General features: G+C 64.7%; 229 protein-coding genes, 3 tRNA genes, 1 pseudogene and 1 riboswitch (1 of these 234 cut by a window edge). Of the genes and pseudogenes, 116 read left to right on the forward strand and 117 right to left on the reverse strand.

Annotated features, from left to right (window positions below; translation table 11 throughout):
• Positions 1-70: 70 nt before the first annotated feature.
• The 5 genes from CH285_RS25430 to CH285_RS25450 are packed head-to-tail and all read right to left on the reverse strand — an operon-like array spanning position 71 to position 6,073.
• Positions 71-1,336, reverse strand: coding sequence for an MDR family MFS transporter (locus CH285_RS25430; RefSeq protein WP_094642743.1), 1,266 nt, complete (start codon positions 1,334-1,336; stop codon positions 71-73).
• The gene (locus CH285_RS25435) at positions 1,333-3,084 is read right to left on the reverse strand and encodes an ABC transporter permease subunit (protein ID WP_217900677.1); all 1,752 of its coding nucleotides are present in this window, start codon (positions 3,082-3,084) and stop codon (positions 1,333-1,335) included. The genes CH285_RS25430 and CH285_RS25435 overlap by 4 nt, the downstream gene beginning before the upstream one ends.
• Positions 3,085-3,087: 3 nt before the next feature.
• Entirely contained in the window at positions 3,088-4,572 is a 1,485-nt protein-coding gene (locus tag CH285_RS25440; RefSeq protein ID WP_255032278.1) for an ABC transporter substrate-binding protein, read from the reverse strand.
• Between the two features lie 17 nt (positions 4,573-4,589).
• A complete protein-coding gene (locus CH285_RS25445) occupies positions 4,590-5,351 on the reverse strand; it encodes an ABC transporter ATP-binding protein (RefSeq protein WP_217900676.1) in 762 nt (253 codons plus the stop codon).
• Complete coding sequence (locus CH285_RS25450; RefSeq protein WP_094642744.1) at positions 5,348-6,073, reverse strand: ATP-binding cassette domain-containing protein; 726 nt, start codon at positions 6,071-6,073, stop codon at positions 5,348-5,350. The genes CH285_RS25445 and CH285_RS25450 overlap by 4 nt, the downstream gene beginning before the upstream one ends.
• A gap of 106 nt (positions 6,074-6,179) precedes the next feature.
• Here CH285_RS25450 and CH285_RS25455 point away from each other — a divergent pair, with 106 nt between their 5' ends.
• The 5 genes and pseudogenes from CH285_RS25455 (at position 6,180) to CH285_RS25480 (ending at position 12,236) form a co-directional block, all read left to right on the forward strand.
• The gene (locus CH285_RS25455) at positions 6,180-6,689 is read left to right on the forward strand and encodes a TIGR04338 family metallohydrolase (protein WP_027495044.1); all 510 of its coding nucleotides are present in this window, start codon (positions 6,180-6,182) and stop codon (positions 6,687-6,689) included.
• 72 nt (positions 6,690-6,761) lie between these two features.
• On the forward strand, positions 6,762-7,526 hold the full coding sequence (locus CH285_RS25460; protein ID WP_032367654.1) for an LLM class F420-dependent oxidoreductase: 765 nt from the start codon (positions 6,762-6,764) through the stop codon (positions 7,524-7,526).
• 125 nt (positions 7,527-7,651) lie between these two features.
• Positions 7,652-9,367, forward strand: a pseudogene (locus tag CH285_RS28530) (ABC transporter substrate-binding protein/permease).
• A gap of 5 nt (positions 9,368-9,372) precedes the next feature.
• On the forward strand, positions 9,373-10,101 hold the full coding sequence (locus CH285_RS25475) for an amino acid ABC transporter ATP-binding protein (protein WP_174557188.1): 729 nt from the start codon (positions 9,373-9,375) through the stop codon (positions 10,099-10,101).
• Positions 10,102-10,184: 83 nt separating this feature from the next.
• On the forward strand, positions 10,185-12,236 hold the full coding sequence (locus CH285_RS25480; RefSeq protein WP_094642746.1) for a PhoX family protein: 2,052 nt from the start codon (positions 10,185-10,187) through the stop codon (positions 12,234-12,236).
• Positions 12,237-12,303: 67 nt separating this feature from the next.
• Here CH285_RS25480 and CH285_RS25485 read toward each other — a convergent pair whose 3' ends face one another.
• Positions 12,304-13,185: a LysR family transcriptional regulator gene (locus tag CH285_RS25485; protein WP_094642747.1), complete on the reverse strand. Its 882-nt coding sequence runs from the start codon at positions 13,183-13,185 to the stop codon at positions 12,304-12,306.
• 139 nt (positions 13,186-13,324) lie between these two features.
• Here CH285_RS25485 and CH285_RS25490 point away from each other — a divergent pair, with 139 nt between their 5' ends.
• Together CH285_RS25490 and CH285_RS25495 are read left to right on the forward strand one after the other, a co-directional pair.
• Positions 13,325-14,518, forward strand: coding sequence for an MFS transporter (locus CH285_RS25490; RefSeq protein WP_255032279.1), 1,194 nt, complete (start codon positions 13,325-13,327; stop codon positions 14,516-14,518).
• Positions 14,519-14,658: 140 nt separating this feature from the next.
• On the forward strand, positions 14,659-15,345 hold the full coding sequence (locus tag CH285_RS25495) for a thioesterase domain-containing protein (protein ID WP_094642749.1): 687 nt from the start codon (positions 14,659-14,661) through the stop codon (positions 15,343-15,345).
• A gap of 10 nt (positions 15,346-15,355) precedes the next feature.
• On the opposite strand, the gene ggh is transcribed toward CH285_RS25495, so the two are convergent.
• Entirely contained in the window at positions 15,356-16,693 is a 1,338-nt protein-coding gene (gene ggh, locus CH285_RS25500) for a glucosylglycerate hydrolase (protein ID WP_094642811.1), read from the reverse strand.
• Positions 16,694-16,800: 107 nt separating this feature from the next.
• Here ggh and CH285_RS25505 point away from each other — a divergent pair, with 107 nt between their 5' ends.
• Together CH285_RS25505 and CH285_RS25510 are read left to right on the forward strand one after the other, a co-directional pair.
• Positions 16,801-17,316, forward strand: coding sequence for a DinB family protein (locus CH285_RS25505; protein ID WP_027495035.1), 516 nt, complete (start codon positions 16,801-16,803; stop codon positions 17,314-17,316).
• A 13-nt stretch (positions 17,317-17,329) separates the two neighbouring features.
• Positions 17,330-18,001 (forward strand): SDR family oxidoreductase, encoded by a 672-nt coding sequence (locus CH285_RS25510; RefSeq protein WP_032389435.1) that lies wholly within the window; start codon positions 17,330-17,332, stop codon positions 17,999-18,001.
• A gap of 217 nt (positions 18,002-18,218) precedes the next feature.
• On the opposite strand, the gene CH285_RS28535 is transcribed toward CH285_RS25510, so the two are convergent.
• Positions 18,219-18,452 carry a LuxR C-terminal-related transcriptional regulator gene (locus CH285_RS28535; protein WP_032367970.1) on the reverse strand — a complete coding sequence of 78 codons (234 nt, stop codon included), beginning with the start codon at positions 18,450-18,452 and terminating at the stop codon, positions 18,219-18,221.
• A gap of 339 nt (positions 18,453-18,791) precedes the next feature.
• On the opposite strand from CH285_RS28535, the gene CH285_RS25520 reads away from it, so the two are divergent.
• Entirely contained in the window at positions 18,792-20,030 is a 1,239-nt protein-coding gene (locus CH285_RS25520; RefSeq protein WP_032389436.1) for a TetR/AcrR family transcriptional regulator, read from the forward strand.
• 21 nt (positions 20,031-20,051) lie between these two features.
• On the opposite strand, the gene CH285_RS25525 is transcribed toward CH285_RS25520, so the two are convergent.
• Together CH285_RS25525 and CH285_RS25530 are read right to left on the reverse strand one after the other, a co-directional pair.
• Positions 20,052-20,642 carry a cytochrome b/b6 domain-containing protein gene (locus CH285_RS25525; RefSeq protein WP_032389437.1) on the reverse strand — a complete coding sequence of 197 codons (591 nt, stop codon included), beginning with the start codon at positions 20,640-20,642 and terminating at the stop codon, positions 20,052-20,054.
• Complete coding sequence (locus CH285_RS25530) at positions 20,626-21,351, reverse strand: molybdopterin-dependent oxidoreductase (RefSeq protein WP_032389640.1); 726 nt, start codon at positions 21,349-21,351, stop codon at positions 20,626-20,628. The genes CH285_RS25525 and CH285_RS25530 overlap by 17 nt, the downstream gene beginning before the upstream one ends.
• A 91-nt stretch (positions 21,352-21,442) precedes the next feature.
• Here CH285_RS25530 and CH285_RS25535 point away from each other — a divergent pair, with 91 nt between their 5' ends.
• Entirely contained in the window at positions 21,443-21,868 is a 426-nt protein-coding gene (locus CH285_RS25535; protein WP_094642750.1) for a pyridoxamine 5'-phosphate oxidase family protein, read from the forward strand.
• 5 nt (positions 21,869-21,873) lie between these two features.
• Here the strand turns inward: CH285_RS25535 and CH285_RS25540 are convergent, their stop codons facing one another.
• Complete coding sequence (locus CH285_RS25540; RefSeq protein ID WP_094642751.1) at positions 21,874-23,112, reverse strand: lipase family protein; 1,239 nt, start codon at positions 23,110-23,112, stop codon at positions 21,874-21,876.
• A gap of 124 nt (positions 23,113-23,236) precedes the next feature.
• On the reverse strand, positions 23,237-26,059 hold the full coding sequence (gene leuS / locus CH285_RS25545; RefSeq protein WP_032389439.1) for a leucine--tRNA ligase: 2,823 nt from the start codon (positions 26,057-26,059) through the stop codon (positions 23,237-23,239).
• A gap of 68 nt (positions 26,060-26,127) precedes the next feature.
• Here leuS and CH285_RS25550 point away from each other — a divergent pair, with 68 nt between their 5' ends.
• Genes CH285_RS25550 through CH285_RS25565 form a run of 4 tightly spaced genes read left to right on the forward strand, consistent with a single transcriptional unit; the run spans position 26,128 to position 29,914 of the window.
• Complete coding sequence (locus CH285_RS25550; RefSeq protein WP_027495026.1) at positions 26,128-26,532, forward strand: SdpI family protein; 405 nt, start codon at positions 26,128-26,130, stop codon at positions 26,530-26,532.
• A 4-nt stretch (positions 26,533-26,536) separates the two neighbouring features.
• The gene (locus tag CH285_RS25555; RefSeq protein ID WP_032371386.1) at positions 26,537-27,517 is read left to right on the forward strand and encodes a DUF1648 domain-containing protein; all 981 of its coding nucleotides are present in this window, start codon (positions 26,537-26,539) and stop codon (positions 27,515-27,517) included.
• 8 nt (positions 27,518-27,525) lie between these two features.
• Positions 27,526-28,521, forward strand: a complete 996-nt coding sequence (locus CH285_RS25560) for a bile acid:sodium symporter family protein (RefSeq protein WP_027495024.1) — start codon at positions 27,526-27,528, stop codon at positions 28,519-28,521.
• Positions 28,522-28,552: 31 nt separating this feature from the next.
• Entirely contained in the window at positions 28,553-29,914 is a 1,362-nt protein-coding gene (locus CH285_RS25565; RefSeq protein ID WP_094642752.1) for a glutamate decarboxylase, read from the forward strand.
• 106 nt (positions 29,915-30,020) lie between these two features.
• Here CH285_RS25565 and CH285_RS25570 read toward each other — a convergent pair whose 3' ends face one another.
• Together CH285_RS25570 and CH285_RS25575 are read right to left on the reverse strand one after the other, a co-directional pair.
• Positions 30,021-30,638: a YqgE/AlgH family protein gene (locus CH285_RS25570; protein ID WP_032381871.1), complete on the reverse strand. Its 618-nt coding sequence runs from the start codon at positions 30,636-30,638 to the stop codon at positions 30,021-30,023.
• A gap of 54 nt (positions 30,639-30,692) precedes the next feature.
• Complete coding sequence (locus CH285_RS25575; RefSeq protein WP_027495021.1) at positions 30,693-31,382, reverse strand: TetR/AcrR family transcriptional regulator; 690 nt, start codon at positions 31,380-31,382, stop codon at positions 30,693-30,695.
• Positions 31,383-31,499: 117 nt separating this feature from the next.
• Between CH285_RS25575 and CH285_RS25580 the strand changes: the two genes are divergently transcribed.
• From CH285_RS25580 to CH285_RS25590, 3 genes are read left to right on the forward strand one after another with little or no spacing between them, the layout of a single operon-like run.
• Positions 31,500-32,432: an NAD-dependent epimerase/dehydratase family protein gene (locus CH285_RS25580; protein ID WP_032389442.1), complete on the forward strand. Its 933-nt coding sequence runs from the start codon at positions 31,500-31,502 to the stop codon at positions 32,430-32,432.
• A gap of 24 nt (positions 32,433-32,456) precedes the next feature.
• Complete coding sequence (locus CH285_RS25585) at positions 32,457-33,743, forward strand: MFS transporter (protein WP_032389443.1); 1,287 nt, start codon at positions 32,457-32,459, stop codon at positions 33,741-33,743.
• A gap of 59 nt (positions 33,744-33,802) precedes the next feature.
• Complete coding sequence (locus CH285_RS25590; RefSeq protein ID WP_094642753.1) at positions 33,803-35,299, forward strand: DUF4185 domain-containing protein; 1,497 nt, start codon at positions 33,803-33,805, stop codon at positions 35,297-35,299.
• 50 nt (positions 35,300-35,349) lie between these two features.
• Here the strand turns inward: CH285_RS25590 and CH285_RS25595 are convergent, their stop codons facing one another.
• A complete protein-coding gene (locus CH285_RS25595) occupies positions 35,350-36,816 on the reverse strand; it encodes a CCA tRNA nucleotidyltransferase (RefSeq protein WP_094642754.1) in 1,467 nt (488 codons plus the stop codon).
• Positions 36,817-36,917: 101 nt separating this feature from the next.
• On the opposite strand from CH285_RS25595, the gene CH285_RS25600 reads away from it, so the two are divergent.
• The 8 genes from CH285_RS25600 to CH285_RS25635 all read left to right on the forward strand — a co-directional run bounded on the left by CH285_RS25600 (position 36,918) and on the right by CH285_RS25635 (position 48,396).
• Positions 36,918-37,493 carry an NUDIX hydrolase gene (locus CH285_RS25600; protein ID WP_027495017.1) on the forward strand — a complete coding sequence of 192 codons (576 nt, stop codon included), beginning with the start codon at positions 36,918-36,920 and terminating at the stop codon, positions 37,491-37,493.
• 2 nt (positions 37,494-37,495) lie between these two features.
• Entirely contained in the window at positions 37,496-39,898 is a 2,403-nt protein-coding gene (locus tag CH285_RS25605) for a DUF6049 family protein (RefSeq protein ID WP_255032275.1), read from the forward strand.
• Entirely contained in the window at positions 39,895-44,070 is a 4,176-nt protein-coding gene (locus CH285_RS25610; RefSeq protein ID WP_176458623.1) for a murein biosynthesis integral membrane protein MurJ, read from the forward strand. Before CH285_RS25605 ends, CH285_RS25610 begins: the two co-directional genes overlap by 4 nt.
• Positions 44,071-44,170: 100 nt before the next feature.
• Entirely contained in the window at positions 44,171-44,752 is a 582-nt protein-coding gene (gene sigM, locus CH285_RS25615; protein ID WP_045841535.1) for an RNA polymerase sigma factor SigM, read from the forward strand.
• 59 nt (positions 44,753-44,811) lie between these two features.
• A complete protein-coding gene (locus CH285_RS25620) occupies positions 44,812-45,570 on the forward strand; it encodes a hypothetical protein (RefSeq protein ID WP_032407746.1) in 759 nt (252 codons plus the stop codon).
• A 125-nt stretch (positions 45,571-45,695) separates the two neighbouring features.
• A complete protein-coding gene (trxB, locus tag CH285_RS25625; RefSeq protein WP_032371600.1) occupies positions 45,696-46,685 on the forward strand; it encodes a thioredoxin-disulfide reductase in 990 nt (329 codons plus the stop codon).
• Positions 46,686-46,731: 46 nt separating this feature from the next.
• Positions 46,732-47,064 carry a thioredoxin gene (gene trxA / locus CH285_RS25630; protein WP_008711582.1) on the forward strand — a complete coding sequence of 111 codons (333 nt, stop codon included), beginning with the start codon at positions 46,732-46,734 and terminating at the stop codon, positions 47,062-47,064.
• Positions 47,065-47,202: 138 nt separating this feature from the next.
• Positions 47,203-48,396: an N-acetylmuramoyl-L-alanine amidase gene (locus tag CH285_RS25635; RefSeq protein ID WP_032371397.1), complete on the forward strand. Its 1,194-nt coding sequence runs from the start codon at positions 47,203-47,205 to the stop codon at positions 48,394-48,396.
• Between the two features lie 37 nt (positions 48,397-48,433).
• Here the strand turns inward: CH285_RS25635 and CH285_RS25640 are convergent, their stop codons facing one another.
• The 9 genes from CH285_RS25640 to rpmH all read right to left on the reverse strand — a co-directional run bounded on the left by CH285_RS25640 (position 48,434) and on the right by rpmH (position 57,522).
• A complete protein-coding gene (locus CH285_RS25640) occupies positions 48,434-49,114 on the reverse strand; it encodes a hypothetical protein (protein WP_094642757.1) in 681 nt (226 codons plus the stop codon).
• 235 nt (positions 49,115-49,349) lie between these two features.
• Positions 49,350-50,426: a ParB/RepB/Spo0J family partition protein gene (locus CH285_RS25645; protein WP_094642758.1), complete on the reverse strand. Its 1,077-nt coding sequence runs from the start codon at positions 50,424-50,426 to the stop codon at positions 49,350-49,352.
• A gap of 3 nt (positions 50,427-50,429) precedes the next feature.
• The gene (locus tag CH285_RS25650) at positions 50,430-51,431 is read right to left on the reverse strand and encodes a ParA family protein (protein ID WP_027495008.1); all 1,002 of its coding nucleotides are present in this window, start codon (positions 51,429-51,431) and stop codon (positions 50,430-50,432) included.
• Between the two features lie 76 nt (positions 51,432-51,507).
• A complete protein-coding gene (rsmG, locus tag CH285_RS25655) occupies positions 51,508-52,185 on the reverse strand; it encodes a 16S rRNA (guanine(527)-N(7))-methyltransferase RsmG (RefSeq protein WP_032371601.1) in 678 nt (225 codons plus the stop codon).
• Between the two features lie 2,648 nt (positions 52,186-54,833).
• Entirely contained in the window at positions 54,834-55,520 is a 687-nt protein-coding gene (locus tag CH285_RS25660) for a Jag family protein (RefSeq protein ID WP_255032274.1), read from the reverse strand.
• A 25-nt stretch (positions 55,521-55,545) separates the two neighbouring features.
• Positions 55,546-56,637, reverse strand: a complete 1,092-nt coding sequence (yidC, locus tag CH285_RS25665) for a membrane protein insertase YidC (RefSeq protein WP_032385250.1) — start codon at positions 56,635-56,637, stop codon at positions 55,546-55,548.
• A 4-nt stretch (positions 56,638-56,641) separates the two neighbouring features.
• Positions 56,642-56,971, reverse strand: a complete 330-nt coding sequence (yidD, locus tag CH285_RS25670) for a membrane protein insertion efficiency factor YidD (RefSeq protein ID WP_027495003.1) — start codon at positions 56,969-56,971, stop codon at positions 56,642-56,644.
• On the reverse strand, positions 56,968-57,348 hold the full coding sequence (gene rnpA / locus CH285_RS25675; RefSeq protein ID WP_032367623.1) for a ribonuclease P protein component: 381 nt from the start codon (positions 57,346-57,348) through the stop codon (positions 56,968-56,970). The genes yidD and rnpA overlap by 4 nt, the downstream gene beginning before the upstream one ends.
• A gap of 30 nt (positions 57,349-57,378) precedes the next feature.
• Entirely contained in the window at positions 57,379-57,522 is a 144-nt protein-coding gene (gene rpmH / locus CH285_RS25680) for a 50S ribosomal protein L34 (RefSeq protein WP_026347786.1), read from the reverse strand.
• Positions 57,523-58,144: 622 nt separating this feature from the next.
• Here rpmH and dnaA point away from each other — a divergent pair.
• From dnaA to CH285_RS25755, 15 genes are all read left to right on the forward strand, one after another.
• Positions 58,145-59,677, forward strand: a complete 1,533-nt coding sequence (gene dnaA / locus CH285_RS25685; RefSeq protein WP_027495001.1) for a chromosomal replication initiator protein DnaA — start codon at positions 58,145-58,147, stop codon at positions 59,675-59,677.
• 659 nt (positions 59,678-60,336) lie between these two features.
• Positions 60,337-61,521, forward strand: a complete 1,185-nt coding sequence (gene dnaN / locus CH285_RS25690; RefSeq protein WP_032407801.1) for a DNA polymerase III subunit beta — start codon at positions 60,337-60,339, stop codon at positions 61,519-61,521.
• Between the two features lie 104 nt (positions 61,522-61,625).
• Complete coding sequence (gene gnd, locus CH285_RS25695; RefSeq protein WP_027494998.1) at positions 61,626-62,552, forward strand: phosphogluconate dehydrogenase (NAD(+)-dependent, decarboxylating); 927 nt, start codon at positions 61,626-61,628, stop codon at positions 62,550-62,552.
• Entirely contained in the window at positions 62,553-63,785 is a 1,233-nt protein-coding gene (recF, locus tag CH285_RS25700; protein ID WP_094621758.1) for a DNA replication/repair protein RecF, read from the forward strand.
• The gene (locus CH285_RS25705; protein WP_094642759.1) at positions 63,782-64,342 is read left to right on the forward strand and encodes a DUF721 family protein; all 561 of its coding nucleotides are present in this window, start codon (positions 63,782-63,784) and stop codon (positions 64,340-64,342) included. The genes recF and CH285_RS25705 overlap by 4 nt, the downstream gene beginning before the upstream one ends.
• Before the next feature lie 167 nt (positions 64,343-64,509).
• On the forward strand, positions 64,510-65,427 hold the full coding sequence (locus CH285_RS25710; protein ID WP_094621756.1) for a metal-dependent hydrolase: 918 nt from the start codon (positions 64,510-64,512) through the stop codon (positions 65,425-65,427).
• A gap of 32 nt (positions 65,428-65,459) precedes the next feature.
• Entirely contained in the window at positions 65,460-66,557 is a 1,098-nt protein-coding gene (locus CH285_RS25715; RefSeq protein ID WP_373454754.1) for a PDR/VanB family oxidoreductase, read from the forward strand.
• 255 nt (positions 66,558-66,812) lie between these two features.
• Positions 66,813-68,855 carry a DNA topoisomerase (ATP-hydrolyzing) subunit B gene (gyrB, locus tag CH285_RS25720; protein ID WP_027494993.1) on the forward strand — a complete coding sequence of 681 codons (2,043 nt, stop codon included), beginning with the start codon at positions 66,813-66,815 and terminating at the stop codon, positions 68,853-68,855.
• A gap of 65 nt (positions 68,856-68,920) precedes the next feature.
• Entirely contained in the window at positions 68,921-71,464 is a 2,544-nt protein-coding gene (gene gyrA, locus CH285_RS25725) for a DNA gyrase subunit A (protein ID WP_027494992.1), read from the forward strand.
• Positions 71,465-72,844, forward strand: a complete 1,380-nt coding sequence (locus tag CH285_RS28540; protein WP_176458622.1) for a DUF3566 domain-containing protein — start codon at positions 71,465-71,467, stop codon at positions 72,842-72,844.
• A gap of 109 nt (positions 72,845-72,953) precedes the next feature.
• Positions 72,954-73,027 (forward strand) — tRNA-Ile (locus CH285_RS25735).
• Between the two features lie 190 nt (positions 73,028-73,217).
• Positions 73,218-73,290 (forward strand) — tRNA-Ala (locus CH285_RS25740).
• A gap of 444 nt (positions 73,291-73,734) precedes the next feature.
• Entirely contained in the window at positions 73,735-74,685 is a 951-nt protein-coding gene (locus tag CH285_RS25745; protein ID WP_032367964.1) for an acyl-ACP desaturase, read from the forward strand.
• A 196-nt stretch (positions 74,686-74,881) separates the two neighbouring features.
• Complete coding sequence (locus tag CH285_RS25750; protein ID WP_255032273.1) at positions 74,882-75,877, forward strand: GGDEF domain-containing protein; 996 nt, start codon at positions 74,882-74,884, stop codon at positions 75,875-75,877.
• A 122-nt stretch (positions 75,878-75,999) separates the two neighbouring features.
• Positions 76,000-77,631 (forward strand): alpha/beta hydrolase, encoded by a 1,632-nt coding sequence (locus CH285_RS25755; protein WP_094642761.1) that lies wholly within the window; start codon positions 76,000-76,002, stop codon positions 77,629-77,631.
• Here the strand turns inward: CH285_RS25755 and CH285_RS25760 are convergent.
• Entirely contained in the window at positions 77,620-78,009 is a 390-nt protein-coding gene (locus CH285_RS25760) for a hypothetical protein (protein WP_052054687.1), read from the reverse strand. The two genes, CH285_RS25755 and CH285_RS25760, sit on opposite strands and share 12 nt — an antisense overlap.
• Before the next feature lie 82 nt (positions 78,010-78,091).
• Here CH285_RS25760 and CH285_RS25765 point away from each other — a divergent pair, with 82 nt between their 5' ends.
• Together CH285_RS25765 and CH285_RS25770 are read left to right on the forward strand one after the other, a co-directional pair.
• Positions 78,092-78,628 carry a peptidylprolyl isomerase gene (locus tag CH285_RS25765; protein WP_094621787.1) on the forward strand — a complete coding sequence of 179 codons (537 nt, stop codon included), beginning with the start codon at positions 78,092-78,094 and terminating at the stop codon, positions 78,626-78,628.
• Between the two features lie 24 nt (positions 78,629-78,652).
• Positions 78,653-79,570 (forward strand): rhomboid family intramembrane serine protease, encoded by a 918-nt coding sequence (locus CH285_RS25770; RefSeq protein ID WP_094642762.1) that lies wholly within the window; start codon positions 78,653-78,655, stop codon positions 79,568-79,570.
• 85 nt (positions 79,571-79,655) lie between these two features.
• On the opposite strand, the gene CH285_RS25775 is transcribed toward CH285_RS25770, so the two are convergent.
• Positions 79,656-80,141 carry a PH domain-containing protein gene (locus CH285_RS25775; RefSeq protein WP_052053630.1) on the reverse strand — a complete coding sequence of 162 codons (486 nt, stop codon included), beginning with the start codon at positions 80,139-80,141 and terminating at the stop codon, positions 79,656-79,658.
• Between the two features lie 36 nt (positions 80,142-80,177).
• On the reverse strand, positions 80,178-80,441 hold the full coding sequence (gene crgA, locus CH285_RS25780) for a cell division protein CrgA (protein WP_048319273.1): 264 nt from the start codon (positions 80,439-80,441) through the stop codon (positions 80,178-80,180).
• Between the two features lie 203 nt (positions 80,442-80,644).
• On the opposite strand from crgA, the gene CH285_RS25785 reads away from it, so the two are divergent.
• Both CH285_RS25785 and CH285_RS25790 read left to right on the forward strand, forming a co-directional pair.
• Positions 80,645-81,391 carry a DUF881 domain-containing protein gene (locus tag CH285_RS25785; protein WP_032367617.1) on the forward strand — a complete coding sequence of 249 codons (747 nt, stop codon included), beginning with the start codon at positions 80,645-80,647 and terminating at the stop codon, positions 81,389-81,391.
• Between the two features lie 13 nt (positions 81,392-81,404).
• Positions 81,405-82,046 carry an aminodeoxychorismate/anthranilate synthase component II gene (locus CH285_RS25790; protein ID WP_032371409.1) on the forward strand — a complete coding sequence of 214 codons (642 nt, stop codon included), beginning with the start codon at positions 81,405-81,407 and terminating at the stop codon, positions 82,044-82,046.
• A 10-nt stretch (positions 82,047-82,056) separates the two neighbouring features.
• On the opposite strand, the gene pknB is transcribed toward CH285_RS25790, so the two are convergent.
• From pknB to CH285_RS25825, 7 genes are all read right to left on the reverse strand, one after another.
• A complete protein-coding gene (gene pknB, locus CH285_RS25795; RefSeq protein ID WP_032371410.1) occupies positions 82,057-83,991 on the reverse strand; it encodes a Stk1 family PASTA domain-containing Ser/Thr kinase in 1,935 nt (644 codons plus the stop codon).
• Complete coding sequence (locus CH285_RS25800; RefSeq protein ID WP_032373396.1) at positions 83,988-85,364, reverse strand: serine/threonine-protein kinase; 1,377 nt, start codon at positions 85,362-85,364, stop codon at positions 83,988-83,990. The genes pknB and CH285_RS25800 overlap by 4 nt, the downstream gene beginning before the upstream one ends.
• Positions 85,365-85,370: 6 nt before the next feature.
• On the reverse strand, positions 85,371-86,855 hold the full coding sequence (locus CH285_RS25805) for a peptidoglycan D,D-transpeptidase FtsI family protein (RefSeq protein WP_032373395.1): 1,485 nt from the start codon (positions 86,853-86,855) through the stop codon (positions 85,371-85,373).
• Positions 86,852-88,309: an FtsW/RodA/SpoVE family cell cycle protein gene (locus CH285_RS25810; RefSeq protein ID WP_094642763.1), complete on the reverse strand. Its 1,458-nt coding sequence runs from the start codon at positions 88,307-88,309 to the stop codon at positions 86,852-86,854. Before CH285_RS25810 ends, CH285_RS25805 begins: the two co-directional genes overlap by 4 nt.
• Positions 88,306-89,751, reverse strand: a complete 1,446-nt coding sequence (locus CH285_RS25815) for a PP2C family protein-serine/threonine phosphatase (protein ID WP_032385262.1) — start codon at positions 89,749-89,751, stop codon at positions 88,306-88,308. Before CH285_RS25815 ends, CH285_RS25810 begins: the two co-directional genes overlap by 4 nt.
• The gene (locus CH285_RS25820) at positions 89,748-90,212 is read right to left on the reverse strand and encodes an FHA domain-containing protein FhaB/FipA (RefSeq protein ID WP_027494977.1); all 465 of its coding nucleotides are present in this window, start codon (positions 90,210-90,212) and stop codon (positions 89,748-89,750) included. Before CH285_RS25820 ends, CH285_RS25815 begins: the two co-directional genes overlap by 4 nt.
• Positions 90,213-90,392: 180 nt before the next feature.
• Positions 90,393-91,862, reverse strand: coding sequence for a DUF3662 and FHA domain-containing protein (locus CH285_RS25825; protein ID WP_032381889.1), 1,470 nt, complete (start codon positions 91,860-91,862; stop codon positions 90,393-90,395).
• Between the two features lie 207 nt (positions 91,863-92,069).
• On the opposite strand from CH285_RS25825, the gene CH285_RS25830 reads away from it, so the two are divergent.
• The 4 genes from CH285_RS25830 (at position 92,070) to CH285_RS25845 (ending at position 99,743) form a co-directional block, all read left to right on the forward strand.
• Positions 92,070-92,155: transfer RNA gene (locus CH285_RS25830), tRNA-Leu, on the forward strand.
• Positions 92,156-92,579: 424 nt separating this feature from the next.
• Positions 92,580-97,169, forward strand: a complete 4,590-nt coding sequence (gene gltB / locus CH285_RS25835) for a glutamate synthase large subunit (RefSeq protein WP_032385264.1) — start codon at positions 92,580-92,582, stop codon at positions 97,167-97,169.
• The gene (locus tag CH285_RS25840) at positions 97,162-98,613 is read left to right on the forward strand and encodes a glutamate synthase subunit beta (RefSeq protein ID WP_094642764.1); all 1,452 of its coding nucleotides are present in this window, start codon (positions 97,162-97,164) and stop codon (positions 98,611-98,613) included. Before gltB ends, CH285_RS25840 begins: the two co-directional genes overlap by 8 nt.
• A 227-nt stretch (positions 98,614-98,840) precedes the next feature.
• On the forward strand, positions 98,841-99,743 hold the full coding sequence (locus tag CH285_RS25845; protein WP_094642765.1) for a cutinase family protein: 903 nt from the start codon (positions 98,841-98,843) through the stop codon (positions 99,741-99,743).
• Here CH285_RS25845 and CH285_RS25850 read toward each other — a convergent pair whose 3' ends face one another.
• Positions 99,744-101,270: an MFS transporter gene (locus CH285_RS25850; protein ID WP_057473157.1), complete on the reverse strand. Its 1,527-nt coding sequence runs from the start codon at positions 101,268-101,270 to the stop codon at positions 99,744-99,746.
• 102 nt (positions 101,271-101,372) lie between these two features.
• Between CH285_RS25850 and CH285_RS25855 the strand changes: the two genes are divergently transcribed.
• Positions 101,373-101,666, forward strand: a complete 294-nt coding sequence (locus tag CH285_RS25855; RefSeq protein ID WP_032367959.1) for a putative quinol monooxygenase — start codon at positions 101,373-101,375, stop codon at positions 101,664-101,666.
• Here CH285_RS25855 and CH285_RS25860 read toward each other — a convergent pair.
• The 3 genes from CH285_RS25860 to CH285_RS25870 form a co-directional block, all read right to left on the reverse strand.
• Positions 101,601-103,097: a phage infection protein gene (locus tag CH285_RS25860; RefSeq protein WP_255032272.1), complete on the reverse strand. Its 1,497-nt coding sequence runs from the start codon at positions 103,095-103,097 to the stop codon at positions 101,601-101,603. The genes CH285_RS25855 and CH285_RS25860 overlap by 66 nt on opposite strands.
• A 96-nt stretch (positions 103,098-103,193) precedes the next feature.
• Positions 103,194-103,808: a histidine phosphatase family protein gene (locus tag CH285_RS25865; RefSeq protein WP_094642767.1), complete on the reverse strand. Its 615-nt coding sequence runs from the start codon at positions 103,806-103,808 to the stop codon at positions 103,194-103,196.
• A gap of 4 nt (positions 103,809-103,812) precedes the next feature.
• Complete coding sequence (locus CH285_RS25870; protein ID WP_176458621.1) at positions 103,813-104,724, reverse strand: LysR family transcriptional regulator; 912 nt, start codon at positions 104,722-104,724, stop codon at positions 103,813-103,815.
• A gap of 82 nt (positions 104,725-104,806) precedes the next feature.
• Here CH285_RS25870 and CH285_RS25875 point away from each other — a divergent pair, with 82 nt between their 5' ends.
• A complete protein-coding gene (locus CH285_RS25875) occupies positions 104,807-106,039 on the forward strand; it encodes an MFS transporter (RefSeq protein WP_094642769.1) in 1,233 nt (410 codons plus the stop codon).
• On the opposite strand, the gene CH285_RS25880 is transcribed toward CH285_RS25875, so the two are convergent.
• From CH285_RS25880 to lysX, 5 genes are all read right to left on the reverse strand, one after another.
• Positions 106,025-106,525 (reverse strand): DUF4190 domain-containing protein, encoded by a 501-nt coding sequence (locus CH285_RS25880; RefSeq protein ID WP_032400902.1) that lies wholly within the window; start codon positions 106,523-106,525, stop codon positions 106,025-106,027. The two genes, CH285_RS25875 and CH285_RS25880, sit on opposite strands and share 15 nt — an antisense overlap.
• A gap of 50 nt (positions 106,526-106,575) precedes the next feature.
• Entirely contained in the window at positions 106,576-106,977 is a 402-nt protein-coding gene (locus tag CH285_RS25885) for a PPOX class F420-dependent oxidoreductase (RefSeq protein WP_057473159.1), read from the reverse strand.
• A gap of 233 nt (positions 106,978-107,210) precedes the next feature.
• Entirely contained in the window at positions 107,211-108,215 is a 1,005-nt protein-coding gene (locus CH285_RS25890; protein WP_027494965.1) for a beta-ketoacyl-ACP synthase III, read from the reverse strand.
• Between the two features lie 100 nt (positions 108,216-108,315).
• Entirely contained in the window at positions 108,316-109,212 is an 897-nt protein-coding gene (locus tag CH285_RS25895) for an alpha/beta fold hydrolase (RefSeq protein WP_176458620.1), read from the reverse strand.
• A gap of 109 nt (positions 109,213-109,321) precedes the next feature.
• Positions 109,322-112,633 (reverse strand): bifunctional lysylphosphatidylglycerol synthetase/lysine--tRNA ligase LysX, encoded by a 3,312-nt coding sequence (gene lysX / locus CH285_RS25900; protein WP_094642770.1) that lies wholly within the window; start codon positions 112,631-112,633, stop codon positions 109,322-109,324.
• 304 nt (positions 112,634-112,937) lie between these two features.
• Between lysX and CH285_RS25905 the strand changes: the two genes are divergently transcribed.
• Positions 112,938-113,909: a hypothetical protein gene (locus CH285_RS25905; RefSeq protein ID WP_032371423.1), complete on the forward strand. Its 972-nt coding sequence runs from the start codon at positions 112,938-112,940 to the stop codon at positions 113,907-113,909.
• Here the strand turns inward: CH285_RS25905 and CH285_RS25910 are convergent.
• From CH285_RS25910 to CH285_RS25925, 4 genes are all read right to left on the reverse strand, one after another.
• Entirely contained in the window at positions 113,891-114,445 is a 555-nt protein-coding gene (locus tag CH285_RS25910) for a GNAT family N-acetyltransferase (protein WP_032371424.1), read from the reverse strand. The two genes, CH285_RS25905 and CH285_RS25910, sit on opposite strands and share 19 nt — an antisense overlap.
• Before the next feature lie 165 nt (positions 114,446-114,610).
• On the reverse strand, positions 114,611-115,030 hold the full coding sequence (locus CH285_RS25915) for a TIGR03668 family PPOX class F420-dependent oxidoreductase (protein WP_027494960.1): 420 nt from the start codon (positions 115,028-115,030) through the stop codon (positions 114,611-114,613).
• A gap of 10 nt (positions 115,031-115,040) precedes the next feature.
• Positions 115,041-116,396, reverse strand: coding sequence for a putative bifunctional diguanylate cyclase/phosphodiesterase (locus CH285_RS25920; RefSeq protein WP_052068942.1), 1,356 nt, complete (start codon positions 116,394-116,396; stop codon positions 115,041-115,043).
• Positions 116,397-116,479: 83 nt separating this feature from the next.
• Positions 116,480-117,526 carry a LacI family DNA-binding transcriptional regulator gene (locus CH285_RS25925; RefSeq protein WP_032371425.1) on the reverse strand — a complete coding sequence of 349 codons (1,047 nt, stop codon included), beginning with the start codon at positions 117,524-117,526 and terminating at the stop codon, positions 116,480-116,482.
• Positions 117,527-117,572: 46 nt separating this feature from the next.
• Between CH285_RS25925 and CH285_RS25930 the strand changes: the two genes are divergently transcribed.
• The 4 genes from CH285_RS25930 to CH285_RS25945 all read left to right on the forward strand — a co-directional run bounded on the left by CH285_RS25930 (position 117,573) and on the right by CH285_RS25945 (position 121,779).
• Positions 117,573-118,772 carry an MFS transporter gene (locus CH285_RS25930; protein ID WP_032371426.1) on the forward strand — a complete coding sequence of 400 codons (1,200 nt, stop codon included), beginning with the start codon at positions 117,573-117,575 and terminating at the stop codon, positions 118,770-118,772.
• A 45-nt stretch (positions 118,773-118,817) separates the two neighbouring features.
• Positions 118,818-118,940: riboswitch (cobalamin riboswitch) on the forward strand.
• Between the two features lie 6 nt (positions 118,941-118,946).
• Positions 118,947-119,972 (forward strand): ABC transporter substrate-binding protein, encoded by a 1,026-nt coding sequence (locus CH285_RS25935; RefSeq protein WP_032371427.1) that lies wholly within the window; start codon positions 118,947-118,949, stop codon positions 119,970-119,972.
• Positions 119,969-120,994: a FecCD family ABC transporter permease gene (locus tag CH285_RS25940; RefSeq protein WP_032367955.1), complete on the forward strand. Its 1,026-nt coding sequence runs from the start codon at positions 119,969-119,971 to the stop codon at positions 120,992-120,994. The genes CH285_RS25935 and CH285_RS25940 overlap by 4 nt, the downstream gene beginning before the upstream one ends.
• Positions 120,991-121,779, forward strand: coding sequence for an ABC transporter ATP-binding protein (locus tag CH285_RS25945; RefSeq protein WP_032371428.1), 789 nt, complete (start codon positions 120,991-120,993; stop codon positions 121,777-121,779). Before CH285_RS25940 ends, CH285_RS25945 begins: the two co-directional genes overlap by 4 nt.
• An 80-nt stretch (positions 121,780-121,859) precedes the next feature.
• On the opposite strand, the gene CH285_RS25950 is transcribed toward CH285_RS25945, so the two are convergent.
• Positions 121,860-122,330 carry a nuclear transport factor 2 family protein gene (locus CH285_RS25950; RefSeq protein ID WP_027494954.1) on the reverse strand — a complete coding sequence of 157 codons (471 nt, stop codon included), beginning with the start codon at positions 122,328-122,330 and terminating at the stop codon, positions 121,860-121,862.
• A gap of 344 nt (positions 122,331-122,674) precedes the next feature.
• Between CH285_RS25950 and CH285_RS25955 the strand changes: the two genes are divergently transcribed.
• Positions 122,675-123,166 (forward strand): tetratricopeptide repeat protein, encoded by a 492-nt coding sequence (locus tag CH285_RS25955; RefSeq protein ID WP_217900686.1) that lies wholly within the window; start codon positions 122,675-122,677, stop codon positions 123,164-123,166.
• Positions 123,163-123,594 carry a PPOX class F420-dependent oxidoreductase gene (locus CH285_RS25960; RefSeq protein ID WP_032371429.1) on the forward strand — a complete coding sequence of 144 codons (432 nt, stop codon included), beginning with the start codon at positions 123,163-123,165 and terminating at the stop codon, positions 123,592-123,594. The genes CH285_RS25955 and CH285_RS25960 overlap by 4 nt, the downstream gene beginning before the upstream one ends.
• Before the next feature lie 94 nt (positions 123,595-123,688).
• Here the strand turns inward: CH285_RS25960 and CH285_RS25965 are convergent, their stop codons facing one another.
• Together CH285_RS25965 and CH285_RS25970 are read right to left on the reverse strand one after the other, a co-directional pair.
• Positions 123,689-124,144, reverse strand: a complete 456-nt coding sequence (locus CH285_RS25965) for a DUF3237 domain-containing protein (RefSeq protein WP_032371430.1) — start codon at positions 124,142-124,144, stop codon at positions 123,689-123,691.
• 1 nt (position 124,145) lies between these two features.
• Positions 124,146-124,664 (reverse strand): phenolic acid decarboxylase, encoded by a 519-nt coding sequence (locus CH285_RS25970; protein WP_094642771.1) that lies wholly within the window; start codon positions 124,662-124,664, stop codon positions 124,146-124,148.
• Positions 124,665-124,724: 60 nt separating this feature from the next.
• Between CH285_RS25970 and CH285_RS25975 the strand changes: the two genes are divergently transcribed.
• Positions 124,725-125,168, forward strand: a complete 444-nt coding sequence (locus CH285_RS25975; RefSeq protein ID WP_032407772.1) for a MarR family winged helix-turn-helix transcriptional regulator — start codon at positions 124,725-124,727, stop codon at positions 125,166-125,168.
• Between the two features lie 115 nt (positions 125,169-125,283).
• Here CH285_RS25975 and CH285_RS25980 read toward each other — a convergent pair whose 3' ends face one another.
• Both CH285_RS25980 and CH285_RS25985 read right to left on the reverse strand, forming a co-directional pair.
• Positions 125,284-125,778 (reverse strand): hypothetical protein, encoded by a 495-nt coding sequence (locus tag CH285_RS25980; protein ID WP_176456959.1) that lies wholly within the window; start codon positions 125,776-125,778, stop codon positions 125,284-125,286.
• Positions 125,779-125,895: 117 nt separating this feature from the next.
• Entirely contained in the window at positions 125,896-126,765 is an 870-nt protein-coding gene (locus tag CH285_RS25985; RefSeq protein WP_032371434.1) for an AraC family transcriptional regulator, read from the reverse strand.
• 93 nt (positions 126,766-126,858) lie between these two features.
• Between CH285_RS25985 and CH285_RS25990 the strand changes: the two genes are divergently transcribed.
• Positions 126,859-127,170: an aldo/keto reductase gene (locus tag CH285_RS25990; RefSeq protein ID WP_032371435.1), complete on the forward strand. Its 312-nt coding sequence runs from the start codon at positions 126,859-126,861 to the stop codon at positions 127,168-127,170.
• A gap of 22 nt (positions 127,171-127,192) precedes the next feature.
• On the opposite strand, the gene CH285_RS25995 is transcribed toward CH285_RS25990, so the two are convergent.
• Positions 127,193-127,654, reverse strand: a complete 462-nt coding sequence (locus tag CH285_RS25995; protein WP_052068944.1) for a GNAT family N-acetyltransferase — start codon at positions 127,652-127,654, stop codon at positions 127,193-127,195.
• A gap of 112 nt (positions 127,655-127,766) precedes the next feature.
• Between CH285_RS25995 and CH285_RS26000 the strand changes: the two genes are divergently transcribed.
• Together CH285_RS26000 and CH285_RS26005 are read left to right on the forward strand one after the other, a co-directional pair.
• Positions 127,767-128,492 carry a haloacid dehalogenase type II gene (locus CH285_RS26000; protein ID WP_032371436.1) on the forward strand — a complete coding sequence of 242 codons (726 nt, stop codon included), beginning with the start codon at positions 127,767-127,769 and terminating at the stop codon, positions 128,490-128,492.
• Positions 128,485-128,721, forward strand: a complete 237-nt coding sequence (locus CH285_RS26005; RefSeq protein WP_032371437.1) for a hypothetical protein — start codon at positions 128,485-128,487, stop codon at positions 128,719-128,721. The genes CH285_RS26000 and CH285_RS26005 overlap by 8 nt, the downstream gene beginning before the upstream one ends.
• A 24-nt stretch (positions 128,722-128,745) precedes the next feature.
• Here CH285_RS26005 and CH285_RS26010 read toward each other — a convergent pair whose 3' ends face one another.
• The gene (locus tag CH285_RS26010; RefSeq protein WP_032371438.1) at positions 128,746-129,195 is read right to left on the reverse strand and encodes a MarR family winged helix-turn-helix transcriptional regulator; all 450 of its coding nucleotides are present in this window, start codon (positions 129,193-129,195) and stop codon (positions 128,746-128,748) included.
• 67 nt (positions 129,196-129,262) lie between these two features.
• Here CH285_RS26010 and CH285_RS26015 point away from each other — a divergent pair, with 67 nt between their 5' ends.
• Positions 129,263-129,937 (forward strand): hypothetical protein, encoded by a 675-nt coding sequence (locus CH285_RS26015; RefSeq protein ID WP_032371439.1) that lies wholly within the window; start codon positions 129,263-129,265, stop codon positions 129,935-129,937.
• A gap of 6 nt (positions 129,938-129,943) precedes the next feature.
• On the opposite strand, the gene CH285_RS26020 is transcribed toward CH285_RS26015, so the two are convergent.
• From CH285_RS26020 to CH285_RS26030, 3 genes are all read right to left on the reverse strand, one after another.
• Positions 129,944-130,156 carry a hypothetical protein gene (locus CH285_RS26020; protein WP_027494940.1) on the reverse strand — a complete coding sequence of 71 codons (213 nt, stop codon included), beginning with the start codon at positions 130,154-130,156 and terminating at the stop codon, positions 129,944-129,946.
• Between the two features lie 16 nt (positions 130,157-130,172).
• Positions 130,173-131,243 (reverse strand): phospho-N-acetylmuramoyl-pentapeptide-transferase, encoded by a 1,071-nt coding sequence (mraY, locus tag CH285_RS26025; protein ID WP_094642772.1) that lies wholly within the window; start codon positions 131,241-131,243, stop codon positions 130,173-130,175.
• Positions 131,244-131,358: 115 nt separating this feature from the next.
• Positions 131,359-132,183 (reverse strand): helix-turn-helix transcriptional regulator, encoded by an 825-nt coding sequence (locus tag CH285_RS26030; protein ID WP_255032387.1) that lies wholly within the window; start codon positions 132,181-132,183, stop codon positions 131,359-131,361.
• Positions 132,184-132,250: 67 nt separating this feature from the next.
• Between CH285_RS26030 and CH285_RS26035 the strand changes: the two genes are divergently transcribed.
• A complete protein-coding gene (locus tag CH285_RS26035; RefSeq protein WP_094642773.1) occupies positions 132,251-132,628 on the forward strand; it encodes a VOC family protein in 378 nt (125 codons plus the stop codon).
• 19 nt (positions 132,629-132,647) lie between these two features.
• Positions 132,648-133,034, forward strand: a complete 387-nt coding sequence (locus CH285_RS26040) for a VOC family protein (RefSeq protein WP_222083844.1) — start codon at positions 132,648-132,650, stop codon at positions 133,032-133,034.
• 4 nt (positions 133,035-133,038) lie between these two features.
• Here CH285_RS26040 and CH285_RS26045 read toward each other — a convergent pair whose 3' ends face one another.
• From CH285_RS26045 to CH285_RS26055, 3 genes are all read right to left on the reverse strand, one after another.
• Positions 133,039-133,431: a VOC family protein gene (locus tag CH285_RS26045; protein ID WP_094642775.1), complete on the reverse strand. Its 393-nt coding sequence runs from the start codon at positions 133,429-133,431 to the stop codon at positions 133,039-133,041.
• The gene (locus CH285_RS26050; RefSeq protein WP_094642818.1) at positions 133,428-133,949 is read right to left on the reverse strand and encodes a mycothiol transferase; all 522 of its coding nucleotides are present in this window, start codon (positions 133,947-133,949) and stop codon (positions 133,428-133,430) included. Before CH285_RS26050 ends, CH285_RS26045 begins: the two co-directional genes overlap by 4 nt.
• Positions 133,950-134,071: 122 nt before the next feature.
• Positions 134,072-134,689: a LysE/ArgO family amino acid transporter gene (locus tag CH285_RS26055; RefSeq protein WP_032367950.1), complete on the reverse strand. Its 618-nt coding sequence runs from the start codon at positions 134,687-134,689 to the stop codon at positions 134,072-134,074.
• 75 nt (positions 134,690-134,764) lie between these two features.
• Here CH285_RS26055 and CH285_RS26060 point away from each other — a divergent pair, with 75 nt between their 5' ends.
• Entirely contained in the window at positions 134,765-135,619 is an 855-nt protein-coding gene (locus CH285_RS26060; protein ID WP_373454752.1) for a LysR family transcriptional regulator ArgP, read from the forward strand.
• Position 135,620: 1 nt separating this feature from the next.
• Here CH285_RS26060 and CH285_RS26065 read toward each other — a convergent pair whose 3' ends face one another.
• Together CH285_RS26065 and lat are read right to left on the reverse strand one after the other, a co-directional pair.
• Positions 135,621-136,025, reverse strand: a complete 405-nt coding sequence (locus CH285_RS26065; RefSeq protein WP_094642777.1) for a hypothetical protein — start codon at positions 136,023-136,025, stop codon at positions 135,621-135,623.
• A 73-nt stretch (positions 136,026-136,098) separates the two neighbouring features.
• Positions 136,099-137,427 carry an L-lysine 6-transaminase gene (gene lat / locus CH285_RS26070; protein WP_094642778.1) on the reverse strand — a complete coding sequence of 443 codons (1,329 nt, stop codon included), beginning with the start codon at positions 137,425-137,427 and terminating at the stop codon, positions 136,099-136,101.
• A 124-nt stretch (positions 137,428-137,551) separates the two neighbouring features.
• On the opposite strand from lat, the gene amaB reads away from it, so the two are divergent.
• On the forward strand, positions 137,552-139,087 hold the full coding sequence (amaB, locus tag CH285_RS26075; protein WP_094642779.1) for an L-piperidine-6-carboxylate dehydrogenase: 1,536 nt from the start codon (positions 137,552-137,554) through the stop codon (positions 139,085-139,087).
• A 16-nt stretch (positions 139,088-139,103) separates the two neighbouring features.
• Positions 139,104-140,336 carry a hypothetical protein gene (locus CH285_RS26080; protein WP_141215020.1) on the forward strand — a complete coding sequence of 411 codons (1,233 nt, stop codon included), beginning with the start codon at positions 139,104-139,106 and terminating at the stop codon, positions 140,334-140,336.
• Positions 140,337-140,358: 22 nt separating this feature from the next.
• Here CH285_RS26080 and CH285_RS26085 read toward each other — a convergent pair whose 3' ends face one another.
• Positions 140,359-142,071 (reverse strand): cutinase family protein, encoded by a 1,713-nt coding sequence (locus CH285_RS26085; RefSeq protein ID WP_094642781.1) that lies wholly within the window; start codon positions 142,069-142,071, stop codon positions 140,359-140,361.
• A 104-nt stretch (positions 142,072-142,175) separates the two neighbouring features.
• Between CH285_RS26085 and CH285_RS26090 the strand changes: the two genes are divergently transcribed.
• From CH285_RS26090 to CH285_RS26120, 7 genes are read left to right on the forward strand one after another with little or no spacing between them, the layout of a single operon-like run.
• Complete coding sequence (locus tag CH285_RS26090) at positions 142,176-142,688, forward strand: GNAT family N-acetyltransferase (RefSeq protein ID WP_230593046.1); 513 nt, start codon at positions 142,176-142,178, stop codon at positions 142,686-142,688.
• Between the two features lie 26 nt (positions 142,689-142,714).
• Positions 142,715-142,963, forward strand: coding sequence for a hypothetical protein (locus tag CH285_RS26095; RefSeq protein ID WP_032371445.1), 249 nt, complete (start codon positions 142,715-142,717; stop codon positions 142,961-142,963).
• Positions 142,960-145,146, forward strand: coding sequence for a heavy metal translocating P-type ATPase (locus tag CH285_RS26100; RefSeq protein ID WP_094642782.1), 2,187 nt, complete (start codon positions 142,960-142,962; stop codon positions 145,144-145,146). The genes CH285_RS26095 and CH285_RS26100 overlap by 4 nt, the downstream gene beginning before the upstream one ends.
• Before the next feature lie 43 nt (positions 145,147-145,189).
• Positions 145,190-145,423 carry an RNA-binding S4 domain-containing protein gene (locus tag CH285_RS26105; RefSeq protein ID WP_027494925.1) on the forward strand — a complete coding sequence of 78 codons (234 nt, stop codon included), beginning with the start codon at positions 145,190-145,192 and terminating at the stop codon, positions 145,421-145,423.
• Entirely contained in the window at positions 145,420-146,157 is a 738-nt protein-coding gene (locus tag CH285_RS26110; protein WP_027494924.1) for a class I SAM-dependent methyltransferase, read from the forward strand. The genes CH285_RS26105 and CH285_RS26110 overlap by 4 nt, the downstream gene beginning before the upstream one ends.
• Entirely contained in the window at positions 146,154-147,671 is a 1,518-nt protein-coding gene (locus tag CH285_RS26115) for an NAD(P)/FAD-dependent oxidoreductase (protein ID WP_057473181.1), read from the forward strand. The genes CH285_RS26110 and CH285_RS26115 overlap by 4 nt, the downstream gene beginning before the upstream one ends.
• 49 nt (positions 147,672-147,720) lie before the next feature.
• On the forward strand, positions 147,721-148,176 hold the full coding sequence (locus CH285_RS26120; RefSeq protein WP_032371448.1) for a GNAT family N-acetyltransferase: 456 nt from the start codon (positions 147,721-147,723) through the stop codon (positions 148,174-148,176).
• 84 nt (positions 148,177-148,260) lie between these two features.
• On the opposite strand, the gene CH285_RS26125 is transcribed toward CH285_RS26120, so the two are convergent.
• The gene (locus CH285_RS26125) at positions 148,261-148,443 is read right to left on the reverse strand and encodes a hypothetical protein (protein WP_032371449.1); all 183 of its coding nucleotides are present in this window, start codon (positions 148,441-148,443) and stop codon (positions 148,261-148,263) included.
• Between the two features lie 58 nt (positions 148,444-148,501).
• Positions 148,502-148,951, reverse strand: a complete 450-nt coding sequence (locus CH285_RS26130; RefSeq protein WP_032371615.1) for an Hsp20/alpha crystallin family protein — start codon at positions 148,949-148,951, stop codon at positions 148,502-148,504.
• Between the two features lie 206 nt (positions 148,952-149,157).
• On the opposite strand from CH285_RS26130, the gene CH285_RS26135 reads away from it, so the two are divergent.
• The gene (locus CH285_RS26135; RefSeq protein WP_032371450.1) at positions 149,158-149,502 is read left to right on the forward strand and encodes an ArsR/SmtB family transcription factor; all 345 of its coding nucleotides are present in this window, start codon (positions 149,158-149,160) and stop codon (positions 149,500-149,502) included.
• Positions 149,499-149,966: an SRPBCC family protein gene (locus CH285_RS26140; protein WP_027494917.1), complete on the forward strand. Its 468-nt coding sequence runs from the start codon at positions 149,499-149,501 to the stop codon at positions 149,964-149,966. The genes CH285_RS26135 and CH285_RS26140 overlap by 4 nt, the downstream gene beginning before the upstream one ends.
• 1 nt (position 149,967) lies before the next feature.
• Here CH285_RS26140 and CH285_RS26145 read toward each other — a convergent pair whose 3' ends face one another.
• The 3 genes from CH285_RS26145 to CH285_RS26155 form a co-directional block, all read right to left on the reverse strand.
• Positions 149,968-150,987, reverse strand: coding sequence for a DUF5914 domain-containing protein (locus tag CH285_RS26145; protein ID WP_027494916.1), 1,020 nt, complete (start codon positions 150,985-150,987; stop codon positions 149,968-149,970).
• 431 nt (positions 150,988-151,418) lie between these two features.
• Positions 151,419-151,730, reverse strand: a complete 312-nt coding sequence (locus tag CH285_RS26150; protein ID WP_032371451.1) for an AzlD domain-containing protein — start codon at positions 151,728-151,730, stop codon at positions 151,419-151,421.
• Complete coding sequence (locus CH285_RS26155) at positions 151,727-152,425, reverse strand: AzlC family ABC transporter permease (RefSeq protein ID WP_032371452.1); 699 nt, start codon at positions 152,423-152,425, stop codon at positions 151,727-151,729. The genes CH285_RS26150 and CH285_RS26155 overlap by 4 nt, the downstream gene beginning before the upstream one ends.
• 66 nt (positions 152,426-152,491) lie before the next feature.
• Between CH285_RS26155 and CH285_RS26160 the strand changes: the two genes are divergently transcribed.
• Both CH285_RS26160 and CH285_RS26165 read left to right on the forward strand, forming a co-directional pair.
• Complete coding sequence (locus CH285_RS26160) at positions 152,492-153,049, forward strand: helix-turn-helix domain-containing protein (protein ID WP_032367567.1); 558 nt, start codon at positions 152,492-152,494, stop codon at positions 153,047-153,049.
• 182 nt (positions 153,050-153,231) lie between these two features.
• Positions 153,232-154,059, forward strand: coding sequence for an SDR family oxidoreductase (locus CH285_RS26165; protein ID WP_032367566.1), 828 nt, complete (start codon positions 153,232-153,234; stop codon positions 154,057-154,059).
• Between the two features lie 274 nt (positions 154,060-154,333).
• Here the strand turns inward: CH285_RS26165 and CH285_RS26170 are convergent, their stop codons facing one another.
• Complete coding sequence (locus CH285_RS26170; RefSeq protein ID WP_080729379.1) at positions 154,334-154,678, reverse strand: hypothetical protein; 345 nt, start codon at positions 154,676-154,678, stop codon at positions 154,334-154,336.
• 72 nt (positions 154,679-154,750) lie between these two features.
• On the reverse strand, positions 154,751-155,305 hold the full coding sequence (locus CH285_RS26175; RefSeq protein WP_032371454.1) for a DUF3558 family protein: 555 nt from the start codon (positions 155,303-155,305) through the stop codon (positions 154,751-154,753).
• A 389-nt stretch (positions 155,306-155,694) separates the two neighbouring features.
• On the opposite strand from CH285_RS26175, the gene CH285_RS26180 reads away from it, so the two are divergent.
• The 5 genes from CH285_RS26180 (at position 155,695) to galK (ending at position 160,484) form a co-directional block, all read left to right on the forward strand.
• A complete protein-coding gene (locus CH285_RS26180) occupies positions 155,695-156,963 on the forward strand; it encodes a reverse transcriptase family protein (protein ID WP_255032389.1) in 1,269 nt (422 codons plus the stop codon).
• Between the two features lie 38 nt (positions 156,964-157,001).
• Entirely contained in the window at positions 157,002-157,277 is a 276-nt protein-coding gene (locus CH285_RS26185; protein ID WP_048319090.1) for a YrhK family protein, read from the forward strand.
• Positions 157,278-157,366: 89 nt separating this feature from the next.
• Entirely contained in the window at positions 157,367-158,182 is an 816-nt protein-coding gene (locus CH285_RS26190; RefSeq protein ID WP_094642785.1) for a DeoR/GlpR family DNA-binding transcription regulator, read from the forward strand.
• 23 nt (positions 158,183-158,205) lie between these two features.
• Entirely contained in the window at positions 158,206-159,321 is a 1,116-nt protein-coding gene (galT, locus tag CH285_RS26195) for a galactose-1-phosphate uridylyltransferase (protein WP_094642824.1), read from the forward strand.
• Complete coding sequence (gene galK, locus CH285_RS26200) at positions 159,261-160,484, forward strand: galactokinase (RefSeq protein WP_094642787.1); 1,224 nt, start codon at positions 159,261-159,263, stop codon at positions 160,482-160,484. Before galT ends, galK begins: the two co-directional genes overlap by 61 nt.
• A gap of 6 nt (positions 160,485-160,490) precedes the next feature.
• Here the strand turns inward: galK and CH285_RS26205 are convergent, their stop codons facing one another.
• Positions 160,491-161,141: a cutinase family protein gene (locus CH285_RS26205; protein WP_094642788.1), complete on the reverse strand. Its 651-nt coding sequence runs from the start codon at positions 161,139-161,141 to the stop codon at positions 160,491-160,493.
• Positions 161,142-161,520: 379 nt separating this feature from the next.
• Here CH285_RS26205 and CH285_RS26215 point away from each other — a divergent pair, with 379 nt between their 5' ends.
• A complete protein-coding gene (locus CH285_RS26215; protein WP_032374602.1) occupies positions 161,521-162,354 on the forward strand; it encodes a MerR family transcriptional regulator in 834 nt (277 codons plus the stop codon).
• Here CH285_RS26215 and CH285_RS26220 read toward each other — a convergent pair.
• On the reverse strand, positions 162,342-162,524 hold the full coding sequence (locus tag CH285_RS26220; RefSeq protein WP_027494898.1) for a hypothetical protein: 183 nt from the start codon (positions 162,522-162,524) through the stop codon (positions 162,342-162,344). The two genes, CH285_RS26215 and CH285_RS26220, sit on opposite strands and share 13 nt — an antisense overlap.
• 194 nt (positions 162,525-162,718) lie before the next feature.
• On the opposite strand from CH285_RS26220, the gene CH285_RS26225 reads away from it, so the two are divergent.
• From CH285_RS26225 to CH285_RS26235, 3 genes are read left to right on the forward strand one after another with little or no spacing between them, the layout of a single operon-like run.
• Positions 162,719-163,993, forward strand: coding sequence for a sensor histidine kinase (locus CH285_RS26225; protein ID WP_094642791.1), 1,275 nt, complete (start codon positions 162,719-162,721; stop codon positions 163,991-163,993).
• The gene (locus CH285_RS26230; protein ID WP_032381943.1) at positions 163,984-164,640 is read left to right on the forward strand and encodes a response regulator; all 657 of its coding nucleotides are present in this window, start codon (positions 163,984-163,986) and stop codon (positions 164,638-164,640) included. The genes CH285_RS26225 and CH285_RS26230 overlap by 10 nt, the downstream gene beginning before the upstream one ends.
• Positions 164,637-165,416, forward strand: a complete 780-nt coding sequence (locus CH285_RS26235) for a DUF4097 family beta strand repeat-containing protein (protein ID WP_032388781.1) — start codon at positions 164,637-164,639, stop codon at positions 165,414-165,416. Before CH285_RS26230 ends, CH285_RS26235 begins: the two co-directional genes overlap by 4 nt.
• Here the strand turns inward: CH285_RS26235 and CH285_RS26240 are convergent.
• Both CH285_RS26240 and CH285_RS28585 read right to left on the reverse strand, forming a co-directional pair.
• On the reverse strand, positions 165,410-166,630 hold the full coding sequence (locus CH285_RS26240) for an FAD-binding domain-containing protein (protein WP_094642792.1): 1,221 nt from the start codon (positions 166,628-166,630) through the stop codon (positions 165,410-165,412). The genes CH285_RS26235 and CH285_RS26240 overlap by 7 nt on opposite strands.
• Positions 166,631-166,672: 42 nt before the next feature.
• Positions 166,673-167,032, reverse strand: coding sequence for an FmdB family zinc ribbon protein (locus CH285_RS28585; protein ID WP_306436736.1), 360 nt, complete (start codon positions 167,030-167,032; stop codon positions 166,673-166,675).
• A 68-nt stretch (positions 167,033-167,100) separates the two neighbouring features.
• Between CH285_RS28585 and fmdA the strand changes: the two genes are divergently transcribed.
• The gene (gene fmdA, locus CH285_RS26250) at positions 167,101-168,354 is read left to right on the forward strand and encodes a formamidase (RefSeq protein ID WP_032385320.1); all 1,254 of its coding nucleotides are present in this window, start codon (positions 167,101-167,103) and stop codon (positions 168,352-168,354) included.
• 34 nt (positions 168,355-168,388) lie between these two features.
• On the opposite strand, the gene CH285_RS26255 is transcribed toward fmdA, so the two are convergent.
• Positions 168,389-168,982, reverse strand: coding sequence for a hypothetical protein (locus tag CH285_RS26255; protein WP_052054693.1), 594 nt, complete (start codon positions 168,980-168,982; stop codon positions 168,389-168,391).
• Positions 168,979-169,563, reverse strand: a complete 585-nt coding sequence (locus CH285_RS26260; protein WP_032381947.1) for a hypothetical protein — start codon at positions 169,561-169,563, stop codon at positions 168,979-168,981. The genes CH285_RS26255 and CH285_RS26260 overlap by 4 nt, the downstream gene beginning before the upstream one ends.
• 185 nt (positions 169,564-169,748) lie before the next feature.
• Between CH285_RS26260 and CH285_RS26265 the strand changes: the two genes are divergently transcribed.
• Together CH285_RS26265 and CH285_RS26270 are read left to right on the forward strand one after the other, a co-directional pair.
• Positions 169,749-171,662 (forward strand): HNH endonuclease signature motif containing protein, encoded by a 1,914-nt coding sequence (locus CH285_RS26265; protein WP_094642793.1) that lies wholly within the window; start codon positions 169,749-169,751, stop codon positions 171,660-171,662.
• Positions 171,663-171,780: 118 nt separating this feature from the next.
• Positions 171,781-172,137, forward strand: a complete 357-nt coding sequence (locus CH285_RS26270) for a hypothetical protein (RefSeq protein WP_052056619.1) — start codon at positions 171,781-171,783, stop codon at positions 172,135-172,137.
• 4 nt (positions 172,138-172,141) lie between these two features.
• Here CH285_RS26270 and CH285_RS26275 read toward each other — a convergent pair whose 3' ends face one another.
• A complete protein-coding gene (locus CH285_RS26275; RefSeq protein WP_094642795.1) occupies positions 172,142-172,339 on the reverse strand; it encodes a PLDc N-terminal domain-containing protein in 198 nt (65 codons plus the stop codon).
• A gap of 62 nt (positions 172,340-172,401) precedes the next feature.
• Here CH285_RS26275 and CH285_RS26280 point away from each other — a divergent pair, with 62 nt between their 5' ends.
• Positions 172,402-172,644 (forward strand): PLDc N-terminal domain-containing protein, encoded by a 243-nt coding sequence (locus tag CH285_RS26280; RefSeq protein WP_032381949.1) that lies wholly within the window; start codon positions 172,402-172,404, stop codon positions 172,642-172,644.
• On the opposite strand, the gene CH285_RS26285 is transcribed toward CH285_RS26280, so the two are convergent.
• Positions 172,626-173,078: a GNAT family N-acetyltransferase gene (locus CH285_RS26285; protein ID WP_176458619.1), complete on the reverse strand. Its 453-nt coding sequence runs from the start codon at positions 173,076-173,078 to the stop codon at positions 172,626-172,628. The genes CH285_RS26280 and CH285_RS26285 overlap by 19 nt on opposite strands.
• A complete protein-coding gene (locus CH285_RS26290; RefSeq protein ID WP_094642827.1) occupies positions 173,065-174,075 on the reverse strand; it encodes an aldo/keto reductase in 1,011 nt (336 codons plus the stop codon). Before CH285_RS26290 ends, CH285_RS26285 begins: the two co-directional genes overlap by 14 nt.
• Before the next feature lie 64 nt (positions 174,076-174,139).
• Between CH285_RS26290 and CH285_RS26295 the strand changes: the two genes are divergently transcribed.
• Positions 174,140-175,051 carry an aminotransferase class IV gene (locus CH285_RS26295; RefSeq protein WP_176458618.1) on the forward strand — a complete coding sequence of 304 codons (912 nt, stop codon included), beginning with the start codon at positions 174,140-174,142 and terminating at the stop codon, positions 175,049-175,051.
• A gap of 3 nt (positions 175,052-175,054) precedes the next feature.
• Here CH285_RS26295 and CH285_RS26300 read toward each other — a convergent pair whose 3' ends face one another.
• Both CH285_RS26300 and CH285_RS26305 read right to left on the reverse strand, forming a co-directional pair.
• Positions 175,055-176,203, reverse strand: coding sequence for a serine hydrolase domain-containing protein (locus CH285_RS26300; RefSeq protein ID WP_094642798.1), 1,149 nt, complete (start codon positions 176,201-176,203; stop codon positions 175,055-175,057).
• A gap of 65 nt (positions 176,204-176,268) precedes the next feature.
• Complete coding sequence (locus CH285_RS26305) at positions 176,269-176,829, reverse strand: TetR/AcrR family transcriptional regulator (protein ID WP_032366709.1); 561 nt, start codon at positions 176,827-176,829, stop codon at positions 176,269-176,271.
• Between the two features lie 103 nt (positions 176,830-176,932).
• Here CH285_RS26305 and CH285_RS26310 point away from each other — a divergent pair, with 103 nt between their 5' ends.
• Positions 176,933-177,772: an alpha/beta fold hydrolase gene (locus CH285_RS26310; protein WP_032366710.1), complete on the forward strand. Its 840-nt coding sequence runs from the start codon at positions 176,933-176,935 to the stop codon at positions 177,770-177,772.
• 63 nt (positions 177,773-177,835) lie between these two features.
• Here CH285_RS26310 and rraA read toward each other — a convergent pair whose 3' ends face one another.
• The gene (gene rraA, locus CH285_RS26315; protein WP_094642800.1) at positions 177,836-178,315 is read right to left on the reverse strand and encodes a ribonuclease E activity regulator RraA; all 480 of its coding nucleotides are present in this window, start codon (positions 178,313-178,315) and stop codon (positions 177,836-177,838) included.
• Between the two features lie 24 nt (positions 178,316-178,339).
• Positions 178,340-178,723 (reverse strand): DUF5313 family protein, encoded by a 384-nt coding sequence (locus CH285_RS26320; RefSeq protein WP_094642801.1) that lies wholly within the window; start codon positions 178,721-178,723, stop codon positions 178,340-178,342.
• 115 nt (positions 178,724-178,838) lie between these two features.
• On the opposite strand from CH285_RS26320, the gene CH285_RS26325 reads away from it, so the two are divergent.
• A complete protein-coding gene (locus CH285_RS26325; RefSeq protein ID WP_255032392.1) occupies positions 178,839-179,870 on the forward strand; it encodes an amidohydrolase family protein in 1,032 nt (343 codons plus the stop codon).
• A 192-nt stretch (positions 179,871-180,062) separates the two neighbouring features.
• On the opposite strand, the gene CH285_RS26330 is transcribed toward CH285_RS26325, so the two are convergent.
• Both CH285_RS26330 and CH285_RS26335 read right to left on the reverse strand, forming a co-directional pair.
• Positions 180,063-180,815, reverse strand: a complete 753-nt coding sequence (locus CH285_RS26330; RefSeq protein ID WP_094642831.1) for a MerR family transcriptional regulator — start codon at positions 180,813-180,815, stop codon at positions 180,063-180,065.
• Between the two features lie 110 nt (positions 180,816-180,925).
• Positions 180,926-182,131, reverse strand: coding sequence for a lipase family protein (locus CH285_RS26335; protein ID WP_032371725.1), 1,206 nt, complete (start codon positions 182,129-182,131; stop codon positions 180,926-180,928).
• A 156-nt stretch (positions 182,132-182,287) separates the two neighbouring features.
• On the opposite strand from CH285_RS26335, the gene CH285_RS26340 reads away from it, so the two are divergent.
• Positions 182,288-183,841, forward strand: a complete 1,554-nt coding sequence (locus CH285_RS26340) for a succinic semialdehyde dehydrogenase (RefSeq protein WP_027494877.1) — start codon at positions 182,288-182,290, stop codon at positions 183,839-183,841.
• 75 nt (positions 183,842-183,916) lie between these two features.
• Here CH285_RS26340 and CH285_RS26345 read toward each other — a convergent pair whose 3' ends face one another.
• The 3 genes from CH285_RS26345 to CH285_RS26355 form a co-directional block, all read right to left on the reverse strand.
• A complete protein-coding gene (locus tag CH285_RS26345; protein ID WP_032371724.1) occupies positions 183,917-185,971 on the reverse strand; it encodes an MDR family MFS transporter in 2,055 nt (684 codons plus the stop codon).
• A 3-nt stretch (positions 185,972-185,974) separates the two neighbouring features.
• The gene (locus CH285_RS26350; RefSeq protein ID WP_032366715.1) at positions 185,975-186,460 is read right to left on the reverse strand and encodes a MarR family winged helix-turn-helix transcriptional regulator; all 486 of its coding nucleotides are present in this window, start codon (positions 186,458-186,460) and stop codon (positions 185,975-185,977) included.
• Between the two features lie 137 nt (positions 186,461-186,597).
• A complete protein-coding gene (locus CH285_RS26355) occupies positions 186,598-186,789 on the reverse strand; it encodes a hypothetical protein (RefSeq protein ID WP_032371723.1) in 192 nt (63 codons plus the stop codon).
• Between the two features lie 493 nt (positions 186,790-187,282).
• Here CH285_RS26355 and CH285_RS26360 point away from each other — a divergent pair, with 493 nt between their 5' ends.
• On the forward strand, positions 187,283-188,173 hold the full coding sequence (locus tag CH285_RS26360; protein WP_141215018.1) for a hypothetical protein: 891 nt from the start codon (positions 187,283-187,285) through the stop codon (positions 188,171-188,173).
• Positions 188,174-188,203: 30 nt separating this feature from the next.
• Here CH285_RS26360 and CH285_RS26365 read toward each other — a convergent pair whose 3' ends face one another.
• Positions 188,204-189,565 (reverse strand): plasmid pRiA4b ORF-3 family protein, encoded by a 1,362-nt coding sequence (locus CH285_RS26365; RefSeq protein ID WP_052068984.1) that lies wholly within the window; start codon positions 189,563-189,565, stop codon positions 188,204-188,206.
• On the opposite strand from CH285_RS26365, the gene CH285_RS26370 reads away from it, so the two are divergent.
• Positions 189,564-189,914: a VOC family protein gene (locus CH285_RS26370; RefSeq protein ID WP_032371721.1), complete on the forward strand. Its 351-nt coding sequence runs from the start codon at positions 189,564-189,566 to the stop codon at positions 189,912-189,914. The genes CH285_RS26365 and CH285_RS26370 overlap by 2 nt on opposite strands.
• A 2-nt stretch (positions 189,915-189,916) precedes the next feature.
• Here CH285_RS26370 and CH285_RS26375 read toward each other — a convergent pair whose 3' ends face one another.
• The 9 genes from CH285_RS26375 to CH285_RS26415 form a co-directional block, all read right to left on the reverse strand.
• Complete coding sequence (locus tag CH285_RS26375; RefSeq protein ID WP_032371720.1) at positions 189,917-191,032, reverse strand: TDT family transporter; 1,116 nt, start codon at positions 191,030-191,032, stop codon at positions 189,917-189,919.
• 68 nt (positions 191,033-191,100) lie between these two features.
• Entirely contained in the window at positions 191,101-192,009 is a 909-nt protein-coding gene (locus CH285_RS26380; protein WP_032371719.1) for a LysR family transcriptional regulator, read from the reverse strand.
• Positions 192,010-192,033: 24 nt separating this feature from the next.
• Complete coding sequence (locus CH285_RS26385; protein ID WP_052069039.1) at positions 192,034-192,894, reverse strand: GIY-YIG nuclease family protein; 861 nt, start codon at positions 192,892-192,894, stop codon at positions 192,034-192,036.
• Complete coding sequence (locus tag CH285_RS26390) at positions 192,878-194,068, reverse strand: DNA cytosine methyltransferase (protein WP_230593066.1); 1,191 nt, start codon at positions 194,066-194,068, stop codon at positions 192,878-192,880. Before CH285_RS26390 ends, CH285_RS26385 begins: the two co-directional genes overlap by 17 nt.
• Before the next feature lie 101 nt (positions 194,069-194,169).
• Positions 194,170-195,114, reverse strand: a complete 945-nt coding sequence (locus CH285_RS26395; RefSeq protein WP_230074776.1) for a copper resistance D family protein — start codon at positions 195,112-195,114, stop codon at positions 194,170-194,172.
• A 16-nt stretch (positions 195,115-195,130) separates the two neighbouring features.
• Positions 195,131-195,694: a copper resistance CopC family protein gene (locus CH285_RS26400; RefSeq protein ID WP_094642803.1), complete on the reverse strand. Its 564-nt coding sequence runs from the start codon at positions 195,692-195,694 to the stop codon at positions 195,131-195,133.
• Entirely contained in the window at positions 195,691-196,356 is a 666-nt protein-coding gene (locus CH285_RS26405) for a YcnI family copper-binding membrane protein (protein WP_032371718.1), read from the reverse strand. The genes CH285_RS26400 and CH285_RS26405 overlap by 4 nt, the downstream gene beginning before the upstream one ends.
• A 51-nt stretch (positions 196,357-196,407) precedes the next feature.
• Positions 196,408-196,941 (reverse strand): hypothetical protein, encoded by a 534-nt coding sequence (locus tag CH285_RS26410; protein WP_032371717.1) that lies wholly within the window; start codon positions 196,939-196,941, stop codon positions 196,408-196,410.
• Between the two features lie 16 nt (positions 196,942-196,957).
• A complete protein-coding gene (locus CH285_RS26415; protein WP_027494864.1) occupies positions 196,958-197,608 on the reverse strand; it encodes a DUF6474 family protein in 651 nt (216 codons plus the stop codon).
• Between the two features lie 193 nt (positions 197,609-197,801).
• On the opposite strand from CH285_RS26415, the gene CH285_RS26420 reads away from it, so the two are divergent.
• Positions 197,802-199,424, forward strand: coding sequence for a TM0106 family RecB-like putative nuclease (locus CH285_RS26420; protein WP_052068982.1), 1,623 nt, complete (start codon positions 197,802-197,804; stop codon positions 199,422-199,424).
• Between the two features lie 40 nt (positions 199,425-199,464).
• Here the strand turns inward: CH285_RS26420 and CH285_RS26425 are convergent, their stop codons facing one another.
• The 5 genes from CH285_RS26425 to CH285_RS26445 all read right to left on the reverse strand — a co-directional run bounded on the left by CH285_RS26425 (position 199,465) and on the right by CH285_RS26445 (position 204,507).
• The gene (locus tag CH285_RS26425) at positions 199,465-200,232 is read right to left on the reverse strand and encodes an SDR family NAD(P)-dependent oxidoreductase (RefSeq protein WP_032371716.1); all 768 of its coding nucleotides are present in this window, start codon (positions 200,230-200,232) and stop codon (positions 199,465-199,467) included.
• Positions 200,233-200,837: 605 nt separating this feature from the next.
• Positions 200,838-201,854: a hypothetical protein gene (locus tag CH285_RS26430; RefSeq protein WP_045841519.1), complete on the reverse strand. Its 1,017-nt coding sequence runs from the start codon at positions 201,852-201,854 to the stop codon at positions 200,838-200,840.
• A complete protein-coding gene (locus tag CH285_RS26435; RefSeq protein ID WP_373454753.1) occupies positions 201,851-202,753 on the reverse strand; it encodes a sensor histidine kinase in 903 nt (300 codons plus the stop codon). The genes CH285_RS26430 and CH285_RS26435 overlap by 4 nt, the downstream gene beginning before the upstream one ends.
• A 312-nt stretch (positions 202,754-203,065) precedes the next feature.
• On the reverse strand, positions 203,066-203,773 hold the full coding sequence (locus CH285_RS26440) for a TMEM165/GDT1 family protein (RefSeq protein ID WP_032371715.1): 708 nt from the start codon (positions 203,771-203,773) through the stop codon (positions 203,066-203,068).
• A gap of 206 nt (positions 203,774-203,979) precedes the next feature.
• A complete protein-coding gene (locus CH285_RS26445; protein WP_027494858.1) occupies positions 203,980-204,507 on the reverse strand; it encodes a hypothetical protein in 528 nt (175 codons plus the stop codon).
• A gap of 157 nt (positions 204,508-204,664) precedes the next feature.
• Between CH285_RS26445 and CH285_RS26450 the strand changes: the two genes are divergently transcribed.
• Both CH285_RS26450 and CH285_RS26455 read left to right on the forward strand, forming a co-directional pair.
• The gene (locus tag CH285_RS26450) at positions 204,665-205,612 is read left to right on the forward strand and encodes an ABC transporter substrate-binding protein (RefSeq protein WP_032371714.1); all 948 of its coding nucleotides are present in this window, start codon (positions 204,665-204,667) and stop codon (positions 205,610-205,612) included.
• 1 nt (position 205,613) lies between these two features.
• Positions 205,614-206,534: a sucrase ferredoxin gene (locus tag CH285_RS26455; RefSeq protein ID WP_052068980.1), complete on the forward strand. Its 921-nt coding sequence runs from the start codon at positions 205,614-205,616 to the stop codon at positions 206,532-206,534.
• A gap of 79 nt (positions 206,535-206,613) precedes the next feature.
• On the opposite strand, the gene CH285_RS26460 is transcribed toward CH285_RS26455, so the two are convergent.
• Entirely contained in the window at positions 206,614-207,237 is a 624-nt protein-coding gene (locus tag CH285_RS26460) for a superoxide dismutase (RefSeq protein ID WP_019667073.1), read from the reverse strand.
• A 259-nt stretch (positions 207,238-207,496) separates the two neighbouring features.
• Here CH285_RS26460 and CH285_RS26465 point away from each other — a divergent pair, with 259 nt between their 5' ends.
• On the forward strand, positions 207,497-208,636 hold the full coding sequence (locus CH285_RS26465) for an acyltransferase family protein (RefSeq protein ID WP_032371713.1): 1,140 nt from the start codon (positions 207,497-207,499) through the stop codon (positions 208,634-208,636).
• Positions 208,637-208,765: 129 nt separating this feature from the next.
• Here CH285_RS26465 and CH285_RS26470 read toward each other — a convergent pair whose 3' ends face one another.
• A complete protein-coding gene (locus CH285_RS26470) occupies positions 208,766-209,710 on the reverse strand; it encodes an LLM class F420-dependent oxidoreductase (RefSeq protein ID WP_032371712.1) in 945 nt (314 codons plus the stop codon).
• Positions 209,711-209,988: 278 nt separating this feature from the next.
• On the opposite strand from CH285_RS26470, the gene CH285_RS26475 reads away from it, so the two are divergent.
• The 4 genes from CH285_RS26475 to CH285_RS26490 are packed head-to-tail and all read left to right on the forward strand — an operon-like array spanning position 209,989 to position 213,138.
• Positions 209,989-210,339, forward strand: a complete 351-nt coding sequence (locus CH285_RS26475) for a rhodanese-like domain-containing protein (RefSeq protein WP_027494854.1) — start codon at positions 209,989-209,991, stop codon at positions 210,337-210,339.
• Positions 210,340-211,446, forward strand: a complete 1,107-nt coding sequence (locus tag CH285_RS26480; protein ID WP_052068979.1) for a DUF4328 domain-containing protein — start codon at positions 210,340-210,342, stop codon at positions 211,444-211,446. It abuts the gene before it with no gap.
• The gene (locus CH285_RS26485) at positions 211,443-212,216 is read left to right on the forward strand and encodes a glycerophosphodiester phosphodiesterase (RefSeq protein WP_027494853.1); all 774 of its coding nucleotides are present in this window, start codon (positions 211,443-211,445) and stop codon (positions 212,214-212,216) included. Before CH285_RS26480 ends, CH285_RS26485 begins: the two co-directional genes overlap by 4 nt.
• 10 nt (positions 212,217-212,226) lie before the next feature.
• Positions 212,227-213,138 carry a DUF5926 family protein gene (locus tag CH285_RS26490; protein WP_032371711.1) on the forward strand — a complete coding sequence of 304 codons (912 nt, stop codon included), beginning with the start codon at positions 212,227-212,229 and terminating at the stop codon, positions 213,136-213,138.
• Positions 213,139-213,295: 157 nt separating this feature from the next.
• On the opposite strand, the gene CH285_RS26495 is transcribed toward CH285_RS26490, so the two are convergent.
• The 5 genes from CH285_RS26495 to CH285_RS26515 form a co-directional block, all read right to left on the reverse strand.
• Entirely contained in the window at positions 213,296-213,850 is a 555-nt protein-coding gene (locus tag CH285_RS26495) for a ferritin (protein ID WP_027494851.1), read from the reverse strand.
• 112 nt (positions 213,851-213,962) lie between these two features.
• Positions 213,963-214,508, reverse strand: coding sequence for a ferritin (locus CH285_RS26500; RefSeq protein WP_032371710.1), 546 nt, complete (start codon positions 214,506-214,508; stop codon positions 213,963-213,965).
• 30 nt (positions 214,509-214,538) lie between these two features.
• Complete coding sequence (locus tag CH285_RS26505; RefSeq protein ID WP_255032259.1) at positions 214,539-215,789, reverse strand: LCP family protein; 1,251 nt, start codon at positions 215,787-215,789, stop codon at positions 214,539-214,541.
• Positions 215,790-216,078: 289 nt separating this feature from the next.
• Complete coding sequence (locus CH285_RS26510) at positions 216,079-216,888, reverse strand: CPBP family intramembrane glutamic endopeptidase (protein ID WP_032371709.1); 810 nt, start codon at positions 216,886-216,888, stop codon at positions 216,079-216,081.
• Positions 216,889-216,923: 35 nt separating this feature from the next.
• Positions 216,924-217,694 carry a DUF2470 domain-containing protein gene (locus CH285_RS26515; RefSeq protein ID WP_032366728.1) on the reverse strand — a complete coding sequence of 257 codons (771 nt, stop codon included), beginning with the start codon at positions 217,692-217,694 and terminating at the stop codon, positions 216,924-216,926.
• Positions 217,695-217,818: 124 nt separating this feature from the next.
• Here CH285_RS26515 and CH285_RS26520 point away from each other — a divergent pair, with 124 nt between their 5' ends.
• From CH285_RS26520 to CH285_RS26530, 3 genes are read left to right on the forward strand one after another with little or no spacing between them, the layout of a single operon-like run.
• Positions 217,819-218,541 (forward strand): hypothetical protein, encoded by a 723-nt coding sequence (locus CH285_RS26520; protein WP_032371708.1) that lies wholly within the window; start codon positions 217,819-217,821, stop codon positions 218,539-218,541.
• A gap of 9 nt (positions 218,542-218,550) precedes the next feature.
• Entirely contained in the window at positions 218,551-219,483 is a 933-nt protein-coding gene (pheA, locus tag CH285_RS26525; protein WP_027494845.1) for a prephenate dehydratase, read from the forward strand.
• A complete protein-coding gene (locus CH285_RS26530; RefSeq protein ID WP_032371707.1) occupies positions 219,480-220,145 on the forward strand; it encodes a histidine phosphatase family protein in 666 nt (221 codons plus the stop codon). Before pheA ends, CH285_RS26530 begins: the two co-directional genes overlap by 4 nt.
• Here the strand turns inward: CH285_RS26530 and CH285_RS26535 are convergent.
• The 4 genes from CH285_RS26535 to CH285_RS26550 all read right to left on the reverse strand — a co-directional run bounded on the left by CH285_RS26535 (position 220,138) and on the right by CH285_RS26550 (position 223,221).
• On the reverse strand, positions 220,138-221,001 hold the full coding sequence (locus CH285_RS26535) for an ESX secretion-associated protein EspG (RefSeq protein WP_052068978.1): 864 nt from the start codon (positions 220,999-221,001) through the stop codon (positions 220,138-220,140). The two genes, CH285_RS26530 and CH285_RS26535, sit on opposite strands and share 8 nt — an antisense overlap.
• Entirely contained in the window at positions 220,998-222,188 is a 1,191-nt protein-coding gene (locus CH285_RS26540; RefSeq protein WP_052068977.1) for a PPE domain-containing protein, read from the reverse strand. The genes CH285_RS26535 and CH285_RS26540 overlap by 4 nt, the downstream gene beginning before the upstream one ends.
• A gap of 66 nt (positions 222,189-222,254) precedes the next feature.
• On the reverse strand, positions 222,255-222,566 hold the full coding sequence (locus tag CH285_RS26545; RefSeq protein ID WP_027494842.1) for a PE family protein: 312 nt from the start codon (positions 222,564-222,566) through the stop codon (positions 222,255-222,257).
• An 88-nt stretch (positions 222,567-222,654) separates the two neighbouring features.
• Positions 222,655-223,221, reverse strand: a complete 567-nt coding sequence (locus CH285_RS26550) for a histidine phosphatase family protein (RefSeq protein WP_255032252.1) — start codon at positions 223,219-223,221, stop codon at positions 222,655-222,657.
• Positions 223,222-223,469: 248 nt separating this feature from the next.
• Here CH285_RS26550 and CH285_RS26555 point away from each other — a divergent pair, with 248 nt between their 5' ends.
• Positions 223,470-223,664, forward strand: coding sequence for a CbtB domain-containing protein (locus tag CH285_RS26555; RefSeq protein WP_027494840.1), 195 nt, complete (start codon positions 223,470-223,472; stop codon positions 223,662-223,664).
• Positions 223,655-224,425, forward strand: coding sequence for a CbtA family protein (locus CH285_RS26560; RefSeq protein WP_032366733.1), 771 nt, complete (start codon positions 223,655-223,657; stop codon positions 224,423-224,425). The genes CH285_RS26555 and CH285_RS26560 overlap by 10 nt, the downstream gene beginning before the upstream one ends.
• A 130-nt stretch (positions 224,426-224,555) precedes the next feature.
• Here the strand turns inward: CH285_RS26560 and CH285_RS26565 are convergent, their stop codons facing one another.
• Together CH285_RS26565 and CH285_RS26570 are read right to left on the reverse strand one after the other, a co-directional pair.
• Positions 224,556-224,888: a metallopeptidase family protein gene (locus CH285_RS26565; protein WP_027494838.1), complete on the reverse strand. Its 333-nt coding sequence runs from the start codon at positions 224,886-224,888 to the stop codon at positions 224,556-224,558.
• 13 nt (positions 224,889-224,901) lie between these two features.
• A complete protein-coding gene (locus CH285_RS26570; RefSeq protein WP_032371706.1) occupies positions 224,902-225,984 on the reverse strand; it encodes a septum formation family protein in 1,083 nt (360 codons plus the stop codon).
• A gap of 34 nt (positions 225,985-226,018) precedes the next feature.
• Between CH285_RS26570 and CH285_RS26575 the strand changes: the two genes are divergently transcribed.
• On the forward strand, positions 226,019-226,411 hold the full coding sequence (locus CH285_RS26575) for an ankyrin repeat domain-containing protein (protein ID WP_032383011.1): 393 nt from the start codon (positions 226,019-226,021) through the stop codon (positions 226,409-226,411).
• 11 nt (positions 226,412-226,422) lie between these two features.
• Complete coding sequence (serS, locus tag CH285_RS26580) at positions 226,423-227,676, forward strand: serine--tRNA ligase (protein WP_032371704.1); 1,254 nt, start codon at positions 226,423-226,425, stop codon at positions 227,674-227,676.
• Between the two features lie 7 nt (positions 227,677-227,683).
• Here the strand turns inward: serS and CH285_RS27620 are convergent, their stop codons facing one another.
• Positions 227,684-228,199, reverse strand: coding sequence for a hypothetical protein (locus CH285_RS27620; RefSeq protein ID WP_094693440.1), 516 nt, complete (start codon positions 228,197-228,199; stop codon positions 227,684-227,686).
• Between CH285_RS27620 and CH285_RS27625 the strand changes: the two genes are divergently transcribed.
• The 3 genes from CH285_RS27625 to CH285_RS26595 form a co-directional block, all read left to right on the forward strand.
• Positions 228,186-228,572: a hypothetical protein gene (locus tag CH285_RS27625; RefSeq protein ID WP_141215004.1), complete on the forward strand. Its 387-nt coding sequence runs from the start codon at positions 228,186-228,188 to the stop codon at positions 228,570-228,572. The genes CH285_RS27620 and CH285_RS27625 overlap by 14 nt on opposite strands.
• A gap of 96 nt (positions 228,573-228,668) precedes the next feature.
• Positions 228,669-229,409: a lysophospholipid acyltransferase family protein gene (locus CH285_RS26590; RefSeq protein WP_032371702.1), complete on the forward strand. Its 741-nt coding sequence runs from the start codon at positions 228,669-228,671 to the stop codon at positions 229,407-229,409.
• A 9-nt stretch (positions 229,410-229,418) separates the two neighbouring features.
• Positions 229,419-229,588, forward strand: partial view of a GNAT family N-acetyltransferase gene (locus CH285_RS26595; protein ID WP_032388109.1) — the 5' portion only. It continues 316 nt past the right edge of the window; the window shows 170 of its 486 coding nt (coding positions 1-170); its start codon is at positions 229,419-229,421; its stop codon lies off the right edge, out of view.

Raw genomic sequence — 229,588 nt, forward strand, 5'->3', positions numbered from 1 at the left:
GGATGGGGGCGGAGGAAAGGGGGCGGGGAAGTGCGGGCGGCCGACAGAAGCCGGCGACACCAGAACCAACTCAGTCGAGTCGAGCCAACACGATTCGCAGGCCGATGACACTGGCGATGGGGAACAGCGCAGCGACCAACCATGGGATTGCTGCTCCCCAGCCGGTGTCGGGTGACGCGTCGATCACCGCTCCGACGGCGATCGAGCCGAGGAGTACCCCGATGCCGCCGAGGGAGGCCATGAATCCGTAGTACGAGCCGAGTCGCCGTTCGGCAGCCATCTTGGGGACGAGGTCGCGCGCCTGCGGCATCGCGATCATCTGCCCCAGTGCCAGCAGCAACACGAACAGGGCGGCCGGAATCAGGCCGACGAGCCCCGTCAGCTCCATAGGACTGAGGACCGCCACCAGCGCGAAAGAGAGTGCCATGACGGCAAATCCGATCGGCAGCGTGATGCGCGGCGAGACCGCGGCGACGCGTCGGGTGATGGGCAACTGCGTCGTGACGACGAGTACCGCGGAGATTGCGAAGAACCAGCCGAGTACCGTCTGGGATCCCCAGGCCCGTTCGACCTCGAGGGGGAGCAGCAGATACAGCTGGTTGTAGGCCACCAACTGCGCGCTCATGGCGACGGCGAACAGCGCGAAGGTGCGGTTTCGGATCACGTCGGTCCAGCCCGAGAGCCACGGATCGTCGCGGTGTTCGCCGGGCTCGCGCGGCAGCCATCTGATGTGCGCGGCGATGACCAGGACGAAAATGACTGCGGCCGTCAGACATGCGATTCGGAAGTCGGCCAACAACAGCAGAGATCCGATGAGCGGGCCGGTGAACGATCCGATCTGATTGCACACCGACAACAGCGCGAAGGTCTGAACCCGGGTGGCACCGCCGCTGCGTTCGCTCTTGCCGGCTTCGATGGCGATCGCGGATTCCACTGCGGGAGAGAACAATGCGGCCGCGAACCCGACCAGTACCGTCGCGGCGATGACACCGGCGAGAGAATCGAACGCGGCCAGGCCCAGGAACCCCAGTACCCGCAGGACACAGCCGACGAGGACCACCGGCTTGATGCCCCACCGATCGGCGAGGGTGCCGCCCACGAAGAACAGGCCCTGCTGCGAGAACGTTCGGATACCGAGGACGACACCGACGAGTGCCGCTCCGAGTCCCAGATCGGACGTCAGGTGCACCGACAGATACGGCAACACCATGAAAAAGCCGATGTTGAACGTCATCTGGGTGAGAACCAGCAATCGCACCGTGGGCGTGGCGCGCCCGAGGTCGACGAGAAACGACCACCGCCACCGCGTCGGCGACTTGTCGGTCCTCGAACTCATGTAACGCGCCCTCCTGCATCGACTTTCCCGACAACGCTACCGGTCGTTCTCACCCGCCCCGACGTCGCGCTGGCGACGGAGACGGCGAGGACGGCCAGTGCGATCAACGACGCCAGCGGTGCTGCCGCGACCCACGGTGCTCGCTCGACGGCGGCTACCCCGTCGGACAGGATCAGTCCCCAATCCGCGGTCGGAGGTTGCGGACCGAGTCCCAAAAATCCGAGGGCGGCGAGCGCCAGAGCGACACCGGGCAGGCGGATCATGGCGTGCCGAAACACGGCAGGCAGCACCCCGGGAACGATGGAGCCGAACAGGATTCGACCGTTGCCGGCACCGAGTGTCGGCAAGATGGAGATGTAGGGCTGTGCTCGCGCCTCGTCGACGAGTGCCGCGGTGTGCGCGGCGAGTGGAGCCCACGTCACGATCAGGACCGCGACAGCCGCCCCGCCGGCGCTGGGACCCCAGATCGCGGCGATGAGGATGCCGGTCACGACGGGCGGAGCGGCATTGGTGACCTCCACGAGCCCTCGGGTCGCTCGGGGAATCAACCCCAGCAGCACCCCGACGAACAGGGCCGCCAGCGTGACTGCCAGCGACAGTCCGATCGATCGCACAGCCCCGTCCGCCACTCGGGCGAGCAGGTCGCGGCCGGACGCGTCGGTTCCGAACGGGAACTCCGACGTTGGTCGGGCGAACTTCTCACGTGTGGTGACCTGGCCGTCTCGTGGCAGCCCCACCAGAACCATGACCGCGAGCAGCGATGCGGCTGCAATCGGAACGATCCACCGACGCGGTGACGGGTGGAACACCCCGGCCGGGATCGGCATCGCCTTCTCGTGCAGTGCGCTGCCGAGCAGTAGACGGCGCAACAGTTCCGCCGCGATACCGAGGGCGGCACTGACGGCCAGCAGCAGCAGGATGTCGATCTGTAGGGCGGGCAGGTCCTGCGACTGCGCGTCACCGAGCGTCGAGCGCCCCAATCCCGGTATGGCGAAGACCTTTTCGACGGCCACTGCACCGCCCGTCATGGCGACCATGATCAAGCCGACCTGCGACGCAAGTCCGGGGACGGCCCGGCGCAACACAGCGAGGGCGATCTGCCGCCGGGAGAACCCGGCCACCGTCCACGTGGTCACCCATCCCTCGGTGAAGGTGACGGCTACTGCGTCGGCGAGGAGACGACCGATCAATCCACCCGCTGGAAGGCCCAGTGCCAGTGCGGGTAACACCGCATATTCCGGCCCGTTCCACCCGTACGCCGGAAACGACAACCACACTGCTCCGACGACCACCAGTACCGAGGCGAGCAGGAACTCGGGCAGGGACGTCAGGGCAGCGGCGACGCTTCCGCCGGTACGTTTCGGCGTGCCGCGCAGCCCGGCCCGCATGCTCGGCAGGACGACGAGAGCGGCCGTCACGAGCGCGACGACCATCGCGAAACCCATCAGGGTCAGCGAGACGGACAGTGCCTCGAGCGCACCGGGCAGTACGGGTTTGCCGGTGTTCCAGGATGTTCCGGGATTGCCCGACGCGAGGCCGGTGAGCCAGTTCCAGAAGGTTCGTAGCGGCCCGGCGTCGAGACCGAGGTCGTTGCGGATGGCCGCGAGGGCCTCGGGCGTCGCTTCTTGCTCGGCGGAGCGTGCACGCAGAATGCTCAGTGCGGGGTCTCGGTCGGACAACCACGGCAGCATCCCGACGAGCAGTACGACGCCCGCCACCGCGAGCAGCCGTGAGACAGTCGTTCTCACTGCCTACTCGAAGGCGGTCTGGTTGGTGATCAAGGTGCGCTCGCGTGGATCGCGGGCCACGCCGGTCACGTTCTCGGATTCTCCCTGGATGACGCGTTCGTGCAGCAGCGGTACCGCAGCGTCTTTTTCGAGGATCAGTTTTTCGGCGTCGAGGATCGCGGTGCGGCGAGCGTCGCCGGGATCGGTGGCTGCGGCGTCGGCCAGCGCGGTGTCGACCTGCGGGTCGCAGAACTGCGAGATGTTGAACGATCCCTCGCAGGCGAAGTCGGAGTACATGTACGCCGCCGGGTCTCCGGAGTCGAGCACGGTGGCGCGGGAAAGGATGAACGCATCGAATGCACCGGCGAGAGCATCGGTTTCGATGAACTGATACTCGCGCACGACCTGTTCGACGACGAATCCCTTGGCTTCGAGCTCCTGCTGCAGCAGCACCGCGACCTCCGGGAGTTCGGCTCGGTCCGTGAACGTGGCGAGGGTGATCTTCTTGCCTGCGGCGTCGCCGGCCGGGGTCTGCGTACGCGACGGCCGGTCGGTGGCCCACGGCAGAGCGGGGCCGAGCAGCCCCTTCGCGGCGTCGGCGCGGCCCTCGTACACCTGATCGACCAGACGGTCGCGATCGATCGATTCGCGTGCGGCTGCGCGCATCGCGGGATCCGCGAAGACCCCGGACGCGGTGTTCAGGTACAGCGTGTTGGTGCGCGGCATCGGCACCTCGTGCACGAGTGCCTGATCGACGTTGGCGGCCTGAGACACCGGAATCGCCTCCACCACATCGGCTGTGCCGTTGCGTAGCGCTGCGGCGCGGGCCGTGCCGTCGGGTACGAAGTCGACGTCGATGCCGGAGACCTTCGCCGGCTCTCCCCAGTAGTTCTCGTTGCGGTCGAGAGTTGCTGTCGACGTGCCGTTCACGGCCTTCAACACGAAGGGCCCGGTGCCGGTTCCGATCGGGTTGCTGCTGCCCGTCGAGTACGCGTCGGGTGCCAGGATGGCCAGCTGCGGGCTCGACAGTCGTTGCGGTACCAGTGGATCGACGTCGGCAGTGGTCACGGCGACGCTGTCGGCGTCGGTGGCGGTCACCGTCATCTCGACGCCGTCGAGGATGCGCGGCTTGGGGGCCGACTGCGTGGCTGCGGTCAGTGCGGTGACGACGGCTGCTGCGTCGAGCGGGGCTCCGTTGTGGAACGTGACGTCCGGCCGGATGTCGAAGTTCCAGGTCCGATCGTCCACGCGGTTCCAGGCGGTGGCCAGACCCGGCTCGGCCTCACCGAGATCGTCGAGAACGATCAACGTCTCGGCGGTGGACCAGCGCGACAGCTTGAAGGCGTCGTCACTGAACTGGGACAACCCCGAACGAGGTGGCTGCAGCATTGCGACGCGCACGCGGTTCTCGCCGTCGTCGGAGGAGGCAGAACTGGACGAAAAGCACCCGGTGAGCGTCAGCGTGCCCACTGCTGCGAGCGCGCCGATGCGAAACATGTTGCTGGTCAATGTAGCTCCTGATTGTGTTACGTGAGCCGAGGAACGGCGTCGATCAGATCTCGGGTGTGCTCGTGTTGGGGCCGAGTGAGAACGCTGCGGACAGAACCGGATTCGACGATGCGACCCTCCTGCATCACCGACACGTCGCTGCAGAGTCTGGTCACGGCCGACAGGTCGTGGCTGACGATCAGCAGCGCACCCGGTAGGCCGGCAAGAACATCGAGTACCTGCTCTCGGAGGTCGGGATCGAGTCCACTGACCGGCTCGTCCGCCAACAGATAGTGCGGCGCGCAGGCCACGGCTCGGGCGATGGCGACTCGTTGTTTCTGCCCGCCGGACAGCTCGGCCGAACGGCGAGCCAGGAAGTGCGCATCGAGTCCGACGGCAGACAATGCGCCGGTGGCCATGGCTCGGTGATCACCCTCGATACCGAGCAGGCGTAGCGGAGTAGCGACGAGGTCGAGGACGCTGCGGCGCGGGTCGAGGCTGGTCGCCGGATCCTGCGGAATGTACTGCACCCGGCGGCGGAACCACCGTAGCGATCCGGCCGATCCGGGTCGGACGACTCGCCCGTCGAGCGAGATCCTTCCGCCGCTCGGGGCATCGACGGCCAGCAGCAGGCGCAGCAAGGTCGTTTTGCCGGAACCGGATTCACCGACGACGGCAATCCGCCCGGTCGGCGGCACGGCGAACGTGACGGCATCCAACGCGGTGTGCGACGTGCCGTGCCGGTCGTACTGCCGCGTGAGTGCCGTACCCACCAAACCGGCAGACTCGTCCAGGCTCACGATGCAACCAGCTGCCGGAACGGATCAGCCGCCCGAGCGACGTCGATCATCTGTCGCGTTCGATCCGAGCATGGGTTCTTGAGTACCGTTGCAGTGGAACCGGATTCGATGATTTTGCCGGAATCCAGTACCAGCAGGTGGTCGCACAACTGCGCGGCGACGGCGATGTCGTGGGTGATCAGCAGCAGCGACGGCACCTGCCGCAGAGCGTCGAGAACGCGCGCCTGACTCAGGACGTCCAGTGCCGTCGTCGGTTCGTCGGCGATCACGAGCGAGCTCTCGCGCGCCAATGCCAGTGCGATGCAGACTCGTTGACGCTGACCACCCGAGAGTTCGAGTGGGTGCGAGGCCAGGACGCGCGCGGTGTCGTGCAGACCCACTCGCGCGAGCAGCGCGGCGGCGTCGGGCGTGCGTAGTTGCCCGCCGACGGTGACCATCGGGTTGAGCGCCGTCGCGGAGTCCTGGAAGACCATCGCCGGACGCGCGGTGCGCGGCCGTTGCGGGGTCGGAACACCGGCGACATCGTGGCCGTCGACGATGACGCGACCGGAACACGTGATGCCCGGCGGGAGGTATCCGACCAGAGCCGAGGCGATGGAGGACTTGCCCGAACCCGAGGCGCCCAGCAGGCCGACGCGTCGACCCGTGGGTATCTCGAACGAGACGCCGTCGACGATGCGGGTGCGTCCGGCGTCGATGCGGAGATTCTCGACGACGAGCACGACGAACTCCTGAGCCTGGAAGTGGGAATGACTTCGACAATCGTTGTCACTTGAACCATAGGCGAGCGCCGGTACGGAAACAACTCGACCTGCTTAAGCTGGACGAGTGAGCAGACCGAGGGATGCGCAGCGGTCGGCGGTGTACGACGCCGAACAGATGGTGCGGATCATGTTCGATCGAGCCGAGGAGCGCGACAACCGCGTCGTGACGGTGTTGGGCTCACAGATCACGCTGCCGATCGAGCGGAAGTTCGCCTCGTTGAAGTCCGTGCAGAGCTACGTCGATGCGGTGCTGGCGCTGGACTGGATCGCGACTACGTGGCCCGACGCCGGCCGGACGGTGACCGTTCGGGCCAGATCCGGATCGGGTGCCGCCCACTACGAACGCGACGCCGCGACCATCGCGGTACCCCTGCATCAGGGCAATCGGGCCTGGGCGCTGCGCGAGCTGGTGGTGCTGCACGAACTGGCTCACCACTTCGGTGACGAGGACGAGCAACAGCACGGCGGAGCGTTCGTCGATCGCTACATCACGTTGGTCGGCGACATCGTCGGCTCCGAGGCCGGGTTCGTTCTCCGAGCGATGATGGCCGAGAGCGGAGTACGAGTCGGCTGATCTCGGTCGACGTGCATCGCGGGAAACGAGGTGCATCATGGGTGAGACAGCCCACACGACGAGGAGACGTACATGACCGTCAAGATCGGTGTTCAGCTTCAGCCCCAGCACGCGCCCGACTATCAGCTGATCCGCGACGCGGTGCTGCGGTCCGAAGACGCGGGAGTCGACATCGTCTTCAACTGGGACCACTTCTATCCGCTGTACGGCGACCTCGACGGCGCGCATTTCGAGTGCTGGACGATGCTCGGTGCCTGGGCCGAGCAGACGTCGAACGTGGAGATCGGCGCGCTCGTCACCGGAGGTGGCTACCGCAATCCCGACCTGCTGGCAGACATGGCGCGCACCGTCGATCACATCAGCGGCGGCCGGTTGATTCTCGGCATCGGTGCCGGATGGAACGAGAAGGACTACGACAACTTCGGCTACGAATTCGGTACGGCCGGTTCACGTCTGGCGCTGCTCAAGGAGAGCCTGGGCAGGATCCGGCACCGCCTCGACGTCGGTAACCCGGCCCCGACGCGCGACATCCCGATCCTCATCGGCGGCGGCGGTGAGAAGAAGACCCTCAAGCTGGTGGCCGAGTACGCCCACATCTGGCACAGCTTCGCCGACCTCGATGCACTGAAGCGTAAATCCGAGATCCTCGCCGAGCACGGCACCACCGTCGGGCGGGACACCTCGGGCATCACCCGCTCGGTCTCGTGGCCCGGCGCAGACACCGCACAGGACTTCGTCGACGCCGGAGCCACGCTGTTCACCGTCGGTACCGGGGGACCGGATTACGACCTCACGGAACTGGGCGAGGCCATCGCGTGGCGGGACGCACACCGCTAGACGCGATTGAGGTGAGGGAATTTCGGGAACAAGCGGGTTGCTTCATACAACTGCAATGTGATTGTCGTGTGCCTCCATCGGCACGATAGCCTCGTTCGTCCCTCCCGATTGCACCTAGGAGCTTCATCTTGAACACACGTCGTTTACGAGGCCGTGCCATCGCAGCAGTTGCTGCGACGCTCGCACTCACGCTCGGAGCCGTCGCATGTTCCGACGGAAGCTCGGGTGGCACCGGCGAGAACGCTCTGGCCGGTTCCGACCAGGCCTCGCTCGACAAGTACACGACCGACAGCGTCACCGCGCTCGATCAGATCGACACCGCGAACCTCGGTCTGATCAAGCCGGGGACGTTGTACGTCGGCACCCTGTCCGACGCGCCGCCGAACATCTTCATCGACGATGCAGGCAACTTCACCGGCTTCGACAACGAGCTGCTCAAAGCCGTCGCGGCCAAGCTGAACCTCACCGTCGAGTTCTCGGCGACCGAGTTCTCGGGCCTGCTCGCAGCGGTCAACAACAAGGTCTACGACGCCGGTTCCTCGTCCATCTCTACCACGGATGCCCGTCGTCAGACCGTCGGCTTCACCAACGGTTACGACTTCGGTGAGATGGCACTGGTCGCGAAGAACGACTACTCGATCAAGACGATCGCCGAGTTGAACGCCGATCAGCGCATCGCCGTCGTGCAGGGCACCGTGCAGGACGATTACGTCACCAACACCCTCGGCATCGAGCCGGTGCGGTTCCCGGATTACAACACCGCGTACGCGAACGTGAAGTCCGGTCAGGTCGACGCCTGGGTCGCACCGTCGCAGCAGGCAACCGGTCAGGTCAAGACCGAGGACGGTGTCTCCATTCTGGAGAAGACCATCAACACCACCAACTTCACCGCCTACGCCGTCGCCAAGGACAACCAGCCGTTGATCGACGCCCTGAACGCCGGCCTCGACGCCGTGGTCGACGACGGCACCTGGAGCACGCTCGAGAAGCAGTGGTACCCGGACCGTGAGGTCCCCGCCGACTGGAAGCCGGGCAGCAAGGCGTCCGTTCTGCCGGCGTCGTAAGGGCACTCGTACCTCATGGGCACTCTGTCGAATCTGTACGACACGTTCTTCGATTGGGAACTGATCGGCGAGACCATTCCCAAACTGGTCACGGTCGGATTGCCGAACACCCTCATTCTGGCGGTCTCGTCGGGAGTGATCGGTACCGTGATCGGACTCGGGCTGGCGGTGGCGGGTATCTCCCGCACCCGCTGGCTGCGGTGGCCGGCGCGGGTGTACACGGACATCTTTCGTGGACTACCCGCCGCCGTGGTCATCCTGCTCATCGGCCTCGGGTTCGGCCCGACGCTGACCCAATTCACCGGCAGCAGAAGCCCGTTCCCGCTGGGCATCCTGGCGCTGTCGTTGATGGCAGCGGCCTACTTCGGTGAGATCTTCCGCTCCGGCATCCAGAGCGTCGACTCCGGGCAGCTCGAAGCCTCCCGCGCACTGGGTTTCAGCTACCGACGGTCCATGAACCTCGTGGTCGTGCCGCAGGGCATTCGGCGCGTGCTACCTGCGATCGTCAACCAGTTCATCTCGTTGATCAAGGACAGCTCGCTGATCTACTTCCTGGGTCTGCTTGCCTCGCAACGAGAATTGTTCCGCGTCGGCCAGGACACCGCCGCCCAGACCGGCAATCTCTCGCCGCTGCTGGCCGCCGGATTGTTCTATCTCATCCTGACCATCCCGCTGACGCACCTGGTCAATTACATCGACCGACGCCTACGATCCGGTAAGGCCGACACCTCGGGCACCCTCGGTCCCGTCGAAACATCCATCGTGGTGGAGAGGTAGCCGACGTGACTTCAGTTTCTCTGACCGGCAAGGACATTCACCTGTCGTTCGGTACCAACAAGGTTCTGCGTGGGGTGAGCCTGCATGTCGACGCAGGTAAGACCACCACTGTCATCGGGCCTTCGGGCTCGGGTAAGTCCACGCTGTTGCGGGCCCTCAATCGCCTGCACGAGCCCGAGCAGGGAGACATCCTGCTCGACGGCAAGTCGGTGCTGAAGGACAACCCCGACGAACTTCGTCAGCGGATCGGAATGGTGTTCCAGCACTTTAACCTGTTCCCGCACAAGACCGTCGCAGACAACATCGCGCTCGGCCCGCAGAAGCTGCTGGGGCTCAACAAGGATGCGGCGCGCGCGGCCGCGATGGAGCAGCTCGAACTGGTGGGCCTGGCCAACAAGGCGGATTCGCGTCCCGGCAACCTCTCGGGTGGCCAGCAGCAGCGCGTCGCCATCGCGCGAGCACTGGCCATGAAGCCCGAGGTGATGTTCTTCGACGAGGCCACCTCTGCACTGGACCCGGAACTGGTCAAGGGAGTGCTGGCATTGATGGCCGACCTCGCCAAGGGCGGCATGACGATGGTCGTGGTGACCCACGAAATGGGCTTCGCTCGGTCCGTGTCGAACAAGGTCCTGTTCATGGATCACGGCAGCGCCGTCGAAACCGGAACGCCGGAGCAGTTGTTCGACGATCCGCACACCGATCGACTGAAGACGTTCCTCTCGCAGGTGCTGTAGCAGCGACCAAGGGTTACCTCGTTCTCCGGGACTTCACCTGAGCGTTCCTTTACTTTCGCTTTTGGGTGACAGCGTGCCGTGACATGAAGCCACTGCCCCTGTTCGCCGTTCACGACGGAAGCTCCAAACGATCATCGTTGACCTGCAAGTACAAGTGCGGCGATGCCTGTTTCCACGAGATTCCCAATACGTCGAAGGGCCAGTACTTCGGCGACATCGTCAAGACTGCTATGTCGCGGCGCGGCGTCATCAAGGGCGGGGCGATGGCAGTGCTCGCCGTCGGCGCGGGTAGCGCGCTGGCCGCATGCTCGACCGACGAGCCGGCAGCCACGGGAACCTCGACCACCTCGGGCTCCGATACCCCGCCCGTCGACGGCGTGGATTTCGTTGCAGTGGAACCGAACACCGAGGACGCGGTCGTCGTTCCCGACGGCTATGAGCAGGGCATCGTCATTCGCTGGGGCGACGCCGTAGTCGCGGGCGCACCGGCCTTCGACTTCGACAAGCAGATCGGCGCGGCGCAGGAGAAGCAGTTCGGTTTCAACAACGACTTCGCCGGCCTGTTGCCGATCGAGGGCACGCCCAACGCCCACCTGCTGGTGGTCAACCACGAATACAGCACGGAACCGGCAATGTTCAAGGGCTACGACGCGGAGAACCCCACCCGCGAGCAGTTCGACGTAGCCCTTGCGGCACACGGCCTTTCCGTCGTACAGGTGCAGGGCGAATCGGGCACCGGCAAGCTCACCCCCGCTATGGGCCAGTACAACCGGCGCATCACCGGCACCACCGAGTTCGTCATCACCGGGCCCGCCGCAGGCAGCGACTTCCTCAAGACCAGCGTGGACCCCACCGGCACCAAGGTGTTCGGCACGTTCAACAACTGCTCGGGCGGTCTGACCCCGTGGGGAACGGTGCTCTCCGGCGAGGAGAACTTCAACCAGTATTTCGCCAACGCCGAGACCGTCACGGATGCGACTGTGGCCAAGCGCCTGTCGCGCTACGGCGTCGAAGGCGGTGCCAGCGAACGTAAGTGGGAGCGCTTCGACAAGCGATTCGATCTGGCGCAGGAACCCAACGAGGTCAACCGATTCGGCTACATCGTCGAGGTGAATCCGTGGGATCCGCAGTCGGCCCCTATCAAGCACACCGCTCTGGGCCGGTTCAAGCACGAGGCCGCGACCATCCACGTCACCGACGACGGCACCGTCGTGGCGTACAGCGGCGACGACGAACGTTTCGACTACATGTACAAGTTCGTCTCGAGCCGAAAGATGATGCCCGGCACCGGCCAGGCCGCGATGCGCAACAACCTGACCTTGCTCGACGCCGGCACGCTCTACGTCGCCAACCTCACCGGCGATACCCCCGACGAGATCGACGGCTCGGGCACGCTGCCCTCCAACGGTGAATTCCGTGGCAGCGGAACGTGGATCCCCTTGCTCGAAACCGGCGAGGACGGCCGCGGCAAGTCTCTCGTCGACGGTATGTCGGCCGAGGAAGTCGCCGTGTTCACCCGTCAGGCGGGCGACGCAGTGGGCGCGACCAAGATGGACCGCCCCGAAGACTTCGAGCCGAACCCGGTGACCGGCAAGGTGTATGTCGCACTGACCAACAACTCCAACCGCGGCACCGAGGGCAAGGCGGCCGCCGACGAGGCCAATCCCCGCAACAAGAACAAGAACGGGCAGGTACTCGAACTCGACGACGACCACGCCGGGACGTCGTTCACGTGGAACCTGTTGTTGGTCTGCGGTGATCCGAACGAGGCCGACACGTACTTCGGCGGATTCGACAAGAGTCAGGTCAGCCCCATCTCGTGCCCCGACAACCTCGCCTTCGACTCGAAGGGCAACCTGTGGGTCTCGACCGACGGTAATGCCCTCGACTCCAACGACGGCCTGTTCGCCGTGGTGCTCGACGGCCCCCGTCGCGGCGAGACACGTCAGTTCCTGACCGTCCCCGCCGGCGGCGAGACCTGTGGCCCCATCGTCACCGACGAGCGCGTCATGGTCTGCGTCCAGCACCCGGGTGAAAGCGACGACGCCACCGCCGACGCTCCGATCTCGCACTGGCCCGACGGCGGCGACACGCAGCCGCGGCCGTCCATCGTCGCGGTGTGGAAGTCCGCCTAGCCCAGACTGTTCCGATAGAGCCACGATGCCCGTAGTCGAATCCTCGACTACGGGCATCGGGCGGTGTTCACTTCGCCACCGACGACGCGATCAAATCCTCGACCACGGCGGCGATCACCGCATTCGCGTGCTCGGGGTTGGTCACCACCGACACCGTTCGGGTCGGTGCATCGACGACGTCGATCATGTGCAGTTCGGGGAGGATCGACGCCAAGGACGACGGCAGCAGTGTCACCCCCAACCCTGCTGCGGTGAGTTGACCGATGAGGTCGGCCGAATCGGCCTCCAGAATGTGTCCACGGGGAACCGACGAGCGGGTGAATGCATGATCGGATTGCAGTCTGGCCTCGCTTCCCGCCGGCCGGTCGATCATCGTCATCTCGGACAGGTCGGCCAACCGTATCGAATTCCTTTGAGCCCAAGGATGATCGGGACCGACGAACAGTGACAGCGGCTCGGTCCACAGGGCGGTGACGGTCAATCCCGGATGTGGGCGTCCGGGCGCGAGTCCGATGATTCCGAGATCGAGGTCTCCGCGTGCGATGCCGTCGAGAACGTCGGCGCTCGGCCGCGGCAGCAAGGTCACCGACGTGTTGGGAAATCGCTGGGAGATACGGCCGACCACCGCGGCCAGATCGACACGGGCGAGGGGCGCGATCATGCCGATACGCAGCCGCCTGATGGCGGTCGTGGGATCGGGAGCGACGTCGGCCACCAATCGGGACACGGCACCGAGCACGCTGTGCGCGCGTTCGAGAAAGATCTGTCCGGCCGGGGTGATGGTGACGCTTCGGCTCGTGCGCGCGAACAGTTCTACGCCCAGCTCTTTTTCCAGGTCTCTGATCTGGCTGCTCAGCGCCGATTGAGCGACTCGCAGCCGAGCTGCTGCACGCCCGAAGTGCTGCTCTTCGGCGACCGCCACGGCGTACCGGATGTGTCTGAGTTCCACGCTTCGCAACTCTATCTGTTTAGACGATCGATCGTTCGGAACGTTCTATTGGACAGCTGGATGCGCAACGAGCACCCTTGTTCATGTGAAGACAGCAAGCACCTCGCGCACCGGCGTGAGCACCCCCGTCGTCGCCCTGATGGCGATCGCCACCGGACTCTCGGCCGGCGGCAACTATCTCAACCAGCCGCTGCTCGACCTCATTGCCACCGAATTCGACGTGTCCGAGACAGCGGCAGCCACCTCGGTGACCGTCGCACAGATTTCCTACGCCCTCGGCCTGCTGCTCATCGTGCCTCTCGGCGACGTCGTCGATCGCCGCGCGTTGAGCGTCGGGCTGATGATTCTCGCTGCGACGGGTCAGGCGATCACCGGATTCGCGCCCGGCCTCTCCTGGCTCCTCGTCGGCACGGCGATCGCTGGACTGTTCTCGGTGGCGGCGCAGGTGATCGTGCCGTTCGCCGCGTCGATGGCGCACCCGGAGCAAGCGGGACGCATCGTCGGAGTGGTCATGGGCGGGTTGCTGACGGGCATCCTGCTGGCCCGCAGCATCTCGGGGCTGCTGTCGTCGGTGACGGGGTGGCAGGGCGTCTACCGTGTGGCCGCGGTGTTGATGCTGATCGCCGCGGTCGGCCTGTGGCGGGTGCTGCCACGCAACACCGTGACGGCGGACGTCACCTACGGCTCGGCGCTGGTGTCGATGATTCGGCTGGTGCGCACCCACCCCAGGCTTCGGACTCGCGCGGTGCTCGGCGGTCTCGGCTTCGCGTCGGTGAGCACGGTGTTCGCGACGATGACGCTGTTGCTGTCGTCGAGGTTCGGTTTCGGTGCCGTCCAGATCGGACTGATCGGATTGGCCGGTGTCGGCGGCGCGTTGATGGCCTCCGTCGCGGGCCGGCTCGCAGACCGCGGACTGGTGCAATGGGCCAGCGGTACCTGTGCGGTTCTGCTGATCGCACTCTGGCCGATGTTCGCCGTCGGCGGCCACTACTGGGTGGTGTTCGTGGTCGCATTCGTACTTCTCGACCTGGCACTGCAGGGCGTGCACGTGAGCAACCAGCACATCGTCTACGCCCTGGAACCGGCTGCTCGCGCCCGAATCAACTCCGTCTACATGACGACGTACTTCGTGGGCGCCTCAGCAGGATCTGCCGTCGGGACGTTGGCGTGGAAGCATTTCGACTGGGCAGGTGTGTGCGCTGCGGGGGCCGTGTTCGCGGTCGCCGCACTGCTGGTCTGGCTACTGGATCTGCAGGTGGACGCCCGTCGACGTCGGGAAAACACTTGCGGGACGCCCGGTGGGTCCGAGCCGACGATGGTGAACAGTCACTAATGCGTTCTGTTCCGAGACGTGGTTGAGTCGTTCTCGATGAGACGTGGGTAACACTCACGCTGCCGACGGCGACATACCCAGAGTCGGCACGAATAAACCATAGAAACACGAACTACTTCTCTTGGCTCGGAGGCGCACCCATGACTGTCGTGAACGATCGCATCCACGTGGCTCTCACGGAACTCGACCCGTCCGATTACGCGGTGCCGACCATCGCACCGATTCGTACGGCCGGCCACCTCGACCCGGTGTTCTGCATCCACCCCCTCGTCGGGCTGGTCGACTGCTACGCGGAACTCGCAGCACACGTCGACGACGCGCGTCCCATCTACGGCGTCCAGGTCCCGACGTCGGGAGAGCTCGCGGAGTCCCTCGTCGCCTTGGCCTCGCAGTACGCCGACGACATCGTTCGCATCCAGACCGCCGGGGCCGTACACCTGCTGGGCACGTCCTTCGGTGGAGTACTCGCGCACGCCATCGCCGTCGAGCTGCAGAGTCGCGGCGTCACGGTCGGTGCACTGACGTTGCTCGACAGCGACCCCGTTCGGTCCAGCGCCGACAGCGCCGACCTGCTCGGATCCATGGGCGACGACATCGATCGCAGCCACGCCGAAGAGTTGCTCGCCGTTGCCTCGCACAACGACGAACTCGCCCAGCGGCACCTGCCGGGCATCTACTTCGGTGACATCCTCGCCGTGTCCTCGATGGGAACCGACTCCGGTTCCGCGTGGCACCCCTTCGTCTGCGGCACGATCGCCAAGTACCTCGTGCCCGACGCCACCTCGTTCGACGTCGTCGGCCCGTTGGTCGACAGCTACCTCGGCTGATCCGTCCGGTTCATCCGAGCCAATCCAGTACGGCGGCGGCCGTCCAGGACTGCTGCATGCTGCCGAGCGGCTTGCCGGTGAACGGCTCGTAGTACTCGGCGAAGCTGCCGTCACTCGCCTGACGCAGACCCTCGTCTCGCAAAGACAGTGATCGCTCCGACCACCCGCGGCGTGCGAAAGCCCACGAGAACAGCCATGTCATCACCGGCCACACCGGTCCCCGCCAGTACTCGCGAGCACGGAAGTCCTTCGACACCGGGGACGTCGACGGCGGTACCGCGTACCGCAGGTCCGGATGTCCGCAGAACCGGGTGCCCTCGAAGATCCGAATGAGATTGCGCTCCTGCTCGCGCGGCAATCCGCCGCACAGCAGCGGCGCGAACATGGCAATGGTCTCCGTGCCGATCCACTGACCCGTCCGCAGATCGAAATCTCGTGCCCCGCCCGAACGCGTGTCGGTGGTCGCGATGACTCCCGTGCGGAACTTGTCCGCCCACCCGCGCAATTCGCGCACATCCGAGCGCGGTCGCGAGTGGTCCTCCCCGATGGTGGCGAGGACGTCGCACGCGACGGCGAAGATGGCACTGACGAACACGTCCTCGACGGCGAAGCTCATCTTGGTCTTCAACGCATCGTCGTCGTAGCCGACCTGTTTCATCTCCTCCACCAACCAGATGTAGCGGTCGTACTCGATGTTGCTGGGCCGCTGAGACGAGTCGGTGATGACCGCCTTGTCCTCGCGAAAATACGGATCCATCTCTCCGGCAACCACATTGGCGTAGGCCGAATCCCATCGCGGCGAATTGTCCATGCCGGACTCCCAGCCGTGGAACAGCGCGATGCGTCCGTTGTCGTCGACGTCGCGGGCCTGGGCGAGCCAACGATGCCACCGCACCAGATCACCCCAGCGGCGATCGAGGAACTCCTCCGCCACCGCTCGCGTCGTGCGGCCGTGGCGTTTGGAGTGATCGAGGATGCGCTGCACGGCGATCGCGTGGACGGGTGGTTGGGTGATTCCGGAGGTCTGCGGACTCATCGGAGCGTGGGTCGCCAACGTCCCGGTGGCCCACCTCGCAGGGCCGGGGAAGTAGCCGTCGACACCGTTGGCGAACACGATGTGCGGAATCATCCCGTTCTTCCACTGCGCCGAGAGCAACGTGTCCATCTCCACGACGGCCCGCTCGACGCTCAGCGGTGCCAAGCCGACGGAAACGAATGCGGCGTCCCAACTCCACATGTGCGGGTACAACCTGGGTGCTGCGCTGGTCATGGTGCCCAGGTCGTTGCCTCGGAGCAGATACGCCGCACGTGCGGCCAGCTGCGTGGAAGTGAAACCGCGATCGCCCATGCAGATAGTTTGCGTCCGGCGGCCGATTTCTGCTCGGTTGGATTGCGGACCGAACGTGTCCGCGATCGCTCCTAGTGTGAGTTTCACCAGCTACCAGGAGGAAAACGATGGCCACCGAGAACACCGACATCCAGAAAATGCTCGCCGAACAGCGCGCGAACTTTCTCATCACCGTCCGCGGCATCAGCGAGGAACAGGCACGCACCCGCACCACCGCGAGCGAGCTGACCCTCGGCGGACTGCTGCACCACGTGATCAGCAACGAGCGCCACTGGATGACAGTGATCGCAGAGCTGGACGAGACGGCCGAATTCGACATGGCCGCCGCCGGCAGCGAGTACGTGATGGCCGAGAACGAGACCGTCGCCGGACTCGTCGCCGAATGGGAAGAGGTGGCCGGTGCCACCTCGGCAGCGCTAGAAACTTTGGACCTCGACCTGTCGGTACCTGTCCCGACGGCGCCGTGGGCACCCGAACGAATCTGGCAGAGTGCACGATTCACGGTTCTGCACATCCTTCGCGAAATCTCTCAGCACGCCGGCCACGCGGACATCATTCGCGAGGAACTCGACGGCGCGAACACCACCCAGGCATGGGCATCCGAGGCGGGGATGAGCTTCTAGCTAACCTGAGTTCATGACTCGTACTGCGTTGGTGACCGGAGCAAGCCGGGGTCTCGGGGCCCATATCGCTCGAATGCTCGCTCCGGACCATCACGTGTTGCTGGGTGGTCGGTCCACCGAGTCCCTCGCCCCCATTGCGTCGGAACTGTCCGGGTCCACCCCATGGCCGGTGGAACTGACCGATCCGGACGCGGTGGCCGCTGCCGCGTCGAACATCGATTCTCTGGATGTGTTGGTGCACAACGCCGGCGTGGCGGCGCTCGGGACGGTCGAAGAGTCGACGGCGGACGATTGGCGTCGCCAATACGAGGTGAACGTCATCGCCGTCGTCGAACTCACTCGATTGCTACTCCCTGCACTGCGCTCCGCCAAAGGCCATGTGGTGCTGATCAATTCGGGTGCCGGCATACGCGCCAACCCGGGTTGGGGTGCCTACGCGGCGAGCAAGTTCGCGCTCCGCGCCTTCGCTGATGCACTGCGCCTCGAGGAGCCGTCGTTACGCGTCACTTCGGTGCACCCAGGACGCATCGACACCGAGATGCAGCAAGAGATCGTCGCGCACGAAGGCGGGGAGTACGACGGCTCGAAGTTCCTGCAGCCCAGCACCGTTGCCCGTGCAGTGCGCAACGCAATCGATACTCCCGCCGATGCTCACCCCACGGAATTGGTGCTCCGCACCAGGTGAGCGAAACTTCGTAGCAGGGGTCGAGTTTCCACTCACAACATGAGGTTCGTCCCGGCGTTGTTCACAGGACCGACTGCATCTCCCTCTTCACCCTTGCCAGTGGACGAATGGAGTCTTCGCATTCACTCGGATGATCTACCGCTTACGGTCCGGGGCGGCGACTGCCGACTAACTCGGGAACGCATCCACAGGTTCCAGCAACGCGGACAATCCAGCTTCAGAGCTCGTCCAGTTTCACGATGCCGTCTTGCAGGGCGCGCGCGACGAGTGCAGCTTTCGTTGGAGCGGCGCGGCCGACGCGGGAGTACTTGTCGCGGATCCTCGTCAGGTGCGTGTTGACGGTGCCCAATGCGATGTGGAGGCGTGCGCCCACGTCGACCTTGGAATCGCAGTCCAGCCACGCCTTGAGCACGGTGATCTCACGCGCGGTCAGGCCCGGTGAGGTGTACACCCCCACAGCCCGCGCGGGCGCAGGGGTGGGCCTCGCTCCGCCGGGCCTGGTACCGAGTGGAGAGCGGACGCCGCTCGACACCGAGACTCGCGAATAAAGTTGGGGTCGATGACTCGTCGCTACCATCTTGGCCTCCTGATGCAATCGGCCTACGGACCGATCTGAATCTGACCACGGTTGCCGAACTCTATGCAACACAAGCTTATTCGAGGCTTTACTCCACAAAGCATGTCCGGCTACACCATGCTTTAGTTGAAACTAAACAGCAGGATCCGGACCATCCAATTGCTATAGTTCAAGATCCAACAATGCGGTGCAGGTGGACGAAGGCGGTATTCGGTGAACCAGAAGTCACTCCCACGGGAGCAGTTCCTTCAGGCCGGATATCGCCTGCTCGGTGAGATGGACACGACCGATCTTGCGCGTTCGCTCTCGATCTCGGCCGTCGTCGAACGCGCGGGGCTGTCGCACCAAACTTTCCACAACACGTACCCCGGCAACTCTCGCGGCGGCGGGTCCGGTGGCAAGGAAGCTTTCGTCGAAGACCTCCTCGACCACCTCACACTCGATTACACCGGTACTGCGGCTACTACCGGCAGCCAGGACGTGAAAGCTCCGGTGTCGGCGCTGTTCGACGACCTCACGTCCGGTCTCATGCGACGTCGCCTCATCGCAGTGCTGCTGGCTGCCGACCACAACGGTGCCCGAAAGGCCGTCATCCCCGAGTTCGAGCGCTTCGACACCGACCTGCGATCCATCATCGGTCAAGCGGTGCAGGCTCACGGCGGTTCGTTGCGCCAACCACTGTCGCTGACAAACCTCTCGGCGGTCGTCGGGGCTCTGCTCGACGGGTTGGCGCTCCGGGAGGTGCTCACGCCGGGCTCGGTGTCCTCCGACGACGTTGCATCGGCCACCAACTCGATTCTCCAGTGGGCCATAGACCCACTGCATTCCGACCGCACCGTTGCCCAACCCGATCCGGGCGAAATCTCGGATGCTCTGCGGCCCGACCTCGAGGCCGACGTGATCGCGGCGACCGAAACTCTGTTCGTCGACAACGGCTACTTCCTGGTCACCCTGGCCGACATCGCGGCGGCGGCGAAGATCCGCGTAGAAGACCTTCGACGACTGTTTCCGAGCAAGGTCGACATCATCGTTGCGGCGCTGAAGCCCGAATTCGACCGTGTGCTCCGCCTCCGTCGCGCCGACGAACGCCTCGGAGTCGACCCCGCCACCGCACTGCAACGCACGTTGGTTTCGTTGGGCGAGTTCGTCATCGACAATCGAGCCATGAGCTCGGGCATGCTGCTCGCCTTGAGCTTCGAACAATTCCACCAACCGAGCACCATCACGACGGTCATCGAAAACCTCTACCTCCCGTCCGCTGTGGTCCCCATCCTCGAACGCGGACGTGAAAGCGGCGTGTTCAGCGACGACGCACCGGCACTCGAAGCCGCAATCATGTTGACCAACAACATTCTCTTCCGCTGCCTGACGCGTCCTGCGGAGTCCGCAACCGAAGTGGCGCAGGGTGTCCTGCGAATACTGATGCCCGGTGTTGCGATACGGCCAGCGTGAGGACGCTCGACTGAACTGTTGTCACCACTCCGGATGCTCGTGCTCTGCCCACTCGCTGGTCACGGCACCCTGTGTCATTCCGCGCATTGCTTCCGGGTCACGCCAGGCGTAGGTGATGTGTCCGACGACGAGTAGCCCGAATCCCAGGGCGAACCAGTCGTGTACGAATGTCGCGCCGATGCGCCAGTCCAACGGACTCCAGTTCTGGAAATACATCACGGCACCGGTGAGCAGGAGCACCAGAATCGACCCGCCGCTCAGCGCACCGTTCAGCTTCTGGCCGGCGTTGAATTTCCCGACCCCCACCGCCCCGAGTCGACGTGCTTTGGAGCGCAACCACTTCCAGTCGTCGGCGACGAATCTGTTGAGACGGCCGAGGTCCGTGCGATAGCTGCGTGAGACTGCACCGAGGATCAACGGAATCGGCAACAGAAAGCCCGACCACACATGCACGAACTCCACCACCGGACGATTGCCGACCAGCACCGCGAGCGACCCGATGTACAGAATCGCCGCGGTCACCATGCACACGATCACCAAGACCCCGACTGCACAGTGCACGTACCGTTCTACCCGGTCGAACCGTGCGCGGTCGTCAGCTCGTGGGGTCATCTCGACGTCCGTTCGACTCGCCGACGAAGCCATCGATGTCGTATCCGCGTTTCTCCCAGTAACCCGGCACCACGTTGTCCGTCAGCTCGATTCCGCCGAGCCACTTGATGCTCTTGTAGCCGTACATCGAAGCGACGAACAACCGCACCGGACCTCCGTGATCGTGGGTGACGGGGCCGTCGAGCATGGTCAACGCAACCAGTACGTCGTCGCGTCGCGCCTGCTCGAGCGTCAGACTCTCGGTATACGTGCCGTCGAACGAGGTGAACCGCAACGACGTCGCCGACGCGGTGGGTCCGACGGCATCGAGGATATCGGCCAATCGCACTCCGCTCCAAGCAACTTCCGGTACACGCCATCCCGTCACGCACTGGAAGTCACGCACCAACGACGTCTGCGGCATCGAGCGGAGGTCCTGCAGAGTGAACGTGCGCGGTGTGTCGACGGAACCGCCCACCGTCAAGGCATAGGAGTTCTCGTCCTTGCGCGGCGCGCCCTGCGTCACCGAATAGAACCGAAAATTGTCGCCGACGGGAATCAGTCCGATCAGTCCCGTCGGATCGTGATTTCCGAGCGGCCCGAGTACGGACGCGAGACCCTTCTGCACCGCGCCCCCACCGACGATGCCCGCGACCCCGGCCGCCACCAGGCCGAGCACGACTCGGCGACCCACGGGGCTACCCGCAATCTTCGGCTCGTCGATCGGCATCCCTCCACTGTCCACGGCGGACCCGGATCAGGCCACATCGGGCGTCGAATCAGGTCTGGAACTTCGCCCGGAGAAGTCTTACGGTTGATTCATGGCACTGTCGAAGACAGAACGCGAACAGTATCTGGCCGAATCGCATATCGCCGCCCTCTCGGTAGCGGCCGGGGCGGACCGTGGCCCGCTGACGGTACCGATCTGGTACGACTACACCCCCGGCGGTGAAGCCTGGGTGTTGACCGGTGCCACGTCGAAGAAGGCCCAATTGATCAGGACTGCAGGGCGATTCACTCTGATGATCGAGCAGTCCGATCCGACGATCCGCTACGTCAGCGTCGAAGGTCCGGTGGCGCGAGAGGAGCCGAGTACTCCCGAGTTGCTGCGCGCCATGGCAGCCCGCTACCTGCCCCCGGAGAAGGTCGACGGCTACCTCGAGATGGCCAACCGTGAGCACGAGGAGAACGTGGTGTTCTACCTGCGCCCCGAACACTGGCTGTCTGCCGATCTCGGGGCCATCTGAGAGAACTACGAAGTCGGGGTCAAGGCATTGCCGGGCGGGATCGTCACACAGTTGCTGTGCGTCGGCCCACCGCTGAACCGTTCGGTCAGGAACTGCAGGCTCTGCGCCTCGAATACCGGGAAGGCGTCGCTGTGCGTCAGGCCGCCGTACTGCGCGTACTGCACATCCACGCCCCGGCCGCAGTAGCCGTACGCCAGTCCCTGCACATCGCCGGTGATCATGACGGTATCGCCGATCGGATCGGCGTGACCGACGGCCAGAAACATCGGCGTCCGCGGAGTGCCCTGGCTGCCCATGATGTTGTCGGCGATCGCCGCCACCACCTCGGGTACATCCAGCAGGGAGGTGTACGGGGCCTTGACCATCGAGGCGTCGGTGAGTGTCGGGTAGTCGTCGGCGAACTGGGCGATGCATTCCTGATCGACCTGGTCGATCACCTCGAAGCCGTAGTCGGAGATGAAACTGTTCAGGTCGAGGTCGTACGCACGCTCGTAGGCGACGATCAGTGCCGGGATGACACCCGCCCACTCTCTGTTACCGCTGACGTACGGAAGGTTGTGAGCCAGGTCGACCGGTAGCCCGCCGGCCGCCGCACCGACCAGATTCAGCTCGGGCGCGTACTCGGGGGCAACTTCGGCACCCCACTGCGTCGGGACGGATCCACCGGAGTACCCGACCATGCCGACGGGCGTGCTCGACGGAAGCTGCAGGAGGGACTGCGCGGCACGAATGCCGTCCAGAGCGGCGTAGCCCGACTGCCGCCCGATCGTCCATTCGAGCTCCTCGCCCTCGTAATCCGGCACGACGACGGTGTAGCCGGCTGCAAGGTAACCGGCAATGACCGCCTGTTCCGCGCCGGCAATGGGACTCGTGGACCCGCCGCTGAGGGTGTACGAGGGATTGCATTGCGAGCCGAGGGCGTCGTACGCCATGTGGTACGAGACGATCCGCGTCGGCCCGGGGATCAAGGGCCGCAGCACTGTGGCGACCGTGACGACGCCGTCGCCCTGCTGGTCGGTAGTCCTGTAGAGCACCTGGCTACCTGTGATCGGCGTCGGCTGGGTGGGGGTACGGAACGTCATGGGCCTCGACCGCAGCACCGTTCCCGGGGAGACGTCCAGGCCGCCGTCCCAATCGTAGAACGGATCATCCGCTGGAACCGGCGAGCCGGGTCCCGGATCTGCTTGTGCAACGGGGACACTCACGAGCGTCGCGGACCCGAGAAGTAGCACGACGGAGGCCATCAGCCTCAACGCAAACCCTCTACCAGCTGGTGACATGCAACAAATTAAACCCCCGCGAGCTCGAAGTTATGGACGGAAATCGCAAGATTTTCATCCATAACTTCGAGTTCGGCGGAGGCGAAAGCTACTTCAGGACGATGTTCACCATGCGACCCGGGATCACGATGATCTTGGTCGGGGCCTTACCGTCGAGCAGGGCCACGATTTTCTCGTCTTCCAATGCCGTCTTCTCTACGTCGTCCTTCGTTGCATCGGCAGACACAGTGATGCGGCTGCGGACCTTGCCGTTGACCTGGATGGGGTAGTCGACGGTATCGGCGACCAACCACTTCTTCTCCACGCGCGGGAATGGCCCGTGCGCCAACGACTTCTCGTGTCCGAGCCTGCCCCACAGGTCCTCGGCGAGGTGCGGCGCCAGAGGAGCGAGCATCAGGATCAACGGCTCCACCACACCGCGTGGAGCACCGTCGGGGTACGCCTTGGTGATGTGATTGGTCAGCTCGATCAACTTGGCACCGGCCGTATTGTCGCGCAGCGCAGCGTAATCCGCGTGCACACCGTCGATCACCCGGTTCAGGACCCGCAACGTGTCCTCGGTGGGCTTGGCGTCGGTGACGCGAACCTCGCCGGTCACCTCGTCGAGCACCAATCGCCAGACGCGCTGCAGGAAACGCTGCGCGCCGACGACGTCCTTCGTCGCCCACGGCCTCGAGGTGTCCAACGGACCCATCGACATCTCGTAGACACGCAGGGTGTCGGCACCGTACTCGGCGAAGATCTCGTCGGGCGAGACCGAGTTCTTCAGGGACTTACCCATTTTGCCGTACTCACGGTTGACGGGCTGGTCCTGGTAGAAGTAGCCGCCGTCGCGTTCGACGACCTCGGCTGCAGGTACGTAGACCCCGCGGGAATCGGTGTACGCGTAGGCCTGGATGTAGCCCTGGTTGTACAGGCGCCGGTAGGGCTCGCTGGAGCTGACGTGACCCAGATCGAACAGCACCTTGTGCCAGAAGCGCGAGTACAGCAGGTGCAACACCGCATGCTCGACGCCACCGACGTAGAGATCCACTCCGCCCGGATCGTTGGGTCCGTGGATTTCGGGACGCGGCCCCACCCAGTACTTTTCGTTCTCCGGGTCTGCGAAGGCCTCGGCGTTGGTGGGGTCGACGTAGCGCAGCTGGTACCAAGAGCTACCGGCCCACTGCGGCATCACGTTGGTGTCGCGAGTGTAGGTCTGCAGTCCGTCGCCCAGATCGAGTTCGACGTTGACCCACTCGTCGGCCTTGGCCAGCGGTGGGGACGGCTCGGAGCTGGCGTCGTCAGGATCGAACGAGACCGGGGCGTAGTTCTCGATCTCGGGAAGTTCCACCGGCAGAGCAGAATCGGGCAGTCCGTGCGGGTTGCCTTCGGCGTCCCAGACGATCGGGAACGGCTCGCCCCAGTAGCGCTGGCGCGCGAAGAGCCAGTCGCGCAGCTTGTACTGAATTGTGCCGCGGCCCTTGCCTTCCGACTCCAGTCGGGAAATGACAGCGGCTTTGGCCTCGTCCACCGGCAGGCCGTCGAGGAAACCGGAGTTCACCAATTCACCGTCGCCGACGTAAGCCGCCTCGGTGACATCGCCGCCGGAGATGACCTCGCGCACAGGCAGATCGAATGCCGTCGCGAACTCCCAGTCACGTGCGTCGTGGCCCGGAACGGCCATGATGGCACCGGTGCCGTACCCGGTCAGCACGTAATCGGCGATGAACACCGGCACCTGCTCACCGTTGACCGGGTTCTCGGCGTACGCACCGATGAAGACGCCGGTCTTCTCTTTGTTCTCCTGCCGCTCGAGATCGGACTTCGCGGCGATCGACGCGCGGTATGCGGCAACGGCTTCGGCCGGTGTCGCGGCGCCGCCGGTCCACTTGTCCGAAATTCCGGCAGGCCACTGCTCGGCCACCATGCCGTCGACCAGATCGTGCTCGGGCGCCAGCACCACGTAGGTGGCACCGAACAGCGTGTCCGGGCGGGTGGTGAACACCTCGATCCCGGAGAACGAGACCTGCGCTCCGCGAGAGCGTCCGATCCAGTTGCGCTGCATGGTCTTGACCTTCTCGGGCCAATCCAGGTATTCGAGGTCGTCGACCAGCCGATCGGAGTACGCAGTGATGCGCATCATCCACTGGCGCAGGTTCTTTCGGAAGACCGGGAAGTTGCCGCGATCGCTACGTCCGTCGGCGGTGACCTCCTCGTTGGCCAGCACGGTACCCAGGCCAGGGCACCAGTTGACCATCGAGTTGGACTCGTACACCAAACGGAAGCCGTCGATCACCTCGCGGCGTTCACCGACGGTCAGCGACTCCCAGGAGCGGCCGTCGTCCAATGTCCGCTCACCCGAGGCGAATTCCGCCTCCAGCTCCGAGATGGGGCGCGCCTTGCCGAGCTCGTCGTCGAACCAAGCATTGAAGATCTGCAGAAAGATCCACTGCGTCCAGTGGTAGAAGTCGACATCCGTCGTCGCCAGGGACCGTCGACGATCGTGCCCGAGACCCAGCCGACGCAACTGGCGTCGCATGTTGACGATGTTGTCCTCGGTGGTGCTGCGCGGATGCGTACCCGTCTGCACGGCGTACTGCTCGGCGGGCAGCCCGAAGGCGTCGTAGCCCAGTGCGTGCAGCACGTTGCGTCCCTGCATGCGGTGGTACCGCGCGAATACATCGGTGGCGATGTAGCCCAGGGGGTGCCCGACATGCAGGCCGCTGCCCGACGGGTACGGGAACATGTCCTGGACGAAGAGCTTGTCCTTGGGGACGTCTCCGGCGAGCGCTCCGACCGGGTTGGGCGCGTCGAAGGTGCCCTGCGATTCCCACAGGTCCTGCCACTGCTCCTCGATGCGCCCGGCGAGTTCGGCTGTGTAGCGGTACTCGGGAACGGACTCGGTGGATGCTTCAACGGAATCGGTCACACCTACCAGCCTAAAGTGTGACGCGGCCCGCCTGGTACCAGGACCTCGCTGCGCCGTATCCTGGCCAGGTGGTCATCGTCTCGGTTGTGTTGTTCGTGCTCGCCCTCGTCGTCGGGGCTGTCGCTGCCCTGTCGCTGCTCGGCCGGCTCCCGCGCAATCGATTCGCCGGTGTCCGTACCCCCGAGGCAATGCGCGACGACGAGACGTTCGTCCTCGCGAACCGTGTCGCCGGCCCGACCACAGCCGCATCTGCGCTGGTACTGGCCATCGGCGGCGTAGCCGCACTCGCACTGAGCGGCATCGCAGCGGTCGTCGGAGTGGTCGTTGCCCTCGCTGCAGCGCTGTTCATCGCCGCAGCCGGCGGATCCATCGGTGCCCGCGCAGCCGCGGCAGTGCCGGCACCCGCCGAGGCCGACGGATGCGGACAATCGTGCATCTCGTGCAGCCTCAAGGACGCCTGCCAGCCGAGCTGAGCGCATGAAACAGAAGAGTCTGCGCACCTTCGATCCGGCCGGAGTCGTCTTCGGCGTCGTCCTCCCGCTCGCGGTTGCCGCTCTCTGCCTCGTCCTGGCCTATCTGTGGGAGGGTCGCCTGCCGGACCAGGTGGCGACTCACTTCAGCGGAACCCAGCCGGACGACTTCTCCAATCCGCTCGCCAACGCCTGGACCGTCGCCATCGTCATCGTGTTGGTCGGCGGCGGTGTGAGCGCGGTGGCCGCCCTGGCCCGAGTGCTGCTGATCATGCGTCGGACGATGCTGATCATCGGGCTCACCGTCGTCGGGACGATCGGCGTGCTGGAGATCGCGACCCTCGCACGCGAACTCGACCTACCCACCGAGCAGAGCGTCACCATTCCCGGCTGGGCCATCGCCGTCGGTACCGTTGCCGGGTTCGCCATCGGACTGTTCGGAGCGACGCGCCTGCGGGATCACCGCCAACGCGTCGTCGCCACCGCACCCCTGCACACCGACCTACCTCGGTGCGGCCTCGAACTGCCGCTGGTGGTTCCCGTCGGAGCGAGCCGCGTCGCCGCAGTCACGGTGATCGCGCTGTCTGCGGCCGGAGCCGGCGTGACGTGCTACCTCTCGAATTCGCCGTGGCCGATCTTTCTGTTCGTTCCGCTGACCATCCTGATCCTGTCCCTACTGCGATTCACCGTGCACATCGACAGCGACGGTCTCTACGTCTCGAGCCTGGGAATGGCGGCATTCGATTACGACATCGCCGAGATCACCGGTGCCTCGGTGCGGACGGTGCACCCGGCCAAGGACTTCGGCGGGTGGGGTCTTCGAGCGAAGGGCCGCGGCAACTACGCCGTCGCGACCGAAGCCGGGCCGGCGGCATTCGTCACCTTCGCCAACGGTGATCGACTGACCATCGGAACCGCAGCCGCCGACACGATCGCGGGAACGCTCAACACCCTCACCGACCGTGCCCGCACCACCACTGCGGACTGAGTGGCCGAGTGAAAGCGTTGCGGGACACCGTCCTGGATCCCTTCCTGCTGAGCATCTTCGCGGTCGCCGCGCTGGCGAGCATCTTCCCCGCGTCGGGAACCGCCGAGGACGTTCTCGGCTGGGTGACACGCGTCGCCATCGGGCTGCTGTTTCTCATCTACGGCGCGCGACTGTCCCCACGTGACGCCTGGGAAGGCGTCAAACACTGGCGCTTGCACTCGGTGATCCTGGCGTCGACGTACCTGCTGTTCCCCGCGCTCGGCCTGGCCCTGAGGGTCCTCGAACCGAGTCTGCTCAGCGAGGACCTCTACACCGGAGTGCTGTTCCTCTGCCTGGTGCCCTCGACCGTCCAATCCTCGATCGCCTTCACCTCCATCGCCCGAGGCAACGTGGCCGGTGCCGTGGTGAGCGCGTCGTTCTCCAACATCCTCGGCGTGTTCGTCACCCCGCTGCTGGTGCTCGCGCTGATGACCACCACGGGTTCGGCGAGCATCGATCCCAGCTCGATCCTCGACATCGTTGCGCAGCTGCTGCTCCCGTTCGCCGTCGGTCAGTTGCTCCGACCCTGGGTGACGGGCTGGCTGACCCGCCACAGCGCGTCGACGAAGCTCGTCGACCGGGGATCGATTCTGCTGGTCGTCTTTTCCGCCTTCAGCGCATCGATGAATCAACACGTGTGGTCCTCGGTCGCCCTGTGGCGCATCGGCATCGTCGTCGCCGTGTGCATCCTGCTGCTCGCCCTCGTTCTGACGATCACCTGGTACGCAGGCAAGTGGTTCGGTTTCTCGCTCGAGGATCGTCTGGTGCTGCTGTTCTGCGGATCCAAGAAGAGCCTGGCGAGCGGACTGCCGATGGCCGCCGTGCTGTTCGTCGGCCAACCCATCGGGTTGATCGTCCTGCCGCTGTTGCTGTTCCATCAGATCCAACTGATGGTGTGCACCGTCATCGCTCAGCATTTCGCGCGTCGACCGGAACCGAGCCCGGCGGCGGTCGTCGCGGACTAGGTTGGTGTCAGTCGAGAAATCGGAGAAGACAATGCCCAGGAAACTGCACACGGACGGCGTCGTCTCTGCCGCCTACACCGGCCGGCTCGCCACCGATCCTGTACCCGCACTGCGACTCCCCGAGAATCAACTCGACCCCGACGCCGCCTACCGCTACATCCACGACGAACTGATGCTCGACGGCAGCTCACGCCTCAACCTGGCGACGTTCGTCACCACCTGGATGGATCCGCAGGCCGAAAAGCTGATGGCGGAAACGTTCGACAAGAACATGATCGACAAGGACGAGTACCCGTCCACCGCGGCCATCGAAGAACGCTGCGTCAACATCGTCGCGGATCTGTTCCACGCACCCGGCCTCGACCGCGAGGACCCGTCGTCGGCCACCGGCGTCTCGACCATCGGATCCAGTGAAGCAGTCATGCTGGCGGGGTTGGCGCTCAAGTGGCGCTGGCGGGCGAAGGGCGCCGGGACAGGAACCCCGAACCTGGTGTTGGGCAGCAATGTCCAGGTGGTGTGGGAGAAATTCTGTCGCTACTTCGACGTCGAACCCAAGTACCTGCCCGTCGAACGCGGGCGCTACGTCATCACCCCGGAGCAGGTTCGGGACGCGGTGGACGAGAACACCATCGGCGTCGTGGCGATTCTCGGCACCACGTTCACCGGTGAACTCGAACCGGTACAGGAAATCTGCGCCGTCCTCGACGAGATCGACGGCGGCGGTGGACCCGACGTACCGGTTCACGTCGACGCGGCCAGCGGTGGGTTCGTCGTACCGTTTCTGTACCCGGAGCTCGAATGGGACTTCCGTCTGCCTCGGGTCAAGTCCATCAACGCCAGCGGACACAAGTACGGATTGACCTATCCGGGAATCGGATTCGCCATCTGGCGGACCAAAGAAGACCTGCCCGAGGATCTCGTGTTCCGCGTGAACTACCTCGGCGGCGACATGCCCACCTTCACGCTGAACTTCTCGCGGCCGGGCAATCAGGTCATCGGCCAGTACTACAATTTTCTGCGCCTGGGCCGGTCCGGCTACACCGACATCATGAAAGCACTGCGCGACACCGCAGTTCGCGTCAGCACTCATCTCGCGGGACATCCCGATATCGACGTGATCACCGACGGATCGGCCATCCCGGTCCTGTCGTTCATGCTGAAGGAGCACTGCGAGTTCACCGTGTTCGACGTGTCCCACGAACTGCGAGCCAGCGGCTGGCAGGTGCCGGCGTACACGATGCCCGACAACGCCACCGACGTCGCCGTACTCAGAATCGTCGTCCGCGAGGGCTTCAGCGCAGACCTCGGCCGCATGCTGTGCATCGCCATCGACGAGGTGATCGACGGTCTGAAATCAGGCGGACACTCGACCGCGCGGGCTTTTTCGCACTAGGTTGCGTCCTGGGTCGTGAGTGGAAACTCGACCCCTGCTACGAGGCGGGAGTGGAGCCTGCGGAACGACCCGAAGGCACTTTCGCGCACGTGCGGCGCAGCCGATCTCAGTTCCGTTCGACGTCGATCGGGTGGGATGCCAACAGCGCCAACGGCATCGGCTGACGACGCAGAACCTGCGCCCACAGGTCAACGCGCGGCGGACCGATCACATCGGAAGCCAAGGCCGACAACACGATCCAGTCTTCTCGGTCCAGTTCACCTTCGAGCTGCCCGAATGTCCACCCCGAGTACCCGGCGAAGATACGCACACCCTCCACGTACGGCGCGATGTCTGCGGGGTCGGAATCCAGATCGACCATCACCACCCGGCCGTCGACTCGGCGCAGACCGGCGACCCCCTCGATCGACGCACCGGTGCGCAGCGTGGCCAGACACAGTGCCGAATCACGCTTGACCGGACCACCGACGTACAGGGCCCGCGGCTTCGCGGCGAGCTCGGACCAATCGGGCAGCACGTTCTGCACCGCGGTCTCACTGGGGCGATTGATCACGACGCCGAGACTGCCCGCGTCGTTGTGTTCGATGATGTAGATGACGGTGCGCCGAAACGTGGGCTCCACGAGTTCGATGGACGACACCAGCAGACTGCCGGGACGAACATCATGCAGTGCCGACGCCGTCCGATCCTCGGGTTCCTCCGCATGCGCTGCCACATCAGCCATTGTGGCACCGCACACCGCCGGATGTGGCACAAGCACGACGGCCAGTCCTCGGTCCTACTCGAGCCCGGCAATCTTCGTCAGAATCCCCAACTGGAACTCGAACAACGCGTCCCGGTCGGCAAACGTCGTCGCGCCGTACTGATCGAACACGTCGAAATTGATCGCACCGAACAGTGACGCCCACACCATCACGCCCAATGCGATGAGCTCGTCGGGCAGGTCCATGTCCATCTGGGCGCGGATGTCCTCGAAACTTGCGTGCAGCGACGCCAACTCGGTGGGTGCCGATTCGATGTCCGGGCGACGGATGTCCCAGGCCGACTGCAGGACTGCGACCAATGTGGTGATCACCCGGGTCCCCGGGCCGGTGGTCTGTTCGGCGGGCGCGTGGTAGCCGGGTACGGGGCTGCCGAAGAGCAGCGCGTACCGGGCCGGTTCTCGCAGTCCCCATCGACGCACCGCCCGGCTCAACGCCCGGAACTTGTCGGCGGGGCCGTCCGCCGCGTCGACGGCCGCGTCGACTTCGTCGCCCAGCTCGGAATACGCGTCGACGACGAGCAACGTCAGTAGTTCGTCCCGGCTCGAGACGTAGCGATAGACCGCTGAGGAGACGACGCCCAGATCTCGGGCGACCGCGCGAAGCGACAGGGCAGCAGCACCGTCTGCGGCCAGGTGCTCGCGTCCGATGCGGGTGATGTCGCTCAGAGTCTGGGCGCGGGCTCGGGTACGCGGAGTGCTCGCCATGCTCGCTACTGTAACTGCCGCTCTTTTCCGAGAGCACTGCTCTTGCTTTTCTCCGAGCAGAGGTGCACACTCGACACATCAGAGAGCACCGCTCTCGTTTACCGAAACGGAGTAGCCATGTCAGAACTTCACGTCGTCACCGGTGCCGGACCCGTCGGCTGGACGATCGCCGAACAGCTTGCCGCGCAGGGACATACGGTACGGATCCTCACTCGGTCCGGCAGCGGGCCACAGCATCCGAACATCGAACGGCGAACGGTCGACATCGAGTCCGACGAGCTCCGAGCGCAGGTCGACGGAGCAACCGCCATCTATCACTGCACCCACGCCGCCTACGAGAACAAGGTGTGGCGCGACAAGCTCGAGGCGATGGAACGACGTGTGCTCGACGCGGCCGCGGGCACGGTCGTCGTGTTCCCCGAAAGTCTCTACGCCTACGGCCGGGTCGACGGGCCCATTCGCGAGGACTCGCCCAGAAACGCCACGTTCCGCAAGCTGGGTGTGCGCACCGCACTCCTGGCCGCACGCGACGCTCACTCGACCCCCACCGTCAGCATCGCGGCATCCGACTTCTACGGCCCACGGGTGCTCGTCTCGCACATGGGAGAACGTGTGGTCGCCAATGTGCTCGCCGGTAAGACCATTCGGGTGATCGGGGCCGCGAACCTACCCCATTCCTTCACGTACGTGCCGGATTTCGCAGCCGCGATGATCGTCGCGGCCGCACGACCGTCCACGTGGAACACCGTCCTGCATGCACCGACCGCCCCCGCGGTGACTCAGCGGGAGATGATCGAGATGTATTCCGCTGCAGCGCACTTGCCGACCCCGAAGATCGGTGTCGTGCCGGCTTGGGTCATGCGAGCACTGGGGCTCGTTTCCGGTCCGATGAAAGAGCTGGGGGACACCCTGTACCAGTTCCGCGACCCCTACATCCTCGATTCCAGCCACAGCGAGCGCGTTCTCGGCCTCGAGCCCACCCCGCTCGCCGACGGCACAGCCGCCACGATCGCGTGGTGGAAGGCAGACAAGCCCGCCGTATCGGTGTGACCGACGCGGGATAGAGTCCCGTCGGTGAACGACGCCTCCTTTCGTACCCGCCTACGTGAGTCCCCGGGCGTCGGCAAGCTCACCACTGTTCGTTTCGCCGGCCAGTTCGGTGATGGATTGTTCCAAGCCGCATTGAGCGGTGCCATCCTGTTCAATCCCGAACGCGCCACCAACCCCGCCGAGATCGCCGCCGGTTTCGCTGTTCTGCTCGTGCCCTACTCGTTGGTTGGCCCGTTCGCAGGTGCGCTGTTGGACCGCTGGGATCGTCGATCGGTTCTGTTGTGGGCCAATATCGTTCGCATCGTTCTCATCACCGCTACCGCCGGGCTTCTGTGTGCCGGGGTCGACGCCACGCCGCTGCTGCTGTTGGCTCTGGCCACCGTGGGGCTCAGTCGGTTCGTCCTCGCGGGCGCGTCGGCATCCTTGCCGCATGTGGTGCGGCAGTCGTGGCTGGTGCCGATGAACTCGGTGCTGGCCACCGTCGGCTCCGGTTTCGCGGCGGCCGGTGCGGGACTGGCGGTCGCAGTGATCGGTGCCGTCGGAGCGGGGGATCTCGGTTCGGGTGTCGCCGTGGGGCTGGCCGCGACCGGCTCGGTGGTCGGTGCTGTTGCGGCCGGACGGTTCGCGCCGCGGTCTCTCGGTCCCGATACGGACGATCGGCCCGGCAACCCGCTGAAAGATGTTGCCGCCGGCCTGAAATCGGGTGCCCTGGCGGTGTGGCGGTCGCCGGGCGTGACCACCGCGATGATCGGCATCGGGGCACACCGCATCGTGTTCGGCATCAACACCCTCATCATGGTGCTGGTGCTGCGGGAGAGCACGCAGAGTTCCCTGCCCGGCGGCCTCGCCGGCTTCGGCATTGCCGTCGGAGCCACGGCCACCGGAATGTTCCTCGCCGCCGTCATCGCCCCGTTCGCCGTCCCGCGGTTCGGCCGCACCCGCACCATCGCCACGGCCCTCGTCCTGGCCATCGCCGCTCAGGTCGGTGCCGTCTCCGGCCTCACCCAGACCAGTCTGCTGCTCGGAGCTTTTCTCCTCGGGATCGCCGGGCAGACCGTCAAACTCAGTGGGGACGCCGCCATGCAGATCGAGATCGACGACGCGCATCGTGGACGAGTCTTCGCGTTGCAGGACACCGTGTTCAACGTGGCGTTCGTCGGTGCCCTCGCCGCGGCCGCCTTCGCCGTCGGCCCCGACGCCACTGAGCTGAGCCAGGATCCCACTGCGCACGCGCTGGTGTTCGTCGGAGCAGGGATCTACGCCGTCGGCTTCGTTGCAGCGGTACTCAACACGAGGCGCGCACCGCGCTGACGTGGTGTATCTTCCCGTATCGGACCGCTAGGTTTCGTCGGACAACACGGGGGCACCGCATGCATGGCCGCACGACGTCGCTCGGCTGCATCATCGCGGTTGCCGCAGGTACAGCCGTTCTTGCCGCACCCCCCGCGTACGCGGCCCCGCCGCCGCCGGTGAATTTCTGTGGAGAAACCGGATTCGACCCCAGGGACTACCCACCAGAGCCCGTCGGGCCCGGCAATCCGCCGCAGCTGCCGCCGTTGCCGGATCGTGTGGTGATCCCCGTGCCGTATCCGTCGATCGAACTCGTGCCGGTGCCCGACCCGCCGCCGAACAACACCCGTGTCCAGGCCGAGCCGTCGACCGACCCGTGCGCGGACCCCTGCCCCGACCTCACCGACGCCACGGAGTCGCCCACCACCGGCTCGGCAGACCATCTGCCGTTCCCTCGGATCGAGCTCGACCCGCAGCCCGAGACCCTTCCCATCCCGATTCCCGGCCCCGGTGGAACTCCGGGAACCCCGCCGCCGGCACCCGCCGTGACCGCGGCGGAGTCCGGGCCGACGACGGTACCGCCGGTGGCACCGGCCGTCGGACACGTCGAGGTGGTCTCGCAGCTGACCGGACCGGGATCGGAGAACCGCACCGACAAGCGCTGGCAGGTCGACGGCACCGACCTCGGCATCATGTGGGAGAGCAAGCCGGGCGAGGTCGCCGTCGTTTTCGGCGATTCCTTCGGCAAGGGTTGGGAATTCGGTGTGGTCGGAGGGAAGGATTGGCGGTCGAACGTACTGGGACACAGCACCGACACCGACCTGTCCGACGGTATGACCCTGGACTCGATGGTGCAGGACTCCCGCTGTCACGCAGCCGAACTCTTGCCCTCGCGCAAGATCAAGAATTGGGAGACCACGGTCATCCCCACGTCCGGGTTCGCGATCGACGACCGGCAGTACATGTCGTACATGTCCATCCGGCGCTGGAGCACGATCCCCGGCATGTGGTGGACCAACTACGGCGGCATCGCCTACTCGGACGACAACGGGTCCACCTGGGTCAAGGACGAACATGCCAAGTGGGACAACGTCTTCGGGTTCTCCAAGTTCCAGGTGTCGACGATGGTCCCGGCGGGGGAGTACGTGTACATGTTCGGCACCGTCAACGGCCGCGCCGGACAGGTCGGCCTCGCACGCGTCCCGAAGGCAGACGTGCTGAACAAGACCGCCTACCAGTACTGGGTGAACGGCACCTGGGCTCCCGTCGGATCGAACGAGGCCACCCCCATCGCCGACGGTATGGCCGGGGAACTGTCGGTCCATCACGACGAGGCCCGAGACCTCTGGCGAATGACGTATCTGGATCCGTTACGCGGCGATATCGTTCTGCGCGAAGCAAATTCACCGCAGGGCGAGTGGACCGCCCCGAGCACCCTGATCGATACCGCCGAGTACCCCAAGACCTACGGCGGCTTCATTCATCCGTGGTCGACGGCGAACGAGCTGTACTTCACCGTCTCGGAGTGGGACAGCTACAACGTCTATCTCGTCGAGGCCGAGCTTCGCTCGTCGTGAGTGGAAGCTCGTAGTGGGCTACGAAGTTCCGCGCACGTGCGCGGGACGCGCTACTGCGTCGGCCACCACTCGAGCAGCGCAGCTTCGGCGTCCTCACGTGAGAGTGGTCCTCGATCGAGGCGCAGTTCCTTCAGGTATTTCCAGGCCTTGCCCACGTCGGGACCGGCGGGGATACCGAGCAGCTCCATGATCGCGTTGCCGTCGAGGTCGGGACGAACCCTCGCCAGGTCCTCCTGCTCGGCGATGCGGGCGATGCGCTCTTCGAGATCGTCGTAAGTGGCTTGCAGGGCAGCCGCTCGACGCTTGTTCCTGGTGGTCGAATCGGCTCGAACCAGCTTGTGCAACTTGGGCAGTAGCTCGCCGGCATCGGTGGCGTAGCGACGCACCGCCGAGTCGGTCCACTGACCCTTGCCGTATCCGTGGAATCGCAGATGCAGGAACACCAGATGCGAGACGTCCTCGATCATCTTCTTCGAATACTTCAACGCGCGCATACGCTTTCGCACCATCTTGGCCCCGACGACCTCGTGGTGGTGAAAGCTGACGCCGCCGCCGGGCTCGTTTCGTTTGGTATCGGGCTTGCCGATGTCGTGCAGCAGTGCGGCCCAACGCAATACGAGATCGGGGTCGCCGTCCTCGAGATCGATGGCCTGCTTCAGCACCGTCAACGAATGCCAGTACACGTCCTTGTGCTGATGATGCTCGTCGATTTCGAGCTTCATGTTCGGCACCTCGGGAATGATGCGCTGAGCCAGACCGGTCTCGCACATCACGTCGATGCCCTCGATCGGGTGGGCACCGAGAATCAGCTTGTCCAGCTCCACCTGAATGCGCTCGGCGGTGATGCGGTCGATCTGATCGGCCATGTCGACGATGGCGCTGTGCACCCGCGGCAACAACGAGAAACCGAGTTGCGACACGAATCGAGCCGCGCGCAGCATCCGCAGCGGATCGTCACCGAACGATGTTTCCGGTGCCGACGGGGTATCGAGAACGCCCTCGAGCAACGCGTCCATGCCGCCGAGCGGATCGACGAACTCCTGCACGCCGTCGGCACCCAACTGCACGGCCATGGCGTTGACGGTGAAATCGCGTCGAATCAGATCTTCTTCGAGGCTGCTGCCGTACTGCACCTCGGGGTTACGCGAGACCTGGTCGTACGAATCGGTGCGGAACGTCGTGATCTCGATCTGCTGGCCGTCCTTGGCCGCACTGATCGTTCCGAACGCGATGCCCGTGTCCCACTGATGGTCCGCCCACCCGGACAGCAGCGTCTGAACGACCTCCGGCCTGGCGTCGGTGGTGAAATCCAGATCGGTTCCCAAACGACCGAGAACCGCGTCCCGAACGGACCCTCCGACGAGGTAGAGCTCGTGGCCCGCGGCGGCGAACAACGCGCCCAGCGGGGTCAATACCGGCGCGAGTTCACGCAACGTCACCGCAGCTGCAGCCAGCAACCTTTCCCGGCGCGCATCGGCGTGCTCGGGGGAAACGGAAGACAGGGACTGATCGGCCACGGTGGAAGAGCCTACTGGCGCAGTGCCGACCGGATCGTCTCGGCCATCGGCCACGGTGCGGCAAGCCGGAGCGGGGCGCCGAGGCAACTAGTATGGATCGGGTGTCTGCTGCCGAACGTGCGAACAGGAGCCGCCGCAACCCGCGGCGGCGTCAAGCACGCGCCGACACCGAAGCACCCAAGCTGCGGACCGTCCGAGAAACCTCTGCCGGAGGCCTGGTGGTCGACGGCCTCGACGGCCCGCCTGCCACCCGCTGCGCAGCCCTGATCGGCCGCACCGACCGGCGCGGACGCCTGCTCTGGTCCCTGCCCAAGGGGCACATCGAGCAGGGCGAAACCGCCGAGCAGACAGCCATGCGCGAGGTCGCCGAGGAGACCGGCATCCGCGGCACCGTGCTGGCGTCGCTGGGAAGCATCGACTACTGGTTCGTCACCGAAGGCCGCCGGGTCCACAAGACCGTTCATCACTATCTCCTCCGCTTCCTGGGCGGCGAACTGTCCGACGAGGATCTCGAAGTCACCGAAGTCGCCTGGGTACCGCTGAGCGAACTGCCGTCCCGACTCGCCTACGCCGACGAACGCAAACTCGCCGCCATCGCCACCCGCCTCATCGAGGACATGAACGGCGAGCAGGCAACCGGCGGCGACACGAACGCACCCACGCCCGGCGGGAAGTGATCGTGCGGGCCCGGAAGGTCGCTGCCGCCGCATTGACCTCGTTTTTCCTCGCTGCAGCGCCGGCCGTCGGCACCGCAGCACTGGGACCCCAACAGCTCCCTACTGCCACGGCGCAGCCAGATTCCGCCGGAGACATCAGCGGCACGACCAGCGCCGTTCCCGATACCCCGATGACGCAGGCCGGCGATCCGTTCCTGACGCTGAGCATCGACACGGTCGCACCCTCGACGGTCACCACCAGCAGCGATCCGTTCGTCACGGTTCGCGCGACGGTGAAGAACACCGGCGATCGACGCGTCGACGACGTCAGCGTGCGCCTACAGGGTGCGGCGGCCATCGACACCACGTCCGGTCTGCGGACCTCGCTCACCCTCGACCAGGAAAGATTCGACCGCGTCGGGACTTTCGTCACGGTTGCGGAGTCGCTGGAAAAGGACCAGAGCCGCCAGTTCGATCTGTCGATGCAGCTACGAAGCAGTACCGAGCCCTCCCTCGGGATCGACGCTCCCGGCGTTTACCCCCTACTTCTCAACGTCAACGGCACCCCCGAGTACGGCGGGACGGCTCGACTCGACGACGCCCGCTTCCTGCTACCCGTCGTGGGACTGCCGCGGAATCCCGGTCAGCTCGACCCCGCAGCGCCCGACGCGATGCCGCTACCCCCCAACACCCGGAATCCCGTAGCGATGACGGTGTTGTGGCCACTCGCCGACATTCCCCGTCTCGCAGCCGGAATCCCCGGTTCCATCGACGATCGAGTGCGTTTGATCGACGACGACCTGGCGACCCAGCTCGCCGCTGGTGGTCGGCTCGACACCCTGCTCAAAGCCCTGGAATTCGCGACGCAGCCCGGTCTCGATCCCGACGGCAAACTGGCGTCGAGCCTGTGCATCGGCATCGATCCCGACCTGCTGGTCACCGTCTCGAACATGACCCGCGGCTACCTCGTCGTCGACAACCCGGCCGATCCGGCCAGCTCCGCGCGGGAGGGCTCCGGCAGCGGGGCCGCAGCCCAGTGGTTGACGCGGCTCGAGGCACTGGCGTCGAACACGTGCGTGACGGCCCTACCGTTCGCTCAGGCCGACCTCGCCGCCGTCGCCGACATCGGTGATTCCTCGCTGCTCAGCAGTGCTGTCGCCGCCCCGGCCGACATCGTCGACGGCATCCTCGGCATCAGCTCGGTACGCGGTTTCACCTGGAGTGCCACCGGCGGCGTCGACGCGGGCGCTGCGGACGCGCTGAGATCGTCGGGAACCGGGACCGTCCTCGTGGCCGACAACAGCATCAGCCCACCCACGTCCTCGCCGACGTCTCTGCTGGTGTCCACCGATACCGCGCCGACCGCCGCCGATCCGACCGGCACCTTGGCCGCCACCCACTACGACTCGGCGACCACCGCGGCACTGGCCGGCGTCGGGACGACCCCGTCGACCCCGGCCTTGACCCCGGCGAATCAACGCTTCGACCTGGGCACCGACTCTCGCACCGCACGGCTGCAGGACGCCCTCGGTGCCATCAATTTCCACGCCCTCGTCGGTGCCGATCGACCCGGCCGCACGGTGACCGTCGCACCGCCGCAGTACTGGACCGCGGGAGGAGACGAACCCTCGGCAATCCTGTCGACTGTGTCCTCGCTGTTGCGTTCGGGCCTGGCGACGCCTCGTCCGCTGCCCGGCCTGATCACCGAGCCCCCCACCGGAATCCCGGTGACCAGCATCGATGTGCCGACCGATCTCGATGCGTCCGCCATCGACACGGTCCGAACGCAGAGCGCACGCGTGGACACCCTGGCGCAGTCGCTGGTCGAGGATCCCCAGTCCGCACTGACTCCGCGCCTGTACACCGCCCCGTTGCGAGAGGACATGCTCCGCGCCCTGTCGACCGCGGGTCGCGCCAGCGCCGAAGGCGATGACGCTGCGGCCATGGCACGCACCCGTCTCACCGCGACCCGCGTCGGACTCGACACCGTCTACGGATCGGTGACCGTGCTGGCTCCGGGCGGCGTCTACACACTCGCCTCCGAGCAGAGTCCGCTGCTGCTCGTGGCCCGCAACGACCTACCGGTGCCGGTCAACGTGCTCCTCCGAGTAGACGCGCCACCGGAGATGACGATCAGCGACGTCGGCGTGACCCAACTTCCGGCGCGCGGATCGCGAACCATCACCGTGCCCGCCGAGGTGGACGACAAACGCAATCTGTCGGTCGACTTCTCCGTCACCACCCTCGACGGCACCCGGCTCGGCGAGGTATCGACGGTGTCGGTTCGATCGAACGCATACGGTCAAGCTCTCGCGATAATTACCGCCTGCGCCGGCGCGCTCCTACTGTTGCTGGCAGGCCGACGACTCTGGCACCGATTCCGAGGACAACCCGACCCGGCCGACGAAGGGTACGAGAGACCATGACAGGCAATGTGCCGTACGACGGCGACCTGCCCCGGTCACGCATGCCCGCAGCGCAGGTGTTCCGGCGCACGACGCCCCCACGCCCCGCCCCCTGGGAGCGGCAACCACGACCCGAGATGCGTTCCTATCCGGCACCGCCCCCGCTCGACGGTCAACCGGCAGCGGACGACTCCGCAACTCAGCTCATCCCACGGTTCCGGGACGAGGACTACCCGCCCGCCGCGCCGTCGGGAAACATCCCTCCGCCGCAGACACCACCGGGCCACAACGAGTCACCACCGCAGCCCGAACCCAGACCTCAGAAGTCGTTGCTGGCCGCCTCCGGTTCCATTGCGGTGGCGACCCTCGTCAGCCGCATCACTGGATTCGCCAAGCAAGTAGCCATGACGGCCACCCTCGGCCCCGCCCTGGCCAGCGCATTCACCGTCTCGACGATTCTGCCGAACATGATCTCCGAGCTGGTGCTCGGTGCCGTCCTCGGAGCGATCGTCGTTCCTGTCCTGGTACGCGCAGAACAAGAGGACGCCGACGGCGGACGTGACTTCGTCCGACGCCTCTTCACCATTGCGGTCGCGCTGCTCGGCACCGTGGCGTTGGCCGCAACCATCGCTGCGCCGCTGCTGGCGCGTCTGATGCTCAACGGTGATCCGAAGGTCAACGAGGACCTGACCATTGCCTTCACCTATCTGGTATTGCCTGCGCTGATGTTCTACGGGCTCTCCGGCTTGCTCACGGCGGTGCTCAACACCCGACAGAACTTCAAACCCGGTGCGTGGGCACCGGTGTTCAACAACCTCGTGGTTCTTGCGGTGTTCGGCATCTACTTCCTGATGCCGGGTGAGATCACCGTCAATCCGGTCGACATGACGAACCCGCAGCTGTTGATCATCGGCCTCGGCGTCACCACCGGTGTCATCACGCAGGTACTGGCGCTGATCCCTGCGCTTCGCCGCGAGAAGATCGACCTGCGCCCACTCTGGGGGTTCGACGCGCGCCTGAAGAAGTTCGGCGCGATGGCAGCCGCAATCGTGCTCTACGTCGTCATCAGTCAGATCGGTCTGATCGTCGCCACCAACATCTCGTCGGGAGCCGACGACGCGAGCCCCACGATCTATTCCCAGGCCTGGATCGTGCTGCAGTTGCCGTACGGCATTCTCGGCGTCACGGTTCTGACGGCGATCATGCCCCGACTCAGTCGTAATGCCGCCAACGGTGACACGCCCTCGGTCGTCGACGATCTCTCCGTCGCCACTCGGCTGACGATGGTCGCGATGGTCCCGATCGTCGTGTTCTTGACGTTCGCGGGGCCGTGGGTGGGCGAGGCGCTGTACGGGTTCGGCAAGTTTGCGCCCGACGCCAACCGGCTGGGTGAGGCCGTGAGCTGGTCGGCGTTCTCCCTCATCCCGTACGCGCTGGTCCTGATCCACCTGCGCGTGTTCTACGCCCGCGAGCAGGCCTGGACGCCCACCTGGATCGTCCTCGGCATCACCGCCGTCAAGATCGGCCTGTCGTTGCTCGCCCCGATCGTCGCAACCGATCCGGAACAAGTGGTGCTGCTCCTCGGCACCGCGACCGGCCTCGGCTACACCGCAGGTGCCGTCATCGGCGGATACCTGCTGCACAAGAGCCTCGGCAACCTGCGGATGGCCAACGTCGGGAAGACTGTCTGGCTGGTTCTCATCGCCTCGCTGGCCGGCGGCGCAGCCATGCTCGCCATCGACCGGATCGTCGGATTCGACGCCATGGCGAACGGCTGGATCGGCAACTTCGTGCGCGTCGCGATGGACGCCGTCATCATGCTCGGCATCACGTTCTCCATCCTGTGGTTCGGCAAGATTCCCGAAGTACTGGCCGTCACCGTCGCGTTGAGCCGTCTCGTCCGCCGGGTCCTCGGACGGTCGGCCCCGCCCGAGCCTGCGACGTCCGGTTCGGTGCCGGATCCGGCTGCCGCGGAAACCAGCGTGATTCCTGTTATTCGAACCGAGCCCACATGGGACACTGCGCGGGATCGACTCCCGTACCCTGGTCAACGGCACCCGGGGGCAGACGCCCCTGCAGGTCGACCGCTTGTAGAACAACACGGGGCATATTCGCCTGAAGGAGTAACAGTGACCGACGACGATGTTGCTGGGGGGCCGGCACAGTCTCCAGCAAACGAAGCCGACCGAACGAGCGGCGGAGTCGAAGTCGACACCCAGGACCGCACCGAGTCCGTGAAGGCCGAGTCTGCTGCGTCGTCGAAAACACCCGAGTCGAAGACAGCGGACCCGAAAGCGCCTGATTCTTCGGAGAAGCCGAGCACACCCAGCACGCCTGAGTCGGCGGCAGCGTCGAGTGCCGAGGCCACCGAGAAGAAGGAAACCAAAGCGTCCGCTCCCAAGGATCAGACGATCGCGATCTCCAAGGCCGCGCTGGCGGCCAAGCCGTCCGACAAGACCGTCTCCATCTCGAAGGCGAAGCTGCCGGTCGACGACGCGAGCAAGGCCGAGCCGAAGACCGACAGCACACCGGTGGACGCGACGAAGAAATCGGCGGCAGTCGACACACCAGTAGCACCGAAGCCGACGACGGACAAAGCTGCCGAAAAACCAGCCGAGGACCAGTCCACCGCGGACGCCCCCGGGCGCACCCTTCGCGGACCGACGCTGATTCCCGGTGCTTCGGTGGCCGGGGGACGCTACCGCCTGTTGGCACCGCACGGTGGAGCTCGCGGGCTCAAGTTCTGGCAGGCCCACGACGTCAAGCTCGACCGCGAGGTCGCGTTGACGTTCGTCGATGCCGATCAGCAGTCCACGGCATCACCCAACGACCGCACTCAGGGCCCGCAGGCAATCCTGTCCCGGACGCTGCGCCTCGGCCGGATCAACTCTCCCGGTCTCGCCCGGGTGCTCGACGTGGTGCGCGGTAGCTCCGGCGGCATCGTCGTCGCCGAGTGGACTCCCGGTCGCTCGCTGCGCGAGATGGCCGATACGGTTCCTGCCCCCACCGGTGCCGCCCGTGCGATCAAGGTCCTGGCCGCCGCGGCCGAGGCTGCCCACCGAAGCGGCGGCGCACTGTCGATCGACCACCCCGATCGCGTACGCATCAGTACCAGCGGCAACGCCGTCCTGGCGTTTCCCGCGACTCTGGCGGACGCCGACTCCAGTTCGGACGTCCGTGGTCTCGGTGCCATGCTCTACGCCCTGATCACTGCACGCTGGCCGTTGTCGGACACCACCGGAGAAGCCGTCGTTCCCGGTGACGCGGCATCCCTGCGCAGCGTCGGCGGCATGCGTCCGGCCGATCGGGACGACAAGGGTGCGCCGCGCGAGCCTCGCGAAATTCGCCCCGACGTTCCGTTCGAGATCTCTGCCGTCGCGGTACGAGCGCTCGAGCAGAACAGTGGCATTCGCACCGCCGCGACGGTGCAGCACGTTCTCGATCAGGCCGCGGTGGTCAACGACAAGACCGACCTGATGCCGGCACTGCGACTGGGCCAGCGTGCCCCGGGAGCCAGCGGTCACTCGCTCGCGGACCCGGAAGAGCTGGCCGCAGAGAAGGCGAAGTCGACGCGAACCAACATCGCCATCGCCGTTCTCGGCGCTCTGACGGTGCTGATTCTGGCGTTCGCCGGCTATTGGTTGTTCACCTCCATCGCGGGCGACAACACCGATGCGCCGCTGGACAGCCAGGAGTTCGGACTGACGACCCCGGCTGCCGCACCGCCGGCCGGCGACACCGCTGCGCCCCCGGCGCCGACGGGAGGGCCCGTCGCGATGAGCGATGTCAGCGTCTTCTCCCCACAGGGGTCTGCAGACAACCCGGGCACGGCATCGAACGTGATCGACAACAACCCCAGCACGGCCTGGACCACCGACTCCTACTTCCAGCAGTTCCCGGCACTGAAGAACGGTGTCGGACTGCTCGTCACCATCCCGTCGTCGACGTTGAAGAACGCGTGGATCGAATCGACGTCGCCGGGAACGGTCGTCGAGATCAGGTCCGCTCCCAACGATTCACCGAGCCTCGGCGACACCACGCTGCTCGGTGAAGCCACTCTGCAGAACGGCCGCACCGACATCGCGCTCGACGGCACCGAACCCACCGGCAACGTCCTGGTGTGGATCACCTCCCTCGGAGAGCAGGGTGGCCGCATCGCTACCTCGATCTCCGGGATCGGTTTCGACACGTAAAACCGGCGATACAGAGGCAAATCGCGTTCGTTTCGTACTTCGCGGTATCGATGGCCTAGGCTCCCCCCAATGCGTTAACACGGGGGGGAGCCGTTTTCGTATGACCGAACGTATCGATTCGGCGCTGGGGGAGCGCACGGATGCGGAATTGTTGGCTGCTCATGCAGCCGGTGAGCCCACCGCATTCGCCACGTTGATCCATCGCCATCAGGAACACCTGTGGCTCACGGCACGCCGCACGAGCTACACACCCGAGGACGCATCCGACGCGTTGCAGGAGGCGTTGCTCTCCGCGCATCGAACGGCCGGGTCGTTTCGCGCGGACGCTGCAGTCCGCAGTTGGTTGCACAAGATCGTCGTCAACGCGTGCCTCGATCGCATTCGCCGAAACAAGGCACGTCCGTCGGTTCCGTTGAGCGAGAACGAGAGTCACGAACCGGTGTCGCCTCGGGACCGAATCTCCGAATCCGAGACCAGCATCCTCGTCCGACAGGCCCTGATGACGCTGCCGCCCGACCAGCGAGCGGCGGTGGTCGTCGTGGACATGGAGGGCTACTCGGTGGCCGACGCCGCAGCGTTGCTGGGGGTTCCCACCGGTACCGTGAAGAGTCGATGCGCTCGCGGCAGACTCAAGTTGTCGACGCAGCTCGCATACCTCAAGGACGCAGGGAACCGAATCTAGACCCCTCGCGTCTAAACCGTGTGAGAGGGAAAGAAGACTCGGCGAAGGGAGGCAGGAACGTGTCGTCGAACACCGACGCTCTACCCGGTGCCCCGTTCTCACCCGAGTTGCTGGCCGATCTGCATGCAGATGCGCTACCCGAGGATGTCAGCAGTCGGCTGTGGCCGTTGGTGCGTGCCGACGCCGAGGCGATGCGAATACTGGCGACACTGGACACCGTCACTGCTCGGCTGCACGAATTGGGCGAGGATCCGAAGGGCACGATGCCCGTTCCCGCCGACGTCGCCCGGCAGATCGATCGCACCCTCGAGACCCTGGCCGACACAGAGTCGGCGGACCGTACCGCCGATGTCCTTCCGCTTCGCAGACCTCCACGTAGCGCGCGTACACACCGGCACATGATCGTCGGAATCGCCGCTGCTGCAGCACTTCTCGCGGGTGGTTCGGTCACCTTCGCCGCCGTCCTGCACAGCCCGGGCACGTCGGATCCCGTCGTAGCCGAGCCGGGGACCACGCCACCCGACTCGTCCCTCGTTCTCGATTCCACCGATCTCGACTCGAACGTCGCGTTCACCGTCATCGGTAAACGAGACTCCGGCAGCCTGTCGGATCCGGCAGACCTGGCCGCGTGTCTCGACGCCAACGGCGTGGACCCCGCCGCCGCCGTTCTCGGATCCAGTCAGGTTCGAATCGACGGCCGACAGGGAACTCTCCTCGTCCTCGCCGGGGCCGGGCCCGCGCAGTTCATCGCTCTGGCAGTGGGCAACGATTGCCGCGGCGGCAATCCCGACGTCCTCACGCGTCGCGATATCGGCTGACACATCTCTCACCGGGGAACAACTGCCTCTAGGGTGGTGTTGACCAGATGTACGTCGATAGGCAGTGCTCAGTGCACTTTCGCGTCGACGCCAAGAACACGCCGCACAAGATCGGAAGGTCTGCATTGAGTACCCCCAAGGTTCACGATCTCATCATCGTCGGCTCGGGACCGGCCGGATACACCGCCGGTGTCTACGCGGCCCGCGCAGAGCTGGAGCCCATCCTGTTCGAGGGAACCCAGTTCGGCGGTGCCTTGATGACGACGACCGAGGTCGAGAACTTCCCCGGTTTCCGCGAGGGCATCATGGGCCCCGATCTGATGGAACAGATGCGCGAACAGGCGCAACGTTTCGGTGCCGACATCCGCACCGAGGACGTCGAGGAGCTCGAGTTGACCGGGCCGATCAAGACTGTCTCGGCGGGCGGCGAGACCTACCGAGCTCGCGCGATCATTCTCGCGATGGGTGCAGCCGCTCGGTACCTCTCCATTCCCGGTGAGGAGAAGCTCCTCGGACGCGGCGTCAGCGCATGCGCCACCTGCGACGGGTTCTTCTTCCGCGACCAGGATATCGCCGTCATCGGCGGTGGCGACTCGGCAATGGAGGAGGCAACCTTCCTCACGCGCTTCGCCCGCAGCGTGACGATCGTGCACCGCCGCAGCGAGTTCCGCGCGTCGCGCATCATGCTCGAGCGCGCCAAGAAGAACGAGAAGATTCGCTTCCTCACCGACACCAAGGTTCTCGAAGTGCTCGGCGACACCAGCGTCACCGGCCTGTCTCTGGAACATGCAGTCACCGGCGAGAAGACGACTCTGGACGTCACCGGGATGTTCGTGGCGATCGGCCATGATCCTCGCAGCGAACTGGTCAAGGGCCAGGTCGAACTCGACGATGCCGGATACGTCAAGATCGCATCGCCCACGTCGGCCACTTCGGTCGAAGGGGTGTTCGCTGCCGGCGACCTCGTCGATCACGTGTACCAGCAGGCCATCACCGCTGCGGGTACCGGCTGCACCGCATCCATCGACGCCGAGCGTTGGCTGGCCGAGCAGGGCGACATCACCACCAACACACTCGAGCACGCCGATCAGCCGGTCGACGCTGTCAACGCCTGACCGGTAGACCCACCACCTGTTGCAGACCCACACCGAGGAGATTCACATGTCCGACGACAAGAGCACAGTCACAATCACCGACGCGTCGTTCGTCGACGACGTTCTGACCAGCGAGAAGCCCGTGCTGGTCGACTTCTGGGCCACCTGGTGCGGCCCGTGCAAGATGGTTGCTCCCGTTCTCGAGGAGATCGCTGCCGAGCACAAGGACAAGCTGACCATCGCCAAGCTCGACATCGATGCCAACCCGCAGGCGGCTCGGGACTTCAAGGTCATGTCCATCCCGACGCTGATCCTGTTCCAGGGTGGCAAGCCGGTCAAGCAGATCGTCGGCGCAAAGGGCAAGGCCGCGCTGCTCAAGGACCTCGAAGGCGTTATCTGACTCACCCACGCTTGGTGTGGATTGCCGCAGAAGCCTGTCTTTCTGCGACAATCATCTGATGTGCCGATGCTTGCGTCGGCACATCAGCGCATCGAAGTGCGTGTTGACCGTCAGGACGATCGAGAGGGTTTTTCCAGGATGCAGGAGCTCAGTCACGGCGATTCCGGACCCGCCGTCGCCGAGGTCCGCGGCACTCTCTCGGCACTCGGTTTCCTCCACGAGGCCGTGGTTCCGCCCGGCCCGATGGACGACGGCCACTGGACGGCCCCAGGATCGGTGTTCGACCGGGCCCTCGACGGTGCCGTGCGCGCGTTCCAGCAGCATCGCGGCTTACTGGTCGACGGCGTCGTCGGACCGGCCACGTACCGCGCCCTCAAAGAAGCGTCCTACCACCTCGGTGCCCGCACGCTGATCTACCAGCTGTCCGCTCCGCTGTACGGCGATGACGTCGCTACCCTGCAGACACGCCTGCAGGACCTCGGTTTCTACAACGAGCGCGTCGACGGCTTCTTCGGTCCAAAGACGCACGAGGGCCTGTCGTCTTTTCAACGCGAGATCGGTCTGGCACCCGACGGTATCTGTGGTCCGGCGACACTGCGTTCACTCGACCTCCTCGGAACCCGCGTCACCGGTGGATCGCCCCACGCGATGAGCGAGGAAGAACTCGTACGCAAATCCGGCCCACAGTTGACGGGTAAGCGAATCGTCATCGACCCCGATCTCGGTGGTGCCGACACCGGCCGCATCGTCGACGGCACATTCGGACGCGTCTCCGAATCGGAAATTCTGTGGGATCTGGCCAGTCGTCTCGAAGGCCGAATGGCGGCGACCGGAATGGAAACGTTCCTCTCTCGTGCACGGGGCACCAACCCGTCGGTGGCCGACCGCGCGGAGACCGCCAACGCCTGGGGCGCAGATCTGATGATCTCGCTGCGCTGCGCGTCGAGCACCAGTCCTGTGGCCAATGGAGTGGCCAGCTTCCACTTCGGTAACTCGCACGGATCCACCTCGATGATCGGCCAGGTCCTCACCAGCTACGTGCAACGCGAAATCGTGGCTCGCACACCACTTCTCGATTGCCGCAGTCACGGCCGCACGTGGGATCTGTTGCGGCTCACCAACATGCCGACCATCCAGATAGACCTCGGCTACCTCACCAACGAATCCGACGTCGAAGTACTGAGCGATCCGCGATTCCGCGACATCATTGCCGAAGCAATCCTGATCGCCGTCAAGCGGTTGTACCTCCTGGGTCAGGACGACCAACCGACCGGCACGTTCACGTTCGCTGAACTACTGGCCGAGGAACTCGCCGCCGCCGACCGTCCCTGATCGACGGGCCCCCGCGCCACCGGTCGGAGCCCGTCGTTCAGCGAACTCCGACCGTCGACTTCTGTTCGATGTCGACCACCGAGATACTCGCCGCCACCAGCAATTGCTCGAGCGCCGATTCGACGTCCTGCTTCCACCCGTGATCGCGATCCAATTCGAGGCGGAGTCTCGGGAACCTGTGATGCGGTGCCACCACCTCGAAGCCGACCTTCTCCAGAAAGTCGGCGTCGATCATGCATGTCGCAGCCGAGCACGTCGCATGTGCCGTCGCGTTGGGAATTGCCGGCGACGCGTCGTCCGCATTGTGGCGAATGCCGAAGGCCTCCAAGGCACGAACACCACGATTGACGAGATCGCCGACCACCGCCTGAATCAGGGTTGCCGAGTGCAGATCCGCATCGGCCGGGGAGTCGATACGAAGCTGGGTCAGTAGGACCGCGTCGGGACTGACGGGCGAAGTAGGGAAGGTCGACGCCCGAGGAACTGCGCGGGGCGGGCAGTACAGCGCACACCCGATCGTGTTGCCGTCCACGGACAACAGCTGCCCGCACGATCCCCACTCGAGCATGATCGTCGACAACCACACCTCGTTCTCGAATTCGAGGTCCAGCGCCGCGCCGTCGGACGTGGGATCGAGGACCCAGAAGCTACACCGCCGAGAATGTGCCGGCAGATGTTCGAACGAGCCGAGGGTCACTCCGGTCACCATCGCCGACACCGCGTACCTCAGCCTCCGTGCAGTCGTTCCACCGCTCGATTCTCGGTGGGGAGCCGATTCTCTCCTCGACCAGGATAGGCGACGGGGTCGCGCTACCTGGTGATCGGGGAAGATCCTCGAAACCTAGTGCATCACAATAGTTTTCGATCCAACTTGCCGTTTACGGGACCACTCGTCGTCGATATACGTCACAGTGACGTTACGCCCTGTTATGACTGGTCCTGAAAAAACGCGGCTACTTTTTCTTCTGAGCTTCCATCATCTCGACGATTCTCTGAAGGTCGTCGACCGACCCGAATTCGACGACGATCTTGCCTTTTCGCTTACCCAGACTCACTGTCACCCTCGTATCGAACGAATCCGAGAGGCGATCGGCCACATCCTGAAGGCCGGGCATCTGGATCGGCTTGCGCTTCGCCGCCGGTTCGGGGGACTTACCGTCCTCGCGATTGGCCAGAGTGACGGCTTCTTCCGTCGCTCGAACCGAGAGACCCTCGGCCACGATGCGCGCAGCCAACGATTCCTGTGCATCCGATCCCGCGTCCAACGACAGCAGTGCGCGTGCATGTCCCGCCGACAGAACACCGGCTGCGACACGTCTCTGTACCGGAATCGGCAACTTCAGCAGACGGATCATGTTGGTCACCACGGGGCGTGAGCGACCGATCTTTGCCGCGAGCTCCTCGTGCGTGACATCGAATTCCTCGAGCAGCTGCTGATATGCGGCCGCCTCTTCGAGAGGATTGAGCTGTACGCGATGGATGTTTTCGAGCAGTGCGTCGCGCAGCATTGCGTCGTCTGCGGTTTCCCGGACGATCGCGGGGATCTTCTCCAGGCCCGCTTCCTGGCTCGCGCGCCACCGCCGCTCGCCCATGACGAGTTGATACTTGGCATCTCCTGCAGCCGCAGAACCGGATACGAGACGCACCACGATCGGCTGCATGAGGCCGAATTCGCGAATCGAGTGCACCAGTTCGGCAAGGGATTCGTCGTCGAAGACGTGCCTCGGCTGCTTGGGATTGGCCTCGATTCGGTCCGGCGAGATCTCCCGATACACGGCACCGACAGGGGAGAGGTCGTCCCCGTTCAGCACCGGCGGCGTCGGAGTAGGCGCCGTTGCGGTCTCTGTGGTGTCGTCGGACGCCGTTGCCCGCTTGGGCTTCGTCGACGTGTCCGGCTTGTCCTTGGCGTTGCGGTCGGCACCGATGATGACGTCGGCTGCTGCATTACCGAGGCGCGGTCCGGCATCGGGGCCCGTGGGGATGAGCGACGCGAGTCCGCGCCCCAGACCGCCCTTACGTGCTTGACTCATGTCCTACTTCTTTCGTGCGTCGATGCCGGCCGAGCGAGCAGCGAGCTCTCGTCCGGCGTCCAGGTAACTCATTGCTCCACGCGAACCGGGGTCGTAATCCAACACCGTCATGCCGTACCCGGGTGCTTCGGAGACCTTCACACTGCGCGGAATCACGGCACGCAGCACGGCATCGCCGAAGTGCTTCCGCACTTCCTCGGCGACCTGATCAGCCAGTTTGGTGCGGCCGTCGTACATCGTGAGGATGACGGTCGAGACGTGCAATTCAGGATTGAGATGGGACTGAACCAGCTCGATATTCCGAAGCAGCTGCCCCACACCCTCCAGTGCGTAGTACTCGCATTGAATGGGAATCAGCACCTCGGTGGCCGCCACAAGCGCGTTGACAGTCAACAGACCGAGTGACGGTGGGCAGTCGATGAGGATGAAATCGGCGTCGAGTCCGGCCAACTCCTCGACCGACAACGCCGTCTTGAGGCGTCCTTCCCGGGCCACCATCGAGACCAATTCGATCTCCGCGCCCGCGAGGTCGATCGTTGCCGGGATGCAGAACAACCGCTCACTGTGCGGACTCTGCTGGATCGCGTCTTTGGCCTTCACTTCGCCGATGAGCACCTCGTAGCTCGACGGCACACCGGAATGATGTTCGACGCCCAGTGCCGTGCTGGCGTTGCCCTGAGGGTCCAGATCCACCACCAAGACCGTCAGGCCCTGGAGCGCGAGTGCGGCTGCGAGGTTGACCGCCGTCGTGGTCTTGCCGACGCCACCCTTCTGATTCGCAATCGTCAGCATGCGGCGCTTCGCCGGCTTGGGCAACGTCACCGATCCCGGGTGAAGGACCTGACTGGCCCGGTGCGCGGCGGCCCCGATCGGGGTGTCGTCGGTCGAAATCGAGTTGGTGTACTCGAAGCCACTCGTCACCCCCGCCTTGTTGGCGGCTGCGTTCGACGACTTCTTCTTGGACTCTGTTTCACGTGAAACAGCGGGATCCGACCCACCCGACATATGTGCTCCTTAGTGCGGAACTGAATGTGTTCTACGTTCGATACAAACGGCGCGGGGCGATTCCCGCAATCGATCATCAGTGGCGACTGAGCCGCCGCGGCTCACGGACTGCCCTGACGACGATGGTGGGCGTCGGGAGAAGACCGACACCGCACTCCACGACCTCCAGCTTGCCAGCACCCATACGGGTGAGGGAAGTCCTGTCGCGTTCGATCTCCTCACTCGCGCTGGAACCCTTCAGCGCGAGCATCCGGCCGCGTTCGTGAACGAGGGGGAGAGACCATTTGGCGAGCTTCTCCAGCGGGGCCACAGCCCTCGACGTGACGACATCCGCACCGCCGGCTTCCTTCTTCACGCCGGGCTGTTCGGCCCGCCCGCGTACGACCAACACGTTGAGATCGTGCTCGTCGATGAACTCGGCCAGATAGACGGTTCTCCGAAGAAGAGGCTCGACGAGCGTCACCCGAAGATCCGGTCGAGCGATGGCAAGAGGGATGCCGGGCAGGCCAGCACCGCTGCCGATGTCGACCACAGTCTCGCCCTCGTCGATGAGCTCGCCGATCGCGGCGCAATTGAGGATATGCCGCTCCCAGAGTCGCGGAACTTCGCGTGGACCGATCAGCCCCCGTTCGACTCCGGCGGTAGCCAAGGACTCGTGATATCTCCGAGCGAGATCCAGTCGATCTCCGAACATCTGCTCGGCGACGGCCATCAACTCGGTGCTATCCGACGCTTCTTGTTCCACGTGAAACATCATCCCGTGCTCGGGCACGGATCGCCAAACGACACCTCTGTAAGTTGCTGAGATCGCGAGGTTCCGGGAGTTGGAGTCCCGATTTGCTGGGTGGAGCACACCAGGACCGCCGTCTGCGCACCCACTCCGATTCGACGGTTCATCCTGCCCGACACTTCTGCCTTCCGGAGTACGCCGGTGTTTCACGTGAAACCGAGCCAGGGCCCGACGGCTGGGGAGGCGACGGTTGCGTGTACTTCGAGCGACCGACCCGGTCTCCTCAGCGCGACCCGATGCACTCGCGCACCAATTGATATTGCCTAGGACTTCCCGGCCCGGCGATGGTGAACGAGATACCGGTACGGCCAGAACCATCCGGTATGGGACCCTTTCCCGTCGCCTATCCAATCCAGGAGCGCCTGCTGGGAACGCGAAGTGGATCGCTGTTCTATGCCCTCCGCCGTCGTGCGTCCTCGGTCGGGCCGCATACGACCGTTGCTATATGGACACTCGGCGAGCCCGCCAAGGGACGCACCCCACCGACACATTGACCCGACCACCATCACGGGTCCCACAGGATCCGGCGATCCAATGAGGCCACCCCAAGGACGGCGTTGGGGACAGCGTTCACTGAAGTGCATCCGCCATCCCGCCCAGGATCGGAGGAACCACTTCGTCGAGACGAGTCGTAACTCTGACAGCCGTCTCCGTGCTGTCGGGCGTCGCCCTCCGCTGTTTCACGTGAAACCGGACAGACACTCTGGTCGAACAGAGTCGGCAGAGTCGTCGCGCGAATAACACCGCAATCGATCATGCCTCGACCGAGCCCTCTACGCGTCGCTCTCGCTCTCGACCGCCGCCCGCCCCACAGCACCAAGCTCGAAGCCGACTCCACAGCCCCTCGTTGGGACCGGCTCTTGCGACCACCCGCCGTGGGGTCGTTTGCGATTGGCACCCACGCTTTCGGATACAACCGGACAGCTTCGGGCATCGTTTGACCTGTCGGACAATGTCGCGCGGCTCGGACTGCTCCTCGCGCCCGCCTACCGCCGGCTGTCGCGAGCATTAGGCGACCGGGCGCAAGATCGACGCCCGGTTCGGACTGCTCCTCGGGCCGGGCCCGCCGAATGTCGTGAGCATCGGCCGGAGTGTATTCAAAACCTTCGGACGCTTCGACGGCAGCATTGTGCCCTAGATCGTGTTTCACGTGAAACACGATCCGACTCTCCACGGGTCACGTTCGTCGTCGACGTCGCCGTAGTCTCGATGACCGTCAGTCCGTCTCGGCGCCAGGTTTTACAACGGGTCCTGCTGACAATCCGTCCGGACGTCACATTCGCAGGCGACCCTCGGATGCCTCCGATCGGTTGGACCACTTCACCCGCAGACGCAATTCGAAGACGACGACTGCACGGCGATTGAGGGGGACGTCGATCCCTCCTCGAACAAATGGGGTCGGACGCATAGAGCGAGCCGGCATGAGTCCAATCGAGCCAAGTCTCGATAAGTGACAGCCGGCCAGAAACCCGACTGTTTCACGTGAAACACACACACGCGTAGACACCCCTCGCAAGTCATCCGGTGGAGGTGGTTCTCCCTACGCGACCGCCGTGTCCGTGACGCAATGCCGGGACGCACTCACGATCGGTGATCCTGCGGTCGAAGACATTCAGATCCAATGCTGGGGTAGTGAGCCCAGCTGAGCGTGACGCGACCGACGGTGACTACGCACTGCCGGCCGCCACACGTCACGCCATGGTGAACCGGTCATGCTCATTTGACCTAACCTGCGACATCACCGCGCCGGACACTCCACCGTCGCAATCCAGAACAAGGTCATCACAGAATTCACCCAGACGAATCCTGCTACGCCTCATGCCTCTAGAAGTTCGCGCAGCACGTACAACACGGTGACAACCCACCGTCCGTCGATCGGCTCTCGTCGTCATCCGACACCGGCTCGGCAAGTGAGGAGCACACCTTCTCCCGACACGACAACAGAGTTCGAGGTCATGAACTATCCCGGTGTGCCAGCCCGCTACACCGAGGCCCGCCTGCCATATCGTTGCGCAGTGGACCACGGTGCGATGTGCCCGCTGCCCGGCGCGCACCGCGGCAAGCGAACCGACTCTCGGATAGTCCGCTGTACCACCGTGGCTGGTTCCCTCCTCGGACTTGGAACTGAACACACGCGCGCGTTGACGCGACAGAACTAAGCGCGCGGCTCCGAGCGGCTGCACGATGGGTGGTCTCAGCTATTTGCAATCGGCTGGGGTCCAAGAGTTGATTGACACCCTCGACCTCGCCACGCTGCGGAGCAGTCCTCGATCATCGGCTGTCGACGAAACAGGGCCGGGATCCGGTCGCGTGATCTGCGTATGACCGCCGGAAGGGGGAGCCGCCTCGACCTATCGATCGACATCTGTCTCAGCGTTCGTTTCACGTGAAACATCGTTCGTCACGTGGAATCACGGACAGAGCCGCCCTGCAACCACCCGTCACAGTGACGAAAGCGTCCCATACCCCTGCTCCTCTATTTTTCGCTCTCGGAGCCCATCCGATCGCTAATACCCAAGGCAAATTACATCCATGCAATTCAAGCCCGAGCTTTCGACACAAACGACGATGGCCCCCACCGAAGTGGGGGCCATCGCTTGTCGACAGTGTCGCTACGCCTTGACGACGACGACTACCCGTCGAGCGGGTTCGACGCCGGTGCTTTCGCTCGCAACGCCGTCGATCTTGGCGACTGCGTCGTGCACGATCTTGCGCTCGAACGGAGTCATCGGAGTCAGTTCCTCACGCTCTCCGGATTCGAGTACTCGACGTGCTGCTTCGGCACCCAGGTTCCCGAGCTCGGTGCGTCGCTTGGCACGCCACCCGGCGACGTCGAGCATCAGCTTGCTGCGCTCGCCCGTCGACTGCTGCACAGCCAGACGGGTCAGTTCCTGCAGAGCGTCGAGTACCTCGCCCTTGCGACCGACGAGCTTGGCGAGATCGTCTCCGCCGTCGATGCTGACGATCGCGCGATCACCCTCCACGTCGAGGTCGATGTCTCCGTCGAAGTCGAGCACGTCCAGAAGCTGCTCGAGGTAGTCGCCGGCGATTTCGCCTTCCTCTACCAAGTAATCCTCGTCGTCTTCGTCGTCTTCACCATCATCCGAATCCGCAGCGTCATCGACACTCGTGGGGACCGACGGAGTCTTCTGTACGGCGTCGTCGACAGTAGCTTCGTCGTCGGACTCCGTCTCGACGGCACTCACCTGATCGGTCTCGACCATCACGTCACCCACTCCATCCCCAGCTGCTGCGTTCCGTACTTCGTCGTTCTGTGCTTCTTCGGCGTGCGCTGCCATGTTCGTCCTTCTCTCGACGTGTCGGTCAGCGCCGCTTGCGCTTGGTCGACTTGTTCCTGTTCGCCTGCGGTCGCGGTTTGCTCGGGGTGGCAGACCCTGACGAAGAGTCCGTCCCGGTACTTGCAGTATCGGTAGTGGATTCGTCATCCGTCGGTGCCATCTTCGAGAGCTTCGGCCGAGCACCGGGCTTGGGCTTTGTCGTCGAGACCGGCTTCACTCCTGGCTTGGGCGCATTCTCCGAGCGCTTCTCGACGGCGGCCGCTACCTTGGCGGCCTCTTCCTTGTCGATCTTGCCGAACACCAAGTGCTGCTGCGCGTAGGTCCAGGTGTTGTTGCTGACCCAGTAGAGCAGGATGGCGACGGGCAACAGTGCACCGAACACCAGAACACCCAGCGGGAACACGTAGAGGGCGAGCTTGTTCATGATGGCGGACTGCGGGTTTGCGGCCGCGGCGGCGCTTTGCCGGGCCACGGACGCACGCGAGTTCAGGTGCGTCATGACGGCCGCAATGATCATCAGGGGAATGGACACAGCCGCGATGACCCACGTGGACGGAATGGTCGCGTCGGGACCGACGGCGAAGGCGTTGAGCTGATCCTGCGGCATGGTGATCCAGGCCGAGATGGGAGCGCCGAACAGGCGGGCATCCAGGAACGACTGCACATCGGCAACGCTGAACGCATAATTCGAGAGTTCGCGGTTCTCTTCCGGACTCAGGCCGAGCTGCCCCACACCGGTACCGGTGCGGTTGAACGAACGGAGCACGTGGAACAGGCCGATGAAGACGGGTGCCTGTGCCAGCACGGGGAGGCAGCCCATCAGTGGGTTGAAGCCGTGTTCCTTCTGCAGCTTCTGCATCTCGACGGCCATTTTTTGCTTGTCTTTGCCGTACTTCTTCTGCAGCGCTTTGATCTGCGGCTGCAGTTCCTGCATCTGCCGCGTCGTGCGGACCTGCTTGACGAAGGGCTTGTACAGGATCAGCCGGAGCGTGAAGACGAGGAAGACGACTGACAATGCCCAGGCGAAGCCATTGCTGGGATCCTGGAACACAAAGCCGAACACCTTGTGCCACACCCAGAGAATCCAGGCAACCGGGTAGTAAATGAAGTCGAGCACGGCTCTATGTACTCCTCTGTTCTTCCACTCGCAGGAGATCGTGGTGTTCTTCGGTTTCGGTCAGCTCGGTGACGGTTGCGCGCCACCTACCGGGTTCGGGCACCGGGTCCCAGCCTCCAGAGTGCCAGGGAGCACATTTGAGGAGGCGGACGACTGCCAGGAGCGAGCCCTTCGGCATCCCGTGCACCTGGAGCGCCTCGATGGCGTATTCACTGCAGGTGGGGGAGAAGCGACAGGTAGGGGGCCGCATCGGGGACACATAGGTCCGGTACAACACGATGCAGTAGACGAGAGTTCGAGCAGGAATGGAACGAAGGTTGCCCATGAATGTCATGACGGCGGACCCTTCGGAGCTTCGAGTAGACCGAGCTTCTTCAAACCTGAACGCAGTTGAACGTGTAGATCTGCCGAGGATGCATGCGCAGCACCCGGAAGTGCTCGAATGACCACGTCGGTGTTCACCGCGAGCCCGTCGATCACCTCAGCACAGATATGCCGAAGCCGGCGCGCAACTCGATGACGAGTTACGGCCGGCCCGACTGCCTTGCTGACGATCAATCCGAAACGTGGCCCATGAACGGTGGATGCGATGTCCTGCTCGTGACGCGCAACTGCGTGTACGACCAGGTCCGATCTACCCATTCGGCGTCCTCGACGCATCACCACGGTGAAGTCACGTGCGCGATGCAGCCGATTCGGCTCAGGAAGCATCCCGAGCTCCAAGCTTCGGACGAACGGTTATCAGGCTGTGAGTTCTTTGCGGCCCTTGCCGCGACGTGCGGAAACGATTGCACGACCCGCACGGGTACGCATACGAAGACGGAAGCCATGAACGCGCGCGCGGCGGCGATTGTTCGGCTGGAACGTCCGCTTGCCCTTGGCCACGGTCAACACTCCTCGAGATTCGACGACGCCGATCTGTCGGCGCCTGCTGTAAAGGTTCTCAGCGAGTTCGGATGAACTCGCTAGCCTCCCGAGCGAGAAATCCGAGTGAAGACAGACTGTGAGCAGCCAGCAAGCATCGGCCACCTCGCTATTGGGTGACTGTTCGAGAGTACTGATCGAGTCACCGGTGGTCAAACTCGCTCGACATCGACCGATCCGTCGATTCATACACAGGCCACCGACGACGAGACCTCGGACGGGCCGAAGAGTCGACAATATCTGTCGTTCCGCCGCGCCGCGCAACTGGTCGTTGCTGCGATCGAACGACTGACAATGGCTATCGCCGCAGGTCAGACTGTCGTATACGTACTACCACGCCACTCGGTGACGGTTGGGCTCACATCGGTGTCGTTTATCCACACCTGTGGATAATTGTGTGGAAACACAGTTCAGGTGGCATATTCGTACCTTGCGGGGTCCACCGAAGGACCCTTGTCTCGGCCGCGGAGGCGCACGATCGACGACGCTATCCGACGACGCGGTTGCGCGGGTTCGAAACGCCGCACCGAATCGGTTGTCGGAGTCCGGCGAGACCTACAAGCTCGACGACGGAGGGATCGACGTGAACGACGATCCGGATGCGCTTGCGCGCATCTGGCCCGAGGTAGTCGCGGAGCTGACGTCCGACCGACACAGTGGGTCGCCGCTGACCAAGGGCCAAAAGGCCTGGCTCGCGCTGGTCAAACCGCTCACGTTGACTCAGGGCTTCGCTCTGCTCGCCGTCCCGTCGACCTTCGCTCAGGAAGCGATCGAACGTGACCTGCGCGAACCCATCCTGGGAGCCCTGGGGCGTCATCTGGGACAGGGTGTCGAAGGTCTCGGCGTTCGGATCTCCGCCCCCGAGGACGAGAAGCTCGAAACCGAGCGCTCGACGTATCCCGATGCCGTCAGTTCCCCTACGTACCGGCGCCGCGTCCTGACCAGCAGAGACGACGAGCCGTCGGACTCCGAGACCGCCGATTACGAGGAAGTGGACGACGAGCGGGAAGCCCTCGCCAGTGTCCAGAACTCGTGGCCGACGTACTTCACCAAACCACCGGAGTCGACGCCACCGTCGTCGGGTGCCAACAGCCTCAACTCGAAGTACACCTTCGACACGTTCGTGATCGGCGCCTCCAACCGGTTCGCGCACGCCGCCGCGGTCGCCATCGCCGAAGCACCCGCCCGGGCGTACAACCCGTTGTTCGTGTGGGGGGCATCGGGCCTGGGCAAGACGCACCTGCTGCACGCGGCCGGTCACTACGCGCAGCGCCTGTTCCCGGGCATGCGCGTGAAGTACGTCTCCACCGAAGAATTCACCAACGACTTCATCAACAGTCTCCGTGACGACCGCAAGGTGGCGTTCAAGCGCCGCTACCGGGAGACCGACGTGCTGCTGGTCGACGACATTCAGTTCATCGAGGGCAAGGAAGGTATCCAGGAAGAGTTCTTCCACACCTTCAACACGCTGCACAACGCCAACAAGCAGATCGTCGTCTCGTCCGACCGACCACCCAAACAGTTGGCGACCCTCGAGGAGCGGCTGCGTACCCGCTTCGAGTGGGGCCTGATCACCGACGTCCAGCCACCGGAGCTCGAGACGCGGATCGCCATTCTGAGCAAGAAGGCTCGGATGGATCGACTCGACGTGCCGCACGACGTCCTGGAGCTGATCGCCAGCCGCATCGAGCGCAACATCCGCGAGCTCGAAGGCGCCCTCATTCGCGTGACGGCATTCGCCTCGTTGAACGGACAGGCCCTCGACCTCACCCTCGCCGAGGTCGTCCTACGTGACCTGATTCCCGATTCGTCCAGCTTGGAGATCAACGCGGCCACGATCATGGCCGTCACCGCGGAGTACTTCGACACCTCCATCGAGGACCTGTGCGGACCGGGTAAGGCCCGAGCGTTGGCCATGGCCCGGCAGATCGCGATGTATCTCTGCAGAGAGCTCACCGACCTGTCGCTACCAAAGATCGGTCAGACGTTCGGCCGAGATCACACGACGGTGATGTACGCGGACAAGAAGATTCGCAAGGAAATGACCGAGCGTCGCAAGGTCTACGACCAGGTCCAGGAGTTGACGGCGCGCATCAAGCAGCGCTCGAAGCGATAGCTCCACAGTCCTTCGGCAACGACGGCGACGGCGCCGATTCCCATCGCGGGGGTCGGCGCCGTCGCCGTTTTCGTCGGTGATCGGTGCCGCCTCGGTTCGACTCGGGCGTCGATCGAACACGATCTCCAGTCGATTCCGGATCGAATCTGGGTCGATTCCGCGCCGATTCTGGGCCGAATCGGATGACATTTCGGAGCCGACGACCATTGATTCACACCTGTGGATAACCATGTGGACAACCGTCGACTTCTGGGGATGGAATGTGGGCGCCTGTGCACCGATGCGATTGGTCCACAGGCAGCCGTCCGTCAACCGCAGATTGGTCCCGAGTTCATCCCCACGACACCACGCCTAGCCACCAGCATCGCGAGGGCTCCATGCACAGATTGCACAGGACCTATTAATACTTCTGTTTTCTCCTTGAAAGAACTTCTTTGAAAACAGGTGTTGGGGAACGATCCGTTCACAGCCCCCTTCCGACGACCGCATCGGTGCCCTTCGCGGCCTCGCCCGAGCTTTCAACTTCGTCTCGAAGGGCATACGGTGTGCTTGCGCTGGATGTGCCAGACTCGTCGTTGCATCGGTTGGAGCCGCGACGATCGTGGTCGCACCGCTCGACTGTGCACACGAATGCCCCGAACGAGAGGAAATGCCGAGCGATGGAGCTTGGAAGTTTGAAGTTTCGCGTTGCTCGTGAAGATTTTTCCGATTCCGTGGCGTGGGTGGCCCGCAGCCTGCCGTCCCGGCCGCCCGTTCCCGTTCTCGGTGGCGTTCTGCTCGCTGCCGACGAACAGGGTCTGACGGTCTCGGGCTTCGATTACGAGGTCTCCGCCCAGGTGAAGGTGTCGGCCGAAGTGGCCACCGCAGGACGAGTTCTGGTGTCGGGCAAGCTACTTGCCGATATCACCAAGTCGTTGCCGAACAAGCCCGTCGACGTCACCGTCGACGGGACTCGCGTTCTCGTCAACTGCGGAAGCGCAAAATTCTCGCTGCCGACGATGCCGGTCGAGGACTATCCTCAGCTACCCGAGTTGCCCAGCAACACCGGTTCGCTGGCCGGTGATGTGTTCTCCGAGGCAATTGCCCAGGTCGCCATTGCGGCGGGCAAGGACGACACGCTTCCCATGCTGACCGGTATCCGTGTCGAGATCGACGGCACCAACGTCGTGCTGGCTGCGACCGACCGATTCCGGTTGGCGGTTCGTGAGGTCGACTGGACTCCCGCCGGCGCCGACACCACCACTGCAGTGCTGATTCCGGCGAAGACCCTGTCCGAGTCGGCCAAGACTCTCGGCGGCAACGCGGGTTCGCCCGTCGAGCTCGCTCTCGGTTCGGGTTCCTCCATCGGGAGCGACGGTTTGCTCGGAATCGTCAGCGACGGGCGCCGCACGACCACTCGTCTGCTCGATGCGGAATTCCCGAAGTTCCGTCAGTTGCTCCCGGCAGAGCACACCGCCGTCGCGACGCTCGAGATCGCGTCGCTGGTCGAGGCCATCAAGCGCGTGGCTCTCGTCGCCGAACGCGGTGCGCAGGTGCGTCTGGAATTCAACGCCGAAGGTGTGCTGCTCTCGGCAGGCGGCGACGATGCCGGCCGCGCCGAGGAAGCTCTGCCGGCCGACTTCCAGGGTGAGGCGCTCACCATCGCGTTCAACCCGGGGTACCTCATCGACGGCCTGTCCTCCTTGCACAGCGAGAAGGTCACGTTCGGTTTCACCACTCCGAGTCGGCCTGCAGTGCTGCGTCCGACGTCGGACGAGGAGCTGGTGCCCGACGATTCCGGCAAGTTCGCGGCGCCTCAGTCCCAATACACCTATCTGTTGATGCCGGTCAGGCTGCCGGGCTGATCCTGCCTGGTTACTGTTGAAGTTGCGGGATCGGACGAGTCGTTCCGCCGACTCCACTCCCGCTCGACCGGAATTACACCTGACACAGACAAGGACGCTTCCTCATGCAGCTGGGCTTGGTCGGTCTCGGAAAAATGGGTTTCAACATGCGCGAGCGGCTGCGCGAGCACGGCCACGAGGTCATCGGTTACGACCCGAGGCCCGAGGTGACGGACACTCCGTCGCTCGCCGGTCTCGCGGAATCCCTCACCGCTCCCCGGGTGGTGTGGGTGATGGTGCCCTCCGGCCAGATCACTCGGGACACCATCACCGGGCTCGGGGATGTTCTCGAACCGGGCGACCTGGTGATCGACGGTGGAAACTCACGTTTCACCGATGACAAGCCCAACGCAGAACTGTTGGACGCCAAGGGAATCGGTTACATCGATGCCGGAGTTTCGGGCGGTGTCTGGGGATTGAAGAACGGCTACGGCCTGATGGTCGGCGGCGACGACGAGCACGTTGCACGCGCGATGCCGATCTTCGACGCCCTGCGTCCGGAAGGGGAGCGCGCGGACGGTTTCGTCCACGCCGGCCCCGTCGGTGCCGGGCATTACTCGAAGATGGTGCACAACGGCATCGAATACGGTCTGATGCAGGCGTACGCCGAGGGCTACGAGATCCTCGAGGCCGAAGAATTGGTGCAGGACGTGCAGGGCGTACTGCGGGCCTGGAGCAAGGGCACCGTCGTGCGGTCGTGGCTGCTCGATCTGTTGGTCGAGGCACTCGGTCAGGATCCGGAGTTCAGTGAGATCTCGGGGTACACCGAGGACTCCGGCGAGGGTCGATGGACCGTCGAGGAGGCCATTCGGCATGCCGTACCCGCCCCGGTCATCTCCGCAGCTCTGTTCGCGAGATTCGCTTCGCGACAAGAAGATTCGCCTGCCATGAAGGCTGTGTCGGCGTTGCGGAACCAGTTCGGCGGGCATGCCGTCAAGAAGGCGGATGCGGACGAGACACTGCGCGCACCCGCGCCGAAGAACACCGAGTAAGTGTTCGTCCGGTCTTTGCAACTTCACGATTTCCGGTCCTGGGACGACGTCATCGTCGACCTGGGCCCGGGATCGACCGTGTTCGTCGGGCCCAACGGACACGGTAAGACCAACCTGCTGGAATCACTCGGTTATCTGTCGACGCTGTCCTCGCACCGGGTCTCGACCGATGCGCCCATGATCAGGGCAGGTGCGTCCACCGCGTTCGTCGGCAGCGCCGTGGTCAACCACGGACGCGAGTTGATCATCGACGTCGAACTGCTCGAGGGCAAGGCGAACAAGGCGAGGATGAACAGGTCTCCGCTGCGTCGGCCACGAGAAATTCTGGGTGTACTCCAGAGTGTGTTGTTCGCACCCGAGGACCTGTCTCTGGTGCGCGGCGACCCGAGCGAGCGCCGGCGGTATCTGGACGAGCTGCTCACCACCAGAATTCCTCGAATGGCCGCTGTGCGTGCAGATTACGACAAGGTGCTGCGTCAGCGGTCGGCACTGCTCAAGACCGCCAACGGGGCGTTGCGCCGAGGCTCGTCGTCCAGCGACGGCTCGAGCGCTCTGGCCACGCTCGATGTCTGGGACGGCCATCTTGCCGCCCACGGTGCCCGATTGCTGTCGGCCAGAATATCTTTGGTACACGAGCTGATGCCCTTCGTGCAGCAGGCCTACGAGTCGATCGCGCCGGAATCGCGGCTCGCAACGTTGTCCTATCGATGCAGCCTCGCCGAGGCACTGCCGCCGGAATTCTCCGATGCCGGCCGAGCACCGGAGTCCGACGACGTCGACGTGCTGGAAGCTGCTTTCCTACACCAGCTTTCGGTGATGAGGCAGCGAGAGATCGAACGTGGGGTGTGTCTGGTCGGTCCCCATCGAGACGATCTGGAATTGATGCTCGGCGACCGACCCACCAAAGGCTTTGCCAGCCACGGTGAATCGTGGTCGTACGCACTCTCGCTTCGGCTCGGCTCCTTTTCGTTGCTGCGCGAGGACGGGACCGACCCCGTCCTGATGCTCGACGACGTGTTCGCCGAGCTCGACCGCAAGCGGCGCACGGCCCTGGCGGCGGTCGCGGCCGACGCGGAACAGGTACTGATCACCGCCGCGGTTCCCGAGGACGTGCCACCCGAACTCGATGCACGACGCTATGGTGTCGAGGCACGTCAGGGATCCGATTCCGGTGCGGCAGGCCGTGTTTCGACCATCACCGAGCTGTCGACGTCGGAGAGTGAGGTGTCATGAGCGACGAGACAAATTCACCGGCACCGGGTGAGCAGCCGGAGTTGAAGGGCGTCGACCTTGCGCGTCGGGCGCTCGAAGATGCCCGGGCTGCGGCCAAGGCGAGCGGCAAGTCGGTCGGTCAAGGTCGTTCGTCACCGACCGGGGGTGTCCGGGCACTGCGGGGGCGTCGACGACGGGGTTGGTCGGGAGCGGGCCCCGACGATCGGGATCCGCAGGCATTCGGTGCATTGGCCAACAGCATCGCGTCCAAGCGTGGGTGGTCGGCCAAGGTATCGGAGGGTGCCGTGCTGGGGCGCTGGCCCAGCGTCGTCGGTGAGGACATCTCGGCACACGCCGACCCCACCGGTCTCAAGGACGGAGTGCTCAGTATCTCCGCCGAGTCGACTGCGTGGGCGACGCAGCTCCGACTGATGCAGTCGCAGATTCTGGCGAAGATCGCGGCGGCGGTGGGCCACGGTGTGGTGACGTCGCTTCGGATCACCGGGCCGACGACGCAGAGCTGGCGAAAAGGCGAGCGACACGTCAAAGGTCGTGGTCCGCGGGACACCTACGGATAGTGACTGTTCCCAATGCGCGTTCGACGTAGCCCCTGGTCCAGGTGATCCTCAACAGATGTTGGGGGCAGTGTTGCTGTGAGACAGTTGGTATGCGTAGCGTGATTCGGGACACGCAACGGTCGGGGGACCGAATACTGTTCCATGCGGCCATCGGACGAGGAGAAGTTGTGTCTGCACCTACGAAGAAGGCGTCGACAACGGCGGTCGACGTCGATGGGACCCCCGAAGACAGAGTGGTTCTGCACGCTCGGAACGTCGAATTCGATTGGGAAACTCTGCCGCTGCACTATATGGACGGCAATCCCCTGGCCACCCATCTGATCAACGTGATGCACCTGCTTCTGCCCGAGGGCGAGGAGTGGTTCGTGCGCACGTTCAAAGAGGCGTTGCCGCTCATCCACGACGATCAGTTGCGCGACGACGTGATCGGCTTCATCGGCCAGGAAGCCATGCATGCACAGGCCCACACCGAGGTCCACGATCAGCTTCGGGCCCACGGCATCGATGTCGATCCGTACGTCGACCAGATGAAGTTCCTGTTCGGACGCGCACTCGGCAATCGCTCGGGCCACGGCCAGAACAGCCTGGTGGAGCGGCTGGCCTTGATCGCGGCCGCCGAGCATCTGACCGCGTTCCTCGGCGACTGGGTTCTCAACGCGCGCGAGCTCGACGAAGCCGACGTCGATCCGGTCATGCTCGATCTGTTGCGGTGGCACGGCGCCGAAGAAGTGGAGCATCGTTCGGTGGCGTACGAGGTGATGCGCTACTTCGACGTTCGGCCGGCCCGGCGTATCCGTACCTACGTGGTCATTGCACCCACTCTCGTCTGGTTTTGGACGCGCGGCGTGCGCTACCTCATGAACCAGGATCCGACGTTGGCGCATCTGTCGCCGAAGGAGCGCACGCCGTCGTTCCGTGAATTCCGACGCGTCGCCAAGGCCGGTCTGTTTCCGACGCCGATGTCCATGGTCAAGGCGTCCCTTCGGTACTTCAAGAGCACATATCACCCGTCTCAGGAAGGCTCGACGGCCCAGGCCGTGCAGTATCTCGCCACCTCGCCGGCGGCGCGGTCCGCTGATCGATGACCAAACGCACGTTGCGGAGCAGGCTCGACGCGATGGCTCGAAAGGTCGACTCGTTCCGAGTAGGCCGCACGATTCCACAGAATCTGTACGGGCGTGACGAGCCGGATCAGACGGTCTCGCTGGTCACCGATGCACTGGACAAGTGGTTCGCCCTCCTCGACAACGGTGAGTACGACGCCTCGTTTGCGGCGCCTCCCGTCGCGCGTACCCGAGAACTGACACTGGTCTCCCGTGACGTTCTGTGCATCGACGAACAGGTCGTCCAGCTGACCTTCGCCGCCGCCGACGGGTCGGCTCTGCCGGCGTGGGCACCGGGAATGCACTTGGATTTCTACCTTCCCTCCGGTCGGCGACGGCAGTACTCCCTGTGCGGATTGCCCAGCGTCGACACGTACTCGATCGCAGTACGACTCGTGCCGGACGGCGGCGGCGGATCTCCGGAGATGCACGCGCTGACGGTCGGCACTGCGGTGTCGATCAGGGGGCCGCGCAACGGGTTTCCGTTCGTACCGTCCGAACAGGCAGTGTTCGTCGCCGGTGGAATCGGCATCACCGCGATCATCTCGATGGTGCGCCGTGCCCGCGATCTGGGCATGGACTGGCACCTCGTCTACTGCGGCCGCTCCCGCGAGTCGATGCCGTTTCTCGACGAGATCGAGGGCTGGGATCCCGCCCGGGTCACCGTGCGCACCGACGACGTGGACGGCATGCCGTCGAGCATGGATCTGTTGGGCTCGACGGCCCCCGGCGGTTCGGTCTACGTATGTGGTCCGCCGCCGATGATCGACCTCGTTCGCGCCTCGTTCGACGCCCTCCCGGCCACGCATCTGCACTTCGAGCGCTTCTCACCGCCGCCGGTGAAGAACGGGACGGAATTCGAAGTGCAGCTCGTCGATTCCGGCGAAATTCTGTCGGTCGGTGCGGAAGAGACTGCGCTGCATGCCATTCGACGCATCAGGCCGGATGTCGCGTACTCGTGTCAGCAGGGTTTCTGCGGCACGTGCCGGGTGCGAGTGCTCAGCGGAACACCACAGCATCGAGAGAATCGGTTGACGACCGAGGAGCAGCGGCACGAGATGTTGATCTGTGTCTCGCGGTCGGACGGAGAACGGATCGTCCTCGATCTGTAGCCGAATCGCCGGTTTTACCCTTCATCTTTGTCGTCCGATGTCGAGAAAATGCGCCTGTGAAGCAATCAGGGGCCTTTTAGGGGTGTCATCGTCCCCATGCTGTCGCAGCCACCCAGTACTATGGACCGGTACGACATCAAGCCCGGAACAAACGCATGGACCGAGCACGGCGGAAACGACCGTGCCGACCCTGCGGTAGCACCTACAGCAGGTGTGAGCGGGGTAGTGGACGCGTAGAAGGAGAACCAGCTAACCGTGGCTGCCCAGAAGTCAGGTAACAGTGAGAACAGCAAGGATTACGGCGCTTCGTCCATCACGGTCCTCGAGGGCCTGGAAGCAGTCCGTAAGAGGCCCGGTATGTACATCGGTTCCACCGGTGAACGAGGCCTGCACCACCTGATCTGGGAGGTCGTCGACAACTCCGTCGACGAGGCCATGGCCGGCTACGCCTCCACCGTCGACGTCACCATCCACGAAGACGGCAGCGTCGAGGTCAAGGACGACGGCCGCGGCATCCCCGTCGCCATGCACTCCTCCGGTGTTCCCACCGTCGAGGTCGTCATGACCCAGCTGCACGCCGGTGGCAAGTTCGACTCCGACTCCTACGCCGTCTCCGGCGGTCTGCACGGCGTCGGTATCTCCGTCGTGAACGCACTCTCGACCAAGGTCGAACTGCAGATCGCGCGTGACGGTCACCGCTACAAGCAGACGTACGATTACGCCAAGCCCGGCCCACTCGAGACCGTCGGCGACACCACGGAGACCGGCACCACGGTGCGGTTCTGGGCCGACGGCAAGATCTTCGAGACCCTCGATTACAGCTTCGAGACCGTGCACCGTCGCCTGCAGGAGATGGCGTTCCTCAACAAGGGACTGACCATCAACTTCACCGACGAGCGAGTGGCGGCCACCGACGCGACCGAGGAAGAACTCGGCGAGACCGCCGAGGCACCCAAGACCGCCGAGGAAGAGCAGGCCGACGCGGCCAACGCGAAGCCGGCCAAGGTTCGTAAGCGGACGTACCACTACCCCGACGGTCTGGTGGACTTCGTCAAGCACATCAACCGCACCAAGACCGCGATTCACAACTCGGTCGTCGGCTTCACCGGCAAGGGTGAGGGCCACGAGGTCGAGATCGCCATGCAGTGGAACGCTGGTTACTCCGAATCGGTGCACACCTTCGCCAACACGATCAACACGCACGAGGGCGGTACCCACGAAGAGGGTTTCCGTACCGCGCTGACGTCGACGGTGAACAAGTACGCCATCGAGAAGAAACTGGTCAAGGAAAAGGACGTCAAGCTCACCGGCGACGACATCCGCGAAGGCCTCGCCGCCGTCATCTCGGTGCGAGTCGGGGAGCCCCAGTTCGAGGGACAGACCAAGACCAAGCTCGGCAACACCGAGATTCGCTCGTTCGTGCAGAAGGCGTGCAACGAGCACCTCTCGCACTGGTTCGAGTCCAACCCGGCCGATGCCAAGACAATCATCAACAAGGCGGTCTCGTCCGCGCAGGCCCGCATGGCCGCGCGTAAGGCGCGAGAGTTGGTGCGGCGCAAGAGCGCAACCGATATCGGTGGCCTGCCCGGCAAGCTCGCAGACTGCCGCTCGAACGATCCGAGCAAGTCCGAGATCTACATCGTGGAGGGCGACTCCGCCGGCGGCTCGGCCAAATCCGGCCGTGACTCGATGTTCCAGGCGATCCTGCCGCTGCGCGGAAAGATCATCAACGTCGAGAAGGCCCGCATCGACCGCGTCCTCAAGAACAACGAGGTCCAGTCGATCATCACCGCGTTCGGCACCGGCATTCACGACGAGTTCGACATCGCCAAGCTGCGCTATCACAAGATCGTGCTGATGGCCGACGCCGACGTCGACGGCCAGCACATCTCCACCCTGCTGATGACCCTGCTGTTCCGGTTCATGCGGCCGCTGATCGAGAACGGTCACGTCTACCTGGCCATGCCGCCGCTGTACAAGCTCAAGTGGAGCCGCGGCGAACCGGATTTCGCGTACTCCGACCGCGAGCGCGACGGTCTGCTCGAGGCCGGTATCGCCAACAAGCGCAAGATCAACGTCGAGGACGGCGTCCAGCGCTACAAAGGCCTCGGCGAGATGAACGCCAAGGAGCTGTGGGAAACCACGATGGACCCGGCAGTGCGAGTTCTTCGTCTGGTCACTCTCGACGATGCCGCGGCCGCGGACGAACTGTTCAGCGTCCTGATGGGCGAGGACGTGTCCGCCCGCCGAAGCTTCATCGCGCGTAACGCGAAAGATGTTCGCTTTCTTGACGTTTAGTCGTTTCTCGGACGCACCGCACTCAGTGTCGGTGCGTCCGACGACCGTTTTCGAGGAGATCTTCTATGTCTGACATCACCGAACCGCCGGTCGGGCCCCCGCCGGGCTCGACCACCAACGCCGAGGGCGGCGACCGGATCGATCCGGTCGACATCCAGCAGGAAATGCAGCGCAGCTACATCGATTACGCCATGAGCGTCATCGTCGGCCGCGCGCTTCCCGAGGTCCGCGACGGTCTCAAGCCGGTGCACCGACGTGTGCTGTACGCGATGTACGACTCGGGCTTCCGTCCCGACCGTAGCTACGTGAAATCCGCACGGCCCGTTGCCGAAACGATGGGTAACTACCACCCCCACGGCGACACCTCGATCTACGACGCGCTCGTGCGTCTGGCTCAGCCGTGGTCGATGCGGTACCCACTGGTCGACGGCCAGGGCAACTTCGGCTCCCGCGGCAACGACGGCGCCGCCGCCATGCGATACACCGAAGCGCGTCTGACCCCGCTCGCCATGGAGATGCTGCGCGACATCGACGAGGAAACCGTCGACTTCATCCCCAACTACGACGGCAAAACCCAAGAGCCGACGGTACTTCCGTCGCGTGTGCCGAACCTGTTGATGAACGGCTCCAACGGTATCGCCGTCGGTATGGCCACCAACATTCCGCCGCACAACCTGCGTGAACTCGGCGACGCGGTGTTCTGGGCCCTCGACAACTTCGAGGCCGACGAGGAAGCGACTCTCGCGGCCTGCATGGAACGCGTCAAGGGTCCGGACTTCCCCACCCACGGACTCATCGTCGGCGGCCAGGGAATTCAGGATGCGTACTCGACCGGCCGCGGTTCGATCCGCATGCGCGGCGTCGTCGAGATCGAGGAAGACTCCAACGGTCGCACGACGATCGTCATCACCGAACTGCCTTTCCAGGTCAACCCCGACAACCTGATCACCTCGATCGCCGAGCAGGTCCGCGACGGCAAGTTGTCCGGTATCTCGAAGATCGACGACGAGTCCTCGGACCGCGTCGGTATGCGCATCGTCGTGACGATCAAGCGCGACGCCGTCGCGAAGGTCGTGCTCAACAACCTCTACAAGCACTCGCAGCTGCAGACCAGCTTCGGTGCCAACATGCTCTCGATCGTCGACGGCGTGCCGCGCACCCTGCGGCTCGATCAGATGATCCGGTACTACGTCACTCACCAACTCGACGTCATCGTTCGTCGTACGCGGTACCGCCTGCGCAGAGCCGAGGAGCGGGCCCACATTCTGCGCGGTCTCGTGAAGGCGCTCGACGCGTTGGACGAGGTCATCGCCCTCATCCGTGCGTCGCAGACGGTCGATCTCGCCAAGCAGGGCTTGATCGATCTGCTCGACATCGACGAGATCCAGGCGCAGGCAATTCTCGACATGCAGCTGCGGCGCCTCGCAGCCCTCGAGCGCCAGAAGATCATCGACGAGTTGGCCGAACTCGAACGCACCATCGCCGACCTGCAGGACATTCTGGCCAAGCCGGAGCGTCAGCGTCAGATCGTGCGAGACGAACTGGCCGAGATCGTCGAGAAGTTCGGCGACGACCGTCGCACGCGCATCATCGCTGCCGACGGCGACGTCAACGACGAAGATCTGATCGCCCGGGAGAACGTGGTCGTCACGATCACCGAGACCGGATACGCCAAGCGCACCAGAACCGATCTGTACCGGTCGCAGAAGCGCGGCGGCAAGGGCGTGCAGGGAGCGGGCCTCAAGCAGGACGACATCGTCAGCAAGTTCTTCGTCTGCTCGACGCACGACTGGATCCTGTTCTTCACCACCAAGGGACGCGTCTACCGGGCCAAGGCGTACGAGCTGCCCGAGGCAAACCGCACGGCGCGCGGACAGCACGTCGCGAACCTGCTGGCGTTCCAGCCCGACGAACGCATCGCGCAGGTCATCCAGATCAAGACCTACGAAGATGCTCCCTACCTGGTGCTTGCGACCAAGGGCGGTCTGGTCAAGAAGTCGCGTCTGACCGACTTCGACTCCAACCGCAGCGGCGGCATCGTGGCCGTCAACCTCCGCGGTGAGGACGAGTTGGTCGGGGCAGTTCTGGCGTCGTCCGACGACGACCTGCTGCTCGTCTCGGCTCAGGGCCAATCGATCCGATTCTCGGCCACCGACGAGGTACTGCGACCCATGGGCCGCGCCACCTCCGGTGTCCAGGGCATGCGCTTCAACGGCGAAGACGAGCTGCTCTCGCTCAACGTGGTCAGCGAGAACAAGTTCCTGCTGGTCGCGACGTCGGGCGGTTATTCCAAGCGCACCGCGATGGAGGACTACCCGCAGCAGGGCCGCGGCGGAAAGGGAGTACTGACAATCCAGTACGACCCCAAGCGTGGCACGCTGGTGGGAGCTCTCATCGTCGACGACGAGGACGAGCTGTATGCCATCACGTCCAGTGGTGGCGTCATCCGGACCGCTGCCAAGCAGGTTCGGAAAGCCGGCCGACAGACCAAGGGCGTGCGGTTGATGAATCTCGGTGAAGGCGACACACTGCTCGCGATAGCGCGCAACGCCGACGAGATCGAACCGGACGCAGCAGGTCCCGAAGACGATGCACCGAAGGAGTCGTAAGTGAGCACTCCCAACCGGCCTGGCAGCAGGCCCGGCCCCACGGGTGGACCGGACGGCAGGGACGCTGCGCAGACCGAGCAGCCATCGCGTCCGGCACCTCCCGAAGGTGCCCGACCGGGAAGTCGCCCCCAGCCGGCGACGCGTCCGGCACCCGCGGCCGGGCGAGGACCGGCACCGCAGCAGGGTGCTCGGCCACCGGCACGCCCGACTCAAGGTGGTCCGGCCGGCCCGCCTCGTCCGACGCAGGGACCGCCGCCGCAGCGCCCACCGGCACCGCAGGGTCAGCCGGGTTCTCAGGGTCAGCCGGCACCTCAGGGACTGCCGCCGCGAGCACCTCAGCAGGGACCGGCACCGCAGGGACCGGCTCAGTCTCGCCCGCCACAGGCGGCCAACGGTCGGCCCGGTGAGCCGGGTACCGCAAACGCCGACGGCGGTCGCCCAGCCAACGGCCAGCCGCCGCAGGGTCAGGGGGGACCGTCCGGTCCCGCATCGCCGCCGCGTCCCGCAAATGACGCTGCGCCGGTCGCCGAGGGGTCAGCCGAGTCGAAGGCTCCGGCACCGACCCAGGCGATACCGACTCAACGCGGAGACGGCCCGCAGGGCGGTTCCGGCACTCCGCCCTGGCAGCGCGGCCCCGGCCAGCGTCCGGCACAGCAGGGGCCCGACGACCGTCAGCAGCCCCAGAACCAACCTCAGACGAACCTGTCCGGGCGCGGCACCGCACTGCCGGCAACAGGTGAGTTCGATCGTTCGACAGCGGCAGCTGCAGCCGCCTCGGCAGCGCCGGGCCAGCGTGAATCGGGCCAGCGTGAATCGGGCGAGCGTGAATCGGGTGAGGACAAGACCGAACGACGCGAGGCAGCGCGGTCGAAGGCGGCCGTGATCGACGGACCGACTCGGCACATCGAGCGCAAGGATCTGGCGAAGGACATGCCGGATCTGTCTGCCACTCGGCATCCCGAGCCGACGGCAGCCGATCGCGCAGCCCCCACCGCCATCACGGCGGTACCCAGCGCGGACGGCGATCCTCTGCGGGCGACGATCCAGATTCGCAAGATCGATCCCTGGTCGACGCTCAAGATCGCTCTGGTCATCGCTGTGTCGTTGTTCTTCGTGTGGATGGTGGCCGTCGGCCTGCTGTACGCCGTGCTCGACGGCATGGGTGTGTGGGACCGACTCAACAGTGCCTTCACCGAGATCGTCAACGAATCCGGCGACGGCGGACTCGTCAGCGCCGGCCAGGTGTTCGGCTACGCGGCAGTGATCGGTGTGATCAATGTCGTACTGTTCACCGCACTCACCACGATCGGCGCCTTCATCTACAACCTGTCGTCGGACCTGGTCGGCGGCGTCGAAGTGACGCTGGCAGATCGCGACTGACCAGCACGAACGACTGCCGTATCGGGCCGTTTTGGAAGACAGCGGCCCGATACGGTAATCTCATCCCTCGGTTCGAGGAGAGCAATTCTTCGGCCCGAAGCAGTATCGAGGGCCTATAGCTCAGGCGGTTAGAGCGCTTCCCTGATAAGGAAGAGGTCGGAGGTTCAAGTCCTCCTAGGCCCACACCGAACGAACGAAAAGAGGCAGGACGTGAAAATCCTTCTTCTTGTTGCTTCGGTGGTGATCGCAGTGCTGACAGTATCGAAGGTGCGCTCCACGCGCAGCTCGGAAGGCGTCTGGCACAGCATCTCCACCGGGTGACAATCGCTCGGAGAGAACGTGTAAAGTTCGTGCACGTTCGACAGCAACACCCGGGGCCTTAGCTCAGTTGGTAGAGCGCTGCCTTTGCAAGGCAGATGTCAGGAGTTCGAATCTCCTAGGCTCCACAATCAAAAGGACGTCCATTCCGATGGGCGTCCTTTTTCGTGTCTGCACTCGACTGCCCCTCACCCCAAGTGCACTCGACTGCCGCTCACCCCAAGTCCACTCGACTGTCCTTCACCCCAAGTCCACTAGATGTGACATTGACCCCCGAAAAGTCCACCGAACGTGACATCGAGTCCCGGCCGGGTGGCAGGGATGCGTCGACCACTGTTGTGACTCGGACCAACCGCTGTCGAGATCGGTGCCCAGATATCCAGATCATTGTTCGATTCGTTTCGCATCACGTCCGCGGTCCCTAGCGTTCTTCGGGTACAGCAGCGTCGGTTCTCGGATCGACGGGACAGGTCGCGACGGCGCACCGCAGGGGGGTGTGCCGTCGTTCGATCTCGGCGTCTCGGATCGGTCTTCGGTTCGGGCGTCTCATATTTCTCGGAGGAGCCCCACAGATGACGCGTGTTCTCGATCATGAAGAGCTGTTGACCGAACTCGACGGCACGTTGGAAGCCAACCTGAATCGCCATCTATCCATGGCGAAGGAATGGCATCCGCATGATTACGTGCCGTGGGATCTGGGTCGCAATTTTGCGGCGATGGGCGGAGAGGACTGGTCGCTGGAGCAGTCGTCGTTGTCGGAGTTGGCTCGCACAGCGATGATCACCAATCTGTTGACCGAAGACAATCTGCCGTCGTACCACCGCGGTCTGGCCGACAACTTCTCGTTGGACGGAGCCTGGGGCACCTGGGTGGGCCGTTGGACCGCGGAGGAGAACCGTCACGGGATCGTGATGCGCGACTATCTGGTCGTCACACGCGCCGTCGACCCGGTCGAGCTGGAGCGGGCTCGGATGCACCACATGACGGTCGGTGTCGATGCCCCGATGGACGGCTCCAACTTCTTGCATTCGGTGGCGTACGTGACGTTCCAAGAGCTCGCAACGCGCGTGTCCCACCGCAACACGGGTCTTGCCTGTGGTGACCCGATCGCCGATCGAATGCTGGCCCGGGTGGCCGCCGACGAGAATTTGCACATGATCTTCTACCGCAACCTCGGCGAGGCGTCGCTCGACCTGGTCCCGGACCAGATGGTGCGTGCCATCGCCGATGTCGCGACGGACTTTCAGATGCCGGGACTGAACATGCCGAACTTCCGCAAGAACGCCATGATCCTGGCGAAGCACGGGATCTACGATCTCCGCCAGCATTTGGACGAGGTGCTGATGCCGGTGCTGCGGAAATGGAACATATTCGAGCGCAACGACTTCAGTGGTGAGGGCGAACGCGATCGCGATCGTCTGGCCGCATTCGTCCAGGATCTCGAGGCGAAGGCGACGAAGTTCGAGGAATCACGCGATCGCCTGTTGGCGCGGGAGGCAGCGCGGGCCGAGAAAGCGTCCTGACCTGCTACGGAATCGCTGCTGCGGGTCGTGATCGGAGCTCGGAGGTGTTAGAGTCCGGTCACGGGTGGGCCCGATGAGGCGATGGTCGTAGTGCGTGGGGAGGGCCGATGGTGCCTGGGGGGAATCGCGTGAGCGGTGGTGTCCGGTTCGTTGCGTGCCACGGTGAGGCGTCACGCGTAGTCGACGGTGTCTGCTGGTGAGAAGATTCGGGTTCGACGAGTCCGGCCGGATGCTGGCGGTTTTCGCCGCGGTGACCACGGTTCTCTACATCGCGAACGGCATTGCATCGTGGTCGGACCTGTCCGGCCCGCAGCAGCTCTTCGCCGCGCTCGCAGTGGTTCTGGGGCCGGCGGCGATCGTTGTTCTCGCCCGGGCAGGAGCGCCGAGTCCCAAGCATGCGGTCGGCACCGCCACCGCTCTGTCGGTGGGCGCGCTTGCCTGTGCATTGGGTAGTAGTAACACGATGCCCGCGTTCTTGATCTGCGTGCAAGCGGCGATGTTCCTCGGCATGCACATCGGGGCATTCTGGTCCGAGCGCGACGCTGGAATATGGGTTGCGGTGCTGGCCGTGTCTGCGGTCGTGGGTGCCGCCGTCGCCCCCTACGGCACGCCCTTCATCAGCTACATTCTGGTCGCCCTGGGCATCGTCGGCGCAACGGAAGTGTTCGGAGTGTTCGCGCGTCGAATGCGGTATTCGGCAACACATGACGCGTTGACGGGCCTCCTCAATCGATTCGGTTTCGAGTCGAAGATCGAGAAGATGTTGCCCGCGTGCGCCGCTCGTGGTCTGACGGTCAGTCTGGCGGTGCTCGATCTCGACAACTTCAAGGAGATCAACGACGAGTACGGCCACATTGCCGGCGACGTGTTGCTCACTCGCGTCTCGAAGGCGTGGAAGGGGCAACTGACGAAACGGGACGTTCTGGGCCGGCTCGGCGGAGACGAATTCGTCCTGTTCATGCCAGGGGTTCTCGAGGCCGAAGCCTGGCAGGTCATCGACGGCTTGCGCCGATCCCATCGAGCCGAGTGGAGCGTCGGTCTGGCGTGTATGCCTGCCGGCCGCCGGTGGGGTGAAATCTACCGCGCTGCAGACGCAGACCTGTACCGCGCCAAGCGGAGTCGTCCCCCGAAGGCGTCTCGCCCCACCGAGCCCGGCGACGGACATCGCGGGCCGGTACGCAGAATCGTGTAGCGATACACCGATATGCCCGTCATCCCCAGATTTCATCCACAGCCTGGGGATAGATTCCTCGCTGCACCGTCTCGCTGACGTTGACTCGTCGAGTACGACGACAACTCTGCGGGGGGATTGCGATGGTCACGCTCGATGACGTCAGATCATGGGACAGTCAGGCGCTGACCGCCGTCTCGAATAAGTTCATGCACCGTTGGCGTGAATTGACCGCCGTGCACAGCTCACTGCTGGAGACCGTCGTCGACGACGGATGGCAGGGCCCCGCGGCAACGGCATACCGAGATGCCATCGGAGCTCTCCGTGCGCAGGTGGGGGACTGTGCGACGGAGCTACTGCGGGTAGCGCTGTGCACCACTCCGGCGGCCATCGACATGGCCGGACTCGTCTCGGCGCTGACCGCTCTGGAAGCGGACGCCGCGCGCGAGCACTTCGATATCCGACGCGACGGTTCGGTGACCGACCTGCTGACGTCGTATTCGGTTGCGCAGCAGGACCTGTCGTCGACCATTCGCGATCGCCGTCGCCGCTACACCGAGTTGGCCGAACGCATCACCCAACTGATGCGAGCCGCGACCGCGTTCGACGACGACCTTGCCCGACGCCTCGCCGGCGACATCTCACCGGGGAGCGTGAGAACAGCAGGGGTATCGGAAGTGCCGGTCGCTGGGAGCCCGGCCACGAATGCGGCGTTCTGGAGCGCTCTCTCGCCCGCCGAGCGCACTCGACTGCTCGTCGAGCACCCGGCTCTCATCGGTAATCTCGACGGCGTGCCGGGTCGAATTCGGGATTCAGCGAACCGTCGGGTACTTGCCAGTGAGCGCCTCCGACTGCAGGCTGTGGCGGGTGAACTCAGAAAACAGTTGCAGGACAACACTTTCGGAGGAATATTCAGTGATGCCGACGCCGGCTTGGAACAGACGCTAACACGGTTGCGTTCGCTCGACGCGATCGAAAGCACTCTGGCGCAGGGTGACAGGCAACTGTTGGCGCTCGACAATTCGACGTATGCAGAGACCACTGCCGCGATTGCGATAGGTGACGTCGACACAGCAACACACGTGGCGGTGTTCGTACCCGGCCTCGGCTCGACCGTCCACGGAGACGCGGTACGTTACGACGGCGACCTGGAAAACCTCAAAAATACTGTGGAACAGACATTTTCGGAGGATCCGCCGCCCACCGTCGCAGCCGTGACGTGGATGAACTACCAGGCACCACAGCTGGGATGGGGCCTGCTCGATCCCCATCGAACCGTCGTATCCGACGCAGCAGCGCACGCAGGGGCGACGCGATTGGCGCCCTTTCTGGAGGGCCTCGATGCGGCCCGGTCGAACGATCCACATCTGTCGGTGCTCGCACACTCGTACGGATCATTGACCGCAGCCGCTGCCCTGCACGAAAGCACCGGCGTCGACGAGTTCGTGGCCCTCGGATCACCTGGCCTCGGCACCGACAGTGTGACCGACCTACAGGTTCCCGACGGTCACGTTTTCGCGGCGGAGGCGCGCGGGGACATCGTTGCTGACATCGGTGCCTTCGGTCGCGATCCCGGCACACTCGATGGAGTGACCCAACTGGCGACCGACGAGGGCGACGGGCGTCCGGGCACCACAGGTCACGGCGACTACCTCACGGACGGTTCGAGCGTCGAACACAACGTCGCGCTGGTCGTCGCCGGCCGGGGTGACGATGCAGAAACCAGGCCCCGGCCGGGCCTGTTCGATCTACTACAGAAGCTGCTATACCTGTGACGTCGACTCGTCTTCGTAATCGACCAGGCTGGGCGGCGCATCTGCGGGCGGCGGCACTTCGTGGCGGCGACGGCTGAGGTAGAACACGACACCTCCGACGGCGACAGCGGCAGCTCCGAGCGCCAGGACGCGACGCTTGTTTCCCGGCGTCCGATCAGCCGTGAGAGCTGCCTTGGTCAGATCGGCCCGGGCAATCCGCTCGGCGGTTGCCGCGCGACGCTGCGCAGCCTGCTTACGCGCCAGGCCGTAGCCGCGCTTGGCGAGGAGCAGGCCCACTCCGGCAGGGCCCTTGCTCACGACGGAAGCGGCACCGAGCAGCGTCGACGCCGCCGTACCGGTGGAGGAGTGAACCCGCTCGGTTTTCGTTGTGCTCGTCATGCCCTCACTGTTCCACAACAGCGCCCCGATCGACCCTCCCAATACACCACCTGTGAACTACCCGGTCGCTCGAGATGGCACGATGGTGAGCGTGACTTCACCAAACAAGACCCAAACGGCAACGCTGCACACCAACCGCGGCGACATCGTCATCGAACTGTTCGGCAATCACGCCCCCAAGACCGTCGCGAACTTCGTCGGTCTCGCGGACGGGTCGAAGGAATACACGACGCAGAACGCGTCGGGAGCCAAGACCGGACCGTTCTACGACGGCGCAGTCTTCCACCGCGTCATCGACGGTTTCATGATCCAGGGCGGCGACCCGACCGGAACCGGCACCGGCGGACCGGGCTACAAGTTCGAGGACGAGTTCCACCCGGAGCTCTCCTTCGACCGCCCGTACCTGCTGGCCATGGCCAACGCAGGCCCCGGCACCAACGGCTCGCAGTTCTTCATCACCACCGGCAAGACCCCGCACCTCAACCGCAAGCACAGCATCTTCGGTGAGGTCACCGACGAGGCGTCCAAGAAGGTCGTCGACGCCATCTCGAGCACGCAGGTCGGCCGCGGCGATCGCCCGGTGGAAGAGGTCGTCATCAACAGCATCACCATCGCCTGATTCGGTTGTAGAAGGAATTACACGATGACAAACCCCGGCTGGGGTGGCGCGTACGGCGACCAGCCCAACCCACCCCAGTCGGTGTGCGTCAGACATCCCGATCGCCCGACCGGCCTGGCCTGCTCTCGATGCGGCCGGCCCGCGTGCCCACAGTGCCTGCAGCCCGCGGCCGTAGGGCAACACTGTGTCGACTGTGTGCGCGACGGCAACAAGAACGTCCGGACCGCACGTACGGTCGCCGGCGCGCCGATGACACGCTCCGCCAAGACACCCCTGACCTTCGCGCTGATCGCGATCAACGTCGTGATCTTCGGCCTCACCGCCGCTCAATCCGGCGACCTCATGAGCAATTTCCGCGGATCCTCGCTGGCCGACGCCTGGGCACTGAACAGCCTGCTGGTCGCGGACGGCGATGTGTGGCGCCTCCTCAGCAGCGGGTTCATCCACATAGGACCCATTCACCTGCTGGTGAACATGTTCGCCCTGTACATCATCGGCCGGGACGTCGAACTGGTGCTGGGCCGCAGCCGCTATCTCGCCGTCTACTTCCTGTCGCTGCTCGGTGGCAGTGCATCGGTCATGCTGTTCGAGAACCCCCTCGCAGCCACCGCCGGCGCGTCGGGTGCCGTATTCGGATTGCTCGGTGCGCAGGCCGTCATTCTGCTGCGACTCAAGCGCTCCCCGACCCCGGTCCTGATCGTGATCGCGCTGAACATCTTCATCAGCATCTCCATCCCCAGCATCTCGCTGTGGGGCCACATGGGCGGACTTGTCGCCGGAGCGGCAGCGACCGCCGGATTGGTGTTCCTACCCAACCGCAACAGCGCGCAGCCTCGTGCCGGGATATCCCTCGCCTGGCTCTCCGTGGCCGCAGTAGCCCTGATAGCTCTGGGCACCATCGCGGTCCGAGTCCTCGACCTCCGCGCGCAGATGGGCCTCTGAAGTCCACTAGATGTGCCATTGACCCCCGAAAAGGCCACTGAACGTCACATCGAGTACCCCGGAGGGGGTCGGGGACGGTGGGCGGTCAGTTGTTCGGCGGCACCAGACCGTAGGTGTCGAGTACCTCGAACACGTCGCGTGGGTCGGCTCCCAGGTCCCATCGACCGAAGATGATGAGTCGATCGTCGTCCTCGTCGGGTGGGCGGACGTCCAGTTCGAGCATCGGCACTCGTCGTCCCAGTCTCGGGTAGCGGACCACTTTGATTTGGACGATGTCGGCGCGCGAGTACGTACGTGTGCCGGTGAGTCGTTTCATCACCAGGGAGCCGTCGGGTGTGATGGCGAGTCGGGGGCGTTGTGCGGCCGCGAGGGCTGCCATCACCCAGGTTCCGACGGCGGCGAGTCCGACGAGGAAGGTTCCGGCGGCGTCCGAGGAGGCGAGGACGGCACCGATGGCGAGTGCGATACCGCCTGCCACCAGCGCGCCGACGGCTACGGCCGGCGTCGCCCACCGCTGTTCGTACACACCCTGTGGATGGTTGGGAAAGTTATCCACAGGGTTTATCCACATTGGGGATGAATGACATGGGTGTAACTCGGCCGGCTCTCAGCGCCATCGCATGGTCATGACGAGGCCGACGACCATGAAGCCGAATCCGATGAGGAAGTTGTACGCACCGAGGTTGCCGATGAACGAGATGTCTTCCTGGGCCAGGTAGTACACGATCAGCCACAGCAGCCCTACCAGCATGAATCCGAGCATCAGGACCACGTACCAGACCGGCGACGGGCCGGCGTTGACCTTCACCGGCGTGCGGTTGGCCGGGTTGATCGAGTAGTCGTTCTTCTTCCGTACCTTCGACTTCGGCATTGCGTCCTCTTCGTGTTCTTGACGGTCATCGGCGTGCGCCGTGCCTGTGGACAACTGACGGTGACAACCTGTGGATCGATCGAGTTGCGTGCATCCCCAGGTTATTGTCTCCCGGAGAGCCGTGGCGGTCATCCACCCGGTTTGTAGTACACGCTAACTCAGATCAGCGCAGCACCGACCTACCGAACAGTGGCGAGCACTCTGTGAGACGACGATCGACCGATTCCTCCGAGACCCGATGGTGGGTGCTCGCTGTGGCGGTGTGCGCTGTGGTCGGTCTGCTGCTCGGAACCACGCGACATGCCTCGGACGGCAACGAGTTGCGGGGCGGTGACACGACACGGCTCGCCGATCTGGTCGATTCGGCCCAGAGAAGCAGCGACGATGCGCTGCGCAGTAGAGATGCGCTGGAGCAGCAGGTCGATCTCCTGCAGCAGCGTACGGCGGCGGGCGACTCCGAGGTGGCCGACGCGTTGGCCCGGGTCGACGCCCTCTCGGACGCGGCGGGCCGGGAGGAGGCGTCCGGCACGGGGTTGACGGTGACGATGGCCGACGCTCCACGCGGTCCCGACGGGTCGTATGCGTCCGACGCGTCTCCGGACGACCTGGTGGTTCATCAGGTCGACGTGCAGAGTGTCCTCAACGCCCTGTGGGCCGGTGGTGCGTCGGCGATGGCGATGCAGGATCAGCGTCTGGTGGCGTCGTCGGCGCCGCGGTGTATCGGGAACACGCTGCTACTGGGCGGCCGGACGTACAGTCCGCCGTACGTGATGACGGCTCTCGGCGACCCGGATCGACTGCGGGCGGCGCTGGACAACGAGCCCGGGGTGCGGCTGTACGAGCAGTATGCGCTGCGCTATGGCCTCCGCTACGAGGTCGCGGCCTATCAGAACCTCTCGGTTCCGGCGTACACCGAATCGGTGCGCATGCGTTTCGCGGAGCCGCGCTGAGTACGCTGTCGACATGCGCATTCTCGTCGTCGACAACTACGACAGCTTCGTCTTCAACCTCGTCCAGTACCTGGGCCAGTTGAACGCCGAGGTCGAGGTGTGGCGTAACGACGACGAGCGACTCGCCGATCGCGACGCTGTCGCCGCGGAGTTCGACGGCATTCTGCTCAGCCCGGGCCCGGGAACCCCGCAGCGCGCCGGGGCCACGATGGACCTGGTCTCGGCGAGCGCGCGGGCCAAAACCCCACTGCTCGGTGTCTGTCTGGGCCATCAGGCCATCGGAGCCGCGTTCGGTGCCACGGTCGAGAAGGCCCCGGAGCTGCTGCACGGTAAGACCAGCCTCGTCCATCACACCGGCGTCGGCGTCCTGGAGGGGATGGGCGAGCCGTTCACGGCCACCCGCTATCACTCGCTGACCGTCCGCGAGGACACCATCCCCGCGGAGCTCGAGATCATCGGCCGTACCGAATCCGGCCTGGTGATGGCCATGAGGCACACCGAGCTACCTATTCACGGCGTGCAGTTCCATCCGGAGTCCATCCTCACCGAGGGCGGGCACCGGATGCTGGCCAACTGGCTCGCAGTGTGCGGTATGCCCACCGATTCCGGTTTGGTGGGAACCCTGGAGGCGCAGGTCGCCGAGGCCTTCGCCTGATCGTCGATCGCTAACGCCCGGGGATACCCAGGGCACCGATGCTGATCGTGACGGTGTCGGACTTGCTGATCTCGGACCCTGCCGGCTGCGTCTGATTCACCACTCGCCCGACCATCAACGGATCCAGCGTCGCTTCCCTTGTCGCCGTCAGTTCCGCTGCCGTGCCCGTCCAGCCGGCCGACTGCAGCGCGGCCAACGCCTGTGCCTCGGTCAGACCGGCGAGGTCGGGCATGGGGATCTTGTCGCCGTTCGACACGCGCAGCGTGACCACGGTGTTCTCGGTGACATTGGTGCCGCCCACGGGGTCTGTGGAGACGACCTGACCCGTCGGCTGTCCCGAGTCGATGTTCTGCACCTGGACGCGCAGTCCGGCTCCCTCGACGTTCGGCTGCGCCACGTTCACGAGTTGCCCCACGACGTCGGGCATCCGCACCTGCGCCGGCCCGGTGCCCAGGGTGATGCGAACCTGCGAGTTCGCGTTCATGCTCACGCCCGAGGACGGATTCTGCTCGACGACCTTGTCGAGGTTCTCGGGTGACGACGGAGCACGGGCGACGGTGGCATCGAGCTGGAGGCCCACCTCGTTCAGTGCATCCGACGCCTGCTGCTGGGTGAGGCCGGTCAGTCGAGGAACCTGCACCTGCTGCGGTCCCGAGGACACGTCGAGCTGGATGTTCCCCGGCGATTCGGTCTGTGATCCGGCCGCCGGATTGGTGCCGATGGCCGAGCCTTCCGGAATCGCCGCGTCGGGCTTCTCCTGGATGCTCACTCGCAGGCCGGCTTCTTCGAGTTGACGCTGTGCCTCGTCTGCGGACAGTCCTACGACGGTGGGCACGGCGACGGTCTTGGGGTCGGCACCGGGACCGAGCGACCACAGGAAGGCACCGACGATAGCGACGACGATGATCGCGGCCGCCGAGATCAACGCGATCTTGAGGCCGCGGCGGTTCTTCGGTTCGTCGTAGTCCTCCGTGTGGCGTGACGACCGAGGTGCCGCGGTAGCGGCGGGCTTGTCCTTGCCGGAGAAATCGGCCTGACGGGAATCGACGGAGCCGAGGATGGTGGTTCGATCCTCGTCGTTCATCACCATGGGCGCACTCGGGCGCTGTCCACCCAGAACGCGGACCAGGTCGGTACGCATCTCGGCGGCGCTCTGGTAGCGATTGGCCGGGTTCTTGGCCATTGCCTTGAGGATGATCGAATCGAGTTCGCGTGGGACGGTGTCGTTCACCAGCGACGGCAGCTGGGGGTCTTCACGGACGTGCTGGTAGGCGACGGCGACCGGCGAATCCCCCTTGAACGGCGGCTCGCCGGTGAGGATCTCGAACAGCACGCAGCCGAGCGAGTAGACGTCCGAACGCGCATCGACCTGTTCTCCACGGGCCTGCTCGGGCGAGAGGTACTGCGCGGTTCCGATCACGGCCGCGGTCTGAGTCATCGGCGAGGACGAGTCGGCGATGGCGCGGGCGATGCCGAAGTCCATCACCTTCACCGCGCCGGCGTTGTTGATCATGATGTTGGCGGGTTTGACGTCGCGGTGCACGATGCCGTTGCGGTGGCTGAAATCGAGTGCAGCACAGACGTCGGCGATGACCTCCATGGCCCGACGCGGCTCCATGGGTCCTTCGGCGCGCACGATGTCGCGCAGCGTGTCGCCGTCGACGTATTCCATGACGATGAACGGGAGCGGACCGGCTTCGGTCTCCGCTTCACCGGTGTCGTAGACGGCGACGATGGCGGGGTGATTGAGCGCAGCAGCGTTCTGTGCCTCACGTCGGAACCTCAGGTAGAACGTGGGGTCGCGAGCGAGGTCGGCGCGCAGAACCTTGATGGCGACGTCACGATCGAGTCGGGTGTCCCGAGCGAGGTGAACCTCGGACATACCGCCGAAACCGAGTATCTCGCCCAGCTCGTAGCGAGAGGAGAGCGTACGGGGAGTCGTCATCGTTGTCCTTGTGGTGCTTGCGGGAACGGAATCTCGATCAGCGGCCTGCGAGTCGTCGTCTGGGTGGGCTGCGCCGAGGTCGTCGTGCTCTCTTCGGTGGTCGTCGGCTCCTCCGAGGTGGTCGTGGTCGTCGTGGTGGTGGTGGTCGTTTCTTCGGTGGTCGTGGTTTCTTCGGTGGTGGTCGTCGGCTCGGTGGTCGTTGTGGTCGTGGTCGTCGGCTGCGTGGTGGTCGTGGGCTGCACGAACGGTGTCGGCGAGTCGTCCCTGCCACCGGTCAGCAGTACGTATCCGCCGATCAGGATGGCCAACAGCAGGAGCGCGCCGCCGCCCCAGGCCAACGCCTTCTGTGCCGAGGACATGCCGGTCTGCTCGGGAACCGCTGCAGCTGCAGTGCCGGTAGCCGGGCCCCGGTAATCCCGTTGCGAGGTCGGCATCATCTGGGTGCTCGACGGCGGAGGCGGCTGCGGGCTGGGCACGACGCCGGGCATCATGACTCTCCCGGTTCCGGTGCCGCGCGAGTTGCCGGGTGCCGGCGGCCGGCGGCCGGCCCGAACTGCGGCGACGGCGTCGGCGAATTCACCGCCGTTGGCGTACCGGGCGGCCGGATCCTTGACCATCGTGATCTCGATGAGCTCACGGACGGCAGGTGGTAGGTCGACCGGCATGGGTGCCGGTGCTTCGCGGACGTGTTTCATGGCGACGGTCAAGGCGCCGTCGCCCACGAAAGGCCGTGTGCCCGCGAGTACTTCGTATCCGACGACGCCGAGTGAGTAGACGTCGGATGCCGAGGTCGCCTCTTCGCCGAGGGCTTGTTCGGGAGCGATGTACTGGGCGGTGCCCATGACCATTCCGGTCTTGGTGACCGGGGAGGCGTCGACGGCTTTGGCGATGCCGAAGTCGGTGATCTTGACCTGCCCGGTGGGGGTGATCAAGATGTTGCCGGGCTTGACGTCGCGGTGGACGACCCCTGCGGTGTGCGCGATCTGCAGCGCGCGCCCGGTCTGCTCGAGCATGTCGAGGGCGTGGCCGAGTGGCAGCCGCGACATGCGACCCAGCACTGCGTTGAGGGGTTCGCCGTTGACCAGTTCCATCACCAGGTAGGCGAGCGATTCGCCTGCACCGTCGCGGGTCTCGCCGTAGTCGTACACCCCGGCGATTCCGGGGTAGTTCAGCTGAGCGGTGGTACGGGCCTCGAACCTGAAGCGCTGCAAGAACTCCGGGTCCTCGGAGAACTCGGCTTTGAGTACCTTCACGGCGACACGGCGGTCGAGGCGATTGTCCATCGCCTCCCAGACCTGTCCCATGCCGCCGGTGGCGATGAGGCGCAGCAGTCTGTAGCGCTGCGCGATGACGGCTCCGTTACTCAGTGGCACCGATGCTCACCTCCCCTGCAATGCGGCGGCGATGACGGCGCGGCCGATGGGTGCTGCCACCGAACCGCCGGTGGCGGCGAGGGCTCGATCTCCGCCGTCCTCGACGATGACGGCGATGGCGACCTTGGGGTCCTTCGCCGGTGCGAATCCGATGTACCACGCGTGGGGCGGGGTGTTGCGAGGATCCGAACCATGTTCTGCGGTACCGGTTTTCGACGCGATCTGCACCCCGGGGATCTTGCCTTCCCCGCTGGTGTTGTTCTCGGAACCGATCATCAGATCGGTCAGGGTCGAGGCCGTATCGGGGCTGATCGCCTCACCCATCGATTGGGGTTGGTAACTGGACAGGTCCGACAGGTCGGGAGACTGCAACTGCTGCACCAGGTTCGGGGCCATCCGTACACCGCCGTTGGCGACGGTCGCGGCAATGACGGCGTCCTGCAGCGGGGTCAGCGCCACGTCGCGCTGACCGATGCTGGACTGGCCGAGAGCCGCGTCGTCGTCGATCGATCCGATGGTGCTGTCGGCGACGGTGAGCGGGATGCTGGTGTCCTCTCCGATACCGAACTTGGCGGCGGTCTCGCGCATCTTGTCGGCACCGGTGTCGATGCCCAGTTCGACGAAGGCGGTGTTGCACGACCGTGCGAATGCCTCACGTAGCGAGGCGGTCTGACCGCCTCCGCACGTCGAACCGTTGTAGTTCTCGAGCGTCGTCGACGTTCCCGGAAGGGTGATGTTCGACGCGGCCGTGAGTTGATCGTCCGGAGTGGCACCCGCCTGGAGCGCAGCGGCGGTCGTGATGACCTTGAACGTCGATCCCGGTGGGTAGGTCTGCGAGATCGCGCGGTTCACCAGCGGCTTGCCCGGATCGTCGCTCAGGTTCTCCCAGGCGGTCGACGTGGTGCTGCCGTCGTGGCTGGCCAGCAGGTTGGGGTCGTAGCTCGGTGTGCTGGCCATGGCGAGAATGTTGCCGGTGGCGGGGTCGAGGGCCACGACGGAGCCGGTGTATCCCTTGGCGGTCAGCTGGTCGTACGCCACCTGTTGGACGACCGGGTCGATGGTGGTGACGACGTTGCCGCCGCGGGGATCACGGCCGGAGATGAGGTCGAACAGGCGTCCGCCGAACAACCGGTCGTCGGATCCGTTGAGTACCGGGTCCTCGGCGCGTTCGAGACCGGTGCTTGAGTACAGCATCGAATAGAAGCCGGTGATCGGAGCGTTGGCCTGCGGGCTCGCGGGGGAGATCGAATTCTGCGGGTACGTGCGCAGGTATTTGTAGCGATCGTCGGTGGCAACCGACGATGCGAGAACCTGGCCACCGGCCGAGATCTGACCGCGCTGACGTGAGTACTCGTCGAGCAGAACGCGGGAGTTCCGTGGGTCGGTGCGCAGGTCGTCGGCCTTGATGACCTGAACGTAGGTCGCGTTGGCGAGCAGGGCGACCACCATCACCATGATGGCGATGGAGACGCGGCGTAGGGGAGTATTCATGCGCGCTTCACCATTTCGGTCGGCGCCTCGGCGATCGGGGCGGCCACAGCGGGCTTCTTCTTGGGGGTCGCAGGCTCACGCGCTGCGTCGGAGATCTTGATCAGCAAGGCGACCAACAGGTAGTTCGCCAGCAACGAGGATCCTCCGTACGACATGTACGGGGTGGTCAGACCGGTCAGCGGGATGAGTTTGGTGACGCCGCCGACGACGACGAACAGCTGCACGGCGACGGTGAACGAGAGCCCGGCGGCGAGCAACTTGCCGAAGCTGTCTCGGACGGCGAGCGCAGTACGCATTCCGCGAATGACGAACAGCAGATACAGGATCAGCACTGCGGCCAAACCGATGAGGCCGAGTTCCTCGCCGACGGTGGCGATGATGAAGTCGGTCTTGGGGAACGGAACCTGCGACGGGCGACCGCTGCCGAGGCCGGTGCCGGCGAGCCCACCGGTGGCCAGACCGAACAGCGACTGGGAAATCTGGTAGCCGGTGTCGTTGTAGTCCGCGAACGGGTCCAGCCAGGTCAGTGTCCGCACGCGCACGTGGCTGAACGCCTGGTAGGCGAAGAAGAATCCGACCATCAGCAGACCGCTGCCGATGATGATCCAGCCGACACGTTCGGTGGCGATGTAGATCATCACCAGAACGGTGCTGAAGATCAGCAGCGACGTGCCCAGGTCCTTCTCGAACACGAGCACCGCGACCGAGACGATCCACACGACGATGATGGGCCCGAGATCGCGAGCGCGCGGGAAGTCCATGCCGAGCCAGTGTTTGCCTGCCGTGGTGAACAGTTCGCGCTTGGACACCAGCAGTGACGCGAAGAAGATCAGCAGCAGAATCTTGGCGAATTCACCGGGCTGCAAACTGAAGCCGGGCAACCGAATCCAGATCTTGGATCCGTTGACCTCGGAGAACGCCGACGGCAGCAGCGCGGGAATGGCGAGAAGGATCAAGCCGGCCAGGCCGAGGGTGTACCCGTAGCGAGCCAGGGTGCGGTAATCGCGCAGCAGCACCAGCAGTGCCACGAAGCCGGCGATGGCCAGCGTCGTCCACAGCACCTGCTGGTTGGCGTCGGGCGAGGGAATGGGGTTGCCGAGGTACTGCGCCTGTTGCTGATCGGCCAGGTCCAGTCGATGGATCAGCACCAGGCCGAGACCGTTGAGCAGCGCGACGATCGGCAGCAGCAGCGGATCCGCATAGGGGGCGAACCGTCGTACGGCCAAGTGCGCCACCGTCACCAGTGAGAGGTAGGCCAGCGCGTACTTGGCCAGGTCCCAGGTGATCGTTTGTTCCTGGCTGGCTTCGACGAGGATCAACGAGATGGTGGTGATCAGGACCGCGGCACCGAGCAGCAGCAATTCGACATTGCGACGATTCGACTGGATCGGTGCGGGAGCGAACCCACCGGGAGGACTCGGAAAGGAGCCTCCTGCGGACGGATTGGAACTCATCGAGTACCGGTCCTGCAGTTCTGGCCTGGGATCTGCGCGACGGTCGGTGTCGGCACGGCGGTAGTGGTCGGGGCAGCTTCCGGAACGGGCTCCGGCGCGGGCGGAGGCAACGGCACTCCGGGGGGCGCGATGATCGGCGTCGTCGGGGCGGGTGCGGCCGTGGTGGTCACTGCCGGCTCGGTCTCGCAGACCTCCAGTAGGTCTCCCGAGGCCAACCGTTGCACCTGACCGCGGGCGTCGTCGAGAGAGCCCGACGGGAGTCCTGCGGTCACCTGCTCGCGCGCGGCCGGCAACAGGTCGTCGATCTCGAACGGGACGCAATCGGCCGGCGCGGCGTCGGGTGCGGTCAGTGTGACGCCACCGTTGTCGTCGAGGCAGCCGATCAATTCCACGCTCTGCAGCGAGTACCCGAGAACGGAACCGGGGAGACCGCGCAGCACGGTGACCTTGCTGTTGTCGGCACCGACGTAGTAATTGCCCTTGATCACCGAATTGGCAACCACTACACCGATTCCGGCCAACACGATCAGGGTCAGCGCGATCAGCGACCACCGCAGTTTGTGCGACTTCTTCTCCGGTGTCACCACAGGGGCGGTCACGCGCTTGGGCGTCGTGCGCGGGGGACGCATGGCGGCGGCGCGGCCCGCTGCAGTGTTCGGCGGCGGAGCGTCTTCTTCGTCCTCGGTGCTGGCTGCGCCGCCGAGAATCGGGTGGCTCTGGCCGTAGTCGAGGTCGATGACGTCTGCGACGACGACGGTGACGTTGTCGGGACCGCCGCTGCGCAGGGCTAGTTCGATGAGGCGGTCGGCGCACGGCCCGGTCTCGCCCTCGGCGAGGGTGTTCTCGATTGTTTCGTCGCTCACGACGTCCGACAAACCGTCGGAGCACAACAGGTAGCGGTCGCCGGCACGGACCTCGCGGACGGTGAGCGTCGGCTCGATCTCGTTACCGGTCAGCGCCCTCATGATCAGTGAGCGTTGCGGGTGCGTGTGCGCCTGTTCGGCGGTGATGCGGCCTTCGTCGACCAGTGACTGGACGAACGTATCGTCGCGGGTGATCTGAGTGAGCGAGCCGTCGCGCAGCATGTAGGCACGCGAGTCACCGATGTGCACCAGACCCATTCGCTTGCCCGCGAACAGGATTGCGGTCAGCGTGGTTCCCATGCCGTCGAGTTCGGGCTCGTCTTCCACCTGGTCGGCGATGGAGGCGTTGCCCTCGCGGGTGGCGGCTTCGAGTTTGCCGAGCAGATCCTCGCCCGGTTCGTCGTCGTCGAGGTGCGCCAGCGCGGCGATCATCAATTGCGAGGCCACTTCGCCTGCGGCGTGACCGCCCATGCCGTCGGCCAGAGCCAACAGTCGCGCACCTGCGTAGACGGAGTCCTCGTTGTTGGAGCGAACGAGACCGCGATCGCTTCGGGCGGCGTAGCGGAGAACAAGGGTCACGGGCGCAACTCGATCACGGTCTTGCCGACGCGAACCGGAGTTCCCAGTGGAACGCGTACAGCGGTGGTGACCTTGGCTCGATCGAGGTAGGTGCCGTTGGTCGAGCCCAGGTCTTCGACGTACCAATCTCCGCCGCGAGGCGAGAGGCGAGCGTGCCTGGTGGACGAATAGTCGTCTGTCAGAACGAGAGTCGAATCGTCTGCGCGTCCGATCAGAACCGGCTGAGTGCCGAGCGAGATGCGCGTGCCGGCGAGGCCGCCCTGGGTCACCACGAGGTACTTCGCCACCTTCTGCTTGTTGAACGACGGGAGCACCTTCGAGCCACCGGAGTAGCGGGCGGGCACACGCATACCGGCTGCGGCATAGATGTCACTGCGCAGCGTCCGAAGAACGGCCCAGACGAAGAACCACAACAGGAGTAGGAAACCTGCCCTGGTCAGTTGCAGAATCAATCCCTGCACGACGATTCACCTCCTCCTTCGCGATCGGACCTGCATCCCCCACAATCCGACGCGGCGGCGCGACAGACATGGTTGTCTCGCAGCATCATAGGGTGCAGTCGCTCGTGTGGACGACATACGGGTGGGCGAACCTGCGAGTCGAGGAGACGAACATCTCGGTCGGCCGGGCCACTCCGGTGATCAGACGATCCGGACCAGAATCTCGGAGTGACCGGCGCGGATGACGTCGCCGTCGGCCAGTTGCCAATCCTGGACGGGTGCACCGTTGACGGTGGTTCCGTTGGTGGATCCTAGATCGGACAGCATGGCCACTCGGCCGTCCCAGCGAATCTCGATGTGTCGGCGTGACACCCCGGTGTCGGGGAGGCGGAACTGGGCGTCCTGGCCGCGCCCGATGATGTTCTGGCCGTCCCGGAGCTGGAAGTAGCGGCCGCTGCCGTCCTCGAGCTGAAGGGTCGCGGCGAGCGCCTGGGGCTGACCTGCGTAGGACGCCGGCTGGTCGTAGCCGTAGCCGTCCCCGCGATCACCGGCACCCTGGGGGTAGCCGCGGCCGTAGGGCGCTTGGGCGGGCGGGTAGTCGTAGGCGGGCTGCTGGTAGCCCTGCTGTGGGTAACCGGCACCCTGCGGCTCGGCATAGCGGCCGGCGGGCTCGCCGTACGCCTGCTCCTGATAGGGAGCCTCGCTGTAGGCACCGCCCTGCTCGCCACCGTTGTAGTCGTAACCGGCACCGTTGTAGCCCTGCGCGTCGTAACCCTGGGCGTTGTAGCCCTGAGCGTCGTAACCCTGCGCGTTGTAGCCCGCTCGGTCGTAGCCCTGGGCGTCGTAACCCTGCTCCTGACCGTTGGGTGCTCCGTAGGCCTGGTCGTATCCCTGCTCCGGGCCGCCGGCGGCGCTGTAGGCCTGGCCGTGCTGGGCGTACGGCTGCTCGTCGTAGCCCTGGTTCTCGTAGCCCTGGGCGTTGTACGGCTGCTGGTCGTAGCGCTGATCTCGATCGGCGGGCGCGTAACCCTGCGCGTCGTATCCGTTCTGCTCACGCGCCGCGTAGCGGGGATCCTGGCCACCGGCGTATCCGTTGCGCGCGCGCGGATCCGGACGATGTCCGTCCGCGGGGTCGCGCTGCGGGTCGTAGCCTGGGTTCTGCGTCATGTGGCCGGCTCCTGGTATCGACATCGGTGGGGCAGTCGGTCGCTGCGTGGCTGAAGGGACGGGACGGGCTGGCTGTGCCGACGCGTTCTGCTGAACAGAGCTGTTCTGCGCAGCAATCGCCGATCGTCCCACATCGGGATCGACCGAGCCACTGGCCCGGAACTGTCCGGTGTGAAGGGTGGGCGACGGTTCGAAGCGAACCACCACGTCACCGTAGGTCTGCCAGCCCTGATCACGGATGTAATCGTCCAGGTGACGCGAGAAAGCCTTGACCGTGAGCTCGCGATCACCGGCAAGTTCCTCGTGATCCGAGCTGTTGATCGTGATCACGTAGTTGTTGGGTGCCAGGTAATGACCGCCGTCCAAGGGGCGAACGAGATCGGACGCCTCCTGTTGCAGCGCCGCCTCGACTTCGGCCGGTACGACGCCGCCGCCGAACACGCGGGCGAAGACGTCGCCGACAGCGCTCTGCAGCTTGCGTTCGAAACGCTGAACGATGCCCATCGTGACCCCTCCTCTCACTGTGTTCTTCCACCCTGTGGTGCCTGTTGCCTACAACGGTGCGACGGCCGCGTGTCATCACGAAGTCGCGCTGCAAGCATGATATACGGTGCGGCCGACAGCAACGCTGTGCCGCCGGTTGCTCGGGGCAGCTCGAGACGGCGATTTTCGAGCACGGCGGGGTGCGTGTTAGTGTTCTCGCCGTCACCCGGGCGGGTGGCGGAATGGCAGACGCGCTGGCTTCAGGTGCCAGTGTCCTTCGGGACGTGGGGGTTCAAGTCCCCCTCCGCCCACCACACTGGCCGCAGCTGATCTCGATCGCTGCGGCCAGTAGTTTCTTCGAACCCCGGCGTGTGAGCGCGGGTGATGCCTTACATTCGTGTAGTTCGACAACGATGTCGACGTGTCGATGCAGAGCCGGATTCCGGACCCCGTCGATTCGGTGGAAAATCGCAGGTGAGAGCCCGAAGTAGGCTTACCTTATTTGCGAGAGCACCCTGGTACTGACTTATCGTTCGTAATTGGATCGGCCTCACCACGGCCTGATCCGTCGAGACCTTCACTTTTCTACCACGAGCCCACCCGCCCGTGCAGAGGAAAGCGTGGAAGATCGACAGGTGCTGCTTCAACGGCGAGGACGCACCGCAGGCCGTTCGAGCAGCCGGTTACACCACACCGTCGCCGACGAGTTTCAAGGCTGGACTTATCCGAAGGCTAGGTATGAAGCACACTCCGGGCCCGCAAGGCCTCTACGATCCCGTCAACGAACACGACTCCTGTGGTGTCGCATTCGTGGTGGACATGCACGGTCGCCGCAGTCGCGACATCGTCGAGAAGGCGATCACCGCACTGGTCAACCTCGAGCACCGCGGTGCCGCGGGCTCCGAACCGAACACCGGCGACGGTGCGGGCATTCTGATCCAGGTACCGGACGCGTTCTTCCGCGCCGTCGTAGATTTCGAGCTCCCCGCACCCGGTGCCTACGCAACAGGTGTCGCATTCCTGCCGCAGGGCCGCAGCGACGCCGCACGCGCGTGCGAGGGTGTCGAGCGCATCGTCGAGAGCGAAGGCATGACCGTCCTCGGATGGCGTGAGGTCCCCACCGACGACTCCTCCTTGGGCGCGTTGGCGCGCGACGCGATGCCGACGTTCCGTCAGTTGTTCTTCTCCGCTCCCGACGCGGCGATCACCGACCTCGAACTCGAGCGTCGTGCCTTCGTCATTCGCAAGCGCGTCGAACACGAGTTGGGTGAAGAGGGCGCAGGCAAGGACGGCCCCGGTCGCGAGACCGTGTACTTCCCGTCACTGTCCTCGCAGACGTTCGTCTACAAGGGCATGCTGACCACGCCCCAGCTCAAGGGCTTCTACCTCGACCTGCAGGACGAGCGCGTCGAAAGTGCACTGGGACTCGTGCATTCGCGTTTCTCGACCAACACGTTTCCGTCGTGGCCGTTGGCCCACCCGTTCCGCCGGGTCGCACACAACGGTGAGATCAACACCGCGACCGGCAACGAGAACTGGATGCGCGCCCGCGAGGCCCTCATCACCTCCGACGTGTTCGGTGGCTCGGAAGCGCTCGAGAAGATCTTCCCCGTCGTCACCCACGGAGCCAGTGACACAGCACGTTTCGACGAGGTGCTCGAACTGCTGCACCTCGGCGGCCGCAGCCTGCCGCATGCCGTGCTGATGATGATTCCCGAGGCCTGGGAGCGGCACGAATCCATGGACCCCGCGCGTCGGGCGTTCTACAAGTACCACTCCTCGTTGATGGAGCCCTGGGACGGACCGGCCTCGGTGTGCTTCACCGACGGCACCGTCATCGGCGCAGTTCTGGACCGCAACGGTCTTCGCCCCAGCCGCCTGTGGGTCACCGACGACGGCTTGGTCGTCATGGCTTCCGAGGTCGGCGTGCTGGACATCGACCCGTCCAAGGTCGTCCGCAAGGTGCGTCTGCAGCCGGGCCGGATGTTCCTGGTGGACACCGCACAGGGCCGCATCGTCTCCGACGACGAGATCAAGGACGAGCTCGCCGCCGAACACCCTTACCAGCAGTGGCTCGACGAGGGCCTGACGTCGATCGACGATCTACCCGAGCGGCCGCACGTGCACATGCCGCACGATCGCGTGCTGATCCGCCAGCAGATCTTCGGATACACCACCGAGGAACTGAACGTGCTGGTCTCGCCGATGGCGAAGTCCGGTGCCGAGGCCATCGGTTCGATGGGTACCGATACCCCGATCGCCGTGCTGTCGGCACGTCCGCGGATGTTGTTCGACTACTTCTCGCAGCTGTTCGCCCAGGTCACCAACCCGCCGCTCGACGCGATCCGTGAAGAGATCGTCACCAGCCTCGGCGGCACCATCGGTCCCGAGGGTGATCTGCTCAACCCGGGTGCCGACGGCTGCAAGCAGATCGTGCTACCCCAGCCGATCCTGCACAACGACGACCTCGCCAAGCTCGTCCACATCAACGACGAGGGCACGCAGGAAGAGCTGCGCTCGGTGGTCGTGCGTGGCCTGTACCCGGTTGCCGAGGGTGGTGAAGGTCTCCGAAAGGCGTTGGAGGCCATCCGCGCTCAGGTTTCCGCTGCCATTTCGGGCGGGGCGCGGATCATCGTGCTCTCCGACCGAGAGTCCAGTGAGAAGCTCGCTCCGATTCCGTCCCTGCTCCTCACCTCGGCAGTGCACCACCATCTCGTTCGTGAGAAGACCCGCACCAAGGTCGGTCTGATCATCGAAGCCGGTGACGCCCGCGAGGTCCACCACATGGCTCTGCTCATCGGATTCGGTGCGGCAGCGGTCAATCCGTACATGGCCTTCGAGTCGATCGAGGACATGATCGAGCGCGGTGCCCTCACCGGCATCGACTTCGACAAGGCCGTCGGCAACTACATCAAGGCCGCAGGCAAGGGCGTGCTGAAGGTGATGTCCAAGATGGGCATCTCGACTCTCGCGTCGTACACCGGAGCCCAGCTGTTCCAGGTCATCGGCCTGTCGCAGGAACTGGTCGACGAGTACTTCACCGGGCTCAACAGCCATCTCGGCGGTATCGATCTCGATCAGGTCGCCGACGACGTCGCAGCGCGACATGGCGTCGCGTACCTCGACAACCGTCAGGAACGCGCACACCGTGAGCTCGAGACGGGCGGCGAGTACCAGTGGCGTCGGGAAGGGGAGTACCACCTCTTCAACCCCGACACCGTCTTCAAGCTGCAGCACTCCACCCGCACCGGTCAGTACGACATCTTCAAGGAATACACGAAGATGGTCGACGACCAGTCCGAGCGGCTCGCGTCGCTGCGCGGTCTGTTCCGCTTCAAGACCGAAGAGCGACAGGCGATTTCGATCGACGAGGTCGAGCCGGCCAGCGAGATCGTCAAGCGTTTCTCCACGGGTGCGATGAGCTACGGCTCCATCTCGGCCGAGGCGCACGAGACCCTCGCCATTGCCATGAACCGTCTCGGCGGGCGCTCGAATTCCGGTGAGGGCGGCGAGGACGTTTCGCGCTTCGAGCCGGACGAGAACGGCGATTGGCGACGCAGTGCCATCAAGCAGGTCGCGTCGGGACGTTTCGGCGTCACCTCGCACTACTTGACGAACTGCACCGACATCCAGATCAAGATGGCGCAGGGAGCCAAGCCCGGTGAGGGCGGCCAGCTTCCGGCTCACAAGGTGTACCCGTGGGTCGCCGAGGTTCGGCACTCGACGCCGGGTGTCGGTCTGATCTCGCCGCCGCCGCACCACGACATCTACTCGATCGAGGATCTGGCGCAGCTGATCCACGACCTGAAGAACGCGAACCCGTCGGCTCGTATTCACGTCAAGCTGGTCTCCGAGGTCGGAGTCGGCACCGTTGCGGCGGGTGTGTCCAAGGCACACGCCGACGTGGTGCTCATCTCGGGCCACGACGGCGGCACCGGCGCGACGCCGTTGACGTCGGTCAAGCACGCAGGTGGACCGTGGGAGCTCGGCTTGGCCGAGACCCAGCAGACGTTGCTGCTCAACGGTCTTCGCGATCGCATCGTCGTGCAGGTGGACGGCCAGCTCAAGACCGGCCGCGACGTCATGGTCGCTGCTCTGCTCGGCGGCGAGGAGTTCGGTTTCGCCACCGCTCCGCTCGTCGTGTCGGGCTGCATCATGATGCGCGTCTGCCACCTCGATACCTGCCCCGTCGGTGTTGCGACACAGAACCCGTTGCTGCGCAAGCGTTTTGCGGGCAAGCCCGAGTTCGTCGAGAACTTCTTCATGTTCATCGCCGAAGAGGTGCGTGAGCTCATGGCCGAGCTCGGCTTCCGCACGCTCGACGAAGCCGTCGGCCAGGTCGGTCTACTCGACACGACCGCGGCCAAGGAGCACTGGAAGGCGTCGAAGCTCGATCTGTCGCCGATCCTCGAAGAGGTCGAATCGGCGTTCATGAACCAGAACCTGTACAACACAGGCGTTCAGGATCACGGTCTCGACAAGGCCCTCGATCAGCAGCTCATCTCGGCCAGCCGCAATGCGTTGGACAAGGGCGAGAAGGTCGCGTTCGAGTCCAAGATCACCAACGTCAACCGCACCGTCGGCACGATGCTCGGACACGAGGTGACCAAGGCCTACGGCGGCGTCGGCCTGCCGGACGACACCATCGAGATCACGTTCACCGGCTCGGCCGGCAACAGTTTCGGTGCGTTCGTGCCCTCCGGTATGACGTTGCGCCTCAACGGTGACGCCAACGACTTCGTCGGCAAGGGCTTGTCCGGTGGACATCTCGTGCTGCGGCCGTCGCTGAACGCTCCGAAGGGATTCGTGGCCGAGGACAACATCATCGGCGGCAACGTGTTCCTGTTCGGTGCCACCAGCGGTGAAGCCCTGATCCGCGGCGTCGTCGGCGAGCGGTTCGCGGTTCGTAACTCCGGTGCCGTTGCTGTCGTCGAAGGCGTCGGCGATCACGGCTGCGAGTACATGACCGGCGGCAAGGTCGTCATCCTCGGCACGACGGGACGAAACTTCGGTGCCGGCATGTCCGGCGGCGTCGCGTTCATCTTCGATCCGAACAAGACGTTCGAGGCCAACCTCAACACCGAGCTGGTCGACATCGACGAGCTCGAGGGCGACGAATTCACCTGGTTGAAGGACATCGTCACTCGTCACCAGGAGCAGACCGGCTCCGAGGTGGCCGAGCGGATCCTCGCGGATTGGTCACAGCAGGTGAACCATTTCGTGAAGGTCATGCCTCGCGACTACAAGAAGGTACTGCTGGCCATCTCCGAAGCCGAGAAGAACGGCGCGGACGTGGACGAAGCGATCATGGAGGCAGCTCGTGGGTGACCCACAGGGATTTTTGAAGAACACGGTTCGCGAAGTACCCAAGCGGCGGCCCGTCGATCTGCGCCTGATGGACTGGAAAGAGGTCTACGAGGACTTCTCGAAGGACACTCTGCGCACCCAGGCCAGCCGATGCATGGACTGTGGCATTCCGTTCTGCCACAACGGTTGTCCCCTCGGGAACCTGATTCCCGAGTGGAACGACCTGGTGTTCAAGGACCGCTGGCGCGACAGCATCGATCGCCTGCACGCCACCAACAACTTTCCGGAATTCACCGGACGGTTGTGCCCCGCTCCGTGCGAGGCGGCGTGTGTCCTGGGCATCAACCAGGATCCGGTGACCATCAAGCAGGTCGAGGTCGAGATCATCGACAAGGCCTTCGAGGAAGGCTGGGTCACGCCGGTCTACCCGACGCACCTGACCGGTAAGACCGTCGCCGTCGTCGGCTCCGGACCCGCGGGACTTGCTGCAGCGCAGCAGCTCACCCGCGCCGGCCACACCGTCACGGTGTTCGAGCGTGCCGATCGCATCGGCGGATTGCTGCGCTACGGCATTCCCGAGTTCAAGATGGAGAAGCGCCACATCGATCGTCGGCTCGCGCAGATGGAGGCCGAGGGCACCGTCTTCCGCACGGGTGTCGATGTGGGCGTGGACATCTCGGCCGACGAACTGCGTGAGCAGTTCGACGCCGTCGTCCTCTCCGGCGGTGCCACCGCCTGGCGCGACCTGCCCATCGAGGGCCGCGAACTCGACGGCATCTACCAGGCCATGGAGTTCCTGCCGCACGCCAACCGCGTCCAGCAGGGCGACTTCGCTGCGCCACCCGTCAGTGCCGAGGGCAAGAAGGTCGTCATCATCGGCGGCGGCGACACCGGAGCCGACTGCCTGGGCACCTCGCACCGTCAGGGCGCGGCAAGCGTCCACCAGTTCGAGATCATGGCGCGTCCGCCCGAGGAGCGTGCCACCTCCACCCCGTGGCCGACGTACCCGCTGATGTACCGCGTCGCGTCCGCACACGAAGAAGGCGGCGAGCGCGTCTTCTCCGTCAACACCGAGCGTTTCGTCGGTGAGAACGGCAAGGTCACCGCACTCGAAGCCTGCGAGGTCGAATTCAAGGCCGGCAAGTTCGAGAAGATCGAAGGCAGCGAGTTCACCCTCGAAGCCGATCTCGTGCTCCTCGCCATGGGCTTCGTCGGGCCCGACAAGGGCGGTCTGCTGACCGACCTGGGCGTCGACTTCAACCAGCGCGGAAACGTCGAACGCACCAACGAGTGGGTCACCAACGTGCCCGGCGTCTTCGTCGCCGGAGACATGGGCCGCGGCCAGTCGCTCATCGTGTGGGCCATTGCCGAGGGCCGCTCCTGCGCGGCCGCCGTCGACACCTTCCTGCAGGGAGCAACCGCGCTGCCGTCGCCGATCGTGCCCACCCAGGCGCCGCAGCGGTAGATATTTTCCGACGCACCCCCTCGGGATCAATGTCCCTTTGTTGCACTCTGAGCGACTGAAAGCCGCATTGATCCCGACGGGCGGCGACCGATCCCGACGGGTGGCGGCGAACTGTGTGACGCACGGTTACGTCCGTTAACCATGTGGGCATCGGATGGTCACAGGCCGCTGTCATTGTGGTGATCGAACACAAGAAGCGTTCGATCACCCAGTGAGGCCCCCTCCCCATGAGTGTCAAGAAATTCTGCGCCGGTGTCGGCGTCGCTGCAGCTGTTGCGTCCGGTCTAATCGTCGGGGCGTCACCCGCCGTCGCCGATCCCGGCGGTTGTCCCTCGATGTACGTCGTCGCGATTCCGGGAACGTGGGAGACCAGCTCCGGTGCTGCGCCGAAGCCGGGGATGCTGACTGACGTCACCGATCGTCTCGGCGGGGACATCCGCACCGAGTACGTTTCGTATCCCGCCACCGCGTTCCCGTGGGAGGGCGAGGTGTACGGGCAGTCGCGTGCTGCTGCCGTCACCAACGCAGGCGGCATGCTGAAGGCGATGGCGGATCGCTGCGGCGCAACGAAATTTGGCATCATCGGTTACAGCCAGGGAGCGGACGCGGCCGGTGATCTCGCCGCGTCCATCGGGACCGGTCTCGGGGTGGTTCCGGCCGACAAGGTGGTGGCGGTCGGGCTCGTCTCCGACCCGAAGCGGTCGGACACCGACGCCCTGGTCGGTCCCCCTGTGGTGGGTACCGGCGTCGGTGGACCCAGGGTCGGCGGATTCGGCTACGTCAGTCCGGTGGTGCGCACGTTCTGCGCCGTCGGCGATCTGTACTGCTCGACGCCCAAGGACGATTACGTGGCGCGACTCGCGGGCTTCCTCGCCGTGTCGTCCAACCCTGCGCCCGACGTCGCAGATCAGTACACCCAGGAAGCACAATCGTTGATCGCCGACCTCGCTGCGTCCGGTGGATTACCCGTACTGCAGGGGCAGCTGTCGGATCAGGCCAACGCCCAGCGTCAGCGGGAGATCGAGGCCTTCTACCGTTCGGGCATCCACCAGGAATATCAGACCTACGACGTCGGAGACGGGGTGTCGGCGACGCGGTGGTTGGCGCGTTACCTCGCCGACGCGGTCTGACTACGACGTACTAGCAGGAACCCGACGGAGCAACAGGAACACGACGACGGCACTGACGAACATCAGCACGGCGCTCGTACCGGCGGCGAGGTTGAAGCCGTCGATGAAGGACGAGTGCGCGACATCGGTCAACTGCGATGCGAACGGCTCCGGCAGATAGTCGGCCACTGCTATTGCGCCGCCGATGGTTTCGCGGGCCGGATCGGCGATCTCGGCCGGTGTGCCCGCCGGGATGGCGTCCTCCATGCGGTGTCGATAGACGGTGCTGCCGATGGTGCCGAGAATCGCGATGCCGACGGCACCGCCGAGCTCGGCCCCGGTTTCCGACAATGCCGATGCAGCCCCGGCCTTTTCGGGGGCCGCAGCGGTCAGCACGATGTCGGAGTTCAGAGTCGATGCTGCTCCGATCCCGAACGTGACCAGGGCCATTCCGGTCAGCAGCAGCGGCAGGCCGGAGTCGGATTGCACGAATATCAGTGCGACGCAGCCGAAGACGATGGACAGCAGGCCCGCCGAAATGATGGTGCCGGTGGGGATCACCTTGCTCATCGTCGGTGCGGTGACGGCACCGGCCGCCGCTGCGGCAGCGGGAATCAGCAACCACAGTCCGGCGCGGAGTGGTCCGAGTCCCAGAACCAGCTGCAGGTACTGAGAGGCGAACAGGCTGAAGCCGGTCATGGAGAAGATGACCAGAAATTGCACGACGACTGCAGCGCTGAAAGCACGTTCGGCGAAGAGCGTCACGTCGATGAGCGGGTTCGATGCCTTGCGTTGCCGGATGACGAACACGAAGCCGAGTGCCAGGCCGAGGATCGCGGTGGTGATCGTCGTGGCGTCGATACCGTCCTGGGCCCCGTGCTTGATGGCGAACACGATCGAGAGCATCGACGAGATCGCGAGGATCACGCTGATCGGGTCGAACTTTCCGGGGTCACTGTCCTTGAACTCGGGGACCAGTAGCGGGGCCGCAACGAAGAGCACGACCATGATGGGGATGTTGATCAGGAAGACCGAACCCCACCAGAAGTGTTCCAGCAGAACGCCTCCGACAACTGGGCCCACGGCTGCGCCGCCTGCGAAACCGGCGGTCCACAGGCCGATCGCTTCCTTGCGCTGTGCAGGGTCGTGAAACATGTTGCGAATCAACGACAGTGTGCTCGGCGCGATGGTGGCTCCGCCCACTCCGAGCAGAGCACGTGCGACGAGCAGCATCTCGGGGGAGGTGGAGAACGTCGCGGCGAGTGATGCCGCGCCGAAGACCACCGCGCCGACCATCAGCAGGGTCCGCCGACCGATGCGGTCGCCGAGCGAGCCCATGGTGATCAGCAGACCGGCAAGCAGAAATCCGTAGATGTCGAGGATCCACAGGGTCTGGTTGCTGGTGGGTTCGAGATCGGCCGTCATGAAGGGCAGTGCGAGATACAGCACCGACATGTCCATGGAGACCACGAGGATCGGCACCACCAGTACCGCGAGGCCGAGCCATTCCTTCTTCGTGGCGCGATCCTCGGTTGCCGTCTGATTCACTGCTTCTTCCCTTCCCGCGTGGACACCTCACCTTAGGTGGGTCGGGAGTACGTTCGGTGAGGAAGAGTGTGTCTCGCCGAACGAAGGAACCGATTTCGCATGATCAACGATCTCGAGGTAGTCGCGACGATCACCGCCAAGCCGGACGCAATCGACACCGTGCGCGACGGGCTCGTGGCTCTGGTCGCCGAGTCACGCAAGGAGAGCGGCAACGTCTCCTACAAGTTGTTCGAGTCGGCGGTCGAGCCGGGCACCTTCATCACCATCGAGGTATGGAAGTCGCAGGAGGACCTCGACGGCCACATGCAGACCCCGCACCTGCAGCAGGCGCTAAGCGAATTCGGTGCCCATCTCGCGGCCCCGCCCGCCATCCATCCGCTCCGGCCCGTCGGTTGAGCCTGCCCGCGCGCTGACGTACACGAGTGCCGAGACGGCAAGCAGCGCCACCGTGGCACCGATCGCCAGCCACCCGGTCCCGCTCATCTCTCCCGACGCGACGATGCGGGCACCGGCGGCGGTGTAGCTCATCGGCATGAAGGCGGCGAGGTCGCCCCAGATCGGTGCCGTCGATGCGTACGCGAATCCGCAGACGACGACCTGCACCACGAGGGCGACGACGTTGACGATCTGCCCGACGACGGCACCGAGGACTCGTTGAATTGCGCCTGCGGTGGCGAGATAAGCCGCGGCCGACACGATGAGGAACGCGCCGGCTCCGATCACCGGTCCGAGGGCGGCGTCGGTGGCGAAGGCGAATGCGACGGCCGCGCTGACACCCACTGCGGCGACGGCCGCTCCGACGGCGAGCCACCGCGGCTTGGTGTCCCTGCCCAGGACCCGCACGAGGCTGACGCAGCCGAGAGCTCCGAGTGCCACGAGGGCGGCAATCAGATACGGGGTGGCACCGGTACCGGTGCTCGTCGCCGTCGCTGCAACGCTCTGGTCGGAGGTCGCGTCATCGGTCGTGGCCGCCGCTTTTGCCGGGAGGGCGGCGGAGGCGTCGCGCACATTGGTGGCGATGCCGTTGACGATTCCCTCGACGGGTTTCACCGACGTCACGAGCTGATCGGTGCCGGCTTTGAGTTGCTGCCCGCCGTCGTCGAGCTGGCCGAGTCCGTCACGCAACTGCACGGTTGCGTCGCCGAGCTGCGCGGTAGCACCGAGGAACTGACTGTTGGGGTCGTTCAGTTCGGTCGACAGCTGCTGAGCACCACCCTTGAGGGTCTGCAGCTGAGCGAGCGTATCGGGACCGAACGCCTGAGTGTTGAGGTTGTCGATCACTCCGCGGATCTCGCCGGAAATCGCGTCGGACCCCGGATGCGGGAAGCGATCGACCGTGTCTGCCGTGGCGGCGAGCTTTGCCGTGAAGTCGGCCTGCAGAGCTCCGAATCCGGCGAGCTGGTCGACGACCTGGTCGACACCCCCGCTGATCTGCGATGCGCCGTCACCGAGCTGGCCGATGCCGTCGCGGTACTGGCCGAAACCGTCGGCGAGCTGGATGGTTCCGTCGTGAGCCTGGGTGATGCCGTCGGCGAGCTGGCCGACGCCGTCGTTGAGCTGCGTTCCGCCTTCGGTCAGCTGACCGATGCCGCTGGAGAGAAAGGTGATCGGGAGCGAGGCGCTGTTGAGGCTGCTCCTGGCCTTGGACAGGGGATCGGCCGTCTGCTGTGCCTCGGCCGGGGCCTGCTGAGTGTCTGCGACAACGGCGGTCGTCGTGGTCGATTCTCCGCCCAGGTCGTAGCCGGTGCCGAGTGCGAACGCACCCACAGCCACCAGAGGGAACGCCAGTGCGACGAGAGCAACGGCAGGACGTCGGAAGATACGCATTTCACCCATGATGACTTCGAGGCTAACTGCCACCGCCGGCCGCACCGACCACTCGGAGCGATCCACAGCGGCCGTTCTGCCCCTCTACCAGGGACTTTAAGAGGTCTCTGTGGATTGTCGGTTGCGCGGCAACAGGTCCCACACGTGGGCGGTCTCGTTGACCGACGAGACCGATCGGGCACCGCTGCGGGAGAAGAGCACACGCGTCACCGAGCAGTAGTCGATGGGAAATCCGAGCACCTTCGGGGTCTGCAGAATGTCTTGCAACAGCATGTTGACGACGCCGCCGTGAGCGAAGAGGACGACGGTATCGGAGTGCGCGGCGGTCGAGACGATTTCGGCCACTCCGGCGAGAACTCGCCGGCGGAAGGCCTGCTCGTCGACCTGCTCGGGTAGGTGACCGGCCTTGATGCGGTCGTAGGCGTCGCGAAATTCGGTCTTCGCGGCCTCGATCGGGACGTAGCCGCCGAAGTCCCGGTCGTACTCGGTCAGACGGTCGTCGGTCGTGATCTCGAGACCGAGCCGTTCGGCGAGTGGCTGCGCGGTCCGGATCGCGCGTTGCTGCGAACTCGACACGACTCGGGACACCGTGAAGCGTGCCAGCGCATCCGGCACTCGGCGGGATTGCTCGACGCCCAGTTCGTCGAGATCGGGATCGGCCGAGGACTCCGATCGTCGCGGAAGGGCGTGCCGTACCAGAACCAGTTGCATCGACTCACCTAATCACGAGTGTGCGTCCACTGCGTTGCACCATCGAGCGGAAGGCCGCCACCTGGCGGGGCATGTCCGTCCCCGGCTCCCACACCATGCCGATTCGCCTGCGCGCAGTCGGTTGGGTGAGTCCCACGTCGACCGTTCCACCCTCGGCGCCGTGTGCACGGATCCGCGGCAGGATGGCGATGCCGAGGCCGGCGCCGACGAGTCCGCGCACTGTATGGGTGTCCTGTCCCTCGAACGCGATGCGCGGGCTGAATCCGGCATCGGCCCACAGTTCGTCACAGATCGAGCGCATTCCGTATCCGTGGCCCATGGCGATGTAGTTCTCGTCGGCGGTATCGGCGAGATCGACCGTCGTCCGCGACGCAAGGCGGTGATGTTCGGGGACCACCAGCATCAGCCGCTCGTCGTACAGCTGAAAGGAATTCGTGTCGGTGTGTTCGGCGCTCAAAGACACGAACGCCAGGTCGGACGTGCGGTCTGCGAGCCGGTCCAGGCAGCGTGCGCGTGCGCCTTGGTCGAGATCGAACGTCACCGCGGGATGGTCGACGCGAAAGTGCCGGATCAGTGCCGGCACGACGTCCTCACCGAGTGTGTTCTGGAACGCGACGGCTATTCGGCCACGCGCTCGGGCGTCGTGCTCGGTCATGGCGTCGATACCGGCGTCGATGTCGCTCAGGGCTCGTTGCAGATACGGGATGAGGACGCGGCCGGTACTGGTCAGCACGATGCCGCGACCCCGTCGTTCCACGATGTCGACGCCGAGGATCGCCGATGCGCGGGCGACCTGTCGACTGACGGTGGGCTGCGGGACTCCCAGGACGTGGGCGGCGTCGGTGATGTGCTCGGTGTCCGCCACCGCGACAAGTGTCGGCAGAAGCGGCAGCAGCTCGGTGGTCTCGCGGCGCATGAGCGAAGCATATCGCTGACGTATCGATTGCCGGGGTCTCATGCATTGGACGTATACCGTGAGCGCTTCTAACGTCTTCGACATGACTACGACGCAGCCCGAGGTCCTGGAGTGGGAGGGGCATCCCAAGGGATCGACCGAGTACCGGCGTCTCGTGTTGGCGCTGCTGTTCGCCGGAGTGGCGACGTTCGCGCAGCTCTACTCGGTACAGGGGATTCTGCCGCTCATCGCGTCCAGTCTCGACATCACCCCGTCGCAGTCCTCGCTCGCCGTCGGCCTGGCGACCGTCGGCGTCGCGGTGTCGGTCATTCCGTGGTCGGTAGCGGCGGACCGAATCGGACGCGTTCGAGCGATGACCGCCTCGATACTCGTCGCGACGACACTGGGTTTGCTGGTGCCTCTGTCGCCTTCTCTCGAGGTGCTGCTGGTCCTGCGATTCTTCGAAGGTGCTGCGCTGGGTGGACTTCCGGCCATTGCGATCGCCTATCTCAGCGAGGAGGTGCACCGCAATCACACCGCGCTGGCAGCGGCGACCTACGTGTCCGGTACGACACTCGGCGGCCTGCTGGGGCGAATAGTTTCAGGACCCGTTGCAGAACAGACCAATTGGCGAATCGGAACCCTCACCGTGTCGGTCATCGCGGCGCTGGCAGCGGGACTGTTCGTGTGGTTGGCACCGCGGCCGCGAACCACCCTCGTGCACAGCCGAATTCGTGATCTACCCGGTCGGCTGTGGGTGAATCTCCGAGAGCCGGGGATGCTGGCGCTGTACGGTCAGGGGTTCCTGCTGATGGGAGGGTTCGTCGCGATCTACAACTTCCTCGGATTCCGGCTCGAGGCAGCGCCTTTCGGTCTTCCACAGTCTCTGATCAGCTTGATCTTCGTGGCCTACCTCAGTGGCACGGTGTCCTCGCGAGTGGCGGGGAAGTTGGCGACGAAGCACGGCCGATCGATCGTCCTCGCCGGATCGACCGCCACCATGATCGTCGGAGTCGCACTGACGATGGCGTCGAACCTGGCCGTGATCCTCACCGGGCTGGTGATCTTCACGATGGGATTCTTCGCCGCCCACGCCATCGCGTCGGGATGGACCGGCCAGCGAGCCGTCCACGGACGGGCGCAGGCGACATCTCTGTACAACCTGTTCTACTACGGAGGATCGTCCGTCGTGGGCTGGCTCGGCGGAGTGGTCTTTCAGTCACTCGGATGGAACGCCTTGGCGCTGTTCGTCATTGCGTTGGCAGTCATCGCCGGCCTGTGGGCCGCAGCGATGAACGGCCGACTGGCGCAGCAACCGAACTCAATACGTGGATGAATTCGAGGCGGCTATCGCGAAGATGAAAATCGCAGCCACGACGAGGACGAACAGGGCAATCGACACGTAGCCGACGATCAGACCTGCCGTCGCGAATCCTGACCCGCCCTCGCCGGTGCGCTTGATCTGGCCCTTCGCAACGTGGCCACACACCACCGCACACACCGACGCGATCAGCGGGATGAACGTCAGACCCAACACCGCCAACACGAGCGACACGATCGCCAACGTGTTCGTCGCGGGTGCCGGCCGAAAACCCGCTCCGCCATACGGGGCCTGACCGTATTGCGGCTGTCCGTACTGGGGTTGCCCGTATTGGGGTTGTCCGTACTGGGGGTTCGGGTACTGAGGGTTTTGGTACTGGGGTTGTCCGTGCTGCGGGTTCTGGTAGCTCGTGTTCGGGTCCTGATACGGCGGGTACTGCTGACCCCCGTACGGCTCGTCCTTCTCGAACGCGTCGCTACCTTCACCCTGCGGATTGACCATTGCGGGAGTCTTGCACCTGAATTGGGCCGTCGCAAGCGGCAAGGCGAGGTCTACGAACCGACCTTGCCCCAGCCCACATACGCGTCGACGGTCACGTAGCCGGTCACGCGCGGCTGATCGCGAACCGGATACCGCTCGCCGGTGTAATGCGTCGCGATGCGATCGATATCCACCAGATCCGGGTCGTCCTGCAGTTCGATCGAACCGTGCACCGTCACATGCGTATACCAACTGGCCTCGTCCATCACCGAAATCGAGACCTTGGGATTCGCCCGAATGTGCTCCAGCCGCTTACGTGAAGCATCGAAATTGAGCACGATCTTCCCGTCCTCCCACAAATACCACGTGGGCGCGGTGATCGGAGTTCCATCGGCACGAACCACCGCCATGACAGCGGGATTCGCCTTCTTCAGCAACTCGACAGCATCAATGGGCAACGGAGGCTTGGGCATGAACCAACACTACGACCCGAGAGCTGACTCGGCCAGACCTTCGGCGGACCGCCCACCCGGCCCGAGTCCACCCGCACCCACCCCACCCGGCCCGAGTCCACCCGCACCCACCCCACCCGGCCCGAGTCCACTCAACGTGACATTGACTGCCGAAAAGGCCACTGAATGTCACATCGAGTGGACTGCGGATAGGTGGACTGCGGGTGGGTGTGGGCTGCGGACAGGTGGAGTGATTACAGCTTCGGGAGTTTGACGACTTGTCCGGCGTAGGACAGTCCTGCACCGAAGGCGAGCAGGAGTGCGGTGTCTCCGGCTTTGGCTTTTCCGGTGCGCAGTAGTTCTTCCATTGCCAGGGGGATGGACGCAGCCGAGGTGTTGCCGGTTTCGGCGATGTCGTTGGCGACGGCGGTGCCTTCGTCCAGGTTGAGACTCTTCGCCAGCAGGTCGGTGATGCGGCTGTTGGCCTGGTGCGGGATGAAGGCGTGCAGTTCGTCGGTTTTGATGCCGGCGACGTCGAGTACCTTCTGTGCGGCCTTGCCCATCTCGAATGCAGCCCAGCGGAAGACGGAGATTCCGTTCATCCTGATCCAGGGTCGTTCCATGTTGGCTGTCGTGATGTATTCGTACCAGTCCGTGGTCTGCACGATGGCGTCGGACTGCGAGCCGTCGGACCCCCATACGGCGGGTCCGATTTCGGTTTCGTCGCTCTGTCCGACGACGACGGCTCCGGCGCCGTCGGCGAAGATGAAGCGGGTGGTGCGGTCGTACGGGTCGGTGGTGACGCTGAGCTGCTCGGCTCCGATGACGAGGACATACTGCGAGGTTCCGGCCTTGACCAGGTCCGATGCGACGGCGAGTGCGTAGCAGAAGCCTGCGCATCCGGCGCAGATGTCGAACGCGGCCGGTCCTTTGGTGCCGAGTCCGTGGGCAACCTTGGCGGCTGCTTGGGGTGTCAGTTCGAGGTGTGTGGAGGTCGCGACGATGACGGTGTCGACCTGCTCGGCGGAGATGCCGCTGGCTTCGAGTGCTTTTCGGCCTGCCGAGATCGACATCTGGACGACGTTTTCTTCGGGGTCGGCGAATCGGCGGTTCTTGATGCCCGATCGCGTCTGAATCCACTCGTCACTGGAGTCGATGAACTCGCAGATCTCATCGTTGGTGACTATTCGTTCGGGGCGGTGAACGCCCAGACCGAGCATCTTCGACTGTCGACCTTGCGTTGTGCTGATCGCACCCATCTTCAATTTCCTCTCGTGCTACCGCGCCATCGCCGAGCTTCGGCTCGGGTCTTGGGCTACGGGCTCGTCGACACACGTTACGTGCGTCGACGGGAAAGGTTCACACCAGTTCGGTGATGAGCGCCGCGACCTCGGCGGGTTTGTCGATCATGGCGTGGTGATGGGCGGGTATGACGACGGTGAAATCCGCTCGCAAGTATGTGGCCAGCTTGCGCTGGGTCTTGATCCATCTGCGTCCCCACGGGGACGGGCGTCCGGTGTGGGCGGCCGCGACGATAACGGGAACAACGAGTGGCAATCGCTTCCGAAGTCGGTTCAATTCGGCCGCGAGGTCCGGGTAGACGACATCTTCGACGAGTGCAGCCGTGAGATAGGTAGGCCTGCGGTAGATGTCGTCGACCCAGTCGACGACGTCCTTCGGTGTCCCGTCGGGCGGCGTCGCCTGGTTGAGTATCGGTCGGACGCGCGGGCCGACGAGCCGCTGAAGGTCCGTGCGGCTCAGTAGCGTCGACAGGGAATGCGCTGCGCGCACTCGCAGAGCCGCCGGAAGGATGCGGCGGGGGTCGGACTCGGCGCTCGAGTCCAGGAGAAGAACACCACGTATGCGCGACGGGTACAGCCGGGCCACTGCTTCTGCGTAGAAGCCGGCAATCGAGTGACCCGCGACGACGGCCGGCTCGGTGACACCGAGCGCGTCGAGGACGCCGACGATCCTGTCGGCCTCGCCGCGGACGTTGGGAGTGGCGCCATCGGGTAGAGGGTCGCTGAGTCCGAAGCCGGGGCGGTCGAGAACCACGACATGATGGCGGGCGCTCAAGATATCGACGGTGTCGTTCCAGTCGAACCAGTTACTGCCCAGGCCGCCGCAGAGAACGATCGTGGGGCCGGTTCCCCGGACGAACAGATGCAGACGTTGCCCGTCTACTTCGACGTACTGCCCGGGAGGATGTTTCACGGGAAACAATGCCTCGCGCTCAGTTCGGTTCCCGTGATCCATGTTTTCGTCCCCACCATGCATAGCCGACTCAAGGTCTGTTTGAGTCTCCAGTTTCCATTATTCGCCCCGTTTTGCAACTTTCGCGCGAAGGATCGCCTCGGGAGGACCGTCATTGACGCGGTTTGGCCAGCGGAAACGCGAGTGTCTCGCGAATGCTGCCGCCGGTGATGAGCATGACGACGCGGTCGACGCCCATGCCGAGGCCGCCGGTCGGGGGCATCCCGTGCTCGAGCGCCTGCAGGAAGTCCTCGTCCAAGCTCATCGCTTCTTCGTCGCCACCCGCAGCCAGCAACGACTGCTCGGTGAGGCGTCGACGTTGATCGACGGGATCGGTCAGCTCGCTGTAGGCCGTGCCCAGTTCGACCCCCCACGCCACCAGGTCCCACTTTTCGGCGACGCCGGGGATGCTCCGATGCGGTCTCGTCAACGGCGACATCGACGTCGGGAAGTCCTTGTAGAAGGTGGGGAATTCGGTGTAGTCCTCCACCAGGTGCTCGTACATGCCCTGGGCGACGGCACCCGCGTCCCACGACTTCTCGTAGGGGATGGCGTTCTCGTCGCACAGCCGCTGCAGCTCGTCCAGGGGCGTCGACGGCTCGACGGGAACACCCAATTTTTCGGCGACGGCACCGTGCAGTGTCTTGACGGGCCATTCTCCGGAGATGTCGATCTCGATCATCTCGCCGTCCGGGCCGTCGGGACGCAGAATGATTTCGCGGCCGTGCGCTGCCACGGCTGCACGCTGAATCAGTTCGCGGCACAACACCATTGCGCGCTCGTAGTCACTGTGTGCCTCGTACGCCTCGAGGATCGTGAACTCCGGATTGTGCTTGAAGTCCGCTCCCTCGTTGCGGAACACTCGCCCGATCTCGAAGACCTTCTCCATGCCGCCGACGCACAGCCGCTTGAGATAGAGCTCCGGTGCGATGCGCAGGTACAGATCCAGGTTGTAGGCATTGATGTGGGTGACGAACGGGGCAGCGTTCGCACCGCCGTGTACCTGCTGCAGGATCGGTGTCTCGACCTCCATGTAGCCGCGATCGCTCAGTGAATCACGAAGCGACTTCACCACATTCGAGCGTGCGATCATCAGCGCGCGCGCATCGCGGTTGATCGCCAGGTCCACGTACCGCTGCCGTACTCGCGCTTCCGGATCGGTCAGACCGCGGTACTTGTCGGGTAGAGGGTGCAGGCATTTGGCGTTCATTCGCCACTCGGTGGCGAGCAGCGACAGCTCACCACGCCTGCTGTATCCGATGGTGCCACTGACTTCGATGAGGTCACCCAGGTCGAAGTCGGCATCGAATTCCTCGATTCTGTCGCCGACGCGTTCGCGGTCGAACAGCACCTGAATATCGGCCGACCAGTCCCGGATGACGGCGAACGACACGCCGCCGTAGTCGCGAATGCGCAGTATTCGACCCGCAATTCGGACGGTCGTGCCCTGGGGCGAAGCCGCCGCTTCACCGACGGTGTGTGTCGGGGGATAGGCGACGGGATAGCCCTCGATGCCGTCACTTTCGAGACGATCGAGTTTGGCCATGCGCACGCGTACCTGGTCGGGACGTTTGCGGCCGGGCACGGTGTCGTCTGCGGGAGTCTCGGGTCCGCTGCCGTCGGGATGAATGTCCTCGGCGTCGACCAACGCTGCCGGCACCGCGACGTGGGACCCGGTGTGCTTCGAGGCGCGCCGAAAGGTCGGCAGAGTCAAGAAGCCTTCGGCGATGGCCGACGCGACACCGACCTTCGGCAGCACCCGATTGTCGGCGAAGCACAGGTAGCGCGGCTCCCATTCCGGCAAGTACTTCACATTCGAGCGATACAGCGCCTCGAGCTGCCACCAGCGCGAGAAGAACACCAATACGCTGCGCCAGATTCGCAGGACCGGACCGGCCCCGATCCGACTACCCTCCTCGAACGCAGCACGGAACACCGCGAAGTTCAGCGAAATCTTGCTGACACCGAAATGATCTGCGCCGGTGGCAAGTTCGGTCACCATCAACTCGATGACACCGTTCGGCGACGCCGGATCGCGGCGCATCAGGTCCAACGACGCGCCGGTCCGACCCCACGGCACCAGCGACAGAACACCGACGATCTTCTCGCCCTGAACCGCCTGCACCAGAAGACAATCGCCGTCGAGCGGATCGCCCAACCGGCCCAGCGCCATCGAGAAGCCACGCTCGGTCTCGGTATCGCGCCACGCATCCGCGCAGGCAATGATCTCGTCCATCTCCTCGACCGAAATATCGCGATGACGACGCACGGTGACCACGACACCCGCTTTGCGAGCCCGGTTGACGGCCTGACGCACGGGACGCATCTCGCGTCCATTGAGGTTGAAATCTTTGGTTTTCAGGATTGCTTCGTCGCCGAGTTCGAGAACACTCAGGCCGGCCCGCTTGTAGGCCGTGGCCCCGATCTCGCTGGCCCCCATGACAGCTGGGGTCCAGCCGTACTTCTCGGCCAGGTCGAGCCATTCGGATATCGCATGTGGCCACGCCTCGGGGTTGCCGATCGGGTCACCACTGGCCAGACACACCCCGACCTCGACGCGATACGTCACCGCCGCCTTGCCGCTGGTGGCGAAGATGACGCCCTTGTCGCGGCGGGTCGCGAAGTAACCGAGGGAATCGTCGGCACCCCACTTGTCGAGCAGGCCGCGCAGAGCCGACTCGTCGCGCCCGGTCAACGCATTGCTCGACCGCTGCGACCGAAACAACGTGACCACGGCACCGAGCAACGCCAGCGCTCCGAACAGTCCCAACGCCGTATTGACGAAACCGTTCGGCCTACCGTCGAACTGCTCGTTGTCCACCGTCGCCAACGCCGTCACCCTGTTGAACGCCCACAGGAACGTCTGACCCTCCGGCAACGAACCCGGGAACAAGGCCACCAACGCCCACCCGACAATCGTGCCGACGGCCGCTCCCAACACGAGCACCCCGAGCGCCTTCCACACCGCACCGCGCCGAACCCGCGTGTAGAACTCCTTGCGCGACGCGATCAGCAGACCCGTCACGACGACATGAACCGCCAACGCAATCCACGAACTGACGTTCTTGTCCTCGATGCCCTCCGCGACATTCGTGATCGCCAACAACACCAAATAAATCGTCAGCAACCACCACGCAATACGCTTCCGACTCGCCAACGCCGCCGCCAACAACCCGACAACCAACGCCCACGACAAACTCGTATCCGGAGCATCGAAGTAATACGTGTCGACATACTCCCGCGGCGCATGAACCAGATACCGCAAAGTGGGCGACAGACTCCACAGAAACAACGCCGCCGCGAACACACCGAGCACCAGCCCCGCTATATGCGGAACCTCACTCAACCGACCGCGCTGCGGCGGCGAAAACGACCGTGGTGCCGTGGTACCCGACCGATCCGAGGGAACTGCTGTCGCCGTCATGTCTCACTCCCGAAATAAGAACGCACGAGTTGCAAGATAGACGGTATCCCCGCTGAGGTGGGTGGGTTGCCTGTTGCCGCCCCGCCGTCCACTCAATGTGACATTTGGTGGCCTTTCCGGCAGTCAATGGCACATCGAGTGGACTCGCGTCCGGTCACGAGAGCGCGCCTGGCCTTGCTCGAGTCAGAGTGTGGGCCACCCTTCCTGTATGCGTTTGTCCACAGGTATTCGGTTATCCACAGGGCTGTTGATAGTGCGACGTCGGGTGCGATCGGTGTCCGGCCGAGCGTGCAGGATCGTCTGTATGAAGAGGGGCGGCGCACGGGTCGATGCGAGGGTAATTGCGGCCGCATCGGATCGCGGGCTGGTGCGGACTGCTCATCTTCTCGAACTCGGCGTCGCGTCGAAGACGATTGTTCGGCGCACGCTGCCGGACGGTATCTGGTCACGGGCGCTACCTGGCCTGGTGTTCTTGAAGAACCGTTCGCTGACGCCCTTGGAGCGGGCGGTTGCCGCGTCCATCTACTGCGGTCGTGATGGCGTCATCAGTGGTCGGGCCGGGCTGGCGTTGCATGGTCTCGGTACATCCGGCTCGTACGAGGAGACGTTCGTGCTCATTCCCGAGGCGCAGCACCGCAGGTCCGTGAGCTTCGCCGCGGTGGAACGTACGTGGCGGATGCCGACGGCGGAAAGCAAGTCGGGTCTTCCTGTCGCGCCGGTCGTTCGGTGTTTGTGCGACGCGATTCGCCGCATGAAGAACGCCGAGCAGTGCATGGCGCTCGTTGCCAGTGTCGTTCAGCGGGGTGCCGCAACGATCGAGGCGATCATGAAGGAACTGGACGCCGGCACTACGCGCGGCACCGCGATGCCTCGTCGAGTACTTCGCGAACTGGCCGCCGGCGCGCACTCCGTTGCCGAAGCACACGCGCAGAAGTTGTACGCGCGCAGTGGTCTTCCCCCGATGACTCACAATGTCGCGGTACGCGACGAGTCGGGCAGGTTGCTGCTGGTGGCCGACAATTGGCTCGACGACGTCGCCCTCGACTGGGAGATCGACTCGCTCGAATATCACCTGTCACCCGCGGCGCACCGCGCCACCGTAGAACGACGGGAGCGCGCTCAGAACGCCGGCATCATTGTCGTGACTCACCTGCCGAGCGATATTCGCGACGATCCGGAACGTGTTCTCTCCGACCTGCGGTCCCGGTACCGACAGGCGCTCGCGCGTCCGCGCCCCGACGTCACCGTCGACCCGTCCTACCGCCGATCGGGCTGATACACCCAAATCATGTGGTCCCCGGTTTCGGCCGCAGCGGCCAAGCCTCGCGGCTCGATCCTGTCGAGGACGAAACCCAGCCGCTGCGGAACGGCTCGACTCCTCGAATTGGCTGCATCGCAATGAATTTCGACGCGATCGACGTCGGCGAGTTTCAATGCCTCTTGCGTGAGGGTCGCGGTGGCTTCGGAGATGATGCCGTCACCCTCGGCTGCACTGTCGAGCCAGTACCCTATTTCGATCCCACCCGGTCCGACTCGTCGGTGCAATGCAATCTTCCCCAGGAATGCGCTGGTGGATCGACCGAAAATCCCGTAGTCGTACATTTCGTCGGCGTCCCACAGCTTCCGGCTTTCCGCGATGCGGACGATCTGCGCCGACCTGTTTGCAGCGTCCTCGGTGGCCCAACCGAGCCACGGCAGCAGGCGGACCCGATTTCGCTCGATCGCCTCGGCAATGACGACAGCATCGTCTGCCGTCTCGCGTCGAACCACGAGACGGTCGGTGACAATCCGAACGGGAGGTTTGCTGACCATTGAGACAGTCTGACTCCCTGCTACTGCCGATTCCACTGGTTTTTCGGTGCCGTCCGACCCACGTGCAGTCCACTCGATGTGCCATTGACGGTCGAAAGGGCCACCAGATGTCACATTGAGTGGTCAGGCGGTGGGTGGGCGATGCTGTGGAGAGGAGGAAAACGATCAGGAAGCTGACCACGATCTCCAGGACAGTTTGTCGATGACGATGACCGGGCCCTCGGGTCGGTTGTTCTTGTACTGGCTGTATTTCGCGACGAGGGTGTCGGTACCGACTGTGCCTTCGGCGCTGCCCGCGTCGACGATGCGGGCGTTGCCGTCGGCGCGGATCCACCAGAGTTGGGACCAGTCGTCGGAGTAGTGGTCGACGATGAGGCTGACGGCGGGATCGGCGTGGATGTTCTCGAGTCGCTGCAGTTTCTGGGTGGTTTTGGGTTTCCAGTCGATGGCTGTGTAGATGCGATCGCCGGTGGGCGCGACAGCGAAGACGATGGGGACCAGGTGTGGGGTGCCGTTGGGGTTGATGGTGGAGAGTTGGGCGCGGGGTGCGTCGGTGAAGCGTTGAATTTCGTTGTCTATCTTCACGTTCGGTTCCTCATGCGGATTCGCTGTGGCTGCTGTGTCGGGTGATGTATTGCTCGAGGTCGGCGACGGGCATGGGTCGTCCGAGTAGGTGTCCTTGGCCGAAGGTTACGCCCATGTCGGTGCAGATTCGGAGTTGTTCGGTGGTCTCGATGCCTTCGATGACGGTGTCTTTGCCGAGGGTGGTGGTGACGTCGACGAGTGCGGTGCAGAGGGTGGTCATGGCGCGGCGTCGGTGGAGGTTGGTGCTGTCGAGGTGTTGGGTGAGGGATCTGTCGATTTTGAGGATGTCGACGGGGAGGGTGGCGAGTCGTTCGAGGGAGGAGAAGCCGGAGCCGAAGTCGTCGATGGCGATGAGGACGCCGTGGCGTTGGACGTCGCGGAGTTGGTAGTGCACGGCGTCGAGGTCGTGCAGCGTCTGCGATTCGGCGAGTTCGAGTGCGAGTCGACCGCGTTCGATGCCGTGGGTGTCGACGATGTCGATGACGTCGGTGGCCAGGGTTCCTGCGGCGAAGTGTGCGGGGCTGACGTTGACACCGACCTGGAGCATGATCGCTCGGGATTGCCAGTCGGCAATGGTTGTCGCGACGTCGGTGAGAATCCACATGCTCAGGGGGATTATCAGGTCGTTGTCTTCGGCGAGGGGGATGAAGGCGTCGGGCATCAGGAGTCCGAGTTCGGGGTGGTTCCACCGAATGAGGGCTTCGGCTCCGACGACGGCTCCGGTCGCGAGTTCGACGATGGGTTGGTAGACCATGGTGAGCTCGCGCGCGGTCATGGCGACTCCGCGCAGTCGTTCGAGGAGCTCGAGCCGCGTGCGGTTGGTGTGGTGCAGCTCGTCGGTGAAGATGTGATGCCGGTTGCGGCCGGTGGCTTTGGCGGCATGCATGGCGGCGGTGGCGTTGTGTACCAGCTGGGTGGCGCGATCGGTGCTGCCGGTGGTGGACGCGACACCGACGCTGGCGGTGAGGGTGAGTTGACGGCCGCCGAGCTCGAAGGGGGGCTCGAAGATGCTGGCGAATCCCGCGGCCATCGCTCGGGCTGCCAGGGAATGGCAGCCGTAGGCGACGATGACGAATTCGTCGCCGGTGAGTCGGCCGATGGTGTCGCCGGGTCGGGTCGATGCGGTGAGTCGGTCGGCGACCATGCACAGCAGCTCGTCGCCCTGGGCCGGGCCGAGCGCGTCGTTGAATTCGCGGAAGCCGTCGATGTCGACGAGGAGGACGCTGAAGTGCTGGTCAGGACCCAGGTCGACCAGCGCGGCGGTGATGGTGGCCAGGATTTCGTCCCGGTTCGCAAGCCCGGTGAGGGCGTCGAGCGTCGGGTTGGGGTCGGCACGGCGGAGCGGCGTGTCGTGTTCTCGACTCACAGTGCCCCCTCGTAGCCGGACGGCCACCGGCGATACTAGCCGAAGAGTTTGCTTAACGCCTATAAACGGGGAGCACGCCCTTTTTACTGGACCTCACGCAGCGTGCCCGTCGACCCTCGCGTCTCGATGTTCCACACCGCCGCGTCGACGGCGTCGCTGAGACCGAGCACCCACCGGGCCGCCGATCGGCCCTGGTCGAACAACGATTGCGCGACGGTGGTCAAGTGGGCCGCCGCCGCTGCAGGGGAGTCGTCCCATCCGGTCAGTGCGACGTGGCCGGGAATGTCGATCCCGGCACCCGTCGCCGCGTCGAGTGCGCCGAAGGCGAGTTCGTCGCTCATTGCGAATATCACATCGACGACGTTGTCGCGCAACAACAGTCGCGCTGCCCGTGTGCCCTCTTCGCGCGAATTGTGGGTGGTGAACAGCGTCGGTACCGTCGACCACTCGATTCCTCGACGCATGCACGCATCGCGGTAGCCCTCGAGTCGTGCGCGGGTCACCGGCATCGAGATGTCCGACGCGTCGGCGCCGTGCACCACCGTCGATTCGCGTCGCGAATCGGGTCGCAGCGCAACGATCGCGGGCCGACGTCGATTGCGCAGAGCAATGGTGGCGATCGCGTCAGCTGCAGCGCGGTCGTCGATTCCGATGGAGTTCAATCCCGGATGCTGGGGGCCGCCCTGGACGCAGGTGGGTCGACCGGTGCCGACGAGCACGTCGAGGACGGGGTCGTCGACGCCGGTGGTCCAGACGACGTAGCCGTCGACCTGCGCGTCGCGAATTCTCGCAATGTCGCTGTCGCGGTGCAGGTTCGGCAACATCACCAGCGCGGTGTCGGCGTCGAGACACGCGTCGGCGATGCCCGAGAGGAACCGTCGGGCCTGGGGATCCTCGAAGGCATAGGTGAGTTTTTCACCGAGTACGACGCCGATGCTGTTGTGCTTTCCGCTGCGGAGCGAGCGTGCCGCACGGTTGGGACCTGCGTATCCGAGGGCCGCCGCCGCTGCGTGGACGCGGTCTCGGGTGGCAGGCGAGACGCGGTCGGGCTGGTTGTAGGTGTACGAGACGCTCATGGTGGAGACTCCCGCAGACGCCGCGACGTCGGCCATCGTCACCCGATTGTTCACGGGGTCACCTTAGCGTGCGTCGACCATCTGTGTAACGATACACACCATGTCGTCGCCCCTCCCCAAGCTGCTGGTCCTCGGTGCAGCCGCCTTCATCTATGTCACGGCCGAAACGTTGCCCGTGGGTCTGCTTCCGGAGATCTCGGGCGATCTCGGCGTCGGCGAATCCGCAGTCGGTCTGCTGCTGACCTTCTACGCATACGGCGTCGCCGTCATGACCATGCCGTTGATCAGGTTCGTACGCGACTGGCCGCGGCGACGGGTCGTCGTCATCACCGTTGCAGCACTGGCCTTTTCGCAACTGCTGTCCGCGGTGTCCGTCGGGTACCCGATGCTGGTGCTGTCGAGGATGCTGTGCGCGGCCACCCACGGAGTCTTCTGGGCCGTGGTCGCACCCGTCGCGGCGTCACTCGCACTTCCCGGTAAGCAAGGAAAAGCGATCGCCACGGTGTACGCCGGCACCTCGTTGGCGTTGGTCGCCGGAAATCCGATCACCGCGGCCATGGGTCAGTGGTTCGGGTGGCGTACTGCTGCAACGATTCTCGGTGTCGTCGCCGCCGCTATCGCGGTGGCGCTCTACTTCGTCCTCCCCGCACTACCGGTCACCCGAGCAGCTGCGGGCAACAAGAAATCACCGCGGGTGCTCGACGGCACCCTGGCGATCCTGTGTGGAGTGACGTTCCTGGCCGTCCTCGGCCATTTCGCCGCGTACACGTACTTCTCGCTCATCGTCGATCGCGCAATCGGTTCGGCCGGAACCACTCTGACGCTGATGTTGATGCTCTACGGTTTGTTCGGGGTCGTCGGTATCTGGGTGATCGGCAGAACGTACGACCGTTGGCCGCGGCCCTCCACCATCGCAGCTCTGGGTGCCGTCGCGGCCGCGACGGCGATCCTGTGGGGCACCCTCAGCGCAGCACCGGGCAGCCTGGCCGTCCTTGCTGTCGGGGCGATCGCGTTGTGGGGTCTGGCCTTCACCACACTGCCGGTCTGCATCCAGTCCGCCGTGGTTCGGGCCGCCCCCGCCGACGCCGACAAGGCGTCCGCTATCTATGTCGTCGCCTTCCAACTGGCCATTGCCACCGGGGCCCTGGTGGGAGGCGTCGTCGTCGACGCCAGGGGTATCGGGGCGGTGACCGCTGCGGCGACGATCCTGGTGGCTGTGGCACTCACCGTCGTAGTGGTCGCGCGCAGAGCCTTTCCGAGCTCGTATCCGTCGGTACCGGTCTCGACACCGGCGCACTGACCTCTCGGCCCTCCAGCACGATAGGGTCAGCACGCGACGAACGAGGGAATCCGGTGCAATTCCGGAGCTGGCGCGCAACGGTGACGGGTGAGAGCTCGAAGTCCGAATGCTCGGACGTCGTGATCGAACCCACCCGCGGCTCCGCGACACGAGCCCCAAGCAGGAAGCTCTTCGATGCGTACCTCTCTCGCCGCACTAGGCGCTGTCTCCATCCTTCTGGTCGGTTGTTCGACCACGTCGACCCCCGACGCGTCCACCGACACCTCCGGAAACTATCCCCTGACCATCGAGAACTGCGGACGCGACGTCGTCGTCGACGCACCACCGCAACGTGCGGTGTCGTTGAACCAGAGCTCGACCGAAATACTGCTCTCGCTCGGACTCGCAGACCGGATGGTGGGCACCGCAACCTGGACCGACCCGGTCCGCTCGAACCTCGAATCCGAGAACGCCAAGGTGCCGAGGCTGGCGGACAACAAGCCGTCGCTCGAGGTCGTGTTGGATACCGAGCCCGATTTCGTGTCCGCGTCCTTCGGCGGCACACTCGGACCCGGGGGCGTCGCAGATCGGAGCAGATTCGAGCAACTCGGCGTGCCGAACTACCTCTCGCCCACCGACTGTCAAGGCAAGACGGAAGAGAGCGTCAATTCCGACGGTGCCCGCACGGAGCCGCTGGTGATCGACACCGTCTATCGGGAGATTCGCGATCTCGCGGCGGTCTTCGACGTACGAGACCGCGGTGAGCGTCTGGTCGCCGAACTGCAGGATCGGTTCGAGAAAGCCTCCGGCTCGGTCGACGCGTCAGGTGTGTCGTTGGCCTACTGGTTCGCCGACACCGACACGCCGTACATGGCAGGTTGCTGTGGATCGTCGGGCATCATCACCGACTCCGTCGGTGCCGAGAACATCTACGCCGACACCACCGACGAATGGCCACAGGTCAATTGGGAGAGTGTGCTCGATCGCGACCCGACTGCACTGGTGCTCGCAGATCTGAGCCGACGCAGTATCGCCGGGGACGCCCTGGACAGCAAGATCGATTTCCTCGAGTCGAACTCGGTCACGAACCGGATGCCCGCCGTCGAGAACAAGCGGTACATCGTCGTCAACGGTGCCGATCTGAACCCGTCCATTCGGACGATCGACGGCGTCGAGAAAGTTGCGGCCGCGCTGCAGGATTGGGGAATGGCGTCGCGATGAGCCGCACCGATCGCGGGGTGCTCGTCCCACTGCTGCTCGCAGGATCGGCGTTGTTGGTGCTCTCGATCGGCGTCGCCGTCACCATCGGACCTGCGAACGTCTCGGTGCCCGACGTATATCGAGTGATATTGACGCACATGGGTATCGGGAGTTCGGGAGTCAGTCGCATCCAGGACGGAATCGTCTGGGAGCTGCGCCTGCCCCGGACCTTGCTGGCCGCCGTGTGCGGTGCGGGTCTTGCGCTGTGCGGTGCGATCATGCAATCACTGCTGCGCAACCCTCTCGCCGATCCCTTCGTCCTGGGCATTTCGTCCGGTGCATCCACCGGAGCGGTCCTCGTCGCGGTTCTCGGCGTCGGCGGTGGTGCATTGTCCTTGTCCACAGGGGCATTCGCCGGTGCGCTGCTCTCGTTCGTCCTGGTGATGCTGCTGGCCGCAGGGGCGGGCGGCGGAAACGACCGCGTGGTGCTGGCCGGGGTCGCGGGGACGCAGCTGTTCTCGGCACTGACGTCGTTCATCGTCATTTCCTCGGCCGACGCCGAACAGACACGCGGCGTGCTGTTCTGGCTTCTCGGATCGCTGAGCGGTGCCGACTGGTCGGACGTGGTGCTGTGCGGATCGGTTGCGCTGCTCGGAATGGTGGTGTGTCTGTTCAACACCTCGGCCCTCGACGCCTTCACATTTGGGCACGACGCGGCCGCGTCTCTCGGTGTTCCGGTCAAGTGGGTGCGAATTCTGTTGTTGGTCATCACCGCACTGATCACGGCCTCGCTCGTCAGCGCCGCCGGAGCCATCGGGTTCGTGGGTCTTGTTCTGCCGCACGCCGCACGTTTTCTCGTCGGCGCACGGCATCGACGGCTGCTGCCGACGACGGTGGTCATCGGCGCGATCTTCATGGTGTGGGTCGACACCATCGCCCGAACGCTGTTCGCCCCGCAGGAGATACCCGTCGGAGTGGTGACCGCACTCATCGGCGTGCCGGCATTCGCGCTCATTCTGTTTCGACTCAGGAGATCCCGATGACGTTGCACGTCAACAACATCCGGTGGACCCGTGGCGGGAACCCGATTCTCGACGGCATCAGCTTCGCGCCGGAACCGGGCGAGACCATCGGGCTCATCGGCCCCAACGGCTCCGGCAAATCGTCGCTACTACGAATCCTCGCCGGCATCGTGGCACCCGACAGCGGCGACGTGCTGCTCGACGGAAAGAACCTGCGCACCCAACGTCGTCGCAGCATCGCCCGCCGCGTAGCGATGGTCGACCAACACTCCGACACCGACGTCGACATCACCGTCCGCGACGTCGTACGCCTGGGCCGCATCCCCCACCACGGCATCCTCGGCGGAGACACAGCAGCCGACGACGCCGCGATCGAACAGGCACTCACCGACACCGCCATGGCGTCGAAAGCCACCCGACGCTGGCACACCCTCTCCGGCGGAGAGCGCCAACGCGCCCAGATCGCACGGGCCCTCGCGCAACAACCCACCGAACTACTGCTCGACGAGCCGACCAACCACCTCGACATCCAACACCAACTCGACATCCTCACCCTCGTCGCAGGACTACCCCTGAGCAGTTACATCGCCCTCCACGACCTCAACCTCGCCGCCATGTTCTGCAACCGCATCATCGTTCTGAACAACGGCAGCATCGTGGCATCGGGAACCCCACACGAAGTGATCACCGAACACCTGGTGCGCGAGGTGTACAACGTGCACGCCAGCGTCTCGCATACCGACGACTACCCCCAGGTGACCTATCGCCGCCCCCGACCGACCGCCCCCGGAGTCCACTCGATGTGACATTGACCCCCGAAAAGGCCACTAGATGTCACATTGAGTACCGGGGGGAAGGGGCGAACTGGGGGGAGGGGAGACCGAATCTAGAGTTGGCGCAATTTCCGCTCGAATGCGTCGATGCGTGTGGTGTCCTCGAAGAAGTCCTCTTGCGAGACGATTTTGCCCCAACTGGTGCGGACCAGGAGCACCGTTCGGTTGCTGTACAACTCGGTGCCGTCGGCTGCGTGTGCTTGGTCGTCGAAGCGGACGAGGAGGGTCATGCGCCAGGGGGCTCCGCCGCTGTAGATTTCCGTGACCTGCCCGCGGATGCCGGCGGCGACGAAGTCCTGGAAGAACTTTTCGATTGCCGGTCGTCCGCGGTGGGTGCCCGACCATCGGCTGTCACCGTCGGCGAATTTGAGCACCGCGTCTCGGTGGAACGACGAGAGCAGTGGGCGATAGTTTCCGTTGTTGAGCGCCTCGATGTCTCGCTGCAACTTGAGGGTCAGCACTCGCATCAGCAGAAGCTTGCATGCGAAGGCCGTCGAGATGCCGGCCAGAAATCTCAGTTGCATGGCTATACGTTTGCTTACCGTTCACCGACGTGTCAATCGAGTGGGACGTTTCGAGACCCGGCTTCACCCAGGTCGGTGGTGGTGCTGTTCACCATCTTTTCGAGTTCGCAGCCCGGCCGATACCGTCGATGACGACTCACACCGATCGTGTACTTCGCTTCGGTTCAGAGAACATCGCAGAGTGAAGGTTCCAAGCGTAGGCATGCTCTGCAAGGATGGACTGGTGAGGGGACGAACGTGAGCGCATGTCGTTCGTCGGTAGCGGTCCGGCCGAATCCCGGGGGGCCCAGATGGACTCCATAGCTGCGTTCTGGTGCCACGCAGATGACTGCGAGCCTGCTCTGATGCGGTCGGAGATGAATCAGTTGCTCTCGGCGACAAGGCTTTCCCGAGCAAAGACACTGTTCGAACGTGCGTCGCTCGAGGATTTTCTGGGCGAAGAATCGGCTGCGATTCCGTTGTACGAGGCGGCGCTGTCGAGTGGGCTCGATTCCGCGCACGAGAGCAAGGCCAGAATTCAGCTCGCCAGTTCGCTGCGTAATGTCGGCCGACTCCAGGAGGCGTCGCGTGTGTTGGAAGACTTCGAGTTTTCCGACGAATTCTCCTCTGCGCGAGATGCATTCATTGCCCTGATCCTGTGGGATCTGGGCGATGGTGCTGGCGCGCTGAAGGCGGCACTGCAGGCAGCGAAGCCTGCGCTCGGCACATACCGTCGCGCAATCGGAACTTATGCCGACGACCTCCCTACCGACAGGCCGAGGAACAGCGGCACCGACGACCGTGTTGCCCACCATGATCGTGCCAGTTCGTTCGACGACCCCGAGGTGAAGCCATGACCAGCGGAGCATTCGATCCACACGACCTCCTCGAGCGCAGCCGACTCGGCGTACTCGCCACGATAAAAGCGAGCGGCCTGCCGCAACTGTCGCCGGTGACGCCGTTCTACGATCGCACCGAGCGAACAATCAAGATTTCGGTCACCGAAGGACGAGCGAAAACGGCCAACCTACGCCGAGACCCGCGCGCTGCACTCGAAGTGACCAGCGCCGACGGCAAGGCCTGGGCAACAGCAGAAGGATCCGTCATTCTCACCGGACCGGGCGCGAACCCGAACAGCCCCGAAATCGATGCGCTGGTCGACTACTACCGCGCCGCCGCCGGAGAGCACCCCGACTGGAACGAATACCGCGCCGCAATGGCCGCGGATCGCCGAGTTCTGGTGACCATCGCCGTCGACCACGTCTACGGCGAAAGCCTCACCTGATCGCCTAGGCAGTCCACTCGATGTGCCATTGACCCCCGAAAAGGCCACTGAATGTGCCACTGAGTGCACTGGGGTCGGTGCACATCCGCCTCTGTCATGTGAGTTGGTAGACGTCCAGTTCGACGGAATTCGGTAAACGTTCACCGGTGGCCACGAAGAGTGTCCCGTTCATCCAGCTGAGGGAGTCGGCGGACGTCGACAGTCGGGGAAGGGTGCGGAAGTAGATTCGGTCGGCGGGAACCTGCTCGCCGCGAGTCAATGCGTCGATGTCCTGTTCGCTGCCGGTGCGAACCCCGACGTTGTGGACCGAGATCCGTTCGCCTGTGTCGGTCTCGAGTGCATATCGGGCGTCGAGTTCGGTGACAGTGGCCGATCTGAGGACCTGGTGGTCGGCGCCGCCGGCCAGGACGCGTCCTCGTATCACCGGCCCGTCGACGGTCCCACCGAGGATCGGCACGAGGCGTCGATGTCCGTCGCTGACCTGGCCGAGATCGATGGGCTCCCCGACCGTGACGGACAAGTGCGCGACGAACGTCAGATCGGGGCGCACGTCAGTTCGTTCGGTCCGCGAAGCCGTCGGGAAGATCGCCAGGTGCGACGGACACGATGGTCTCGTCGTCGGCTCCGACGTTCTCGAAGAGCGTGATCGTGGCGAACTCGGGGACGACATAGATGGGGTAGGTCGGTCCGGCGTCGCGGTACGCACGCATTTCGTCGAGGTGATCGTTCTGGTAGAGGACCGTTTTGGTTCCGTCCAATTCGATCCACTGCGGGAAGAAGATGGTTCCGTGCAGACGACGCTTGCCTGGGATGACGTTGACGACGACCGAGGTTCCGGTGGGCTCGTTCCATGAGATCTTGTAGACGTCGTCGTCGAGCTTGACGAGATCGACTTCCTGGTCTTTGACCCAGCGTCCGCCGACCATGCCGGTGTGAATTCGGTAGTCGATCGTGGTCGCGTTCTTGACATACATCTCGTACTGCCAGCTGTTGGCGTACGTGTAGATGAAGCGATGCCCGACGATGCCGCTCAGATCTTGGCTGGGGATGGGGTTCTCGACTGTGGTCATGGTCTTAATTTTGTCACAAAACTATGTTTGCGGCAAAACTATCTGTGCGATCATCGACGTATGGACTCCACCGCAACGGAATTGGGCCGACAGCTGGGGCCCCTGCGGCGATCACTGCTCCGGGCGACGCGGGATGTCGCGCAGTTGCCCGACATCGCCGACTCGCACATCGAGGTGATGCGAGCCCTCGCAGCAGAACCGTCCATGAGTCCGGGACGCCTTGCCACCCGCCTCAACCTGGCCCGATCCACCGTGAGCAACCTGATCAGAGCGATGGTCGACGCCGGCCTGGTGGAAAGATCGATCACCGCCGGTGACCTTCGAGGGGCGACACTCACCGCATCGCCGAAAGCTGTGAAGCTCCTCGCCGAATACGACGCGGCGAGCTCCCGAGTACTCGCGGACGCACTGGACGAACTGAGTCGACACAACCGCGAAGCCATCGCCGCAGCTCTGCCGGCCTTGGCGGAAATCACCAGCATCCTCTCCCGCCGCAGCTCCTGATTCTCGGCGGTGCGTCCGCACCCATGCAGTCCACTCGATGTGCCATTGACCCCCGAAAAGGCCACCGAATGTCACATTGAGTACCGGGATGTCGTGCTAATGGTCCCTGTTTCGATCAGCGACGCGTGTTGATGTCGAGGACAAGCCGAGGAGTGCGCATCTGACCGACTGTCGACCACCAGCGGTGTGCGGGATACGACAGTCGAACCACGAAGTAGTTGACGAATTCGACAACGGCGAACAGCCACACGACGAGCAGTGCGACGCCAATTCCGGCGCTCGACGGGAACCATACGACGACACCGATGAGCCCAACCGCCAACAGTGGGACGTTTGCGACTCGACATACGCGAAAGATCGCGCGAATGACCGGTGGCATCGGGTTGAGTTCGACCCAGGATCGCGCCATCAACCAATAAACTCCCGCCTGCACGAGGACGGCGAGCAACGGGACGAGAGCAGACCACATGGCGAGTGAGTCCTCTCTGTCGTCGAGTCGTGGTTCTGCCATGGTGAGCGCAATCGAAGCAAACACCGCTGCGGCGGACAGCTCACCCAGGCCGAGCGACAGATACCTTCGCCGCAACGCGTTCCGGCGACCACTGGACATCACGCCAGATTAGTCATGAGTTGGCAGCGACACCCGCCCCCACAGTCCACCGGATGTGCCATTGACCCCCGAAAAGGCCACCAAATGTCACATTGAGTAGCCAGGGCGGGCGGGGAGTCATTGGTTGCGGGCAACCGGGATCCAGAGTTCTCCGGCTCCCGATGACCAGTCGGGTGTGTTGTCGGTGACGGTCAGAATTTCCGGGCCGGGGGTGATGTGGAAGGGGTGGGAGGGGAACCATTCGCTGAATGCGTCGGCCCAGAGTTGTTGTAGTGCTGGGGCGAGTGCGGTGTCGCTGCGTGTTTCGAAGACCGCCCATGTCGATGCGGGGACGCTGAGGGAGTCCAGGTCGGCCGGTATGGGGGCTGTGGTGGCGACGGCGAAGTAGTAGTCGAAGAGACTGCCGTCGGTTCGGTCGGCCTCGAAGCCATCGCTGACGAAGAGGATGTGGGGGAGTTCGGGCAGGTCGGCGTGTCGGCGGAGTTGTTCGCCGAATCCGGTGGGCAAGGTCTGGTGGAACTGGGTCATGGCGGTGTTCTCGCCGTGGAATGTGAGGGGGATTCGCGTCGATTTGCCGATGATGTGGAATGCGGGCAGTTCGGTGATGCGGTAGTCCATGGTGCTCTTTCCTTCGATGGTCAGGTGAAATGCCAGTGGTGGTCTGGAGCGGAGGGTGGTCCCTGGTTTGCGGGCGTGGGATGGTGTGACCCCGTGCATGTCTCGGAATGCGCGAGTGAATGCGTCGCCGCTGTAGCCGTATTTGGTCGCGACGTCGAGCACCCCGATGCCGGCGAGAATGTCTGCGGCTGCCAACGACATTCGCCGTTGTCGGATGTACGTCGACAGTGGGATTCCGGCCAGCGCGGAGAACACGCGTCGAAAGTGATAGTCGGACGTGAGGGTGATGCGAGCGAGCTGTGCCGGGTCGATGTCGTGGTCGAGGTTGTCCTCGATGTAATCGAGTGCTGCATTCCATCGTTCGAGCATGTGCCGGTGGCCTTTCCTTCGTTCTGGTGACAACGATAGGGAGGCGCAGGCACGGCTGGCTCGACTTTTCGAGCCCGGCTGGGTCGGGTTCAGATGGTGCGCACAGCCGACGTCGTCGTCGAGGTGGCAGAAGAGTTGGGTGCGACTCCGGCCCAGGTGGCGTTGGCATGGACGCTGCTGCATCCCGCCGTCGTCAGTTCGTTGGTCGGTGTGCGGACGGCAGAACAGTTGCGGCACAACATCGGTGCCCTCGATGTCGTCTTCGACGAGTCGCAGTTGATGCGGCTGCATTCGGTCAGCGCCATCGACATGGGGTTTCCGCACGAATTCCTGGCGCGTCCGATGGTCCGCGGGGTCACGAGCGGGCGGACGTCGGTGCGCCCACGCCCACTGCGGACCTGGTGATCGGACCTGGTGAGCAGTCGAATCAGGACGACGGTGATCGACGATAGGTCAACGGATCACCGTCGTGCACGACCGTGAAACGTGCCTTCTCCAGCACTCGTTGCGACGCGGCATTGCCGCGTGCGACTGTCGCAACCGACGCGAGGTTGCCCACGGTCTCGCGGGCCTGGCCCAGCATCCGTCCTGCGCAGCCGCATCCCCAGTGCTCTGGATGCACCCAGTAGCCCACCTCGACGTGATCGGCGCGACGGATGAGGCTCAGCACTCCGACCGGTACCGCGTCTTCGACGCCGATCGACCACATCGGCAGGTCGGGTGTATCGAGGTCCGTCGTCGCCAGTGCGCGGTTGAATCGACCATCGAAACAGGTTCTTGTCCAGGGTTTTCCGTCGCCCACCCACCGCATGACTGTGGCGTCCGAGGCCATCGAGTACAGGAATTCGGCATCCGTGGCGGCTGCCGGCCGTAGCCGGGTCGACGTCACAACCGCCGACCATCGATCGGTCGAGGGTCGGCCAACCGCAGTACGATGCACATGACCTGCAGACGATAGAGGCATCCGGATCCGACCGCCACCGAATACCCAAGGGAGCCCGATGAACCTGGCCGACTACGACGTCTTGAGCTTCGATTGCTATGGAACGTTGATCGATTGGGAGTCGGGGATCGGCGACGTGCTCGGCGCATGGGCTGCGGATGCAGGATCGCCGATGTCCGAAGACGAATTGCTCGCCGCCTATGCCCCCAACGAAGCACAGGCGCAGCAGGATTCACCGTCGATGCTCTATCCCGACATCCTGGCCGACGCATTCGGACGAACAGGCGACGCGCTCGGTATTCCGGTCACCCCGGAATGGTCAGGCAGACTCGCCGGTTCCGTTCCGGACTGGCCGGCCTTTCCGGACTCGGCGGACGCACTGGTATCACTCGCCGAGCACTACAAGCTGGTGATTCTGTCCAACGTGCACCGCGCGGGTTTTGCCGGTAGCAACCGTCGGCTCGGCGTTGAATTCGATGCCATCGTCACAGCCGAGGATGTGCACGCATACAAGCCGGCGGACAACCATTTCGATGCGCTCGACGCGATCCTCGACGACTTCGGTGTGCCCAAATCACGTCTCCTGCACGTGGCACAGAGTCTGTTCCACGATCACGTCCCGGCGCGGCGTCACGGCCTTGCGTCGGTGTGGATCGATCGCAGACACGATCGGCCAGGGTGGGGCGCAACACCGGAGCCGAACGGCGACTACGGTTTTGCGGTGCAGTTCCCGAGCATGGCAGAGTTCGCCGACGCAGCCCGCGGGACGCACGGCAATGCGTAGGTTGAGCACCCTGGTCGGGTTGTGTCTCGGATTGATCGGTTCGCTCGGATACTTGCTCTGGGAGATCAGGCCGCGACGGGTCAACTACGCGTTCGTCGTGGACAGTTCGAGTTACATCCGCTCGTTGGGAATCACCTACACAACGGCGTTCGTTGTCTTCGGCCTACCCATCCTCGGCGCTGTTCTCGGCCTCGTTGTCGGTGTTCTGTTCACCAGAAAGCGACGCTGACGCTGTCGTTTCCGGGCGACTGCCCTACCAGTGCCATGCGTCGCCGCCGACGTTCTCGATGGTTCCTTGCAGGACGCGGATGGTGGTCGCGAAATCGTCCTGACTGATTCCCTGCATGCGTTCGTCCTGCAGCATCCGTTGGATGTCCGCGGCGCGGGCGAATAGCCGCTGGCCCTCAGGCGTGAACTTCAGTCGTGCATGGGATTCGGTGATCAACCCCTTCTCGGTAGCGGAGTCGATTGCGTCGACGATCGCGCCAGGGGTGTCGTTGTGTCCGATCGTGTCGATCGTCCTCGCTCGATCGGCACCAGCGGGATGCAGTGAAATCTGATGCAGGAGCCACCATTCGGCCTGGGTGATGCCGATGTCGCGGAGCGCTCCGCGTGTTCGAGCGCGGACGGCCTCCCCGGCGCGGACGGTCCAGAAGCCGATGGGTTGCTTCTCGGGTGGTTGCATGGGGCGCTGTGTCGTCATGCATCGAACGGTAGAACCTGAACAATGCTCGAGGTCAAGAGACCGACTGGCCGGTAGAGTCTCGCGCGTGGACAGACCATCCGGCAAAGGGCTCGTCGCAGTGCTCGGGGGCGTCGGCGCGGCCACAGGGGCTGCGGCCGCGGTGGTGTGGCACGTTGCGATCACCGAACCGCCGGACACTCCTGGGACGGCACATCTGCGACCGAGCTGGTTCCCCGTGTCGCTGTATCTCGTTGCCGCCGGGGTGGCTCTGGCTGTGGTGGTGGCGTGGTTTCTCGTCGATTCCGGAATGCGCGTCGTCAGAGACCGTCAGTACAGTTCCGCCCACCTGTTCACGTTGCTGATCGTCGTCGGTGCCGCGCTGGGAGCGGGCAGTGCCTTCGCGTGGACCCACTGGCCGCCGCAGCAGTTGGAGAGAGCTCCAGATCCCGCAGCGGCGTGGGCTCGGTACATCGTGATTCACAGTGGTGCAACCGAAGTCCCGCAGTCGTCGTTCGGCACCGCACCCGCGGACATATCCGGCATCGGGATTCAGGACGATGAGGGTTACGTCGGAAATCTCTTCAGTTCTGATGCTGCTGTCGACGACGCGTCACCGTCGACCTTCACCCCGATCATCGGCAGTCCGTGGACGGTGTTTCCCGTCGGCGGTGTTGTCCTTGCAGCGGTTGCGGCATGGACGTTGTCGCTGAGGGATTTTCGGTTGACTGCGGTGTCGCGATCGGACCCGGATGCGCTCTAGCGAGCCCTACTCGTCCGTGCGCAGTTCGTCGACCAACGTGAACAGCCTGCCCAGGTAGTCGCTGTGAAAGACCTCGGTGGCGCGGATCTTTGCGTTTCCGTCGAGTCCGAATTGAAGGTTGACGAGTTCGACTCCGATGGCGACGCGTCGAGCATCGAGGGTCTCGAGTTCGGCGGCGAGAGCATCGACCTTGGCCAGCGGAGACAGTTCGTCGGTCATATCGGAATCGTAGAGGTCAGCCGACGGCCGCGAGGAATTCGCTGTAGAACAATCCGAGCCCCAGCGCCGACGCGATGGCCGCGAACAGCCACAGTCGGATGATGACCGTTGTTTCCGCCCAGCCACCCAACTCGAAGTGATGGTGGATCGGTGCCATCCGGAACGGCCGCTTGCCGGTGGACTTGAAGGACGCGACCTGGATGACCACCGACGCGCTCTCGGCGACGAAGAGGGCTCCGAAGACGACCGCGATCAGCTCGGTCTTGCTGACGACCGACAGGCCGGCGAGCAGACCACCGAGTGCCAGGGAGCCGGTGTCGCCCATGAAGATCTTGGCCGGTGCTGCGTTCCACCACAGGAATCCGATGCATGCTCCCGCGGCCGCCGCGCACACGACAGCGAGGTCGAGGGGATCACGCACCTGGTAGCACCCGGCCACCGAATTGGTGGCGCACGATTGCCGGTACTGCCAGAACGTCATCACCGTGTAGGCACCGAGGACTAGGGTCATCGAGCCCGCCGCCAGACCGTCGAGCCCGTCGGTGAGGTTGACGGCATTGGACCAGGCAACGACGAGGAACACACAGAACAGCACGAAGACGATCGGAGCCATCGTGAAGAACGTCGACTGACGCACCAGCGACAGTTCGACGTTGCCCGGCGTCAGCCCGTTGCCGTTGCGAAACTGCAGCGCCAGAACCGCGAAGATCACTGCGGTACTGATCTGCCCGACGTACTTTCCAGTGGCTTTGAGGCCGAGGCTTCGCTTCATGCGGAGCTTGATGTAGTCGTCGAGGAAGCCGACGATGCCGAGGGCGGTCGCGAGACCGAGGATCAACAGCGCCGATGCCGACGGCCCGTCGCCTCCCATCGCGACGAGGTGGGAACCGAGGTAACCGGCCCACAGACCCACGATGATCGCGACGCCGCCCATCGTCGGCGTTCCTCGCTTGGCCTGGTGGCTCGCCGGGCCTTCGACGCGTATCTCCTGGCCGAAGCCCTGTCGGGTGAACAGCGCGATGAGAAATGGCGTCAACAGAATCGAGACCGCCAATGCGATTCCACCGGCGACGAGAATGTTGATCATGCGTTGAAGCCCACTCTTCCTCTGTGCTGCGGTTGCCCACCGGGTGCTACCGAGCACCGCGGGATACTGTGCCAAACGAATCGGCAAAAGTCGCATTGCGTGACGAAGGTGTTACTCACAGTTGATACGTACCGGGAGAGACACCGACCAGTTCGGTGAACTCGCGGGTGAAATGCGCCTGGTCGAACCAGCCGTATCGCGCGGCCAGTTCCGCCAGCGACCCGGTGTATCCGTTGTCGAGATCACTGAGGGCGTCGTGAATCCGATATCGGCCCAGAACCCACTTGGGCGTCGCACCGACATAACGCTCGAACAACCGCTGCAGCCGACGAGTCCCGATGCCACATCTGTCCTCCACCTGGCCGACGCGTATCAGCGTCCGATCACCGAGCATCGTGCCGATGACATCCAAGACGATCTCGTACTCCGGCTCGACATCGTGGGTGTAGGGCGCGAGAACCGCGTCGACGACGGTTCGGCAGTGGTCGGCGTCATGCTGTGCGTCCAGTTGCGTCAACGTGGCGACGGTCTCCGATCGAAAGGGGGTGGGCGGAGCTACTGGGACGTCGCGCAGAGTTCGGGCCACGGTTCCGGTGAAGCTCGCGTAGCCGCCGGGTCGGAACTTGACGCCGAACACCCACCCGGACTCGGCGAGTTCGACGTCGAACCGTCGGGTCAACACTCCTGTGACGACCACCGGCTCGGTGACGCCGGCGCGGGTCCAGCCGTGCTCGACGCTGAGCGTGCATGCCGGGTGGGGCAGGGTAGAGCTGCGATACGAGGTCCCCGACGGCAGATCCCACCGCAGTTGCCAGTAATTCTCGACCCACGGTTCCAACGACGCCGCACACGGCAGCCGGACCAGGTCGACATACTGCGCCAGCTGATCCGGTCGCAGGACGCCGGCGTGGGTGGCTGTCGCATTTCTCCTATCCGGCACGGGCGTCAGTGTAGGAGTCTGGTCCGACACCTTCGAGAAACGATCGACGCTGTCGAGGAGAAACACCATGAACGATGCACCCGTGGCAACCCTGAAGATGGTCACGCTGGACTGCGGAGATCCCGAGGCCAGCGCGACGTTCTGGTCTGCGCTGCTCGGCTGGACCGTCGTCCACGCGGAGAAGGATTACGCGATGCTGGAGGGGCCCTCCAGCGCGCTCGGATTCGGTCGCGTGGAGAACTATCAGCGGCCGGAGTGGCCGAACACCCATGGCAGCAAGCAGTTTCACTTCGATCTCGCGGTCGACGATCTGGACGCGGCCGCGACAGCCGCAGTGCAGTTGGGCGCAACTGTGCCCGACGAGCAACCGGGTGAGACCTGGCGTGTGCTGTTGGATCCGGCCGGGCATCCGTTCTGCCTGACAAATGCCGCGAACTGGGGCTGACGTGGCTAGCCTTGTCCGGGTGAAACCACGTCTGGCAGGAATCGAAATCGTCGTCGCCGATATGGCAGTTGCATTGGCGTTCTACCGCGTTCTGGGACTGGATATTCCGGCCGACGCCGATGCCGAGCAACATGTGGAGGTGGACCTCGGTGGGGTTCGGTTGTTGTTCGACCTACCCTCGACGATCACCTCGTTCGATCCGACGTGGACCGAGCCCAGCGGCGGCCACCGCGTCGCGCTGGCATTCGACTGCGGCACTGCCGCCGGAGTGGACACGGCGTGGGCGGCAGTGACCGACGCGGGGTACACAGGGCACCTGCAGCCGTGGGATGCGTTCTGGGGGCAGCGTTATGCCGTCGTGCACGATCCCGACGGCACCACCGTCGATCTGTACGCGAACGTGTGACCGGTCAGCTCACCGGAGCGATGATCTGAATCAGGTTGCCGCAGGTGTCGTCGAATACGGCGGTGATCACGGGGCCCATCTCGGTGGGCTCCTGAGTGAACCTGACACCCAGTCCGACAAGCCGATCGTGTTCGGCGGCAATGTCTTCGACGGCGAACTGGGTGAACGGAATGCCGTCGGTGAACAGTGCCGTCTTGAACGGGCCGGTTGCCGGATGACCGCTGGGCTCGAGCAGTAGCTCGGTGCCCTCCGGCTCCTGAGGAGATACGACCGTGAGCCAGCGATCTGTTCCGCCCATGGGAATGTCGTGCTTGACCACGAAGCCCAATACGTCGGTGTAGAACGCCAGTGCCTTGTCTTGATCGTCGACGAACACACTGGTGATGTTGATTCTCATTGCGGCCCCTCGCCTGTGGGCCCGCCGGTCAGTTCGACGGCGACGTCGAGGTGGCCGAGATGGCGGGCGTATTCCTGCAGTACATGAAAGCAGATCCAGATCAGGGTGGGCTGTTCTTCGGTGAATCGTCCACCCAGGGTGGCCACATCATTCATGCGATGAGACCGCAGCACCTGCTCGGTCAGCCGAGCGCCGTCGTCGAGGCGAGCGAGCAATGCCGTCGCCGACACGTGGTTCGGCACATGCCAGGAGCCGTCCTTCTTGTCCCCCCACGGATCGTCGACGTCGCGCCCGAGAAACCCCCAGACGAACCAGCGCTGCTCCATGTACACAAGATGGATGAGCATCTCGAGGGGAGTCCACTGCGACGGCACAGCCGACGTGGCCAGCGCGTCGTCACTCAACGCGGTGATCCGCCGGGCGAGTTCACCGCGGTAGAAGCGCAGGTACTCGACGAACAGGTCGGCGGGATCGGACAAGGAGGAATCGGGCTCCGGGAACGTCGTCAGCTGTGCCATGGGTCCTTCGTATCGGGTGGTGGGCTGCGTGTCCATTCTGTGGATGCGAAATCGGGATGAGGGCCGCGATCGTGAATTGTGGACACTCAGCTCACTGCTCGCGCTCCGTCGGCGCGGCAGACTCAGCCGAACAACAGCAGCGCGGCCAGGGTGAGCATCATGATTCCGATACCGAGATCGAGGACCCGCCACGCCGTCGGCCGCGCGAACAGGGGGCTGAGCACGCGCGATCCGTATCCGAGAGCGGTGAACCAGAGCACGCTGCCCAGCACGGCACCGAGGGCGAACCACCACCGAAGCTCGCCCGGCTGCCGGTTACCGATGGACCCGAGAAACACGACGGTATCGAGGTAGACGTGGGGGTTGAGCCACGTCAACGCGAGACACGTTGCGACAGCGGCGATCAGCGAGCCCCCGCCGCCGCCGTCGGTGGTCATCGCCGCTGGGGTGCGGGCGCGGTTCAGCGCCATCACTCCGTAGACGAAGAGGAACAGCGCTCCGAGCACGGTGACGACGCGTAACGCCAGCGGAAACCGGTCCACGAGGACGCCGATGCCCGCCACCCCGGCGACGATGAGCACGGCGTCGGACAGCGCGCACACCGCAACCACCGGGAACACATGCGTGCGTTGCAGGCCCTTACGCAGGACGAACGCGTTCTGCGCACCGATGGCGACGATGAGGGACAGGCCGACTCCCAGTCCGGTCAATGTCGATTGTGCTGCGGCAAGCGAGGTCATGCTGTTCACGCTAGGAGGCGACCAGCATTAGAGCCAGCGAATGTATTTCACCATCGGTAAGTGTAGCTTCATATTGTGGAGATCGAGCAGCTCAGAGCGTTGAAAGCAGTAGTCGACGGTGGAACATTCGAGGCTGCCGCACGTGCATTGCATGTGACCCCGTCGGCAGTGAGTCAGAGAATCAAGTCGCTCGAAGCGTCGTTGGGGCGCACCCTGGTGCAGCGGACGAAACCGGTGGTGGCCACCCAATCGGGTGCGGCGGTCCTGCGCCTGGCTCGTCAGATCGATACGCTGACGGATCAGACGAGGGCCGAGCTCAACGACGACGGCGTCTCGGCCCCCATTTCGATTGCCGTCAACGCCGATTCGATGGCGACGTGGGTGCTGCCTGCGCTCGCGCCACTCGCCGGTACGACGACCTTCGATCTGCATCGCCAGGACCAGGACCGCACGGCCCAGCTCTTGCACGACGGAATCGTCTCTGCCGCAATCACATCGGTGTCCGAGCCGGTTCGCGGGTGTACCGTCCGATCCCTCGGTGCCATGCGCTACCGGCCGTCGGCCACCGAGAACTTCGTCGAGCGATGGTTCGATGCTGGTACGACGATCGAGGCACTGAGCACCGCACCGGTGGTGGTATTCGACGCCGACGACCGATTGCAGGACAACTACTTACGGCACCGAGGCGTCGATTCACACACTCCGCCCCGCCACCTCGTTCCGGCGTCCTCGGACTACGCGCGGGCGGTGGAACTCGGCTTCGGCTGGGGCATGATCCCGGACCTCCAGAACTGTGAATCGCTGACGTGCTTCGACGCCGACGGCATCGAAGACGTTCAGCTGTACTGGCAGCAGTGGTCGCTGTCCTCGCCTGCACTGCAGCGAGCGGCCGACGCGGTGGCAGCTGCCGCAGCGACCGTGCTGCGGTGAGTCACGCCGGACTGTCGTTCGGAACGATGTCGGGCTGCCCATCGCCGACGGGATCCAGAATTGCCGCCGCGCGGGCACCCCACCGCTCGTGCGCCGATTGACGAGACATGCCAACCGCCTGGCCGATGATCGCCCACGTCGCACCCTGAACGCGCAGCACCACAACGGTTTCGATGCCGTCGAGCCCCGCCGCCAGTTGCACACGAAGACTCAACAGATGCCACGCGAGGCTCCGTCGTGCAGGCAGGTCGGTCGACTGCTCTGCCTCCCATTCCGGTGTGCCCGGCAGTGGGCCGGTGCCGATGATCTCGTCGGCACTGCGACCGGCCTCGGTGGCTGCGGCCGCCACGACCGCCCGTGTTGCCGCAGTGATATCGGCCTCGGCGGCCAGCTCGATCGGATCCACGATCCACCTCCTATGTCAGGTTGATCCTGGCAGAAGGTTACGGCTGGTGTCAAGGATTACCTGACGCGGTGGGTCAGAGCCGACTCAACACCCGATCGATCGACTCGATTGCCTGTGTCAGTTCGGCTTCGGTGACTGTCAGTGCCGGCCGGAATCGCACTGCCGCGTCGCCGCAGCCGAGCGCGAGTACGTGCTCCTCGGTGCGCAACAGTTCGATCACTCGGTCGCGGGTCGTAGCGTCGGGCAGGGAGAAGGCGCACATGAGTCCGCGGCCACGAACCTCGGAGACCATCGCATGTCGAGTTGCCAACTCCTGCAACTGCTTCAGCAGCACTGTTCCGATTTGGCCGGCTCGTTCGATGAGGTTCTCGGCTTCGACGACCTCCAATATTCGACGCGATCGCACCATGTCGGTGAGGCTGCCGCCCCATGTCGAGTTGATTCTGGAGCTGACCGCGAACACGTGGTCGTCGATGTCGTCGACGCGACCGCCCGCCATCACGCCGCAGACCTGGACCTTCTTACCGAAGGCGACCACATCCGGGACGACGTCGAGCTGCTGGAAAGCCCATGCGGTACCGGTCATTCCGGCTCCGGTCTGCACCTCGTCCATGACGAACAGTGCGTCGAACTCGTGGCAGAGTGCGCGCAGCTTCTGCAGGAAGCGGGGCCGGAAGTGGTGATCCCCGCCCTCGCCCTGGATGGGTTCGATGATGGCGCAGGCGATGTCGTGCGGATTTGCTTCGAAGGCCAGCCGCGCGGCCGTCAACGATGCGTCTTCGAGCTCGTCCATGTTCGCGTCGGATCTGATGAACGGAGACGGAATTCGGGGCCAGTCGAATTTCGGGAAGCGCGCGACCTTGTTCGGGTCGGTGTTGGTGAGCGACATTGTGTACCCGGTGCGCCCGTGGAACGCGTGCTCGAAGTGCATCACCTGCGAGCCCAGGGACGGATCGATGCCCTTGCGCTCGTTCCACCGGGACTTCCAGTCGAATGCCACCTTCAATGCGTTCTCCACTGCCAATGCACCGCCCTCGACGAAGAACAGGTGCGGTAGCCGAGCATCGCCCAGCACCCGGGCGAACGTGTCGACGAAGCGTGCCATCGGCACGGTGTAGATGTCGGAGTTGCTGGGTTTGTTCATCGCCGCCTGTAGCAGGTCGGCCCGGAAATCCGGATCGTCGGTCAGGGCGGGGTGGTTCATACCCAGGGCATTGGACGCGAAGAAGGTGAACAGATCCAGGTAGCGAGTGCCGTCTCGGGCGTCGACCAGGGTGGACCCGGTAGAGGCGTCGAGGTCCAGGACCAGCTCGAAACCGTCGGCCAGTAGGTGTTCACCGATCACGCCGCGGGCGGTCGAGGCGTCGATGGGCACTCCGGTGCGCTGTAATACTTGCGTCATGATGACGAACTTACGCGTTAATATTCCGTAAGCAAGACCATTAGGCAGGAAATAATACTGTTGTAACCCCCGTCGGTAGGCTTATGTCCGACGGTTCGATTCTCTCCACGGAAGGTGTACGCGCATGTCTGCATCCATCACCCACGACGAGCTGAGTGTGCGTACGCGCGCCATTCTCGACCGGCTGGGTGCGACGATCGCGCTCGACGTGCCGGCCGGTCCCGACGCGATCACCGCGAGATCGCCGATCACCGGCGGAAATCTGGCGTCGCTGGCATCGGCCTCTGCCGCAGACGTCGACGGTGTCATCGCGGACGCAGCTGCGGCCTTCGTCTCGTGGTCGCAGGTGCCGGCACCGGCGCGGGGTCAGGTGATCCGAGAACTCGGGGAACTGCTGCGTACGCACAAGGAGGACCTCGGCGCCCTGGTCTCCATCGAGGCCGGAAAGATCGTCTCCGAGGGGCTCGGGGAAGTGCAGGAGATGATCGACATCTGCGACTTCGCCGTCGGCCTGTCACGTCAGCTGTACGGCAACACCATTGCCACCGAACGCCCCGGGCATCGCATGATGGAGCAATGGCATCCGCTCGGTGTCGTCGGCGTCATCACGGCATTCAATTTCCCTGTCGCGGTGTGGAGTTGGAACACGGCGTTGGCGTTGGTTGCCGGGGACACCGTCATCTGGAAGCCGTCGGAGAAGACCCCGCTGACTGCCGTCGGCGTGCAGGCTCTGTTCGAGCGTGCTGCTGCCGCTGCAGGTGTCGATCCCAAGATCGCTCAGTTGGTGATCGGGGACCGAGCGTCCGGTGAAGCGCTGGTGGATGATTCGCGTGTCGCTCTGGTGTCGGCAACCGGTTCGACCAGGATGGGCCGGGCTGTTGCGCCGCGGGTTGCGCAGCGATTCGGGCGCGTGCTGCTCGAACTCGGCGGCAACAACGCGGCGATCGTCACGCCGTCGGCAGACCTCGATCTCACGACGCGCGGGCTGGTGTTCTCGGCTGCGGGTACGGCCGGTCAGCGGTGCACCTCGCTCCGACGCGTCATCGCGCATTCCTCGGTTGCGGACGAACTGGTGGCCAAGTTGGTCGCGGCGTACGAGACGCTGTCCATCGGATCTCCCTTGGAGAGAGACACTTTGGTGGGTCCGCTCATCGACGCGGGCGCGTTCGCCGGCTATCAGAAGGCGCTCGTGGCCGCCAAGTCCGACGGCGGAACGGTGGTGGTCGGCGGTGAGCGCGTGAATGTCGTCGACGAGTATTCGTACTACGTACAGCCCGCGATCGTGACGATGCCCGCCCAGACCGACATCGTCAGGCACGAGACGTTCGCGCCCATCCTGTACGTGCTCACCTACGACACCCTCGACGAGGCCATCGCCCTGCACAACGATGTGCCGCAGGGACTTTCGTCGTCAATCTTCACTACCGACCTGCGTGAAGCGGAACGCTTTCTGTCGGCTGCGGGATCGGACTGCGGCATCGCGAACGTCAACATCGGTCCCTCCGGTGCCGAGATCGGCGGTGCTTTCGGCGGCGAGAAGGAAACCGGTGGCGGACGCGAATCAGGTTCGGACGCATGGAAGGCCTACATGCGTCGGGCGACGAACACGGTCAACTATTCCGACGAACTGCCCCTGGCGCAGGGAGTGAAATTCGGCTGACGGCATGATCGGCAGTATGAAAGTACTGTCGATGCTCTTGGCCGGTTTCGTTCTCGGCTATGCCATCAGTGACATCGGCCCCGTCGAGTCACTGGTGAACAGCACTGCGGAATTCGGGTCGTTCTGGTCGATTGTCAACGGGCTCACAGTCGTTGCCGTCGCTGCCTGTGGGACGGCGGTCGCCGCGGCCCGGGCCAGTGCACCAACTGCAACCATCGTGGCGATGGCAGCGCTGCTCGTCGTGGTGTTCCAGACCGTCGGAATGGTGCCCGGCATACTCGGGCACTGGGCTGCTGCAGTGGGCACCGGTGTGCTGCTGGGTGCGGCCGCGCTTTTGTCGGGACACCACCGTGGTGCACAGGCCGCCCTGGGTGTCTCGGTTGTGGGCGCCGGGTTGCTGGGCTATTGGCTCGATGCGCTGATGCAGGCGAACGACGGTCCCGTCTTCGTCTGGGATGTGGTCGGTGCCGAGGACGATGTGGCTCCCGAGCGCGCGATCGTCATGGTGATCGCTGCAGTGGCCGCGGCAGTCACGTTGTTCCTGGCACGCCGCCACGAGGTGGCGCAGCCACCCGAGACCTCGCGGATTCTGCTCGTCGGCCTGTCGCTGCCCGTCGTGGCCAGCGTCCTGAGCTGGATTGCGGCAGATGCCGATACGCGGAGTGTCGAGTGGCTCGGGGCTCTCGTCGGTATGACGGCTACTGCGCTGCTGGCGTCGTTCCTAGTTCCTGGGCGCGACGGACGCCTGCTGCTGGTGCTGTTCGCAGTATCGGCGACGGCCCTGGGCACCTCCGGCTTCGCCGCGGGAGATGCCGCTCGGTTGTGCGCGAGCGCAGCACTGTTGGTCGCGGGAGCCGGGATCGGTTACCGGTGGCCGCAGCTGTACATCGGGCTGGGCGGCCTGTTCGTCATCGCTGCTACGAGCCTGACGGAGAACTACGTCGAGATTCCGATCGTCTCGCAGTTCGCTCTGCCGCTCGTTGCGGCCTATGTTCTGGTCTCCGCGCTGGCGACGTCGTCCGGATCTCTGGCGATCTCACTGCCGGCGGTGTTCGTCATGGCCCTGCCCGTGACCGTGGTGTCCGCCGGCTACACACCGTCGTTGTCCATGGATGAATCCGTCATCTCACGCACAAGCGAGCCCGACCACCTGGTGCTGTCGGTGGCCGGGCTCGTGGTTCTTGCTGTGGTGACGGGTGCCGCTGTTCTGCTGGCGCGTCGCTCACCCGTCGTGCGTGGAAACTCGTAGTGGGCTACGAGTTTCCACACACCTACGGGGTCGGTGCGACAGTCGTCGTCGGAGCTGCGGCCTCGGGGGTGACCGGCGTTTCCGTGGCGGGCGCGGTGACGCATACCGGCGGTGCGCCCTCGACGGGTGGCTCACCCTCGGCCGGAGTCGTGCAGGCCGGTTCTGCAGGCTCGGCAGCGGGAGCCGGTGCCGGTGCGGGTGCCGGCACCTCGGCCGCGGGGGCGGGAGCAGGCGCAACGGGGGCGGCCGGCGCAGCGGGGCTGGTGGTGACCGGTGCCGGCGTCGTTGCCGTCGGAGTTGCCGTTGCCGAGGTGGTGGTCTCGGGTGTGGCGGCGATGGCCTGGATTGCTGCGCGGCCTGCCTTCTCCTGTACTTCCTTGGTCTTCACCGGCTCGCCCCGGTTGGCCTGCTCGGCCAGCTGGGTCAGCCAGGCTGCGGCGTACTGGACCGAGGTCAGTGGCTTGCCGTTGGCGGCGTCGGCGTCGCGCCAGTAGTCGAAGTGGTGTCCCGAGCCGGGCCCGAGGGTCAGGCCGTAGGGATCGTTCATGATGACCGGGATCGTGTTCTGGTTGGACGAGATGAACCCGGTGATCTCCTTGAAGATCTTCTGCGGCAGGTACACCATGTCGACCATCTGGCCGGTCTCGATCGGCTCTTCACCGTCGACCTTGGCCGAGACGGGGGTCGTTGCGGTGCCGGGCTTGTAGTTGGGCTCGGACACCTTGATCAGTACGTCGAGGAAGGTCTCGTCGCTCTGCATCCAATTGGGCTGCGACGCAATGTCGTTGAAGGCGTTGACTGCGATGCGTCCCAGTGCCAGAGCCAGGTCGGCTCCGGTGGCCGGGGTGAGGTTCTCGTTCTGCAGCGCATCGGCGTTGACCTGTCGACCGACGTTGGCGGCCAGGTGAATCAGCGACGTGTTGGCGGGCAGTGCGCAGGTCAGGTCACCGTCGGAGCAGAAGGACGCGACGCGTCCGTCGAGTGCGCCGAAGCCGCCCGACGTTCCCGGCAATGCACCCTGTCCGGGGATGGCGTTGTTGCCGTTCTGGTACTTGGTGTCGAAACCGTCCGGGTTGCTGAACGGGTTCTCGGCACCGGGGAACGGTCCCTCGCCTGCGACGCGTCCCGCGTCGGCGAAGATGACGACGCCGACGACCTGCGAGGGGTCGATGATGCCGTACTTGCCGTCCTCGGGAACGGCCTGGTTGCCGATCTCCATGGCGGTGCGGCGAGCAACGTCTGCGCCTTCGCTGTAGCCGACGATGGCGAAGCGAGTCTGGGGGCAGGACGCGGAGATTTCCTTCATGATGGTCTGCGAGTTGGTGACGCCCGTCTGCACGGCGTTCTCGTAGCTCGCGAGGTCGGCCGGGTACTCGACGTAGACCGCGGCGTAGGAGTCGGGAACCACGTTGCCGTTGTTCGGAGCTCGCACGGCCTGGTCGATCCAGTCGCTCGAGTAGTCACCGGACATCGCTGCGGGGAGGCGGGTGCCGTCGGGCTTGGTCAGCCACTTGACGCCCTCGCGTGGGGTGTCTCCGCGTCCGCCGATGGCGATGCTCACCATGTCGTAGCAGGTCGATGTCGAGACCAGCTCGACGGAGGCCTCGACACTCGTTTCCGACGCAGACCAGGGTGCTGCTACCAGCACTCCGGCACCGAGTGCGCCGATCGCAAACGCGCTGAGCGCGATGCGCACACGCTTCGACTTGCCACCATTCATGTTTTCGATCCCCATCATCCACGCCCGAACCGATCCCGACTGCAATTGCCAGTGGGTTACCCGGCATTTCGTCGCTCGGATGGTTCGCGTTACAAAACGCTTCGTTTACCGTCGTGGACATGACTTTTCACGCCCGAATGACACCGATGGAATTAGCTCTGACCGATGGATCGACCTGCCTCGTGCGTGAGGCGGTGGCGTCGGACCTCGAGTCGATCGTGGCGCTGCTGGCGGACGACCAGTTGGGCGCGACGCGCGAATCCGTCCAGAACATGGACGGATATCGCACCGCTTTCGAGGACATTTCCTCTGATCCACGGAACGTGCTGGTCGTCGTCGTGCACGGTGACGAGGTGGTGGGAACTCTGCAGTCGACGGTCATTCCGGGACTGGCGCGAGGTGGTGCGTTGCGCGCTCAGATCGAAGCCGTACGGGTGGCCGCTACCTGGCGCAGCCGCGGGCTCGGTGGCGCGTTGATCGAGTGGGCGATCGAGGAGGCCACGCGGCGAGGGTGCGCTCTGGTGCAGCTGACGTCCGACTCGCGTCGAGTGGATGCCCACCGGTTCTACACCCGTCTGGGCTTCACTGCCTCACACGTCGGCTTCAAGAAGGCGATCGGCACTACCCACTAGATACCCTGGGGGGGTAGGGTAGGGATGTGAACTCCACACGACAGGAACTCGGCACCCCGACCAAGCTCGTCGGATTCGTCGTCGGCATAGCCCTCGTCTTCTTTCTCGCCCTGTTCGTCGGCCACGCGATCGGACCCGACGGGTCGCCCAGCGAACCGACGCATTCCGACCACGAGTCGCACGTCGGAACATCTGCGCTTCATCCGGACTTCCAGCATCAGGGTGTCGTCCGCACGGCCACATTCGTCATCGAGGCAGAAGGGAATCAGGGATGAGTACGGAAACCGAACTGATTCTGGGCGGCATGACCTGTGCGTCGTGCGCCAACCGCATCGAGCGCAAGCTCAACAAGCTCGACGGGGTATCGGCGACGGTCAACTACGCCACCGAGAAGGCGCGCGTCACCAGTGACGGTGTTGCTACCGAAGACCTGATCGCCGCCGTCGAAGCTGCCGGGTACACCGCCACGCTGCCCGCCGCCGAGCCACAGGACGATCTCCCTACCGATCCGCTGAAACAGCGGTTGGTCGTCTCGGCAGTGCTCAGCATTCCGGTCATCGCGATGGCCATGATTCCGGCTCTCCAGTTCACCAACTGGCAGTGGCTGTCGTTGACTCTCGCCGCGCCGGTCGTCGTCTGGGGAGCGCTGCCGTTCCACCGGGCCGCGTGGACCAACCTGAAGCACGGGACGTCGACGATGGACACCCTCGTGAGCATGGGAACCCTTGCTGCACTGGGCTGGTCGCTGTATGCGCTGTTCTTCGGTACAGCCGGCGAGCCCGGTATGACGCATCCGTTCGAGTTCACGATCGCGCGGATGGACGGGGCGAGCAATATCTATCTCGAGGCGGCTGCGGGCGTCACCACCTTCATCCTGGCCGGCCGGTGGTTCGAGAGCAGGTCCAAGAGGCAGGCCGGTGCGGCGTTGCGCGCACTGATGGACCTCGGTGCCAAGACCGTCGCTGTGCTGAAAGGCGATGAGGAACAGCAGATTCCGATCGATCAGCTCGCCGTCGGCGATCTGTTCGTCGTTCGTCCGGGTGAGAAGATCGCCACGGACGGAACCGTCGAGAGTGGATCCTCGGCCGTCGATCGGTCGATGCTGACGGGCGAGTCGGTGCCGGTGGAGGTCGGGGCCGGCGACGCGGTGACCGGAGCCACGGTGAACGTCGGTGGTCGAATCACCGTGCGCGCCAGCAGAGTCGGTGCAGACACCCAGCTCGCGCAGATGGCGAAGGTGGTGGAAGATGCGCAGACCGGCAAGGCTCAGGCCCAGCGTCTGGCCGATCGTATCTCGGGAATCTTCGTGCCGATCGTCATCGCCATCTCGGTGGCAACGCTCGGATTCTGGCTCGGCACCGGAAATTCGGTGGCCGCTGCCTTCACGGCGGCGGTCGCCGTCCTGATCATCGCGTGCCCTTGCGCACTCGGGCTCGCCACCCCCACAGCACTGATGGTCGGCACCGGACGGGCGGCGCAGCTGGGGATTCTGATCAAGGGCCCCGAAATGCTCGAATCGACCCGCCGCATCGATACCGTCGTGCTGGACAAGACCGGCACCGTCACCACCGGTGAGATGACACTGCACTCGGTGCACGTGGCCGACGGTGAGGACGAGGACGTGGTCCGTGCCGTGGCGGCAGCGTTGGAATCGGGTTCGGAGCACCCCATCGCGCGGGCCATCGCAGGCGGGGCACTGTCCCAGTCGGTCGAGGAGTTCACCAGCCTCGAGGGTCTCGGTGTCCAGGGCGTCGTCGAGGGTCGCGCCTCGGTCATCGGCCGTCGCAGCCTGCTGGCCGACTGGTCGATGCCCCTGCCACCGGAACTGGCCGATGCCTTCGACGACGCCGAACGCCAGGGACGTACCGCCGTCGCGATCGGGTGGGACGGGAAGGCCCGCGGGGTTCTGGTGGTCTCCGACTCGGTCAAGCCGACGTCGAAGCAGGCCGTCGCAGAACTGCGCGAGCTGGGCCTGACGCCGGTCATGCTCACCGGCGACAACGAGGCCGCCGCCCGAACGATCGCTGCGGAGGTAGGCATCGAGCAGGTCGTTGCCGGAGTGCTGCCGTCGGGCAAGGTCGATGCCGTTCGTGAACTGCAGGCCGCAGGCAGGGTAGTGGCGATGGTCGGCGACGGCATCAACGACGCGGCAGCGCTGGCCACCGCGGACCTGGGCCTCGCGATGGGGACCGGTACAGATGTTGCGATCGAGGCGAGCGATCTGACGTTGGTCCGCGGCGACCTACGGGCCGTCGGCGATGCGATCCGGCTCTCGCGTCGCACGCTGAGCACCATCAAGGGCAACCTGTTCTGGGCGTTCGCCTACAACGTCGCAGCGATTCCGCTCGCGGCCGCGGGCCTGCTCAACCCGATGCTCGCCGGGGCTGCGATGGCGCTGTCCTCGGTGTTCGTGGTGAGCAACAGCCTGCGGTTGCGCCGCTTCCGCGCCGCGATGTGACTCGTTGGTAGCAGCGAGCGGCCCGCTAGTACAGGATGGAGACATGTCCGACGCACACGATGTCCCCATCCGCGACGAATCGATCCGGCTGGGCCAATTCCTCAAGCTCGCCAACCTGATCGAATCCGGTGCCGAAGCCAAGGGCATCATCGCCGACGGCCTGGTCAGCGTCAACGGGGACGTGGACATCCGCCGCGGACGGCAGTTGCAGCACGGAGATGTCGTGTCGGTCCAGGGTGGGCCAGCTGCCCGCGTGAGCAAGGAAGAGGCACTGTGAAGGTCGGTAAGCGCGGTCTGCCGCGAAACGAAGTTCCCGGCGCATTCGACGTCGGTGCCAAAGCGTACGACCGACTCGTCGGAGCGAACCCCGGCTACCACGAGCACCTCGTCAAGTCTGCGCAACGCCTCCGCATTCCCGATCTCGGAAGCGGACTGCGCCTGCTCGATATCGGTTGCGGTACGGGTGCGTCCACCGCAGCGCTGCTCGAAGCGGCACCGCACGCCGAAATCGTCGCCGCCGACGCGTCCGCCGAGATGCTCGAGGTCGCCCGGAGCAAGGACTGGCCGTCGAACGTCACGTTCGTGCATTCGCGGGTGGAGGATCTGGCCGTGAACGGGGTGGACGGACCGTTCGACGCCATCCTGGCCGCATATCTGATCAGGAACGTCGACGACCCCGACACCGAACTCAAATCGCTACTGGCGCTGCTGCGTCCGGGTTCGACGATCGCGTTCCACGAGTATTCGGTGCACGATTCACTGCGTGCTCGCATCTCCTGGAACGTCGTGAGCTGGGGCATCATCATCCCGCTCGGCTGGCTCGCGACGCGAGACGCCACGTTGTACCGGCACCTGTGGCGGAGCGTTGTGACGTTCGACGGCGCATCGGCGTTCGTGCGACGGATGCAGCGTGCGGGCTACAGCGGTGTCGCCCGAGAAACGATGACCGGATGGCAGAACGGTGTGGTGCACACGTTCCTGGGCTCTCGACCCGCGAAGGAAGAGCGTTGACCGATTCCAAGAAGGTCACCCATGCTGCGGTGCAAGGATATTCGGACGCAGGCCAGCTGGCCGACGTCCCGCATGTGGTGGTGGTGGGCGGCGGTATCGCGGGACTGAGCGCCGCGACCGCGCTGGCCGAACGCGGCGTCAAGGTTCATCTGGTCGAACGCGAAAGCTACCTCGGCGGCCGCGTCGGCGGATGGGACACGACGCTGGAGGACGGCTCGCCCGCGACGATGAGCCGCGGCTTCCACGCCTTCTTCCGGCAGTACTACAACCTGCGAAACCTGCTGCGCCGCACAGACCCCGACCTGGCGCGTCTACGCCCGGTCGACGACTACCCGCTGATCGACGGCGACGGACGTATCGACGGATTCAAGGGGCTGCCCGAGACGCCACCGCTCAATGCGTTCGCGTTCGTCAAGCGCAGTCCGACGTTCCGGTGGAAGGACCTCACCGACCTCAACGGAATCGCCGCCCTGCCACTGATGACGGTGAGCGTGCCGAAGACCTTCGACGAACTCGACACCACTCCCGCAGCGGAGTTCCTGCGCAACATCAACTTTCCCGAAGCGGCACGCCATCTGGCGTTCGGGGTGTTCTCACGCAGCTTCTTCGCCGACCCGGAGGAGATGTCGGCTGCCGAACTGGCGATGATGTTCCACATCTACTTCCTCGGCTCCTCCGAGGGTCTGATCTTCGACGTCCCCCGCGATCCCTACCCACAGGCACTGTGGAACCCGTTGGGGGAGTATCTCAGTGGTCTCGGTGTCGACATCAGAACGTCTACTCCGTGTGGCGAGATCACCCGCGGTGGCCTGCGCAAGTTCCGCGTCGACGCCGGCGGAATCATCGACGCTGACGCGGTGGTCCTCGCTACCGACATCGCCGGATTGCAGCGGGTGCTCGAGAAATCCCCCGAGCTCGGGACGCCGGCGTGGCGCAAGCAGATCGGCGCGCTGCAGAACACCCCGCCTTTCATGGTCCACCGCGTGTGGCTGAGCAAGGCGGTGAATGCCGATCGTCCCGCGTTCATCGGCACCGGCGGCATGCCTCCGATCGACAACATCAGTGTGCTCGAGCGGTTCGAGGACGAGGCCGCGGAGTGGGCAGCGAGGACCGGAGGTTCGGTCGTCGAACTGCATGCCTACGCTGCCGAGGAATCCGAGGAGGTCACCCGCGCGCAGCTGATGGCTCGCATGCACGAGATCTACCCGGAAACCGCTGCGGCAGAGGTGATCGCGGAACGATCCGAATGGCGAGACGACTGCCCGATGTTCGGCCTCGGAGCATTCGCCGAGCGGCCCACCGTGCGTACCCCCGAGCCCTCGCTGGTACTCGCGGGTGACGGCATTCGGATCGATCTGCCCGTTGCTCTCATGGAACGTGCCGCCACCACCGGACTGCAGGCAGCGAACACCCTGTTGGCGGGCTGGGGCGTCACCGGCCACGACATCGAAACCGTGCCCACGAGTGGACGATTCAAGATGTTCGATGCTTTGGAGCGGCTTCGCCGCAGGTGAGTGGTACTTCGTAGCAGGGGTCGAACTTCCACTCACGACAGGAGGTTGCATGCGTCTCGAGGTCGACGATCTGTCGCGGCCGGAGGTCGGTGCGTTGCTCGTCGAGCACCTTGCGGACATGCACGCGACGTCACCGGCAGAGAGTGTTCACGCACTGGATCTGTCGGGTCTGCGCGGGCCGGATATGCGGGTGTGGACGGCGTGGGAGGCCGGGGCACTGCTCGGCATTGCCGCGCTGAAGACACTCACTCCTGAACACGGAGAACTGAAATCGATGCGCACCTCGAATTTCGCGCGAGGCCGCGGGGTGGCGTCCGGACTGCTCGACCACGTACTGACGGAGGCGCGACGACTGGGGTTCGAGCGCGTCAGCCTCGAGACGGGCACCCAGGACTACTTCGCCGCAGCTCGACGCCTCTACGAGCGACACGGATTCGTCGCAGTGCCCCCGTTCGGCGACTACGTCGTGGACCCGTCGAGCACGTTCTACTCGTTGGTCCTGTGATGTCTGGCCTCGGGACCAGTTACTCGGTGCGGCAATGACGCAGGCCGGCACCGAATGTCGGTGCCGGCCTTGCGGTCGTTCGGATCACGCAGCGACGGGCTCTCGCGGTACGTGCGGGTAGAGGTCGTCGTCGACCGGTTCTGCGCGCTGCTGATCCAGTAGATCGGCCGTGGCGCATTCACGGATCTCGGTCCCGACCCCGAGAACCGTGCGCCACCATTGGTCACGATCGGGAGATTCCGGCCAGACCACGGTATCCGTTTCCATATGCATCACCCTCCCTGAGTAGTTCGACAGTGCTCGATGTGCTTGTGCGCGTGACGGATCAGGTCGATTGGTGTTCGATGGATCTCTGCTCGCCGGTCAGCTCTGCACGAGCGATGTCTACCTTGCGCGGCTTCGCTCGCTCGGCAAGCGGAATTGTGATCGACAGGACGCCGTTGTCGTAGGACGCCGAGATTCGCTCGGAGTCGACGCCGTCACCCAGTGAGATCTGTCGACGGAACGTTCCGGCGAACCGTTCCGATGAAATCCACTGCACGCCGGAGCTTTCCGGCACGGTTCGTTGCGCGGTGAGCGTCAATGTGCCGCGATCGACGTCGACGTCGATGGATCCCGGGTCGACGCCGGGAAGGTCGGCACTGAGTACGTAGTGATCGTCGACCTTGTACAGATCCATGGGCATGAATCGCGGTGCGCGGTCCGAACCGGTAGACGCACCCAACAATGCCGAGGTGAGCGAATCGACGTCACGGAACGGATCGAAACGAAGCACAGCAACCACCTCCTGTACCCAGATGCGCTCGCCCCTGTGGCGAGGCGCTCCTCAACTGTGCAACACAAAAATTAGCACTCGAATGCAGCGAGTGCCAAGACCTTTACGGCACATTTTCGGAAATTTTTTCGACCCAATAGTGCTGCGGCGCAGCAGGAGTGGTGCAGAGCTCTTGTGTATATCGATCAGTCGAGATACTGTGCCATATGGCTCAGTATTCCGAGGTCCTCGACGACGTGTTTCAGGCGTTGGCCGATCCCACGCGACGCGCAGTACTGGGCCGGCTGGGGTCCGGGCCTGCCACCGTGGGGGAACTGGCCGAACCATTCGACATGACTCTGCCGTCGTTCATGAAACATATTCATGTACTCGAGCGCAGCGGATGGATTCGCACCCACAAGACCGGACGTGTACGCGCATGCACGATCGAGCGAACCAACCTGGATGCGGCCTCCACGTGGCTGGAACAGCAACGGTCCGTGTGGGAATCCAGAACCGACCGTCTCGAACAGTTCGTCACCCGATCCTCGAAAGAGAGTGAGCAGCAATGACTTCCTTCGATCCCGAACTCGACCTGAGTATCTCCCGCATCATCGCGGTTCCGCGCGAGACGGTGTGGGATGCGTGGGCCGACCCGTCGAAGTTCGAGAAATGGTGGATTCCCGCACCTACTCTGTGCCGAGTGGATGCGTGGGACTTGCAGCCCGGAGGCGCATTCCGAACGCTGATGAGTGAACCCGGAGGAGACTTCGAACCGCACATCGACGGATGCTTCCTCGCCGTCGACCATCAGGAACGCATCGTGTTCACCAACTCCCTCGTCGAAGGTTGGCGACCTGCCCCACAACTGTTCATGACCGCGGTGATCACGTTCGCCGACCATCCCGACGGGACGGAGTACCGGGCGCACGTGATGCACCGCAACGTAGAAGACCGAAAGATGCACGAGGAGTTGGGTTTCGAAGACGGATGGGGAACCGTCATCGGCCAACTCGCCGCGCTCGTCGAAAGTTAGATCACGCGCGACCCGTCGAGCGCAGTTCGTAACGACGTTCGGCGTAATCGAGGTCGTCCTTCCACAGACGTGCGGCGGTGAAATTCATCGCCGGACGCAGCAATCCCGAGACCTTGCGCGCCATCTGGAAGCCGGGTCGATCCGAGCTCGCGATCGTCGCCTCGATGACCGCCGTCCGCGGGGTGCCGTCGGGCGCAGGAGCCAGGGGAGTCGCGTGAGTCTCGACAACGCTTCCCGCCCCCTCACCGTCGAGGATGCGCATGACGATGGTGCGTGGGCCGGGGCAGACGAATTCGGCTCGAACGGGAACACCGATGCCGCGACTGACGCGGAACGTGACATCGACCAGGAAGCGATCGTCCTCCTCGGGCACATCGATGTCGGTGGGCGCGCTGACCACTTTCAGCCTCGCGAACGAGTACGGATGGAACCATGCGCCGTGCCACGGATCGAGGCGATTGGCGATGATGTCGTCCGGTTCGCACTTCCCGATCAACGTGACGACACCAGGAATGGACGTCGACGCAGGGGGCCTGATCGGTACCACCGGCACCGGCGTCGGCTCCTCGCCGCCCAGCTCGTCGAGCCGGACCCACACCAGAACACCGTCGTCGAACGCAGGAACCGGCCGCCAGCCAGCCTTACCCTTCGGACCCAACGCCAGCCCATGCCACCGGCACACCAACGCGTCGCACTCGATCTTCGCGGTATCGAGCGCCGCCCCGAGATGCGGACACGCACCCGGACCGATATGCACCTTGCCCGCCGAATCCCGCCACGCAACCAACTCGGTGGTACCGACATAGCGACCGAACGGCTTGTCGGCCTTCACGTCACGACTCGCAGCGAAAACGAACCAATTACCCGACGTCCGAGTCTTCGCACGCTTCAACGCCGACTCGATGACCTGGGGATTCGCACCCTTCCACGTCGGCTCCTGCTTGGCCCACGACTCCGACGGAAGCGGCTGAAGTGGCATCGTCTTCGGCCAGCGTCGTCGTACTGCATCCAGCGCGGTCATTGCTGCTCCCCACATCGAGACATTGTGTTCATTCTCCATTGTCCCCGCCCGGGGGTACTCAATGTGACGTCGAGTGGACTTTTCGGGGGTCAATGTCACATCTAGTGGACCCGGGGTGCCGGTGAACGGGGAGCGGTGCGCGAGGCAGGTGGGTCCAGTTGGGGCCGGCGGTCCGAGCTGCGCCGGCCAACTGATGTCAGCGCCCACAATTCGGCTCGAAAGGCGGGATCCCGTGGATGCAGAGAAATAGTGGGCGCTCAGGTCGGTAAGCGAGGTGGCCCGGGTGGCAACGGGCTTGTTGCCGAGTCGGTAGTCCGCGAAGGGGCGATGGCTGTCACCCGTGTTCCCCATCCGATGCACTCAATGTGACATTTGGTGGACTTTTCGGGGGTTAATGTCACATCTAGTGGACTTGGGGTGCCGCGGTTCGGTCAGGCGACACCGATCCAGCGGAGGGCAGCGGTGGTCGCGGCAGCGGCGATCACGATGACGACGAAGGGTGCTTTGCGCCAAGCGAGGATTCCGGCCACGGTCACGCCGATGGGGGCCGCGAAGCCCGCGAAGTCCTTGCCCACGAGCAGGGTGGAGGTGGCGATGAGGGCTACGAACACGACGGCGACCGAGGTGGACATGACGCGGTCGATGCGGGGCGAGATGGTCATGCGCGAGCGCAGGGCCGGGCCGATGAGGCGGAGCGCGAAAGTGCCGACGACCATGGCGATCAGCGGAATCGTGAGGCTCATGCGGATTCCTCGCGTGCGGCGGGCTTGGCGGACAGCAGTGCGGGCACCACGGCGATCAGCGAGAGGAGCACCGGCAGTCCGCTCGGTAGGAACATCGACGCTGCCAGGGCGATCCCTGCGCCGACGAGTGCGGCATTGCGCGTGCCCCGATCTCGGAGCGCAGGCATGATCAGTCCGAGCAGGATTGCCGGAAATGCGGCGTCGAGTCCGAGTGCGGCGGTATCGGTGATTGCGCCACCACCGAGAGTGCCGATCACCACCCCGATGTTCCAGGTGACGAACAGTCCGATTCCGCACAGCCAGAACGCTGTTCGACGCCGTCCTTCGTCTTCTTCGGCGACGCTGAATGCGACCGCTTCGTCGGTGATCAGGTGGGTGCCGAGCAGTCGCTTCCATGGCGAGACGTTCTCGAAAACGGATCCTATGGAGAATCCGAGCGGTACGAGCCGAGTGTTTGCGAGCAACGCGCTCGCCACGGCGGCGACGGGGTTGCCGCCGACGGCCAGGATGCCGACGAAGATGAATTGGGAGGAGCCCGCGAAGACCACCAGGGACATCACCACTGGTAGCCACAGTGGCAGGTCGGCGGCTACGGCGATGGCACCGAACGAGGCCCCGACCAAGGCGTCGGCCAGACAGACCAACGCGATGTCGCGGATGTTGACCCCCTGCAGGGTTCGCCATGTCGAACGCATGGTCGTTATAGTGGACGATGTTAAGCTGTTCGTCAAATCAAACGAACGTACCGATGGAGTGAACGAATGGCGGACGCCGGACCACCGATCGCGGCCATCGCTGCCGCTCTGCAGCAGGAACGACGACGCGTCGGCCTCTCGCTGGCCGAGGTGGCGCGTCGTGCGGGTATCGCCAAATCGACTCTGTCGCAACTGGAATCAGGTACGGGGAATCCAAGTCTGGAAACTCTGTGGGCGCTCAGCGTCACCCTGGATGTGCCGTTCTCCAGACTGGTCGAGCCCGCGAAGCAGTCGGTCCGGCTGATCCGTGCGGGGGAGGGGCCGAGATTCGCGTCGGACCGGGCGGACTACTCGGCGACGCTGCTGGCGTCGTCTCCGCCGAACGCGCGACGAGACATCTATCTGGTCAGTGCGGACGTGGGCGAGCCCAGGCGCTCGGACCCTCATTCCCCCGGCGTGGTCGAGCACGTGGTGCTCAGCGCCGGACGAGCGCTGGTGGGGCCGGTGGGCGAGGCAGTCGAACTGTTGCCCGGCGACTATGTCGCCTACCCCGGCGACGCGCTGCATATCTTCGAGGCGCTGGAGCCGAACACCATGGCGGTGATGATCACCGAGCACAGCTGAACGGAACGCAGTTGACGTGCGGGGAATAGTCGGCGGACGTACCCCGTTGGACTCTTTCGACGGCGTTCGCTTGGCAAGCCCCGGGCCTCACCCCATTTGTCGCTACGAGCGACCACTCGCCGAGAGGCGTTTGCAGCGGACGTCGTCCTTACTTTTGTCCGTGTAGCGAAGGGACGAGATTCATGGCAGCCAAGACGTGGTTCATCACCGGCACCTCCAAGGGATTCGGACGCGTGTGGGCTATTGCAGCCCTCGACCGCGGTGATCGAGTCGCAGCCACCGCTCGCAACACGGCGACACTGCACGATCTCGTGGAAAAATACGGCGACGCGATTCTGCCGATCGAGCTGGATGTGAACGACCGCGCTGCCGACTTCGCAGCAGTCGCCCTGGCGCACAAGACCTTCGGATCGCTCGACATCGTCGTCAACAACGCCGGCTACGGCCAGTTCGGGATGATCGAAGAGATCTCCGAGGAGGACGCCCGCGCGCAGATCGAGACCAATGTCTTCGGAGCGCTGTGGGTCACTCAGGCCGCGTTGCCGTTCATGCGTGAGCAGGGCAGCGGCCACATCCTGCAGGTGTCGTCCATCGGCGGAATCTCCGCATTCCCCAATGTCGGTGCGTACCACGCGTCTAAGTGGGCCCTCGAAGGATTCAGTCAGGCCCTGGCGCAGGAGGTCGAGGACTTCGGTATCCATGTGACGCTGATCGAGCCGGGTGGGTTCTCCACCGATTGGGCCGGTCCGTCCGCCAAGAAGTCCACAGACATCGCCGCGTACGACCCGATTCGGGAGAAGGCCGCCGAACTGCGGAGTGCAAGGCAGGCGACTCCTGGCGATCCGGTAGCTACGCGTTCGGCGCTGCTCAAGGTCGTCGACGCCGAAAAGCCGCCACTGCGAGTCTTTTTCGGCGAGGCACCGCTCCAGATCGCGACGAAGGACTACGAATCACGCCTGGCGAACTGGCGTGAATGGCAGCCCGTGGCCGTCGAGGCGCACGGAGGCTGAGTCTCCACCACACGAACCTCTAGGTGTGGCTCCAACCTGGGCGGCCTTGATCCGTCTCAGGAGGCTTGCTTGCAGCTACGCTCCGGACGCGACGAAAACGCGGGGGAGCGGGGATTCACGCCCATCGTCGGGATCCACACCTCGTCGGTGGGGTGTGCCTGTCGGCTGAGGGCGCGGATCGAGTGGTGGCGTTCTCGCAGTTGCGAGCCGGTGTCCCGGCGACTGGACAACGACAACCGCGAGGTCGATGTCCAGCGAATAGTGCTGCAGGCCGTCAATTCTCCGGAGTGAGCGCGACGATGTTCGCAGCAGTTCGTTCATCCGTGTTGGCCGTGTCCTCGAAGTAGCGCCGAAACAACGTACGCATCGAATCGATGACGTCGATGTGCTGCTGCAGTATGACGTCGAGTGACGTGTCTTTGCCCGTCGCAAGGCGCAGAAACTTGTCACGCAACGCTTGGGCGGATGGCAAGTTGCCCCAGTCTTCGACCTCGGTCAGAGCAAGCGAGTCGACCTGCATCTTCTTGAGGTGAGCCAGGTAGGTGACACAGGCTGCATCGCATCTTGCAGCGACGTCGGCTGGAATGGTGAGGGTGCCGGAGTCGGCTCGTTGGTTCATGTCCTGCCACTGTGCGAGGAGGTCAGGCTTCACTTGGCCCACGGTGTGTGTGTCCTTCGATAGACGGAAAATTCAGTTGGGCAGTTCGGAATCGAGTCTGGTCACTACGGCATTGAGCTCTGTGCATGGGTCGTACGGTGAGCTGCCAGTCAATTGGCCTGTAATGAACGTTGCTCTGATCAATTCAGCTCCAGCGGTGAATGCGATGCCGCAGTTGCGGGATGCATCGGCGGCTATCTGCTGGTACTGGGTGGCATCCCGAGTGCCTACTCGGACAGGCTCGAGTCGATCGAAATGGCTCGGATCGTCGATGTAGTCCAAGCTCTGCAGCCCAACAAAAATGCGCAGGAAGTAGGCGTCAGCTGGCGAGCGACTTACCCATCCGCAAATTTTGAATCCGTTTTGATCGCGGCCGAACACCCCCGATTCCTTGGAGTCGACGTTCAATCCCGCCTGCTCGATGGCGTTGTCGGGGATGGTGCATGGATCCCAGGGCGTCGGTGCTGCGACGGCCGTGCTGGTTGTTGCGATGACTTCGGGGACTGCAGTACCGTCTTGGCCCGTCGAACATGCGGTGAGCAGGAGCAGACCTACTGCGATTGCCGCCCATCGACTGTTTCGATGCATGTGCACTGTCCTTTCCCAAGAGCCCATCTACGGGTTGGACGCAACGGAGTCGGCGCTGGTTCCGTTCACCTGCTCCGGACTCGAGAGCTCCGGCTCGTAATCGAGCAACTCACGAGAACTTGAAAACCCGACCGGTCGGTCGAACTAGTGAGTCATCCCGCTGACAGATCCGCGTCGGTTTGGCATTGTGGTGGGATGCAGCGGCGCGTGGGCGAGAGTTGGTCCGCGGGACCGGTCTCAGGGGTAACCCCTGGGTACATATTGAGAATCGAGCACTGCGTCCGAAGCTGGTCTGCACGCTACGCGTGCTTGGCAGCTCCGAGGACGAAAGATTTCGGTCGCCGCGCGCCGCTGCATTCTCTCGCTCGAGACCCGTTGGAGCGACCGACGTGAACGACCGCGAACTGTTTCCGCGCGCCGCCGCAACCCTGGCTCGTTTGGCTGCAGACGCAGAGTGGACGCAATCGGGGCTCGAGGAGGCGTTCTCTCGATTCATGCCGGCCAAGGCCCCGAGGTTGGCCGATCGAATCATCGACCTGTACCCGAGTCCGCCGTTCGGCGAGGCGTCGATATTCGTTCTGCTGCGCGATCTTCCGTTGATTGCGCCGTCGTCGAAGTCGTCACAGCGATCGCCGATACGTGGCCGTGTCGTACCCTGGCGGTTCGAGGTGCCTCGCTACGAGACGACGGGCCAGCTCGCGCAATCACTGGATCTGACCATTTCCGAAATCGAGTGGTTTGCCGACCTGCAGGGGAGGCTGCGTACTGCGCCGTTCCCGTTGCAGCACTATCGATCTGCTCGCCTCGACAAACGTCAGGGCATTCGACTGCTGGAGGTGCCCAAACCGCGCCTGCGCGAGATTCAGCGAAAGATACTGCACCGCATCCTGGATCGAATTCCGCCACATCCCGCCGCGCACGGTTTTCGTAAAGGGCGCAGCCCCCGCACGTTCGCGACGCCCCACGCCGAGCGTGAGGTGGTGGTCTCGGTCGACTTACGTCGTTTCTTTCCGTCCATCGGGTTCGATCGAGTGGTGGCGATCTTCGAGGCCGTCGGCTATCCCAGAAGAGTTGCGGCGAATCTTGCCGCGCTGTGCACAACGGTCACCCCGGCCGGCGAATTGACGGGCATGGACCGCGCGACGGCGGCGAGGCTTCGCACCACCCACTTGCCGCAGGGCGCACCGACGTCGCCCGCCCTGGCCAACCTGGCTGCCCGCCAACTCGATATTCGAGTTGCCGGGCTCGCCCGCACCATGGGTGCCCGCTACACCCGCTACGCCGACGACCTGGCGTTCTCCGGTCCGGCCGAGCTCGACGTCGACAAGTTGCTGTGGGTGGTGTCCCAGATCGCGCACGACGAGGGCTTCACGATTCATCCCGACAAGACCCGAGTGCGGCGCGCGCATCAACGCCAACAGCTCACCGGGCTGGTGGTCAATGCGTGGCCCGCAGTTCCGCGAGAGGAGTACGACAACCTCCGCGCGTTACTGCACAACTGCATCGGTAGCGGTGCAGTTCAACAGAATCGGGACGATCTGACCGACTTCCGTGCCCATGTGTACGGACGTATCGCGCGGATCGGCGAGACCAGCGAGACACGCCGTCGCAAACTGCTCGAGATGGCAGCCCGGGTCGATTGGGAGGGATCCGGGTAGTCGGACTGGGTACACCGACGTTTTACGAAGGAGCCGCTATGAACGACCTGACCTTCACCATCGGGCACGAGGAGCTGGTGATTCGCCAGCGGTGGGAAGTTGTCAGCATCATCAACGACATTCTCGTTGCGGTCTGGTTCATCGCCGGCAGCATCCTCTTCTTTCAGGAGAGCACGACGGTCATCGGTACGTGGCTCTTCCTGCTGGGGAGTATCGAGCTGCTCATCCGTCCCGTGATTCGACTGGCGCGACGGGTGCATCTGACACGGATCGGTCGTGCACGAACCGCGTCCGAGAGCGACGACGACTTCTGACCACATCCCCGAACCCTGTTCGCTTTTGTTGACATTTGTTGTTATCTGGTGAATGTTGAGTGCATGGAATCAAGTCTGGTGATGGTGTGATGCTCGCCCATCAACGTCAGCAGAAGATTCTGGACCGGGTGCTGTCCGAGGGAGCCGTCACGGTGGCCGCGTTGGGCACTGCTCTGTCGGTGTCCGACATGACCATTCGACGTGACGTCAATGAACTGGTCGCCCAGGGCCTGGTCGAGCGAGTGCATGGCGGCATCACCGCGCCGAGTTCCGCGAGCGCGTTCGAGCCGGGTTTTCCGGTCAAGTCCGAGCAGAGCCGTGACGCCAAGGCCGCCATTGCCCGCGCCGCCGCACGATTGATCCGGCCAGGAACGACCATCGGCATCTCCGGAGGTACGACGACACACGCGCTGGCGCGGGAACTGCTTCGTGTACCCGACATCACCGTGGTGACCAACTCCCTGCCCGTCGCCGACGTCCTTCATGCCGGCGGCAGAGCAGACCACACCGTGTTGCTCACCGGAGGCCAACGCACCCCGTCGTACGCACTCGTCGGCCCGTTGGCGGTCGGCGCGTTGCAGACGCTGCACGTCGACATTCTGTTTCTCGGCACGCATGGAGTAGACATCGATGCGGGCCTCACCTGCCCCAATCTGCTGGAGGCACAGACCAATCAGGCCTTCGTCGCCTCGGCCCGACGCGTCGCGGTCCTCGCTGATCACACCAAGTGGGGTGTTCGCGCCCTCGCAACCACCGCTGCGTTGTCGGAGGTGGATGTGATCGTCACCGATGTCGATGTGCCCGAACGTATTCGCGACGCGCTGACCGACATCGTCGATGACGTGGTCGTCGCAACCGGCCCCGCCGAGCCCCGGCGGACCACCCAGGAAGCGAGCAGTCGATGACCACGCAGGACACCACCCATCCCATGCGCAGGACCTCGACCACGCTGGCCGACGGTCGAGAATTGGTCTATTACGACGACACCGAGCCCTACCTTTCCGGTGGTGCCACCCGGGAGCTCGTGGACTCGCGGCCGCTGCCGCCGTCGGTGTCGCTCTCGCAGATGAGGTTCGACGTACTCACCGGTGAGTGGATCGTCATGGCTGCCCAGCGGATGGACCGCACGTTCTTGCCTCCCGCCGACCTGTCCCCGTTGGCCCCCAGCCGTCCGGGCCGGCCGGCGACCGAGATCCCGGCCTCGGATTACGACGTCGTGGTGTTCGAGAACCGTTTCCCGTCGTTGGCGGGAAGTGCTGCACAACAGACTCTTCCGGCAGCGGTCGACGGTGAGCCGCTGTGGCCACTGGCGGCAGGTACCGGTCGGTGCGAGGTCGTCTGTTTCGCCAGTGATCCCGACGCGTCTTTCGTCTCGCTGGAACTGTCGAGGGTTCGAACGATCATCGACGTGTGGGCAGACCGGACCACGGAGCTCTCGGCGATCGACGGAGTGAAACAGGTGTTCTGCTTCGAGAATCGTGGCAAGGAGATCGGTGTCACCTTGACGCACCCGCACGGCCAAATCTACGCCTACCCCTACCTTCCTCCTCGTACCGATGCTTTGATCAGGCAGTCGCGCACGCACTTCGAGAACACCGGTCGAGTTCTGTTGGCCGACGTACTCGCCGCCGAATTGCGCTCGGGTCGACGGATCGTCGTGGATGTCGAGCATTGGGTGGCGTACGTCCCCGCGGCGTCACGGTGGCCGCTCGAGGTGCATCTTGCTCCGCGCCGCGACGTCGCAGATCTTGCCGAACTGAACGACGGGGAGCGCGACGAGCTGGCCGGCGTCTACCGCGCATTGCTGCGGGGCGTCGACGCATTCTTCGAGGGCGTGGACGAGGTGCCGTATATCTCGGCGTGGCACCAGGCCCCCGTCGGATCCGATCGAGAGCTGGGACGACTTCACCTGCAACTGTTCTCGATGATGCGGTCACCGGGCCGGATGAAGTTTCTGGCCGGATCCGAGTCGGCGATGGGCGCATGGATCAACGACACGACTCCCGAGAGAATCGCAGACAGATTGCGCGAGGTGCTGGTGTGAACTGGTTGAGCGTCGTGTCCGAGCAGAGCCTCGCCGACGGTGCTTCGGGGCTGTTCGACACCGCGTACGGCGGGGAGCCGGACGGCGTCTGGTTCGCACCGGGGCGAGTCAACCTGATCGGCGAACACATCGACTACGCAGGAGGTCTGGTGTTGCCGTTCGCGCTGCCCTTCGCCACTGCAGTCGCTGTTCGGCGGCGCGAGGATGCCACGATGCGGGCGGTCTCGACGCACACCGACCAGACGTGGACGGGGCAACTCGGTGACATCGGACCGGGAAGTCCGTCGGGATGGGCCGCGTACGTCGCGGGCGTTGCCTGGGCGCTGCAGGAGCACGGGATAGGCGGAGTCGATGTTGCCGTGCACTCCTCGGTACCGGTGGGCTCGGGCCTGTCGAGTTCGGCGGCCCTCGAGTGCTCGTTCGCCTTGGCCCTGAGCGATCTGTTCGATCTGAACGTCGATCGAAAGGTACTGATCGACGCCAGCATTCGGGCCGAGAACGATGTGGCCGGCGCGTCGACCGGGGGAATGGATCAAGCCATCGCGATGCTTGCCGAACGAGGACACGCCCTGCTTCTGGACTGCCTCGACGGCTCGACCCGGCAGATCCCACTGGACGTCGCGGCGTCGGGTGCTCGCATCATGGTGATCGACACCAACGCTCCGCACCGTCTGGTCGACGGCCAGTACGGTGCCCGCCGGGCCGCCCTCGACCGGGCCTACCTGGAGCTGGGTGTGTCGACGCTGCGCGGACTCGACCCCGAGCGGGCGGTATCGGGGCTCGTCGATCAGGCTCTCGTTCCCCGAGTTCGTCACGTCACCAGCGAGATACGACGAGTCGAGCGGGCAGTAGCGTTGCTGGACGGCGGTGACATCGGTACCGAACTCGGCGACCTGATGACGGCGTCGCACGTCTCGCTTCGAGACGACTACGAGGTCAGTTCCCCCGAGCTGGACAGCGCCGTCGATGCTGCGCTGCGAGCCGGGGCATACGGGGCCCGTATGACGGGTGGGGGGTTCGGGGGTTCGGCCATTGCGTTGGTTCCGATAGCTCGGGTCGATGCAGTCGCTGAGGAAATCTTCACGAGCGCACAGCAATCCGGGCTACCGGAACCGACTTTTCTATCCGCCGAACCATCGGGGCCCGCGCACCGATTTCGGTGAGTCGATTCAGCTCCGTACCTGAGCGGCCGCGAACGAGGCACCCTGCGTCGTCGAGCCGTTCGTGCCGTAGGTCAGGTGAGCGAAGGTGTTGAAGCCGCCGATCTGGCACACCGGGTCGCCGAAGTTGCAGAAGCTGTTGGTGCGTGAACCGTATGTGCTGCTGGCTGTTTCGATCTTCCTGCCGGTGAGCCCGAATGGGTTGCCGAACACCACAACGGCCTCGATGCGGTCGGCGATCGCGGCCGGGATGACGGCACCGGTGAAGCTGCTGGGAGTGCGCAGACCGACTGCGTTGGTCACCACGGTCGCCCCCTGCGAGTAACCGCCGATCACAAATTTCGTCGACGGGCACGATGCCGCAACGGAATTGAGATGAGCCACGAGGTCGCGAGATCCGGGTCCCGCGCTGGCCTGGGTGAAGTCGGCGGCGTAGTTCACGGCGTACGTGCTGACCGAGCGATCCGAGAGTTGCGATTTGACGCTGTTCACAAAAGGAGTACCCGTGATGCCGAGGCCGGGAAGTTCCCCGGTGCCGCGAGCGAACGAGACGTCCACATCCGAACACGGCGCGGCCGAGGCCACTCCGGTGGGAAGCGCCACTGCTGTGGTGGAGATGGCAAGTGCAGCAATGGAATAGGCGATCAGGCGTCTCTTCATGGCGAGTCCTTGTGGGTTCGGGGGAGGAGCATCGAAACGAACCATAACCGCTGCGACGTCGCATTCACAGGGTCGTTCAACATTTGATTACAGACGCCCGGTCGGTTATCGAGGCGGGTCCGGGAGGCCGTATCGGGATGTGTCGGGAATTCACTGCCAGGCCTGGTTTCTCAACGCCTGTTGCGCTACGGTGACCGCTGGGGTGCCGTAGACCTGGCGAATGGCCTGGTCCGAATTTTTCGTGACTATCAGGGAGCGCACTCGATCGATGCGACGACCGGCGAAAGTGGTTGATCGGTGCGCGCAGAACGGGTCGAGCCACCGCACGGCGCGCGATACTTGACCCTCACACAGTGTGAGACGGCAGTCTCGGAGGGTCATGTTCAGTATCGGAGAGTTCGCATCGATCGGCCGGGTTTCGGTTCGCATGCTTCGGCATTACGACGAGATCGGGCTGTTGACGCCGGCACGGGTGGATCCGTTCACCGGATATCGGTCGTACGACGGTAGACAGTTCGAGGAGTTGGGCCGCATCCTGATGTTCAAGGACCTGGGATTTCGGCTCGACGAGGTGAAGCAGATCGTGCATGCGCAGGTCAGCGCCGACCGATTGCGTCGGATGCTCGTCGCCAAACGTGAAGACGTCGCCCATCGACTCGATCTCGACGCCGCCCGACTGCGTCGGATCGATGCGCGCCTCCGCGCCGTAGAGGGAGAAGATTCGATGATCATTGTGGACACCAAGTCGCTGCCGGCCACCCGCGTCGCCGTCGTCACCGAGAATGCTGCCGGTTACGGGCCACAGAACATCGGCCCGGTGATCGGTCCGATGTACGCCCGGCTCGCGTCGTCTCTGGCACGAGACGGAGTCGAATTCGGACCGTCGTCGATCGCCCTGTACGAGGCCGTCGACGACGGAGACGGCACCGGCATCACGGTGCATGCCGCGTTCGAGATCACCCCCGACGTTGATGCAGGCGAGGACTACGACGTCACCGAGCTACCCGCGATCGACCTCGCGCTGACGACAGTGCACCACGGCTCGATGGCGACGATCGGGGAAACCTGGGAGCAGTTCATGGCCTGGATCGACGCCAACGGTTACGAGCTCTCCGGCATCTGCCGCGAGTACTACCTGGTCTCCGAGCCTGCGCCGCAGGAGAACTGGGTAACGGAGCTGCAGCAGCCGGTCGTCCGGCGTCAGGACGCCTGAGCGAGCTCAACCAGCGCTGTGCACTGGCAGCCGCCGGTGATCTCCTCGCACTCGAGCACCAGGAAGTGGCGAACGTACTCGAGATCCACGCAATCGGGTTCCGTGCATTCCGCACTACCGACTGCGTGGATCACGAGCGTTCCGTGGCAGGTATCGACACTGGCGGACATGGGAACCCTTTCTGTAGTCGTGTACTTCCTTGATATCACCGGCTACCGACAAGTTCGGGAAGCAAAGGGCGTGTTCGACGCCTGAGCTGGGCGAACTCACACGGACCTGCGCGCCGAGGGTAGGGCTGGCCCTACCTCACCTCGTGGGTTCGCAGTGAGGACGCCCCGGCGACTGCCCACTTAGGCTCATCCGCATGAACCAGGCATTACCGATTCCCCTCAATCCGCTCAGAGCGTGGATTTCGCAGCAGTGGTGGTTGGCAATGGCGTCGCTGTTGGCGACGACGTTCGCCGGACTGGGCGGATGGCTGATCGTAGGTCTGCTCCTGCTCGCGGTGTTCGCGTTGCCGTTCGCCCTCAGCGGTGTGCTCATCTTCGTGTTCACGATCGTGGTCCTTCGTTGGCTGGACATCGCGGCGCGAGCGGGCATCGACCTGACCAGTGGCATCGAGATCACGAAACCGGACACCATCGTCTATCCGACCAGTTGGCGAAAGTTGGTGTGGTGTGTTCGTGACGTCGGGCTGTGGAAGTCGCTCGTCTACTGGATCATTCGTATTCCGATCTCGGCTGCGCTGCTGTTCTTGCTGCCTGCGCTCTTCCTGGCGCTTCCGGTTCTGGCGGCCGCCCCGGTCGCGTGGTTGGTCACCGATCCCGAGGGCACCGGGTTGGAGATAGCCGAACGAGTGGACTTTCCGCTGGTTGCGGTAATCGGAGTGGCAGCTCTGGTAGTCCTGGTTGCCGGCGTTCCGCCACTGACGACCCTGATTGCCAAGCTCGATTGGTGGAGCGCTGCAGCACTTCTCGGGCAGTCGGAGTCGAGCAAGCGGGTGAACGAGCTGACCATGAGCCGTGCTCGCGTCGTCGACGCCGCCGATGCCGAGCGGCGACGCATCGAACGGGACCTGCACGACGGTGCCCAGCAACGGCTGGTCTCGGTGGCAATGTCACTGGGACAAGCGAAGTCTCGCGCGTCGGCTACGGACGACGTGGTCTTGAAGGGTTTGCTCGACGATGCACATCGGGAGGCGAAGAACGCGATCGGTGAGATCCGAACGTTGACGCGCGGACTGCATCCCCCGATCCTGACCGATCGCGGACTCGACGCAGCGCTGTCGTCGGTCGCGGCGTTGTCGACAGTTCCGGTGACGATCGACATCGACCCGGCCCTCACCGGCGAGCGACGTCTGAACGCCACCGCCGAGTCGACGGTGTACTTCGTGGTGTCCGAGGCCTTGGCCAATGTCGGCAAGCACGCCCACGCCGGAAACGTGCAGGTCGATGTCGCTCGCGGCGAGTCCTCCGTCGCCGTCACCGTGGTCGACGACGGTTGTGGCGGTGCGCATTTCGAGCCCGGCGGCGGATTGGCCGGATTGGCCGACAGGCTCAGCGGAATTGACGGAACCCTGACGGTGACTTCGCCGTCGGGCGGCCCGACACGAGTGGAGGTGACCATCCCGTGCGAGTGATCATTGCCGACGATTCGGTACTGCTACGTGAGGGTGTTGCGCGTTTGTTGGTCGACTCCGGTGCCGAGGTGATCGGAAAAGTTGGTGACGCGGCGCAGCTGTTGACGCTGATGTCGTCTACCGAGCCCCTGCCCGACGTCTGCGTCATCGACGTGCGGATGCCTCCGACTTTTCTCGACGAGGGTCTGCGAGCGGCACTGGTCATTCGTGAGCGTTGGCCCGATGTCGGAGTACTGGTGCTCTCGCAGTACGTGGAGGAAAGGTATGCGGCAGAACTGATTCGGCAGAGCACGGACGGCGTCGGATATCTGCTGAAGGATCGTGTCGCCGATGTGGACGAATTCTCCGACGCGGTGAAGACGGTCGCCGACGGCGGAACTGTCATCGATCCTGAGGTTGTGCAACAGATTCTGGCGCGCGCACCACGATCGGATCCACTCGACTCGCTGACACCGCGAGAGCGAGATGTGCTGACGGCGATGGCCGAAGGTAAGTCCAATGCCGGCATCGCTGCCGCTCTGGTCGTAGGTCAAGCAGCCGTCGAGAAGCACATCGGAAACATCTTCGCCAAACTCGGATTGCTCGGCGACAGTGCGGATCACCGCCGGGTCATGGCAGTCCTACGATACCTGGGAGCTATTCGATGAATCGAATTCCATTGTTGCGCTACACGTTGGCGATCACCACAGCGGCCGTCGTGGTCGGTGCGGCCGGAGCAGGCACCACTGCGGCGATCGCGCTCGGCTTCTCCGTTCCGAAGACTCAGAACTACGACTACTCGGTAGATCACGCGATCGACGGCTCGCAGCTGACGGTGACGACCGGGTTCGCGCACCTGAAGTTCGTGCCCAGTCCCGATGATTCGCTGCATGTTCGAGCGCACGGGATCTACCGAGGGGACGCCCCCACGATCGACGTCGGTGCGGACGGGTCGAGCGTGGCTGTGGAATGTTCCTACGGCAGGTACAAGACATGTGACGCCGACGTCGAATTGCAGATACCCACAGGCCTGACCCTCGCGGTGAACGGTGCGGGCGGTGATGTCGTGCTGTCGGATGTCGGTGCAGACGTGTCCGTCTCGACAGCGTCGGGATCGGTGTTCGCTCGTGGATCGGCGGGAGCCATCCGGGTCGACACACGGTTCGGCGACGTGAAGATCAGTGATGCAACTGCGTCCATCGTGGATGTGAGCACGACGTTCGGCGAGATCAGCGTCGAATCGCGTACTGCACCGGAATCGGTCAAGGCGCGCAACGTGATCGGCGATACGACGATCGGGCTTCCGCCCGCCGACTTCTATGCCGTCGACGCGGCATCCGACAAAGGCGACGTCGTCGTCGACGTGATCAACGACCCCAGATCGTCGAAGACGGTCTCCGCCACCAGCGAGGAAGGGCAGATCACGGTGCGGGCACGTCAGTGACTGCGCCGCCACGCACTGAACGACCGGACCGAGGATGTGGTGGGACGCGTCAGCCAGGGCCATGGATGCAATTCGACCGGGGCGATGGCGTCGGCGATGCGAGAGAAACCGGGAACAGGTGCCCAGGTGGCGGCCAGAGACCGTCCGGAAAGCTCCTCCGATACTCGGCCGCGACGTACCTCCAACGGCCGGGTCGACGCGATCTCGCCGAGAGTCTCGGCTAGGAACACCAGTCGCTTTCCGGACAGCCGAAGCTTCTGCAGGAGTGGTTCGTCGAACACGAAGACGGCGGGTCGCTCGAAATTCGCAGCCATGGCGGGGTCTGTGGTGCCGAGCGATTCGGCGGTCAGCCAGACCTGTTCTGCACCATCACCTTCCATGCTCGCAGGGCCCGCGGGTACCGGTGCCTTGTTGAGATCGGGTCCGTCGACTGCCGGTCCGAGATCGTCGTCGGGCCAATTCTCGATGGGGCAGGCGTCTTTCAGCGCGCAGTTGCGGCACAGGGATGGTGCGCGCTTGTTCACCTGCCACCGACTGAAGCCGTACACCTTGCCGCTTCCGGTACCGACCGTCCATTGCCAACCCAGTCGATTGGCCGCCCGTGAGCCGTCGAGCAAGTGGGTGAACATCTCGTCCTCGCCGTCGCGCCATGTCGCGCCGGCACGCACAGCCCATTGGGACGCCAGCCACATGCGTGTTTGGTTGACGAGCCAACCGTCACTGTGCAATTCGCCCACCACCGTGGACATGCAGTTCATCTCGTCGGGCCAGGGTTCGGAAGTCCAGTTGTGCGGTCGTGGTTGTTCACGACGAATGGATCTCCCCAGATCGGTTCCGACGCGGGCATAGAGGTGGCGGGCGTATTCCTGCCACATGAGTTCGTCCCGGTACCGCGTGCGATCGCGCGCAGGGGCGTCCGCTACGGCGTCCCACACCTCACGGAGAGTGAGCAGACCGTGCCGGATGTACGGCGACATTCGACTGGCTCCACGACGATTCGCAGGAAGGACAGTGCTGCGGTCGCGGGCGTAGCCGGTGATGTCCAGACCGGCCAGCGCCATGTCGGCGGCCGACTGTCCGCCGCGAATGCCGCCGGCGGCAATCCCGTCCGGCCGCTCGAGCGTCAGGTCGCCCAGATGCTCGGCAACCCAGGAAACGACGTCGTCGGTGGTGAAGCCGTCGGCGATCGACGGGGGAGCGGGGAGCTGGGACATGCACCCGGACTTCCCCGTCGGCACGAAAGAGAAACGCCGAGATCAGGGACGTGGCAGGCGACGGTGGAGCGGGTTCGACGTCGTCGGGCTCGCCGCCCGCCCCTGCTGTGGGATAGACGTGACTACCGTCGGTGAGTCGGCGGTGGCCCGCGAGGCGTCGTGTGCCTTCATCGCAGCGCTGTTCCCCCTGCCGAGGGCAGGAGACGAAATCCGGCGTGCAGCTGTTTCGCCGCACTCCGGGCACGTCACCTGGGAGGGGACATCGGCCATGGAGAATCTCTGCTCGACGGGTTCGCAACGCTGTGTGCAGCGAAAGCTGTAGGTGGGCACGCACACGAGGGTAGCGTGAGATGTCGTGTCAGTGGCGTTCCGGCGCAACGTCATACAACATTTACACGTCATACCGGGCCGAATGCACCACGACGGTGCAATGATCGACGCAGGAGAATCCGCGCAACCGGAGGTGCCTCGTGCCCGAACTGCTGTTTCCGCTCGACTCGACGAAGAGTTTCACCGAACAGGAGATCGTCGGTCACAACCGATGGCATCCCGACATACCGGCCGCGGTCACAGTGAAGCCCGGTACGTCCTTTCGGGCGCATTGCCGTGAATGGTTCGACGGGGCCATCCACAACAACGATTCCGCCGAGGACATTCTGAATGCGCCACTCAACAACGTGCACACGTTGTCCGGGCCGTTCCACATCGAGGGAGCCGAGCCCGGGGACCTGCTGATCGTCGATATTCTCGACGTCGGTCCGATCCCGCAGGAAGATTCGGGCCCACTGGCCGGTCAGGGCTGGGGATACACGGGGATCTTCGCCAAGCAGAACGGTGGCGGATTCCTCACTGATCGATTCCCCGACGCGTACAAGGCGATCTGGGACTTTTCCGGCCAGACCACCACATCTCGCCACGTTCCGCACGTGAAGTACACCGGCATCACTCATCCCGGCCTGATGGGAACCGCGCCATCGGCTGCTCTGCTGGCCAAGTGGAACGCCCGTGAAGGTGCTCTGATCGCCACCGATCCCCATCGTGTTCCGCCACTGGCTTTGGCACCCGAACTCGACGGGGCAATTCTGGGATCGTTGAGCGGCGACGAGTTCTCGCGTGTCGCAGGCGAAGCCGCACGTACGGCACCGCCACGAGAGAACGGTGGCAATCAGGACATAAAGAATCTCACCAAGGGCACTCGCGTCTTCTATCCGGTGTTCGTACCGGGGGCGAAGTTGTCGTTCGGAGACTTGCACTTCTCGCAGGGTGACGGGGAGATCACCTTCTGTGGTGCCATCGAAATGGGCGGTTTCATGGACCTGCACGTCGACCTGATCAAGGGCGGCATGGACACGTACGGGGTCAGTGAAAACGCGATCTTCATGCCAGGAAACACCGCACCGCAGTACTCGGAATGGATTGCCTTCTCGGGCATTTCGGTCACCGTCGACGGCGAGCAGAAGTATCTGGACTCCGACCTGTCCTACCAGAACGCCTGCATGCATGCGATCGACTACCTCACCAAATTCGGATACAGCCCCGAGCAGGCGTACCTGCTGCTGGGCTCGGCCCCGATCGAGGGACGCCTGTCCGGAGTGGTCGACATACCCAACTCCTGTGCCACCGTGTACATCCCCACCGCAATCTTCGATTTCCCGATAGCGCCGTCCGCCAGCGGGCCATTCCAAATCGACCCGGGAATGGGGGCACCGAGAGCGCAGTTCTGACGTTGCGTCGGTTGTCGAGATTTGTCGGCGGGGGCTAATCACTCTCGTCGTAGGCTGCAGTGCTGATCTGGTCGACGCGGACCAGCGACGAATCGATCTCTGTGAGCGCGAGAAGGTCCGCAACGGTATCCCTGCTGCCCCCGATATATGCACACGGGAAGTCGAAGTGCTGAGCTACACACCACGCGTGGTCGTTGGGCCACCACAGATTCGGTGACAATCCTTCTCCGAGGGTGTCCGTTGCGCGTTCGATCGGACCCCTCAACAGGAAATAGTTGTAGCCGGCGATTTCTGCGGTCGGTGCCATCACGCGAATGTCGTCGAGCGCGGTGTTGCCTTCCCAGACGGCGAACCAGCAGTCATTGGGTGTTGTCGTATTTCGAGTGAGTACTTCGATGATGGACATCAGCTGAACATGCCAGGCTGCAACGGGTTTCGCCGGCGTTGTACGGTGTGGCATGCCGTTGCGAGCGGGATACGCGATGCGGGCATAGGCGTCGAACACAGTGGGGACCAGCGAGCCCACCGTGGTTGTGGCGACGCCGTCGAGGTTGTAGTCCACCCACTCTGCTTCCGAGACATCCTGTTGCAGATCAGTGTTCGACCACTTCGCGCGTGCGGCGTTCAATGGCTGTACCAGGGTTGTGGACGGTCAGGATCGTCGATGACCGTGTCGACTCGACGGTCGGCAAGAACATCGTTGATTGCTGCTGAACTGGCACCGATGGTGGCGAAGTGGGGATCGATGTCGTTGGCGATGCACCAGGCTCGGTCGGCGGGCCAGACGAACGAGGGGATCGGCAGACCCTCGGGACCAGGGGGATCGAGTGCCTGCTCCCAGCGCAGTAGGTCCAGGGCAGGTCCCCGGAACAAGAATGCTTCCCGTTCCGGGAGGTGGATTCGCGCGGCACCGTGCACCTCGAGACCACCCCACCCCTCCCACACGCAAAAGTAGCAGTCCGCTGGTGTCGTTGTGTGTTTGGCCAGCGTCGCAACGACCATCGCCAATTGGTCTGTCTCCGAACGCTCGTCGTACGGAATGTCGGCCTCGCCCTCACGCTGATCCGCGTGCGTCGGATCCGGGATGAACCGGAGACGCGCGTAGCTCTCGTACCCCAGTGGACCTCTGGTGGCGAGGTCCCACCAATCTCGATCAGCGTGGACGAGCCAGTCGGCGGCAGTGAGATCGCTGGATGGTCGCACGGTCATGGTGCGCCCTTTCTGGGTCGATACCGGGCTTGCGCTAGTGCGACGTTACCGATCCATGAGGTGGACCGGGACTACCGGAGCTGGCCCTACGAAGTGGTGCCCGTCGTCACCGCGGCCTGAGGCGACAGAGTTGGATAGGAACGTGTGTTCGAAAACTTGTCGGTGGGTCGCGGTAGATTCTGTTCATGCTTTCGGGGGACGGCGGATCAGGGGTGGACGGCATCGACACGGTGCCGCCTGCCCCTGACGTGTCCGACCCCGACTTGGCTGGGTTGGTCGAGGCGGTGGAGTTGGCGGTCGCGGAGTTGGCGGGGCAGGCGTCGGTATCGTGGTCGAATGCCGACCGGCGTGCGGTGATCCAACGCATGGAAACTGTGTCGCGCTCTGTGACGGCGTATTCGCACACCTGGCTCAACGAGCTGATCGCACAGCACGGCCTCGATGTGTATCCGGGGTCGGTGCCGTGTTCGGTGGCATGGATGCTGCGGATCACCCCACGCGCGGCCGGTGCGCGGGTGCGTCTGGCCGCGGAGTTGGGTGATCGCACCGCATTGTCCGGCGAAGTGCTGCCTCCGTTGTTGCCGCACACCGCTGCAGCGGTGCGGGCAGGGTTGCTCGATGCCCAGCACGTGCAGATGATCCGTGAATTCTTCCGGCACCTCCCGTCGAGTGTCGATCCGCAGACTCGCGATCGCGCCGAACAGCAGTTGGTGGGTCTCGCCTCGACGAGGCGGCCCGACGACTTCGCGCCACTGGTGGCGCATCTGGACTCGATCCTCGACCCCGACGGCGACTTCGACGAGGACGAAGACGAGGACAAGAACGGAAAGCCGAGGCCACGGAAACGGGATGCGTTCTTCTACCTCGGTGAGCAGGGTTCCGACGGAATGTCCGAGGGGAAGTTCTGCGTCGACTCGGAGCTCCGGGCCTACCTCGAAGCCCTGTTCTCGAAAGCCGCGAAGCCGGGGGTGAACAATCCTGCCGACCCGACATCGATCGTCCACGAGGATGAACGTGACGACGACAAATACGAGGCCGACGGTGATGACAACGGCGGGAACGGCAGCGCTACTACGCCGACGCCCGAGCCCTTTCCTGGCGATGCCGGGTCCAGTCATGCGGGCTTGTGGGATGAGACGAACTACTACAGTGACGACGACTGCGGTGACGAGGATTGCTGCGATGACGACTGCGGCGAGTGCGACGGTGACGACTGTGGTTGCGGCACAGGGTCCGACGGCACAGCTGCAGCCAAGGACGCAGCGGCACCCAAGGACACCAAGGACACCAACGACACCAACGACACCAACGACACCAACGACACCAACGACACCAACGACGATGCCGGCTCCGGCAGCGCTGCTGAACCCGGCGGCCAAACCGACGCCGACGCGTCGGACACCGCTGCTCGCGACGCTGCCGCCGCGCGGGATCGACGCACCCAGAACGAACGCCGTCACGATGCCCTGAAGATGGCGCTCCGTCACACCCTCGCCTCCGGCACCCTCGGCACCCACCGCGGGCTGCCCGTCACCGCCATCGTCACCATGACCCTCACAGACCTCGAATCAGGCTGCGGCTACGCCATGACCGCCACCGGATCCCGCGTCTCGATCCGCGACGCCATCCGCATGGCCTCGCACGCCCACCACTACCTCACCATCTTCGACGACAACGGCAGAGCCCTCTACCTCGGCCGATCCAAACGCATCGCCTCCGCCGACCAACGCATCGTGCTCATCGCCCGAGACCGCGGCTGCAGCTTCCCCTCCTGCACCCGCCCCGCGACCTGGTGCCAAGCCCACCACCTCGACGACTGGACCACCGGCGGACCCACCGACATCGACTCCCTCACCTTCGGATGCGACATGCACCACGCACTCGTCGGCACCGGACCCGGAAAGTGGGCAACCACCAAAACCACAGCGCGACACAGATACCCGGGCCGAACCCTGTGGCATCCACCCACCGGGATGGACCCCACACGCCGTGGGCTGATCAATCACGCACACCACCCCGAGGAGGTGCTCTACCCACCCGACCACCACTGCGACAACACCCGCGACACCGGCGACGAAGAACCACGACAACCCGCCTGACGACCCACACAAGCGTCAGTGCACAGCTCTGTCTGTTGTCAGTACATCGCGACCGACCGCACCGGCGTGCGCGAAAAATAGGAGGGCTCCCGAGTCGGCGCCCGCGTACGGTGACCCCATGATGGTTCTCGCCAGCAGGACTGCGGAGTTGTCGCCGCCGGTCTTCTTCGTCTGGAAGGCACTGATGCGCCCAGATGTGCATCCGAAGAATCAAGGGTTCGCCTGGCCGGTGATGTTCGAGGGTGCCGCTCTGCCGCGCATCGTCGAGAGTAGTGAGTTCGACCGCGTGGTGTGGAGCTCGCCGTGGCCGAGTCTTCCCGACATCCTGGTGCAGTTCGATCTGACCGCAGCAACCCGACTTCGCTGGACGCTGTTGGCCCACACACCCGCCCCCAACCCGCAGACGGTTGAATGGCTCCGCGACCAGGTAAGCCATCTGATCAACATCGACCTACGCAATGCGACTGGACACTGAACTCTCAGCTGTTGCCGCCGTTCACCCCATACGGATAGCGCTTCCCGACTGCGAACCACAGGATCGGGCGGACGATGGGCAGGATCAGTGTCATCACTACCCATGCCAGCTTGATGAGCCAGTTGGAGGCTGTGTCACGGACGATCGACACGAGAGCAATGCCGAAGAGAGCCAATGCAATCGCGCCGCCGGCAGAAGTCATGGTCGCACCTTATGCCTGCGTCGTGGCTAGTCTTGCCCTGAGGTGAAAGGAGTCGGAAGACCATGGATGCTGACGGTAACCCGGCTCTGCCGTTATGGTTCGATCTCGCATGGATGGCTGGGATCGTGTTGTGGCTGCTGCTCGTCGCTGTCGCATGGGTGTCGATACTTCGGAGCAACCAGGCTCGTCGGGGATCCGCGTTCTGGTGGTGTCTGCTCGTGTTGATCATGCCGATCTCCGGCGCGCTGATATGGTTCGTCGCTCGCCCGCGTAACTCCGATACCGATCAACGGTTGAGTTCGTAGCGGGCCAGCCACAGTCCCGGCAGCACCTCTTGATTCTCGGTGTGCGCGAAGCCGAGGGATTCGTACAGCCGTCGCGCCGGCGCATTGTCGCGTCCCGTTGCGACTCGCAGTCGTTGTCCGGCAATTGAATTCAGCATCGACTCGACCAACGCTCGTCCGATGCCTTGCCGATGTGTGTGTGGAGCCACCACCAGACGGTCGATCTCGGATCCGGACCACGCTGCGGCACCGAGGATTTCGTCCAGATCACGCGCGACGAGCCAGTGGACCTGTGCTGCACACAGATCGTCCACCGACTCGTGCAGTAGTGGGATGCGGTCGTCGCCGATGAGCTCGGCCTCGACAGCGTACGCACTCCTTTGTACGGCCAGGATCTTCTCGGCCGACAACCGATCCGTCGACGGATCGACCTGCGCTATCTCAATACCGGCCACCAGCGGGCTCGGGCAACGTGTCGAGTGCGGCGAGGTGCTCGGAGCTCAACGTGAGCGAGGCGGCACCGGCATTCTCGTCGAGACGTGAAGTGCGGCGAGTGCCGGGAATCGGCACCACGTGCTCTCCCTGCGCCAGCACCCATGCCAGGGCCACCTGCGCAGGCGTCGCACCGAGCTCGTCGGCGATGGCCGCGATGGCGTCGACGATGACGAGGTTCGCATCGAGGTTGTCGTGACTGAAACGCGGCAGTCGAGAGCGGAAATCATCTGCAGCGGGAGCGGTTCCGCGGAAGTTTCCCGTCAGAAACCCTCGGCCCAGCGGCGAGAACGGCACGAAGGCTGCACCGTTGTCCTTCGTCCATGTCAACGAGGTTGCAAGGTGGTCGCGTGTCCACAACGACAACTCCGACTGCACAGCGGATATCGGATGCACCCGCTGAGCCCGATCGAGCTGCTCGACGGTGAACTCCGAAACACCGAGTGCGCGAACCTTTCCGGCCTGCACGGCCTCGGCCATCGCGCCGATGCTGTCCTCGACGTCGACCTCGGGATCGGGACGGTGCAGGTAATACAGATCGATGTGGTCGACGCCCAACCGTCGGAGCGAGTCGTCGATGGCAGACCGTAGATGCTCGGGCTTGCCGTTGGGGCCGGAAATGACCGGCTCTCCGGCGTCGCCGATGTGGGAGGTCAATCCGCCCTTGGTCGCGAGCACCACTTCGTCGCGTCGACTGCCGATGGCTGCGCCGACGACTTCCTCGTTGGTGAACGGTCCGTACACATCGGCCGTGTCGATGAAGTTCACACCCAGGTCCAGGGCGTGCCCGATGACGCGATCGGGGGACTCCGTTTGGTCGTCTGCCTTGTATGCCCAGGTCATTCCCATGCAGCCCAAGCCGATGGCACCCACCTCGGGGCCGTCGTTCCAGAGTGTGCGGGCGGGAGTGGAGCCTGCGGAACGACCAAGGGGTGGCCAGGATACTGTGCGTTCGCTCATGTACTCGACCATAGAGAAGTAAAAGCGTTGTCGCTTGGACTCACCGGGCGACTAGCATCGCCGCATGGCACTCCCGCACTCGAAGGTGTATTTCGGCGACAGACTGGTCGATGCGCAGGACGCGACACTCGGGGTCGCGACCTCGGCCGTCCTCTACGGCCTGAGTGTCTACACCGTGTTTCCGGTGCAGGTGGACGGAGATCGGCGCACCGCATTTCGGCTACTCGATCACTACCAGCGACTCGTCGAGTCCTGCAAGATCATCGGTATCGACACGTTCGCGTCACAGTGGAGTTTCGAGCGGTTCATACAGGCGACACGCGACGTGATCGCCGCCAACGCCCCGACCGACGAGGTGTACGTGCGGGCAACCGTCCACGTCGACGAGTCCATTCCCGGTACGCGGGTCCGTGGCCTGCACACAACAGTGTCGATCTTCCTCTACGACGCCAATCCCATTGTGCCGCAAAACGGTATGCGATTGAAGACCAGTGTGTGGCGTCGCATCCCCGACTATGCGATTCCGTCGCGCGCGAAGGTCAACGGGGCATACGTCAATTCCGTTCTGGCGAAGCAGGATGCCATCGACAGTGGGTTCGACGATTGCATCTTCCTCGACATCAACGGACACGTCTGCGAGCTCAGTGCCGCCAACATCTTCCTCGTCCGAAACGGAGTGCTCATCACGCCTGACGTCACCAGCGACATTCTCGATGGCATCAACCGTCGAACACTCCTGACGTTGGCGCGCGAAGAAGGAATGACGGTTCAGGAGCGCACCGTCGACCTCACCGAGCTGTACATCGCCGACGAGGTCTTCGTGTGTGGCACGTCGGCCGGGGTTGCCCCGGTGTACGAAATCGACGGCCGTGCAATAGGAACCAAGGAAACCGGACCGGCGACTCTCACTCTGCGGAAGCGTCACCAGGCTGCACTAACGAGCGACGAAGTGCACGGCTGGGTGAGTGTGCTGTAGCCGCTAGGCGGGGCAGGTCGACTCGAGTCCGGCAATGAGCGCGGCGCTGGCGTACTGGAACAGGGGATCGGTTGTGGGGTCAGGTGCCGCGGAGGTCCACGACAGTGCGACTTGGCGCTCCCCGTCCGGACTCGCGAACGCGAGAGTGCTGTAGCCGAAGCCGTTGCCGCGCTGACCGAATACCAGTTCCCCGGAACCGGGATTGCAGGCATCGCCGCCGAGCAGCAGTCCGAGTCCATACGCGGACGGCGTGAGGACCTGCATCTCGTCGATCAGATTCTGCGGGATGAGCATGCCGTCGAACAGCGCTCTGAAGAAGGTGTTCAGATCGCCGACCGTGGACACCACAGCAGCACCCGAGGACCAGATACTCGCGTCGTAGTCGGTGACGTCGGTGTAGATCCCGTTCTCCAGCACGTAGCCGTGCAGTGCGTCGCCGGCGATAACAGCGTCGGTGGGGTAAGTGGTGTCGGTCATCTGCAGAGGTTCGAAGATCCTGTCCTGCAGCGACTGTCCGACGGGCTTCCCATCGAGATCGGCCACGATCCGCCCGAGTAGAACGTAGTTGGTGTTCGAGTAGCTGAACTCCTGGCCCGGTTCACTTCTCCACGGCATGGCCGATGCCTTCGAGATCAGCTCATCGTCGGAGACGGAATCATCGGCGCGAGAAGCGATCTGCTGCGCCGTATCGAGTCCGGTGAGGTAGTCGGGTATTCCGCTCGTATGGTCGAGCAGTTGTCGGACGGTGACGGACTTGGACAGCAGGCCCGGAAGGAGTTCGTCGACCCGCTGATCGAGCTGTAGTTTTCCCTCGTCGACGAGCTGCAGCACCACCGCCGCGACCATCGACTTGGTGACGCTTGCAATGCGCACCGGATCATCGGCAGCCGCCGGCTCGGTGCCATCACGCTCAACGAGTCCTGCCGCTCCCGACCAGGAATCCTCGCCGTCGCGCACCTGCGCGACGGCGGCGACGGACCCTGCATCGACCAGGGCGTCCAGAGCCGCCTGGACGTCGTCGGTCCTGATGCTCCCACTCGACGTCGTCGTAGAGGTCGCTTGCACGGCTGAGGGCTCGTCGGACGACGTGCATCCACTGACCAGCAGGGCCGTCGAGACGGTGAGGGCGGCGAGGACTCGTAGCTTGCTCATGGATTCGACACTAACGTCCCGAATCGGACAATTTCAGTGTCAAATGTCAGTGATCGCGATGCCGGTCACTTCGCGCTCGAATTCAACAGAACCTCGGCCGCAGTCTTTGCTGCAGAGGCGGATTCGGCCAGTTCGGTGATGGCGGCGGTGGTTTGAGCGCCCTCGGCGAGCAGTGCGATTTGCAGACCGACGGTCGGCTCGCATCCGTCTTCGACGGCCAAGGCGGTGACGTACTCGATGAAACGTTTCTTGTGCTGATGCGCGGCGTCGGCGACCTCGGGCATGGTTGCGCCCAGTTCGCCGAAGGAGTTGATGAACGCGCACCCGCGAAAGTCGTCCTCTCGGAACCATCGATCCAGGAAGTCGAAGATGGACAACAGCTTTCCGCGCGGCGTGTCGTGTCGGTCCGCCTCGGCGCGGATCCCGTCGTTCCACTGGGCAGTGCGGCCACGGAGGACCTCGGCCACGATGGCCGTCTTGGACGGAAACAGTGTGTACATGCGTTTGAGGGAGATTCCCGCTGCGGTGCGCAGCTCATCCATGCCGACGGCCTGGATGCCGCGCGCATAGAACAGTTCGTCCGCGGCGTTCACCACCTGTGCCCGTCCGATTTCCGTACTGGTCATCGCTTACCCCTTGCCGAGAGAACCAACGTTCTCTACAGTAGTCCACACACGGAGAGAACGACCGTTCTCCCGCTCGATGCTCAGGACACAGGAAGGCAGGATCATGGCGTACATCAACGTCGGAACCGAGAACTCCACCCCCGTCGAGGTCTACTACGAGGATCACGGCTCAGGCCAGCCGGTCGTGCTCATCCACGGCTACCCGCTCGACGGCAACTCCTGGGAGCGCCAGTCGCGTGCGCTGCTCGATGCCGGCTACCGCGTCATCACGTACGACCGCCGTGGATTCGGGCAGTCGAGCAAGCCCACCGTCGGCTACGACTACGACACCTTCGCTGCAGACCTGGACAAGGTGCTCACCGAGCTCGACCTGAACGACGTCATCCTCGTCGGATTCTCCATGGGCACAGGAGAACTGGCTCGGTATGCCGCGAAGTACGGCACCGATCGCGTCGCCAAGTTCGCGTTTCTCGCCTCGCTCGAGCCGTTCCTGCTACAGACCGACGACAACCCCACCGGCGTTCCGCAGTCGGTGTTCGACGGCATCGAGACCGCAGCGCGCGAGGATCGTTTCACCTGGTTCGAGAACTTCTACAAGGACTTCTACAACCTCGACGAGAACCTCGGCAGCCGCATCAGCGAGGCCACCGTGCGCGCCAGCTGGAACACCGCCACCACCAGCGCGCCCGTCGCGGCCTATGCCGTCGTGCCCACTTGGCTCGAAGACTTCCGCGGAGACGTCGCAAAGGTCCGCGAATCGGGCAAGCCGACGCTGATCCTGCACGGCACGGCCGACAACATCCTGCCGATCGACTCCACCGGCCGCCCGTTCCACGAGGCGTTCCCGGAGGCAACGTACGTCGAGGTCGACGGCGCACCCCACGGGCTGCTGTGGACACACTTCCAGGAAGTGAACGACGCGCTTCTCGCGTTCGTGAAGTAGCACCGACGTCGTACAAGACGCAACAGAAAGGGACGGCACCGCGGCCGTCCCTTTCGCGTCGGATCAGACTGCGACCACTCCGTCGTGATCGCTGTAGACGATCTCGCCGGGGGTGAAGGTGACGCCGCCGAAGGTCACCGGCACGTTCTTCTCGCCCGATCCCGTCTGCGTGCTCTTGCGTGGGTTCGTCCCTAGTGCCTTGACGCCGATGTCAAGGGTGCGCAGAATCGCCGAGTCCCGCACAGCGCCGTTGACGATGACGCCTGCCCAGCCGTTGTCGACACCCCGCCCGGCGATGATGTCGCCGACGAGCGCGGTGTGGATGCTGGCGTCGCCGTCGACCACGAGAACGCCGCCGTTGCCGGGCTCGCTCAACGTCTGCTTGACCAGCAAGTTGTCCTGGAAGCAGCGGATGGTGGTGATGGGTCCGGCGAACTCGGTGTGCTTGCCGAACTGGATGAACTGGGTGTCGCAGCTGCGGATGTCGGGACCGATCTCGTCGGCCAGATCAGCGGTTGCTTTGAATACCACAGGTGAAGTCATGCGCAGAAGACTAACGTCCGATCGTCAGCCGCGGCCGTGACGTCGCTCGTAGTCGTCCCGGGTGCGGTCGACGCGTGTCTGCGCCTTGGCGTTGATCAACTGGGGATCGAGGCCGTGAATGAGCAACCGGTGCCGCCGATAGACGTTCATCAGCGCTATCGCGAAGTACACCAGCGGAATGAACAGCAATGCCATCATCGCCAGCGACATCCACAGTGGGCCGGGTATCAGCAGGAACAGCAGCAGCAACGGGATGACGGGAACCGTGAATCGAGCCAGGTAGCGCACTTGGGCACCGTTGCCGACGAGGTCGTTTCGGACCCAATCCTGCATCGACGGGGGCAGGACCTGACCGAACGAGTACCCCACAAATTGCGCAGGACTGGGCTTCGTACGTTCGGTCGTCATCGCGCCATGTTAGTCCTACATCAGTTGGTACAAGTCACCGTTGACTGCGGATAATCTCATATGTGACGATAGCGTCAGTTCGGACCGGGTGGTGTCGACGACAAGGACGTAGATCGTGATCGACCGCAGAACCTTGCTCGGCGCGCTCGGTGCAGCCACGCTCTCGGGCGTCGCCCTGTCCGCAGCGACCGCGTCGGCGTCACCGAAGCCTGCCGCCGGGGGAGTAGTGGACGTGCACTCGCACATGGTCCCCGACTTCTACCTGCGGGAAGCGCTCGCGTCCGGCATCGTCTTTCCCGACGGCATGCCGAAGTGGCCGTCCTGGTCGGTGACCGAGCATCTGCAGATGATGGACCGGTGTGGGATCGACAGGGCGATCCTGTCCGTGTCGAGCCCAGGGGTGCACTTCGGGGACGACGGTAAGGCTGCCGATCTGGCCCGACGGGTCAATGACTTCGGAGCCGGAGTTGTCCAGGGTCAGCCACGCCTCGGTTTCTTTGCGTCGCTGCCCCTTACGAACGTCGTCGACTCGACGGTCGAGGCCATTCGGGCTCTCGATCAGCTCGGTGCCGACGGGGTCACCGTGATGTCGAACGCCGGCGGCATGTATCTCGGCAACGCCATGCTTACGCCGTTGCTCGCGGCGCTCGATGCGCGGTCGGCGGTGGTCTTCGTGCATCCCACCTCACCGCCGAATGCAGCTGCGGTAGAGCTCGGTAGGCCCGCTCCGATGGTCGAATTCCTTTTCGACACAGCACGAACGGTCGTCGACTTGATTCTGCTGGGCGTGGTCGATCGGTTCCCTCACATCCGTTGGGTGTTCACTCATGGCGGCGGAGTGCTGCCGCTGTTGGCAGATCGGGTCGACTTCTTCCGGACGCAGGTCGGTCTCGGTACCCCGTCGACGCCGAATGTACTGCAGCGCTTGTGGTTCGACCTCGCCGGTACGCCGGTTCCGCGGCAGCTGCCGGCGTTGCTCTCGACGGTCGGGCCCGATCGTCTGGTGTACGGCAGCGACTACTGCTTCACGCCGATCGCCGCTGTGCAAGAACAACTGCGATTACTCGACGCCGGTGCCGCGGACGGTGGACTGGAGAACTGGCGCGCCGTAACATCCGACAATGCCCGCAGTCTGTTGAGTGTCTGATCCGTACGGGAGTTCGATGAAAGCGCAAGCACTACAACCGTTCTCAGGGCACTGGGATTGGCAGATGAATGCCGCCTGCCGCTCGCGTCAGCCCTGACGAGCAGCGTTCGCCCGGACATCTACGCCCCGGGTCGGAATCCGCACCCCCTGCAGGAGGCGCGGATTCCGAAAAGGGGTGCGGATCGAGACGAGTCAGCCCTGACGAGCGGCGTTCGCGACGATGACGTCACGGAGATACTGCGCCAAACCGTCGGCGATACCGTTGTAGTGCTTGGCAAATCGCTCGTCGGCGATGTACATCTCCGCCAGGTTCACCTGCATCTTGTAGCCGCAGTCGTAGTACCGCTCGACCGACGCGCGATGACGCTCGGCCAGTACCCCGGCTTCGGGGGAATTCGGCGACACACCCCGCTGCATCGCGGCAGCGAGATCGGCTTCGAGGAGGTCCGTCTCTTCCTTGACGGCCTTCCAATCGTCCTTGGTGAACGACGCCGTACGCTGCTGCGACTGCTTCCACTCGTCGGTTTCGCCCCAGCGCTGCTCGGCCTCCTCAGCGTATTCCTCGCCGGTCCAGTTGTCGCCGAAGATCTCTCGCTGCTCCTCGGGAGTCAATTGCATACCCATCTTCTTCGCCTCCATCATCTTGTCCACGGCCGCAGCCATTGCGTGCAAGTGATCGATCCGCTCATTCAACAACTCTCGCTGCCGCCGCAGATGCGCCATGGCATCGACCGCCGGGTCGTCGAGCAACGCTGCAATGACCTCGAGCGGGAACCCGAGCTCGCGGTAGGTCAATACCTGATGCAGCCGTTCGACATCGGCCGATGAATACGTCCGATAGCCCTTGGGAGTTCTCCCCGACGGCACCACCAACGCGATCTCGTCGTAGTGATGCAGCGTTCTGACGCTGACACCCACCAACTTCGAGACCGCGCCGACCTGCATGCCGACCTGGACGTCAACCGAACTGTTCGCGGACGAATCACTCACGAAGGACACTGTGCTGCCTCCCGTGGCGTGAGGGTCAAGACGAAAAAACGATTCGTTATGGACCTCTAGCGAATCACACGTTCGCAACCCGAGGTGGGTACTCCGGCCAGTCGTTGCGCCAGCCAGTCGTAGGCACCGGGACGGCCGTTGGTCTGGGCCTGTGAATGGTCGCCGGGCACCTCTTCCAGATGTACCGACGCTCCCGCTGCACACCACTGATCCTGCACTGCCTCGGCACCTTCTTTGGGAATGAGGAAGTCCTGCAGGCCCTGGTAGATGTACACCGGCGCGTCCGGCTTCGTCTGGCCCATGCGGTTTTCCTCGACGACGGCCGTGGTGATCGGATGCGCGAAGACGTCCGGGACGTTGGAGAGATTTCGCTGGTCCAACAGCAGTAGTCCGCTGTAGGACAACACATCCACGCATTGATCCTTCTGCGCCAGCGCCAGTCGCTTGCCGTTGTCGTTGGCGAGCTGCCGCATCTCCGGGTACTCCCGGGACAGTCCGATCGTCGCCGCAGTGAACAAGCCCGATCCGATCTGGCCGTTGAGCGACGTCTGCAGAATCTTGTAATCGGTCGGCGGGCCGCCGAACGCGACTCCGGCGATGTTCAGCTCGGGTGCGTACTCGGGGGCCAACTGGGCCGCCCAGCCCGAGGCGATCGCACCGCCGGAATATCCGGTGATGCCGATGGGTGCATCCGCGCTCACGCCTGCAGTCCGGGAGGCACGCAGACCGTCGAGCACGGTGTGCCCCGACACGAGACCGGCCGAATATGCCTGACGCGGCCCCTGATAGTCCGTCATCACCACGGTGTAACCGCGGCCGAGGAGGACCCGGACCTGATCGATCTCTTTGTTGTTGCCCCGCGGGAGGGTGTACGACGGCGCGCATTTGTTGCCGAGTGAATCCGTCGCCTCGTTGTATGCGATGACGGGGCGATCTCCACCACCGGTCCACGGCGCAGTGGGAGTCAGCACCGTCGTCGCCGCTGCGATGGGACGATTCTTCGAATCGGTGGAGCGGAAGAGCAATTGGACGGACGAGGCCTCGGGCGTCACCGCGACATCGCGTCGAGCGAGGACAGTGCCGGGCACGAGATTCTCGTATCCCGCCGGCGGATCGAACCACGGATCGCCGAGTGACGTGGGGAGATACGCAGCCGGATCGCTCGGTGGAGCAATGAAATCTTGGACCGGATCTGCCTGCGCAGACCCCGCGAATGCCACCATCAGTGCTGCTGCTCCGGCCAGAACTAGTGCCTTGCGCATGGATTCCCCACCCTGTTGCTTCCGAACGCCCCGACGTCGGAGTAGACCACCGCCCATCGTGCCACAGGGCCAGGGAACATCGGCCCTGTGAACTGAGCCGAAGACCAGGTAGGTTGTCTGTTACTCCGAACACTACTCATCAGTAGGGATGCAAAAATGCCTGCTCCGTCCACTGCGACCTTTTCCCGGCTCGCTGATCTCATCGCCATTCCCGACGCGGACTCGCGTCCCACCAAGACGATCACCGAGGTGTTCACCGGTAAGGAGCTGGCGACCATTCCGGTCGGTACGGCTGCAGATGCTCTGGCTGCGATCGCGCGCGTCCGTACCGCTCAGGCGGCCTGGGCCAAGCGCCCGGTCTCCGAGCGCGCAGAGATCTTCCACCGCTACCGCGACCTGGTGCTCGCGCACCGCGACGAGCTCATGGACATGGCGCAGGCCGAGACGGGCAAGTCCCGCGCCGCCGCCCTCGAGGAAGTCCTCGACATCTCGATGACCTCGCGGCACTACGCACGCACGGCCGCCAAACTGCTGGCCCCGAAGAAGGTCACCGGCATGCTTCCCGTGCTGACCAAGACTCGCGTTCGGTACCAGCCCAAGGGCGTCGTCGGAATCATCTCGCCGTGGAACTACCCGATGACTCTCGCGGTGTCCGACGCCATTCCGGCGCTGCTGGCCGGTAACGGCGTCGTGCTCAAGCCCGACAGCCAGACGCCGTACTGCGCGCTGGCCTGCGTCGAGCTGCTCTACAAGGCCGGTCTGCCCCGCGACCTGTTCGCCGTGGTCCCCGGCCCCGGCTCGGTGGTGGGCACCGCAATCGTCGAGAACACCGAATACGTCATGTTCACCGGCTCCACGGCCACCGGTCAGCTCCTGGCCGAGCAGGCGGGGCGTCGACTCATCGGTTTCTCCGCCGAGCTCGGCGGCAAGAACGCCATGATCGTCGCCAAGGGCGCCAACCTGCGGGAAGTATCCGACGCGGCAGTGCGCGCCTGCTTCTCCAACTCCGGTCAGCTCTGCATCTCCATCGAGCGCATCTACGTCGAGAAGTCCATCGCCGCCGAGTTCACCGAGAAGTTCGGCCAGCGGGTACGCAACATGACCGTGGGTGCCGACTACGAGTTCGGCATCGAAATGGGCAGCCTCATCTCCGAGGACCAGATCAAGACGGTCTCGGCGCACGTCGACGACGCCAAGGTCAAGGGCGCGACCGTCGTCGCGGGCGGCAAGGCGCGTCCCGACATCGGCCCGCTGTTCTACGAGCCGACGTTGCTGACGAACGTCACCGAGGACATGGAGTGTGCGGCGACCGAAACCTTCGGGCCGTTGGTGTCGATCTACCCCGTCGCGGACGTCGACGAGGCCATTGCGAAGGCCAACGACACCGACTACGGATTGAACGCGAGTGTCTGGGCCAAGACGAAGGCTCAGGGCGAGGCCATTGCGGCACGTCTGCACGCGGGCACGGTCAACGTGGACGAGGGCTACGCGCCGACGTGGGGCACCACCGGTGCGCCGATGGGCGGAATGGGCGTCTCCGGAATGGGCCGTAGGCACGGAAACGAGGGACTGCTCAAGTACACCGAGCCGCAGACCATCGCGACGACCCGCCTGCTCAATCTCGGTGGACCGCGCGGACTTCCGCCGAAGCTGTGGGCAAAGATCATGCCTCCCTTCGTCAAAGCGCTGAAGTACATACCCGGCCGGTAGTAGTCGGTAGACGGACGAGAAAAGGCCCCGCACTCCCTTTCGGGTGTGCGGGGCCTTTCGCTGTTCTGTGGCAGATCAGTTGACGCTGTGGCCGTTCAGTCCGGCGTTGGCGTAGTGATTGTGGCTGTCGGGAATGTGGTTGTCTCCCAACACCCGGGCCACCTGCTGCTCGCTGAGTCCGAGTCGGCGGAGTCGCTCGCACACTGCATCGAAGTCGAGCATCTTGGCGTCGAGTTCCTGCTGCAGCTCGATCACCTCGGCGCGAATGGCCTCGGCCTCGTCGAGTGCGGTCAACGTGTCCTCGGGCTGGGGCAGCAGCAGCGTGAGCAGTCGATCACGGGCATCGGTGCTCAGTCCATCGAAGGGACGCTGACCCGGCTGAGCCTCGTGGCGACCTTCGTTGCGACGCTCGAAGCGCCGTTCGTTGCCGTACTGCGCTCCGACGTAATCCTGAGTCGCCCCGAAGGATGGGATCTCGGCGAGCTGTTCCCGACGCTCGGGCTGTGCCTGAGCGTCAGCGTCAGCGTCGAGATCGTTCTGGTCCAGATCGGCGACGGGTCCCTGCGCCGGTGCCGACGCGATGTCGATCGTCTTGCGCAGCGGGCGATTCGGGATGAAGACCACTGCGATGAGCGTGACGATCGCAACGAAGCCGGCGATCATGAAGATGCGTCCGGTCGCGTCGCCGTATGCGGTGCGGATGACGCTGACGATCGGAGCAGGCAGTGCCGTGAGGTCGAGCGATCCGCCGCCTCCGGCCGAACCGTCCACACCGAGCTGCGCCAGACCGGCTGCCGACTTCTCGGCGACACGGGTTGCCAGCAGCGAACCGAGAACCGAGACGCCGATCGCTCCGCCGAAGGTACGGAAGAAGGCAACCGTCGACGATGCTGCACCGACGTTCTGCACACTGACCGTGTTCTGCACTGCGAGAACGAGATTCTGCATCAGCATGCCGGTACCGAGACCGACGATGGTGATGAAGATGCCGACCGTCACCAGGCTGGTGGCGTGGTCGATGGTGCCCAGCAGCAGGAATCCGATGACCAGCAAGATGGAGCCGGTGACGATGAACGGCTTCCACTGACCGAACTTGGTGATCAGCTGACCGGAGCCCACGGAGGCGACGAGCATGCCGAACACCAGTGGGATGGAGAGCAATCCAGCTTCGGTGGGGGTGTAGCCGCGAGCAGTCTGGAAGTACTGGCCGAGGAACGTGGTGGCTCCGAAGAGGCCGACGCCGACCGCGATGGACGCGATGATGGCCAGGCCGGTGGTGCGCTCGGTGACGATCTTGAGCGGGATGATCGGCGACTTGTGTCGAGCCTCGACGATGATCGTCAGGACGAGCAGCGCAACTCCGCCGCCGACGAGGTACGCGGTCTCACGAGAGATCCAGGCGTAGTAGTCGGCCTTGCCTGCGAACGAAACCCACACGAGGAGAACGGACACGCCTGCGGTCAGCAGAAGTGCGCCGAGCCAGTCGATGGAGACGTTGTCCTTGCGGACGGTCTTGATGTGCAGCGTCTTCTGCAGCAGGCCGAGGGCGATGACAGCCAACGGGACGCAGACGAAGAAGCACCAGCGCCACCCGAGGGGGCTGTCGACGATGACGCCGCCGAGGATGGGGCCACCGGACATCGATACGGCCATGACGGCACCGGTGTAACCGGAGTAGCGGCCACGATCACGCGGGGAAACGATGGTTCCGATGATGGCGATGACGAGTGCCGTCAGGCCACCCATGCCGATGCCCTGCACCACACGTGCGGCGAGCAGCAGCGGAACGTTGTGCGCGAAGCCAGCGATGAGCGAGCCCGCGACGAAGATCAGAATCGAACTCTGGACCAGGACCTTCTTGTTGAACAGGTCGGCGAGCTTGCCCCAGATGGGCGTCGACGCGGCGTTGGCCAGCAGGGCGGTGGTGATGACCCAGGCGTACGCGGTCTGCGAACCCTTCAGGTCACCGATGATGGTCGGAAGTGCGGTCGAGACGATGGTGGTGCTCAGCAGCGCAGTGAACAGCGCGGCCAGCAGACCGGTGAGGGCTTCGAGGATCTGGCGATGCGTCATCGCATCGGGATCGGCGACTGCCTGATTCGGCGGATTCTCCGCGGATGTGGTGGTCATGTCTTATCTCGCAATCAATTCAATGCGGGCCACGTCCTGGTGCTGGGCGTGGGCGTCTTCGGTGAACGTGTCGTTGAGCTTGCGGATGGAATCGAGGGCATCGAGCGCCTCGGTTTCGCTCCATTCGCTCAACATCTCTGCCAGGCGACGAGCTCGCCTGTCCCAAATCTGTTTCAGTCGAGCTTGGCCTTCGTCCGACACGCAGACCCGGGACGCTCTTCTGTCGTCCGGATCGGGATGCCGATCGATGTAGCCGAGTTCGACCAGGTCCGCGATCTGCCGGCTGAGGGCGGACTGGCTGACGCAGAGCCTGCTGGCGAGGTCGGTCTGTCTGCATTCACCCTCTGTCGCGAGGATGGCCAGAACTCCGGTCAGCGCCTGCGGCAACGGTGAATCCTCGACTCCGGTGGTCACGGCCCGCTTCAGCGTGCGCCCGAAGAGGAAAACCTCTTCGACGAGCGATTCCGCTGTCGTGGATTGAACTGCCATGAGTACTCCAACGCTGAGTTCGATTTACTTGCTGTCTGCAACCATATATATACATACATGCGCTAAGCAAACAATATTCCTGTCTGGTGGGTCACAGCGTCGATGTGGGGATGGCCAGATCCTTCGGGCCGGTGACGCTAGTGCGGATAGAAGAAGGATCGCCGCACGGACAGGCCGACCGTCTCGCCCACCTCGGGCCGCGGCCCGCGCGTCGAGCAGCGGAAGTCGACGTCGTCGCAGTGCACCAGGACGTCGCTCGCATCGCGGCCGAACAATGACGACGTGACGGTGCCACTGACCTCACCAGTGTCGTCCGCAGATCCGGGCACGATGTCGATGTCGGTCGGCAGGATTGCGAGCGTCCCGGGTCCGGAGCCCTCCGCCTCGAGTGTGAGGGAGCCGAAGTGAAGGTGCCGTCTGCGACAACGCCGTCGACGAGGGTGGCGTCGGACAGGAAACGCGCGACGAACGCCGATGTCGGAGCACGCACCACGTCCTCGGGTGAGCCGATCTGCTCGATACCTCGAAGATCCTCGGCATTCCGGGTCATCAGCGCCTTCGCTCGCTTGTCGTACCCCTCGCCTACTCTCTCGACCACACACATCCGGGGGGGACATCATGAGCAACCGTAGATCGCGCAGCAGAAAGACCAGTCGCGAGGCCCACAGTCAGGTTCAGCGTGAAAGGGAACCTCTATTTTGGCCGAGCGCACTTCTTCACTTCTCCGATTGGCTGATCGAGAATGCCTGGGTCGCAGATCAGTTGACGGCTTTTGCGACAGCAATGACAGTCGATCGGTCGGTCCGCGAGAGGAACGTGAGCGTGTACGGCGCAGATTTTCCGATCGACATGTTCTGTCTCGATGATCACGAGTACTTGGACCTCGATGACTATGAGCGGTCGCCATGGGAGCGCGACGAGATTCGTCGCGCCATCGATCTGTTCGGCACGTTCGTCGTCGCCGAACGGTTGTCGCCATCTCAGAACGAAGAGATCTCGAGAGAGATCGGGTTCCCGTCTGCATTCGCGTCGGTGCCCAGTTCTCCGATATCGCCGGGGCGCTCGAGCCCACTGAGTACACCGATAATGGTCTCACTCCTGCAACGGTTGGCATCGTGGGCTGCGACCGAGCGCCGCGCGCCATCGGCCCGAATCGACTACTGGGACGACTCGGCCGAGATCGTTGCCGCGCTCGGGATTCCGGGTTTCGACAGCATCCCTGAACAACCTGACTTCATGGCAATGGTGAACTATCGGTCGGTGTTGGATACCGCCCGTAGGGTCGGGGTTCTCGAGCACGCGGGCCAGACTTACACCCGCGGACCCGAAGCCGGAGCTTGGGTGGTGTCTCCAAGTGCGGACCGAACTCGCGCAGCCGTGGTCGAGGCGTACGCATCCTGCTTGACGCCTGTGTACGACTCCGGCGATGATTCCGTGCAGTCCGAGCTCGTGGCAGGCTCGACGTTGGCGACCACCGTGCTCGTGCGCAGCCTCGTCGGTGATCCGGTAGGGGAATCCGACGGTGTCGTCCTGGGAACGATGTCCGACAGCAAGGTGATTCAGACCGTCGCGACACTCCGGTTCATGTCGATGTTCGACCTCGGATTGCTCGTCAAGGTGAACGACAAGTTCTGCGTACCTGACCTTCTGGCACCCCTGCTGCTCGAGGCGCTCGATCGAGATCGTCTGCGGCGCGTAGGGCGCGCAGCATGACCTGACGAGCGGCCGGTAGCACCTTCTGGTTCACGAGCCGAGTGCATGTACGGCAAAAGTGTGTCCCCAATCCGGTACGGCCCCGTCGCGACCCAAAGTCGACGGCACAGCGCCGATCAGAGTGAGGAAGTCGAAGGTCGGTCGAGCGAGGTACTGGGCGTAGCGTCTTTCGCTTTCTGGGATTCGCCACCCGATGGTCTCGAGGCTTCGTAGGATCAGCGAATTGCGTTCGGTCGCAGAGCAACCCCCTGCAACCGACACCAGCAGCAGCAGGCCTGCATCCTTCTCGTACTGCTCGCGGCCGAAGGGCATCCGAGCCGCGGCGTGCGACCACAGGCGGAGCGGGTCGGTGGCCAGGGTGTTGCCCAACCGGGTGCGAAGTAGCCGTCCCTTCAGCACGCGAACCAGCCCGAGTTGCGTCACTGCAGCCCGAAGCCAGTGCACCTGCTGATGGTCCACCTCGCGGTTGGAGCTTCCGAACCATTCGGCACCCCACTCGAGCTCTGCACGCATCGCAGCAACGTCTTTGGGTGGGAGATAGCCCGCAGCAGTCAGCGTGATTCCGTCTGCGCCCACCCGCGCCAGCATCCATGTCAGCTTTTCCATTGCCGATGCCGTCGCTACGGGGTCCAGCTGTGCCACATCGAAATCGACGCGTGCGAGGACATCGGGCAGATCGGGGTGATACTCGAGGGGCCCGCGTTCGAGAAGCGAGCCGAGTTTGGGTAGCCGCTCCCGCACGCGGCCGGCCAACTCCGTCACCGCGCGCCGCAACGCGATTCTGTTGTTCGCGTCGGCCACCGCGAAGCGTTCCTCCAAGCTGCCCGCCCACTGCTTCATATGGTTGTGCTCAGGATGATCGGTATCAGCCAGAACCTTCAGCAGTTCGTCGTAGCCCGACGTGCCACCGCAGTCCTCGGGTGGGCAGGCGCGGTTGCCGTCGAGGCAGGTTGCAGTACCGGCAACGGTCGATATTTCTTCGACGACCAGGTGGTGTGTCCATCCGTCACCGAAGTCGTACTCGTACCCGAGACGATCCCCGACGGCACCGAGGACTTCGTCCACTGGAACGCCGTCCTCGAGCGTCCCGGCGCCGTCGTCCCACTCTTCGAGCGCGGACTTCATCTCGTAGCGTCGACTGGTTCGATAGGGATCGTCGCCGACGAAGAACATGTGCAGGTGTCGGTCTTCCCAGCCCATGACATCTTGGATGACGTCGTGTAGCTCGGGCAGTGTGGCGTCGGAATTGATGGTGAACCGCCGCCACACCGCTGGTTCGATGTCGGCCAGAGTTACCTTGATCGTCAGCATCGAAACATCGTCCCCCATGTGCGAGATGCCCGTCGAGAACGTCCCCGCGGGGACGCTTTCGGCGCGATACAGTCCGAACATGGACGTTGTGCGCGCGATGCCCCTGCTCACGGTCACCGATCTCGATGCGGCGCTGGACGCGTATGTCCAGGTCACCGGCATGGAGGTGGTGATGAACCACGGTTGGATCGCCACGCTGGCGTCACCGGGAGACAGCACCGCGCAACTGAGTCTGATCACCGTCGACCCCACCGGCCCGGTGAATCCGTCGGCGTCTCTCGAAGTGGACGACGTCGACGCGGCTTACCGCGCCGCGGTAGATGCGAATTTCGAGATCGTGTACGAGATCACCAACGAGGAGTGGGGCGTGCGCCGATTCTTCTTCCGAGACGCGGGCGGCAACGTGGTGAACGTGCTCGCGCACATGTGAGATCAGCTGGGCTGCAGCAGGTTTCCTCGTATCACGCCTCGGAGGGTTCGAGCAGCGACAGTGATCCAGGCCGTCACGAGCACGACGTACAGCAGTACGGCAAGGGCACGGACCGCGCCGAAATCGAGGGCATTGCCCAGTGCGGTCGCTCCGGTGACGCAGGTGCCGATCGGGAACGTGAACGACCACCACGTCAGTGAGAAGGTCAGCTTCCTGCGTGCCGCATGGACGGTCAGGGCAGTGGCCAGTGCGAACATCAGCGCGCCGAATCCGCCCATGATCAGTCCGTAGCCGATCCCGACGACGTGCAGCCCGACGGCGATCGACGACTGTGTCCCGGTGAACACCGTCGCTGCATCGGTGCCGAGCAGGTTCGCCGCCGTGACCGACTGGCCGATCAACCCGAGCGTGATCCAGACCGTCGGAGCCGCGTCGACGGACGGCAGACCGCCGTGCAGCAGGCGTCCGTAGATCAACGTCATGGTGAGCATTCCGACGATCAGCGACAGCCCGAACATCGCGTAGCACGCGCACAGCAGCGCCAACCGCCACTGGCCGTCGGGCAGGTGAGGGAGCAGCAACGCTCCGGTCGATGCCGACACCATCGGCGGGACGACGGGCATCAACCACGCCGGTAGCGCCGTGACTTGCTGCCGATGCCCGGACGTCATCATGCGAAACGGCACGGCAATGCTGGTGAGCAGGCCGGTGACCGTGCCGGCGACCCACAGGACTGCGAACAGTGCCGTGGCCGCCGTGGGACCGATGAGGTCTCCGCCGAGCAGGCCGGCCCCGGCGCCGACGGTGAGCAAGGCCATGGGCGGTGCGCCGTAGAACTGCATCATCACCGGGTGCTGCGCGTAGTCGACTGCGCGTGCGCGGTACCCGGTCCAGTGCCGCACGAAGGCTGCGCCGATCACTGCGAGTGCTGCGGCAGCGAGTACCCATACGACGACGGCGAAGACGCGCAACGCAGGGAGGTCGACGGGCAGTGTGGCGGCCGCGGTGGCGACGATGCCGGTTCCCATGACGGCGGCGAACCAGTTGGGGGTGATGTGCTCGACGGTCCGCCTGCGCGACAGCCGGGGTGCATACGAGACGGACTCGAGGACGGTCATGACTTCACTGTGCGCGACGCGGCCCACGTCCGGTAGACAGCAATTCGCCATCCAGCCATAACTGAAGATTATGACTGGATGGACCCAGCGACCGTCAGAAGTTCCGCGGCCGGGCCGCTGGGCTCACGGCCCGATCGCCAGATCGCGCGCAAGTCTCTGTGCAGGGACAGATCGGGGAGCGGCACTCCGATCAGACTGCCCGCCGCCAGCTCCGTCGCGACGGCCAGTGAACTGAGGACGGCACCGCCGATCCCCGCTGCCACAGCGGACTTGATAGCCGTCGTCGACGACACTTCCAGTAGAGGGGTCGGGGGCAGGCCGAAACCTGCTGCAGCAACGGCACTCTCGTACACGGACCTGGTTCCCGACCCGGCCTCGCGGGTGACCAGCGCCGTCTCGACCACCTCTTCCGTCGACGGTGCAGTGTGTGCCCACGGATGTCCGGGTGCCACGACGAGAACCAGTTCGTCGGTTGCGACGGTGCGGTACGTGAGTTCGTCCTGGACACTGGGGTTTTCGATGAACCCCAGGTCTGCGTCTCCGGCGAGCACCGTCGCGGCGACCACCGCCGAATTGCCCGAGCTCAGCGTGGGCACGATCTGGGGCAGCGTCGTGTGCAGTGTGACCAGCCATCTCGGCAGAAGATATTCGGCGACAGTCTGACTGGCCGCGATCTGCAGGTGGCCGATGCGCTCGGCGTGCAGCGTGGCGATCGCCGTCGCCAAGTCCTCGGCCGACCGGACGACCGGCGCTGCCCAACTCGCGACCAGCTCGCCGAACTCGGTCAGCACCGTTCCGCGTGCGCCCCGCTTCAACAACGGCGCTCCGACGCGACGCTCCAGCGCGCGAATGCGAGAACTTGCCGCGGGCTGCGACATGCCGTGGGCGTGTCCGGCACGGCCGATGCTGCCGAGCTCGGCCACCGACAGCAACAGATCGATGCTGGTGAGATCGGCAACGTGAGGGGGAAGCGGCACAGGTCGAGCCTACGGCGACGGGAGTCAGTAGTCGCTGAACAGGTCCAGCTCGGCGTCGGGCTCGGGTAGGTCCTCTGGGTCTCCGGGGTCGTCCGGATCTTCGGGATCGCTACGTTCGTGCAGCACCGAACCCACCAGGGCGGTGACGTCGATGGCCGCGGGATCGGGAATGGGGTGACCCTCGACGAATGCGAGTCGCTCCGCAGACAAATACGCCAGCCGCACCGCCTGCACCACCAGGACGCGTCGCAGGCCCTCGGACACCTCACCGCGCTCGCGAGTGACCGCAGCCAATCGGGAGATGGTCTCCGCGCGTCGCGCGATCCGAATGTCGGGGTGACCGCGCTCTATTCGGGTCTGCTCGGAGATCAGCGACCGCCGCAGTGACGCAGGCAGAGTGATGGGCTCGGAGACCGGCGGGATCTTCTCGTTCAGGATCGCCTTGTGACGCGACCTGTCGATGGCCTCGAGGTACGCCGTGTACTCGTGGGCGTTCAAGTCTCGTTCAGCTGTGCGGAATTGTTCTGCGCCGTCGGACTTCTTGAGGTCCTCGTACTGCCAGAGCGGCCAGATCTCGATCTCCGCGACCTCGAACACGTCCAGCACTCGCATCGCGACGGCGTCGGTCCGCTGATTGGTCAGATGCCGCTGCACCCGAACGCTGAGCTTCTCCTTGGTCTGCCCCACGTAGATCGGCTCGCCGTCGTAGTCGTAGAACGCATACACGCCCCACTTGGCCGCCGACCAGACGCGTCCTCGATCGTCCTTCTCGCTCAGCACTTCTCGCAGTGCAGCTCGAAATGACTGCACATCGTCCGCAGGCAGACTGCTCTTGCGCGGCGCGACCGCCGACGCCCGCAGCGAGGACTTACCGTGACTGGACATGCGCAGCAGTTCCATTCGGCGCGATGGAACCGAGTGTCCCGTTCACCAGGGGCATCAGGTAGTGCTCCGCCAGCCACGCGACCACCGGAACACACACCGCATCACCGAAACCGAAGAGCGCCTGGTTGTTCCGCAGACCGCCGAGCGTGTAGTCGCCGGCTCCCATCAAGCGGGCGTACTCGAGAGGCGTCATCCAGCGCACCTGCAACCGGCCGTGGCCGATCTTGACCACCGCCTGCTTCGACGACCCACCGCGCGCAGTACGCAGGCAGCCGGAGATGTCGTCGGGGCGGGCCTCCCACACCGCGACGCCGTTGCGGGTACGACGGTAGGCGGTACGGTAACTGACCTTGCGCGCCTTCTTCAGAATCTCGATGCGCTGCAACTGAATCGGAGACAACGAGCGTACGAACGCCTCGGTGCGGTCTGCATCCCACCAGCGCTCGTCGCGGTAATCCATTCGTTCGACCAGATCGCCGAGACCACTGGTCAACGGGATCGGCGGGCTGGGCAGCGGAGCCCGATGCGTCGACAGCGTCGAATCGCCGTAGACCGCCTGCAACCAATCCGGACGCAGTTCGCTGTTGGGATCGCGGGCATCCTCCGGCGGATGTTGCGCACCGATCAGGAACAAACGAGGACGGGACTGCGGGACGAACCGTCGAGCATCGATGGTGAGGACGTCCACCGAATAGCCGAGTTCGTTGAGCTCACGGACCGCAGCCGCCAGATCGTCGCCCCCATGACTGGTGGCCAGACCGACGACGTTCTCCAGCGCGACCACCTCGGGACGGCCGTCACCCATTTCGTCCAACACTCGAGTGAAGTGCCGAAATGTCGAGGAGTTCTTGCCCGCGAGACCGGCCCGACCCCCGGCCAGAGACAGATCCGTGCACGGAAACGACGCCCAAGCCAACGACAGACCGTCCGGCAGATCGCCGCCCCGCGTGCCGGCGACATCCCCGAGCTGGAAATGGGCCGCGTCGTCACCGAAGTGTTGGCGATACATGTGGTGCTTGTCGCGCTCGATGTCGTTGGCCCAGCACACCTCGAAACCGGCCTGCTCCAAGCCCATTCGCACCAAACCGATACCGGCGAAGAACTCGGCGACCGTGGGAATCCGATCGCGCGCCGACACCGAGGAACCACCCGGCACCACAGTCAACTTCGGCATGCACTCAGGCTAGTACAGAGCCCCGACAGACTTGCTTGTCTGGTCATTCCGCAGGCTGCACTCCGGCTTTTCCTGGTCATTCCGCAGGCTGCACTCCGGCCTTACGCCGTGGTTGCCAACGCCGCCGCCAGTCCGAACGCCACCGTCAGCAGACAGACATGAGCTGCAGCTCGCCGCACCGAGTAGTCCGCCGTGGAGCGGTGCGCAGTGGCGGTCGGCAACCACGTGCGGCGGATTCGAGATGCCACAGCCACCAGGATCACGGTCATCACGACTTTGGCGAGAACGATTCGGCCGTAACCTGTCTCGATCGCAGCGGCCGGGCTCTCCAACTTCAGGACCGCGTCGAATACGCCGGTCACGGCCACCCCGACGACGCACCACAGCGCGATCCGGGAATAGGCCGGTAAAAGCGTCGCCCAGGCTGTCTTGGTCCGCAGACTCAGCGCCATCGCGCCGAGCACACCGAGCCACACCGAGGCGCACACCACATGCACGGCAACGGCAATGGACCCGAATGCGAATTGCGACATGTGTCCGGTGATCGGTCGCGCGACCAGGGCCAGCGCCGCCAGCGTGACCACGGGAACCGGGGACCAGGATGCGTCTCGTCGATATCCGAGTACGCCCATGGCGCACAGAACTAGCGCGAGGAGCACCGTCGTCGCGCCGAGTCGACCGACGGAGATCGACGCGACGAAGGCCGCAAATGCACTCGGCGACAGCGCCGTCACTGCTCGGCCCTCGGCCTCGGCTGCGGCCGCTGCCAACAGGACGAACTCGGCCACCGCCCACAGACCCGACAGGAACCCGATCGACCGCCACATCACCAGCGAGTCGAGGGCGGGGCGTCGAGATGCGGAATTACCGTCCAGGACAGCGAGAATTCCGAACCCCAACACCACCGAACCCGACGCGACAGCGATGACGCGGAGCCACGACGACCCGCTGGGAAAGGTGGGGTACGCCAGCGCGAACGCTGCGGCGACCCCCACCACCGCCGAGGCTGCGGCGGCGAGCACGAGCCGAACGCTCCTCTCGCTCACCGCAGCCACGTCGGATCTACTTCTCGCTCTTCGGCTTACGCTGGTCTTTCGGCTTACGCAGTGCGAATGCCAACGCTCCGCCGAATGCGAGGACCGCAACCACGACCAGCACGATGGGACCGTAGCCGCCGAGGAACCCGTCCTCGGACTCTTCCGAGGTGCCCGACGCATCGGCCGGTGCCCCGGGTGTTCCGGACCCTTCCTGCGTCAGCGTGAACGTAGCCGTGCCGCTCACCGGATGACCGTCGGCCGAGGTGATGCGGTAGGCGAGGGTGTACTCGCCGGCAGGGCCCAGATCACCGACATCGACGACCACGCTCTGGCCCTCGATGCGAGCATCGCCCTTCGACCAGATGTTGCCGTCGGGGCCGACGACGTTGAGCGTTGCGAACTGCGACTGCGGCACCTCGTTGAAGGTCACCGATGCCGTCGCCGGAGATGCGTCGAGCGAGGAGCCGTCGGCCGGGCTGTACCCGGTGACCTGCGAATGAGCCGAGGCAATCGGAGCCGCGATCAGCAGTGCCAGCAAGGCCACCGCCGATACGACCACCGCTTTGGCGGACACGGTCAGCGCCCTCACGAGCGTCGGCTCCGTACGGTTGCACCGATTCCGAGGCCGGCGCCGACGGCACCGAGAACGAGCCCGGCACCGGCAATCCACCGGGCGGTGGTGTCCGAGGAGGACGTGGACGTCTGCTCGGCTGCGTCCGTCGTCTCGGCGTGGGCTCCGCCGTGCGCGTCACCGCTTGATGCTGCGAGGGTCAGTGTGGGAGCGGGCAATTCGGGCTCGCTGCCGTCCTCGGTCATCGGCTCGTTCCACTGCACGACCTCACCGTCGGTGTAGGTCTGGGTGGCCGGGAACGACACGGTTTCCTGCTCGGGCAGCGGCCCCGCGGAGAGCAGGAACTGCTGGAACTGGCCCGGACCGACCTCGGCACCGGGATTCGCCGTCCAGGTCACCGACACGGCGAGATCGGCGGAGTCCTTCTCGACGGTGGACGTCCACCCCGGAATGGGCTGGGTGCGAGCAGAATTGAGGCCGGGCAAGGTGACCTTGACCGAGTTGGTCGATGCGGTGTCGGACTCGGTGGGGACGCGGAACGTCAGGACCGAGTAGCCGCCCTGCGCGGCGTCGGGCGCGGAGACGACCACATGGGCGGAGGCTGCGCCTGCGCCGATCAGCAGTGCGCCGACGGTGGCACCGGATACGAAGAACAAGGCACGCGGAATGGAACTCTTCATGAGTGTTGGGTCATTTCTGTACGGAGGTGGAAAGGGGATGTCGGATCAGAGCTACGAGCTGATCGACATCGGAGGCCCACGACGAGAAATGGCCCAGTCCAGGGCAATACCGTGCACCGACGGCATTGCGACGGAGAACCGGACGCGACCGACAGCGGAACCGTCGGGCAGGGGAGTGAGGAGCGCGAGAACGGCACGAACGATGGATGTGATCGGGCCGTAGAGACGTTCGGCTGCGGCGATCAACAGCGCGGCGACCAGCGACGCGGCCGCGTGAAAGCCGATCATCGCGGCGCTGGGCAGCAGCGAATGACTGTGTGGTGAGCCGGCCATGCCGGCCATGTCGCTCAGGCTCAGTGCGGTATGGGCGAGGAGTTGGCCACCCATCAGAGCGGGCAACAGAACAGTCGAGCGACGCGGAACGGCAGTCATGGCACCGACACCGAGGCTGACCACGATCAGCAGAGCCAATCCCGATCCGCTGAGATAGCCGCCGCCTGCCATTCCGTGCGCAGCCACCGCGAGGGCGGCGGTGACCGTACCGACAGCTCCGCCGCGAAGAGGTGCAGCAGAGCCGTCGGTCATCGGATGGTCGGTGAGATCAGCGCACGCCGAGGCGAGCGAGCACGTCCGCTTCGATGCCGTCGAGCTCAGCGGAAATGGCGGCGTGGGCAGTCTTGCGGCGTGCAGGCGGCATCTGCTCGGCGGCGCGCACAGCGGTGGTGAGATCGTCGAGACGCTCGCTGATCGCGGCACCGAAACTCTTGGTCTCCGGATCCGAATGACGCGATCCGATGGTGCTCAGCGACTTCTCGGCACCGGCGATCCGGGCGCTGAGCTTGCCGCCGTGGCCCGAGTACTCGCTCAGCTGATCGGGTGCGACACCCAGCTGCTGCGCCTTACGGTTGTCGAGTTGCCCGCGAACGACGGTGGCAGCGCGGTAGGCAATCGGAGCCAGCACCGGCAACAGAAGCCGAGCAATACCGAGATACTTACGAATCTGAGCCACGTTCAGCGTGCCGGCCGCAGCCGCCTTCTGCTGCGCCCGCAACGCCGAGACCTGCGCCTTCTCGACGTTCTTCTGCGACTTCGCCTCCACCGCGCTGAGCTTGCGCTGCGCCTTGGCGATCGACTTCAGCTGCTTGCGCTCGTTCTTCGCGCCGAGCTTCGCCTCGAGAGTGGCCTTGTGCTTGAGGGCCTTCGCCTCCGCCTTGCGAGTGGCACGACCTTTGCGCTTACGGAACAGACCCATCGACAAGGCTCCTGACATGTGCTGCTAGGCGGTAACGGTGCGTTCCACACAGCCTAATGGGTCATTCCGCAGGCTCCACTCCCGCCTAATGGGTCGGTCCCCAGGCTCCACTCCCGCCTAATGGGTTGGTCCCCAGGCTCCACTCCCGCCTGATAGGCAGCTGTTCTTCTTCGGCTGTCGGAGGGCTCACCTAATGTCTAGCGGTGTGAACGGTCAACGAGATGCGGCAGCGTCGCACGCACCTGTGCTGCTCGACGCCGGATCGTTGACGCGATGTCGGCACCGGCTCTATCTCGACACCGCCTACGGGGCGCTCCTGCGCGGTGAACCCGAGAATCCCGGGGTGCGGCAACGCCGAGAGGCGGCCCAGGCGCATCGCGAGAACATTCGCGCGCAGTTGGCAGCGGCCGACCCCATGCAGTGGACCGAGATCGACGAGCCCACGGCCCGTGCTGCGGCCGATGCGACCATCGCGGCCTGCCGCGCAGGCGTCGAACGTATCTGGAATGCAGTTCTGCCACTCGAACGCGATACCGGCCGCCGCGGACGGAGCGAGCTTCTCGTGCGTGACGCGTCGGGCGGCTACATTCCGGTGATCGTCGTCAATCACAAGGTGACCGACCCCGGGCGCGGTGCGCGCACCACACCGCTCACGCACTGGGCTCCCGCCGTCGACGAGACCCGCAAGGTGCGCAGCCAGTTACGCGATCAGCTCCGCCTCGCGCACCTGTACCGCATGCTCGCCCACGAGGGCTTGGCCACGGCCACCCCGGTCGGAGGCGCAGTGGGTTATCGCGGAGAGTGCGTGTTGGTACACGACCTGACTGCCGCGCTCGACGAATACGACATTCGCTTCGCGGACCGGCTTGCTGTCGCGAGCGGTGACGCGGTGACCGTTCCCTCGCAGATCAGCGAATGCCGTTCGTGTGCTTGGTGGTTCGACTGCAAGCCGCAGTTGGTGGCGGCCCGCGACGTCTCACTCGTCGCATCGGGATCTCGAGCGGACGTGCTGCGCAGCGCTGGAGTGCGGACGATCGACGAACTGGCGCAATGGACCGGTCCGGCTCCCGAGGAGTGGCCCTTCGGCAACTTCGACGACGCGGTGTCTGCGGCGCTGGCCTGGCGCGCCGACGTGCCGCTTCTGCGTCGATCGGAGACCGTGACGGTCCACCGCGCCGACGTGGAGGTGGACGTCGACATGGAGAGCTATCAGGAGCACGGCGCGTACCTGTGGGGCACGCTCCTCACCGAGGCAGGCGGACCGCCGCCGGAGTATCGCGGCTTCGTCACGTGGGATCCGCTGCCCACCGTCGACGAGGGACGCTCGTTCGCGGTGTTCTGGAACTGGTTGATGGACACGCGAGCCGATGCCGCGGCTCGCGGCAAAACCTTTGCAGCGTATTGCTATTCGAGACAAGCCGAGGACAAGTGGTTACTCGACTCGGCCCGACGCTTCGCCGACGTCCCCGGAGTGCCCACCGAGGCGCAGATACGCGAATTCATCGACAGCGAGCAGTGGGTGGATATCTATCAGGCCGTCAGTGACCAGTTCATCTGCCCGAACGGCAAGGGGCTGAAGAAGATTGCCCCGGTGGCCGGATTCTCCTGGCGCGACGAGGAAGCCGGCGGCGAGGCGTCGATGGGCTGGTACCGCGAGGCTGTCGGATACGACGCCGATCCCGATCACACCCAGCGAGAACGGCTACTCGTCTACAACGAGGACGATGTGCTCGCCACTAAAGTGTTGCGCGAGTGGATGTCCGACCGCGCCGAGCACGAGATCCCGACCGTGGCGGACCTGCGCGCTCGCGTGTGACCCCGCGCCCGAGAAGTCGGGGCCACACGCGAAAGGACTTCTAGCGCGGTGCCATCCGGATCGCGCCGTCCATGCGGATCGTTTCGCCGTTGAGATAGTCGTGCTCGGCGATCATCTGCACCAGCTGGGCGTACTCGCTGGGCTGCGCGAGACGCGACGGGAAGGGCACGGACGCCTCGAGGCCCTGACGGTATTCCTCGGTGACACCGGCGAGCATCGGGGTGTCGACGATGCCGGGGGCGATGGTGTTCACGCGGATGCCGACCTGGGCCAGGTCACGGGCCGCGGTGATGGTCATCGCGTGCACGCCGCCCTTGGAGGCGGTGTAGGCGATCTGGCCGATCTGACCCTCGAATGCGGCGACCGATGCGGTGTTGATGACAACGCCGCGCTGGCCGGCGTCGTCGACGGTGGACTGCGACTGAATGCGGTTGGCGGCCAGCCGCATCACGTTGAACGTGCCGAGCAGGTTGATGGTGATGACCGTGCGGAACAGCTCGAGATCGTGCGGTCCCTTCTTGGACAGGATGCGACCCGCCCAGCCCACGCCTGCACAGTTGACGACGATGCGCAGCGGCACACCGGACTCGACGATGGTGTCCAGCGCCGCCTCGACCTCGGCCTCACTGGTGACGTCGGCGGGAATGAGGGTCACGCCGTCCGGGACACTGTCTCCGGCGCGCTCGATGGACTGCGGCAGATCGAGACCGAACACCGTGACGCCCGCGCCTGCCAGACGTGTTGCGGTTGCTGCTCCGAGGCCCGACGCGCCACCGGTGACGAGCGCTGCTGTTCCTGAAATCTCCACGTCGTACGATCCCCTTCGTTAGCGGTGTCGGGTCGCGGCACAGGCAGCGACCACGCTGTGTTCTGCACCATAACCGGCGGGGGACCTCACCCCACTCCCAGGCACCCCGCTCTCCCGCACCCGACTCTCCCGCATCGAGGGGTCGGTCGGCCTACCGCCCTTCGAGTGACGGTGATACTCCCTACGGATTCGTGAGTCCATGCTCGTCGTCACTTCTGCGGCGAAATGTACGAAGCCCGGTCAGGATTGCGGCCGCAGCAAACAAACAAGTAGCCACCCAGGACCAGATCGAAAACTCACCGTCCTGAGTTCGACTCACGGACACAACGGCCCACAGCAGCGTCAGTGCCGACCAGAAGAAGACCCACCTTGTCCCGATCGGAACATTGATCGCCAACTCCTTGCATCCCGACGGGAGCCCGTGCCCCGTTGACACTGAATCTTGGTCGTTCCATCACATGCAGCCAACGTTATCGCCTCGGTCGGCTGCGACGGGCCTGCCTCGACGAAACCGCATCCGGCCAGGAGTAGTAGGACGGCGGCCGATGAGGGTCGGCTCCGGCCCCACACCAGGCAGGACGGAACCTCCCTCCCGTGCCCGCCGATCAGGGCAGAATGCGGCCGGAGTCGTCGTATTCGACTCGCTGAGCGCCGTCACCGAGGTCGTCGAGCAGGATCGTCGCCGCGGCCGGTCTGCCCGGAGGCAGCAAGCGAACCGTCACCGATCCCGTCACGGCACCGTCCAGACTGCTCGACGCCCCCGCCGCGATGTCGTTGCGGACCTTCTCGCTCAATGCTGTGGGGCTTCGGTCGTCGAGCATCGTGACCTCGACGCCGCGGGCGCGAGCCGAGCGTGCCGCCCTGGCCAACTCGGGCAGTACGAGCCCGCGGGCCCGCAGGGTGTCGCGGAGCTCGGCTTCGAGGAGTCGGCACGCCAGGACTTCCTCGTCGGTGAGATCGGGGCCGTCCGCGATGCGCTGCAGGAGCGGACGGGCGAGCGTATCGAGACTGGCCAGGCGGGCGTCACGTTCTTCGAGTACCGCCGCAGCGGCGGCCTGGGCGGCGATGCGGATGGTGGATTGTTCACGGAGCTCGAAGATCGCTGCACCGAGGGGTCGGATGGTGAAGGCGAAGAACGTCGCCATCAACAACGGAGCAATATTGATGGCGCTGAACGACAATCCGAACAGTGCGCCTTGACCCGTCCAGGCTGCCCAACCGACGACGACAGACATGGTGAGCGCGAGTCCGAACCACGCGGCCGGCGTGCGGCCACGGACACACATGAACGTGTAGATCACGACGGACATACCCAGAGGCCAGGACTGCAGACTGCCGGTCAGCGGCACCGGCACCACGGCGAAGACGAACGACGCGGCCACCGGCCCGGACACCGTGAGCAACGCCGTGGACCGTGGGCTCAGTGGATCCCCCGGCGCTCTGAGCAGCAGGATAACCGCGGCCGAGAACACCAGCACCGAGACGAACGGCGGCCACACCGCGGACATACCCTTCAGCGTCGCCGACGCACACACGGCGCACGCGAGGATGTAGAAGCCGGCGACGGCGTACGCGGCCCCCGACTTCATCGACAGCAGGTCGCGAACATCCTCGCCGTTCATCGCGCCCAGCTCAATCGCACAGTGGTTCCGCGGCGGGAGGTGTCGATCTCGGCCGAACCACCGTCGAGCTGACGCATCCGCCCCTCGATGCTGACGGCGACGCCGAGTCGGTGCGGAGGCACCGAGCGTCGATCGAAGCCGATACCGTTGTCTCGCACGATGACTCGCATTGCCGACGGGGCCAGCGAGACCGTCACCGATCTGGTCGACGCCTGAGCGTGAACGACGCTGTTGCGCAGTGCTTCTGCTAGTGCGCCCGCGATCGACCGGACCGCATCGGCAGGGTAGTTCGCCGAGGAATCGGCGGGGTCCTCGCGGACCCTGAAATCGATCGACTCGTCGACTGTCGATGCGGAGGCCCGCATCAGAGCGATCGTGTCGTCGGCGGTGAAATCGTGTGTCGCAGTGTCGGTGTGTAGTCCGTCCAGATGGGCCAATGCCGAACGTGCTTGACGGGCCAGGCTGGCAGTGCGGCCCTGGCGAGCGACCGCCAGCAGTGACGACATGACCTCGTCGTGGATGAGGGCGTCGAACCGTTCCCGTTCGACTTCGCGTGCATTCGCCGCAGCCGCCCGTGCGGCATCGCCGTGGGTGGCGCTGATGGTGGCGTCGAGAATGCGACCGGTACGCAGTGCGGCCAGAGTCGCCGCGACGAACACCGTGCAGAACATCAGCCCGAAGAATATTTCGGCGATGATGTTGCTGCGAGGAAACGGCTCTCGCACAGCTTGATTGATCAGTTGCACGATCACCACCGAGACGGCCGTGTGCACGAATGCCGGGATGGGTCGCCATACGGTCGCGGCCGCGAGTGAGGCCAGGCCGGGGAATGCGGACAGGAACATTCCGCTCCGATCGAAGGTGGTCCCGTCCCAGGCCACCCACCACAGCAGGGCCATGACCGGGAACGCCAACGCTGCGATCGAACCCGCAACCTGGCTGACCCTGATGCTCGGGTGAAAGGTGAAGGCTCCGAACGCGAGACCGGTACCGAACACGACGATCACGGCGGCCGGGGTCCACCACCCGGGGACCGTGACGCTGCTGCGCGCGATGTCGGGAACGAGCAGCAGTAGATACGCCGCGTAGCCGGTACCGACGAACCGGCCGAAGATCCTGATGAGCCGATCGGTCGAACGGTGTGCCGCGTCGCTACCCGTCGCCTGCAGGTTGTCGTTCATTCACCCCTCCGCGAGGAGTGTAAACCAAGGTCAGACGTCTTCGGTGGTGCTGCGCTTCTCCACTTCCTGCGGTGCGTCGCTGCGGGAGCGTCGGACGAACGCAGCGGCGACGACGAGGGCCGAGATCGCCACCACGACTGCGGCCGCCACGTACGGTGCCGACGTACCCGGCATCAGTCCCTCGAAGAACAGGACCGCGCCGAAGACGAAGAACAGAATGGCCGCACCGTACTGAATTATGCGTTCCGGCAAGTGCTTTCCGAGAACGGCACCCAGCACGATAGCGAGGGCGTCGGCGGCGACCATGCCCACCGTCGAGCCGATCCACACTCCGACCCAGTCGTTGTCGGCGGCCAGAGTGACGGTGGCCAGCATCGTCTTGTCGCCCAGTTCGGCGAGGAAGAACGCGGACGCGATGGCCAGGAAGGCCGACTTGGTGACTCGCGACGCCTTGGCACCCTCGTCGTCGGACAACGAATCTCCGCGCAGGGTCCACAGACCGAACACGACGAACGCGAGCCCGCCGACGATCGAGATGGCTTCGGTGGGGATGGACACACCGAGGAAATGGCCGACGGCGACCGAGACCAGATGCACGACGGTCGTGGCCACGGTGATTCCGCCGATGACGACGTACCACTTGTAGCGCAAGGCGAACGTCATGGCCATCAGCTGGGATTTGTCACCCAGCTCGGCCACGAAAATGACAGCGAAACTCAACAGTAGAGCGGACAGCACAGCAGACTCCTCGGTCGTCGAACGGACCGAAGGTCTCGCCCACCGGAAGTACCGGTTCAGGTGCCGGGTCGTGGAAAACGACCAGTATGTCGACACGTTGATTGGGGGCTACTCCCCTTCGCTGCAGACGACTTTAAGTGCCGTTTCTCCAATTGTCCAATGCGCCAATAAGTTTGGGGACCCGAAAAATCGTGTACGGGGAGCGGTCAGGATGCGAGGAGCATCGCCAAAACTGCGGTGTCGGGATCGCTGATCGGATCGAGGCCGACCCGACTGATCATCGACGTCACGGTGCCGTCGGATTCTGCCTCCACCCACGCGGCCCGGTGATCGAGGCCCAGATGCGGAAGACCGGGCAGCAGAACACAACCCGACGCCGCGCCCGCGCACTCCGGCAGAGAGGGCGTCGTCTCCGACGGTGGATGCAGCATCAGCAACGCGGCCGGCTGATGGTCCGAGAACCGCCCGGGAGCCAACGCGAAATCTCCGATCACCGGTCCCTCGGCCAACACCAGGCCGACCGTCCCCGGCTCCGGATCCTCGGGCAGCTCCTCCCGCACCCCGAACACCGTCGACGTCGCCAACAGACCCGGCATCGACGCGACCCGGACGGCCAGCGCCAGGAATTGAGCCCACTCCTTGGTGGTGTCCGGCCAACGACCGGAGATCACGAACCCGCGCAGTAGACCGGCGGCGTGAAAAGGCGAGACACCGATGAGATCTCGATCGTCCATTGCGCATCCCTCCCAGACAGGTACGAGGCAGAAGCCGGGTACACGACGTTGGGTAAGGAGAAGAATGACCCGAAAACGGCTGGCACACAAGATGGGGAGAGTGCCAGCCGAAAACGTAGCCGGCCCACGGCGGCTCGCCAGCCGATACGCTGCTGCGGTGAAAAACAGAGGATCCGCCCGGCGAACCGTCGTCTCGTTGCTGTCCGTTGCGCTACTGCTGAGTGTCGCCGCATGCAGTCGGGAAGAATCGACCCCGGGCGAGACCGGCGGCGAGGTTCGCACCGTGCAGCATGCATTCGGTGAGACGAGTGTTCCCGTCGATCCACAGCGCGTGGCCGTGCTCGACGGCGACCGCACGTTGGAAGCCGTCGTCGCGTTGGGCATCCAGCCCGTCGCGGCGGTGAAGCCGCCGCTCACCGGTGACTACGCACCCGTCGTCCGGGATCGGCTCACCACCGAACCGATCGACATCGGATCCGTCGACGCCGACGTCGACATCGAGGCTCTGACGGCTGCCGCACCGGACCTGATCGTCATGCGAACGACGGGTGAGGACAACCGAGCGCTGTACGACCGGGTCGCCCCGATCGCGCCGACCGTCGTCGTGGAATACACCCCGGCCTCGTGGCAGAACACCTTGCAGCAGCTGGCGGGAATCTTCGATCGGCAGGAGATCGCCGACGGTTTGCTGGCGGACTATCGACAGGCGGTCGACGAATCCGAGTCACGCTCACCTCGGGAAAACAGCACGTTGACCGTCGCGCGAGTGCGCACCGACTCGTTGCGGTACATGACGCAGGACGGATCGTTTCCTTACGCCGTCCTGGCCGATCTCGGCTACCGCGCGCCCGCACAGCAGGATCGCGGATCCGACGCTGTGCAGACGGTCGACGTCAGCCCGGAACTGATCGACGTGCTGGCGGCCGACGACATCCTTCTGCTCACCGATGCCGGGACGGAGGACGCCGTGGCGCAACTGCGGCAGAACCCGCTCTTCACCGGTCTCGGAGCTCGGGTGACCGAGCTGCCGTCCAAGGATTTTCTCTTCGGCAACGTGCTGACCGCCCAGGCCCTGGTCGAGACCGCGACCGAAATCGGGGGCTGACGTGCCGGCATCCGAACGCTGGGTCGGCTGCGCTGCAGTGGCGCGCGAGAACGACGAATCGCTTCGCGGGACAGCTGCACGCGCACACGGCTGGGTGTTGATCGAGCACCGAGGCCCGTGGGGGCGCGAACCGTGGGGGCCGGACGGTCCGCTGGGTCGAATCGGCACCGAACTCTCGCGTCGCTGCAAGGCCGTCGGGATACGCCCGCAACTGGTGCGAGAAACGCACGGCAGGCGTGAACCCACCGAGACGGGACAGGTGTTTCTTGCGCACTCGGGTCGCCGCGGCCCGTGGCTGGAGAAATACACGGTCGACACCGTCGAGCAGATTCTCGAACTACCTCTCGAAGCCGCCGCGGCGGGCACCCCACCTGGTATCGGGACTCGCGTCGACCAGCGCCTCTACCTCGTCTGCACGCACGGAAAGAAGGATCCGTGCTGCGCGGTGCTCGGTCGGCCGGTGGCGGCGGCCCTCGCCGGACCCAGCGGGCGGGTATGGGAATCGACGCACCTGGGCGGGGATCGATACGCAGCGGGCATGGTGGCCCTGCCCGACGGCAGCTACTACGGCAACCTCGAACCGACCAACGCGCAGGCCGTCGTGGACGACCACGACCGCGGGCATCTCACGCTGCGCCACTACCGAGGCCGCTGCACCGACGACACCGTCGCCCAGATCGCCGAACACGCAGTACGAACCGAATACGGGCTCACCGGAATCGACGACGTCCACCCGTCCGATGTCACGTCGTCCGGCGCCGCGTCGGATGTTGTGGTGGTGACGACGTCGGGAAGCGTGCAGGTACACGTGACACCCGATCCCGAGCCCCCGCGCCGAACGACCTGCCGTTCCGAGGACGTCGCGAGACCGGACCACGGCGTCACGACCATCGGGTCGGTGCCCGCCGCCGGGAGGGCGTGACCTTCGAAATGCGACAGGGCCACCGCGTCGAACGCGGTGGCCCTGTCTGCGATTGCGCGTCGTGCGGCAATCTCGAAACCTACGGGAAGATCAGGCCCGGGGTCTTCGACGTGGCGGCCTCGAAACGAGCCTGGACGTCGGCCCAGTTGACGACGTTCCAGAACGCCTTCACGTAATCGGCCTTGACGTTCTTGTACTGCAGGTAGAAGGCGTGCTCCCACATGTCGACCTGCAGCAGCGGAATGATGCCCAGCGGCACGTTGGCCTGCTGATCGTAGAGCTGGAAGGTGAGGAGCTTCTTGCCCAGCGAGTCGTAGCCGAGCACTGCCCAGCCGGAGCCCTGCAGGCCGTTGGCAGCAGCGGTGAACTGTGCGCGGAACTTGTCGAACGAACCGAACTGGTCGTCGATCGCGGCACCGAGTTCGCCTTCGGGCTTGTCGCCACCGTTGGGCGAGAGGTTCTTCCACCAGATGGAGTGGTTGACGTGGCCACCGAGGTGGAACGCGAGGTTCTTCTCAAGCAGGAAGATGCTGCCGTGATCCTCGGCCTCGCGGGCTGCAGCCAGCTTCTCGAGCGCGGTGTTGGCACCGGCGACGTAGGTGGCGTGATGCTTGGAGTGGTGGAGCTCGTTGATCTCGCCCGAGATGTGCGGCTCGAGGGCGGAGTAATCGAAATCAAGGTCGGGCAAGGTGTACTCGGACACGTGGTTCCCTTCTCTAACGACGCCGTGCCCATCGCGTGATGCGGGCACGTTCGTCCTACTGCGGATCTTTCGTAGGGTTCAACCCAATCTCATTCCTACCCCTTGTGCAACCGTTGTAACCGAGATGCTTTTCTCGGAATAAATCCACGTGAACAAGACAGTCGAATTCCTGGGCTGCGAAAACCTGCGATTGTCACGAAATAGTTGCGTAACAGCGCCGAATTGGTCCACACCATGAACGGAACCTAAACTCGAGGGTGTGAAAGGGGACCGTCCGAACCGAAATTCGGTCGACGAGTCCGCCGCCGCACCGGCCGTGACCGCGCCCCGCGTCCAGATGAACGGTGCCGATCTCCTGCGCGTCATCGCCGTCTGCGCCGTCCTCTACTCGCACATCTCGTTCTACCTACTCGACGACGTCGGCGGCGACTGGTGGATGCTCGACATCGTCAACCTCGTCCTCATCGACGACGTAGGCCTCAACCTCCACCTCTCCTTCGTGGGCGTGAGCATGTTCATGCTGCTCACGGGGCTGCTCATCACCCGATCCGCTATGCGGCAATCGCGTCGGGATTTCATGGTCGCGCGCCTCGCCCGACTCGTGCCCGCCCTCTGGTTCGCCATCGCCCTGGCCGTCGTACTCGTCAAACTCGGCGTCAACGGCATGTTCAGCGGACAACCCGGAATCAGCAACGGAGAGGCCGTACTCAGCTTCTTCCTCGGCGGCTTCTTCCTCCGACCCGAGGTCGCCGTACTGGGCGTCACCTGGACACTCGTCGTGCAAATCGTGTTCTACCTCTACTGCGTCGCAATGCGCTCGGCACTACGCGCAAGCCCGATCACCGTGCCCCTCATCGGAGCCGCACTCTGCACACTGGTGATCCTCTGGAACCTCTACCTGCCCCAGCCGTACACCATCCCGTTCCTCACCAAAGTCGCCGGAGTACTGCCCACCCTGTTCCTCGGCCAGATCTTCTACCTCGGCTGGGCGAAACTCGTCACCTGGCGCTGGATCGTCATCGGCGTCGTCGCACAAATCGAAGTGATCCGCCTCGCCATCGACGTCCACACCTTCTGGATGGGCGAGACCTACCTGTGGTCACTGCTCGTCGTCACCGGCACCGTGCTGATCCTGGCCCGATATGACGGACCCATCACCCGCTGGCCCATCATCGGCTGGATCGGCACCCGAAGCTACGCCATCTACCTGATCCACACACTCGTGCTCTACCGCATCTACGCAGCCGTGGAACCGCACTTCGGACCGACCGCCGCCGTCCTGACCTTCCTGACCGGCACCGCCGCACTCGCCGAAATCATCTACCGCTGGATCGAACTGCCCGCAGCACGACACATCAGCACGCGATACCGACAACTACGCACTCGATCTGCCGCTTGACCCAGCCCGCTGGGTAGTCACCCCCGCTGGGTAGTTCACCCCCGCTGGGTAGTCAATGTGACATTTGGTGGCCTTTTCGGGGGTGAATGTCACGTTGAGTGGACTGGGGTGGATGGGGGGCGGAGGAGATCAGAGCTGCGGGATGACCTCGGAGGCGACCAGTTCGAGGTGATCGAGATCGGTGAGGTCGAGGGTCTGCAGGTACACGCGAGTCGCGCCGATGGCCCCGAAGCGGCCGATTTTGTCGACCAGTTCGGCGGGACTTCCCGCGGCCCCGTTCTCGCGGAGTTCGGAGACGTCGCGGCCGATGGCGGCGGCGCGTCGGGCGATGTCCTCCTCGGTGCGGCCGCAGCACAGGACGAGTGCGTTGGAGTAGACGAGGGAATCGGGGTCACGGTCGGCGGCAGAGCAGGCGGCGCGGACGCGTCCGAACTGCGTTTCGGTGTCGGCCAGCGAGGCGAAGGGGATGTTGAATTCGTCCGCGTATTTCGCGGCCAGGGCCGGGGTGCGCTTCTTGCCTCCGCCGCCGATGAGGATGGGGGGACGCGGCGATTGGACGGGCTTGGGGAGGGCGGGTGAATCGGTGACGGGGTAGTGGGTTCCCGGGTGCGAGAACGTTTCGCCGGTCGGTGTTTCCCACAACCCGGTGATGACGGCGAGGGACTCTTCCAGTCGGTCGAAGCGTTCACCGAGCGCCGGGAACGGCAGGCCGTATGCCTTGTGCTCGTCCTCGAACCAGCCGGCACCCAACCCCAGGTCGACGCGGCCACCGCTCATGGCGTCGACCTGCGCGACGCTGATGGCGAGTGGGCCGGGGTAGCGGAATGTGGCGGAGGTGACGAGCGTGCCGAGCCGGATGGTCGACGTCTCACGAGCCAGGCCGGCCAGGGTGATCCACGCGTCGGTGGGGCCGGGCAACCCGTCGCCGCTCATCGCGAGGTAATGGTCGGATCGGAAGAAGGCACCGTAGCCGAATTCCTCCGCGGCTGTGGCGACCCGGAGGAGGTCGTCGTAGGTGGCGCCCTGTTGCGGTTCGGTGAAGACGCGTAGCTCGACCGAGGAGTGAGAAGTCATGTTTGCCAGGGTAATCAGCTTGGATAAACGACCGCAGACAACAGCTGTGTCAAATCACGATCGATCCACAGCCTTCGTTGGTACTCGATACACCGGCAATCAGTTGTGAGGCCGTGACCTGTGGATAGAAACCGGCGCGGGCCCCGATTCTGTGCATCAACCTGTGGATATTGTGGATAACTTTCGTGAGCCAAAGTGACGTAGGTCATAGCTGGGGCCGTCCATCGTCAGGCGGGCACGAGTGGCAGTCGCGATCGCACCCGTGACAAGATCGAGAGGTGTCTCACCCCGAGCAGTCGCCCGCCGTCACCGTAGACCGCCTTCCGGTGCCGTTCCCGGAAGCGGCAGTGCTGCTCGACGTCCGAGAAGACGACGAGTGGCAGGCCGGACATGCACCCGGTGCCGTGCACATCCCGATGGGCGACATTCCGTCCAGAGCAGGCGAAATCGACAACCAATCCGAGATCTACGTCGTCTGCAAAGCCGGCGGGCGCTCGGCTCGGGTCGTCGAATACCTCAATCGCGTGGGCTACGAGGCCATCAACGTCGAGGGCGGGATGCTCGACTGGCATGCCGCCGGTAGGCCGATCCAGCGCGACGACGATTCGGACGAAGCGAGAATCATCTAGATGTCGGCACCGCAGGGGCGCGCACAGGCGTTCCAGGTCTGCGCCCGCTGCAGCACTCGCTGGGCGGTCGGCGCACGGCCGGGTACGTGGTGCCCCCGCTGCCACGGCGTGCTGCTCTCGCCGGTGTCCGCTCGGGCACCGGCACAGGGCCGCCGCAATTTTCGGTGGGTTGCGCGGCCTGCGTCGTCGAAGGGCAAAGCCGTCGGTCCCGCCCGGGTCGCGGTACCGACCCCCACTCCGCGGTACGACTCGACGCCCACGTGGGGACTGCGCGACACCCCACGCGACCCCGCAGCACACACGCCCGCCGGCCGCGTCGAGCAGTACGCAGCCAACGCGCAGACGTTCGTCTGGATCACGGCGCTGCTCTTGGGGCTGGCGGCGTTCGCCGAGCTGTTTCGCTACGGAATTCTGCTGTACAACCGCACCCGATTGCTGTCGCCGATCACGCTGGCAATTTCCGATGCGCTGGTCTATTTCGCACAGGTCGGCGCGCTCATCGTCGGTCTGCTCGCGCTGATCACGACGTCCTGCTGGCTGATTCGGCAACGCCGGCTGGCCTACGCATCGGTCGGTGCGACCGAGCCGCGGTCGGTGCGATGGATGCTGCTGCTCTCGATGCTGCCTCTGGTTCGGATCGTGATGCCCGGGGTGTACCTGACGGAGATCGTGCGCCTCCGAGCCGAATCCGACGGCGACGTGTACCGCGAGCTCACCTTGATCCGGATCTGGTGGGTCGTCTGGGCGACGAGCAACGCGCTGGTCGTCGTGCAGGTGCTGTGGAGTCTGCGCAACACACTGCAAGCCCGCGCCGACGGCGTTCTGCTCGCCGCCGTAGTGGCGCTCGTGGCCGCAGTTTCCGCGGTGCTGACCCTGGCCGTCATGCGCCGACTCGAGGGCCGCACCCTGCGCGGTTCGGCGTTGTCTCGTCCCACCCGCTGGGTCATCGCACCCAGCATCGAGCGAAAGACCACGCAGTCCGAGACCGAGCAGTCCGCGACCGAGCAGACCGAGACCCAGACTGAGCAGACCGAGACCGAGCCGGCCGACGCAGCTCGTGCGGATTCCGGGGCCGAGAAGGACGACCGGGCGGTGACGGTCTCGTGAGCCCGGACCGACGCGGCCCTTTGGTCGTCGCGCACCGAGGAGCATCTGCGGCGAAGAAGGAACACACGCTCGCCGCCTACGATCTCGCGTTACGGGAGGGAGCGGACGGCGTCGAATGCGACGTCCGGCTCACGAAGGACGGCCGCATCGTGTGTGTGCACGACCGCCGCGTCGACCGAACCTCGAACGGCACCGGAATCGTCAGCGAGATGACCTTCGACGAGCTCGCCCGGTTGAACTACGGCGATGCTGACGAACCCGCCGAACTTCTGACGCTGCACGACCTGATCGCGCTGATTCTGGATTGGACCAGCAAGCCGGTCAAGCTCTTCATCGAAACCAAGCATCCGGTGCGCTACGGCTCGCTGATCGAGGCCTCGGTGCTGGCCGAGCTGCACCACTTCGGCATCGGCGCGCCTGCCTCGGCGGATCATTCGCGGGCGGTCATCATGTCTTTTGCGCCCTCGGCCGTGTGGCGAGTGCGCCGCTCGGCACCGATGCTTCCGACGGTCCTCCTCGGTGACAGCTCGCACTATCTGGGCGGCGGAGCAGCGACGACCGTCGGTGCCACCGCGGTCGGTCCGTCGATCCGGGCGTTGCGTGAGCACCCGACGCTCGTCGATCGTGCAGCCGCGTCGGGCCGTGCCAGTTACGTGTGGACGGTCGACGAGAAAGAGGACGTGGACCTGTGCCGCGAACTCGGTGTCGGGTGGATCGCGACCAACCATCCCGGACGAACGCGCGCCTGGCTGGAATCGAAGAACGTGTAGGTTTTCTGGCGTGGGTAAGAGCAAAAGAAACAGCGGACCGAAGCAGGACAGCAACCGGGCGGCCAAGCTCGCACAGCGTGAGGCCGAGCGGGCCAGCCTCGAGTCGGGGACGACGCGGCCGTTCGAGGGCCTGGCCGCAGAATGCGACCTGGTAGCGCTGCGCGAATTCGTGCCGTCGGCCACCGCCACCGCGCCGATCACGTCCGGCGGCCGCACCGTCACTCTGGCAACGGTATTGCCGGGAGCCGTCGCCGCTCTGGTACGCGAAGAGGCGGGCACTGTAGAAGGATTCGTCGGCCTGCAGGTTCAGACGCAGTCGAAAGACGTTGCAGCAGATATCAGTAGCGCGTTGGGCTGGGTCGCCGCCGCCCCCGCAGGTGAGTCGCTCGAAGCTTCGAAGGTGGACGAGAACACCCCCGCATTGACCGATGTCCTCGACCCGTCCTCACTCCTCGAGATCACCGTGCATCAGGATTTCAATTGGTGGATCCCGGAAAGTGCCACTCCCGCAGCCGATGTGGCCGCAACCGTGGAGCGCGCGAATCAGGCGATCATGCCCTCGGCGCGGATCGAGGCGGACGGTGTCGTTGCAGCATGGTGGGTCGATGCCGGCGACAAGGCGCACATCCGGTGGGTTCGCCCGGAGAGCGAGGACGACGTCATGCTCGCCCTCGCGCGGTTGCACGCTGCCGGAGACCTGAATCTCGGTGAGGGCTCGCGGTATGCAGGCTCGTTCCGTACGCACGGGTTGCTGGTGCCGGTGTTCGATCTCGATCCGGAGATGCATCCCACCGAATGGGCTGCTCCGACAAAGGAATTCGGGGAGAAGCTGAACGAGGCTCTTGCCGTCGACGCCCCGCTGACAGGGGCGCAGCTGCGTTCGCGGGACGGCCTTCGTGGCCGTCAGGTCACCCTGCGCTGAGCAGTCGAGCCCAACCGAGAGGTGCGGCGGCCCGAAAGTCGGTGCACCGAAACGCACGTCGGGTGGCCGTCGGACAAGGGGCTGCTTGTCCGACGACCACCCATATGAGCGCGAGATCTCTCGCGTTACTCGTCGATGCGTGTCGCGTGAAGCGAAATTACAGCGATCCGCCGGCAACGGTGGGTGCGCCTGCATCGGCGACGACGCTGGTGTTCATCTCGCGGGCAACGAACTGCTCGAGGTCGAACAGGTTGTGGCCGGCGCGGTCTGCGATGTTGAGCAAAGTCTTCATGCTGGCAACTTCCTCGACCTGCTCCTTGAGGAACCACTGCATGAACTGCTCGCCGAGGTAGTCGCCCTCTTCGCGGGCGGTGCTCGCCAGAGCGATGATCTGCTCGGTGACCGTCTCTTCCTGTGCCAGTGCGAGGGCGATGGCCTCACGCGGGTCCGTGAACACGGACTTCGACGCGTCGACACCGGTCAATTCGACGGTGATGTCGCGATCGAGGAAGTACTGGACGATCATCATCGCGTGGTTACGCTCTTCGACCGACTGCGCGTAGAAGTGCTTGGCCAGCTGCGGCAGGTCGACATTCGCGAAGTAGACGGCGGTGGCGATGTATTGCTGCGAGGCGTTGAACTCGTTGCGGATCTGGTCGCGAAGAAGTGCGTGGAACTTGGTGTGGTTCGTTTCTTTGATGTCTGCGCTCATGATGAGGACAATATGCCTGGTCAGAGGGCATTGTCATCCAAGTCGAGCCTTATTGAGGCGAACGTAGCCTAATACAGTGAATCCTAAATGTCCCCTCTGAGCAGGGCGTTAGTTACGCGCTTCCGGCCTCTTTGGGTGCATTGGTGGCGCGGGTCACCGAGCCGAGCTCGCGTGCCACGTACTGCTCGATGTCGAACAGATCCGAACCTGCTCGCCGCACGATGTTGAGGAGGCTCTGCATCGCGGCTACTTCCTCGACCTGTTCGGTGAGGAACCAGTGCATGAATTGCTCCCCGATGTAATCGCCCTCGGCTCTGGCCGCCTGTGCGAGCGCGGTGACCCGATCGGTGACCGCCACCTCCTGCGCCAACGCCAACTCCACCGGTTCGGCGACCGAATCGAACGCGGTCACCACGTCGTCGATGCCCGACGCGTCCACCTCGAGTCGGTTGTCGATGAGGAACCGAATCATCATCATGGCGTGCCGACGCTCTTCGGCCGACTGGGCGTAGAAGCGGTGCGCCAACTGCGGAAGATCGTTGCGGTCGAACCAGATCGCGATGGCGACGTACTGCTGCGAGGCGGTGAACTCGTACCGAACCTGGGCGCGCAGTAGATCGTGAAACGAGGTGGTGGGCTCATGCGACGGCAATGTCATGATCCACAACGTACCGGCCGCACGCCCCCGTCAGGGGCCGCCGGTCAGCAGATCTGCCGGAATTTCCCGATCCTGAGCGATGGCGTCGAAGAATGCCGGTGCCCTGGTGTCGTCCCACACGAGGACGTTGCCGACATCGGAGTCCTGGAAGCCGCCGACCGGCACGGTCGTCGTCACCGGCCCACCGCGCATCGCCCAGGCCAACCCGGCCAGGTTCCAGATGTGGTCTCCGTCGTCGACACTCAACGACGACGCGGTATCGGACACCAACGGCCACAGTTTCAAAGGATTGAGGAAAGTGGAAGCGCTGGTTGCCTTGTCGAGCAGAGCGGACATGAAGGCCCGCTGGTTGTTCATCCGGTCGAGGTCGGCCAATGCGGTCGCGCGGGATCGCACGAAGCCGAGTGCCTCGGAACCGTCGAGATCCTGACAGCCCGCGGGAATGTTGATGCCCGCCAACGGATCGTCGATCGCGTTCTGCACACACACGTTGACTCCACCGACGGCGTCCACGATTCCGGCGAAACCACCGAAGCCGATCTCGGCGTAGTGATCGATGTGTACACCCGTCGCACCCTCGACCGTCTGCACCAGCAGGGACGGCCCGCCGAATGCGAACGCCGCGTTGAGCTTGTCCTCCCCGTTGCCGGGAATCGGCACGTACGAATCGCGGGGTAGGCTGACCATCGTCGTCGCCCCGCCGCCCTCGGGGATGTGGATCATGATGATGGTGTCGGTCCGGCTGGGGCCCACCTCGCCGCCGGTCGCGAGAGTTGCTTCCTGCTCCGGCGTCAGGCCGGCTCGTGAATCCGATCCGACGAGAAGCCAATTGGTGCCCGGGGTGTCGCCGATCCTGCCGGGGTACGAGGTCAGAGCGTCGACTCGCGTGAGCGAACTGTCGACGTAGTAGACGATGCCGCCGATGCCCAGAACGAGGACGAGCAGGACGATCAGGACGCGACGGCCCCAGCGCCGACGCTTGCGCGGCTTCGCAACCTTGGGGGGACGTGAATCACGTTGTGGCCGAGCTGGTTCCGGTCGGCGTAAGGCGCGCTGCGGAGAAGCCGGTGGCTGCCTGCGCTCGTCGACGTACGGTTCCGGCTGTTGGCGCGGTGCGTACCCGGTGCGCCCGGCCTCGTCCTCGGCAGCGCGGGAGTACTGGCGCGTCGAGTTCGGTGGAACGGAACCGGAAGGGCCGGGTTCGGGTGCCTGCGACCACGCCTGTTGCGGTGGCACCGGGGCACCGTGACGAGGTGCGGCCGGGCGACCGTCGCGCCTGATGAATTCGGTGCCCTCGGGTGCGGGCCCCGGACGGCGAGGGGTCCCTCGCTCCGCGGGAGGTTCCGGGTTGTACCGACGGGGGTTCGGAACCGGCGGCGGACCGGGTCGGTACTGACGTGGTGGCGGCGGTGGCTGTCCAGGGGCCCCACCGGCGCGCCGAGGCGGGGGAGGGGGCTGCTGGCCGGGTGGTCGACGCGGTGGCGGCGGCTGGCTCGGCGGCGGGGTACGCCGATTGGGCGCGCCGTGCCGTCCGTAGCGATCGTCGTCGTTCACGAATCGACTGTACCCATCACGGCAACCATGCCAGGTGTTCGCGCAGCAGGGCGTAACCGACGAACGCGACGATGTCGATGAGTGCGTGCGCGATCAGCAGTGGCCACAGCCTCCCGGTGCGCTGCCAGTATCGGCCGAACACCAGGCCCATCAGGAAGTTGCCGACGCCGCCGCCCACCCCCTGATAGAAGTGGTAGCTCCCGCGCAGCAGCGAGGAGCACAGCAAGGACTTGTTCTCGCTCAAGCCGAGTCGGCGCAGTCGAGAGATCAGGTAGGCGACGACGATGATCTCCTCGGCACCGGAGTTGGCCAGCGCATACAGAATCAGGGCGGGCACTCGCCACCAGTGGTCGTCGAGCGCGCTGGGTACGACGTTCAGATTGAATCCCAGGGCGTTGCCGACCAGGTAGAGCGCGAGACCCGGCAGCCCGATGAGTGCCGCCAGCGCGACGCCGTGGCCGAGATCGATCTTCAGGCGCGGTTTCGCCAGTCCGATCGCACGCGGTGCCAGATCTGCTCGCCACAGCAGGTACAGCCCCAATGCTCCCCATGCGCACAGGCGCAGGATGCTCAGCAGCTGGAACAGCAGGTCGATGACGCTGAAGCTCGATCGCGAGGAGTTCAGGGCGACCGTCTGATCGGACAGCGCTGCGGTCTGCAGGGCATCCTCGACCAGCGAGAGAATGCTGCTCATGCCACTGAGGCCGAACGTCACCAGCAGCACGATCGCGATCTCGACCTTGATGGTCGTGCGTTCGCGAGCATCGGGCGGTGGAGCGGCGCTCTCCGGCGGCGGTGGCGTCAACCAGTTCCTGAAGTCGATCACGGCACGAGTGTGCCCTGTCGAGCCTCGCGGCGGCGTCAGCCCCGGGCGCGCAGGCCGTTGAGGAACGGGCAACCGGCGAGAACCCGGAGGGCCCGGCTCAGGGAGATCGTGTCGTCGACGGGCGCGGCGAAGCCCAACCGGACGTCGTTGTCGCCGCACTCACCCTCGATACGCAGACGAATGCCGTAGCGGTCGATGCCCAGCGGACGCACGCGTCCCTGCCGCAGCGACGGTGGGAGGCGTCGGGACAGTTGCGCGAGGAGGTCGGGATGATCGGAGTCGAGGTGCTCGAGCCAGCTCGTTTCCATCTCCCAGAACGGATCGGGCTCGGCTGCCAGCAGCGAGTCGACGTCGACCGGCTCGGCTCCGGTGCTGTCCGCCACCACTGCGGAGCCGACGATCAGACGTACCAGGGAGGTGGTGTGGCCGACGTCGAGCAGGGCCGCGTGGGGATGCTCGGCGGCCACCGCGCCGGCCATCGGGCGCATCAGCGATTCCGGCACCGGACGCAGTTCTCCGCGCAGCCACACCAGTGACCGCACCGGTTCGCGCAGTGCCAGAGGTGCGTGATCGGTGAGCTCGACGACGGCGGGAACGCCGGCGCGGGAGGACTGCCAGGTGATCGCGTCGTCGATGGAATCGGTGGGGACGGCAAGAATCATCTCGCCGTTGGGTCGCAGGTGGTGCAGGGACGTCACGACGGGGTCGCTGCCGTCGATCACGAGAGCTGCGCCCTCGGCACGCATGCAGGCGCTGCGCACGCGTTCGGCGGTGGTCGGTCCGGTGGTGGTGGTTGCGCCGAGCATGGGCTCCTCCGATGCGATCGGTACAGTTGAATGGCCAGTAGGTGAGGCATACCTAAGTAACGTGCCCCTAAGTTAGCCGGATGTGGCGGGTATCGCAAGGGCAAGCTGGGACTACCGTGAAGACGTGCCGATTCCGTTAACCCTCGGTGTGCCGCACCGACCAGATCCGAACGCGCTCGTCGCCGGACTGCTGCAGCCGTTCTGCGCCGATGCCCCGGCCGTGCAGGCCGCTCCACGCGCCGCCGAGTACGGCCCGCCCGTCGTGCTGGCCTCGACCCTGCTGACGCTGCCGCCCACCGCGAACCTCGGGCGCATCGTCGTGCGACTCGACATCGACCCGGACGAGCTCCGCGCCTCGAGCGCAGGCAACTACGAGACCGTCAGATTCGAGGTTGACGCAGTCTCCGAGCATCTTGCCGACGCGCTCGGGTTGCGACTGCCCTCGCCCCTCGTCGTCTTCCCGGTGTTCGACGCGATCGACGTGGCCGAGACCGCGGAAACCATCGTTGCCGCTCATCGGACCCCCGGCATCGGTGTCGGCGACACAGCGAGGCGTATCGCCGACGTGCTCGCCGTCGTCTCGCATGCCGATGTCGGTCTCGTTGCCCGCGCCGACACCGGAGACGACGTGATCGCGATCCTCGCCGCGACGGTGGCGTCGCTGCGTGGAGACGACATCGCGTCGGCTCTGGCCGCGCCGAATGTCGACGCTCTGCGCAAGCTCATACCCGAGGCCGCCGAGGCCGTGCGGGAGGTACTGCTGGGGGTCGAGATCGCCGACGCCGTCGCCGCCCACGCCCGGCTGGTCGACGTCGGTTTGATCGCTTCGGGGACGTCGACAACGTAACCTCGAGACGTGCCTCGCATCGCTTACTTCGGCCCATCGGGAACGTTCACGGAGATGGCGCTGGCGCAGTTCGAAACGCTCGGCGCATTCGACGGGGTCGGCCTGAGCGGGGACGTCCAGAGGGTGTCGGCCGCGAGCCCGCCCGCGGCGCTCGAGGCCGTTCGATCCGGTGCCGCCGACGCCGCAGTGGTTCCCATCGAAAGTTCCATCGAGGGGGCCGTGCCGCCGACGCTCGACGCATTGTCCGAAGGACGGCGATTGCAGATCGTCGCCGAGACGGAGATCGAGGTCGCCTTCACCATCGTCGGCGGACCCGGTGTCACTCTCGACTCGGCCCGCACGATCAGCGCGTACCCGATCGCCCTCAGCCAGGTCCGGCAGTGGTTGCAGGCCACGATGCCCGACGCCGTCGTGCAGTCTGCGACCTCGAATGCCGGTGCAGCAGAAGATGTTGCCGCCGGCGTGGTCGACGCCGCCGTCTCGACACGGTTGGCCGGGGAGCGATTGTCTCTGCCGACGCTGGCCGACGGCATCATCGACGTCGAGGGTGCGCGCACCCGCTTCGTGCTGGTGACTCCGCCGCAGCCGGTGCCCGCCCGCACCGGTGCCGACCGCACCTCGGTGGTGCTGAAGCCGCCGAACGACCCGGGTACGCTGCCGGCAGCGTTGGCGGAGTTCGGAATTCGCAACATCGATCTGACGTTCATCGAATCACGGCCTACCCGTTCGCAATTGGGCACTTACATGTTCTTCGTCGATTGCGCCGGGCATGTGGACGATCCCCTCGTCGCCGAGGCGCTGACCGCGTTCCATCGGAAGATGCCGCTACGTTTCCTCGGATCATGGCCCACGGCAACGACATCGGGAGGTTCGGTGCCGCAACCGATCGACGAGCACGTGCAGTGGTTGTCCGAAATCCGTTCCGGTCGGGGTGATCTGTGATGGGCAAGCTCATTCTCGTCCGGCACGGGCAGACCGTCTCCAACGTCGCGAAGAAGCTGGACACAGCGCCGCCGGGAGCCGAACTCACCGAGCTCGGGCACCGGCAAGCCGAGGCGTACGCGCAGACACGGCTGGGTAATCCTCCCGCCGTGTTGGTCTCGTCGATTGCTCTGCGCGCCAAGCAAACTGCGGGCTACGTCGAGCGCGGCACCGGAGTGCCCCTCGTCGTGACCGACGGTATCCAGGAGACGTCCGCCGGAGAGCTGGAAGATCGAGACGATCCCGAGGCGCACCGACTGTTCACCGAAATCTTCTACCGGTGGCATACCGGAGATCTGGATGCAGCCGCGCCGGGTGGCGAGAGCGGGCGCGCAGTGTTGGCGCGCTACGTCCCGGTGCTCGACGAACTGCGTGGACAGTACCTGGGTGACGATACCGCCGGAGACGTCGTCGTCGTGAGCCACGGGGCCGCAATTCGACTGGTCGCGGCGGCCCTCACCGGTGTCGACGGCACCTTCGCCGCCGACAACCATCTCGACAACACCCAGACAATCGAGCTGTTGCCGGTACCCGACGGTGGCTGGGCATGCGCCAAGTGGGGCACGTTCCTGCCGCCCTTCGAGGGCAAGGGCAGCGACAAGGCAGACAACCCGATCAGCTGATCGCTGGATTGCCGATCGCTGGGTTCGTGGTCGCTGGGTTGGTGGTCGCTGGGTCCTTGGCCGACGAGATCAGCTCTGTCAGAGCCGCTGTCACCCGGTGATCCGGCGCGCCGGTCAACGAGCTCCACGAACGGCCGTCCGCGGCGACAGCGGAGGTGGCGACGATCCGTCCGGCGCGGGTATCGAACAGGGCCACCGGACGCCCGGCCCCGCGCCGAGTCCCATGCCTGCGGGTCACGGCCGTGATCTCGGTCCTGCCCGCGCACGTGGCCATCGCCGCGGCCAGAGTGAGGGCCCGGTCGTCGGCGATTCCGATGCTGCGCAGACGGGAAGCGGTGCCGCCCACGTCGGACGGTGCCGCGTCCAGTGCCCCGGCCAGCAGGTCGGTGGGCGCGTTGATGCTGCCGGGATCGAACGGCGGTGCCGATCCCAGCGACGAGACGAGATCGCGAGCCGGATCCCCGGCGATGACGCGCAGGGTGACGATGTTCTCTCGCCGTACCGCCGACACCGCGATGGTGTCGTCGGATGCGATGCAGATCCGAGTCACGGGAACGGTGTCGCCCTCGAATTGTCGCGCCGAGACGTACCAGCGGGGTTGTTCCAGGACCCGCAGCCAGTGGCGAACGTCCTCGTGGACCGCGGTGCCGTCCCACAGTCCTGCCGCCGCGAGGGCCTGACGGCCGCGGTCGACAGCACGGTCGCGGGCTGTCGCGTCGTCGAAGCGCGGGAAGACGTCGAGCACAACGGGTAGTTCGGCAATCGACAGCTCGTCGACCAGGAAATCCATCTCGTCGACACCGAGTGCGGCACTCGGCAGTGTGTGGCCCACCGGCACGGTTCCCAAGTCGATCACCGGCCGTTCTCACTGATGTTGTCGAGGGCTCGGTTGTGGAGGGCTGGGTCTGCTCCGATGACCGACGGTGCCACCGTGCGGCCGTCGGCGAAGTGCTCGAACTGTTTCAGGTATTCCGGGGTGTCGTGTTCGTCGTCGTCCTGCGCCCGTGTGCCCGATGCGGGCGCAGCACCGGCACCGGTTCCGCGCTGAGCGAGACCACCCTCGGCTGCGGTCGGTGCGCCGACCGTGGAAGGAGGACTGCTCTGTACTGCACCCGTGAGTGCCGATCCACCGCCGAGGGGACTCGACGCCGAACCGGGCACTCCCAGTCCGCCGCCGATGCTGCCGATGCTTCCGCCCAGTCCGCCGTATGCCACCGGACGGGTGGCTGCCGGCCCGACGGCGTGAGGTCCCGAACCACCGGGTGCGAAGGAGTGGCCGATGCCGGATCCGGGTCCACTCGGCGGGGGCGTCGAGACCAGGTTGGATGCCGCGGTGGCCACCGTGGACACGCCCGTTCCGGCGATCGAGGTGGCGGCACTGCCGAGCTGCCCGGCTGCGGCTGCGATGCCAGGGTTCTGCGTCGCGGCCATCAGACTGCCGACCGCAGCCTGAACGGGAGACGTCATCAGCGCACCGTTGGCGAATTTGCCGAGACCACTGCCGGACTCGGACACGATGGCGGGCGCATGATCGAACGTCGTCTTCGCGATCAGGTGCGAGGAGACCAGCTCGAATCCCTCCATGACCATGGCTGCGCGGATGTCGAGCAATCGGTCTGCGACCTCGGCCGCCTCGTAACTTCCGTTGAGCGCACCGCCGGTCGACGCAGCCGTGACCTTGGCAGCTTGCACCGCACCGATCTCCACGAGCGACGGCATGGTGGCCAGTGCGACGCCGTACGAGGTCCCCGCGGCGGGGGCTTCGATCGACAGTGCCGCCGCCTTCAGTGCGGTGGCTCCGGTCCACGTGGCGAACCGGGCGAGGGCGGCCTGCGCGAGGAGAGCCGACTCACCCTCCCAGCCCGCGGTCAGGGCTGTCGTGATGGCGGCGATGCTCACCGAGGCCTCGGTGAAGGCCGCGGCCACCGAACCCCAGGCCCCGCCTGCGACATGTAGAGGCACCGGTCCGGGCCCCAGCAGTCGCGTCGAATTTCCTGTCGCAGTTCGTGGTAGCCACACCACACCTGTCACACCGAGCGTCATTGTTCAGCCCCCATGATGTTCGAGCCCCCGTGTCGTTTTCGAAACCGCTGCCGGTCGATGTGTGCGTCAGATGCCGGCGAGCCCCGGCAGGCCCCCGGCGGTGTCGTCGTCGGTGGCCAGGTAGTCCGCGGCCTGCTTGCGCAGTTCCTCGGCGGCTCGGTGCAGCTCCGAAATGCCCTGTGCGGCAGCGGGACCGAAGGTATCGGCCGCGGTGGCGAAGAAGCGATCGGTCAAGAGCGACACCTCGTCGGTGCCCGGCGGTAACGGCCGAACAGGAAGTGCCGTCGCAGTGACGGCGGCCTGCAAGCGGGCAGCGACCGCATCGAGTTCCGAGGCAGCGAGCTGCAGAGCCACCGGATCGACTTTGATGACGGTCATGAGCACGCTCCCTGCGATCGACGAACTGGGCTGTCGGTAGGTAGGACGCCGCCGTGCCCGGATCGGTTCCATCGATGCCGGAAAGAATTCAGAGAGACTTCTGTGCCACCGAATCCATCGTCCACAGCGAGCCTCGGCGATGGATCGAGGTGCGCGTCAACGGTGCGACGTCGACCCGCCAGAACGAGCTGACCGGTGCCGCCAGCACCAGCACGACCGCGGCCCTGATCACTGCGGGTGCGGTCACGGCCAGCGTGCGGCCCGGCGTCGAACCGGCCTCGTCGAGCCACGCCTCGACGCGAGCGAACAACGCGTCCAGGGATTCACCGCCCGGCGGTGTGAATGCCGGGTCGCCGAGCCAGGCCATCGCGTCGGCGTTGGGCAGATCGGTCATCTCGAGTCCGGACCACCGGCCGTACGCGACATCGGCCAACGCGGGTTCGATGGCGACGTCGCTGCCGAAGATCTCGGCAGTGGATCGGGACCGCAGCTCCGGGCCGGACATCACTCGGTCGGCACGCGGAAAATCGGTCACCTCGGCCAGTGCGCGCACACCCGCCTCGTCGAGTGGCTCGTCGGCAGGGAAGCGGCCCGAGCGCATCGCATCGGTTCTGGCGTGGCTCACCAACGTCAGGCGGGTCGCAGGCGCAGTCACCGCGTCATTGTGGCATCGGACGATGTTCTTCGAGGACAGTGATTGACACGGAGTCGAACGCGGTGCCACAGTGCGCAGGTAAGACGCGATGTACGCAGGTAATCCGGTGAAAATCCGGAACGGTTGCGCCACTGTGATCGACGTCGGGCAGATGTCCGAATTCGAGAGCCAGAAAACTCGTACATCGCATGGCCGTCCCTTCATCTCCGAAGGGACTACGGGACGCACAATCCCAGGAGGACACCCCCATGGCAATACTTCATGCACCCAGCAACACGACGGAATCGGCGGCCCTCGCCGTCATCGTCGCCGCGACGATACTGCTTGCATTCGTTGTGCTCTACCTCGTCGGATTCGACCAGGGCGCGATCTCGCGTAGTGGCATGTACATGCACGAACTGATGCACGACGGCCGCCACCTGCTGGGCCTGCCATGCCACTGACCGGGACATTCGTTCAGTTGCTGGTGCGAGGTCTGCTCGCCGGTCTCGTCGCGGGACTGCTCGCCGGCGGAGTTGCCTTCGTCATCGGTGAGCCGCACGTCGATTCGGCCATCTCCATCGAAGAAGCGGCAGGCGAGGCACACCACGCCGACTCCGATGCGACTGCTGCGCATTCGCACGGCGACGAGGACGCCCTCGTCAGTCGCGACGGGCAACGCGTCGGACTCTTCCTCGCCACTGGACTCGCCGGGCTCGCACTCGGCGCGATCTTCGCGTCGGTACTGCACTATGCCCGACGGTTCAGCTCGCTCCCGGGCTCGATCCTCGCGCTCCTCGGAGCCGGGGCCGGATGGCTGGCAATCGAAGCGGTGCCGTTCTTCAAGTATCCGGCAAACCCACCGGCCGTCGGGGACCCGGAGACGATCACCCAGCGCACCTGGCTGTGGTTGGCGTCGGTGATTCTCGGTCTGCTGGCCGTGGGCGTCGCGATCTATGTGGCGAAGGCGGTGGCGTCGCAGTCGTCGGTGGCGGTTCGCGTCGGTGCTCCGACGGTGGCGTTCCTCGTGATCGTCGGTGTGGGCTACGCACTTCTGCCGGGCGTGAACGAAGTGGGTTCGGACTTCCCGGCGACCCTGCTGTGGGAATTCCGACTCTCGTCACTGGCCACGCAGGCAACCCTGTGGCTGGCCCTGGGACTGGGATTCGCGTTCCTGACCGACCGCGCGGTGCGACCTGTTCGCCGAGAGGCTGTCTCGGCTTAACCCTGTTTTGCCCGCCCCCCCAGGTTGGGATCAATGCGCCTTTGTTGCAGTCTGACCGACTGAAACCCACATTGATCCCAACCGGGGGTGGCATTACGGGGGTGGGGGTGGCGATCGGGGGCGAGCGCGATCAGCCGAATCCCAGTTGATGCAGGCGTTCGTCGTCGATGCCGAAGTGATGGCCGATTTCGTGCGCGACGGTGATGGCGATTTCGCGTCGAGCCTCGTGTTCGTCGTCGACCATGTCGAGGATCGGTTTGCGGTAGATCGTGATGACGTCGGGCAAGTGGCCGCTGTATTCGTAGCGTTCGGTCAACGCAATTCCCTCGTACAACCCGAGGATGTCCTCGGTGGGGTGTTCCTCCTCGACGAGGACGACGACGTTGTTCATGAAGTCGGTGAGTTCTCGCGGCAGTGTGTCGAGAGCGTCGGACACCGCTTCCTCGAAGTCGACGCGGGTCATATGGGTGGGGATGTCAGCCTCCGGTGGTGATCGGAGCGGCACCGGGCAGCGGAGTCGGGAGGGCGCGGCCGTCGGGGGCTGCGGGCGGCGGCACTGGTGCGGCACCGTTGATGAGGATGTCGCCCTTCGCGCTGCCAACGATGGTTGCGAATCCACCGGAGTCGAGTTCCTTGCCCACCGAGCAGGTCACCTGACGGCTACCGGCGAGCCAGCTCGAGACGTCGATCGTGTCCCAGAACAACGTCAACGTCTTGTCCCGCAGCGCGTTCTCCGAGCCGAGGTATCCGTTGACGGCGTCGGTGCAGGTCTTCTCCAGGTACGCGTCCTGGTCGCCTTCCGACGGGTGCCCGCCGGGGAACTGCTGCGTGAGGTTGATCACCGACGCCACTTCGAACGCGTGGGGAGTCGAGCATTCCACCGGGTCGGCAGGCACGTTCTGGTTGATTCCGATGCACGTGCCCGTCGGCCACACCTTGGACTGGTCCTCGTCGAGGATCGAGCCGGTCATCTCGAGCAGCGCACCGGTGTTCGACGGCATCTGCACACCGCACCGCAGCGTGCGCTCGCCCTTGGCCCATCCGGCCTGGCTGGGGAACATCAGGCCGACGCCGTAGCGGCCGTTCGGGTCGAACTTGGCACCGACGTAGCCGTCGACGGCGGCGGTGCAGTGCTCGTCACGCAGTTCACCGAAGCGCAGCGCTCCCGGGTACGGCGCGCCGGGGCCGAATTCGATACCGGGGTAGACGCTCATGTCGATGTCGCGGGCCACCTCGAAGCGGTGGGCGTCGGCGCACGGCACTTCGCTGAGGTCCTGACGATCGGTCTCGGGATCGTCGGTGGGCGTCCACTGCAGGCACACGCCCGGGTCGGCGGCACCGAAGGACTTCGCGGACACCGGACCTGCGGTGGCGGGGCCACTGGCCGTCGAATGCGTGGTGATCTTCTCGGGAGTCGAGAATCCGCCGGACAGGAACACTGTTGCCCCCGCGGCCAGGACTGCACCGACGGCCACCATGGCGAGGCCGCGTCGAGCAGTGGTGGCCGAGAGAGTTCTCCGACTCTCGCTCGTCGTGGGGTCTGGTTCTGTAGCGGACATCGCCCTCCATCATGCCCGAGTATGTTCGGTCGACATGAGCGACCCAACGGGTGACGACGACCTCAGTGAGCTGGCCGGTCGACTGTTCGCAATGGCACGTACCGGTGACGCCGTCGGTCTGGCGAGTTACGTCGACGCCGGAGTTCCGGTGAATCTGCACAACGAGTCGGGGGACACCCTGCTCATGTTGGCCGCCTATCACGGCCACGCCGATGCGGTACGGGTGCTGGTCGAACGCGGTGCCGATGTGAACAAGGCCAACGACAAGGGCCAGAGCCCACTCGCGGGCGCTGTGTTCAAAGGCGAGGACGAGGTGGTGCGGCTGCTCATCGACGGCGGAGCCGACCCACACGGCGGCCACCCCTCGGCGATCGACGCAGCCACGATGTTCGGACGCGAGGACTACCTGGGCTTGCTCGGCAAGTAAGGTTTGCTCTCGTGATCGACCTGAAATTGCTTCGCGAGAACCCCGACGCAGTGCGCGCCTCGCAGCGCACCCGAGGCGAGGACCCCGCTCTCGTCGACGCTCTTCTGGACGCCGACGCCTCCCGCCGCGCCGCTGTGTTGGCCGGGGATCAGTTGCGTGCCGAGCAGAAGGCGCTGGGCAAGAAGGTCGGCAAGGCTTCGGCCGAGGACCGTCCCGCGCTGCTGGCCGGGGCATCGGAACTGGCCGCGAAGGTCAAGGCGGCCCAGGCAGCCGAGGCCGAGGCCGACGCAGCTCTCGACACGGCTCACCGGGCGATCTCCAACATCGTCGAGGAGGGAACGCCCGCGGGCGGCGAGGACGACTTCGTGCTGCTCGAGACCGTCGGCGACGTCCCCGAGTTCGACTTCGAGCCCAAGGATCACCTGGAACTCGGCGAGTCGCTGAACCTGATCGACATGGAACGCGGAGCCAAGGTGTCGGGCTCACGCTTCTACTTCATGACCGGCTACGGCGCGTTGCTGCAGCAGGGGCTGCTTCAGCTCGCCGCGCAGAAGGCCGTCAAGAACGGGTTCACCATGATGATCCCGCCGGTTCTCGTGCGGCCGGAGATCATGTCGGGAACCGGCTTCCTCGGAGCACACGCAGACGAGATCTACCGCCTCGAAGCCGACGACCTCTACCTCGTCGGAACCTCCGAAGTTGCTCTCGCCGGCTACCACTCGGGCGAGATCATCGACCTCGCCGACGGCCCCAAGCGCTACGCCGGTTGGTCGTCGTGCTTCCGTCGTGAAGCGGGCAGCTACGGCAAGGACACCCGCGGCATCATCCGCGTCCATCAGTTCGACAAGATCGAGATGTTCTCGTACATCAAGCCCGAGGACGCGGCGGCCGAGCACCGGAAGCTGCTGCAGTACGAGAAGGAAATGCTCGCCGCAGTCGAATTGCCCTACCGCGTCATCGACACCGCAGGCGGAGACCTCGGGTCCTCGGCCGCTCGCAAGTTCGACTGCGAAGCATGGGTCCCCACGCAGAAGGCATACCGCGAGCTCACCTCGACCTCGAACTGCACGACCTTCCAGGCCCGACGCCTCGGCGTGCGCTACCGCGACGAGAACGGCAAGCCTCAGACCGCCGCCACCCTGAACGGCACCCTCGCCACCACGCGGTGGATCGTGGCGATCCTCGAAAACCACCAGCAGGCCGACGGCACCGTCCGGGTTCCGGAAGCCCTCGTGCCCTTCGTCGGGACCGATGTCCTGAAGTAGTTCAGGATCAGGCGATGTCGCCGATGCAGTAGCCCTCGCCGCCGATCGCCAGCAGGAACGTGCGGTTCTGGTACACCCCCGAGGCGTCGATGATGTCTGCATTGACCTGCGTGTAGACGCCGTTCTGAGCCGTCACGAACACGCTGTCGGGATCGAACGAGGTGATGCTCGGCAGAATTGCCGGGTTCTCGGCCAGAGGTGGGGCAGTGGGAGACCCGGTGCCGTTCGGATCCCACGTGCCGCGGCTGTCGCACACCAGCGGGTAGCTCTCTTCGACGTCGCCCCGATTGACGGGGATACCGGCGATGCGTCCCAGATAGCGGTCGACGGTATAGACCGCGTCCGTCGCGTCGAACACCGGCGTCGTGCCGGTGGGATAGACGGTCGGGCAGGCGTAACCCGACGCGATCTCGCTGCGTTTGATGGCGACCGTTGCCGTGGGTCCGGTCCACGTCACCGCGTACTGACCGTCGACCGCGGGAGCCGCCACCGCCGCGAGGATGGCGCCGGTGTCGAAGTACATCGTCGGAATGTCGGTCGGCGGCACAGTCCAGCACCTCGCGGTGACGACACCTATTCCGCCGCCGGTGAGATCGTTGACGAACGGCCGTAGTGCCGCGGCGGCCGCAGGATTTCCGGGGGCTTCGCCGACGGGCGGACCCGGTGGGATGGGCGGCGGTGCCGGGGTGGTGGTGGGCTCTGGGGTGCTCGACCCGGCGGCATTCGCGGACTCGGCGGTGGACCCTGCACTGCTGCTGGACGGGGCTGCGGCCTGCTCGGATGGGATCCCGACCGCGGAATCGCAGGCACCGACCAGCGCAATCATCGCTATCAGCGGCAGCGCGGTTCGGCAGACTCGGCTGCGCCGCGGTGAAGCCGCTCTGTTCTTCACGTGAATTCTCTCCCCCGTAGCTTCTCGAACTGCGCACGACCCGACCGCGCTCCTGGCCGGACCTTTCTCCGACCCCGTCCACCGACTACGCTAACCGACTGTGGAACCCGTCTACCGATCAGTCATCGGCATCGCTCGCACAGTGTTCGCGTTCGAGGGCCTGAAGTTCGAGGTCGAGGGCGAGGACCACATCCCTGCTACCGGTGGAGCGGTCATCGCCGTCAACCACACCGGATACATGGATTTCACCTACGCCGGGTTGCCGCCGCGGCGAGTGAAGCGCTACATCCGCTTCATGGCCAAGAAGGAAGTCTTCGACAACAAGATCTCCGGCCCCATCATGCGCGCACTCAAGCACATCCCCGTCGACCGCGGTGCCGGTGCGCAGTCGTACAAGGCGGCCGTCGACAGTCTGCGCAAGGGCGAACTCGTCGGCGTGTATCCCGAAGCCACCATCAGCCGGAGCTTCGAGATCAAGGAATTCAAGTCCGGCGCAGCGCGTATGGCCATCGAGGCCGGCGTCCCCATCATCCCAACGGTCATCTGGGGTGCGCAGCGAGTGTGGACCAAGGGCTACCCGAAGCGACTGGGCCGCACCAACACTCCGATCTCCATTGCCGTCGGTGAACCGATTGCGCCGGTCGGGCCGCCGAACGAACTGACCGACAAGCTGCGGTCGGTCATGCAGAAGATGCTGCTCGAGCTTCAGGAGGGCTACCACCACGAGCCCGGCGCGTACTGGGTTCCGGCCCGACTCGGTGGCAGTGCCCCGACCCTGGAGGAAGCCGACAAGCTCGACGCCCAGGATCTGGCGGCGCGCGCAGCCAAGCGCGTCGAGTAGTCGGCGGGCATGAACCTCCGCGGTGAACGGGTCGTGTTGCGGCCGATCACCGCCGAGGACGTGCCGGAGCTACGCCGAATACTGCACACCCCCGAGGTGCATGCGCGCTGGGGTGACGAGGACGCCGACGAGACCTGGCCGTTCGACAACCCTGAAGAGACCCGCCTGGTTGTCGAATT

Origin of the sequence: Rhodococcus sp. 05-2256-B1, from assembly GCF_002258465.1 — a bacterium.
GTDB classification, from domain to species: Bacteria; Actinomycetota; Actinomycetes; order Mycobacteriales; family Mycobacteriaceae; genus Rhodococcoides; species Rhodococcoides fascians.

Coding starts and splice junctions, on each gene's coding strand:
- CH285_RS26105 (WP_027494925.1), top strand. CDS start 145,190: ATGTCCGACGCACACGATGTCCCCATCCGCGACGAATCGATCCGGCTG.
- CH285_RS26405 (WP_032371718.1), bottom strand. CDS start 196,356: ATGAAGAGTTCCATTCCGCGTGCCTTGTTCTTCGTATCCGGTGCCACC.
- CH285_RS26270 (WP_052056619.1), top strand. CDS start 171,781: ATGATGGTTCTCGCCAGCAGGACTGCGGAGTTGTCGCCGCCGGTCTTC.
- CH285_RS26495 (WP_027494851.1), bottom strand. CDS start 213,850: ATGAGCGCAGACATCAAAGAAACGAACCACACCAAGTTCCACGCACTT.
- CH285_RS25790 (WP_032371409.1), top strand. CDS start 81,405: ATGCGCATTCTCGTCGTCGACAACTACGACAGCTTCGTCTTCAACCTC.
- CH285_RS26205 (WP_094642788.1), bottom strand. CDS start 161,141: ATGAAGAGACGCCTGATCGCCTATTCCATTGCTGCACTTGCCATCTCC.
- CH285_RS26190 (WP_094642785.1), top strand. CDS start 157,367: ATGCTCGCCCATCAACGTCAGCAGAAGATTCTGGACCGGGTGCTGTCC.
- CH285_RS26515 (WP_032366728.1), bottom strand. CDS start 217,694: ATGCTCGGCGCAACCACCACCACCGGACCGACCACCGCCGAACGCGTG.
- CH285_RS25555 (WP_032371386.1), top strand. CDS start 26,537: ATGAAACAGAAGAGTCTGCGCACCTTCGATCCGGCCGGAGTCGTCTTC.
- CH285_RS26300 (WP_094642798.1), bottom strand. CDS start 176,203: ATGAGCAAGCTACGAGTCCTCGCCGCCCTCACCGTCTCGACGGCCCTG.
- CH285_RS25875 (WP_094642769.1), top strand. CDS start 104,807: ATGACTACGACGCAGCCCGAGGTCCTGGAGTGGGAGGGGCATCCCAAG.
- CH285_RS25525 (WP_032389437.1), bottom strand. CDS start 20,642: ATGACCCCACGAGCTGACGACCGCGCACGGTTCGACCGGGTAGAACGG.
- CH285_RS25810 (WP_094642763.1), bottom strand. CDS start 88,309: ATGAGTTCCAATCCGTCCGCAGGAGGCTCCTTTCCGAGTCCTCCCGGT.
- CH285_RS26410 (WP_032371717.1), bottom strand. CDS start 196,941: ATGACCGACGGCTCTGCTGCACCTCTTCGCGGCGGAGCTGTCGGTACG.
- CH285_RS25715 (WP_373454754.1), top strand. CDS start 65,460: ATGGCTCGAAAGGTCGACTCGTTCCGAGTAGGCCGCACGATTCCACAG.
- gyrA (WP_027494992.1), top strand. CDS start 68,921: ATGTCTGACATCACCGAACCGCCGGTCGGGCCCCCGCCGGGCTCGACC.
- CH285_RS25990 (WP_032371435.1), top strand. CDS start 126,859: ATGGTGCGCACAGCCGACGTCGTCGTCGAGGTGGCAGAAGAGTTGGGT.
- CH285_RS26330 (WP_094642831.1), bottom strand. CDS start 180,815: ATGCAGGTCGGCGCGGTCTCGAAGTTGGTGGGTGTCAGCGTCAGAACG.
- CH285_RS25570 (WP_032381871.1), bottom strand. CDS start 30,638: ATGGCTGATGTGGCAGCGCATGCGGAGGAACCCGAGGATCGGACGGCG.
- CH285_RS26100 (WP_094642782.1), top strand. CDS start 142,960: ATGAGTACGGAAACCGAACTGATTCTGGGCGGCATGACCTGTGCGTCG.
- CH285_RS25955 (WP_217900686.1), top strand. CDS start 122,675: ATGCGGTCGGAGATGAATCAGTTGCTCTCGGCGACAAGGCTTTCCCGA.
- CH285_RS25845 (WP_094642765.1), top strand. CDS start 98,841: ATGAGTGTCAAGAAATTCTGCGCCGGTGTCGGCGTCGCTGCAGCTGTT.
- CH285_RS25745 (WP_032367964.1), top strand. CDS start 73,735: ATGACGCGTGTTCTCGATCATGAAGAGCTGTTGACCGAACTCGACGGC.
- CH285_RS25910 (WP_032371424.1), bottom strand. CDS start 114,445: ATGGTCAGCAAACCTCCCGTTCGGATTGTCACCGACCGTCTCGTGGTT.
- CH285_RS25980 (WP_176456959.1), bottom strand. CDS start 125,778: ATGTCCAGTGGTCGCCGGAACGCGTTGCGGCGAAGGTATCTGTCGCTC.
- CH285_RS26240 (WP_094642792.1), bottom strand. CDS start 166,630: ATGTCCCAGCTCCCCGCTCCCCCGTCGATCGCCGACGGCTTCACCACC.
- CH285_RS25960 (WP_032371429.1), top strand. CDS start 123,163: ATGACCAGCGGAGCATTCGATCCACACGACCTCCTCGAGCGCAGCCGA.
- CH285_RS26560 (WP_032366733.1), top strand. CDS start 223,655: ATGCCACTGACCGGGACATTCGTTCAGTTGCTGGTGCGAGGTCTGCTC.
- crgA (WP_048319273.1), bottom strand. CDS start 80,441: ATGCCGAAGTCGAAGGTACGGAAGAAGAACGACTACTCGATCAACCCG.
- CH285_RS25495 (WP_094642749.1), top strand. CDS start 14,659: ATGACTGTCGTGAACGATCGCATCCACGTGGCTCTCACGGAACTCGAC.
- CH285_RS26090 (WP_230593046.1), top strand. CDS start 142,176: ATGACTTTTCACGCCCGAATGACACCGATGGAATTAGCTCTGACCGAT.
- CH285_RS25905 (WP_032371423.1), top strand. CDS start 112,938: ATGAAGAGGGGCGGCGCACGGGTCGATGCGAGGGTAATTGCGGCCGCA.
- CH285_RS26175 (WP_032371454.1), bottom strand. CDS start 155,305: ATGCATCGAAACAGTCGATGGGCGGCAATCGCAGTAGGTCTGCTCCTG.
- CH285_RS26055 (WP_032367950.1), bottom strand. CDS start 134,689: ATGACCTCGCTTGCCGCAGCACAATCGACATTGACCGGACTGGGAGTC.
- CH285_RS26390 (WP_230593066.1), bottom strand. CDS start 194,068: ATGCCGAAGTTGACTGTGGTGCCGGGTGGTTCCTCGGTGTCGGCGCGC.
- CH285_RS26140 (WP_027494917.1), top strand. CDS start 149,499: ATGACTTCCTTCGATCCCGAACTCGACCTGAGTATCTCCCGCATCATC.
- CH285_RS26540 (WP_052068977.1), bottom strand. CDS start 222,188: ATGACGCTCGGTGTGACAGGTGTGGTGTGGCTACCACGAACTGCGACA.
- CH285_RS26370 (WP_032371721.1), top strand. CDS start 189,564: ATGGACGTTGTGCGCGCGATGCCCCTGCTCACGGTCACCGATCTCGAT.
- CH285_RS25705 (WP_094642759.1), top strand. CDS start 63,782: ATGAGCGACGAGACAAATTCACCGGCACCGGGTGAGCAGCCGGAGTTG.
- CH285_RS26335 (WP_032371725.1), bottom strand. CDS start 182,131: ATGCGCAAGGCACTAGTTCTGGCCGGAGCAGCAGCACTGATGGTGGCA.
- CH285_RS25530 (WP_032389640.1), bottom strand. CDS start 21,351: ATGCCGATCGACGAGCCGAAGATTGCGGGTAGCCCCGTGGGTCGCCGA.
- CH285_RS25860 (WP_255032272.1), bottom strand. CDS start 103,097: ATGCGTATCTTCCGACGTCCTGCCGTTGCTCTCGTCGCACTGGCGTTC.
- CH285_RS26000 (WP_032371436.1), top strand. CDS start 127,767: ATGAACCTGGCCGACTACGACGTCTTGAGCTTCGATTGCTATGGAACG.
- CH285_RS25660 (WP_255032274.1), bottom strand. CDS start 55,520: ATGGCAGCGCACGCCGAAGAAGCACAGAACGACGAAGTACGGAACGCA.
- sigM (WP_045841535.1), top strand. CDS start 44,171: ATGACCGAACGTATCGATTCGGCGCTGGGGGAGCGCACGGATGCGGAA.
- CH285_RS26310 (WP_032366710.1), top strand. CDS start 176,933: ATGGCGTACATCAACGTCGGAACCGAGAACTCCACCCCCGTCGAGGTC.
- CH285_RS25880 (WP_032400902.1), bottom strand. CDS start 106,525: ATGGTCAATCCGCAGGGTGAAGGTAGCGACGCGTTCGAGAAGGACGAG.
- CH285_RS26145 (WP_027494916.1), bottom strand. CDS start 150,987: ATGACCGCGCTGGATGCAGTACGACGACGCTGGCCGAAGACGATGCCA.
- CH285_RS25865 (WP_094642767.1), bottom strand. CDS start 103,808: ATGCAACTGGTTCTGGTACGGCACGCCCTTCCGCGACGATCGGAGTCC.
- CH285_RS26050 (WP_094642818.1), bottom strand. CDS start 133,949: ATGGCACAGCTGACGACGTTCCCGGAGCCCGATTCCTCCTTGTCCGAT.
- gnd (WP_027494998.1), top strand. CDS start 61,626: ATGCAGCTGGGCTTGGTCGGTCTCGGAAAAATGGGTTTCAACATGCGC.
- CH285_RS25765 (WP_094621787.1), top strand. CDS start 78,092: ATGGTGAGCGTGACTTCACCAAACAAGACCCAAACGGCAACGCTGCAC.
- CH285_RS26085 (WP_094642781.1), bottom strand. CDS start 142,071: ATGGGGATCGAAAACATGAATGGTGGCAAGTCGAAGCGTGTGCGCATC.
- CH285_RS26415 (WP_027494864.1), bottom strand. CDS start 197,608: ATGGGTCTGTTCCGTAAGCGCAAAGGTCGTGCCACTCGCAAGGCGGAG.
- CH285_RS26035 (WP_094642773.1), top strand. CDS start 132,251: ATGAACGATGCACCCGTGGCAACCCTGAAGATGGTCACGCTGGACTGC.
- CH285_RS26125 (WP_032371449.1), bottom strand. CDS start 148,443: ATGGAAACGGATACCGTGGTCTGGCCGGAATCTCCCGATCGTGACCAA.
- CH285_RS25940 (WP_032367955.1), top strand. CDS start 119,969: ATGAGCCGCACCGATCGCGGGGTGCTCGTCCCACTGCTGCTCGCAGGA.
- CH285_RS26365 (WP_052068984.1), bottom strand. CDS start 189,565: ATGTTCGGACTGTATCGCGCCGAAAGCGTCCCCGCGGGGACGTTCTCG.
- CH285_RS25950 (WP_027494954.1), bottom strand. CDS start 122,330: ATGCAACTGAGATTTCTGGCCGGCATCTCGACGGCCTTCGCATGCAAG.
- CH285_RS25895 (WP_176458620.1), bottom strand. CDS start 109,212: ATGGATCACGGGAACCGAACTGAGCGCGAGGCATTGTTTCCCGTGAAA.
- CH285_RS26375 (WP_032371720.1), bottom strand. CDS start 191,032: ATGACCGTCCTCGAGTCCGTCTCGTATGCACCCCGGCTGTCGCGCAGG.
- CH285_RS26010 (WP_032371438.1), bottom strand. CDS start 129,195: ATGACGACACAGCGCCCCATGCAACCACCCGAGAAGCAACCCATCGGC.
- CH285_RS26385 (WP_052069039.1), bottom strand. CDS start 192,894: ATGTCCAGTCACGGTAAGTCCTCGCTGCGGGCGTCGGCGGTCGCGCCG.
- mraY (WP_094642772.1), bottom strand. CDS start 131,243: ATGATCAACATTCTCGTCGCCGGTGGAATCGCATTGGCGGTCTCGATT.
- CH285_RS26150 (WP_032371451.1), bottom strand. CDS start 151,730: ATGAGCCTCACGATTCCGCTGATCGCCATGGTCGTCGGCACTTTCGCG.
- rraA (WP_094642800.1), bottom strand. CDS start 178,315: ATGACTTCACCTGTGGTATTCAAAGCAACCGCTGATCTGGCCGACGAG.
- CH285_RS25535 (WP_094642750.1), top strand. CDS start 21,443: ATGGCACTGTCGAAGACAGAACGCGAACAGTATCTGGCCGAATCGCAT.
- CH285_RS25970 (WP_094642771.1), bottom strand. CDS start 124,664: ATGACCACAGTCGAGAACCCCATCCCCAGCCAAGATCTGAGCGGCATC.
- CH285_RS26045 (WP_094642775.1), bottom strand. CDS start 133,431: ATGAGAATCAACATCACCAGTGTGTTCGTCGACGATCAAGACAAGGCA.
- CH285_RS26480 (WP_052068979.1), top strand. CDS start 210,340: ATGTCGGCACCGCAGGGGCGCGCACAGGCGTTCCAGGTCTGCGCCCGC.
- trxA (WP_008711582.1), top strand. CDS start 46,732: ATGTCCGACGACAAGAGCACAGTCACAATCACCGACGCGTCGTTCGTC.
- rsmG (WP_032371601.1), bottom strand. CDS start 52,185: ATGTTTCACGTGGAACAAGAAGCGTCGGATAGCACCGAGTTGATGGCC.
- CH285_RS25540 (WP_094642751.1), bottom strand. CDS start 23,112: ATGGCCTCCGTCGTGCTACTTCTCGGGTCCGCGACGCTCGTGAGTGTC.
- CH285_RS26430 (WP_045841519.1), bottom strand. CDS start 201,854: ATGAACGGCGAGGATGTTCGCGACCTGCTGTCGATGAAGTCGGGGGCC.
- CH285_RS25645 (WP_094642758.1), bottom strand. CDS start 50,426: ATGAGTCAAGCACGTAAGGGCGGTCTGGGGCGCGGACTCGCGTCGCTC.
- yidD (WP_027495003.1), bottom strand. CDS start 56,971: ATGACATTCATGGGCAACCTTCGTTCCATTCCTGCTCGAACTCTCGTC.
- CH285_RS26185 (WP_048319090.1), top strand. CDS start 157,002: ATGAACGACCTGACCTTCACCATCGGGCACGAGGAGCTGGTGATTCGC.
- CH285_RS26470 (WP_032371712.1), bottom strand. CDS start 209,710: ATGACTTCTCACTCCTCGGTCGAGCTACGCGTCTTCACCGAACCGCAA.
- CH285_RS25870 (WP_176458621.1), bottom strand. CDS start 104,724: ATGCGCCGCGAGACCACCGAGCTGCTGCCGCTTCTGCCGACACTTGTC.
- pknB (WP_032371410.1), bottom strand. CDS start 83,991: ATGACGACTCCCCGTACGCTCTCCTCTCGCTACGAGCTGGGCGAGATA.
- CH285_RS25945 (WP_032371428.1), top strand. CDS start 120,991: ATGACGTTGCACGTCAACAACATCCGGTGGACCCGTGGCGGGAACCCG.
- CH285_RS25755 (WP_094642761.1), top strand. CDS start 76,000: ATGGTCACGCTCGATGACGTCAGATCATGGGACAGTCAGGCGCTGACC.
- CH285_RS25460 (WP_032367654.1), top strand. CDS start 6,762: ATGACCGTCAAGATCGGTGTTCAGCTTCAGCCCCAGCACGCGCCCGAC.
- CH285_RS26570 (WP_032371706.1), bottom strand. CDS start 225,984: ATGTCCGCTACAGAACCAGACCCCACGACGAGCGAGAGTCGGAGAACT.
- CH285_RS26265 (WP_094642793.1), top strand. CDS start 169,749: ATGCTTTCGGGGGACGGCGGATCAGGGGTGGACGGCATCGACACGGTG.
- CH285_RS25890 (WP_027494965.1), bottom strand. CDS start 108,215: ATGGGTGCGATCAGCACAACGCAAGGTCGACAGTCGAAGATGCTCGGT.
- CH285_RS25805 (WP_032373395.1), bottom strand. CDS start 86,855: ATGAATACTCCCCTACGCCGCGTCTCCATCGCCATCATGGTGATGGTG.
- CH285_RS26305 (WP_032366709.1), bottom strand. CDS start 176,829: ATGACCAGTACGGAAATCGGACGGGCACAGGTGGTGAACGCCGCGGAC.
- CH285_RS25885 (WP_057473159.1), bottom strand. CDS start 106,977: ATGCCCAAGCCTCCGTTGCCCATTGATGCTGTCGAGTTGCTGAAGAAG.
- CH285_RS26275 (WP_094642795.1), bottom strand. CDS start 172,339: ATGACTTCTGCCGGCGGCGCGATTGCATTGGCTCTCTTCGGCATTGCT.
- CH285_RS26005 (WP_032371437.1), top strand. CDS start 128,485: ATGCGTAGGTTGAGCACCCTGGTCGGGTTGTGTCTCGGATTGATCGGT.
- CH285_RS25430 (WP_094642743.1), bottom strand. CDS start 1,336: ATGAGTTCGAGGACCGACAAGTCGCCGACGCGGTGGCGGTGGTCGTTT.
- CH285_RS26260 (WP_032381947.1), bottom strand. CDS start 169,563: ATGACCGTGCGACCATCCAGCGATCTCACTGCCGCCGACTGGCTCGTC.
- CH285_RS26165 (WP_032367566.1), top strand. CDS start 153,232: ATGGCAGCCAAGACGTGGTTCATCACCGGCACCTCCAAGGGATTCGGA.
- CH285_RS26155 (WP_032371452.1), bottom strand. CDS start 152,425: ATGCGTTCGACATGGCGAACCCTGCAGGGGGTCAACATCCGCGACATC.
- CH285_RS26170 (WP_080729379.1), bottom strand. CDS start 154,678: ATGAACCAACGAGCCGACTCCGGCACCCTCACCATTCCAGCCGACGTC.
- CH285_RS26135 (WP_032371450.1), top strand. CDS start 149,158: ATGGCTCAGTATTCCGAGGTCCTCGACGACGTGTTTCAGGCGTTGGCC.
- dnaN (WP_032407801.1), top strand. CDS start 60,337: ATGGAGCTTGGAAGTTTGAAGTTTCGCGTTGCTCGTGAAGATTTTTCC.
- CH285_RS26350 (WP_032366715.1), bottom strand. CDS start 186,460: ATGGCAGTTCAATCCACGACAGCGGAATCGCTCGTCGAAGAGGTTTTC.
- CH285_RS25930 (WP_032371426.1), top strand. CDS start 117,573: ATGTCGTCGCCCCTCCCCAAGCTGCTGGTCCTCGGTGCAGCCGCCTTC.
- CH285_RS26445 (WP_027494858.1), bottom strand. CDS start 204,507: ATGGACGATCGAGATCTCATCGGTGTCTCGCCTTTTCACGCCGCCGGT.
- CH285_RS26435 (WP_373454753.1), bottom strand. CDS start 202,753: ATGGCCCTGCTGTGGTGGGTGGCCTGGGACGGGACCACCTTCGATCGG.
- CH285_RS25510 (WP_032389435.1), top strand. CDS start 17,330: ATGACTCGTACTGCGTTGGTGACCGGAGCAAGCCGGGGTCTCGGGGCC.
- CH285_RS26160 (WP_032367567.1), top strand. CDS start 152,492: ATGGCGGACGCCGGACCACCGATCGCGGCCATCGCTGCCGCTCTGCAG.
- CH285_RS25505 (WP_027495035.1), top strand. CDS start 16,801: ATGGCCACCGAGAACACCGACATCCAGAAAATGCTCGCCGAACAGCGC.
- CH285_RS26290 (WP_094642827.1), bottom strand. CDS start 174,075: ATGAGCGAACGCACAGTATCCTGGCCACCCCTTGGTCGTTCCGCAGGC.
- CH285_RS26120 (WP_032371448.1), top strand. CDS start 147,721: ATGCGTCTCGAGGTCGACGATCTGTCGCGGCCGGAGGTCGGTGCGTTG.
- rnpA (WP_032367623.1), bottom strand. CDS start 57,348: ATGCTTCCTGAGCCGAATCGGCTGCATCGCGCACGTGACTTCACCGTG.
- CH285_RS25480 (WP_094642746.1), top strand. CDS start 10,185: ATGAAGCCACTGCCCCTGTTCGCCGTTCACGACGGAAGCTCCAAACGA.
- CH285_RS26020 (WP_027494940.1), bottom strand. CDS start 130,156: ATGACCGACGAACTGTCTCCGCTGGCCAAGGTCGATGCTCTCGCCGCC.
- CH285_RS27620 (WP_094693440.1), bottom strand. CDS start 228,199: ATGTACTTCGACACCGGCGCCATCCTCGCGGCGGTGGCGGCTCCCGCG.
- CH285_RS28585 (WP_306436736.1), bottom strand. CDS start 167,032: ATGACGTGTAAATGTTGTATGACGTTGCGCCGGAACGCCACTGACACG.
- CH285_RS26280 (WP_032381949.1), top strand. CDS start 172,402: ATGGATGCTGACGGTAACCCGGCTCTGCCGTTATGGTTCGATCTCGCA.
- CH285_RS26080 (WP_141215020.1), top strand. CDS start 139,104: ATGAAAGTACTGTCGATGCTCTTGGCCGGTTTCGTTCTCGGCTATGCC.
- CH285_RS25565 (WP_094642752.1), top strand. CDS start 28,553: ATGCCCAGGAAACTGCACACGGACGGCGTCGTCTCTGCCGCCTACACC.
- gltB (WP_032385264.1), top strand. CDS start 92,580: ATGAAGCACACTCCGGGCCCGCAAGGCCTCTACGATCCCGTCAACGAA.
- CH285_RS25635 (WP_032371397.1), top strand. CDS start 47,203: ATGCAGGAGCTCAGTCACGGCGATTCCGGACCCGCCGTCGCCGAGGTC.
- CH285_RS25985 (WP_032371434.1), bottom strand. CDS start 126,765: ATGCTCGAACGATGGAATGCAGCACTCGATTACATCGAGGACAACCTC.
- CH285_RS25590 (WP_094642753.1), top strand. CDS start 33,803: ATGCATGGCCGCACGACGTCGCTCGGCTGCATCATCGCGGTTGCCGCA.
- CH285_RS26555 (WP_027494840.1), top strand. CDS start 223,470: ATGGCAATACTTCATGCACCCAGCAACACGACGGAATCGGCGGCCCTC.
- galT (WP_094642824.1), top strand. CDS start 158,206: ATGCGCAGGACCTCGACCACGCTGGCCGACGGTCGAGAATTGGTCTAT.
- ggh (WP_094642811.1), bottom strand. CDS start 16,693: ATGGGCGATCGCGGTTTCACTTCCACGCAGCTGGCCGCACGTGCGGCG.
- amaB (WP_094642779.1), top strand. CDS start 137,552: ATGTCTGCATCCATCACCCACGACGAGCTGAGTGTGCGTACGCGCGCC.
- CH285_RS25575 (WP_027495021.1), bottom strand. CDS start 31,382: ATGGCGAGCACTCCGCGTACCCGAGCCCGCGCCCAGACTCTGAGCGAC.
- galK (WP_094642787.1), top strand. CDS start 159,261: ATGGATCAACGACACGACTCCCGAGAGAATCGCAGACAGATTGCGCGA.
- CH285_RS25490 (WP_255032279.1), top strand. CDS start 13,325: ATGGCGATCGCCACCGGACTCTCGGCCGGCGGCAACTATCTCAACCAG.
- CH285_RS25975 (WP_032407772.1), top strand. CDS start 124,725: ATGGACTCCACCGCAACGGAATTGGGCCGACAGCTGGGGCCCCTGCGG.
- CH285_RS26545 (WP_027494842.1), bottom strand. CDS start 222,566: ATGACCGTCATCAAAGTCGATCCGGTGGCTCTGCAGCTCGCTGCCTCG.
- CH285_RS26565 (WP_027494838.1), bottom strand. CDS start 224,888: ATGACCCGCGTCGACTTCGAGGAAGCGGTGTCCGACGCTCTCGACACA.
- CH285_RS26575 (WP_032383011.1), top strand. CDS start 226,019: ATGAGCGACCCAACGGGTGACGACGACCTCAGTGAGCTGGCCGGTCGA.
- lysX (WP_094642770.1), bottom strand. CDS start 112,633: ATGACGGCGACAGCAGTTCCCTCGGATCGGTCGGGTACCACGGCACCA.
- CH285_RS26345 (WP_032371724.1), bottom strand. CDS start 185,971: ATGACCACCACATCCGCGGAGAATCCGCCGAATCAGGCAGTCGCCGAT.
- CH285_RS26340 (WP_027494877.1), top strand. CDS start 182,288: ATGCCTGCTCCGTCCACTGCGACCTTTTCCCGGCTCGCTGATCTCATC.
- CH285_RS25650 (WP_027495008.1), bottom strand. CDS start 51,431: ATGTCGGGTGGGTCGGATCCCGCTGTTTCACGTGAAACAGAGTCCAAG.
- CH285_RS26235 (WP_032388781.1), top strand. CDS start 164,637: ATGAATCGAATTCCATTGTTGCGCTACACGTTGGCGATCACCACAGCG.
- CH285_RS25935 (WP_032371427.1), top strand. CDS start 118,947: ATGCGTACCTCTCTCGCCGCACTAGGCGCTGTCTCCATCCTTCTGGTC.
- CH285_RS26320 (WP_094642801.1), bottom strand. CDS start 178,723: ATGACGACCGAACGTACGAAGCCCAGTCCTGCGCAATTTGTGGGGTAC.
- CH285_RS25610 (WP_176458623.1), top strand. CDS start 39,895: ATGACAGGCAATGTGCCGTACGACGGCGACCTGCCCCGGTCACGCATG.
- CH285_RS26220 (WP_027494898.1), bottom strand. CDS start 162,524: ATGTCCGCCAGTGTCGATACCTGCCACGGAACGCTCGTGATCCACGCA.
- CH285_RS25760 (WP_052054687.1), bottom strand. CDS start 78,009: ATGACGAGCACAACGAAAACCGAGCGGGTTCACTCCTCCACCGGTACG.
- CH285_RS26295 (WP_176458618.1), top strand. CDS start 174,140: ATGGCACTCCCGCACTCGAAGGTGTATTTCGGCGACAGACTGGTCGAT.
- CH285_RS25825 (WP_032381889.1), bottom strand. CDS start 91,862: ATGGGCATCGTTCAGCGTTTCGAACGCAAGCTGCAGAGCGCTGTCGGC.
- CH285_RS26500 (WP_032371710.1), bottom strand. CDS start 214,508: ATGACATTGCCGTCGCATGAGCCCACCACCTCGTTTCACGATCTACTG.
- CH285_RS26225 (WP_094642791.1), top strand. CDS start 162,719: ATGAACCAGGCATTACCGATTCCCCTCAATCCGCTCAGAGCGTGGATT.
- CH285_RS25580 (WP_032389442.1), top strand. CDS start 31,500: ATGTCAGAACTTCACGTCGTCACCGGTGCCGGACCCGTCGGCTGGACG.
- CH285_RS25770 (WP_094642762.1), top strand. CDS start 78,653: ATGACAAACCCCGGCTGGGGTGGCGCGTACGGCGACCAGCCCAACCCA.
- lat (WP_094642778.1), bottom strand. CDS start 137,427: ATGACGCAAGTATTACAGCGCACCGGAGTGCCCATCGACGCCTCGACC.
- CH285_RS26215 (WP_032374602.1), top strand. CDS start 161,521: ATGTTCAGTATCGGAGAGTTCGCATCGATCGGCCGGGTTTCGGTTCGC.
- CH285_RS25775 (WP_052053630.1), bottom strand. CDS start 80,141: ATGTGGATAAACCCTGTGGATAACTTTCCCAACCATCCACAGGGTGTG.
- CH285_RS26420 (WP_052068982.1), top strand. CDS start 197,802: ATGTCTAGCGGTGTGAACGGTCAACGAGATGCGGCAGCGTCGCACGCA.